Here is a 170,155-nt window from a genome sequence, read left to right as displayed (position 1 = left end):
CGGAGCTTCGTTGCGTACGTCGCGCACCCACCGGACATCGTCACACCACCGCGACCTGCATACCTACAAGATCACCCGACTTTGAAATCGCCCTGCAATCCGCGACCGCAAGGGCCGGTCGAGGAGGTGTGTCTCGCCGATGTGAAAATCTGGGGGCCGCGACGCGCGGCGGGCACGATGGCGGGTTGCGACACGGTTGGGCGGGGCTGACCCGCGCGGGCTTGGCCCCCTGGCTCCCGATGGTCGCCCGTATTGCGGTGCGCGAAGGCTGGGACGTGGACCGGCCCCGGACCGTGCGCCGTGCCGGAGCCAGCGCGCTGGCCGCAGAGTTGGCGCAGATCCTGGCCGATGGTGCCCCGTGGCTGCCGCAGTTGATGACGGCAGCGGGAGCGGTGAGTGCGGACCGGACGGGAAAGGTGACGGCCGAGCATCTGCGGCGCGGGGCCTGACGTGTCCGACTGCCTCTCGCAGCGAGGACCGCCGGGCAGGGCGACCATGGGAGGGCAGCGCGCGCTGCTGCAAGGCCTGGTGTCCTCCGGCTGCTGCGGCCGGCTCATGACCGTCGGATACCCCCTGCGGCAAGGCCATGAGGTCGCCGACTACCGCTGCATGACCCGCGTTATGGCGGCCAGGTCTGCCAGTGCATCACCGGTGCCGGCAGCCACGATGCAGTGGCCGAGCTGCTATCGGCCCAGCTCGCTCCGGTCGCCGTCGCGGCCGCCCTCCCGGTCACCGACGTGGCGGTGGATAGCCGTACTGCCGCAGCCATCGCCGCGGTCTCGCACCTCCACGCCGGTGGCGGGGCTGTCCCGGGCAGATGGAGGAACCGATCCAGCTTGCCTCGCAAGACAGCTGCTGATCCGCCTATGCCGAAGGTCTAATTGTGGGTCACTCATCCAGGCGCGACGCTTGATCCATCAAGGGCAGACCGATACGCCAGCACATTCAGGGGCGCAGCGTCGTCAGTTGTCGCCAACTTGGCCGATCAGCCACGCCCCTTGAGGTCACATGGCCCTGCCCATCTAGTAGAAGAAATGGCCACACATGCACAGCATTATGGGTAACTAGAAGTTGGTGAGCCTGGCCGGGTCCGCCCGTAGTATGGCCTCCTGCGCGAGGCGGAGCGGGGGCCCCGGCTCGATGCCGAGTTCCTCCCTGATGACCCGGCGTGCCCCGCGGTACACGCCCAGCGCGTCGCCCTGGCGGCCCACCCGGTACAGGGCGACCATCAACTGCCGGTAGAACGGCTCCCGCAGCGGGTGCTGCACCACAAGGCCCTTGAGTTCCTCGATCACCGCATGGTGGCGGCCGAGAGCCAGGGCGGATTCGATATGCAGCTCGACGCAGTTGAGCCGCTTTTCTTCAGCGACCGCAGCGAACGAGTTGATCTCCAACGAGCCGGGAATTCCGTCCAGAACCGGGCCCCGCCAGACAGTAAGGGCTTTCCCGAGATGCTCCCAGGCAGCCAGGTAGTCGGCCGCGAGGTAACGGGCTCGGCCGCTTTCGTAACGCTCCTCGAACACACGGACGTCGAGATGAGCCTGGCTCAGATCGAGTATGTAACCGGGTGAGACCGTCGCGATCGGCGACGGTCTTCCCGGACTGCTCAGGAGCTTCCGTAATTGCGACACGTAGACACGCAGGCTGGCGGCCGCGCAGCGCGGGGGATGCCGCTCCCACAATTCTGCTACCAGCTTGTCCCCCGGTACGGTCTCCCCCGCCCGGACGGTCAGGAGGGCGAGCAGTTTGGCAATCTTCGGTGGTGCCGGTGTCAGATCGACGTCGCCGCGGATCACGCGCAGTCGGCCCAGTACCTCGTAGCGCAGCGGATGGTCGGACTGTGCAGAGTGCAGGGACACCTAATTACCCCCTGAATGCGTGTCACGCATTCAACTAGTCGAATCCCCCGTCCCCGAAATTAGGCTAGCCCAGTGGTCGTTACGTGGTCATTAAAAGGAAGATAACAGCCGAGACGGGGCCCGAATGTCTCATTCCAGCCCCAGAAAGAGCCGAAATTCAATTATTGAAACGCCCCCCGCGACGAGCCGTGGGACGGCGCGAGGCGGCCGGCTCGAGGAATCACCTCTGCCGACCGCCTCGGGTCCGGACCTTGCCGCAGATCAGGCCGCGGGCACCTGCTCAGCTGCGAGTGTCCCGGCCAGCCAGGAGAACAAGCGGTCGTGGAACAGCCCCATGGCACCCGAGTGGCAGTGCGCGCCCCCGCCTTCGTCCGCCGTGAAGACGTGCAGCGTCTTGGCGTTGTTCAGCCCCGTGTACACCTTCTTCGCGTGTTCTAGGCCGGCGAAGAACATGTCCTCCTCGGCATCGAGCACCAGCACGGGGCAGCGCACCCGTCCGACGACCTCGGAGAGGTTGAAAGCGGGCATGAGGCGCAGCAGTTCGGCCGGTGTTCCGGCGCCGAACGTCCACATGGCCTGCCGCAGCAGCCAGCGGGTGAACGTCTGCTGAACCGCGATCCCGTACATCACCGGGTTGGCGAAGTCGTCACAGCCCTGCTCGACCCACTCCAGCACGAACGGCGGCAACGCCACCACGTCACCGAGCTGCCAGACCGCGTCGTGCGCCACACATCCGGCCAGCCGGTGCTCGAACGCCGCGGCCCGTACGGCCAGCAGGCCGCCGAGACTGGTGCCCATCAGAACCAGGCGCTCGGGGTCCACCCCCGGCCGGTCGAGCGCGAAGTCCACGGCCGCCGTCACCACCTTCTCCCAGTCGGGCCGGAAGGTGAGCTCCTGTTCGCGCAGCACCGAGCCCTGCCCCGGGCCCTCCAGACAGAGACAGTGGTAACCGCGGGCGAGAGCGGCGGCCGCAACGAAGAAGTACCCCTCTTCGAGCGTGGAGTCGATCCCGCCGTGGTGGATGATGGTCGGCCGGGGCCCTGCGGAGTCGTCCGCCCGGTAGAAGTGGCCGGGCAGCCAACCACCCTCGTACGGGATCCTGACGAAGTCCGGTGCGTTCTCCATCAGTTGGGCGGCCTGGGCGAATGTGTCCCTGGAGAGCCGCATCAGCCGGATGGCCTCGGGGTCACGGGTGGGATCGTCGCGCAGGAAGAACTCGGCCGTGCGGTAGTAGTTGTGCGCGCGCAGCAGCGCGGCACGCGCGTCGACGGGCCGCTGCTCGCCGAGTGCGGCCGTTCCGAGCCGGTGTACGCGCTCGGCCAGTGCGGTCCACTCCCGCCGCCAGGCGTCGGTGTCGCCGTCGGGGATGCGCGAGGCGACGGCGATGATCTCGCCGAGCTGTGCGCCGCCGAAGTCCGCGTAACCGGCGGCGCGCAGCGCCTCGTAGTCGAAGGCCGGATCGTCGAAGAGGAATTTCATGGCTGCGGCTCCTGGGGGGAGGGAGTGGTACAGGGTCCGTGCACGGCCGTCCCGTACGCGCAAGCTGCTCAGCCGGACGGGAGTTCGGGGTGAGTCCTCGTGCCGTTGAGGAAGGTGTCCACGATCGATTCGGCGAACGCTGCGGACTCCACGGTCTTCTGACGGAGAATGAGCCGGGAGAGCATCGGCCCGGTGAGCAGCTCGATGGCCTGGTCCACATCCAGGCCGGGGCGCAGTTCTCCGCTGTCCATGCCTTCCCGCAGCGCCTGTCGCAGAGCGTCGCGCCGGGCGGCGGTCACCGTGTCCTCGAAGCGCTCCACCAGCTGCGGGCGGCGCACGGCCTCGCCGAGGAGTCCGGCGAGCAGGCGGTGCAGGTTGGTGTCCTGGCCGCGATGCCGGATCTGGTCGGTCAGACTCACCAGCTTGTCCCGCAACGGGAGTCCGTCCAGCGGCGGGGCGGGCAGATCGAGGCAGCCCAGGGCGGCGAGTACCAGTTCTTCCTTGTTGCGCCAGCGGCGGTAGACGGTGGCCCGGGCCACCCCGGCGCGCTGCGCCACCAGGTCCATGGAAAGGGCGCTGAAACTGCGGCCTTCGCCCAGGAGGCCGAGGGTGCTCTCCAGGATCGCGCGGTCGGCGGCGGGATCGCGTCGCCGACCGCCCCTGGGCATGCCGCCCTCGGCCTCCGGCTGGGTGTGTGCCGGCATGCAGACCTCCGGGGGCCTGGACTCGCGGGGAAGAGGTGGTGCCCGAACTGCCTTTTCTTGCCGTGCAGTTCGAAGTTAAGCCCGGGTTCGTACCGAGTCAATGGTGTATCGATACAAGCTTGACTCGTATCTCGCCCTCAGGACGCCGAACACGGCCCCACCGCACACGCGACGAGGAAGTGACCTGCGACGGTGCCGCTGGTGAACCGCCAGTCCGGCGCAGCAGGACAGTGCCAGAGACCGCCGTCCCGGCTCGCCTGGCCGGGCTCGAAGCGGACACCCGAGAAGTCCAGTCCGAGCCCGATACCCAGGGCCTTCGCATACGCCTCCTTGAGCGTCCACAGACGTACGAGCATGCGATTGCGCTCCGCGTACGGCAGTGTCGCCAGCGCCGCCAGCTCGTCGGGGTGGCAGACGCGCTCGGGCAGTCCGGGCGTGAGCAGCGGCCGGTCCTGTGCCTCCACGTCCACTCCTATCCGGCGCCCCCTGGCGACCCCGACGAGCAGGAGGCCGGCGGTGTGGCTGATTCCGCCGTCGAAGCCCGCCGGGGCACGCACGAGAGGGCGCCCGTGCGTGCCCCGGCCCAGCACCACGCCCGCCGGATCCGCGTCCCCGGCGGCGGCGACGGCCTGACGCAGCAGCAGTCTGGAGCCGAACAGCCTGGCCCGTACGGTGGGTTCACGTGTGGACTGATACCTGGACCAGTCCGCCCCGAGCAGTTCACGTGCGGGCGGGCACGGGGCTGACGCCCAGTCCGCCAGCCGGCCGTGGCACAGGGCGTACCCGTGGCGCCGCGCGTTCTCCCGGACGGCGCCCCAGCGCCCGGATGCCGGGAGCCGCCCGGACTCCGGGAGCAGAGGGCCGACGGAAAGGCCCGCCGCGGCCGATCGGTCCATCGCGCTCTCCTGCCGTCAAGGCCTGATTTCTGCCTTCGTCGCGCCGCCAGAAGGCGGCACCGCGTGCCAACACGGTGGGTGCGCGGGCACACACCCACCGTTGTATCGCCTCCGTCGGACTCCGTCCGAGGAACGCCGGACCTGCGACGTGCGCTTCAAGCACGCCTTTACACGTCCTTTTCACTGCCCTCCAACGATGAAGGAACAGATGGCACTTGGTGCCTTGCAAGGTCGGCGACAGGGGAAGAAATGCACCGGACACTGACGGACGCCGTACGCGCCGGCGTGGAACAGCACCCCGAGCGTGACGCGTTCGTGTATCTCCACGAGGATGGGCCGGTCATGAGGCCCGAACGGCTCACGTACGCGGAGCTGGACCGCCGGGCCCGGCTGGTGGCCACCCGGCTGCACCGGGCGTCCAAGGGCGACCCCGCCCGCCCCGTACTTCTGCTCTATCCGCCCACGCTCGACTTCGTGACCGCGTTCCTGGGCTGCTTCTACGCCGGGCGCACGGCCATCCCCGCCCCGCTCCCCGACGAGCCCGGAGAGCGGCTCGCCCGGGTCAGCGGCATTCTTCGGGACGCCTCGGTGGGGGCGGTGCTGACGCTGCCTCAGCACCAGCAGGACCTCGCCGCCTGGCTGGCCGCCTCCGGCGAGCAGGATGTCGTGTGCCTGGGGGTGAGCGGCTCGGACAGCGGGGATCCCGGCCTGTGGTTCCCGCCCGACGTCCGGAACAAGGACGTGGCCTTCCTGCAGTACAGCTCGGGCTCCACCAGTGAGCCCAAGGGCGTCATGGTCACGCACGCCAACCTCGCGGCCAACCAGCTCGCCATCCAGCGGGCCATGGACACCCCGCACGGCGTCGTCACCGGCAGCTGGCTGCCGCTGTACCACGACATGGGTCTCATCGGGATGACGCTGCACCCCTTGTGGATGGGCGGCACGAGCGTGCAGATGTCACCCATCTCGTTCATCAAACAGCCGCACCGCTGGCTGCGCATGATCAACGACTACCGCGTCGAGGGAACCGCCTCGCCCAACTTCGGTTACGAACTCTGCACCCGCCGGGTAACCGAGGACCAGTCCGCGGGGCTCGACCTGTCCAGTCTGCGAGTCGCCCTCAACGGTGCCGAGCCGGTGCGTGCCGACACGATCCGCGCCTTCACGGCACGCTTCGCCGCCCACGGACTGCGTCCCCAGGCCATGCTTCCCAGCTACGGGCTGGCCGAGAACACGCTGCTGGTCTCCGGCGGCGACACCGACCGGCCGCCCGTCGAACTGCCCGTGGACGCCCAGGGGCTGGAACAGGACGAGCTCCGGCCCGCGCAGGAGGGCCGGGCGGCCAGGACGCTGGTCGGCTGCGGCTGCCCGGAGGGCACCGACGTCCTCGTCGTGGACCCGATGACCCGGGAGGTGTTGCCGGACGGCCGGGTCGGCGAACTGTGGCTCCACGGCCCCTCGGTGGCGGCCGGCTACTGGAACCGCCCCGAGGACACCACCGCCGCCTTCCGGGCGACGACGGCGGACGGACGCGCGGGGTACTTCCGTACCGGCGACCTCGGCGCCCTGCTGAACGGGGAGCTGTACGTCACCGGGCGGATCAAGGAGATGCTCATCCACCACGGCCGCAACCTCTACCCGCAGGACATCGAGCAGGCCGTCCAGGACTCGGGGCCCGCCTTCCGGCGCGGCGGCGGCGCCGTGTTCACCGTCTTCGACGCCGGAGCCGACCGCGCTCACGTCGTCGTGGTGCAGGAGCTGCGCGCGCAGTACCACAGCGAGCCGGAACTGCCGGCACTCGGCGCGTCGGTACAGGTACTGCTGAGCCGCCAGTTCCAGCTGCCCGCCGCGAGCGTGGTGCTGGTTCGCCCCGGTGTGATCCGCAAGACCACCAGCGGCAAGACGCAGCGCACCCTCATGCGACAGCTGTTCCTCGACGGCGCCCTGCCCGTTCTGCACCAACGCCTGGAACGCCCGGTCGCCGCCCTGGTCGCCGGAAGCGCAGCCGAAAGCACCGCCGGATCCACGTCGATGGCCACTCCCGGCCGCTGACCACCCCGGCCCCTCAACGGGCCCGGACACCGAGAAGAGGTACGCCATGCCCATCGTCCCCGAAACCCGCACCGAAGCCCGCCCCGAGAACTTCGACTTCGCGTGGTACGACCGGACGGCCGCCGGCCTGGAGGAGTGGCTCACCGACCGTGTGGCCTTCCACCTGCACCGGTCCGCCGAGGACATCGATCCGACCACGCCGCTCGCCGACTACGGAATCGACTCGGTCGCGGCGATCGGTATCTGCGGCGAGATAGAGGAGCGCTATCGGCTGCCGGTCTCCCCGACGATCGCCTACGACTTCCCGACCGTCCGCGCGATAGTCGCGCACCTCGCCGAACGCATCGCCGACGGTGGCGCCGGAGGGTCGTCATGACCGAGCGCGAGCCGGTCGCGGTCGTCGGCCTCGACTGCCGCTTCCCCGGTGCCCGCGACGCCAAGGAGTTCTGGGAGCTCCTGATGGAAGGCCGGGACGCGACCCGGCGCGTGCCGGACCAGCGCTGGGACGCGGACCGCTACCACGCGCCGTCCCAGGCCACTCCCGGCGGTGCCCCGGAGGCTCCGACACCCGGCCGGAGCAACACGGTGCGCGGCGGCTTCATCGACGACCCGGACGCCTTCGACCCCGCTTTCTTCGGAATATCGCCGCGGGAGGCCGCCGCCATGGACCCGCAGCAGCGATTGCTGCTGCAGTCCTCCTGGCGCGCCATCGAGGACGCGGCGATCGCCCCCGAGGACCTGGCCGGCACCGCCACGGGGGTGTTCGTCGGAGTGATGGCCAACGAGTGGGCGTTTCTGCAACTGGCGGAGTACGACCGGATCACCGCACGCCACGGTTCCGGCAACGGCTACTTCATGGGCGCCAACCGGGTCTCGTACCACCTCGACCTCAAGGGCCCCAGTCTGGCGGTCGACACGGCCTGCTCCTCATCGCTCGTGGCCGTCCATCTCGCGGTCCGTGCGCTGCGCGCGGGCGACTGCGACTACGCCCTGGCGGGAGGCACCAACCTGGTGATGACACCCGTCATCAACATCTTCTACTCCCAGGCGGGCCTCTCGGCGCCCGACGGGCGATGCAAACCGTTCAGCGCGTCGGCGGACGGCATCGGACGGGCCGAGGGGGTGGCCGTACTGGTGCTGCGCCGGCTCGGCGACGCCCTGGCAGACCGCCAGCCGGTGTACGCCGTGCTGAAAGACAGCGGCGTCAACCAGGACGGCCGGAGCAACGGGATCACCGCGCCCAACCGCTGGGCACAGCAGCAGCTCATCGAGGGCGTGTGGCGGTCCGCCGGCGTCACCGCGGACGACATCCGCTTCATCGAGGCGCACGGTACCGGAACGCTCCTCGGCGACATGATGGAGGCGCAGGCACTCGGCCATCTGACCAGCAGCCGCAGCGACGGGACCATCGCGCTGGGGTCGGTCAAGAGCAACTTCGGGCACGCCGAGGGCGCGGCCGGAATCGCCGGGGTCGTCAAGGCCGTACTCGCCCTCCACCACCGGACCGTGCCGCCCAGCCGGTTCGCCGAGGACGAGAACCCCAAGCTCCAGCTGGCCGATCGGCGGCTGTCGCTGCTCAGATCCCCGCTGCGGCTCCCGGCGGGCAGTGTGCACGCCGCCGTCAGCAGCTTCGGCATGGGCGGCACCAACGCGCACGCGGTCCTGTCCTCCGCGCCCCGAGCGGTACACCGGCCCGGTGGCCGAGCCCCGGGCGTGTTCACCGTCTCCGCCCGTTCCGCGCAGCAGCTGCGTCCCAACCTGCTCGCCCAGGCCCAGGCGCTGGCCCGTCTGCCCGAGGACCGGCTCGCGCAGCTGTGCTGGACCAGCAACCGGGTCAAGTCCCGGCTGCCGCACCGCGCGGCCGTCGCCGCATCGGGCCTGTCCGAGCTGGTGGCGGGGCTGCGTGAGGCGGCCGAGCACTCCGGCGGCGGGCCGGGCCGCGGCGCGCGGCGGCCGGCACCGGCGGTGGCGTTCGCCTTCACCGGGCAGGGCGCGCAGCACCCGCGGATGGCCGCCTCCTGGTACGACTCCTCCCCCGTGTACGCGCGGCTTTTCGACGAGATCGACAAAGCGCTCGCCGGCCACCTCGGGCTGTCGGTGCGCGACGCGGTCCTCGACGGCGACCCCGGCATCGACCGTACGGGCCTGGCCCAGCCCGCGCTGTTCGCGGTGGAGTACGCGATGGCGGGCACGCTCGTCGAGGCCGGTATCCAGCCTTCGTTCGTCATCGGGCACAGCATCGGCGAGTTCGCCGCCGCCTGCACGGCCGGGGCGCTCGACGCCGGGGATGCCGCCCGGCTGGTCGCGCGCCGGGGTGCCCTCATGGAGGCGCTCCCCGAGGGGGGCGGGATGCTCGCGGTCCCCCTCTCCGCCGCCGACGTGGGCGTACTTCTGAGCGAGCACCCAGGGCTGTGTGTCGCCGCGGTCAACGGCCCGGACAGCACGGTGGTCTCCGGTGACATCACCGAAGTGGCCGCGCTGCTCGCCGTGCTGGCCGATCGAGGCGTCGCGGCACGGCCACTGACGGTCTCGCACGCGTTCCACTCGCCGCTGATGGCGCCCGTCGTGGAGGAGTTCCGCCACGAGGTCGCGGACGTGCCGGTGCGGCGGCCCGCCGTGCCCGTCTTCTCCACCCTGCACGGGCGCCGGCTGGCGGACGACGAGCGGATGGGCGCGGACTACTGGGCGGAGCAGATCACCGCGCCGGTACGGTTCGCCGACGCCGCGGCCGCGCTGTTCGCCGCCGGGGCGACCCATGTCGTCGAGATCGGTCCGCGCGCCACCCTCACCCCGCTGCTGGCCCGCCTGAAGCCGGACTCCGGACCCCCGGTGAGCTGCCACGCCGCGCACCGGGGAGACCATGCGCCCCGGCACCGGCTGCACCAGCTGCTCGGGGAGCTGTGGTGCGCCGGGCTCACCCCCGACTGGGACGCGCTGTACCAGAACGCCGACCGGGTGCCGCGTCGGTTGCCGCCGTACCTCTTCGACGACACCTTCCGCGCCTGGCGCGCCGGCGCCCCCTCGGCGCTGCCCGCGTCCGGCCCCCTCGCACCCCTCACGACGGACGCGGCAGACGCCGTCCCGCCGGTGGCGGACCGTGCGGAGGCCTCGCCGGCGGTCGGAGCCCGTGTCTTCCCGCGGCACGTCCGCGAGGTGACGCACCGTCTGGTGTGCCGGGTCGGCGGACACGCACCGTCCGCGGTGCACGTCAACTCGCGCCTGCACGAAGACCTCGGCTTCGACTCGATCCAGGTGATGGAGCTCAAGACACGGATCGAGGACGAGCTGCCGCAGCTCGGCAGCCTCCCCGTCGAGGAGCTGCTCGCGAGCCTGGAGACCGTGGGCGACCTCACCGGCTTCCTGAGCGACCGCCTGATGGCTCCGGCAGCTTCCGCACCGCCCCTCCCCGTACCGGCAAGCCCGGAAGGAACGCACTCATGACCGTGACTGCCGCGTACCTGGCCTCGGTCGGCACCTGCCTGCCGGGCGAGCCGGTGGACAACGCGACACTGGCCAAACTGGTCGGCGTCGACGAGCAGTGGGCCGACATGTTCATCGGCAACACCAGCCGCTACTTCGCGGTGGACCTGGCGACCGGTCAGCTGCGGCACACCCTGGCCGACCTCGCCGCGACCGCGGCGGACCGCGCCCTGGCGCAGGCGGGCCTCGAAGCGGGCGACATCGACTGCATCGTCATGGGCACGGCCACCCCCGACCAGCTGATGCCCGCGACCGTGAACCTGGTGGCGGACCGTCTCGGCATCGACAACGTGCCCACCTACCAGCTCCAGTCCGGGTGCGCCGGGGCCATTCAGGCCATGGACGTGGCCCGTACGATGCTCCTCGCCGGGCGCTGCGCGACGGTGCTGGTGATCGGTGGCGACGTCTGCGCCAAGCACCTGGAGACGGACTTCGACCCCGGCTCCCGTACCTCCGCCGAGCTCGTCAACTACGTGCTCTTCGGCGACGGGGCCGGTGCCGCCGTACTCAGCGCCGAGCCGCTCGGCCAGGGCATCGCAGTCCCCCAGGTACTGAACCGGCTGGTCGGCCTGGGCAGGGAGCCCGGGCAGGTCATCGACTGGTTCGGCCTCGCCGACCGGCACAGCGACCGGACGGTGGTCTCCGAGGACTACAAAGCCATCGAAGCGGCGGTGCCGGTCATGGCGTCGCAGATGTTCTGGGAACTCCTCGACGGCCTGGGGTGGTCGGCCGAACAGGTGGACTACCTGCTCCCGCCCCAGCTCTCCGGCCGGATGAGTGACCGCATCTCCGCATCGATGCCCGCTCCCCGGGCACGGCGCATCAACGTCGTACGCACCGTCGGCAACAACGGCAACGCCCTGCCGTTCCTCCAGCTCGCCGAACTGCTCGAACAGTGGCAAGGTCCCGGTCGAGCCGTCACGGTCGCCGTGGAGTCCAGCAAGTGGATCAAATCCGGTATCGCCCTGGAGCGCACATGACCACGACGGAACACACCCGAGCCGACACCGTCGCCGGCGCGAGCGGTGCCTGGCAGGACCCCGGGGCGCTGCGCACCCTGCGCGGCCTGTACGCGGACGGCCGGCTGGAAGAGGAGTACGGAGCCGTCCGGGCCCTGCTCACCCGGGTACCGGACAACGATCTGCCGGCCTCGGGCCAGCTGCTGGCCCGCCTCGACCGGGAGGCGGTCCGCCGGCATCACCCGGATGTACCCGTCGTCACGGTCGCCGTCACCGGCCAGTCCACGGTCGCCCCGCTCGTCGGTCCGCTGACCGCCGAACTGGCCCGGCACGGCGTGCTGCTGGAGCCGGTGCTCTCGCCCTACGGCTCGTACCTGCACGACCTGCTGGGGCCCGGCAGCCCCGGCGTGACGGGCCCGGGCCCCCAGCTGACCCTGTGCCTTCTCGACACGCACACGGTCTTCGAGGAGGTGCCCGTGCCCTGGCGCGTCGAGGACGTCGAGTCCGCCGCACGGGCCAGACTCGCCCTCATCGGCAAGGCCGTCCGCTCCCACCAGGACAGCGGCCGCGGACCTTTGGTGCTCAACACCGTGCCGCTGTTGCACCGGCACACCCACCAGCTGGTGGACCGCCGTTCCCGGGCCCGGCTCGGCGTCGTGTGGCGTGAGTTCAACAGCGGGCTGCTCGCTCTCGCCCAGGAGCATCCGGGCCTCGTCGTCGTCGACCTCGACCCGCTGGTGAGTGGGGGGACTCCGGCCTACGAGCCGCGCACCGGCCTGTATGCCAAGGCCCGGCTGGCCGAGGGGCTGCTCGCCGGGTACGCCCGGGAGATCGGCCACCTCGTGCTCGGCCGGCTGGGCAGGACCCGCAAGTGCCTGGTGCTGGACCTGGACGGAACACTGTGGGGCGGGGTGCTCGGCGAGGAGGGGCCGGGCGGCATCGAGCTCGGTTCGGGGTTCCGCGGGGAGGCCTTCGCCGAGTTCCAGCGGGTGCTCGCCCAGCTGGGCTCCCAGGGCGTACTCCTCGCCGTGAGCAGCAAGAACGACGCGGAGGCGGTACGTGAGACGCTGCGTGAACACCCCTCGATGCTGCTGCGCGAAGACGATTTCGTGTGCGTCAACGCCAACTGGTCGGCCAAGCACGACAATCTGCGCGACATCGCCGAGCGGCTAGGCCTGGGCCTGGACAGTTTCGTCTTCGTGGACGACAGCCTCTTCGAGTGCGGCCTGGTCCGGGAGCAGTTGCCCGAGGTTGCCGTGGTCCACGTCGACGAGGAGCCCGCCCTGCACCCGGCGGCGCTGCTCGCCGACGGCTGGTTCGACCTCGCCGAGCTCACCGATGAGGACCGCGAACGGGCAGGCCGCTACCGCACCGAGGTCCGCCGGCAGGAGTTCCGCGAGGACGTCGGCTCGTACCAGGACTACCTCGACGGTCTCGGGATCGAGGTCACCCTGCGGCCACCCGCTCCGGCGGAGACGGCGCGGGTCTCCCAGCTCACCCTGCGCACGAACCAGTTCCATCTGGCCACCGAGCGCATGCAGGTGACGCAGGTGCACGCCTGGTCGGAACGTCCCGGCCACAGCGTGCTGGTGGTCCGTTCCCGCGACCGGTTCGGCGATCAAGGGCTGGTCGGGGTGGTGTTCCTGCGCCGCGTGGGAGAGGAGCTGCGCATCGACAACTTCGTGCTCAGCTGCAGGGTCTTCTCCCGGGGCATCGAGAGCGCCTGCCTGGGCGCGGTACTCGCCCACGCCGGCGCCACGGGCGCCCGCAGTGCGACCGGCCGCTACCTGCCCACGCCCCGCAACACCGCCTTCGCCTCCTTCTACACCGACCACGGCTTCGCCCCCGGCGGGCCGGACCCGGACGATCCCGATGCCCTCTTCTTCCGGCACGACCTGAGCGACATCGCCCCCGCCCCCGCCCATCTGCGGCTGCACGCCGACTTCGAGGGAGACACGACATGACCACCGCCATCGCCGACGCGGCGGAATTCTGCACGCTGCTGGAGGAGGAACTCGGCTTCCACCTCACGCCCCAGGACCTCGACCGCCCCCTGGACGACCTGCCGGAATGGGACTCGGTGCACCTGCTGCGCCTGGTCACGGTCGTGGAGAGCCGTACGGGACGGCGCCTCCCGGTGGCCGGCCTGCTGGAGGCCTCCACCTTGCGGCAGATGTACGAGGTGGTGGTACGCACATGACCGTGACCGTGACCGCGCCCAGCGCGACGCCGACGGCCTGCCTGGTCCGGACCCCCCGCGAGGACGCCCCGCTGCGGCTGTTCTGCTTCCACCACGCGGGCGGCGGGGCGTCGTTCTTCGCGCCGTGGCATGGACGGGTGGTGCCGGAAGTCGACGTGGTGCCGGTGCAGTTGCCCGGCCGCGAATCCCGCTTCCGCGAACGTCGCTTCCACGACGTCCGGACGCTGGCCGAGGCACTCGACCGCGAGCTCGCCCCCTGGCTGGACCGTCCGTACGCCGTCTATGGGCACAGCATGGGCGCCCTGGTGGCCTTCACGCTGGTGACAGCCCGGATACGGGCCGGTGGCCGGGCGCCGCACACGCTGTTCGTCGGCGCCTATGCGGCACCCCACCTCACTCCGGCGCTGCCGTCGGCCGACGGGTACGCGGACGACGAACTCGCCCGCTTCCTGGTGGACATCGGGGGGCTGAGCCCGCAGTTCCTCGGCCGGCCCGACTGGCTGCGGGCCATGCTGCCGGTCGTTCGGGACGACCTGCGGATCTGTGCCAGTCATGACCGGGCGGGGCTGCCGGATCCGGCCGACCCGGAGGTCCGGCTGCCGCTCGACGTCCAGGCGTTCGCCGGTGCGGACGATCAACTGGTTGCTGCGGACGGCGTGCGGGCGTGGGAGCGGTACGCCCGGCGCTTCGAGATGACGACCGTGCCGGGGGGCCACTTCTTTCCGCGCGAGGCGCCCGACGCGTTCTTCGACGTACTCAACCGCTCACTGACCGGACTTATCCGCGGGCCGGGCGGACGACGCGGGGAACGCGGGTGATCCGGCGCGCGATCTCCTCGGTGTTCTTCTCGTACAGCGTGCGCTGGTCCCCGATGCCGGGCATGACCCACAGCGGTCGCGACGCGCCGTCGGCGAAGGCGAGACCGCCGGTGTCGGGCCGCAGCCCCGTCAGGGTGAGGGCGAACGGTTCGAGGTAGTCGATGTCGTTCCCGGAGGTGAGGCGGAAGGGGCGGTCGTGGCCGGGGTAGATGACATCGGCCAGGCCGACGACCCGTTCGATGCTGAGCGCGGCCTGGTCGGCATCCCAGAAGACGAGCGGGTTGCGCCGTGTCTGTGCGACGTAGGCGAAGTGCAGCGCGTCTCCGGTGATGGCGGCCCGCCCGGCCTCGGTGTCCACCAGTACTCCGATGCTGCCGGGCGAGTGGCCGGGCAGGCCGACGACAGTGACGCCGGGGATGATGTCCTGCCCGTCGACGACCTCCCGCACCGGGAGCTGCTCCAGCAGGAGCCCCGTCCAGGCGGGAGTGGCCCAGTCGCTGGCGTGCGGGGTGTGGGCGTACCGCCGCTCGTCGGGGTGGATCAGCAGGGTGGCGTGCGGGAAGAGGTCGATGTTCTGTACGTGATCCCAATGGGCGTGCGTGAGGACCACGGTGTCGATGTCGGCCGCCGTGAGGCCGCGGGCGGCGAGCGCGTCCCACAGATGGGGGCGCCGGCCGACGTGCGCGGCGTCGACGAGGATGTTCCGGGGGTGTCCGGCGGTGTCGGTGCCGCGGACCAGGAACACTCCGCAGAAGGCGGGATAACCCTGGTCGGTGTCGATGGCGTAACCGGGCAGGAGGATGTCGATCGTCGGCATGGGACTCCCTCGTCGGTGGCTGTTGGCAGGTGTACCGCGGCCGCGGGCCGAGGCCCCGGCCCCGGCATCAGCGGTCCGCCGTCGCGCGGATGGCGGCGCGGAGCCCTTCGAGGCTCCGTGGATTCGTGAGTGTGGACAGGTCACCGGCCGGATCGCCGGTGACGCAGTCGCGGATCAGCCTGCGCATCACCTTTCCGGTGCGGGTCCTGGGCAGTTCGGGTACGGCGAGTACGCGGCCGGGCCGGAAGGCGTGCCCGAGCGCGGCGGCCACCCGCCCGCCGATCCGGTCGGCGTCGGGTGCCGTCAGTACTCCGCCGGCAGGCACCACGAAGCACCAGAGCGCTTCCCCCTTGATGCGGTGCGGCACCCCGACCGCCGCCGCCTCGGCCACGGCGGGATCCCCGAGAACGGCGTCTTCGACCTCGGCAGGCCCCAGCCGCTTGCCCGCCACCTTGATCACGTCGTCCAGCCGCCCGTGCAGGAACCACTCCTCGCCGACGCGCGAGGCAAGATCGCCGTGGGACCAACGGCCCGGCCGCCGGCTGAAGTACGCATCAGCGAAGCGCTCCGGCGCCCGCCAGAGTCCACGGGTCATCCCCGGCCAGGAGCGCCGCACCACCAGTTCCCCCGGCACTCCTTCCGCGGCCTCCCGGTCGGCCGCGTCGACGACGACGGCGTCGATGCCGAGGCAGGGACCGGTGAAGCTGCACGGCGACTGCGGCACGGTGGGCGCGGAAGCCAGCAGGGACCCGCCGACCTCCGTGCCTCCGCTGATGTTGATCACGGGGCAGCGCCTGCCGCCGAGTTCGGCGAAGTACCAGTGCCAGGCGTCCTCGGTCCAGGGTTCCCCGGTGGAGCCGAGGATCCGCAGCCGGGACGGGGCTGCGGGGAGCGAGTCCCGCGTCATCATCGCCCGGGACAGGCTGGGCGAGCTGCCGAACACCGTCACCCCGTGGCCGCCGAGCAGCTGCCAGAGCCTGTCCGGCCCCGGATGGTCGATCGCACCCTCGTAAGCCAGGACACAGGCGCCCGCGAGGGTGCAGCCGACCGCGATGAGCGGGAACATGATCCAGCCGGGGTCGGTGACCCAGAAGGCCACATCGTCCGGGCGGACGTCGAGGTTGTAGCGGACTTCCGAGCCGACCTGGAGCGGAAAGCCCCCGTGGGTGTGGACCGCGCCCTTGGGCCGGCCGGTGGTGCCGGAGGTGTGCATGAGGAGGAACGGGGCGTCGCCCGGCAGCGGGACTGTCTCGGCGGGTTCGGCCGCGGTCAGGCGACTCCAGGAAACGGTCGCCGGCCGCGGCGCGGGGGTGCCGTCGGGCTCGTCGCTCAACTCGGCACCCACGACCACCAGATGGCGTACCGCCGGCACCTGGTCCGCCGCCGTACGGGCAGTCGCCTCGATGTCGTGCCGCGTGCCGCGCCGTGTCGTGGCGGCAGCCGTGACCAGGACCCCCGCTTCGGCGTCGGCCAGCCGTACGGCGAGCGCCTCGGAACCGAAGCCGGAGAACAGCGGCACGAGTACGGCTCCGACGCGGGCGCAGGCGAAGAGCAGTACGAAGGCTTCGGGACCGGGTGGCAGGCAGGCCGCCACCCGGTCCCCCTCCCCCACCCCGAGGCCACGGAGTCCGGTGGCGATCCGGGCGCTGAGCTGCGCCACCTCGCCGTAACGGAGCAGGCCGCCGGTCCCGTCCTCCCGTTCCCAGCGCAACGCGACGGCGTCGGCGCGTCCCTGCTGCACATGCCGCTCGAGGCAGGAGTCGACGAGGTTGGTGCGGCCGCCCGGGAACCAGCGGGTGGCGGCGATGCCGCCGCGGTCGTCGAAGACGCGCAGCGGCGCTTCGCGCCAGACGACGCCGATGTCACGGGCTGCGTGGGTCCAGAACCACTCCGGATCGGCGGCGGACCGGCGTTGCAGTTCGCGGTAGTCGTCGATGCCCTGGGCCCGGCAGAAGGCCGCGACGTTGCTCTGCTCGGTCAACTCGCGGCTCGGGTACCAGGCGTACTCACCCATCAGACACCGCCCGGGTTCTCGATCAGGGCCGCGATGCCCTGTCCGCCGCCGATGCACAGGGCGATCACGGCGAACCGCCCTCCCGTCCGCCGCAGTTCGTGAGCCGCCTTGAGCAGCAGGATCGTGCCCGTGGCGCCGATGGGATGACCGAGCGCGATCGCCCCTCCGTTCGGATTGACCCGTCCGGGGTCCAGCCCCAGGTCGTCCATCACGGCGAGCACCTGGGCGGCGAAAGCCTCATTGAGTTCGATCACCGCGATGTCGTCGGGGGTGAGGCCGGCGCGTTGCAGGAGTTTCCCGATGGCCCCGACGGGCGCGAATCCCATGATCTCCGGTTCGAGTGCGGTGACGACCACGTCGCGGAGCAGGCACAGGGAGGGAGCTTCGGCACCCGGACCGGCGCCACGCGTCAGCACCACCGCGGCGGCGCCGTCGTTGAGCCCTGCCGAGTTCCCGGCGGTCACCGTGCCGCCCTCCGTGAACGCGGGAGCGAGCGTGGCCAGCTTCTCCACCGTCGTGCCGGGGCGGGGGTGTTCGTCCTGTCCGCACTTGCCGGCCCGAGTGATCACAGGAATGATCTGGTCGGCGAACCGCCCCTCCGTGAGCGCCACGGCGGTCCGGCGCTGGCTCTCGGCGGCCCAGCGGTCCTGCCGGTCGCGGGAGATGCCGAACCTCTCCGCCACGCGTTCGCCGGTCAGGCCCATCGGACCCTGCGCGAAGGGGTCGGTGACCAGTGAGACGGTGCCGTCCGTCCGGGGCTGCCCGGGGAGTTCGTCGGCCGCCCGCTCGCTGTAGTCGAGCAGCGGCTGGCGGGTCATCGACTCGTTGCCGCCGGCCACCATGACGTCGGCCTCGCCGAGGGCGAGTGTCTGCGCTGCGGACCAGACGGCCTGAAGACCCGAGCCGCACAGCCGGTTGACGTTGTACGCGCGGACATGGACCGGCAGCCCGGCGGCCAGGGCGGCGCGCCGCGCGTTGAACGCCTCCGGCCCGACTTGGCCCACGCAGCCCAGGACCACTTCGTCGACCGCGTCCCGCTCGAGGCCGGCGCGTACGACCGCTTCCTGGATCACCAACGCACCCAGCCGGTACGCGGGGACCGAGCCCAGCGCGCCTCTGAACCGCCCGACGGGCGTACGGGCCCCTTGGACGACGGCGATGTCGGGCAGCATCAGAGGTCACTCCTTCGCAGTGGCACGGATGAGGAGGGCGTCCCGGTCGGGCCGTATCAGGAGCATCGAGATGACGCCTCCGGCGATCAGCAGCCAGCCTGCGAGGTCGAACGCCTGGGCGTACCCCGTCGCTTCGCTCGGGGCGGCATCGATGATCCGGCCGGTCACATACGGCGCGAGCAGGCTGGAGAGGGCGGCGAGGGCGTACGACAGGCCCAGGGCGGCGCTGCGCCGGCCGGGCGGGCAGATGTCCGCGATGGCGGAACTGGTGAGCGGTGTCTGCCCGTTGCCGGCGGAGAACGCGACGACCAGCAGGGGCAGCAGGAGAACGGCGGGGCCCACGCGGGTGGTCATCAGCAGGCAGACCCCGGCGAGCAGCGGCAGGGATCCGCCGAGCAGGCCTTGGGCGACCCGGGCCGAGGTACCCCGGCGCAGCAGCCGCTGCGCGACGGCTCCGGCCGTGAGGACCAGCAGGGCCATCGAGACTGCGGGCAGTCCGACGATCCCGCTGATCTCCGCGTCGCTGAAGCCCGCCTGCTCCTCCAGGAACAGCGGCAGCCAGGCGAAGCCGAGCGCCAGGGTCCACATCACCGTGAAGGCGGAGAACGTGGACCCCACCCAGGTGCCGGTGGTGACGATGCGCCGGAAGGGGATCTCGTGGTCGGTCCTGCTCCGGGTGGCCCCGCTGCGTCCGGTTCCGCGCCGTGCGGCCCCCCTCCGTGCGGCGACGGAGACGGCGTCGGCGACCGGGGCAACGGCCGGCAGCGCGGGGGCCGATACTGCGGTATCCAGAAGTGCGGCTGCCGTCGGCAGTGCCGTGTCCTGCGGTGTGCCGACCGGACGTTCGCTCTCCGGCCGCGCGCCGTCGAACCCCGCCGTGTACGGCCCGCTTCCGCCGAGCCGCAGCCAGACGATCACCCACAGGATCCCGATACCGCCGAGCAGGCCGAAAGCCGCGCGCCATCCGAGGGTGTTGCTCACCAGGATGACCAGCGGAGCAGCCACCACGGTGCCGCCCGCCCCTCCGGCGACCACCACGGCCGAGGGCAGCGACCGCTCCTTCTCGGGAAACCAGGTGAACGCCGTGTAGTTGGCCAGCGGGTACCCCGGCCCCTCACCCGCGCCGAGTACCACGCGGGTGGCGACGAGGATGCCGAAGCCCGCCGCCGGGAGCAGGATCGGCAGCTGTGCGGCGGCCCAGACCAGCGCGAGCGCGGCGAGCAGCGGGCGGGCGCGGACCCGGTCGCCGAGAAAGCCGACCGCGACGGCCGAGACACTGAACAGCAGGTAGAAACTGCTGGCGATCACTCCGAACTCGGTGGCGGTGAGCCGCAGATCGTCCTTGATGGGGCCGGCGGTGAGACCGAGTACGGCCTTGTCCGCGGCATTGATCACGATGAAGAGGGCCAGGACGGCCAGAACGGTCCTGGCCCGCCGCCGGCTGCACGGGGTCGTCGCCGGTGGCGCGTCGGTCTCGAGCTTCATCACGACCCCCTCTCCCCCGGAACGGAACGGCACCGTTCCGGCTCGTTCAGGGAACGTACAACGGAAGGATGCGGAACGCAACCGTTCCGTTCCGTGTTAATCTCCGATCATGGACACGCGCCCCGACACCGACACCGGCCGCCCGCCCACCGGAGCCGCCCTCCTCCGGGAGTCCGTGACCGAGACCATCCGGCAAGCCATGTTCGAAGAACTGGCGGAGGCCGGATACGCCCGCATGTCCATGGAGGCCGTGACCCGCCGCGCGGGTGTGGGCAAGGCCGCGCTGTACCGTCGCTGGCCCTCGAAGGAGGCCATGGTGGTCGAACTGATCTCCGAGGCGGCCGGTGAACACATCCCCACGACCACGGACTCGGGCTCGCTGCCGGGCGATGTCGAGAGGTTCATCAGGGAGACCCTGGGCGCTCTGCGGCATCCGCTGGTGGGCAGGATCATTCCGGACCTGCTGGCCGAGTCGGCGCGCAGCGGCACGCTGCGCGAGGCGCTCCACGACGCGGTACTGGCGCCCCGCCGCGCGGCGGTCGCGACGGTCCTGCGCCGGGCGGCGGACCGGGGCGAACTGCCGCCCGACATCGACACGAGCCTCGCCATCGACCTCTTCGGCGCCCCGCTGTACTTCCGCATGCTGGCTGCCGGCGGCCCGACCGACGACGCCTACATCGCCCGCCTCACCCGCGCTGTCGTGGCGGCGATCGCCGCCGGCCGCTAGGGTCTCCCGGCGGCGAATCCGAGCCGGAGCCGCACCGGCAGTCTCCGCACACTGTTGCCCACAAAGCTCGCGTGCCGGGGCAGTTCAGCCGCCGGAACCGCGAGATCCAGGTCCGGGAACCGGGTGAACAACTGCTCCAGGGCGATGGTGGCCTCCATTCGGGCCAGGGGCGAGCCCAGGCAGTAGTGCGGTCCGTGGCCGAGGGAGAGGTGCCGCACGGCGACGGACCTCGTGACGTCGAACCGGTCGGCATCGGGGCCGTACGCGGCCTTGTCGCGGCCGGCGGCCGAGTAACCGGCCAGTACCGGGGTGCCTTTGGGGATCACGGTTCCGTCGAGGGTCAGGTCCCGGGTGGGGTAGCGGAACGGGAAGTAGCTGACCGGGCTGTCCCAGCGCAGGGTCTCCTCGACCACGTCCGACCAGGTGGCCTTCCCGGACTGGACCAGGACCAGCTGGTCCCGGTGGGCGCACAGCGCGCGGACGGCGTTGGTGATCAGGTTCAGCGTGGTCTCGTGGCCGGCAATGATCATCAGCATCAGCGTGCCGATCAGCTCGTGCGGGCCCAGCCGGTCGCCGTCCGCCTCACGGGCGGCGATCAGCGCGCTCGTGAGGTCCTCGCCCGGATTCTCCGTCCGGGCGAGGACGACCGCCCCGAGGACCGCCACCATCTCCCGGTTGGCCGCCATCGCCTCGTCAGGACCGATGTCCGTACTGACCACCTGGTTGGACAGTTCGTGCAGCCGGTCCTGGTACTCGGCGTCCACGCCGAGGAGTTCACAGATGACACCCATCGGCAGCGGCAGCGCGAAGTGCCGGCGCAGATCGGCGGTACCGCCGCCCGCCGCGGCCGCCCGGCCGAGGCCGTCCAGCAGTTCGGCGCTCATCGTCGCGATCCGCGGCCGCAGTTCCTCCACCCTCCGTACGGTGAACGCCTTGCTCACCAGGGACCGCAGCCTCCGGTGGTCGGCGTCGTCGGCGGTGGTCATGCCCTGTACGGTGGCGAAGGTCCTCAGCGGCCAGCCGTCGGCAATCCGCCCTTCCCGCAGCGCGGTGAAGTGCCGCGCTCCCTTGGCGACGTCCGGGTGGGCGAGGAACTCCTTGAGCGCGTCATGCCCGAGCACCGCCATGCCCTCGACGCCACCGGGGAGCAGGACGGGCGCCACGGCACCCTGGGCTAGCAGCCGGGCGTTGTCCGCGTGCGGGCAGCCGCCGCCCGTGTCCATGCGGTGCGATGTTCCGGATGAGGTGTTCAACACTGCTCTCCTGACTGCAGGACACGCCGAAAGTGCAGGAAACGCCGGGGTCCCCTGTTGCTCGGGGGCATGCAGAATCCTACGATCAACCGCTTGGCCTCGAACGGCCTCGAACGCCAGTCGCCAGTATGGCTGCCAAGTCCGACGGAAGGGGCTGCGGTGCGTAGCGCAAAGTCCGACGAAGACGCCCGGGGCGGCCTGCGTGATGTAGAGGCATTCAGCCGCGCCGCCGTGGCCGTCTTCCGGCTGAACGGCAGGTTTACCTCCGTACTGGACCAGTTGACATTCCCTTCCGGACTCAGCGCGGCACGGTGGCAGATTCTCGGCGTGGTGACCGCCGAGCCGATGTCCGTCTCGGGTATCGGCCGCTGTCTCGGAATCACTCGGCAGAGCGTGCAGCGCATCGCGGACCTGCTGGTGGAGCAGGGGTTGGCGGTCTACCGGGAAAACCCTTCCCACCGGCGGTCCAAGCTGCTCACAGCCACGGCGGACGGCGTGGCGGCAATGCGCGAGATCGACGCCGGCCACGCCGGTCTCGCCCAGCATCTCTGCGAGGAACTCGGCGGGGAAACGGAGTTCCGAAAGGCCGTCGAGCTGCTGCGGGAGCTCTCCCTCGCACTGCGCTCCGCCGCCTCGGCGACGGATGTTCCCAGCCCCCGCACACCCGCCGAACCGGCTTGAATTCGCCCCTACCCCCGGGGGTGTTATGCCCTCATCAACTTCACTTCTTTGCGGTACCGTTACCGCCCTCACGCAGGTGGTCCGGGGGCCGGGGGGTCTGTTGAATCAGTTCGTCTTCAGAATGCTGGGTCCACTACTGGTCCAGACCGCGGAGGGACCGCTCCGCATCCACGGCAGGCGTCAGTCCACGGTTCTCGCGATGCTGTTGCTCTCCGCGGACCGGATCGTGTCCGTCGACGCCCTCGTCGACGCCGTTTGGCCGGAATCCCCTCCCGCGACCGCTCGCAACCAGATCGCGATCTGTGTCGCCACGCTGCGCAAGAGCTTCAAGCAGGCCGGGGTGACCGATCTGCTGCTCACTTCTCCCCCGGGCTATGTACTGGCGCGTGGTGAACACCGCATCGACGTAATGGAGTTCATGGAGGAGGCGGAACGGGGCCGGGACGTCGCACGGCACGGCCGGGCCGAGGACGCCTGTGCCCTGCTGGAGGAGGCGCTGAACAAGTGGCGGGGGGCGGCACTCGACGAACTGGCCGGAGAGCGGATCGAGGCGGAGGCCACCCGCCTGGAGCAGCTGCGGCTGGACCTGATCGAGGAACGGGCCGGGCTGATGCTCGAGCTCGGCCGTCACCGCGCGCTGACCGGGGAGCTCACCGAACTGGTCCAGCAGCACCCGCTGCGCGAACACTCACGTGAACATCTGATGCTGGCGCTTTACCGCTCGGGGCAGCGCGCCGAGGCCCTGGAGGTCTTCCGGCAGGGCCGGCGCCTGCTCATCGAGGAACTCGGCATCGAGCCGGGCCCCGCCCTGCAGCAGCTGCACGACCTGATCCTCCAGGACTCACCCGAGCTGACGCGTCCCCCCACCGCCGGACCGGCAAGACCGGTCGCGCCGCAGACCGTCCCGGCGCAGCTGCCCGCCGACGTCATGGGATTCACCGGACGCCAGTACGAACTGGCGGCCCTCGACCGGCTGTTGAAGGAGCCCTACAACCCCCACGCGCCGGCGGTGGCGACCATCGTCGGCGTGGGCGGAGTGGGAAAGACTGCCCTGGCCGTGCACTGGGCGAGTCAGGCCGCGGACCGGTTCCCGGACGGCCAGCTCTTCGCCGACCTCCGCGGATACGACGAGGAGTACGCGCCGGTCTCCCCGGCCGCCGTACTCGACCGCTTTCTGCGCGCCCTCGGGACGCCCGCTCCGCAGATCCCGGCGGAGCCGGACGAGCGGGCGGCGCTGTTCCGCAGTCTTCTCAGCACCCGGAGAACGCTGATCGTCCTGGACAACGTGCGTTCCTTCACCCAGCTGAGACCCCTCCTGCCGGGAGGCGGCCGCAGCGCAGTGCTCGCCACCAGCCGGGAGGCTCTCGACGATCTGACCGGCGACTACACCACGCTGCGGATCAGACTGCGGGTACTGGCTCCCACCGAGGCGACCACCCTGCTGACGAAGATCGCCGGAGCCGACCGGTTCGGCAGTGATCCGGTGGCCGTGGAACAGCTGAGCGCGCTCTGCGACTGCCTTCCGCTCGCGCTGCGGATCGCCGGCGCGCGGCTGGCCGCCAAGCCGAACCTGAGCGTGCGGAGTCTGGTGGAACGCCTGCGGGACCAGCGGCGGCGGCTGGACGAACTGAGCCCGAGCGAGGGCGGCGTACGCGCGGGCTTCCGGCTCACGTACCGCGACCTCCCGCCCGAGACGGCCCGGATGTACCGCCGACTGGGGCTGCTGCGCACCGCCGACTTCGCGGCGTGGGCAGGGGCGGCGGTCCTCGACACCGATGTGTGGCACGCGGAGGAGCTCATCGATCAGCTCGTCGACGCGCAGCTGCTCGAGGTCGCCGACACCGAACCTGGCCGGGCGGCCCGCTATCGCTTCCAGGATCTGCTGCGGCTGTTCGCCAGGGAGCGTGCGGAGGCCGACGAGCCGGAAGCGGAGTGCGACGCGGCGCTGGAGCGCACCTTCGCCGCCTGGCTCTGGCTCGCCGAGGAGGCGCACCGACGGATGGACGGGCGTGAGTTTCCCGTCGGCCGCGTACCCGCGTCGGCTCCGCGCTTCCTGCCGGAACACGCAGACGAGCTCCTGACCGCGCCACTGGACTGGTTCGACTCCGAGCGCGCGACCATCACGGACGTCGTCGCGCACGCGGCGGAGACCGGCCGGGCCCACTACGCGTGGACTCTGACCGAGAGCGCCGTACCGCACTTCGAGACCAGGAACTACCTGGAGGACTGGCAGCGCTGCGCCGAACTGGCCCTGTCGTCGGCACGGCGCACCGGCGACCGGCCGGGCGAGGCCATCATGTTGCGGCTGCTGGGGTCACTCGCCATCTACCAGCGGCGTTACGAGCAGGCCGAGGGCTGGAACATCGCCGCCCTGCGGCTGCTCCGGGAGACGGGGGACGTACACGGCGCGGCGCTCGCGCAGCGCAATCTGGCCATGTGCGCCCGCTTCCAGGGGGACTGGGACCGGGCGCTGGAGTACTGCCGGGCGGCACTGGACGGGTTCCACGAGTGCGGTGACACCGGGAACGAGGCCCATCTCCTCGGTTTCCTCGCCGAGATCGAGCTGGACCGGGGCCAGGTCGAGCGGGCTCTGCCGCTGGCGGTCGAGGCCGTGGCGCTGAGTCGCCGAACCGGATCCGTACGCGCCGAGGCACAGGGCACCTACCGGCTGGCCGAGGCGCGGTTACGGGCCGGGGAGCTGGATGAGGCGGCGGAGTCGTTCCGCGAGGTCCTGCAGCTCACACGCAAGGAGGGCGACCGGGTCGGCGAGGCCCACGCGCTGCGCGGACTGGGCCAGACACAGTGGAGCCAGGGCCTGCTGTCAGCGGCGGGGGGCACGCTGCAGCAGGCCCTGGAGATCACGGAGGAGCTGGCCGACTGCTTTCTGAACGCCCGGGTGGAGACCGATCTCGGTTGTGTGGAGGCGATCGGCGGCCGGAGCGCGGCGGCGGCGGAGAGATTCAGGCGGGCCCATGCCTCGTTCGGCGAGGTGGGGGCTCAGCCCTGGCGGGCGCGCGTGGCGCGGCTGCTCGCCGCGGTGGGCGGCGACTGCAGCGAGAGCGGGAGTGACGCCGGCGAAGTGCCGCAACGTTCCTTCACCGCGGAGGAGTTGACGCTACTGCTGGTGGACCGACCCAGCTGACTCTTGTCCTACGTGGGTGTGGAGGTCAGCCCCACGGCATGTCGCCGTGCTGACCGCCCGGCGGCGGACCCGCCGACTTGACCACGCCCCACGGCATGTCGTCCGCGCTCGTGACCGTCGCCGAGTATGCGGAGGTTCCCAGTCCGTCGGCTGCCCCCACGAACAGACCTGCGAGTACGACCAGGCAGGCGGTTGTCGCTCTCTTCGCCGTACGAGTGCTGCGCATCTGGAATCCCCTCTTCGGTGGACCGTCATTGCCGCTGCTGCGGTACGAACGGAACAGTAGGGATGCCTCCTTTTGATTCTTTGTCCCTCCGATTTCATGCGCCGGGAGCCCCGTGAAATCGCCACGATATCGAGAGAACAACGCACTCCTCTAGCGTCGTTCGGAGATTCTTCCTATGAATCACGAACGGGGCTGCACATGGAATTCCGAGTGCTCGGTCCAGTCGAGGTACGTCAGGACGGGCGCAGGGCCTCGCTCTCCGGGGCGAAGCTGCACACCGTGCTCGCGGCCCTCCTGCTGGCCCGCGAAGAGGTCGTGTCCGATGAACGGCTCAGCCGCCTGCTGTGGGGCTGGACACCGCCGGCCACCGTCAGCGCCCAGCTCTACACGTACGTTTCCAGGTTGCGGAAATTACTCGGCGAAGAAGTCCTGATCGACCGCAGGCCACCCGGATATGCCATGGCCATAGGCGACTCCACACTGGATCTGATCGAATTCGAGCGGCTCGACCGCGACGGCCGGGAAGCCCTGCTCGAAGGCGACTTCGAAAGGGCGGGAGATCTTCTGCGTGACGCCCTGGCGCGGTGGAACGGGTTCCCCTTCGCGAACACCACCGACCACCTCGCCGATGCCGAGTCCCCCCGCCTCAACGAGGCCCGGGCAGTGACCCTGGAGCACCGGATCGCCGCGGATCTCGCGCTCGGCCGGCATGAGCAGATCACCGTCGAACTCACCGGTCTGGTCGCACAGTTCCCGCTGCGCGAGCGCATCCGCAGCCAGCTGATGACCGCCCTGTGCCGCTCCGGGCGGCAGGCCGACGCCATTCATCTCTACCATCACGGCCGCGAGGTGCTGGCCGAGGAACTGGGCGTGGACCCCGGCGAGGAGCTGCGGGCCACGTATCAGGCACTGCTCGACGGCAGCCTCGGCCGGCAGCCGGAGGCCAGGACCGTGGTGCGGGCCGCCGTCCGCCCGGCCCATACCTCCGGCCGGCCCTCCGCCGTGCCGTCGATGCTGCCCCCGGACACGGTCGACTTCACCGGCCGGGAGCGGGAGCTCGAGCTGGTGTGCCGGGCTCTCACCCCGGTGGACGGAGCCGCCGACCGGCCACGTCGTGTCCTGGTCACCGGGATGGCTGGGCTCGGCAAGACCGCCCTCGCCGTGCACGCGGCGCACCGCTGTCAGCGCCACTTCCCCGACGGACAGCTGTACGCCGACCTCCGGGCGCCCGACGGCACCCCGCAGCATCCCTGCCGGGTACTGCGCCATCTGCTGCGCGCGCTCGGCCGGCCGGCCGACGGGAGCACCTCCGACGACCTGGACGAACTAGTCCGCCTCTACCGCGAACTGACCGGTGGCAAGAGGCTGCTGATCCTGCTGGACAACGCGGCCGGCGCCGCCCAGCTCGGCCCGCTGCTGCCCAACACACCGGAACCCGCCGTCCTGGTCACGGGCCGCACCGCGCTGCCCACGGTGGCCGGCGCGCACACGGTCGCCCTGGAACCGTTCGGCTCCCGGGCCTCGCTCGAACTGCTCGCGGCGGCGGCCGGACCCGACCGGGTGACGGCGGCCCCCGGCGCGGCGTCCGCGATCGTGGAGCACTGTGCCGGGCTGCCCCTGGCCCTGCGGATCGTAGGCACCCGGATCGCCGCCCGGCCGCACTACGCGCCGGACAGGCTCGCCCGGCGGCTGGCGGATCCGGCCACCCGGCTGAGCGAGCTGCACTCGGGCGACCTCGATGTGCACACCGCACTGCTGCCGTCCTGGCGGGCACTGGACCCCGAGGCGCGGGACGCGTTCGCCGCGCTGGCCGGACTGGGGTCCGAGCCGTTTCCGGCGGTGAAGGCCGCCGTGCTGCTGGATGTACGGGAGGCGGACGCCGAGCGGCTGCTGGAGGCGCTCGCCGACACGGCACTGCTGGAGGTCAGCGGCGCGGACGAGTGGGGACAGCCCTGCTATCTGTTCCATCCGCTGGTGCGGTTGTTCGCCCTCTCCCTGCCCGGCGGACAGGGGATTCCCGCCACGGACACCGTGCCCCGGAACGTAACCGCCGGCTAACCAGCCGCCCCTAGCCTCGCCCTGCCCGGCAGCGCGACGTCCCCCCGCCCCCGCCCGCCCCGGCCCCTGTTCCCATACCCCGCGAGTGGAGTTGGACCCATGACCGACCTCTTGCACACCCGCGCGAGCCAAGACGCGTCCTTCCCGATGACCGAGACGCAGCAGGCACTGATGATCGGGCGTGGCGAAGCCGTCGAACTGGGCAGTATCGGCTGCTACGGCTATTTCGAGTGGGAGCGCGCCGACCTCGATCCGGAGCGGTTCGAGACGGCCTGGCGCCGGGTGGTCGACCGCCACGACATGCTCCGCGCGGTCGGCCGCCCGGACGGTACCCAGCATGTGCCGGCCGATCCGCCCCCGTACGACATACCGGTCCTGGACCTTCGCGGTCTCCCCGAGGAGGACGCGGCGAAGCAACTCGCGGAACTGCGTGCCGAGATGAGCCATGTGGTCTTCCCGGTGGGCAGCTGGCCGCTGTTCGACCTGCGAATCATCCGGCTGCCCGGGGAAGGGAATCCCGTCCGGGTCCATCTCGGTATCGACCTCCAGGTGCTGGACGCCTCCAGCGCCTTCCAGGTGCTCTTCCCGGACCTGATCGACCTGTACGAGAACCCGGACGCCGAACTCCGCGACCCCGGGATCACGTTCGCCGAGTACGCGCACTGGCGTGCCGACGCGCTGCCCCACACCGAGACGTTCCGCGCCGCCCGCGACTACTGGCTGGAGCGTGTGCCCTCCCTGCCGCCCGCCCCGTCCCTGCCGACGACAGGCGGCCCGCGTGACGGCGACGTCCGCTTCGACCGGCGCGAGCACCGGCTGTCGCCCGCCGAGTGGAAGCGGTTCGCCGCGAGGGCGCACGAGGCCGGCCTGAGGCCCTCGGTGCTGCTCACCGCCGCCTTCGCCGAGGTGATCCGGTGCTGGGCCGAGGAAGCCGACTTCACCCTCAACTATCCGGTCTTCCAGCGGCCTTCGGTGCACGAGGGCATCGGCGGAGTGCTCGGCGACTTCACCAACGCCGTCCTGCTGGCCACCGACAGCTCCGGCGAGACCTTTCTGAACCGTGCACACGCCCTGCGCGACCAGCTCGGCCGCGACCTCGAACACGGCGATTTCAACGGCGTACGGGTGCTGCGCGAGCTGACCCGGCTGCACGGCGTGGGCGCACAGGCCGGTATGCCCGTGGTCGTCACCAGCCTGCTCGACTACCCGGCCCGCCGCCCGGTGACCGACCTCGGCCGGGAGGTCTACTCGATCTCGCAGACGCCGCAGGTCTCCCTGGACGTCCAGCTCCGCGAGCTCGACGGCGAGCTCCGCGTCATCTGGGACTACGTCGAGGGCGCGTTCGCGCCCGGATTCATCGACGCCGCCTTCGGCGTGTACGTGACCCTGCTGCACCGGCTCAGCGACGACCCGGACAGCCTGCACGCCAAGCGCTTCGACCTGATCCCGCCGGCCGAACGCGAGTTGCGCCGGCAGGTTAACGACACGGCCGGGCAAATACCGTACATCACCTTGCACGAGCTGTTCGCCGAGCAGGCCGCCCGCACTCCCGACGCCGAGGCCGTCGTCGACGCGAAGCGCAGGCTGACCTACGCCGAACTGGCGACGTACTCTTGGCGCATCGGACGCATCCTGCGCGCGCACGGCGCGGCCCCCGGCGAGCTGATCGCCGTCGTCATGGAGAAGGGCTGGGAGCAGTACGCGGCTGTGTACGGCATCCTCGCCGCCGGCGCCGCCTATCTGCCGCTGGACCCGTCCGTACCGCCGGAGCGGCTGCGCCGGCTGCTCGCCGAGGCCGGCGTCGACAAGATCCTCACCCAGTCCGGCCTGGACGCCCGGATCAGCTGGCCGCCCGCCGCCCGCCGCTACCGGGTGGACCGGGACTTCGAGGTCGGCAACGCCACCCGTCCCGACACGGCCCAGACCCCCGCGGACCTGGCCTACACGATCTTCACCTCCGGTTCGACGGGCGAGCCCAAGGGCGTGATGGTCGACCACATCGGCGTGGTCAACCTGGTCCGCGATGTCGCGGCGCGTTTCGAAGTCGACGCGGCGGACCGGCTGCTGGCCATCTCCGGGCTCCACTTCGACGCCTCGATCTACGACGTCTTCGGAGTGCTGACTCAGGGCGGCACGGTGGTGATCCCGCCGCCGTTCGAGCATGCGGAGCCGGATGTCTGGGCCGATCTGGTGGCCGCCGAGCAGGTCACCCTGTGGAACTCCGTACCGGTACTGATGGAACTGCTCGTCGGCGAGGCCGAGGTACGACAGAGGCGCGGCGACAGCCGGCCGCTGGAGTCGCTGCGGCTGTCCGTCCTGTCCGGCGACTGGATTCCGCTGACCCTGCCCGACCGGCTGCGCGCGCAGAGCCCCCGTATCCAGGTGGTGGGCTCCGGCGGGCCGACGGAGACGATCTGCTGGTCGCTCTTCCAGCCGATCGGCGAGGTGGACCCGTCCTGGACGAGCATCCCGTACGGCAAGCCCATCACCAACCAGCACTACTACATCGTCGACGCCACGGCGTACGAGCGCCCCCTCGGAGTCGTCGGCGAGATGGCGGTGGCCAGCGACGTGGGGCTGGCGCTCGGCTACTGGAACGACGAGGAGCGCACCCGCAGCAGGTTCGTCAACCTCCCCGAGACCGGTGAACGGGCCTACCTGACGGGCGATCTGGGTCGCTATCTGCCGGACGGCAGCATCGAGATCCTGGGCCGGGACGACTTCCAGGTGAAGGTACAGGGCCACCGAATCGAGCTGGGCGAGATCGAGGCGGCGCTGCGTCAGGACGAAACGGTGGCGGCGGCCGTGGTGGTGGCTCCGGCCAGCGCGCACGGCGTCCGCCGGCTGCACGCCTTCGTGGTGACCGAGCCGGGCGGCGCGGCCGGGCCGGTCCTGGCCCGGCTCACCGAGCAACTGCCCTCCTACATGGTGCCGTCCGCGGTCACCGTGCTCGACGAACTGCCACTCACGCGCAATGGCAAGGTCGACCGGCTGCTGCTGGCCGCCACCGCCGGGCAGCAGCACTCCGCCGAGGACGAAACTCCCGGGGACGGCGGCGAGGAACCGGGCAGTGCCCTGGAGCTGGTGCTGTGCGCGGCCGTCGCGGACATCCTGGGCCTGGACCGGGTGGCGCCCGGCGACAACTTCTTCAAGCTGGGCGGAGATTCACTCAGCGGCACCCGGCTGGCCGGTCTCCTCCAGGAGCTGCTGGGTGTACCCGTACCCGTCAAGACCGTGTTCCAGAACCCCCTGGTCGCCGATCTGGCCGAGAAGATCGCCGCGGACGAGCAGCACGGCGCGGGCGCCGTCGCCGCCGCGGAGGCACTCAGCGAGATGGAGGCGGACGCCCCGGACGCGCAGCACAGCACGGACAGCACGGACACGACGCACAAGTCCGAGAGGGGACAGTCATGAGTCTCACCCTGCCCGCGCCCGTCACCGAGCCGTCCGAGGACGGCGGGCCGCTCGTCGCCGGCCCGGCGGCGGGACCCGATCTGGTCACGTTCGCCGGTCACGCCGCGGCCCGGCTACGGGACGCCGACGCGTCGCTGTACGCCCTGCTGACCCGGGAGTCCGCGCGCCAGAACGACACCCTGATGATGGTCGCGGCCTCCAGCGTCGCCGACCCCTCCGTACTCGCCTGCGGGGGCAGCGCGCTCGGCAATCTCACCGCCGAGGGGTACCCCGGCGGCCGCTACCACGCCGGCTGCGGGGTCGCCGACGAGATCGAGAAGCTCGCCATCGACCGGGCCCGTGCGGCCTTCGGCGCCCAGGACGCGATCGTGCAGCCGCACTCCGGGTCCTCTGCGAACCTCGCCGTCATCACCGCACTGCTGAGCCCCGGTGACACCCTGCTCGGTCTGGACCTCGACTGCGGCGGGCACCTCACGCACGGCTCTCCCGCCTCGGTGACCGGCCGCTACTACCGGGCCAAGGGCTACCGGGTGACCCCCGAAGGCCTCCTCGACTACGACCAGATCCGCACGACGGCCCTCGCCCACCGGCCCAAGCTGATCGTGTGCGGCGCCAGCGCCTACCCGCGGAGCATCGACTTCGCCCGGTTCCGGGAGATCGCGGACGAGGCCAACGCCTACCTGCTCGCCGACATCTCGCACATCGCCGGGCTCGTCGCGGCCGGACTGCACCCCAGCCCGGTCGACCACGCCCATGTCACCACCACCAGCACCTACAAGCAGCTGTACGGTCCGCGCGGCGGACTGATCCTGCTGGGCCGCGACGCGCGCAAGGCCGGCCCGGAACGCGGCACCCTCGCCGCGACTCTGCGCCGCGCCGTGTTTCCGTTCACCCAGGGCACGCCCGACCTGGCGTCGATCGCTGCCAAGGCACGGGCACTGGACTTCGTGGCGAGCCCCGACTTCGCCGAACTGGCCAAACGCCTGGCGGACGGCGCGCAGACCATCGCGGAGCGCATGTCCGAGCGCGGACTGCGTCTGGTCACCGGCGGCACCGACACCCACATGGTGCTGCTGGACCTGCGCGGCACCGGACTGACCGGCGACATCGCCGAACAGGCCCTGGAATCCTGCGGGATCGTGGTCAACCGCAACCGTGTACCGGGCGACACCACTCCCGTCCGGGTGACGGGCGGGCTGAGACTGGGGAGCAACACGCTGGCCGCCCGCGGAATGGACCGGGCCGCCACCGCCGAGTGCGCCGACCTGGTCGGAGACGTCCTCGACGCGCTGCGCGCCGGCGGCGGGGTCCTGCCGGACCCGGTACGCGACCGGGTCCGCGCCCGGGTCTCGCAGCTGTGCGTCCGCCACCCCCTGCCGGGCTATCTGTCATGACCTTCAGCGGCTTCCCGCCCTCGGCGCTGCGCCTGTACGCGGACCTCGCGGCCGACAACACCAAGGAGGCATGGCGGCTGCGCCACCGAGAGGTGTACGAGCGCGAGGTACGCGCGCCGATGGACGAGCTGGCCGCCGAACTGAGCGACGCCTTCCCTGAGTACGCGGGACCGGACGGGGTGCGGGTACTCGGCCCCGTCCGCGACACCCGGATGTCCCACGACAAATCCCCGTACAAGACCTACCAGGGCGCCTACCTGGACCTGCTGCCCTGTCTGGGCTTCTGGCTGCATCTGGACCAGCGGGGGCTGTACGTCTCCGGGCGGTACTACCCGTACGCCGGCGACCAGATCGCCCGGTACCGCGCCGCCGTCGAGGACGAGGACGGCGGCGCGGAACTCGTCCTGATCACCGAGCGGTTGACGGGCCGGGGATTCACGATCGCCGGCGACCGCCTCAAGTCCCGGCCGCGTGGTGTCCCGGCGGACCATCCGCGGCTGGACCTGCTGCGGCACCGCAAGATCGACGCCGGCCGCCGGTACGGGCCGGGACCGGACGTCCACACCGCCCGTGCCGGGGATCTGGTCCGCGAGACCTGGCGGACGGTCCTGCCGCTGCTGGACTGGGTGGCCGCCCGCAAGCTCACTCCGGAGCCCTGCCCAAGAGGAGTTGACAACCCGTCATGACACCCGAGACCGTCGATCTGCGCAGCGACACGGTGACCCGGCCGACTCCGGGAATGCGCGCCGCGATGGCGTCCGCGGAGGTCGGCGACGACCTGTTCGGCGAGGACCCTACGGTGCGCGCGCTGGAGGAACGGCTGGCCGGCATGTTCGGATTCTCCGGCGCGCTGTTCGTACCGTCCGGGGTGATGGCCAACCAGATAGGCCTGCGTCTCCTGGCCGGACCGGGCGAGGAGCTGGTCTGCGACGCCGAGGCGCACATCCTGGCGCACGAGGAGGCCTCGCCCGCGCGGTACGGAGGGATCCAGACGCGGACCGTGTCGGGGGGGCGCGGTCTGGTCACCCCGGAGGCGCTCGCCGAGGTCCTGCGGCCCGGGAACGCGTACACCGTCGGCACCCGTGCGGTGGAGGTCGAGCAGACCCACACCCGCGCGGGAGGCACGGTCCACCCGCCGGCGACGCTTCGCGCGGTGCGCAGGCTGACCGCGGAGGCGGGTGTCGCCGTCCATGTGGACGGCGCCCGGGTCTGGAACGCTCTGGCCGCGACCGGGACACCGCCGCAGGAGTACGGGGCGCAGGTGGCCGACTCGCTCTCCGTCTGCCTGTCGAAGGGGCTCGGGGCGCCGGTCGGCAGCGTGCTTCTGCTGGCCGCCGAAAGCCTGGCGCACGCACGGAAGTTGCGGCACGGACTGGGCGGCGGTATGCGGCAGGCCGGCATCCTGGCGGCTGCCGGCCTGTACGCCGTGGACCACCACCAGGAGCGGATCGGCGAAGACCACCGCAACGCCGCCCTGCTGGCGGCGGGGTTGCGGGACGCGGGGTACCCGGTGCGTCCGCCGGAGACCAACATCGTCCTCGTCGAGACGCCCGGCGCCGAGGACGTAGTGAGGAGGGCAGCTCGCAAGGGGGTGCTGGTGACCGCGCCCGGACCGTCGGTGGTCCGGATGGTCACCCATCTGGATGTCGGACGAAATGCGTGTCAACGTGCCGTGCAGGTGCTTGTGGCGGCTATGAGTGAAGCGGGCCCCGGGATGCAGCGCAGCGCGTGTACGGGGCACATGGAGAAAGCGGAAGAGAGCGAAGAGGCAGCATGAGTTTAGAAGTGCGACCCGCAACGGCGGAGCGCTGGGACGATCTGCAGGCCGTTCTTCAGCCGAAGAAGAGTGCCCACACCTGCTGGTGCATGGCGTGGCGGCTGTCCACCGGTGACTACGGCCGGATGACGGCCGACGAGCGGGGCAAGCACATGCGCTCCCTTGTCGAGTCCGCGGACCCGCCGCCAGGAGTGCTGGGCTATGTGGACGGGGAGGTGGCCGGCTGGTGCAACGTGGCGCCGCGGAAGCAACTCGACCGTCTCACCGCCTCGAAGACGATCACCCCGGTGGACGACCAGCCCGTGTGGTCGGTGACCTGCTTCGTCGTACGCAAGGACTTCCGCGGCAAGGGTGTCGCGTCGGGCCTGCTGGAGGGCGCGGTCGAGCACGCCCGCGCGCACGGCGCGCCGGCGGTCGAGGGGTATCCGGTGGACCCGGAGGGCGGCCGGGTGAACCCGACTCTGGCCTACGTCGGGACGATGGAGATGTTCGAGCGGGCCGGCTTCCGGCGCGTGAAGATGACCGAGGCCAAGAGCGACAAGCGGCACCGGTGGGTGATGCGGCGCGATCTGGCCTGATCGCCCCGCACCGGGGAAGGGGCTTCCGCACCGGCGGGAGCCCCTTCCCGCCGTCTCAGGGGGTGTGCGCCGCGGTGTCCCACAGCTGGGCGGGACGGCCGCAGCGCAGTGCCTCCCAGGCCGCGCGCCGGTAGCATCCGGCGACCAGTCCGTCCCGTACCAGTCCCGACGCGCCGTGCAGGTGGACGGCGTCGCGCGTGACGTCGAGTGTGGTCTCCGCCGTGAGCGCGATCAGCCCGGCCGCCTCGCCCGGGGTGAGGCGGCCTTCGTCGAGGTCCCGCGCGGCGTCGCCCACGGCCCAGCGCACCGCGTCCAGCCTGGCCAGCAGTCCGGCCACCCGCAGCCGTGGCCCCTGGTGCTTGACCAGAGCCTGCCCGAACTGCTGGCGGCCCCGGATCCGCGACACCACCGCGGTCAGGGCGGCCGCCGTGATGCCGGCCAGCAACGAGGCCTGGTGGACCGCGGCCCGCAGTCCCGCCCGGGCGAGCGCCTGTTCCGCGGCGATCCCGCGCAGTACGACGGCCTCGGCCGGCACACGCGCCTCGTCGAAGACGGCGCCGGCCACCGCTCCCCCGCCGTGGTCGCGCAGCGGCCGCACCTGGAGCCCCGCGGTGGGCAGGGCGACCAGCGCGACACACGGCCCGTCCGGCCCGCTCGCCGGAACCAGCAGCGCGCCGGCGCCGACCCCGGCGGCGAACGGGCCGCCGGTACCGGTCAGCAGGATGTCGCCGGTGGCAGGGTCCGGTTTCCAGGTGAGGCCCGGCGGAACGACACCTCTCGGGTCCGGCAGCCGGCCCGGCACGGCGATCGGATGCTCGCCGGCCCGTACCCGGTCGAGCAGCTCGTCGACCGCCTCGGGCGCGGCGGGGCCGAGGCCGGACAGCAGGTCCAGGGCAAGGAGGGTGTCGGGCAGCGGTACGGGCTGCATGGCGTTGCCCGCCTCTTCGCACACCATGGCGAGCACGGCCTGGCCCAGGTCGAGCCCGTCCTTGTCGATGGGCAGTGCGAACTCCCAGGCGCCGACCTGCGTCAGCGCTTCCCAGGAACCGGCGGGCGTGTCCCCGTCGACCTCCAGGCCCTGGCGCACCGTGAGGCGCAACTGCCGGAAGAGGGAGTCCTCGTCCTCCCGCTCGCGCCACCGCTCGGCCGTCCTGCCGCCCGCTTCTCCCTGTGTTCCCGCCCTCTGCGTCCCAGCAGTGTGTGTCGAAGCACTGTGTGTTCCAGCACCATGTGTCACGGCCGAACCTCCGCCCCTGAGTCGAGACGCAGCCGGGCCAGCGTCTCCAGCATCATTTCGGCGGTGCCGCCGGATATCCGCATCCCGGGGGCTTCACGCATCGCCGAATCAAGTGGGTGTGCCACCCCGTCGACCTCTGGGTCGTCGAGGGTCATGCTCCGGTCGCCGTCGAGTTCGGCGGCCCACCAGGCGACCTCTGCGGCGAGTTCGGTCGTGTACCACTTGGCGGCGGCGGCCTCGTCCTCGTTGAGTTCACCCCGGTCCAGCCGGGTGAGGACGCGGCGGACCAGCGTGCCCGCGGCCAGGAGCCGGGCGTTGAGCTTGGCCAGGCCGATCTGGTCGTGCTGGCCGGCCTCCAGCCGGTCGGTGTGGACCTCGAGCCGCTCCACGGCGGCCCGGTACCAGCGCAGGGCCTTGACGTAGTAGTCGAGTCCGGTGCGTTCGAAGGCGAGGGTCTTGACCACAATGGCCCAGCCCTGGCCGAGTTCACCGACCACGTCGTCCGCGGTGACGGCCACCCCGTCCAGGGTGACTTCGTGGAAGGCGTCGTCGCCGATGCCGGGGATCGGCCGGATGGTGACGCCCTTCTGGGCGAGCGGCACCAGGAACAGACTGAACGCGTCGTTCTCGCCGCGTGCCAGGCACAGGCCGTAGTCCGCGAGCCGGGCGAACAGGGAGTGGACCTTGGTGCCGTACAGCTTGTAGCCGCCGTTGCCGTCGGAGACCGCGCGGGTGGAGAGGATGTTCAGGTCGGAGCCGGCCTGCGGCTCGCTGAAGAGCACACAGCCGAACGCCGTCCCGGCCGCGAAGCCCGGCAGATGCCTGGCCTTCATCTCGGCGCTCGCGACGTTGAGCAGGGTGGAGCCGACGATCTGCACGGTGAGGGTGTGCAGCAGGTCCGGTACGTCGTGCATGGCCAGTTCCTCGACCAACACGGCGGCCGCGACCTGGCTGATACCCCTCCCTCCGTACTCCTCGGGCCACTGGGGCGCGAGGAGACCGGCCTCGCCCAGCGCCCGGTGAATCGGCCTCGGGTCCCGGGTGCGCCGGGCTTCGGCAACCGGCGCGGAGACGAGGATGTCGTGGACCTCCTCGCGGAGGGCGCGCATGGGCGTACGGGGCACGCCGGCGCCGCTCCGGACGAGCCCGCAGTCCGCCGGTGCGCGGTAGAACTCGGTGGTGAGCACGGCTGCCCCCTCAGGTCCGGGTGATGGTCGGGGATGCGGGCGCGGCAACCGCCCGGTCCAGCACTTCTTCGATTCCGGTGAGCAGTCCGCGCACGTCCTCGGGCGCGGCCGCCCGGCGGTTGTACTCGGCGGTGCCGCCGATTTCGCCGTCGCGTTCGACCAGGCCGACACAGGCGAGCGTGGCGGCGGGGTCGGGGCTGTAGAGCTCCAGATGACGCGCGGGCGGGCCGGGCAGCTGGCTCACCTCGATTCCCGGCAGGTCGAAGGGGACGGCCGGGTAGTTGTGAAGGGCGAACAGGACGCTGTACGGCGGCGGGTCGCCCTCGCCGAACAGGGCGTCCAGCGGGAGCCGTTGGTGGCTGAGCGCCTCGGCGACCGCCGTGCGGGCGCGGTGCAGCAGCTCCCGGAAGGGCGGCTCTCCGGAGAGGTCGAGCCGGATCGGTACGACGGTGGTGAACTGCCCGACGGCCCCTTCCAGCGGACCGGCGAACCGGCCGGCGGCCGGAGTGCCGATCACCACGTCGGTACGCCCCTCCCGCCTCGCCAGTACCACGGCCAGCGCGGTGAGCAGCGTCATGAACGGGGTCGCCCCCTCGGCGGCGCCGAGCGCCAGCCCGGCTTCGACGGGCCTGCGGGCCAGCCGGACCGGAAGATGCCCCCGCTCGAAGCCCCCAGGGGCCCGCGGCGCCGGCGGGGAACCGGCGAACACCGCCCGGCGGCGGGCCAGGTCGGCGGCACCGTCCGGCCCTGCCAGCCAGCGGCGCTGCCAGTCCGCGTAGTCGGGGAACTGCAGATCGGGCGGGGCGAGGCTGTCCCCGCCGTCCCGGTAGGCGGCCGCGAGGTCGGTGAGGAACACCCCGGAGGACCAGCCGTCGAAGACCGCGAGGTGCGAGGTGAGGATCAGTACGTGTTCCTCGGGGGCGAGCCGAAGCAGCCGGAACCAGCTGGTGCGCCCGGACTCCAGGTCGAGGACCGTGCCGGCGCTCTCGGTGATCTGCCGCGCGACCCGGTCGGCCCGGCCCTGCGGTTCGTACGCGGAGAGGTCGGTCTGCGTCAGCCGCAGGCAGGGTTCGTCGTCCACGACCAGCCGGGCGCCCGCCGGTTCTCCGGTGCCGGCCACCAGCCGGGTGCGCAGCGCCTCGTGCTGGCGCAGTACGCCGGTGAGCGCGTCCCGCAGCCGTGCCGGGTCGAGACGGCCCGTCAGCCGTACCGCGTGCGAGCCGGTGCCCGTGCCCGGGTGGGCGTACTCGCGGCGCCACACCCGCGTCTGCAGGGCGGTGGCCGGCACCGGCCCGGCACCGGAGCGCGGGGCCGGGCGGGCGGGTACGGTCTGCCGGGCCGCGAGCAGCAACCGGGCCAGTTCGCGTTTCGACTCGGGCAGCGCGGCGAGCGCCCCCTCGAGCCGGGCCGTGCCGGACTGCGCGGCAACTGCCGCTGCCGGTGCGGACTCCGCCGGGGCGGTCATCACGGGCCGTCCGGCGTCTGTATGGAGCCGAGCAGTTCGGCGGCCTCCTCGTCGCTCATGTTCTCGATCTGCTCGAAGACCGCCAACAGCCGGTCCTGCTCGCCGGCGGCCTCCGCCTTCGCGCTGCGCACCAGTTCGGCGAGCCCGGAGACGGTCGGCCTGCTGAAGAAGTCGGCGAGGGCGATGTCGATGCCGAAAAGGGCGCGGACCCGTGACACCACGATGGTGGCCTGGAGGGAGCTGCCGCCCAGGGCGAAGAAGTCGCCCTCGACGTCCGGGCTGGACCATTCCAGCAGGGGTGTGAGGATGTCCCGGCAGATCTGCTCCTCGATCGCGTCGCGCGGGGCGGTGCCCCCTTCGGCGGCCTGGTCCACCGGCAGCGGCAGCGCCGCGACATCGACCTTGCCGTGCGGGGTGAGGGGCAGTTCGGGGAGGACGACGACCACCGGCACCATGTAGCCGGGGAGCCGGGCCGCGGCGTAGGAGCGCAGCCCCTCGGCGTCGGCGACCTCGGAGGCGTACGCACCGACCTGCTCGACCGTGACGTAGGCGGCGAGCATCCTGTCGCCGCCCGCGGCGGGCTGGGCGACGGCTACGGCCTGCTGCACGGAGGGGTGGCCGGTGAGGACGGCCTCGACCTCGCCCGGTTCTATGCGGTGGCCGCGCAGTTTCAGCTGGCGGTCCGTGCGGCCGAGGAAGTCCAGATTGCCTCCGGGCAGCCAGCGGACAAGGTCACCGGTGCGGTAGAGGCGTTCGGTCTCCGGGCCGTCGGCGTACGGGTTGCCGGTGAAGCGTTCGGCGGTGAGTTCTGGCCGGCCCAGATAGCCGCGCGCCACCCCCGGCCCGGCGACGCACAGCTCACCTGGTACGCCGGGCGGCACCGGACGCAGCCGCTCGTCGAGGACGAAAGCCTGGTGGCCGGGCATGGGGCGGCCGATGGGCGGGTTGCGGTCGTAGCTGCCGGTGCAGTCCATCAGGGTGACGGCGACGGTGGCCTCGGTCGGGCCGTAGCCGTTGACGAACCGCCGCTCCCCGGCCGTCCATTCGGCGACGAGCTTGCCGGGGAACGCCTCGCCGCCGACGGACACCAGTCGCAGGGCGGGGAGTTGGGCCTGGTCCAGCAGCGGGAGCAGGGCGGGCGGGAGTTCCGCGACCGTCACCGCGTCCTCGCGGAGCCGGGTCTGCAACAGCGCAGGGTCGCGGCGCTCGTCGTCGTTGGCGATGACGAGTTCACCGCCCGCCAGCAGTGTGGTGAAGACCTCGAAGACGGAGACGTCGAAGGTGAGCGGGGCGAACTGGAGCACACGGTCGCCCGCCCCGATTTCGTAAGACTTGGCGATGGTGCGGGAGAAGTGGGTCACCGACCGGTGCTCGATCATCACCCCCTTGGGGGTGCCGCTGCTGCCGGAGGTGTACAGGACGTAGGCCAGGTCGCCGGGGGTGGCGGTGGGGGCGAGGGACGGCACTTCGCGGACCGGCGCGGTCGAGCCGGCCTGCACCAGTTCCAGCGGTACGGGCAGCTCCGCCGCGTCGTCGACGAGGGCGTGCCGGACCTTGGCGTCGGCCAGCACCGTCTTCGTACGCTCGGCGGGCGCGGCCGGGTCGACCGGGACGTAGTGGGCCCCCGCCTTGAGTATGCCGAGGAGGCCGGCGACTGCCGCAGGGCCGCGCCCGAGGCAGACGGCCACCGGGTCGCCGTGCCTGACCCCGCGGTCGCGCAGCCGGTGGGCGATGGCCTCGGACCAGCGGTCGAGTGCGGCGTAGTCGAGCCGCGTGCTGCCGTGCCGGACGGCGACGGCGTCCGGGTGAATGGTGGCGCGCTCGCGGAAGGCGCGGTCCACGGTGGTGGTCCAGGCGGTCTCGTCGACGGGGCCGCCGCGGGACAGTTCGCGGGCGTGCCGGGACGCGGCGGGCTCCTCGACGAGGCTCAGTTCGCCGACCGGGAGGTCCGGGTTCTCGGCGACCTGTTCCAGGACACGCCGGAAGGCGGCGAGGAGGGCGGCGGCCGTGCCGTGCCGGTAGAGGGAGGTGTTGTACTCCAGGGACAGTTCGAGCCCGTCGTTCTCGCCGACGAGGAAGCTCATGTCGAACTTGGCGGCTCCGTCGTGCAGCTGGTCCATGGCGAACTCGACTCCGGCGGCCTCCGCACGGTGGGTGCCCCAGCGGCCGAGCGAGGTGAACTCGATCTGGAAGAGCGGGTGCCGCAGCGGGTCACGGACCGGGCGGACGGCTTCCACGACCTGCTCGAAGGGCAGCTCGCTGTTGGTGAAGGCGTCCATGACCGTGCCGGCGGTGAGCGCGACCAGTTCGCGGAAGGTGAGGCCGTCGGTGACCTCGGTGCGCAGGGTGATCATCTGGACGAAGCAGCCGATGACCCGTTCCAGGTCGGGGTGCGGGCGGGAAGCGCTGGCCGTGCCGACGACGACGTCCTCGGTGCGCGTCCAGTGCCGCAGCAGTGCGTTGAAGGCGGCCAGCAGGGTGGTGAAGACCGTGGTGCTGTTGCTCTCCGCGACCTCGTTCAGCCGGTCCAGCAGCTCCCGGTCCAGATTGACTTTGAGACCGCGGCCGTCGCCCCGGGTCTCGGGGGTGCGCGGGTGGTCCGGCATTACCTCGGTGGCCTGCGCGCCGGCCAGGATCTGCCGCCACTTGTCGGCGAGCGCGCGGCCGTGCTCCTCGCTCTCCAGCTTGGCGCGCTGCCAGGCGGCGAAGTCGGCGTACTCCACGGCGAGTTCAGGGCATTCGGGACGACGTCCCGCGGCGGCTGCCGCGTAGCAGGAGGTCAGCTCCTCGGTGAAGATCCGCGTGGAGCCCGGGTCCCAGACGACATGGTGCACCACCCACAGCAGGACGTGCCGGTCGGCGGCCAGGCGCACCAGATGGGCCCGTACCGGCGGGGCGGCGGCCAGGTCGAAGGGGGCGGAGGCGCAGGAGGCGGTGAGGGCGTTCAGCTCGCGGTCGGCGTCGTCGCTCCCGGAGAGATCGGTGCTCTGGATGCCGAGGACGAAGGAGGGGACGGGCTCCTGCCAGGGCACTCCGTCGACTTCGACGAGCTTGCTGTGCAGCACCTGGTGCCGGGAGACCACGGCGTTCAGCGCCTCGTGCAGCGCCGCCCGGTCGAGCGGCCCTCCCAGACGTATGGCCAGGGCTATGTTGTTGCGGGCCTTGCCCGCGCCCAGCCGGTCAACGAACCACATCTGCTCCTGCTGGAACGAGGAGCGGGAACGCTGGCCGTGGTCGGTGCGCTTGAGCTCGATGCGGCGGCCGACGCCGGCGGTCATCTGGTTGCGCATCCGGCCCAGCAGCCGGGAGCGCTGCCCCTGGGGCAGCCGGCCGAGCCGTTCGGCGAGATCAGACATGGGTTCCTCCGTTGCGGTGCAGGTCGGCCAGCAGTGCGGCGAGCCGGTCGGGCAGATGCTTGGCGAAGTAGTGCCGGCCACCGGGGATCACGGCAAGCCGCAGATCGGGGGCGTACCGGGCCCAGGCGCGGTACCCCTGCTCGTAGCCTTCGGTGGCGTCGTCGGCGTCGCCGATGACGCAGGTGAGCGGGGTGACCAGCGGCTGCTGGTAGCCGTCGGGGGTGCGGGCGAAGAAGCGGGCGGCCTCGGTCATGTCGTGCCGGACCATCCGGAGCACGGTGGTGAGGTCGCTGTCGTCGAGGACACCGTCGAAGCCGTCCATGGTGGTCAGATAGGCGACGAGGTCGTCGTCGCTGGAGACGCGTTCCATTTCGAGCGCGTACTCGGGGTCCTCCTCGGGAAGCGCCGCCGCGAGGTGGAGGGCGAGGGGCCGTTGCCCGCGCCGTTCGAGGGCGTGCGTGGTCTCCAGCGCCGTGACGACTCCGGCGCAGTGCCCGTAGACGGCGTACGGTCCGTTCACGGTCCGGGCGATCTCCTCGGCCGCCAGCTCCGCGAACTCGGCGACCGGCAGCATGGGACCGGGCCGCAGCGGGTCGTGGCCGGGCGGAGATACCGCCAGCAGCTCGATGTGCGCCGGCAGTTGGGCGGCCAGCGGCTGATAGGCGATGGCGTCGCCGCCGCCGTGCGGGAAGCACACCAGGGTGAGGGCGGTGGTGCCGGCGGGCCGCTCCGGGGTCAGCCGGTGCAGCAGCCGGTGCGGGGCCGTCCCGTCGGCGGAGTGTCCGGCGAGTTCGGCGGCACGGGCGGCGAGTCCGGCAGGGGTCGGATTGCTGAACAGGTCGACGACCCTCAGGTCGGCCGGCGCGCCGTCCCTGGCGAGGGCGGCGGAGACGGCCCGCACGGCCCGGACGGCCGCGAAGGAGTCCCCGCCGAGCGCGAAGAAGTCGTCGTCGGGACCGACGCCCGGGAGGTCCAGCACCTCGGCCCAGACGGCGGCGATGCGGTGGGCGGTGTCGTCGCCCGCAATCGCGGCGGCCTGCCGCGGTGCGTCCGCGGGCGCGTCGGCCCGCCGGGTGGGCAGGGCCTTGCGGTCCACCTTGCCGTTGGGGCTGAGCGGCAGCCGCTCCAGTACGAGGAGTTCGGCGGGCACGCAGTGCGGGGGCAGTACGGCGCCGAGCGCGGTGCGCAGCGCCGCGAGGTCGAGGGCTGCGCCGTCCTCCGGTACGACGTACCCGACGAGCCGTGCCGAGCCGGCCGACTGCCGGGCGACGACGACGGCTTCGCGCACCCCCGGCCGGTCGCGCAGTGCGCTCTCCACCTCCCCCGGCTCGATACGCAGCCCGTTGAGCTTGATGCGGAAGTCGGTGCGGCCGAGGAGTTCGATGGTCCCGTCCGGACCGTAACGGGCCAGGTCGCCGGTGCGGTAGAGCCGTTCCGTGCGGCCTGGCGCCAATTCGACGGGGACGAACTTCTCCGCGGTCAGCTCGGGCCTGCCGAGATAGCCGCGGGCCAGCCCGACACCGCCGAGGTGCAGCTCGCCGGGTACGCCGACCGGGACCAGCCGGTCCTGCGGGTCGAGGATGTAGGTGAGCTGGTTGGCCATCGGCCGTCCGTACGGCAGCTTGGTCCAGCCGGGAGCCACCCTGCCGACCTGGAACTCCACCGAGTGGATGGACGCCTCGGTCGCCCCGCCGAGCGCCACGAACGCCAGTTCCGGAGCGAAGGCGCGGATCCGGTCCGGCTGGGCGACCGGGATCCAGTCGCCGCCGAGGAAAGCGGTGCGCAGACGCGGCAGTTCGGGCCCTTGCGCGTATTCGAGCTGGTCGACGAGAAGGTCGAGCAGGGCGGGCGCGGAGTTCCACACCGTCACGCCGTGCCGCTGGATCAGGTCGGCCCAGTGCGCCGGATCCTTGGCGGCGGCCGGGTCGGGGAGCACCAGGGTGCCGCCCGCCGCCAGCATGCCCAGCGTCTCGTACACGCTCATGTCGAAGCTCGGCGAAGACAGGGCCAGCACCGCGTCGCCGGGCCGGATGCCGTACGAACGGTTCAGGTCGAGCAGGTTGTTGACCACGCCCCGGTGCTCCAGGGCAATTCCCTTGGGAGTGCCGGTGGAACCCGAGGTGAAGATGACGTACGCCAGGTCGCGTGAGGTGACCGGGACCGCGGGCCGGGTCGGGGGCAGCTCGGCGACGGCCGGCCGGTCGGTGTCCAGCAGCACCCGGGTGGTGGTGGAGGTGACGGGCAGCCTGCCGATCAGCTCCGAGTCGGAGACGACGATCGGCGGAGCGGCGTCGCGCAGCAGCAGGGCGAGGCGCTCGGCCGGGTAGTCCGGGTCAAGCGGGACGTACGCCCCGCCTGCCTTGAGCACCGCGAGGATCGCGGTGACCAGCCCAGGGCCGCGGCGCAGGCACAGGGCGACGGTGCGGTCGCGGCCGGCGCCCGCCTCGACGAGGCGGTGGGCGAGCCGGTTGGCGCGCTCCTCCAGCTCGCGGTAGGTGACGGCCCAGCCGCCCAGTCCGCCGCAGACGACGGCCGGTGCGTCGGGACGGCGGTCGGCGTGCTGTTCGAAGAGGTGGTGCAGGCAGGCGTCCTCGGGGAAGGGGGCGCGGGTGGCGTTCCAGTCGTCCAGGGCGGCGCGGCGTTCGGCGTCGGTGAGCAGCGGAAGGGCGGACAGCGGGGCGTCCGGGCGGGCGACGGCGCCTTCGAGGGTGGTGAGGAAGTGGCCGAGCAGCCGGTCGACGGTGGAGGCGTCGAAGAGATCCGTCGGGTACTCCACCAGGGCGCGGACGGCGGTGCCGGTGTCGTGCACGCTGATCATCAGGTCGTACTTGGTGGCCCGGGAGGAGAAGTCGATGGGCTCCGTGCCGAGTCCGGCAAGGCCCGGAGCGGTGTCGGGGGTCTCGTCCAGCAGGAACATGACCGAGGTGAGCGGCGGACGGCTCGGGTCACGCGGCAGCCCCAGCGTGTCGACGATCAGATCGAAGGGCAGTTCCTGGTGGGCGTATGCCTGCAGGGTGGTCCGGCGGGTGGCGCGGACCAGCTCGGCGAAGCCGGGGTCGCCGCCGGTCCGGATGCGCAGGGGCAGGGTGTTGACGAAGAAGCCGATGAGTTCGCTGAACGCCGGGTGGTCGCGGCCCGAGACGGACGTGCCGACGACGATGTCCTCCTGACCGGTCCAGCGGCGCAGGGTGGCGGCGAAGCCGGCCAGCATCGTCATGTAGAGGGTGGCGCCCTCCGACTTGCCGAACTCCCGCAGGCGGACGATGAGTTCCGGTGGAAGCTCGATGTAGCGAGACGCTCCGGCGTGGCCGAAGACGGGCGGCCGCGGCCGGTCGGTGGGCAGGTCCACCGGGCCGGTCCCGTCCAGTTCCTCACGCCAGAAGGAGGTGAGTTTCGCCAGCCGCTCGCCGCTGATGCGATCGCGCTGCCAGGCCGCGAAGTCGGCGTACTGGAGGGCCGGGCGGGGCAGTGGTTCGGCGGCTTCCCCGACCCGGGCGGCATAGGCGCGCTCCAGCTCGGTGTAGAGAAGCCGCATCGACCAGCCGTCGGTGACGATGTGGTGGAGGTTGAGGACCAGGACATGGTCCTGCGCCCCGAGCCGCCCGAGGGAGGCTCGCAGCGGTACCGCGCCCGCGAGATCGAAGGGGGCGGCGGCGTCCGCGTCGTAGAAGGGCCTGATGGCCGCCTCGTCGGGCAGGTCGGTGACGGGCAGCGGCAGCCGGAAGCCGTCCAGCACACGGGGCACCGCCTCGGCAGCGCCCTCCTGGTCGGTGTACACGGTGCGCAGCACCTCGTGCCGGTCCACGACCTCCTGGAGGGCCGCGTGCAGCGCGGGGACGTCAAGGGGACCGCGGATCCGGGTGGCGACCGGGACGTTGTAGGCGGGACTGCCGGGCTGGAGCTGGTCGATGAACCACAGCCGCCGCTGGGCGAAGGAGAGCACCGCCGGGTCGCCGGGGTCCCGTGTGGCCGGCTCGGGGTCCTCCCGCACGGCGGCACGCCCGCCGTTGCGGCCCGCGAGGGCCTGGAACAGTGCCCGGCGGGACTTCGGCAGTGCGGCTATGCGTTCGGCGAGGGACTCGCTCACCTTGAGCCTCCGTGCGTCTTCGGGAGAGGGATACGGCGAGGGGGTGTACGGGTCGGAGTGGGCGCCGGTCCGCCGGCACCCACTCCCCCACGCACCGGGACACGCCCTAGGCGATGACCTTGGCGTCGTCCGGGCGGTCGTCCGCGGCGGCGGCACCCTCCCCGGGTGCGTCGCCGCCCGGCATCTCCTTGATTCCGGCCACCGGACTCGCCAGCAGCGTCAGGCCACCGACGATGGTGACCGCTCCGGCCACCGCCAGGCCTGCAGTGAGACCGATCGCCTCGCCCAGCGCGCCGCCGGCGAAGTAGCCGAGGGACAGGGCGCCGTACACGGCGGAGAGTGCGCTGCCGCTGACGCGGCCCATCTGCTCGTTCGGGGTGACACCCTGCACCAGACTCAGTACGTGGATGTCGAACATCGGGGAGACGAAGCCGATGACCGCCTGGACGACGATCAGGCCGACGAACCCGGCGAGCGCGCCGCCCGTCGGTACCAGGATGTAGCCGGCGCCCAGCACCGCCGCGGTCAGGACCAGCGTGCGGCCGAGGGTGAGCACCTTGGCGACCTGCTCGGACAGCACCGCGCCGACGATCACGAAGACCGACATGACGGCGAAGGCCGCGCCGACCTGGCCGGGGCTCAGGTGCAGTGTCTTGTACGCGTACACGATCAGGAGCGCGTCGCCCATCGCGGCGCCGAGGTTGACCACGACGTTGGCGGTGAAGAGGCCGCGCAGGACCGGGGTCCCGAAGAGGGTCCGCAGGCCCTCCTTCAGCTCGGCCTTGGCCGAGGCCTTCTTCTCCTCCGTGCGCTCGCGGACGTCACGGTGCCGGATGACCAGCAGGGCGACCAGCGAGACCAGGAAGGTGAAGGCGTCCATCGTGATGGCGCGCGCGGCACCGAGCACCTGGATCAGCGCACCACCGGCACCGGCGCCTACCGCTTCGGCGACACTGCGGCTGATCTGGAGTTTGGTGTTGCCCTCGATGAGGTTCTCGGTGCCGATGAGCTGGGGCAGCCACGACTGGTAAGAGACCTCGAAGAAGGTGGTGAGGCAGCCGGTGACGCCGGCCACGACGTAGACGTGCGTCATGCTGACGGAATCGAGGGCGAACGCCAGCGGGATCGTGCCCAGCGCCAGGAAGCGGCCCAGGTCCGCCACGATCATGACCGTACGGCGCGAGACCCGGTCCGCCACCAGCCCGGCGATCGGGGCCAGCAGCAGGAAGGGGAGGAAGCGCAGCGCGCCGAGCACGCCGACCTCGAATGCTCCCCCGTCGAGAACCACGACCGCGAGTGTGGGCAGCGCGAGCAGAGAGATCTTGTCGCCGAAGTTGCTGACGGTCTGCCCGAACCAAAGGCGATTGAAATCGGAATGCCGACCGAGTGCCATGTCGACGCCCTTTTCTGATAGGGGACGGAATTGTCGGACGGCACTGAATCTATGAGGCGCGAGTTAGCGGCCGGTTATGAATGCGCGGGATTATAGGACGGTGGTGGACACCGTAGGAGAACCGCTGTAGAAGCGCGCGATGTCCGCCCTCTCGCGGTCGACCGCGGCGGACACCACGGGGTCGAGGGGCGCGCTGCCGGGGAACGGTTCGACCGTCACGTCCGTTCCGCGCCGGCCGCCCGACCACGTGCCGACGGCCCAGCCGTCGACCATCACGGTGGGCCTGATCTGCCCGCCGCCGGGCCATACGCGGCGTTCGTGCTCCGCGGGAACCGACAGTTCACGGCCGCGATAGCCCACCAGGTAGTTGTCATAGGCCGGCAGCAGCCGGACGTCGGGCTGCTCGCCGGCCGCGACGGCAGGGCGCGCGATGTCCCGCGCTGCGGCCCAGGCGCTTTTGCACGTCCTGGTTCTCAGCCCGGACCAGTGGGCGAAATCGTGCACGGTGGCGGGACCGTGTGCCGCCCGATAACGGCGCGCGAGTTCCGTTTCGGCTGCCGCCCCGGTGAAGGGAAGCGGGCCGGTCGCGGACAGCCAGTCGTCGAGCAGGACGAAGGTGGCTTCGCCGTCGCGCTGCGGTCCGTGACAGATCCGGCCGGTCAGGGCGGCGCGGCGGATCAGGTGGAAGGCGGACTGGCCCTTGGGCTCCACCCCGAGAGTGGTGAGCCGGTCGGTGACCTGGGCACGGGTCAGCGGCCCTTCCTTGCCGACGGCTTCGGTGATCAGCTGTTCCGCACGCTCGCACAGGGCTTCGTCCAGGGCGAGCTCGCGGAACCGCCGGGCGGCGAGCGCGAGGAAGACGGGGCCGAAGAGGGCGAGCAGCCAGCGCGCGTCGGCCGCCGGCACGAGCTGGAGGGTGCCGCGCATGAACCAGCCGCGCACGGCGGTCCGTTCGATGTCGGTGGCCCGGTGCACATCGTCGGCGGTCAGGCCGCGGGCGCGGACCCGGAGCCCGAGGGCCGACGCCGTGAGGTCTTGTGCCTGTACGGCGAGGACCCGGTCGAGGACGGAGGCGACCGTCACTTCCCGGACCCCGCCCCCGATCGCCTGTGCCTGCGCCCTGAGCAGCCGGTCCGTCGTTCGTTGTTCCACTTGTCCACTCTTTCACCGGTCCACGCCGCGCGGGGCGTGGCTCAAGGGTCGTCCAGCAGCCGGAGCCGCACACGTTCACGGGCCGCCACGCATCCGACGACCTCTCCACCGCCCCAGTCCGCCAGCTGCCAGTCCCGCCACCTGGGCGCATCGTCCCCGTACACCGGAAGGTCGAGGCGGCCCAGCTCGTCGAGCGACGCCACCCCGACCTTGACCAGGGATTCCTTGCGCACCCACTGCCGCAGGAAGGCAAGCCGGGGGTTGGGATGCCTGCGGAGCGCCGCCAACTCCCGTTCACTGCACGCTGATTCCGCCAGGCGCCAATCCAGCGGCACACCGTCACAGGCCTCCACGTCCACTCCCACTGGACCGTCCGCCGCGGCGGCGGCGACCCAGCCCCGGGTGTGCGCGAAGCTGACTCCGAGGGCGGGCGCCTCGACGAGCCGCGGCCTGCCGTGCGGCCGGTCGCATCTCCCGCAGCTCTGCACGACGGTGAGGCTCTGCGCCGGGCGGCCGAGGAGCCGCCCGGCGCAGAGCCTCACCAGGACGTGGGCAGCCAGGAAGTCGTCCCGGTCGGCCGCCGACCGGAGGGCGTCGGCCCGGTCCGTTTCGGCACGGGTCAGCAGCGCCCGTACGTCACCGGCAGCGGCCAGCACCTCCCCGGTCCGCGCGGCCAGCGCCATCCCGCCCATCGCCCCTGTCCCGCGCATCAGTGCCTGCGACGCAGCACCGCGTAGTAGCCGGGCAGCCGCAGTGCGTCGGAGTCCGACTGCGGGTCGATGGCGTGCAGTTCGATCGCCTCGTCGTCGACGACCTCCCAGTCCGACTCCGGGAAGGCTTCGGTCAGCTCGGGCCGGGTGAAGCGGTGCGAGTGCCGGACACCGGCCGCCTCGAGCGGGCCGACCAGGTCCTCCGCCCGGCCGCGCTTGCCGCCGACGAAGCCGAGGTAGCCGAAGGAGTTGCTGGAGTAGTCGGGCTCGTGCACGATCAGCACCCCGCCGGGGCCGAGCAGACGGCCGGCCACGGTGGCGAGCCGGGCCCGGGCCGCGCCGTCCAGCACGTGGAAGACACCGCGGACGAAGATGTTGTACGGTCCGTCGCCCAGCGCCACGGCCTGCTCGGCGTCGGTCATGTCGATTGCCAGGTACTCGACGTTGTCGAGGGCCGGCACTCCCTCCGCCTCCCGCCTGGCGTGCTCGATCGCACTGGCGGAGACATCGACACCGACAACTCCCGGATAGTGGGGGGCGAGTTCCCGGCTGTAGCGGCCGTTGCCGCAGCCCAGGTCGATGACCGGCAGGCCGGGGGTGAAGTGCCGCTCCGCCTGGCCGAGCAGCCAGTGGAACTCCTCGCCGCTGTCGGCGTCCCAGATCACGTCGCCGCCGCGGCCGGTCCGCTCGATGCCGGCCCAGTAGCGCTCCCACGCGTCGCCCGTGTCACGCTCCTCGGCGCTCTGCGCCGTCGTTGCGGACTCGTCGCCGGGCGGCGGCGAGAAGCGCTCCCAGATCTCCTCCTCGCCGAGCGCCTCGAGCAGCGCGAGGAACTCCTCGAACATGGAGTCGATGAGGCCGTCCGGGTAGACGGCCGGCAGGAAGTCCCAGTTGAAGGTGAGGCCGCCGGCCTTCTCGAACACCTGGAAGTCGAGGGACACCTGCGGAGTCTGAGAGATGCCGTAGACGGGTACGCCCAGCTCGGTCTCCTCGTACTGCGGCGGGTGTCCGGCGAGGCTCGTCATGACGACGGGCATGGCGGGCGCGAGGGAACCGCGCAGCTTGGTCAGTTCCCGCAGGACCTGTACGCCGCTGAAGTAGCGGTGCTCCAGATCGGCCCACAGCCGGCGCTGGATGGCCTGGGCCCGACCGGCGAAGGTGGTGTCCTGCTGTTCCACGGCGAGCAGCAGCGTGGTGGTGGTGTCCGCGAGCAGCGCGTTGACCTGCGGGTGCAGCGGCAACCGGTTGAACAGCGGGAAGTTGACGGTGAAGCGGGCCTGCCCGGACGCCCGGCCGAGGATTTCGGCGTAGGCGGCGGCCAGCACCCCGGAGGGGGTCACCTCGCGGGCATGCGCCCGCTCCTGGATACGCGTCCACAGGTCCGGGTCCACGACGTGGCTGCGCCGCTCGAACCGTACGGGCAGTGCGGGCGCGTCGGCCGGGCGCTCCGGCAGCTCGGGCGCGGGCGGCAGGGTGGCGAGCCGGTCGCGCCAGTACCACTCGGACCGGCGGTACAGCTCGCTGTCGCGCAGCGAGTTCCCGACGGCGAGCACGTAGTCGCGGAAGGTCAGCTCCAGCGGCGCCGGGTCGGCGTCCGGCTCGGTGTAGAACGTGACCAGGTCCGGGATGAGGACCTGGAAGTAGCTCCAGGCGTCGGCGACCAGGAAGTCCAGCGACAGATGGATCCGGGCCCGGCCGCCGCCGAGCAGGCTGATCCGTACGTCGAACAGCGGCCAGCTGTCGGCGTTCAGTACCTGGTGGGACAACCGCTCGCGCAGTTCCGCCAGTTCGCGCTCGCGCGCGACGTCGTCCAGGCTGCCGAAGTCGCTGACGGGGATCTCGTACTCCGGGATTTCCGCGTACACCTGCTGGGTGCCGTCGGAGAGAATGCGCGTCCGCAGGGCGTCGTGCCGCTCGACCAGCCGTCGCCAGGCGGCTTCGAACCGGGGTACGTCGAGCCGCTCGCTCTCCCACTCGAAGTAGCCGTGGCAGCCGACGTTGCCCAGCTCGACGAGTCCGCCGCGGCCGATCCACAGCGCCTGCTGGCTCTCGGTCAGAGGGAACGGCTCGAAGCGCCGTTCCGGGTCGGGGACGATGGCCGGAAGTCCGCCGAACTCGCCGCGGCCGGTGGCACGTTCGGTGGTGATGAGGGTGGCGAGCTCGGCGACGGTCGGGCAGGTGGACAGATCGGAGAGGCTGAGCTCGACTGTGTAGCGTCGGCGGATCTCGTCGATCAGCTGGAAGGCCAGCAGCGAATGTCCGCCCAGTTCGAAGAAGTTGTCGTGGATGCCGACGCCGCCGGTGCGGAACGCCACTGCCCACAGGCGGACGAGGCCGTCCTCGACCTCGTTGCGCGGTGCCTCGTAACCCGCGCTGACGCCCTCCCGGGTCTCCGGGGGCTCCGGCAGTCTGCGCCGGTCGACCTTGCCGTTGGGCAGCCGCGGCAGTTCGGGCAGGACGACGACCGTGCCGGGCACCATGTAGTACGGCAGGGTGCGGGCCACCTCCGCGCGCACCGCACCGGAGTCCGGCCGGGCGCCGGCTTCCGGCGACACATAGGCGATGAGCCGCTTGTCGTTGGGGCCGCGCTCCTGGGTGACGACGACTGCCTCGGCGATGCCGTCCAGCCGCGCGACGTGGGTCTCGACCTCACCCAGCTCGACCCGGAAGCCTCGGATCTTCACCTGCGAGTCGGAACGGCCGAGGAGTTCCACGGCGCCGTCCTCGCGGCGGCGGGCCAGGTCCCCGGTGTCGTAGAGCACCGGGTGGGGGTCGCCGTCGACCACGTTGGGACGGAATTTCGTCGCGGTCAGCTCGGGCCGGCCGTGGTATCCGGCGGCGACACCGGCGCCGGACACATGGAGGCGGCCGACCTCGCCCGCCGCCACTTCGCGGTCGTCGTCGTCCAGCAGATGGACCCGGAGGTTGGCGATGGGGACGCCGACCGGCACCTGCCGGGACGTGCGGATGTCCTCGGGCGTGGCCTGGCTGGTGAAGTCGATGCCGGCACCGAGGTCGAGGCAGGACAGCACGTTGGTGGTCTCGGTGGTGCCGTATGTCATCACCACCCGGAACGGGGTGTGTGTGAGCGGCCAGCTGTGCACCCGCTCGGCCGTGGTCACCAGGATCCGCAGCGCGGTGCTGTCCGGCCAGTCGAGTCCCCAGACGGGTTCCGCGAGCGCGGCAACCAGCATGGTGTGCGTGATGCGTTCCTTCACGAGCCAGTCGCGGATCTGCTCCGGCGTCTGGGCCTGTCCCGCCTCCGGGATGTGGATCGCGGCGCCGGTCGGCAGATAGGCCAGCCACTCCATGATCTGTACGGCGAAGCCGGGCGTGGACATCCACGAGGCCCGGTCACCGGGGCGGACACCGTACGCGCGTTCGGTCCAGTGCACCAGGTTGGTGAGGGCCCCGTGCCGCTCCAGGACGGCCTTGGGGGTGCCGGTGGAGCCGGAGGTGTAGATGAGGTGGCTGACGGTGTCGGGGCCGGTAGGGACGCCGGTGGGCGCGTCGGACTGGCCGCGGCCGGCCGTGGCGACCTCGGCCCGCACCACACCCTCGGGTATCCGCGCGCCGAGTTCGGCCGGAGTGAGGACCAGCAGCGGCCCGGCGTCACCGATCATCGCGGCGAGCCGGTCGTCGGGGTTGACCGGGTCGAGGGCGACGATCGCGGCGCCCGTCTTGAGTATCGCGACGGACCCGATCACGTAGTCGGCACCGCGCGGGTAGCACAACCCGATACGCTCGCCGGGGCCGGCGCCGTGGGCGATCAGCGCGTGCGCCAGGCGGTTGGTGGCGGCCTCGAGTTCCGCGTACGTCCAGGAGCGTTCGCCCTGCACCAGCGCGGGGGCCTGCGGGGTGCGGGCGGCCTGCTGTGCGAGCAGCTCCGGGTATCCGGTGGCGGGGAACGAGGTGTCCGTACGGTTGAAATCGACGAGTGCGGTGGTCACAGCGCGGCCCTTTCTGCTTCTGCGAAGGCTCGGCTGCGCAGCAGCCGCACCGGGAGACTCTTGATCCCCCAGGTGAAGTTGGATGAGTTGAAGACGGCCGGACCGGTGAGTTCGAAACCGTCCAGCACGGCGAGCATCTCGGTGAGCAGGGCACCGAGTTCGAAGCGGGCCAGCCGGGCGCCGAGGCAGAGATGGCGTCCGTGGCCGAAGGCGACATGCCGGTTGGGACGGCGGTCGACCCGGAAGCTGTGCGGATCGGTGAAGACGTCCTCGTCCCGGTTGGCGGAGACGTTCCACAGGGTCACCCGGTCGCCCGCGGCGACGGGGACCCCGGCGATCTCGGTGTCGCGGACCGCGGTGCGCAGCGCGTGCACACCGGGCGTGGTCCAGCGCAGGATCTCCTCGACCGCGGGGGCGATGCCGTCGGGTCCGAGGCGGCGCAGCAGCTCCCACTGGCCGGGGTGTTCGGCGAACATGTGCACCGCGCCGGCGGCGGAGTAGCGGGTGGTCTCGTTGGCGCCGGAGAGGACGCCGTTGCAGTTGAAGACTATCTCCTCGTCGCTGAGCGGGCGTTCGGTGCCGTCGCCCTCGTCGACGAGGGTGTCGTGGGCGATCTGGCTCACCAGGTCGTCGCCCGGGCGGGCCCGGCGCTCGCCGAGCAGTTCGATGAAGTAGAGGAAGATCTCCGAGTGCGCGTTGCTGCGCACCGTCTCGTCCGGGGAGTCGAAGGCATCGGTGGTCAGGGCCCCGATCCAGGCCCAGTCCGCGCGCGGAATGCCCATCATGGCGCAGACCACCCGGTTGGGGAGCTGCTTGGCGAGGTCGATGAAGTCCAGCTCGTCACGTTCGGCGGCCTCGGCCACCAGCTCCCCCACGACCATCTCGACCAGGGCCTCGAGCCGGGGCATCTGCTGCGGTCCGAACGCCTGGTAGAGCGCCCGCTTGAGGCGGGTGTGGTGGGGCGCGTCGGAGACGATCAGCATCCGCTGGGTGACGGCGGCGACGGCGGCCGGATCGCTGCCCAGCCGCATGCCCTGCCCGGAACTGAAGGTGTCACTGTCCGCGTAGACCGCGGTGATGTCACGGTGCTTGCTGAGCACCCAGAAGCCGTGACCGCCGGGTTCCGGGTGCCAGTGGACCGGCGAGTTGGCACGCAGCCAGGTGAAGGCGGACCAGAAGTCGTTGCGGCCGAACGGGGCCGGGTCGAGCAGATCGATCCGCATCTCAGGCTCCTCCGCCCGCCGCGAGGCGCAGACTCAACGGGCGGGTGTCGGTCCAGTGCGCGTCCACGTGGGCGGCGCACTCGTCCTCGGTGCCGGTGAACCCGGCCGGCGTCCAGCCGTCGGGCAGACCGCGCACGGCGGGGTACAGCGCGTACTGCTCCTCGTGGTTGACGAGGACCTGGTAGGTGGTGGGCACGGTGTCCTCCGGGCTCGGGCGGGGTGTTCGGGCCGGGCAGTTCGGGCGGTGCGCGGCAGCCGGGCTGTTCAGGCGGTGCGCGGCAGCCGGGTGTCGTCGCCCCGCAGCAGCCCGGCCAGATGCTCCAGTACGGGCTCGGGGCGGCGCAGTACGGCGTGGTGGCCACCCGTGGTGCGGTGCCGGTGGAAGCCGGCCGTGGTGACCGCGGCCCAGCCGTCCAGCTCCGCGGAGCTGACGGTCTCGTCGCCGTCGGAGCCCCAGGCGTGCACGGGGACGCCGAGGCGCGCGCCGGGGGTATGGGCGTAACTCAGCGACAGCCGGGCGTCCTTGCGGAGCATCTCGACCATCAGGGCGCGAGTGTCGTGGTCCAGGAATGCCGGATCGAGTCCGGCCGTGTCGAAGAGTTTGTCCAGTTCATCCTCGTCGTCGACGATGCCCCGGCCGGCTCCGTCCCAGTGGCCGGGCGCCCGGCAGGCGCTGACCACCAGGGCCCGCGGCGTCACGCGGCGGGCGAGTTCGTAGCCGAGCAGACCGCCGAAGCTGTGGCCGAAGACGACGAGCGGCCGGTCGGTGCCGACCATGCGGACCAGTTCGCCGGCGATGGCCTCGACGGCCTCGCCGAACGTGTCCGGCATGGGCTCGCGCCAGCGGTTCTCCCGGCCGGGCAGCTGTACACCGTACACCTGCGCGGTGCCCGCCAGTGGCGGCTGCCAGGCACGGAACTGCTGGCAGCCGGCGCCGGCCGGAGGGAGGCACAGCAGGGCGGGCAGGGCGGTGTCCTCGGGCCCGCCGGGCCAGGTGGAGATCCAGTTGCCCATGGCTTCAGGCCCCTTCGGCGGTGGGAACGGCGGAGTTGTCCCGGACCGTGGGTTCCTTGAACGCGCCCGCCTCCCCGGGCTGCCCCGCCTCCCCCGGCTCGGTAGCGAGCCGGTCGAGTTCGGCGGCGAGATCCGCCACCGTCGGGCGGGCCAGCAGCTTGCCCAGAGTCAGCCGGAGCCCGGTGAGGCGGCGCAGTTCCGCCACCGCGCGGGCCGCCGCCAGGGAGTGACCGCCGAGCTCGAAGAAGTCCGCCGGCGGGCCGGGCACTTCGCGCCCCAGCACCTCGGCCCATACGGCCATCACCACGCGCTCACGCGGGGTGGCGTCGCCCGAAGGCGCCGGCTCCCCCTCGGGAGCGGCCAGTTCGAGGGCCAGCGTCTCCCGGTCGGCCTTGCCGGTGGTCAGGGTGGGCACCCGGTCGAGTACCCGCACGGTGGTGGGCACCGCCGCCTCCGGGAGCAGCTTGCGGCAGCGGTCCGCGACCCGGGCGGCCAGCGCTCCCGGATCGGTTCCGGGTACTGCCACCACGGCCAGGCCCAGGGTCTGCCCGGAGGAGAGCGGGCAGCACGCCGCGGCCACCACCTCCGGCAGTTCGGCGGCGATCCTCTCCACCTCCCCGAGTTCGATGCGGTGGCCGCGGATCTTCACCTGGTCGTCGCGGCGTCCCCGGTACTCGAGTTCGCCGCTCGGCCGGCGCACCACCAGGTCGCCGGTGCGGTACATCCGGGAGCCGCCGCCCTGGAACGGATCGGGCACGAAGCGCGAGGCGGTCAGTCCGGGCCGTCCGCGGTAGCCCCGGGCGACGGCGGGACCGCCGAGGTACAGCTCTCCCTCCGATCCCCCGGCCACCGGCCGCAGTTCGTCGTCCAGCACATAGGCCCGGTAGCCGGGCAACGGTCGTCCGATGGCGCTCACGTCGTCACCTCGCTCACTGTCGGCCCAGGTCGCAGCGATCGTCACCTCCGTCGGCCCGTACACGTTGAGCAGCCGGCGGTCCCGCGCGAACCGCTCGGCGAGCGCGGCCGGGCAGGCCTCCCCGGCGACCACGACCACCTCGGCGGAATCGAGCCCGTCGCCGTGCGCGGCCAGCAGCGAGGGCGTGAGGGATACGGTGCGCAGCCCGGCGGGCAGCGCCTCCCGGCCCTCGGCGGCGGCCTGGCGCAGCCCGCCGAGGGACAGGTCCACCAGCGCCACGCCCTGGCCGTGCACGAGATAGAGCAGCGTGCACCAGAGCCAGCCGTCGAAGGCGGGTGAGACGGCATTGAGCCCGAGCCCGCCGGGGGTGAGACCGAGTCCGGCGAGCGCGTCGACGAACGTGTCGAGGCCGCGGTAGGTGACCTCGACTCCCTTGGGGCGGCCGGTGGTTCCGGAGGTGTAGATCAGATACGCGCAGGTGTCGGGGAGGGGGACGGTCACCGCGAGCGACCCGGCGGCGGACCGCCGGCAGTCGGCCGGGGCCAGGGTGCGGACGCCGGTGAGGTCGAGCCCCGCCGGTACGTCCGTGGCGAGCAGCACGGCGGCTCCCGCGTCCCGCAGCACGTGCCCGAGCCGCTCGACCGGATGCCCGGCGTCCAGGGGTACGGCCGTGGCGCCGAGGCTCCAGACGGCGAGGAGGGCCGGGACGCTCTCCCGGGACCGGCCCAGCAGCAGCCCGACGGCGGTCTCGGGTCCGGTGCCGGCGGCGGCGAGCGCCGCGGCGATCCTGGCTGTCCTGGCGGCGAGCGCCGCGTAGGTCAGGGTGCCGTCGGCGGCACTGACAGCGGTCTCGTTCGGCCGTTCGCGGGTCCACCTCTCCAGGACGGCGAACAGGGGCGGAAGCGTGCCCGGTCCGTCGGCCGGTTCGCCGGGGTCCGTCCCCGGCGCGAACCCGGCATGCTGGGCGGTCATCCGTCGTTCCTCTCCGGGTCCGAGGGGCCGGCGGGCGCCGTGGCCCGAAGTCGGGGGCCCACCACCTGCCCGCCCGGACCCTGCGGCAACTGCATCGACTTGGTCTCCAGGAACGCCTCCAGTCCCGCGGTTCCGCACTCGCGGCCGATGCCGGACTGCTTGAACCCGCCGAACGGAGCGGCCGGGTTGAACTGCCCGCCATTCACATCGACCAGACCCGTCCGGAACCGGCGCGCGATCCGCACGGCACGGTCGTCGGCACCCGACCAGACCGCACCGTGCAGCCCGTAGCGGGTGCCGTTGACGATCCGCACCGCCTCGTCCTCGTCGTCGTACGGCATGACGCACAGCACCGGCCCGAAGATCTCCTCCTGCCCGACCGTGGTCAGCGGGTCCACATCGGCGAAGATCGTCGGCCGGACGTAGTACCCGGTCACCAGCCCGGCCGGGCGCTCGGGACCGCCGTGCACCAGACGGGCCCCGCCCTCGGCGGCGCCCCGCCGGATGTATCCGGTCACCCGGTCGTGCGCGGCCGCGGACACCAGCGGGCCGAGATCGGTCGCCGGGTCGCGCGGGTCGCCGGTCACGTAGCCGTCCATCGCGTCGCCGGCGATCCGTACTGCCTCGTCCTGGCGGTCCCTCGGCACCAGCAGACGGCTCCACTGCAGACAGGTCTGGCCGGAGTTGAAGAGCATCTGGTCCACCGTTGCGCGCACCGCCGCGTCCAGATCCGCGTCGTCCAGGACCAGGCTGGCGTTCTTGCCCCCCAGCTCCAGATGGACGCGCTTGACGCCGTCCGCGCCGCGCGCGGACACCTCGCGGCCGGCCCGGGTGGAACCGGTGAGCGACACCACGTCAACCAGTGGATGGGTGACGAGCGCCGCCCCGACCGTACCGCCGGTGCCGACGACCATGTTGAAGACACCGGGCGGCAGATCGGCCTCGGCGATCACCTCGGTGAGCAGCCGGGCGTGCAGCGGGGTGATCTCGCTCGGCTTGTGCACCACGGTGCAGCCCGCGGCCAGCGCGGGAAGGATCTTCTGCACGGTGAGCAGCAGCGGGGTGTTCCACGGGGTGATGCAGGCGGCGACCCCGGCGGGTTCGCGGACCACAAGCGAGTGGCCCACACGCTCCTCGAAGGCGTAGAAGGCGGCGGTCTCGACGCAGTGGGCCGCCATGCCGATGGAGAGCCCCACATGGGTCTGGCGCGCCATCCGGGCAGGCGCTCCTACTTCGGCGGTGATCACTTCGGCGAACCGGCCGGCCCGCTGTTCCATGCCTTCGACGACCCGGCGGAGCAGGGCGGCCCGTTCGCGTACGGGTGTGCCGGCCCAGCCGGTGAACGCCGCGGCGGCGGCGCGCGCGGCCAGGTCGGCGTCGCGGGCCGTGCCGGCGGGCACCGTGGCCAGGGGTTGCTCGGTACTCGGGTCGGTCACCACAAGGCGGCCGTCGGCGTCGGAGGCGGTCCAGCGGCCGCCGATCCACTGGTCGTCGTAACGGGGCGGCAAGGGGGCCGCGTACGGCTCGGCCTCTGGTGCGCCGGAGTCCTGCGGCACGGTCAGCACGGTCACGGTGGGTTCCTCACTGAATCGCTGAATCGCTGAATCGCTGAATCGCCGGCTCGCTGAATCTCTGAGTTGCCGGCTCGCTGAATCGCGTGCGGGCGGGGCGACCGGCGCTGCGGCCGGCCGGATGCCTGGGGATGCCTCAACCGGCCATCCGGGCCAGGGCGGCGGCACGGGCGTCCGGCCTGGTGCGCCGTACCGGACGGAGCCGGCCGGTCGCACGGGCGTCGGCCCCCGCCGGGACGGCTGCGGTTGCCCGCACGGCCTCGGACCCGGCCGTACGAACGGCGGCGCCACGCGCGCCGGACCGGGCGGCCGGAACCATCGCGCGCAGCAGCAGCTCGGTCTCCGGGGCGGGTGCCACTGCCAAGTCGTCGCGCAGGCGCCGCGCGCACAACTCGTACCAGCTCCGTACGCCCGCGAGTTCGCCCCGTCTTCCGTGCGCCGTCATCAGCGCGCGGTAGGTCTCCTCGTGGTGGCGGTCGATCTCCAGCGTGCGCCGGCAGATCTCGATCAGCTCTGCGAAGTCCTCACGCGCCTCGGCGTCGGTGCGCAGGACGACCAGGGCGCGCAGCGCCAGGGACCGGAGGTATTCGCGCTGCTCGGCGACCCAGTCGGCGCTGTCGCCCCGGAGGAACTCGCCGCCGTACAGCGCGATGGCCGCCCGCAGCCGGGTGCGGGCGAGCGTGACGTCCTGTGCGGCCGAGGCCCGCAGGCCCGCGTGCACCAGTTCCTGGAACCGGTCCACGTCGGACCACAGGTCGGCCACATCCAGGACATAGCCGAAGTCCCGGTAGAGCAGCCGGATTCCGGACGCGCCGGGGCGGTCGGGGTGGGCGTCGAGGACCCGGCGCAGCGCGTGCGCCGCGACCTTCAGGGAGCTGCCTCCGGAGGATCCGTCCGAGCCGGGCCACAGGGCCTCGTACAGCCGGTCGCGGGTGAGCGTCTGGCCACGGTGGATCACCAGGTACTGGAAGAGCCCGCGGGCCTTCCCGGCCCGCCACCGCTCGACGGGGCTGCCGTTCACGATCAGCTCGAAATCCCCCAGGAAACGGATCCGAACCTTCTCCAAGCTCTCGGCTCCTCCCCCGTGCTCTCGGCTTCGCTCGAGCAGGGGGGACCCCCATGAGCAGGGGATGCCCCAACGCCGCGCTTCCTCGGTCACCGCGGTGGTCATCGCTTCCTCCCGGAGGTCCGTCGCACACCGATCTGCCTGTCTGCCTGTCTGGCTGTCCGCACGTACCGATCTGCCTGCGGCGAGTCTGTTCCCGGCCCCTACAAACGCCCTATACCGGCCACGACTTACGCGTGTAGCTCCGTGATAGAGCGGCCTCCCAAACTGATGCCTCGACCACCCCGACCGGCGCCGTTCTCCGAAATGAGGGCTGATACATGACCAGCACCGACACCCGGCTCCAGAAGGTCGTCATCCTGGGAGGCGGCACGGCCGGCTGGATGACCGCCGCGTATCTCGGCAAGGCACTCCAGGGCACCGTCGACATCACCGTGCTGGAGGCACCGACGATTCCGAGAATCGGCGTCGGCGAGGCCACGGTGCCCAACCTGCAGCGGGCCTTCTTCGACTACCTCGGTATCGCCGAGGACGAGTGGATGCGGGAGTGCAACGCCAGCTTCAAGATGGCCGTGCGGTTCGTGAACTGGCGCACCGAAGGCCAGGGCGAAGCCGAGGCACGCGTGCTGTCCGACGGCCGGCCGGACCACTTCTACCACCCGTTCGGCCTGCTTCCGGACTACGACCAGACTCCGCTGTCGCACTACTGGTTCAAGCGCAAGTACGAGGGCCGCACCACCGAGCCGTTCGACTACGCCTGCTTCCGCGAGCCCCCCGTGATGGACGCGATGAAGGCACCGCGCTGGCTCGACGGCCGGTCGGCCACGCGCTACGCCTGGCACTTCGACGCCCAGCTCGTCGCCGACTTCCTGCGCCGCTTCGCCACCGAGAAGCAGGGCGTCAACCACGTCCAGGACGAGATGACGCAGGTCCAGCAGGACGACCGCGGCTATGTCACGGCCCTGCACACGAAGAGCGGGCAGATCCTGGAAGCCGACTTGTTCGTGGACTGCTCGGGCTTCCGCGGTCTGCTGATCAACCAGGCGATGGCGGAGCCGTTCATCGACATGAGCGACCACCTGCTGTGTGACAGCGCGGTCGCCACCGCCGTCCCGCACGACGACGAGGCGGGCGGCGTGGAGCCGTACACCTCGGCGATCGCGATGTCGTCCGGCTGGGCCTGGAAGATCCCGATGCTGGGCCGCTTCGGCACCGGCTACGTGTACTCCAGCAAGTTCACCGACCAGGACGAGGCGACCCGCGAGTTCGCCGAGATGTGGGGTCTCGACCCGGAGGAGACCAAGTTCAACCACATCCGGTTCCGGGTCGGGCGTAACCGCCGGGCCTGGGTGAAGAACGTCGTCAGTATCGGTCTGTCTTCCTGCTTCCTGGAGCCGCTGGAGTCGACCGGCATCTACTTCATCACCGCGGCGATCTACCAGCTGGCCAAGCACTTCCCGGACAGGACGTTCAACGACGGCCTGATCAACAGCTTCAACAACGAGATCGAGGTGATGTTCGACGACACCCGCGACTTCATCCAGGCGCACTTCTTCTACGCGCCGCGCAACGACACACCGTTCTGGCAGGCCAACAAGAAGCTGACGCTCCCCGACAACATCCAGCAGAAGATTTCCGCCTACAAGGCCGGTCTGCCCATCAACTCGCCGATCACCGACGAGTCGACGTACTACGGGAACTTCGAGGCCGAGTTCCGCAACTTCTGGACGAACGGCAGCTATTACTGCATCTTCGCCGGCCTCGGCCTGGTCCCGGACGCGCCGCTGCCCGCGCTCGCCCACAAGCCCGAGTCGGTGGCGGGTGCCGAGCCGCTCTTCGAGGCGGTCAAGCGCCAGCAGCAGAACCTGCTGGAGACGCTGCCCAGTGCGTACGACTACCTGCGGCGGCTGCACAGCGGCGCGTAGGACGAACTACCGTCGCCGTCCCTTCGGGCACGACGACCCCGCCGCCACATCCACGGCCCGGCAGCACGGCTCTCCCGCCGGCTGCCGGGCCGCACTGCTCCAGCGACCCACAGGAGTCAGACATGCCCAACTCCGCGCCGCACCAGGTGCCTTCCGGAGCCGCAGAGACGAACGGAACCGCCGGAACCAATGGAACCACCGGAACCACCGGAACCACCGGAACCACCGGAACCACCGGAACCACCGGGACGAACGGCACGAGCGGAACGAGTGAAACGGCCGGAACCGGCGGGACCAGCGCAACTGCCGGACCCGCCAAGGTCCAACCGGCCGATCTCCGCCCCTTCATGGCCGGCTTCCCCTCCGGGGTCTCGGTCGTCACCACGCTCGACGCCGACGCCTCCCCGCGCGGCATGACCTGCAGTTCGCTGGCGAGCGTGGCACTCGGCCCACCCATCCTGGTGGTGTGCATACGCACGGCGAGCCCCACTCTCGACGTCCTCCTCGCACAAGGTCAGTTCGCTCTCAACCTGCTGCACGAGCGCGCCAGGTCCACCTCGGACCTGTTCGCCTCGGGGGCGCCAGACCGCTTCGAACGTACCGAGTGGCGGCTGCCGCTGGGCGCCGGCGGCCCGCATCTGACCGCCGACGCGCATGCCATCGCGGACTGCACCGTCGTCAAGACCGTCGGCTTCGGGGACCACACGGCGGTCTTCGCCGAGGTGAGCCGCGTGACCGTACGTGAGACGGCGCAGCCGCTGCTCTACGGCCGCCGTCGCTACGCCCGCTGGTCCGACGCCGCGGCGGTCCCGCAGCCGGCCGCGGCAGCGCCGGCCCCTCCGCAGCCCTGCGCGCAGCCGGTGCCGTCGGAAGGAGTCGCCCGTGTCCGCCGCTGATCCGCTGCCCGCACTGCTGGTCGCCGTACCCGTGGTCATCCTCGTCTGCCAGGCGGGTGCGACGCTGTTCCGACGGTTCGGCCAGCCACCCGTGGTCGGCGAGATCGCCACCGGCATTCTGCTCGGGCCGTCGCTGCTCGGCTGGCTGTGGCCGGAGGCCCAGCACTGGCTCTTCCCGGATGCCGTCCTCCCGTTCACCTCGGTACTCGGCCAGCTCGGCCTGCTGTCCTTCATGTTCCTGGTCGGTCTGGAACTGGACCTGGGTGCGCTGCGCGGTCACACCCGGATCGCTGTCGCCGTGAGCCAGGCCGGCATGCTGCTGCCCATGGCGCTCGGCGCGGTGCTGGCGCTCGGGATGTACGGACAGCTCGCCCCCGACGGGGTCGGCCGCCTCCCGTTCGTCCTTTTCATCGCGGTGGCGATGAGCATCACGGCGTTCCCCGTGCTGGCCAGGATCCTCATCGACCGCGGCCTGTACGGCACTCCACTGGGCGCGCTCGCGATGGCCTGCGCCGCCGTGGACGACGTCACCGCCTGGTGCCTGCTGGCCGTGGTGGTCGCGCTCGCCTCGGCCGGCTCCACGATGGACGCCGCCACCACGGCCGGGCTCGCCGTGGCCTTCGCCGCCTTCATGTTGTACGCGGTACGGCCGCTGCTCGCGCGGTGGGCTGCTCGGGCGGACCGGGCCAACGACGCGGTGGTCCTGGTGGCGCTGTTCAGCGGACTGAGTCTGTCGGCCCTGGCCACCGACGCGATCGGGGTGCACGCCCTTTTCGGGGCCTTCCTGTTCGGCGTTGTCACCCCGCGCGGCGCCCAGCGCGTCGAAGTCTCGGCCGCCCGGCTCCGTGCCGTAGCCGTCCCCGTACTGCTGCCGCTGTTCTTCGTCCACACGGGCCTGCGCACGGACATCGAGGTCCTGGCGGCCGACCCGGTGCAGTGGCTCTGGGCGGGCGCGGTCCTCACCGTCGCGGTCCTCGGCAAATGGGGCGGTGCGACGGGGGCGGCCCGCTCCTGCGGCAGGTCCTGGCGGGAGGCCCTGTCGATCGGCGCGCTGATGAACTGCCGTGGACTGACCGAACTGGTGGTCCTCAACATCGGTCTCGAACTCGGAGTCATCGGACCGGAGTTGTTCACCATGCTGGTCCTGATGGCCCTGATCACAACAGCCATCACGTCGCCGGCCGTCAGCCGGCTGCACCCGTCCCCGAGCCCGATGAAGGAATCGCCGGACATCTCACCCGTCGTCATCGGGTCCCGGAGTTGAGCGAACAGCGCGAAGCACCGGACCGGCCCACGGCGGCCTCGCCGTGGGCCGGCCCCCCGGTGTTAGCCGGAGGGTCAGGCCGCCGCCTGGAGCTCCTGCCGTACGGCGATCGCGTTGAGGCGAATCGTGAACGGCGCGACGTCTTCGGCCGTCAGGGACGCGAGTTCCGCCTTCGCCAGCCCGACGGTCACATCGACGCAGAAGGCGATGGCGTACATGAACTCTTCCGTTTCCTCGTCCTGGAGCGCGAACAGCAGGTCGCGGTAGTAACTCGTGCTGTCCGCGGCCTCCCGGTAGAAGGAGAGACCGGGCTCGCCCTCCTGCTCGGCGAGGCCGAGGAAGGCACCGGTCAGCGCGAGTTCGGCCTTGTCCCAGAAGGCGGGGCTGGCGAACGGCTGCGGGAGGGCCTGGCGCACGGCCTCCTTGAGCGAGAGCACCATGACGTGGACCGGGGCGGTCTCCTGGAGGGCCCAGCCGCGGACGATCTTGACGATCGCGCTGTCGGGTATGGTGCCCGCCGCCTCCCGGATGTTGCCGAAGTCGAAGTTCACGGTCGCCGGGGCGATCGCCTGCTGGAACTTCTCGTCGATGCCCTGCGCCTGATCCCGGTGGTGCGGCCCTACCTCGAAGACGGTCTTGAAGCCGGCCTTCTTGGTGGCGACCTGGTCAGCCATAACAACTCCTCGCGGCAGAAGTGATCGCGCCCGGGAGTCAGTATGCCGACCGGCGCCGTCCCCACCCGCCGCGGGCCGCAGGCCCTACCGGCCTGCCGGCCGCTCCGGCCCGGAAGGCAGCGGCTGTTCGGCCCAGATGGTCTTGCCCTCACGGGTGTAGCGGGTGCCCCACCGCTCGGTGAGCTGAGCCACCAGGAAGAGTCCGCGGCCACCCTCGTCGGTGGTGCGGGCCCGGCGGAGGTGCGGCGAGGTGCTGCCCGTGTCGGACACTTCGCAGATGAGGTGGTCGTCACGGATGAGCCGCAGGCTGATCGGCCCGTCACCGTACCGGTAGGCGTTGGTGACCAGCTCACTGACGATCAGCTCTGTGGTGAAGATCATCTCTTCCAGTCCCCACTCGGTGAGCTTCGCCGCCGTCAGCTCCCGTGCCCGGGCAGCGGCCATGGGCTCCATCGGCAACTCCCAGGTGGCCACCAACTCCTCCGCCAGGACGCGGGTGCAGGCGAGGAGCAGTGCCACGTCGTCGGCGACGTCATCGGTCGGCCGGTCCTGGAGCAAGGCGGTCTCCACCGCCCGGCACGTCTGTTCCAACGAGTCGGCGCGCAGGGTCAGCGCCCTGCACAGATCCGCCAGGCTCTCGTCGACGTCCCGCTTGCGTGTCCGGATGAGACCGTCGGTGTAGAGGGCCAGGAGACTGCCTTCGGCCAGCTGCAACTCGGCGGTCTCGAACGGCAGCCCGCCGAGGCCCAGCGGCGGGCCCGCCGGTACCTCGAGGAGGTTCGCCTGTCCGTCCGGAGTCACCGACACCGGCGGCGGGTGGCCGGCGCGGGCAAAGGCGCAGCTGCGCGAAACCGGGTCGTAGATCGCGTACAGACAGGTGGCGCCGACGATTTGAAGGTCCCCGGTCGACTCCTGCTCGGCGGCCAGGCGGTCCACGAGATCGTCGAGGTGGGAGAGGACCTCGTCCGGGGCGAGGTCGAGGTTGGCCAGAGTGTGTACGGCGGTTCGCAGCCGGCCCATGGTGGCCGCCGCGTGTATGCCGTGGCCGACGACGTCGCCGACGACGAGGGCGACCCGAACCCCCGAGAGCGGGATGACGTCGAACCAGTCACCTCCGACGCCGGTCGTGGCGTCGGCGGGCAGGTAGCGGTGGGCGACTTCGACTGCGGGGTGGCTCGGCACCTCGTGCGGGAGCAGGCTGTGCTGCAGGGTGAGCGCCGTGTCGTGCTGCTCGGTGTAGCGGCGCGCGTTGTCGATGCAGACGGCGGCGCGGGAGGCGAACTCCTCGGCGAGCCGGAGGTCGTCCTCCTCGAACGGCTCGAGCCGCCGCCACCGCCAGAGACTGAGCAGTCCGAGTACGAGCCCCCGCGCGACCAGCGGCACGGCCAGCAGCGAGAGATCACCCAGCTTGAGGGCACGTTCCGCACGCTCCGGGTCCGTGGGAAGCCATCCCGTCACGCCTTTCTGATCCGCGTCGAAGACCGGAAGCCGCTGGGCCAGGCACCGTGCTTGGACGCTGTCCGGCGGAATGTGAATCGTGTGGCCCTCGGGATACATGACGTCTTCCGCGTCCTTCAGGATGCTGCGGACCGCCCCCCGGCGCATGGTCGAGAACATCCCCTGGACAGGCTCCTTTCCGCGGCTCACCGGCTCCAGCAGGTCGACGGAGACGCAGTCGGCGAGGTCCGGGACCGCCGCCCCGGCCAGCTCCTGAGCGGTCTGCGCCACGTCCAGCGTGGTCCCGATTCGGGCGCCGGCCTCGCTGAGCAGAGCGAGCCTGCGCCGAGCCCGATGGCGGTCGGTCACGTCCTCGACCGTCTGCGTGACCCCGAGGATTCGTCCGGAGGGGTCCTGCATCCGGAACGCCGAGATCGACACCACCAGCTCGCGGTCGGGGTCGCGCAGCAGACGGCAGGGGATCTCGGCGTCGTACGAGGACCGACCCGTCTCGAGTACCTCCCGCAGCTGCCGCTCCACCTTGTCGGTGTCCTGCTGGACCAGGAAGTCGCCGATCCGCAGCCCGCGTAGCTGTTCGACCTGAATCCCGCTGAATCCCGCGATCGCTCGGTTCACCCGCAGGATGCTGAGGTCGGGGGCGTGGACGGCCAGACCGATCGGGGAGCGGCGGAACAGCCCGTCCAGGACGGAACGGTCCGTCTCCCACTGGACCACCTCTTCGACGGGGGCGGCGACGAGGAACCACTCGGCGCGGGAGTCTTCCCTCGCGATCACCCGGGCACGGCACCCGAACTGCACACGACGGCCGCTGCGGTGCCGGACGGGCACGACCCCGAACCATCCCCCGTCGCGGACACATGCCGCCACCGAGTCCATCACGACGCCGTGGTCGTCGGGATCGACCAGGAGAGCGAGCGCCGTGCGCCCGAGCGCCTCCTGACGCGAGTAGCCGAGCAACTGCTCGGCCCGCTCGCTCCAGCCGACCACTGTCCCCCGGTCGTCCAGTACCGCCGAGGCCGCGCGCCGCACCGCGAAGGGGTCGTCCGGGCTCTCGCTGAACGTAGTCATCGGTGTGTCCATCGCTACCACCGTTGCCCTTGTGCCTTCCGATGCGGACCACTCGCGCGGTGCCGCTCGGGGTCGGTCCTCACCGAGCGGTGACGACGCGGACTTCTGGCGAGGAGCACCGCTACGTCGTCCCGGGGTGCGGGGGGCAGCAGTCGGCCGAGGATGCGGTCGCAGATGTCCTCCAACGGGTGGTCGAGGTGCAGCAGCGCCTGGGCGAGCTGTTGCATGCCCTGGTCGAGGTCTCTGTCGCGGGCCTCGATGAGGCCGTCGGTGTACAGCACCAGCAGACTGCCGGCGGGCAGCGCCACCCGCTCGCTCCGGAAGTCCTGCCCGCCCGCGCCCAGGGGCGTACCCGAAGGGCCGTCGAGGAACTTGACCGTCCCCCGGGCGTCCGCCACGGCCGGGGGTGGATGGCCTGCCCGGGCGATCAGGCAGTCGCCGGCAGCCGCGTCGTGGACCGCGTAGACACATGTCGCCATTTCGTTCTCACCCAGGTCGGCCACGGCGGCGTCCAGCGAGCGGAGCATTCGAGCCGGGGGAATGTCGTGCCGTGCCAGCGTTCGGACCGCTGTCCGCAGTTGTCCCATGACGGCCGCCGCATGGATTCCGTGCCCCATGACGTCTCCGATGACCAGTCCGGTCCTGCCGCCGGACAGGGTGATGGCGTCGAACCAGTCGCCGCCGACCTCGTGGTCGCTGGCAGGGAGGTAGCGCCCGGTGAGTTCCAGGCCGGGCACTTCGGGCAGCGCGCTGTTCGACAGGCTGCGCTGCAGGGTGAGTGCCGCCCGCCGCTGACTCGTGTACATCCGCGCGTTGTCGATGTTCAGGGCCGCTCGGGAGACCAGCTCGTCGATGAGCACGCTGTCCTGCTCGTCGAACCGGCCACGGCTGCGGGTACGCGTCAGCACCACGGCGCCGAGCACCTTGCCACGTGCGACCATCGGGACGAGTCGCGCTCCGCCCAGCGTGCCGAGATACGTACGCAGTCGCTCGGCGTGCGGATCGGTGATCAACGCCGGGATGTCGGCCTGGTAGAGGTTCATGGGGCGCCCATCGGCCATGATCTGCTCGTACACCGAACCGAGCGGGACCTGGAAGGTCATGCCCACCGCCAGTGTCGCGGTGGGGGCGGACGGGTCCGGGAAGGCGGCCGCGAGACGGCGCACCACCCCGTGGGTGGATGCGGCGGCCTCATCGGGCTCGAGCACCTCTGCCAGCACTTGTACGTCGGCCGAGTCGGCCAGCCGGGGTACCAGCACCTGCACCACTTCCTCGGCGGTCTGCCGCAGGTCCAAGGTGGTCCCTATCCGCGTACCGGCCTCGGCCAGCAGGGCGAGGCGCTGCCGCGCCCGTTCCGCCTCGGCGTGCGCCCGCTGTCCGTCGGTGATGTCGATCAGCGAAGCGATCAGACCCAGCTTCCGGCCGGCGCTGTCGAGCAGCGGAGCACAGGAGCAGGACCAGGTCCGCTCGTGATGGGGGTCGGCCGGAGTGCGACCGGTGCCGCGCACGTCGACCACCGCCTCACCGCGATCCAGAGCCTGCAGCATCACGGTCTCCAGCGCGGCGGCGTTGATCCCCGGCGCCACCTCGGCCGGCCGCCGGCCGAGGTGGTCGGCGGCGGATACGCCGTTCATCCTCGCCAGCGCGTCGTTGACCCGCAGGAAACGCAGATCCGGGTCGAGCATGCCCAGACCGATGGGGGACTGGGTGAACAGACCTTCCAGGGCGGCCAGCGAATCCCGCATCTCCAGTACGGCGGAAGCCTTCACGGCGATGGTCAGGATGCCCGTTCCCCCCTGCTGGTCCACCGCCGGGCAGATCCACATCTCCATCGGAACGACGTGCCCGTCACGGTGCCGCACGGGAAGCGACCCGACTATCGCCTCACCGGCCAGGACCTTCTGTGCCAGCTGTTCGGCCGCCCCCCAGTTGTGCTCGGGGACCAGGATCGGAACGCCGTCCCGCCCCAGCACCTCCCCCGGCAGGTAACCGAGCAAGTCCTGGGCGGCGAGCGACCACTCCACGATGCGCCCTTGCGCATCCTGCCTCCAGAGTGCGACCGGAAGCAGGTCGCGGAGCACACTCGCGTATCCGACCGCCGACAGGGGCTGATGCGGCACATCACTCGTCGACTCGTGTGTGTCCAACTCAACGACCTAACCTCGGGGCGTAGGGCGCTCCGCCGGCCTCCCGGGCGATCTTCCGATCTTGGATACCTTCCTATCAAATCACCCTATCCGAGGCACTGGGGTGGGCAAACAAAGCGATGCGGCGGTCGGCCGCACACGCCCGCCATGGGCCACGCGCACGTGGGATCACTGGTTCGCCACCTGGACCGCTGCCTGCCGCGCAGGTCCCTCCAGCACCTCGTCCTCCTCGCCGGTCCGCAGTACTTCCGTGGCGTGAGGGGGCACCAGGGCCGGGGTGCCGCGACGGATCGAACGCGCCGCGGCGTCAAGGACGTCGGCGGACGCGCCCAGCAGTTCCCGCGCCCGGACCCGTCCCGGCCTTCCGCCGGAGCCCGACCCGCGGGTCGCCGAGAGAGCCGACGACGGGGCGGATGCGTTCGGCCAGGCCGTGCAGGACGGCAGGCCGGCTGCGCGCCTGGGACGGCGTGATGGCGGCGGCGTCCCGCGTCCGCATCAGCCGCACCGCGACGCGGTCATGGTGGCGCTGCCCTCGTTGACTTTGCCTGCTTTGCATGACTTTCACCCATACGGGTGGCGCATCCACAGGCACGGCCGTAGCGTCGGTTCAGAGCACCCGCTCGGTGTACGCGGAGGGCCAGGTGGGCCCGAAAAGAGCCGCTGGGGAGCCGACATGCAGAAACACAAGGTGAAGACAGCGGTCATGCTGTGTGCCGCTACAGCGCTCGCAGCAGCAGGAGTGCCGACCTCCGCATCCGCGTCCCCAGGGGCACCCACTCCCGCTGACGTGGTGGCCGTCGACTGCTTCTCGAATCCGCAGATACGCCCGGGCGACTTCTTGCTCGCCTGCGGGGACGGCAACAACCGCCTCACCACACTCCGATGGTCCGACTGGGGGCCGACGGCCGCTGTGGGCACGGGAGTCGACATGGTGAACGACTGTCAGCCCTACTGCGCCGCGGGCAAGTTCCACTCCTACCCAGTGACGGTCAAGCTCGACCGCCCGGAGACCTGGGAAAAGCGTCCTGAGCTGCAGCATTTCACCCGGATACAACTCGTCTACACCGACGACAAGCCGCAGCGGACGCCGCAGGAAGTGACTTACCCACTCTGGGACTGACGATTCCCTGGCGGGCCGGCGAGTCCTCTCTCCCTGTTCGGCCCATGTTCGGCGCCGGGTGCGTCCGGCGGTGGCTCGCGTTCGTGCCGGGCAACGCGCCGCCTCGCGCCTGGCACCGCCGCGGTGAGGGGTCGCTCGTAAGGTGAGGTACGTGATCGTTCGCGAGGGCGCGGTGACCGCGCGCGTCGGCCGGCGACCCGGCTATCCGGCTGCGGCAGTGGTGTTCGCCATCGGAATGGCCGGGACCACCCTCCCCACACCGCTGTACGGGCTCTACCAGGATCAGATCGGGTTCTCCGAGCTGATGGTGACCGTTGTCTTCGCCGTGTACGCCGTCGCGGTCATCACCGTGCTGCTGGTCGCGGGAAACTATTCGGACCAGGTCGGCCGCAGACCTGTGATCCTGAGCGCCATGGCTTTGTCGGCGGCGAGCGCCGGCTGCTTCCTCCTGCAGAGTGGTCTGCCTCTGCTCTTCGCGGGGCGGCTGCTGTCGGGCTTCGCGGCCGGTCTGCTGAGCGGCGCGGCGACAGCGGCCGTCATCGAGCTGGCCGGTCCTGGGCAGAAGGCGCGGGCGGAGTTCGCCGCCACCGCGGCGAACATGGGTGGGCTGGGGTGCGGGCCACTGCTCTCCGGGCTGCTCGCGCAGTATGCGCCGAGGCCGCTGATGCTGCCGTTCTGGGTCCACCTGGGGTTGCTGGTGGTGGCCTCTGCGATCACCTGGTTTCTGCCGGAGACCGTGGCGAAACCGAAGCGATGGCCGCCGTTGACGCCGCAGGGAGTGACGGTGCCCCCGGAGGTGAAGGGCGTGTTCGCGCCGGCGGCGCTGGCGGCATTCGCCGGCTTCGCGCTTCTCGGGCTCTTCACGGCGGTCGCGCCGAGCTTCGCCTCACAGACGCTCGGTGTGCAGAACCTGGCCGTCTCGGGCGCGATCGTGTTCTCCGTGTTCCTCGCTTCGACCCTCGGACAGTCCTTGACCCAAAGGGTCGGCGCGCCCCTCGCCCTCCCCGTGGGGTGCGCCATCCTCGTCGTGGGCCTGGTCCTGGTGGCGTCGTCACTGATCGCCGAGTCCCTGGTCCTGCTCGTCCTGGGTGCCCTGACCGGCGGCATCGGCCAGGGACTCGCTTTTCGCGCGGCCCTCACCCTGGTCAGCGGCGCGGCCCCGGCAGAGCGTCGTGGCGGCACCATTTCGGCGTTCTTCGTCGTCGCCTACACCGGGATCTCCCTGCCGGTGGTCGGTGTCGGCGCCATGGCCACCTGGCTCGGACTGCGCCAAGCCGGGCTGATTTTCACAGGCTGCGTGATGCTGCTGGCGGCGGGCGCGGGAGCGTACGCTGCGCGCAGGCCGCCGGCGGGGTAGCGGGGCGCCGTGAGGGACCCGCTACCCGCTGGTCTCGGCCAGAGGCCGCCGGTCATGCCCTGAGCTGCGGGTAGAGGTTGGTGATGTCGCCGGACAGGGCGGCCTTGGTCTGACGGGAGGTCTCGTCGGCGAGCACCTCGAACGCGCCCTCCTCGATCCCGTCCAGCGCCGCCTTGGCGATGTCGGCCGGCTTCGACTTGGGCTGGGTCACCGCCGCGGTCAGGTCGGTGTCGACGTACCCCATGTGCAGGCCCGTCACGCCGATGCCGCGGTCCAGCAGCTCGAGCCGAATGGCATTGGTCTGCAGCCAGAAGGCGGCCTTGGTGGCGGAGTACGCGCCATGCCAGGCGACCCATGAAAGTGCCGAGTGAGCGTTCAGGATGTGACCGCCCCCGTTGCGCTCGATCACCGGGACGAAGGCCCGGGTCACATTGAGCGGGCCGAAGAAGTTGGTCTCGAAGACGTTCCGGATGTCCTCGATCGGCGCGTCCAGGTAGGTGTCCGGGGAGCCGGCGCCGGCGTTGTTGACCAGCACCGTGACGTCGGGTGCGGCCGCCACCAGCGCCTCGATCGAGGCCGGGTCGGTGACCTCCAGAGCCAGCGGTACGACGCGGGCGTCGGTGCTCGGCTGCGGGGTTCGCGCGGTGGCGTAGACCTTCTTCACGCCACGGGTGAGAAGGTCGTCCACGATTGCCTTGCCGATGCCGCGGCTGCCGCCCGTGACGAGTACGACGGCGCCTTCGAGATTGGTCACTTCGACTCCAGAAGAACCTTGGAAACTGATCGGTTTTCATGACAGTAAACCGATCGGTTTCCGAATGCAAGCCGAGCCGGTACCCTCGATGACATGACGACCTCGGCGACACCACGCGAGCGACTGCTGACCGCGGCGGGCGAACTCTTCTACCGCCATGGCATGAGCATCGGGGTGGATGCGCTGTGCAAGGCCGCCGGGATCTCGAAGAAGTCCATGTACCAGTTGTTCCGGTCCAAGGAGGAGGTGATCGCGGAGAGCCTCGCCGGCCGCGGCCCGGCGTACCAGGTTGCGCTGCTACCGGGCCCGGACGACGAGCGGTCGCCGCGCGAGCGCATCCTCACCGTGTTCGAGCGGCAGGAACGGATGGCTGCCGAGGGCAACTTCCTCGGCTGCCCGTTCGTGAGTGCAGCGGTGGAGTTGAAGGACCCCGAGCATCCGGGCAGCGTGGTCGCGCGCCACTTCAAGGAGCACCTGACCGACTTTTTCCGGACCGAGCTCGTTTCCGCCGAGGCCGAGGATCCGGAAACCCTGGCCGTGCAACTGACGATCGTGTTCGATGGCGCGAGCGCCCGGGCAGTGGTACGAGCCCAGGCGCTCGCCGGCATCGGCATGGTCACGGCGGCGGCCCTGCTGGATGCTGCCGGGGTCAAACAGACGGTGCAAGCGGGCCGGGCCGACTAGTGGCTGTTGGTCGGTCTCTCAGTTGCCTGATTGGCAGGAGGCGTTCTCCCGGGCAGGGCCGACCGGCACGTCATGCTCTTCGAGCGGTGGTGTGATGGGCAGGCAGACCTCGAACCTCGTGTCGCCGGGCTGTGAGTGCGCCCGGATGTCGCCGTGGTGCTTGTTGACCACGATCCGGTAGGAGATGTCGAGTCCCAAGCCGGTTCCCTCGCCGACCGGTCTGGTCGTGAAGAACGGTTCGAAGATCCGCGGGCGGATTTCCGGCGGGATGCCGTGTCCCGTGTCCTGCACCTCCACAACGATGCGGTCACCGTCGCGCCGGGTCGCGAGGGTGAGGGTTCCCCCTCCATCCATCGCCCCGAGCGCGTTGTCGATGAGATTCGTCCACACCTGGTTGAGCTCCGCGCCGTACGCCGGGATCGGTGGCAGGCCGCGGTCGTAGTGCTTCACCACGTTCACGCCGGACGGGATCTTGGCCTGCAGCATCACGAGTGTGGCGTCTAGGAGTTCGTGGACGTCGACCGGCTGCTGGGCGGCGCGGTCGAGCTGCGAGTACTGGCGTGCGGCATCGACGAGGCCCGAGATGCGGGTGACCGCCTCCTCGATCTCACCCATCAGCAGCTCGGAGTCGATGGTGTAGGCGAGCCAGCGCACTGCGGATTCCCGGTGCTCCTCACCCACCGCGGAAGTGGCTTCGGAGAGCCATGTCGCGTCGATGCCACCCGCGACGAGCGTGGGCGCGATGTCCCAGCCCTGGTCGATACCGTGATCCTCGAGCCAGTCGGCGAGTTCGTCCTCGGCGTCGGATACCTCGATGGCCGAGAGCGTGCGCTCGCCGGTGGCCCGCGTAATGGCCGCGTCCTGCATGGCGACCAGCTGGTGCAGACGACTGCCGTCGAGGCGGCCGTCGGCGAGGAGGGCGAGCTTGTGGCGCATTCCTGTCACACGGCTGCGCAGGGAGTCGGTGGCGCGTACGGCCGCTGCCGCGGGGTTGTTGAGCTCGTGGGTGAAGCCTGCGGTCAAGGAGCCGAGCGCAACCAGCCGCTCCCGCTCGCCCAGGATCGTGTTGGTGGCGCGGGTGCCGAAAAAGAGGCCTTCGAGCAGGTGGAGGGCCATGGGGAACCAAGTGCGGACGGCGTGGGCGAACTCGTCTGCGGGCAGGACGAACACCTCGACGTCGGTGATGGCTCGCAGCGTGTTGGGGTAGACCTGGTCCACCCGGTCTCCGAGATAGGCCTGCGTGGCGCCGGCGTAGACGCCGATCTGATCCGTGCGGCTGACTTCGATGTCGTCGCCGTGAAGGCGGCGCAGGAGGGCCACGGTGCCGCCGAGCAGCACGAAGAAGCAGGTCGCGGGCTCGCCTTCGGAGTAGACGGCAGCTCCGCCCTGCCGGGTCTCGACCCGGCCACGCTCCGCAAGCCAATCGAGCTGGGTGCTGTCGAGGGACTCGAAGAGAAACAACCCGCGCAGCTCGGCGGGGGTGAGCATGGTGCGCTCGCTCCGAGGGTTCATTGCGCCTCCAGGTAGCGGTGTACCAAGGAGACGGCCATGGCCCCCTCCCCCACGGCGGAGGCGACCCGCTTGACCGACTCGGCGCGTACGTCTCCGGCGGCGAAGACGCCCGGCAAGCTGGTTTCGAGGTGGTAGGGATCCCGGGACAGCGGCCACCCGGCGGGGCGGGCCCCGCCGGACAGCAGGTCGGGGCCGGTCAGGACGAATCCCCGCGCGCTGCGGGAGATGACGCCGTCCAGCCATCCGCCAGCTGGGCCCCCGACACCCCGTCGGGGAACCCGAGATAGTTCTCGATCCGGCTGCTTTGGCCGGCCTGCCCACCTGTCGCGCTGCGTTCCACCAGTACGGTGCGTAGTCCCTCGGAGGCCGCGTAGACGGCGGTCCCGAGTCCTGCGGGGCCCGCACCGATCACCACGACGTCATAGAAGTCGGCGGCGGGGGTGGTGGTCAGGCCCACGTGAGCGGCGAGTTCGGCCTCGCTCGGCGCCTGCAACGTCCTGCCGTCGGCAGTGATCACGAGCGGCACGTCTTCCGCGGTGAGTCCCGCCGCTTCCAGCAGCCGCATGCCCTCCGGTTCGTCCGCGGCGAGCCAGCGATAGGGGACGAGGTTGCGGGCGAGGAATTCCCGTACGGCGAACGACGGTGCCGACCAACGGTGGCCGACGATCCGCGTCTCCCCGGCCTCTTCGTGGGGCTTTGCCGCCCACAACTCCAGCAGCCCGTCCAGGACGGGGTAGAGGTTCTCCTCGGGCGGGCTCCAGGGCTTGAGCAGGTAGTGGTCGAGGTCGACCAGGTTGATGGCGTCGATGGCCGCGCCCGTGTCGGCGTAGGCGGTCAGGAGTACCCGCCCGGCCAGGGGGAAGAGGTCCATGGCCGCCTCGAGGAACTGCACTCCGTTCATCGTCGGCATGCGGTAGTCGGCGATCATCACGGCAAGCGGCTCGCCTCGCAGCTTGACCTCCCGCAGAGCGTCCAGGGCTTCTGCGCCGGAAGGCGCGCGGAGCACCCGATACCGGTCGCCGTACCGGCGCCGGAGGTCGCGGGCGATGGCTCGCGACACGCCCGGATCGTCATCGACGGTCAGGATCGACGGCTTCGCCATGCCCTCCATCATGCTCTCCACCAGGCACGTACGCGATGAGGTACCGGAAGCAGCCTGCGGTGCTCCCGGCCGGCCGGGCTGCCCTTGAACGGCGAGCGTGCCGTTCTCCGATCCCGGACCGCGGCCGCGAAGGCCGACCGGAGCAGCGGGCAGGCGCAGGCGGTCCGGCAGGGAATACACCACGGTGATTTACGATTCAATAAAAATCATATGGCGCCGACCGGACGGGAGAGTCACATGGGCACCTCGGGCGCAACGATGTGTGAGCTGGGACTCCTCGACACCACTGGCATCCTGCGCCAGCCCTGGGTGAGCCCGGACCGGACCAGCTCAGGTCTGGGCTGGGAACACGTGTACGTCTCCACTCAGCGGGAACGGCCGTATCACGCCACATTCGATGCTGCACCCACCCACTTGCTGATCCTGCACCTGGGCGGCCCCGTGACCGTCCGGCGCCGAATCAGCCAGTCGATGCGGGCCCAGCGGATTCCGGCCGGGGGGATCTTCCTCCACCCCGCGGGCCGCGAGCTGGACGTGGAGCTCCAAGGGGGACTCGACACCGTCCACCTGTACCTCAGCGACTCTGTCCTCCAGGAAGCGCAGGGTGAGGGCGGGAAAGTGGAACTCGTCGAAGAACTGGGCAGCTCCGATCCGCTGATCGAGCAACTCGTCCTGGCTCTGGACGGTGTCGTGCGGCGCCGGGAGCCCTCCGCCCGTACCTACGTGGATCACCTTGTCGGCACGCTCGCTGCTCAGCTTGCCCGCGCACACGCCGGCCGGCCCGTCGACCGCGACAGCGCGTCGTCAGGACTGACCAGCCGGCAGCTCACGTCCGCACGCGAGTTGATGGAGACTCGGATCTCCGAGCCGCTGCCCGTCGCCGAGCTGGCCTCGGCCACCGGTCTGAGTGCGAGCCAGTTCAGCAGGCAGTTCAGAGCCAGCACTGGGAAGTCACCCCACCAGTTCCTGCTCCAACTGCGGCTGGACCACGCACGTCGGCTGCTGCGCACCACGACGCTGCCCATCGCCGACCTGGCCGCCCACTGCGGCTTCTCCCACCAGGAGCACCTGACACGCGTGATGCGCGCCAAGCTGGGCACAACCCCTGCTGCCTTCCGTCGTGCGGGCTGACCTTCGATTCCGCGGCCCACGCCGCCGCATTCACTCCTGCCCCGCCCACCGCATGCGCCCCCTACATCCGCCGTCCGGTGTGGCTCACATCCGTGCACCGCCCCTCTCACGACCAATGGCGCCGCCCCGATCCGGCAGGAAGTACGCGCGAAACGTGCAGGAAACGGAACGTCCACGGCCCCGACACTCGGTGGCAGACATCCAAGGACCCACGGCGCACGCGAAGGCGGAACGCGATGAGGAACTTCGTTCACACCTCCCACCCCTCGCGGGTCGTTTTCGGCACCGGAACGGTCGGCCGGGTCCGCGACGAAGTCGAGCGGCTCGGCTGTTCCCGCGTCCTTCTCCTGTCCAGCCCGCCGGTGGCCACGGCCGCCGCCCGAGTGCGTGATGTCCTCGGGGACCTCACAGTGGCGGAGTTCGACGGTGCCGCGATGCACACTCCGGTGGAGGTCACCGAGCGAGCGCTTGACGTACTCCGGGAGCACTCCGCCGACTGTCTGGTGGCTGTCGGCGGCGGTTCCACGACAGGGCTGGCCAAAGCACTGGCGCTGCGCACCGATCTGCCGCAGCTGATCCTTCCCACCACATACGCGGGCTCCGAGGTCACCCCCGTGCTGGGCGAGACGCAAGCCGGACGCAAGACCACAGTCTCCTCGCCCGCGATTCTCCCCGAGACCGTCGTCTACGACGTCGAGTTCACCCGGGGCCTGCCGGTGGACATGTCGGTCACCAGCGGAGTCAACGCCCTGGCCCACGCCGTGGAGGCCTTGTACTCACCGCAGGCGAACCCGGTGATCGACGCCATGGCACTCGACGCGGTCGGCAGGATCGCCCGCGCCCTGCCGGCTCTCGTCGCCGAGCCGTCCGACACCGCGGCACGAGCCGACCTTCTGCATGCCGCATGGCTGGCCGGTACCTGCCTCGCCTCCGTCGGCATGGGGCTGCACCACAAGCTGTGCCACACGCTGGGCGGTACGTTCGGCCTGCCGCACGCCGAAACACACACGGTGATCCTGCCGCACGCCATGGCCTACAACGCCCCTGCCGCCCGGGACGTCATGAACCGCATCGCCGAGGCACTCGGCGTGGCAGACGCACCGAGCGGGGTGTTCGACCTGATCGCCTCCGTGGGAGGCCCCACCTCGCTGGGCGAACTGGGCCTGGCGGAAGCGGATCTGCCGGAGGCCGCGCGGCTGGCCACCGCCACGCCGTACCCCAACCCCCGGGAGCTGACGTCGGACGGCATCGAGAGTCTGCTGCGTGATGCCTGGCGGGGCCGCCGTCCGGCAGTTCCCGCGGTGCAGGCCCCCTCGGCACTCGGGGCGGCTGCGGACCTGGAGCGCCTGACCGATCAGGTGGTGGCGAGCTTCGCCGACGCACCTGATCCGCGGGTCGGGCAGCTGCTCGGTGACCTCGTACGGCACCTGCATCACTTCGTGACGAACAACGATGTCACCGAATCCGAGTGGCAGCACGCCATCGACTTCCTGACCCGTACCGGGCAGATCTGCACGAGCACCCGCCAGGAGTTCGTGTTGCTGTCCGACACGCTCGGGGTCTCCAGCATCGTCGACCTGCTCACCAATTCGCGCACCCCCGAGACCACACCGTCAGCGGTGCTCGGGCCGTTCTACACGGACGGTCCCCCGGAGACCGCACACGGCGCCGACATCTCGCAGGGCGTCGCCGGCACTCCGTTGTGGGCCGACATCCGCGTCACCGACGCGGACGGCCGCCCCCTGCCGGACGCCGTCGTGGATGTGTGGCAGGCCAACAAGGACGGGTTCTACGACGTCCAGCTGCCCGAGTGCGAAGGCCCGGTGCTGCGGGGGCGCCTGCGCACTGACGAGCAGGGACGGCTGCGCTTCTGGACGACCCTGCCGGCCGAGTATCCGATCCCGGACGACGGGCCGGTGGGACAGATGCTCCAGGCCGTCAACCGTCATCCCTACCGTGCCCCCCACCTCCACTTCATGATCTCCGCAGCCGGCCACCGGCGCCTGGTCACCCAGTTGTTCGTGAAGGGCGGGCGCTACATGGACTCCGACACCGTGTTCGGAGTCAAGGAGGGCCTGGTCGTCGACTTCGAACCCCGCGTCGGACTGCCCCCGGACGGCCGCGCGATCGACGGGGACTGGCGCAGCCTGCAGTTCACCTTCCGCATCGCCCGCATCGCCGAACCGGCTCGCTGATCAGGAGCAGTCTCATGGAATCAACCCACACCTACGACACCGACGTCCTTGTGGTCGGCAGTGGCCCCGCCGGTGGATCCGCGGCGCTGCTCCTGGCCACCTACGGAATTCGCACCCTGCTCGTCACCAAGTACGGCTGGCTGGCCAACACTCCCCGCGCGCACATCACCAACCAGCGCACCATGGAGGTGCTGCGCGACCTCGATGTGGACGCCGAAGCCGCCGCGGTCGGCAGCCCCGCCGAGCTCATGGGCGACACCGTCCTGTGCACCGCACTGGCCGGCGAGGAGATCGGCCGGATCCGCAGCTGGGGCACCGGCCCGCACGCGGCTGCCGAGTACGGTGCCGCCAGCCCCGCGCAGATGATCGACCTTCCGCAGACTCTTCTGGAACCGATCCTGGTGAACAACGCCGCGGCGCGGGGAGCCAAGGTCCGCTTCGACACCGAGTTCCTCAGCCTGGAACAGGACGCCGACGGCGTCACCGCCCGGCTCCGGGACCGGGTACGCGGAGACGAGTTCACCGTACGGGCCCGCTATCTGATCGGTGCGGACGGCGGCCGCAGCAGGGTGGCGGAGCAGATCGGGCTGCCGATCGCCGGGCAGAGCGGCAAGGCCGGCAGCATGAACATCACGTTCAAGGCCGACCTGTCCCGGTATGTGGCCCACCGCCCGAGCGTTCTGTACTGGGTGTTGCGTCCGGGCGCCCACATGGGCGGCATCGGCATGGGCCTGGTGCGCATGGTGCGGCCCTGGAACGAGTGGCTGCTGGTGTGGGGATACGACATCGACGAGTCCCCGCCCCAGATGGACGAGGCGGCAGCCCGGGACATCGTCCACGACCTCATCGGCGACCGGGACATTCCCGTCGAGATCACGTCGAGCTCGCTGTGGACGGTCAACCACAGCTACGCCACGACGTACTCGGCCGGGCGTGTCTTCTGCGCCGGAGACGCGGTGCACCGGCACCCGCCGTCCAACGGTCTCGGTTCCAACACCTCGATCCAGGACTCGTACAACCTGGCCTGGAAGCTCGCCATGGTCATCCGTGGTCAGGCCGGGCCAGGGCTCCTGGACACCTACACCGCGGAGCGGGCACCGGTCGGCAATCAGATCGTCGATCGCGCCAACCTGAGCCGCGACCAGTTCGGCCCCATCTTCCGGGCCCTGGGCGTCGACGGGTACAGCGAGGAGGACGACATCGCGGACGGCCTCGCCGCGTGCCGCAGCGAGACGGCCGACGGCACCAAGCGGCGGCAGGCGCTGGAGGAAGCCATCCAGCTGAAGAACTACGAGTTCAACGCCCATGGTGTCGAGATGAACCAGCGCTATGTCTCCTCCGCGGTCATCCAGGACGCCGACCCCGCCGAGGTGTGGGCAGGGGACCCGGAGCTGATCCACCAGCCCACCACCCGTCCCGGCGCCAAACTGCCGCACGCCTGGCTCGTCGACAGCAACGGCCACCGCCTGTCCACGCTGGACGTCGTCGGGAAGGGAACCTTCACTCTGGTGACCGGGCCGTCCGGTGGCGTGTGGGAGGCCGCCGCGGCCGCCTGCGAGCACACCCTGGGGGTGCCTCTGAAGTGCGCGCGCATCGGCGGCGAGAACAGCCGCGACGCATACGGCGAGTGGCGCCGGATATCCGAGGTGGCCGAGGACGCTTGCCTGCTCGTCCGCCCGGACGGATACATCGCCTGGCGTTCCGCTGCGGCGCCGGAGACCGACTCCTCGGCCTGCGCCGAGCTGCTCGGCGCGTTGAGGACCGTGCTCCAGTGCTGACGGCACGGCACAGGCCTCACGCGGGATCACACGAACCAAGGCTGACACGGCGATCTGCCGGACACGAACGGAGTGCGGTGCACATGGACAAGGTGGTTGCCACCGCCGAGGAGGCGCTGGCCGGCGTCATGGACGGAGCGTCGTTGGCCGTGGGCGGCTTCGGCCTCAGCGGTGTCCCCAATGTGCTGGTCCAGGCGCTGTACGCGACCGGCGCGAGCGGGCTGAGCGTGGTGTCGAACAACTGCGGCGTGGACGGCGGCGGCCTCGGCATCCTCCTCGCCGCGGGTCGCATCGCCCGTGTCACCGGCTCATACGTCGGCGACAACAAGGAGTTCGCCCGCCAGTACCTCTCCGGGGAGCTGCTGGTCGAGCTGACGCCGCAGGGCACGCTCGCCGAGCGCCTGCGGGCCGGCGGCTGCGGCATTCCCGCCTTCTTCACCCCCGCCGGTGTCGGCACCCAGGTCGCCGAGGGCGGCCTGCCCTGGCGCTACGCACCTGACGGCACCGTGGCAGTCGCCTCACCGCCCAAGGAAATACGCGAGTTCGACGGCCGGCATTACGTGCTCGAGCACGGCATCACCACCGACTTCGCACTCGTCCGCGCCGCCAAGGGCGACCGCCACGGCAATCTCGTCTTCCACCGCTCGGCCCGCAACTTCAACCCGCTCGCCGCCATGGCCGGCCGCGTCACCGTCGCCGAAGTGGAGCAGCTGGTCGAGCCCGGTGAGCTGGACCCGGACGAGATCCATCTCCCCGGCGTCTTCGTCCAGCGAGTGGTCGAACTGACGCCGGAGCAGGCCGCGGACAAGCAGATCGAACGGCGCACTGTTTCCGCGCCTCCGGCACGAAGGACGGTGCGGCGCTGATGCCATGGACCAGGGACGAGATGGCCGCACGCGCGGCGGCCGAGATCCAGGACGGCGACTACGTGAACCTCGGCATCGGACTGCCCACGCTGGTACCCGAGCACATCCCTGAAGGAGTGCATGTGGTGCTCCAGTCGGAGAACGGCATTCTCGGTGTCGGCCCGTACCCGGTCGACGCAGACGTGGACCCGGACCTCATCAACGCGGGCAAGGAGACGGTCACGGTGCTGCCGGGCGCGAGCTTCTTCGACTCGTCACTGTCCTTCGGGATGATCCGAGGCGGTCACATCGACGCCGCGATTCTGGGGGCCATGCAGGTCTCCGCCGCCGGGGACCTCGCCAACTGGATGATCCCGGGCAAGATGGTGAAGGGCATGGGCGGTGCGATGGATCTCATCCACGGCGCCCGGCGGGTGATCGTCGTGATGGACCACTGCGCCAAGGACGGCAGTCCGAAGGTCGTCGGGGCCTGCACCCTGCCCCTGACCGGCAGGGCATGCGTCGACCGCATCATCACCGACCTCGGCGTCCTGGACGTCACCGAGGACGGTCTCGTCCTCGTCGAGACGGCTCCCGGCGTCAGCGCGGACGACGTGGTCAGCCGTACCGCCGCGCCCGTACGAGTGCCTGACCCCGTCGGCTGACCACGGTCGGCCCACCCCCTGATCGCCCGCCGGCCGGATTCCTCCAGGACAGCGCCCCGGACCGGCGGGCCAACATCACACACCCCCCGTTTTCCCTCTCCATCACAAAGGAGTCCCGATGAACGAGCGCCTGCGGGACGTTTACGTCGTCGACGCCGTCCGTACACCGATCGGCCGCTATGGCGGGGCGCTGTCCTCAGTGCGCCCCGACGACCTCGCCGCAGGCGTGCTGCGCGGTCTGCTCGACCGTAGCCCCGCCCTGGATCCAGCCCTCATCGGCGACGTGCTCTTCGGAAACTCCAACGGCGCCGGGGAGGAGAACCGCGATGTCGCCCGCATGGCCGTCCTGCTGGCGGGCCTGCCCGTCACGGTCCCCGGAGCCACCGTCAACCGGCTGTGCGGCTCGGGGATGGAGGCCGTCATCCAGGCCGCCCGTGCAGTGGCGCTCGGCGATGCCTCCATCGCTGTAGCGGGCGGAGTGGAGTCCATGAGCCGCGCTCCGTGGGTGCTGCCCAAACCGGAACGGGCCTTCCCGGTCGGCAACCAGCAGCTGTACTCCACCACCCTGGGCTGGAGGATGGTCAACCCGCGCATGCCCGAGGAATGGACCATCCCGCTCGGCGAGAGCGCCGAGCTGATCGCCGACAAGTACGGAATCACCCGCGAAGCCCAGGACGTCTTCGCGCTCGCCAGTCACGAGAAGGCCTCGCGGGCGTGGAAGGACGGTGCTTACGACGCCGAGGTGGTTCCCGTCGACGGTGTCGACCTGCCCCGCGACGAGGGAATCCGGGACGACACATCCCTCGAGGCGCTGGCCCGCCTCAAGCCCGTCTTCCTTGAGGGCGGTACGGTCACGGCCGGCAACGCCTCGCCCCTCAACGACGGCGCGGCAGCCCTGCTGCTGGCCGACGAGGCCGGGCTGGCCGAGATCGGTCGTGAGCCGCTGGCCAGGATCCGGGCCGGCGCCGTGACCGGGATCGAGCCGCAGTACTTCGGTCTCGGCCCGGTGGAAGCCATCCGCAAGGCCCTGACGAAGGCCGGGCGCGACTTCGGCGACCTGCACACCGTCGAGCTCAACGAGGCATACGCCGCCCAGGCGTTGGGCTGCCTCGCGGCCCTGCCCGACCTCGACTCCGATGTCCTCAACCCGAGGGGCGGAGCCATCGCCCTCGGACATCCCCTCGGCGCCTCCGGCGCCCGCATCACCGGAGCAGTCGCCCACCAGCTCGCCGAAGCGGGTTCGGGCACGGGTCTGGCCGCGCTGTGCATCGGTGTCGGACAGGCCCTGGCCCTGGTCCTCGAGCGCTGAGTTACGCCCTGCGGTCGGCGACCCGCGTCATGGCGGTGGCCGCGTTGTGGGCGCGGTGGGCATCCAGGTGGCCGCGTGGGGCCAGATCGGCGAGACCGGTCCGACGGCCGACACCAGGTGCGAACGCCAGGTCGTGGAGGTAACGGCTGGACAAGGTGCCCGACAGCCCCAGCGGCGATTAACGGGTCGCGTCCGCCCGCCGGGGCCCACGGCAGGTCGAGCTGGGCGTGACCAGCACCGGCACCGGACCGTGCTGACTGGCGAGGCGCAAGCCGGTCCATCCAATGTCCGGCGGCTGCGTTCTCAAGACCTACAGCTCCCCTCAGAACCTGCGACGCCGTGGCGTTACCAGATGCGGCGCAGGCGTTACCAGGTGCGGCCGGCCTGGAGTAGATGGTCGCGGACGAGGGCGACGTGGGGGTTGTCGGCGGAACCGGGGCGCTGGACGAGGTAGCCGGTGTTGATCGGGGCGTCCTCGGGGTCGTGCAGCGGCACGAGGGCGCCGGAGGCGAGCTCGGCAACGCACAGATACCGGGGCAACACGGTGAAGCCGGCGCCCGCGGTGACCGCGGACAGCACGCCGCGCAGGTCGGGGACGGTGACGGCGGCCTGGCAGGTGAGGCGCCGGCCGAAGACGTGCCGCCAGTAGCGGCGGGCGATGGGCAGGTCCTCGGCGTAGGTGACCAGGGGGATGCCGTGCAGCGCCGCGGGGCCGTCGTCGGCGACCGGTACAGCCACAGCCACGTCGCAACTTTGCAGGTGACTGCAGGAGGCGGTCGTACGTCAGGGGGTGGGGATGCCGCCGGGGCGCCGGGTTGGGCGCCCGAATCGTACAGGGACCCCCGGCGAGTACAGCACGCTCACGGGCTCGCCGACCGGTTTGGGCAGTCCTGCCGCGGCCACCAGGTCCTCGTTGCACTCGATGAGATCGGCGCGGTGCAGCGGCCAGCGCGGGTGGGTGTTGGGGAGGTACATCGGCCGTCCGAAGAAGGCGCTGTGCATGCCCCAGCGGGCGGTCAGGAAGTGTTCGAGCTCGGTGGGGTCCTGGACGCGGTCGCCGACCCGGATGGCGATCCGGCTGTGCGCGCCCCGCGGTCCGGGCCAGCGTCGGGTGCTGGTGTACGTGATGGTGGTGCCGTCGTAGCGGATGGCCATCCGTGACCAGAAGTACGGGAGCCGGAAGGCGGCTCGCCCCACCGCCACCGGTACGAGGCGGGAGGCGTCGAGCGAGCGGAAGACCACGCCGCGGCGTCCGTGGGCATCCACCGAGTAGAGGCGGACGTTGGTCTCGGGAAACGTGCCCAGGTACGGGACGCCGGGGAGGCGGAACCATCCGACGCGGTGCATCCGGAAGGCGACGAGGCCGACGTACGTAACCCCGTCCAGGGTGTCCGGTACGGTCCCGGCCGGCAGCAGCGGAGCGACGTCGGCCGGGTCGGCGGCCCAGTGGATGAAGGCCAGGTCGAGCCACGACTGGGTGAGCAGAGGGTTCGCCGCGGAGCGGGGCGGATCAGCCGTTATGGGTTCCGGTTCAGCGGCGAGCGGCGTGAGCGACACAGCGCCAGGATCCCACAGCCCCATTGCGGCAGGACCCGCCCCCTCTTGATCGGCATCCCGGACGCAGCGATCGGCCCATTGCCCGGCCGGCTCCGTCAAACCGGGCTGCCGCGGCCCCGAAGGCCAGCAGCCGCGGCGCCAGGACCGCCCGCTCCACCGACTGATTCCTTTCCGCTGCACCGATCACGTATCGCGGCCAAAGCGCAGCTGGGAGGGGTTTCGACGGCTGAGCGCGCCCCGGCGAGAGCGGATGCCGCCTTCCCGCCGGTTCATTGGATTTCCAATGCCGACTATTGGATGCCCTATTGGATACCTGTGGGTGACCGGCCTAGCTTCGAGGACATCGCCGCACTGACGATCTGAATCCAAAGCGTCAGCGCTCGCAGAGCGTCTGACCGTGCGGCGGACCGACCACCTTCAGGCCCGCCAGGGGCCCGCATCCCCGGAGAAGCGCATTATGTCGAAGATCCTTTTCGTGATGACCGGCGCCGACCACTGGACTCTCGCGGACGGCACGCGGCACCCGACCGGTTTCTGGGCCGAGGAGGCCGTCGCCCCGTACGAGGCGTTCAAGGCCGCGGGCCACGAGATCGTGGTCGCCACCCCGGGCGGCGTCGTCCCGACGCTGGACAAGGGGAGCCTGGCTCCGCCATGGGCGTGTCCCGGTCGGCGGTCTACCAGTACGTCCGCAGCGAGGACGACGCTTTCCGCCAGCTCGCCGGGCGCCTGCACATCCAGGCGCTGGAGCGGGCCGGGAGGCGGCCGCGGCCGAGGAAGCCCCGTACGCCGAGCGTATCCGGGGCGTCCTGGCCGCCAAGCTCGACCTGGTCCTCCAGCTCGCCGGGACTCCCCGCACACCGCCGAACTCCTGGACGCCCAAGCCCGCCTGTTCGGCAGCGTCTGCACCGCGTTCACCGCCGACCTGCGCCGCCTGCTGATCGGCCTGTTCACCGAGGCGGGCACCGCGGGCGGCACCGAGCCCGCCGAAGCGGCCGACATCTGCATCGCCCTGGTCATCGGCCTGGAATCCGTCGCCGACGGCCGGCGGCTGCTCGCCCCGGCAACCGATGTCCTCGTGGACGGGCTGCTGAGGTGCAGGGCTCAGCCGTGGTCGGTCCGCCGGTCGAGGACGTCGAGGACGAACTCGCACCAGCGGATGTTCTCCTGCTCGAACGCGATGCCGCGCGCGAGGGTGAGGTAGGGACCGACCCGGTCGGCCGTGGCGAGGAAGTCCGTCTCGGTGCTCCCGGCGAGCAGACGGTCCCGGAGGCGTTCGTACCGCTTGAACTTGGTCTCGGCGACTTCCTGCTTGTTCCGAACCGCGCGGCGCACCGCCTCGGCATCACCGGCCTCGAGCGACTGGACCTGTACCAGCAGCTCGTCGCGGATCGCAATCGGCTTGGGCCGTTGGGTGGTGTAGCCGTGCAGCTCGGCGCGGCCGGCTTCGGTCAGCGAGAACAGCCGTTTGTTGGGCCGCCGTTCCTGTGCGATGACGCGCGCCGACACCAGACCCTGGCCTTCCATCTTCTCCAGCTCGCGGTAGATCTGCTGGGGCGTCGAGGTCCAGAAGTTGGCCACGGAGGCATCGAAGCCCTTTGCCAGGTCGTAACCGGAAGCCTCTCCCTCAAGGAGGGCAGCCAAGATCGCGTTGCGCAGCGCCATGGCCTCAGCATAGGCGATCCCAAGCCTGACGAATATTCGTGAAATTGAGTACACACTCCTCTGGACAGCGGCAGAACTGGCGACCTACCCTTCAACGCACCTAGTCAAAGTTCTCCTCGGTCGCGGCCGGAGCCCCCGCTCCGCTGATCGCCACCGCCCTGCTCGCCGACTACGGCAGCTCGACGCCGATCGCGCTGTACGTGATAGCCGCCGCGCTGCTCACGCTGGTCGCCATCGCCTGCGCCAAGGAGACCCGTCAGCGGGATCTCACGGATGTCGAGCCGCCGGCCGCGGGGGAGCCCGCCGCCACAACCCCCGCGGTGGACGCCCGTATCGCCTGAACCACGCCTGAAGGACGGCCGGGCCGCGTGGACCACAGGGTCCGCGCGGCCCGGCCGTTTCAGTGTGCGACCGCCCCGGCCAGTCCGTGCAGCCGCAGGGCGAGTTGGATCTCCAGGGCGCGACCCGGCGTCTGCCAGTCGGGGCCGAGCAGCCGGCCGATGCGGTCGAGCCGCTGCGCCACGGTGTTCACGTGGACGTGCAGTGCGTCCTTCGTACGCGCGGGGCTCATACCGCAGGCGAAGTACGCGTCGAGGGTCCGGACCAGGTCCGTACCGCGCCTGCTGTCGTACGTGATGACGTCCCCGATGGTGCGCCGTACAAAGCCGTCGACGTCCCGGGAGTCGGCGAGCAGAAGGCCCAGAAAGCCGAAGTCCTCAGCCGCCGCCCCTTCGCCGGAGCGGCCGAGCAGCCGCAGCGCGTCCAGACAGCGCTGCGCCTCGGCGTACGCGTCGGCGACCGCGCCCGGCCGGGCGGCGGGCGCCCGGACCACCGCCGAGGCGCCCACCGTCACCGGCTCCCGGATAGCACTGCGCAGCTGCCCGGCCGCACGGCGGGCGACCGAAGCGGCAGTGTCGTCCAGGCCCAGCGGCAGCAGCAGGACCGTGCCGCCGTCCCGGGCGGCGGCGAGGCCGTGGCGGGTGGCCGCGAGATGCGAGGCAGCGGACCAGAGCCGCTGCCGGTCCGCGCTCTGCCGCTCCGCCGTGTCCGTGCCCCTCGCGCCGATCCGGGCGGCCAGCACCACATGGGGGGCGTCCAGGTCGGCGCGCAGCCGGTCGGCGCGCTCGCGCAGCAGACGTGGATCCCGGTCCGGTGCGTCCAGCAGATCGTCGAGCAGTTCACCGCGGACCCGCTGTTCCGCCTCTCCGGCGGAGCGGCGGGCGAGCAGCAGGAGGGAGGTGACGACGGCGGCCCGCTCCAGCGTGCGCTGGTCGACGGGGTCGAGGGCGGGGTGGCCGTGCAGGACGAGGGCGCCGAGGAGCTCGCCGCCGGCCGAGACCCCGGCGATCCAGTCGTCGCCGTGCTGTACGGCATGGCCGTCGGTACCGGACTCCGCCAGGGCCTTGGCGGCTGCCGAGCCGCCTTCCGCGAACTCGACCGTACCGTCCAGGACTTGGGCGACGGCCGCCGCGACGTCGTCCACGCCGCCCCCGCGGAGCACCAGCGCGGTCAGCCGGTCGTGCACATCGGAGGCTCGCTCGATGACCCCGCTGCGGTCGCGGATGATCTCGTTGGCCTGCTCCAGCTCCGCGAGCGCTGTGCGCGTCTCCGCCAGCAGGTTCGCTGTGTCGATGGCGACAGCGGCGTGCGCGGCGAAGGACGCGAGCAGCGCGATCTGCTCCCGCTCGAAGACCCTGGCCCGGCGGTCGGCTGCGAAGAGCACGCCGATCACGTTGCTGCCGAGCATCAGCGGTACGCCGAGAATCGCGACCAGGCCCTCGTCCCGGACCCCGGAGTCGATGCTCCTGGTGTGCTGGAAGCGGGCGTCGTCGAAGTAGCTGTCGGTGACGTACGGGCGCGCGGTCTGCGCGACGAGTCCGCCCAGCCCCTCCCCCATACCGAGCCGGAGCTGCTGGAAGCGCGCCGAGACGGACCCCTCGGTGACCCGCATGTACGTGTCGCCGGCGGCCGGGTCGTTGAGGCTGAGATACGCGACCTCGGTGCCCAGCAGCGAACGGGCCCGCTGCACGATCGCCTGCAGTACGGCGTCGAGGTCGCGCAGGCCTGCCAGGTCGTGGGCGGTCTCGAACAGCGCGGACAGTTCGGCTTCGCGCCGCCGCCGCCCCTCGAGCTCTGACCGTACGCGCAGCGCGAGAAGTTTGGCGTTCTCGAGGGCGGCGAGAGTGCCGGCGCCCGCGCCTTCGGCGCGAGCGCGCAGCACCGGCCGCTCGTACGCCTCGGGGGCGGCGCCACGCGCGAGAAGCTCCAGGTAGGGAGCCTCGGCGTGGTCTGCGTGCGGATGATCCTGGGACATGGAACAGGGATACCTGCCGTACGGGCGGCCGCGCCAGCCCTGTGGACAACGGGACGGGAGGGACAACTTCGCCGGGGTCCAACATGATCGGCCGGTTGCCGCCTAGTGCGCGGTCCAGCCGCCGTCCAGGGCCAGCGAGGTGCCGGTGATGAAGGAGGCCGCGGGGGTGCAGAGGTAGGCAACCGCCTCGGCAACCTCCTCCGGTTCGATGAGGCGCTTGAGCGCGGAATCGCCGAGCATTACCTCGGCGAGGACCCGGTCCTCGGGGATTCCGTGGGCCTCGGCCTGGTCCGCGATCTGCCGCTCGACCAGTGGTGTGCGCACATAGGCAGGGTTCACACAGTTGGATGTGACACCGTGCGCGGCACCTTCCAGGGCGGCTGTCTTGGAGAGCCCCTCGAGCCCGTGCTTGGCGGCGACGTACGCCGACTTGTAAGCGGAGGCGCGCAGCCCGTGCACGGAGGAGATGTTGACGATCCGGCCCCAGCCCTGCCCGTACATGTGCGGGAGCGCGCCCCGGATCAGCCGGAAGGGAGCTTCCAGCATGACGGTGAGCACGGTGTGGAAGACGTCCGGCGGGAACTCCTCGATGGGCCGTACCAGTTGCATTCCGGCGTTGTTGACCAGGATGTCGGTGCCGGCCGCGGCGAGTTCGGCCGCGTCGAGGTCGGTAAGGTCGAGGAGTCTGGGTTCGACGACACCGGCGAGGCCCTCGGCGTGCCCGGCGAGGGCGTCGAGCCCCGCGGCGTCCCGGTCCAGCGCCCGTACCTTGGCTCCGGCGGCGGCGAGCCGAAGCGCGCAGGCGCGGCCGATGCCGCCGGCGGCCCCGGTGACGAGCGCGGTACGACCGTTGAGGTCGAGGTCGACGGTGGAGTGCTGGGGACCAGGTGTGGTGGGCACGGTCATGTTCCGCACCTTAGACAGCGCCGACTCCCCGACCGATGTGGTCAGAACCCATACTTCAGTGGGTGAGCATGGGGTCGAACCATGTGGGTTCGCCGGTGAGGGACTGCTTGATACGCAGGAGCGAGAACTCGTTCAACTCGGGCAGTGCGTCCACGGAGAACCAGGCGACATCCAGCGACTCATCGTCGTTGACCCGCGCCCGGCCGCCGAGCCACCGGCAGCGGAAGGTGATGTCCATGTACTGGCACACGTCTCCGTTGGCGTAGGTGACCGGCCGCAGCGCCTGCACGAGGACGACCCGCTCCGGTACGCACCGCACGCCCGTCTCCTCGTACACCTCACGCACCGCGGTCTGCGCGGGCTGCTCCCCGGGCTCCGGGATCCCGCCGATGACCGACCACTTCCCGGTGTCGGCGCGACGGCCCAGAAGCACCTGCCCCTCGTCGTCGAACACGACGGCGGTCACGCCGGGCAGCAGGAGCAGCTGGTGGCCTGCGGTGGCCCGGATCTCACGGATGAACTCGGGGGTTGCCATGCACCGACCCTAAGGTCCGGAAGTGTCAGCTCCGCGCACGGCGGCGCGCGCGTACGGCGAGGCCGAGGGCCCAGCCGACGCCGCCCGCGGCGAGTGCGGCGATCACGGCTTCGGGGATGGTGCCGAGCCGGGTGGCCGGGGTCAGCGAGGAGCGCAGCGGTACCTCGGCCACGAGCGCACCGGGGGTGAACATCCGCGTGTGCTGCTCCACCTCTCCGTCCGGCCGGATGACCGCGCTGACGCCGCTGGTGACGGGCACCAGGACGGCCCGCCCGTGCTCGACCGCCCGCACCCGCGACATCGCGAGCTGCTGGTAGGTCATCTCGCTGCGGCCGAAGGTGGCGTTGTTGCTGGGCACCGAGATGAGCTGGGCGCCCCGGGTGACCGTGTCGCGCACGGCCCAGTCGAAGGCCGCCTCGTAGCAGGTGGCGAGTCCGACTCTGGTGCCAGCCATGCCGAACACACCGGGCTCGCTGCCGCGCCCGAAGTCGCGCCGGACGCGGTCGACGTCGGAGCTGAAGACGCGGGCGACGGAGCGCATCGGGATGTATTCACCGAAGGGCTGGATCTGCCGCTTGTCGTAGGTGCCGATCGGCCCCTTCTCGGGGTCCCACAGGATCTGGGTGTTGCGCAGGGGGCCGGTCTCCGGAGCGATCACGGCGCCGACCGAGACGGGAGCCCTGATCGCCTTCACCGCCTTGTCGATGACGTCGTACGCGTCGGGGTTCGCGTACGGGTCGAGATCGGATGAGTTCTCCGGCCAGACCACGAAGTCCGGCTGGGCCACCTTGCCGGCCTTGACCTCCGCAGCGAGTTCGACAGTGCGGCGGGCGTGGTTGTCGAGCACCGCGCGCCGCTGTGCGTTGAAGTCGAACCCCAGGCGCGGCACGTTGCCCTGGATGACCGCCGCGGTCGCGCTGCCGTCCTCCGCGCCCGCGTCCACGAGCGGGCGGGCCGCGAGAGCCGCCGTGACCGGGACCAGCACGGCCAGAGCCGCGGCGGCCGCGGTCCTTCGCGGCAGTGCGCCGGTGCTCCGGTACGTACGTGCCTGGCGCACGGCCTCGAAGAGGCCGAATCCGCACAGAGCCACGGCGAAACCGAGCACGGGGGTGCCGCCCACCGCCGCGAGCGGCAGGAAGAAGCCGTCCGCCTGTCCGAAGGCGATCTTGCCCCAGGGGAAGCCGCCGAACGGGCCGCGAGCGCGTGCGGCTTCTGCCGCGATCCACACCGCCGCCCCCCACAGCGGCCAGAGCGGAAGCCGGGAGACGAGCGCGACGCCCAGGCCGGCCGCGGCGACGAACAGCGCCTCGACCGCGGCGAGCGCCAGCCACGGCACCGGCCCCACCTCCTCGCCGGTCCACACCAGCAGCGGAAGCAGGAAACCCAGCCCCGCGAGATAGCCCAGTCCGAACGCGGGCCGGAGCCGGCGGCCGTACACAGACCATGCGAGGAGCGCGAAGGCGGGCAGGGCCAGCCACCACAGGGGGCGGGGCGGGAAGCTCAGGAAGAGGAGGACGCCGGAGAGCGCTGCCGCGCCGGCCGGTACGAGCCGCCTCAGCAGCCTGCCGGCGCGGGAGGCGGGGGACTCCTGCGGGGCCAGCTGGTCAGGCTCGTCTACGGGGGTGGTGGTCACGCTCACCTGGCGGAGTCTACGGCGGGCGGCGGGTCCCCCTCCATCCCGGCCGCTCCGGCCGCACGGGCCGGGCCGCTCCGGCACCGCCCCCGTTGTGCAGCATCGTTCCTGCACAACCGTCCACAAACCCCTGTCACTGTCGTTACCGTGTGCCCAGTCCTATAGCGGGGGGTCGACGGGATGACGGCACCGGCAGTCGGCTCTGCCGTGCGGGAGCGCCGCGCTGTGCCCGACGCGGCGGGTGTCATGGTGCTCGGCGCCTGCGCCGTGTGGTCCCTGCTGAGTGCCTACGGCCGGGAGGCGCGGCCCGAGGGGGTGCTGCTCGCCGTTCTCGCCGTCGCCGCGGGCTACGCCTGTGGGCGGATCTGCGGTTCCCTGCTGCCGGTCGCCGCCGCGGCCGCCGTCGCACTCGCCGCGCTGGGCCTGGCGCTCGCCTTCCCGGAGGGCATTCCGGGTACGACCGCCACCCCCGCCCTCGGCCACACCGGCGCGGACGCCGCACTGGCGGCCCTGGCCGCAGGCGCCGCGTGCTGCGCCGCCTCGGCGGCCGGGCGGCCGGCGCTGCGCTTGTCCCTCCGGCTGCTCGCCCTCGGCATCGCCGGCACGGCGGCCGTCCTCGGCTCCGCCGCCGGGTGCGCGGCGGCCCTGGGCGTTCTGCTCTGCTCGCTGGCGGCGTCCCGGATGCGGTACCGACTGGTGGGCCTGGCGGGACTCGCGCTCGCCGCCGGGCTGACGGCCGGCCTGTCCTGGGCGGTCGCGGAGGACGCCTTGCCGGACGGCCTGTCGGTGTCGCTCGAAGGTCAGCTGACCCGGAACCGCGTGCAGTTGTGGGAGGACGCGGTCGAACTGGCCAAGGACCATCCCGTGCTGGGGGCGGGGCCGGACCGGTTCGGTGTACTCAGCCCCACCGCCGCCCAGCAGTCACCCGAGTCGGACGGCACTCCGCACTCCGCCGCGCTCCAGCAGGCGGCGGAACAGGGCATCGTAGGGGTGGCCCTGCTGGGCGCCTCGTTCGGCTGGGTGCTGTACGGGCTGTGGCGGTCGCCGCGTTCGACGCCGGTGGTGCTCACCGCGGGAGCGGCGCTGACCGCGCTGGCCGTTCTCGCGAGCGTGGGTAACGCGCTCAGCTTCACCCCGGTGACGGCGGGCGCGGGACTGCTGGCCGGCCTGGCGACGGCTCGGCCGCTGCGCGAGGAGGTACTCGAAACGGTCCCGGGCGGGTTCGGAAGCGACGCCCGTATCCCGCACTTCTGACTGAGTACGCCCACCCCCGCCGTCTCAAGGGGCACGCGCGGAAACTCCGGGAGACCCTAAATCCCGGCGGTGCCGCCCGGCAGCATACGCAGCCGGGCTCGGATGATCCGTACCGCCGCCTCCGCGTCGTCGACCGTGACCGTGAAGTCACGCCCGTCCCCGAGCCTGAGCACGAGGCCCTCGCCGCGGCGTACGACCACGGCCGTACCCATGCCGGGCCGCCAGCGGTAGCCCCAGCCGCCCCACTGCCGGGGGGTCACCTTCGGGGCGAACTCGGCGCGGACCACGTGAGCGAGCAGGATGCGCCTTCGGGGCAGGCCCATGTGGCCGCACCGCACCTCGAACGCCTCGCCGTCCACCCGCACGACCACATGAACGAACGCCAGAGTCCCGTAGAGAATGATCAGTCCTGCTGCGACACAGCCGACCACCGACATCATCAGAGGAGCCAGACCGGAGGTCCAACTGGAGGCGACTGCCAGTTCGATGCCGAGGGCGATGCAAGCGGCACCGGCGGCGGCGAGCAGCCATTGCGCACGGTTCGTGGCGCGGCCGCTCCAGAGCTCGGGCGGGGGATCGATGACGCCCCCCTCGACGCGGAGGTGGTGCTTCATGCCAGCAGCGTACCCAGGTTCCGTTACGGCAGCAGCACATCGCGGAGAGTGACCGCCCCGCCAGGCTGTCAGCGCACGGGAGCCGTGGTACCCGCTAGCAGGCGGCCTTCCGCGTAGGTCAGGGCCTGGCCCGGAAGCTCTGTCTCGCGGCCGCTGAGCAGGACCGTCAGCCGACGGCTCGGCTCCGCCCCGGGGGCGGGCCGGGCACCGATGCGGCGCAGCGCCTGGGCGGCGACGGCATCCGCGGAGCCGTGCAGCACGACCGGCGGCAGATCCGGGGCCTGGACGGCCGCCCGGATGCGCTCGGCGACCAGCTCGTAGTGCGTGCAGCCGAGGACGATGGCCCGTACATCACCGGAAGTGAGCGCGGCCGCCGCCGCCACGGTCCGGTCGATGGCGGCTTCGTCGGCCTGCTGTACGGCGTCCGCGAGCCCCGGGCACGGCACTTCCGCGACCTCGACACCGTCCGCGAACGCGCTGATCAGCCCACGCTGGTAAGGGCTGCCGGTGGTGGCCGGGGTGGCCCAGATCGCGACCGGGCCGCCGCCGGCGGCGGCCGGCTTGATGGCCGGTACGGTCCCTATGACGGGGATGTCCGGTTCCAGCTCGTCCCGGAGCGCCGGCAAGGCGTGCACCGAGGCGGTGTTGCACGCGACGATCAGTGCGTCGGGGCCGAGCGCCGCCGCGGCCCGGGCCACGGCCAGCGCGCGGGCGGTGACGTCGGCGGGTGTGCGGGGACCCCAGGGCATGCCGTCGGGGTCGGAGGAGAGGACGAGATCGGCGTCCGGCCGCAGCCGCCGTACCGCGGCCGCTGCCGCGAGCAGGCCGATTCCGGAGTCCATGAGCGCGATCTTCACCCGGTCACCATAGTCGACAGCCCTTGCGTTCCCCTGACGGTGGTGCAGACTGCGGCGGATGAGCGCCGTTACCTGGACCGCCGTGGGATCGCTGGCCGCGTGGCTGTGGCTACTGCTGGGGCACGGGTTCTTCTGGCGTACGGACGTGCGGCTGCCGCCCCGAACCGCCCCGTCGCGCTGGCCCTCGGTCGCTGTCGTGGTACCCGCCAGGAACGAGGCCGACATGCTGCCGACGAGCCTTCCCTCGCTGCTTGCCCAGGACTACCCCGGGGACGCCGGGATCTTCCTCGTCGACGACGGGAGTTCCGACGGAACGGGCAAGCTGGCCCGGGACCTGTCCGCGCGGTACGGGGGACTTCCGCTGACGGTCGTCTCCCCCGGCGAACCGGAACCCGGCTGGACGGGAAAGCTGTGGGCTCTGCGGCACGGCATCGCTGTGGCCCGCGCCGCCGGGGAGCCGGACTACTTGCTGCTGACGGACGCGGACATCGCGCATGAACCCGACAGTCTCCGGGAGTTGGTGGCCGCCGCCCGGTCGGCCGGACTCGACCTGGTCTCCCAGATGGCACGGTTGCGCGTCGTAGGCGGCTGGGAGCGCCTCGTCGTTCCCGCGTTCGTGTACTTCTTCGCCCAGCTCTATCCCTTCCGGCGGGTGAACCGGAGACGCGGCCGGACCGCCGCCGCGGCGGGCGGCTGTGTGCTGCTGCGCACCGAGGCGGCCGTACGGGCCGGCATTCCGGACAGCATCCGCCAGGCGGTGATTGACGACGTCTCGCTCGCCCGCGCCGTGCGGCGCAGTGGCGGCAGGATCTGGCTCGGGCTCGCGGAACGCGTGGACAGCGTGCGTCCCTATCCACGGCTGCGCGATCTGTGGCGGATGGTGTCGCGCAGCGCGTACGCGCAACTGCGGCACAACCCGCTGCTGCTGACAGGGACCGTGGTGGGGCTCGCGGTGCTGTATCTCGCGCCTCCGCTCGCCCTGTGCGCCGGCGTTCTGTCCGCTCACGCCCCCGCCGCCTGGGCGGGTGGCCTGGCGTGGGCGGTGATGGCCGGGACGTACATCCCTATGCTCCGCCACTACCGGCAGTCGCTGTGGTTCGCGCCGCTGCTGCCGTTCACGGCGGTGCTGTACCTGCTGATGACCGTCGACTCCGCCGTGCAGCACTACCGCGGCCGCGGAGCGGCCTGGAAGGGGAGGACCTACTCCCGTCCGCAGGCCGCTCCCGACCGATGAGAACCCCGCACGGTCACTTCCTGCCCGGCGTCCAGTTCATGCCCCACCCGTAGGTGTAGTCCATGGTGCGCTGCGGGCTCACTCCGCGCTCCGGTACGAGGAAGCGTGCCTCGCGCTGGACGACCAGGTCCGACCCGGTGTTGGTGATGAGGGCGAGCGAGCAGACCGTCGAGGGGACGGTGCACTCGCCGAGCGAGAATTCGATGGGAGCGCCGGTCAGGGGCTGGAGAGTGACTGTCGCGTCCAAGTCCGCGAAACTCCGCGCGCCCTCGTAGATCGTCACGAAGATCACGACGCGCCGGAGCATGTCCTTGTGGTCCAGGTTGATCGTGAGGTTCTCGCCGCTGGCGGATCCGCCGGTGCGGTCGTCCCCGTCGAGATGGATGAAGGGCGGCTGGTGCAGCGCGCCGAAGGCGTTGCCGAGGGCCTGGACGACTCCCTTGCGGCCGTCGGTCAGTTCGTACAGGGCACACAGGTCGAGGTCGAGGTCCGCGTGCATCGCGACGGCCCGCCCGAGCTTGGCACCCCAGCCCTTGAACTGCTTGCGCACCTGCCAGCTGAGGTTGACGCGCATGGCGCCGGAGGTGCTGCCCTGCTTGGTGAGGGAGACGGAGGGAGACTCCTTGGTGAGAGTCACCTTGGCCAGCCGTACAGGTGCGGCAGGCGCCGTTGCGGCCTGCGCGGGGGCCGCGACGGGTGCGGGCGGCGCCGGCTGTACGGGCGGCGCCGGCTGTACGGGCGGCGCGACGGGGGCGACGACGGCGGCAGGGGCCGCGGCGGCGGCCTGCTGCGGTTCGTCCACACTGATCCCGAAGTCCGTTGCCAAGCCCTCCAGTCCACTGCTGTAGCCCTGGCCGACCGCCCGGAACTTCCAGGCGCCCTGGCGGCGGTAGAGCTCGCCGAGCACGAACGCCGTCTCGACGGTGGCGTCCTCGCTCTCGAAGCGCGCGACCTCGGCGCCGTTCGCCGCGTCGACGACCCTGATGTAGAGGCCGGGCACCTGCCCGAAGCCGCCGCCGTCCGAGGAGGCCGCGAGCACCACCGTCTCGATGGCGGGCTCGAGGCGCGCGAGATCGACGGAGAGCCTGTCCGTGAAGCCGTCGCCGGCCGTCGCCTTCCCCTCGTGGCGCACCGCGCCCGAGGAGTGGACCGCCTGGTTGTAGAAGACGAAGTCCGCGTCGGAACGGACCTTTCCCGACACGAGCAGCAGAGCTGAGGCGTCGACGTCCGGCACACCCGCGCCTGAACGCCAGCCCAATTCGACATGCACGGCCTGCGCCGGCACCGGAACGTTCGTTCCCTTACGCATTGACATGCTCGCCCCCATCGCGAGTCCGGCTGCCCGAGGATTTCGTGCGGCCAACCTATTCCCTGACGCCCTCCGGGGAACCCGGAAGGCGTCTGAAGATCACCGGCCGACCGCCGGTAACCCCCCACATCCTCGTCCTTTACACGATCTCAACGGCCGAGGACGACCGATTTTCCCAAGTTCGCTCGCATTGGGGATCCCCGGTCACTCACCGCACAAGAAACAACCCTCTTATCGGGCTCCCCAACCAGCACATCGTGGGCTTAACTTATGTTCCATGACCTCCCCCCGCGCCACCTATGGCGGCGGTTACTACTCCGCGCCGTCTTTCCCGGACACCCCGATCTACGACTCTCTCGTCGCAGAGCGGGGTACCCCTCAGATCGCCCCGATCCGGGTCCCCTCCGCGTACGACACCGGCAACAGCTATCTGCCGGCGCTCCCCTCGGCGCTGCCCGCCCTCCCGGCCGCGCCGTCCCAGTACCAGACGCCCCCGCAGGCCTACCAGTACCAGCAGGCCATGCCGCAGCCCGTTCCGCTGCAGCACGCGCCCGCGCCGTACATCCCGCAGCAGCCCGCGGGGCCGCGCGGTTACCCCGGTGCGCAGCCGCAGCAGCAGCGTCCGGTGGCCACCGGGTACGAGGCGATGCGCCCGGCGGCGCCACGCCCCGCGCCCGCTCCCTACGAGGACCCGTACGGCCGCCAGTACCAGAGCCGCGGATACTGACCTGAGGCCCGTCCTGTCGCCCTCTCGGCTGGCAGGATGACCTCATGTCGAACTCCTCTCTGCAATCGCTTCACGTCCATCCCGTCAAATCGGTAGCGGGGTGTGCTCCTGGCGAGGTGGTCATGGAGCCCTGGGGGCCGGCCGGGGACCGCAGGTGGACGCTGATCGACAGTGACAGCAAGGTGGTCACCCAACGCCAGCAGCCACGCCTGGCGTTGGCATCCGCCGAGCCGCTGCCCGGCGGCGGAGTCAGGCTGACCGCGCCCGGCCTGGAGCCGCTCACCGTCGACGTGCCCGAGCCCTCCGGCACGTCCGTGATGGAGATCTTCGGTCGCAAGGTCGAGGCCGTACCCGCGCACGAGGTCGCGCACGCCTGGTTCAGCGAGTATCTGGCCGCCCCGGTACGGCTGATGCATCTCGACGATCCGGCGCACCGCCGGCCGCTCGACCCGGACTTCGCGCTGCCCGGAGAGACGGTGAGCCTCGCCGACGGCTTTCCGCTGCTCGTCACGACCGCCGCCTCTCTCGACGCGCTCAACTCCCTCATCGCGCAGGGCGACCATCCCGATGAGGGCCCGCTGCCGATGAGCCGGTTCCGGCCGAACGCCGTCGTGGACGGCACGGCGCCGTGGACCGAGGACGACTGGAGGCGCATCGCGATCGGCGAGGTCTCGTTCCGGGTCGCGAAGCCCTGCGGCCGTTGTGTCATCACCACCACCGACCAGCTCACCGGCGAGCGCGGCAAGGAGCCGCTCCGCACGCTCGCCCGTCACCGGCGCTTCGGCGACCAGTTGGTCTTCGGCCAGAACCTCGTCCCCGAGACCACCGGAACGCTCCGGGTCGGCGACCCGGTCCGCGTACTCGCGTGACGCGCACGGCTTGAGAGCCGTCCCGCTGGGAACCCGGCACTCTGCCGCGCTCGTTGAGCGGGGTGACGTGGACGTGGACGGGGGTGCGGGACGGGTGCGGGCAGCGGTGGGGCTCTGGCGGTGGCGGCGCAATCCGCTGCGCCGGACGACCGACCTGGTGGAGGCCTGGGTCTCGCTCGTGGCCCTCGTGCTCATCGTGCTCGCCGCCCCGGCCACCGGCTGGTCCACCGGCGCGCGAGTGGAGGAGACCCTTCACCGGGCGGTGCGGGTCCAGCACGAGCAGCGGCACCACATCGCGGCCGTCGTCGTACGAAGCCCGCGCGGCCCGGCACTCTCCCCCCACTCGGACGCCGGCTCGGAACAGCCATCGCGACGCCGGGTCGTGGCCGACTGGACCGCCCCCGACGGCTCACGGCACACCGGCACCGTCTCCGGCGCGCCGCGGGCTTCGGAGACCGGCGACCGGTTCCGGGTCTGGACCGACACACAAGGCCGGATCGTCAGCCGCCCGATGGACCGCGCAACCGCCACCACGCACGCCGCGCTCGCGGGGTTCGCCTCGGCCGCGGCGACCGCCGTCCTGGTCGAAGTGGCCCGCCGACTGATCGTACGGCGACTGGTGCATCGGCGGTACGTCCAACTGGACCGGGCGTGGGCCGCGGCCGGTCCGGACTGGGGCCGTACCGGCGCGGGCGGCTGACCTGTCAACTCGCGCGCCCGGTGCGCGCTACGGTGGACGGGTCAGGTCCTGTCCTGCCCGATCAGGCAGGATCAGGCAGCGGGGTCTGGTGCCGTGCATCGCGAGGCGGAAGAGGGAGTCGATGCGGAGCATCGGCGGCCGACGACAACGCGGCGAGCGTGCGTGCCAGATCTCGCGAGCCCGGCAAGATCCAAACGAGAGACCCTAGATCAGTCGCGTCGGTTCGAGGTGGGGGCACAGCAGCGCCATGGCACAGGGCACGGTCCAGGTGACGCACACCGGCTCATCGAGGTGGCGCCGGCGCACGGGCGAGTACGCCTCCCTCGCCGCAGCCCTCGAGGCAGCCGGAGACGGCGACGTCTTGTCCGTCGCCCCCGGCACCTACCGCGAGAACCTCGTCGTCCGCCGTGCGGTGACCCTGCGTGGCGCCGAGGCCACCGCGGGCTCGGTGCGGATCGCCCCCGTGGACGGCGTCGCTCTCACCCTGCACGCCTCCGCGACCGTCCAGGACCTGTATCTGGAAGGCCAGGACTCTGCCGCGCCCGCGCTGCTGATCGAGGACGGCGCACCGGAGTTGACGGATCTGCGGGTGGTCACGCGGTCCGCCGCGGGCATCGAGGTACGCAACGGCGCCCGGCCGACCGTGCGGCGCTGCACCGTCGACAATCCGGGCGGGGTAGGGATCGCCGTTTTGGACGGCGGAGGCGGGGTGTTCGAGGAGTGCGAGGTCGTCTCGGCTGGCCAGTCCGGCATTTCGGTGCGCGGCGGCGCGCATCCGCGGCTGGAGCGCTGCCGGGTGCACCACTCCTCCGGCGCCGGTTTCGCCGTCAACGGCGAGGGCAGCGGCCTGGAGGCGATCGGCTGCGAGGTGTACGAGATCAAGGGCACCGGGGTGCAGATCGCGTCCCGGGCCGCCGCCCATCTCACCGACTGCCAGGTGCACCGGACTTCGGGCGACGGGATCACCCTGGACACCGACGCGGTCCTCACCCTCTCCGACTGCGACATCCACGACATCCCCGAGAACGCGGTCGACCTGCGCTCCCGCTCGGTGCTGACGCTGACCCGCTCGACCGTTCGCCGGTTCGGCCGCAACGGCCTTTCGGTGTGGGACCCGGGCACCCGGGTGGACGCCAGCCAGTGCGAGATCCACGACAGTACGGGCGACTACCCCGCGGTCTGGATCAGCGACGGCGCGACCGCCGTGCTCGACTCCTGCCGGGTGCACGACGTGCCGGACGCGTTGTTCGTCCTGGACCGCGGCTCGCGTGCCGATGTCGTCGACAGTGATCTGTCCCAGGTCCGCAACACGGCCGTCTCCGTGAGCGACGGGGCGACCGCGCAACTGGACGACTGCCGTATCAGGGAGGCTTCCACCGGCGCCTGGTTCCGCGACCACGGCAGCGGCGGCACCCTCGCCAACTGCACCATCGACGCCGCTCAGACGGGTGTCATCGTCACCAAGGGCGCGGACCCCACCCTGGAGCGCTGCTCGGTCACCGCGCCCGCCGAAGCCGGGTTCTACGTCTCCGCCGGCGGTCGCGGCACGTTCCGCGGCTGCCGGGTGACCGGCAGCGGGGGCTTCGGCTTCCATGTCATCGACGGCTGCCGGACGACGCTGACCCGCTGCCACACCGAGCGGTGCACACGCGGAGGGTATGAGTTCTCGGAGGACAGTCCGCTCGTTGAGGACTGCACGAGCGACGAGAGCGGCGTGCGGACCGGCCCGCAGGAGCCGTCGGCGCCGGCGGTGCAGACGACGGCGCAGACACCTGGACTGCTTTCCGCCGTGCCCGGCCCCCGCGCCGTCGAGCCCGCGCCGGGAGCGGAACCGGCCGCGCGCACCTCTAAGACCGTCCTCGGTGAACTCGACACCCTGGTGGGCCTGGAGAGCGTCAAGCGCGAGGTACGCGCCCTCACCGACATGATCGAGGTCGGCAGGCGCAGACAGGAGGCCGGCCTGAAGGCCGCGTCGGTGCGCCGGCACCTGGTCTTCACCGGCTCGCCGGGCACCGGCAAGACAACGGTGGCCCGGCTGTACGGCGAGATCCTCGCCTCCCTCGGTGTGCTGGAGCGAGGGCATCTGGTCGAGGTCTCGCGCGTCGACCTGGTCGGCGAGCACATCGGTTCGACGGCGATCCGTACCCAGGAGGCGTTCGACCGGGCGCGCGGGGGTGTGCTGTTCATCGACGAGGCGTACGCCCTCTCCCCCGAGGACTCCGGGCGCGACTTCGGCCGGGAGGCCATCGACACCCTGGTGAAGCTGATGGAGGACCACAGGGAGGCGGTGGTGGTGATCGTCGCCGGGTACACCGCGGAGATGGAGCGCTTCCTGTCCGTCAACCCGGGGGTGGCGTCCCGCTTCTCACGGACCATCAGGTTCGGCGACTACGCCCCCGAGGAGTTGCTGCGGATCGTGGAGCAGCAGGCCGAGGAGCACGAGTACCGGCTCGGCAGCGGCGCCGCCGAGGCGCTCTTGAAGTACTTCACCGCCCTGCCCAAGGGGCCCGCGTTCGGCAACGGCCGGACCGCGCGCCAGACCTTCGAGTCGATGGTCGAGCGGCACGCGGGCCGGGTCGCGCAGCTCACCGAGCCGAGCACGGACGAACTCACCCTGCTGTATCCGGAGGATCTGCCGGAGCTGGTGTGAGGCGCTGCGCCGGAACGCCCCGTGTGCCAGGTGCGTCAGCCGTATCCGGTTCATCCGACGCGTCCCGTCCCTCCGCTGCGTCCCGTCCCTCCGCTGCGTCCGGGGCGTCCGGCACGTCCGGTCCAACCGGCGCGCACGGCGCCAGCCGGTCCAGCAGGGCGTCGCGTTCGACCGCGAACGCCGGGTCCGCCTGGTAGTCGGAGTGGCCCAGGATCGGCTCGGGCAACGGGCGTGCCGCGGTGCGGCCGTAGGTCAGGGGGTCCTTGAGCGGCCCGCAGTCGACCTCGGGGGTCTCGTCCCCGGGCAGCACCGGGCCTCCGATCGGGTCGGTGGCGCGCCACAGGTTGCGCCAGCAGTCGAGCTCCCGGTGCAGGGCGGCGAGCGGGCCGGGACCGAAGTAGGCGGGGAACCAGCGCCCGTACAGCCGCTGGAGGGGTGAGCCGTACGTGAGCAGGGCGACCCGGCGGCGGGCCCGCGGCGGCAGCTGCCAGACCGCGGCGGCCGCCAGGACGCTGCCCTGCGAGTGCCCGGAGATGACAAGCCGGCCGCCGGTGCGGTCGGTCCAGCCGGCCATCCGCCAGGTCAGGTCGGGGACGGCACGCTCGGCATAGCAGGGCGGGGCGAACGGGTGTGCGGCACGCGGCCAGAACGTACCGACGTCCCAGAGGATCCCGATGGTTCGGCGGGCCGAGGCGTCCTTGTAGGCACGGCGGCCCCAGGTGACGAAGAGTATGAAGCCGAGGCCGATGAGCCAGGAGCCCAGCGCCTGCGCGGTCTGCACTCCGGAGGCGAGGAAGGGGTGCGCCCCGTCGGCGGCCTCCCCCGGCACCTCGTGGCTCGTCCAGGCGCCCGCGAGCGCTCCGGCGCCCAGCAACAGGGTGACCCCGGAGATGATGCCGATCAGCCGCGGCGCGGCCTCGGTGAGCGCTGCGGTGGCCCTCGCGCCGGCGATGCTGCGGGTCCGTGCCGCGTCGGGCCGTTCACCCGGATAGTCCGCCTCCACCTCGGCGAGCAGCCGGCGCCTGAACCGCAGGGTGCGCCCGGCGAACCAGCCGGCCAGTGCCAGTACGACCACCAGCAGCGGCGGGATGACCGCGGCCTGCCAGGAGAGCAGCACCGGGGGGCCCGCGATGGAGCCGCGGCCCATGCCCGGTGTGCCGCCGTCGTCGAGCCAGTCGGCCACCCGCTGGGCGACGCCACCGGACATCACTCCGCCGAGCGCGCAGGCGAGCATGGCGATGGCCGGCCCGCCGAGTCCCCGCAGGGCGGTGGTGCCACGCTCTGCCGGCCCGGCGGTGGGACGCCGGTAAAGCCGCCAGGCGGTCAGCGCGAGGGCGACCACCAGTAATCCCTGGGCAAGGGTGATCACCCCGAAGGCCCGGTCTCCCGGAAGCATGCCGCGCGACGCCCAGCCGGGCCGGGACCATCCGGCGTACAGCAGGGCGAGGACGAGCAGGCCGAGGGCGCCGAGGGGCAGCAGCCGGACCACGGCACGGTCGAGCCGGGAGTCGGGCCGCGACTCCTTGCGGCCCCTGCGGCACACCACCCAGACGACGGCGAGCGCGCCGACGGCGAGCAGCGCCTCGGTCAGCCACCCACAGATCTCCAGCAGGGTGCTGCCGCCGTCCCGCCGGTCGAAGCGGGCAGCCGCGCCGGCGACCGCCGCCGCCACGGTGAGCAGGCCCGCCGCTGTGTGGGCGGCGCGCAGGCGGGCCACCAGTCTGCGGCCGTACCAGAAGCCGGGCCGGCCCAGAGCGGGGCGCGGGCCCGGCGCGTCGTCCAGCGGGTCCCGGCCGGCGGGCAGCGGCTGCTGTGATTCGTAGGCGCTCCAGGTGCGGTTGGAGAGGTACCAGAGCAGTCCGGTGAGTGCGCCGGGCACCAGGGCGGCGAGCGCGAGCCGTCGGCCGGGCTGCGACCACCAGCCGCCCTCCGCGGGCGACAGGAAACCTAGCCAGGAGCGGGACTCGGCGCAGCCGGCCGAGCCCGCGCACTGCCACGCGACCAGGTCGAGGGCTACCTCGCAGGCCGCCGCGGTGAGCAGCACGGTGAGAGTGAGGGCCACCAGGCGGACGAGGACTCCGTACGTACGGACGGTCCTGGCCATCCCGCGGCCGGCGGGTCGCATCCAGTGGGCGAGGTTGGCGACCATGAAGGGGAGGAGTATGAGCCACAGAGCGCGGGCGCCGTTGCCCGAGGTCAGCCGGGACCAGCAGTAGGCCTCGGGGACCGGGCGGTCGCGATACCGCTCGGGGTGGAGTTCGGCCTCGGCGTCGTCGGTGCGCCGGAAGACGGCCGCGGTCCCGTCGCCGGTGATCCGCACGGTTCGCGGGTCGCCGAGCATGCCGCTGGGGGTGGCCCCGCCGACTCCGTGGACCAGCAGCTCGAGCGCGAGTTCTCCGTTCTCCGGGGCGGGGGTGGCACGGGGCACGGCGGCTCGCTCTCGGGTGGGGGCGGGACAGGGGTTGAGCACGGTCGGAGCCGGCGCGGGGGCCGGACCGGGGCAATGTCCGGACAGGTCCGGGACAGCCACAAGGATCGCGGCACAAGGGCGTGCGCGACACCCCTTCTCACGGAATCTCCCCAGCTCCCGGCCCGTTCGGCCGGTGGGGCAGGGCCCTGTGGCACATGGCAGGATGTGGAAACCTCAGCACTCCCGTGCTTCACGAACCGGAAGGACTGGCCTGGCGGTGAGCGAGAATCAGAACCTCCTCGCGGAGCAGCGCCGCGCGATGATCCTGGACGAGGTCAGGCGGCGCGGCGGAGTGCGCGTCAACGAACTCACCCGGAAGCTCAATGTGTCGGACATGACGGTCCGTCGCGATCTGGACGCGCTGGCCAGGCAGGGCGTGATCGAGAAGGTGCACGGCGGTGCCGTACCGTTGGTCGAGGCGAGTACGCACGAGCCGGGGTTCGAGGCGAAGTCGAGCCTGGAGCTCAGCGCCAAGGAGGACATCGCGAGGGCCGCGGCGGCGATGGCCGTGCCGGGCAGCGCGATCGCGCTGTCGGGCGGTACCACCACCTATGCGCTGGCACACCATCTGCTGGACGTGCCGGATCTGACGGTGGTGACCAATTCGGTTCGGGTCGCCGATGTGTTCCACTCCGCGCAGCGGACGCCCTCGGGCGGCGGGGACCGCGGTGGAGCGGCCACGGTCGTCCTCACCGGCGGGGTGCGCACTCCGTCCGACTCGCTGGTGGGACCGGTGGCCGACCAGGCGATCCGCTCGCTGCACTTCGACGTGCTGTTCCTGGGCGTGCACGGCATATCGGTGGAGGCCGGACTGTCGACGCCGAACCTGGCGGAGGCGGAGACGAACCGCAGGTTCGTGCAGGCCGCGCGGCGGGTGGTGGTCGTCGCCGATCACACCAAGTGGGGGACGGTCGGTCTGAGTTCCTTCGCCTCGCTCGAGGACGTCGACACCTTTGTGACGGACAGCGGCCTGTCCGCGGAGGTACACGCGGAGATCGCCGAGCATCTGCCGGGGCTGGTGGTGGTGGGCGGACCGGACGAGCCCGCAGAACCCACAGACCCCGCAGAGCCCACGGACGACACAGGCGTCCTGCGCGACGCATACCCTGCGAACGCCACAGACATCTGACAAGGCGTCAGCTATGGTGGCCGAACCCGTCAATCACTCGATTCGCTGGGGGTGCACGTCCGATGGCACGCCGACTCCGCCCCGTCGGACTCGACTTCGTCGAGACCGCTCCGCTTCGTCTGGTCTTCGCAGCCGAGGTGGCCGCACCCCCTGAGGCCGTGTACCGGGCGCTCGCCGAAGAGGTCGAGGCGTGGCCGCACTGGTTCGCCGCGGTGACCCTCGCCCGTTCCGTCGACGGCGGCGCAGGCCGCGAGGTACGGCTCAGCGGCGGCATCCGGTTCATGGAAACGATCATGGCGACGGTACCGGCGGAACGCTACGCGTACCGGGTGGACGAGACCAACGCCCCCGGTCTGCATGCCCTCCTGGAGGAGTGGCGGCTGACACCCGTCGGGTCCGGCACCCGGGTGCAGTGGACGTTCGCGGCGGCCGGCGCCGCTCCGCTCCGGATCTCCCTCCGGCTGGGGCGGGCGGCGCTGGGGCGGGCCTGCCGCGATGCGGTCCGCACGCTGGACCGACGGCTCGCCTCCACCGCCGCGTAACGGCGGTCAGGAGGGCCAGACACCCGTCGCGAGAAGCGATGCGATCGCGGCCGAGTAGGGCGCGATGTCCAGGCCCTGCTCCGCGAGCCATTCGTCCGAGTAGTACTTGTCGAGATAGCGGTCGCCCGGGTCGCAGATCAGGGTGACCACACTGCCCTTGCGGCCATCGGCCACCATCTCGGCGACGATCTTCAGCGCGCTCCACAGCCCGGTGCCGGTGGAGCCGCCCGCCTTGCGGCCGATGGCCTGCTCCAGCGCGCGTACGGCCGCCACGCTCGCCGCGTCCGGCACCTTCATCATCCGGTCGATCGCCCCGGGTACGAAGCTCGGTTCCATGCGTGGCCGGCCGATGCCCTCGATGCGGGAGCCGCAGTCGCTGCTCGCCAGCGGGTTGTGGTGGGTCCAGCCTTCGAAGAAACAGGAGTTCTCCGGGTCGGGTACGCAGATACGGGTGTCGTGCTGCATGTAGTGGACGTAGCGCGCGATGGTCGCCGACGTACCGCCGGTTCCGGCGGTGGCGACGATCCAGGCGGGCTCCGGGTACCGCTCCAGCCTCAGCTGCTGGTAGATGGACTCGGCGATGTTGTTGTTGCCTCGCCAGTCGGTGGCCCGTTCGGCGTAGGTGAACTGGTCCATGTAGTGGCCGCCGGTCTCCGCCGCGAGTGCGGCCGACTCTTCGTACATCTTGCGCGAGTCGTCCACGAAGTGGCACTGGCCGCCATGGAATTCAATGAGACGGCACTTCTCCGCGCTCGTCGTACGCGGCATCACCGCGATGAAGGGGACGCCGATCAGCTTGGCGAAGTAGGCCTCGGATACCGCGGTCGAGCCGCTGGACGCCTCGATGACCGGACGGCCCGGACGGATCCAGCCGTTGCACAGCCCGTAGAGAAAGAGCGAGCGGGCGAGCCGGTGCTTGAGGCTGCCGGTCGGGTGGGTCGATTCGTCCTTGAGGTAGAGATCGATCCCCCACTGCTCGGGCAGCGGGAAGAGCAGCAGATGGGTGTCGGCTGAACGGTTGGCGTCGGCCTGGACCTTGCGTACCGCTTCCTTCAGCCATGCCCGGTAATCCGGATCACTGCGGTCCACATCGATGGTGGTCAGGGCTCTGCCGGTCCGCGCCTGCTCGGTAGTGCTCATCCGCGCCGCTCCTCGTCGTTTCTGCGGTCCGCACGGTGCAGTCCGAACCTCGGCCCTCACGAGTAATTTACGCCCCTCACCTGCACAAACGATGACTTTGGGTTTCCATCGGGATCGCTTCTGGCACGCGTACTGGTGCGAGAGCCCGGGCCCATGCAGACTGCCCGGCAGGAACTGCGTACCTGTCCGCGCGGGGGCGGCATCCGGCGAGAAGGGGCGAAGTGGCATGGCTGAACCCGAGTTCAGTGCGACGGGCGTACGGATCGAACGGTGGCCCCGCGCGCTCACGAGGGCAGGCAAGATCCTGATCAGGGAAGGCCGGCTGGAGTTGCTGACCAGCAGCGGCACCGAGATCGACAGCGCGCCACTGAACTCGGTGAGCGCGGGCAGGCCCTGGTTCACGGGTGGTGAGAGCACGGTGGCCCATGTCAACGGCACGCGCTACCGGCTGCGGATGGGGCAGCGCGACCACACCCCCGGAGCCGCCGACGAAACGGCCGGCCGCTTCCTGGAGGCCGTGCGCCGGGCAAGGGACTCACGAGGCTGAAGGGGTGCGAGTTGCGGAGCGGCAGCCTCTGGTTCACGCTGGTGTGACATCACTCAGGGTTTACCGGCGGTGACGCTGCGAACCAGCCCGCCGGACCACACAGCAGGCAGCCTCTGCTGGATCCGATCTTCGTCTTCTTCCGGACCTCATTCGGGGAGTCGCAGCCGTGATCAGCCATCCAAGCAGGCACTGCACGGTGGAGCTCCAGGCTCTGCCGTCGCGGATCGGCCAGGTCCGCAGGATCGTATGCGCGCATTTGCGCTACTGGCACCTGGACGCGTTGATCGACCGGGCGGCGCTCGGCGTCACCGAGCTGCTCACCAACGTCCACCGGCACGCACAGCCGGACAAGACGTGCACCGTGGAGATCGAGTTGCTTTTCGACCGGCTCACCGTGTCGGTTCGCGACAACGACTCGCGGCTGCCCACCGTCGGACAGGCCGACACCCTCTCCACCGGCGGGCGCGGCCTCGCGCTGATAGCGGCGGTGAGTGAGAGCTGGGGCGCCCGCCCGGAGGACAGCGGCGGCAAGGTCGTCTGGTTCACCCTGCCGGCGCCCTCGTCGGCCGAGTCGCTGCCGTCCCGGCCGGTGTACGGCGCGACGACCACCGGCCCGTTCCCCGGCCGGGAGCTCGAGCCGCAGGGTGCGGCGCCCGTACGGGAGCACGCGCCTGTCCGGTCGGCCCTCGCGGGCTGACCGGCAGGACCCCGCCGACGGCCAAATCCCGCTTACCCGTTGGCGACGGTGCGCAGTACGCGGCCGGCGTCCCGCCCGGCGGGCGGGATGCCGGCCGTCGGCACGCCCGACTTCGTCCGTGCCGACGGCCGGAGACTCTCACCGTCGGAAGATCCGGTCCAGGTGGTGGCCCAGGACCGCGAAGGCGGACTCCGGGCCCTCACCGACCAAAATGCTGGTGCCGAGTCCCGCCGACGTGGCGAGCAGGCCGATCGCCTCCGCACGCGCGTCCGCATCGGGCTCGGTGAGCCCGGCGTCCTTCGCCTTCTGCAGCAGGCCGGCCACGCTGTCCTCGGCTGCGTTGGGGCCGTCGAAGACCGGTTCGGTGGTGTGTCCGCCCCCGCCTACGCCTTGGCGACCGGCCGGTAGGTGCACACCTGCACGCCCGTGCCGCTGGTCACCGTGGAGACCAGCTCGAGCGTGTGCAGCCCACCGTCGTCGGGGAAGATCGTCTTACCGCCGCCGAGGATCACCGGCATGATCATGAGCCGGAGTTCGTCGACCAGGCCCTCGCTCAGGAGGGTGCGCGCGAGCGTGGGGCTCCCCATGACCAGCAGGTCGCCGCCGTCGGACTCGCGCAGCTCCCGGATGCGGGCAACCGCCTTGTCGCCGGGGATGCGCGTGGTGTTTTCCCACGTCAGCTCGTCGTCGCGCAGCGTCTTGGACACGACGTACTTCGGGATGGCGTTCATCCGGTCGGCGAACGGGTCGCCCGCCCGCTCCGGCCACGCCCGGGCCATCGTCCCCCATGTGCGGCGCCCGAACAGCAGCGCCTCGGCGTTGGCCAGCGCGTCGTCGAAGGCACCGCCCACCACCTCCGGATCGAAGAACGGGTGCGACCAGCCGCCGTGGGCAAACCCGCCGTCGGTGTCCTCTTCGGGTCCGCCGGGCGCCTGCACAACGCCGTCCAAGCTCATGAACTCACTGATCACCATGCGCATGGGACTCGTTCCTCTTCCTCGCTGCTCCGGGGTTACGGCAATAGAGACTGCCGCGCCGCTCCAAAATCATCGCGCCATCTCGGCCCCGCAGTCAGTCGGCAGGTTTCTCCCAGACCGAGACATGCCGGGTGCTCTCGCTCGTGAAGGGTTCTCGCGTCCATCCGTCCCACCGCTCGCGCAGCCGCAGCCCGGCGAGCTGAGCCATGAGATCGAGTTCCGCGGGCCACACATACCGGAAGGGGATCGACCTGTACTCGCCACGTCCGTCAACGACCTCGACGTAGTTCGAACTCATCGCCTGAGTGGCCACGTCGTAGGCGTCGAACGCCCACCGCGTCGGGCTGACCCGGAACGGCACGGCGTTCTGCCCGGCGGGAAGCTTCCTCAGCTCGGGGACCATGACCTCGATGACGAAACAACCCCCGGGTTCCAGGTGGGCCGCGACATTACGGAAGCACGCCACCTGCGCCGCCTGCGTCGTCAGATTCATCTTCGTGTTGAAGATCAGATACACGACCGCGAACGTGCCTTCGACCCTCGTCGTCGCGAAGTCGCCGATCGTCACGCCGATCGCGTCGCCCCCAGGCTTCGCGCTCAGCCGGGCAACCATGGCCCGGGACAGGTCGATGCCGTGGACCGGAACTCCGTGGCGTGCCAACGGCAACGCGACGCGTCCCGTCCCGATGCCCAGCTCCAACGCCCGGCCACCGTCGGCCAGCCCCGCCAGAACGCCCACCGCGGCGTCCAGGACGTCCGGGGCGAACATGTCCACCGACGACTCGTCGTACGTCGCCGCGACGCGCTCTCCGAAGTAGCCGTCCCCGTCGTCCATCGCCAGACCGTACTGCGGAAGCGGTTCACAGCGCGCCCGATTATCCGCAGATGCGGCCGTCGGCAGTCATCCGCCGAGAAACAGGCCCGCATTCCGCGACATGTCGCCCGTGCCGAAACCGGCGATCGCATGTTCCTGCGGAAAATGCCAGAACTCCTTCCCCTGTCCGCAACGTTGCGTAACCTCTTCCTCACTGCCACACCCGCAGTGACGGAGCGATCACCCAGGGAGGGGACTCCGCGTGCCCGGAATCGACGAGTGCCTGCTCGAAGCCATGACCCTGCCGGGTGCGCGCGGGGCTGCGGTGGTCGAGTGGATCAGTGGGCTCGCGCTCGGCACCATCGGCGATTCACCGAACGGCAGTCATGAGACAACCGCCGCCGAAACCGCGGAACTTGCGCGGATGGCCGCGGAACAGACCGCGTTCGCCGCGCCCGTCGGCCGCGACGCCGGTGACGGCGCCAAGGCGTTGCCCGTGGAGGACATCGTTCTCACCACCCCCTCCGCGTACCACTTGATGCGTTTCGTCGAAACTGCCTTCGACAACGGCGTGTTCATCCACCTGTGGCTCGGCCGCGACGAAGGCAACCTGGCTCTGGCCCGCATACGCCTGCGGGACCTGGCGGATCGGCTCTCCCTGATATGAGCGCCGCGATCTCCCCCATGCTCGTCCGGCTCGCCTCCGAGCGCGCCACCGGAGCGCTCCTGCGGGACGCCGGCACGCTCTACCTCGTGGACGGCCGCGTCGTACACGCGGAGAGTCCGGCCTCACCCGGCGTCGACGTGCTGCTGACGGCCACCGGGCGACTGCCCGCCGACGGCTGGCAGGAGGCGCTCGACCGGGCCGGCGCCCGCCGTCAGGTCGGCCGGTTCCTGGTGGACAGCGGCCGCCTGAGCGACGGCGAGCTGGAGATATGCCACCTGGGCGCCCTGTTCGACGCGGCCTTCTTCGTACTTGCTCCCGCCAGCGGCCCGACCCGCTTCCGCTACGGCGCGGTCCACTGGCTCGGTCCGGTGAGACCGGTGACCGCCGACGCGGTCGAGCGCGAGACGCGCCGCCGCAGAAAACTGCTGGAAGACCTGTGGCCCAGCCCGGAGGTGGACAGGGCGCCCGTCGTCCGCAGGCAGGCCGTCCGCAGTCCGCCGGTCACTCCCCGGCAGCGGGCCGTGCTGGAGCTGGCGGACGGAGTCCGCACACCGGCCGCCATTTCCCGCCTGCTGGGCCGCCCCGCGTTCCACACCCTCATCGACGTACGGCGGCTCGCGGCAGCGGGGCATATCGCGACACCCCGCGCGCCGGACCCGACCGGCCCTTCCCCCGCTCCCGCCCGGGTCCCGGACGTCTGCGCCGACCCGGACATCGCCCTGCTGCGCAGGCTCCGTGACGCCCTGGAGGCACACCTGTGATGGTCCGATCCGTCCTTGAGGCACGCTGCGCGCCGTCATGAAACGCGTACTCAGACAGCGCGCCGAAAGGAGGCAGTTGATGGCGGCGGAACCCGAAGTGCTCGACGAATTGCGGAGGTTGCATGCTCGCGTGCCGCATGTGACCGGCTCGGTCGCGGCGAGCATCGACGGCCTCGTGCTCGCCCAGGACGTGGTGGCCCTGGAGCCCGAGGGGATCGCCGCACTGACCGCGGCCGCCCTCGGCGTCGCCCTGCGGCTGGCGGACACCACCGGCCAGGGGGAGTTCCGCGAGCTGCTCGTTCGCGCCGAGCGCGGCTATGTCGCGACGTACGCCGCCGGCTCGGCGGCCGTCCTCACCGTACTCGCCGGGCCGCACACCAATGTCGGCCGGCTTCACCTCGAAGGCCGCCGGGCCGGGGCGCGCATCGCGGACCTCGTCGACGCCGCACTCGACCGGCCTGAGAGCACCACCCCGTAAAGCAGGTCAACCGAAAGGAAGCACAACGATCATGGCCAACACCGAAACCGCCCTCAAGGAAGCGATGACCTCCATCGAGGGAGCCCTCGGGGTCGCCCTCGTGGACTACTCCAGCGGTATGGCCCTGGGCACCCTGGGCGGTGGCAAGGACCTCGATCTGACGGTGGCCGCCGCCGGCAATACCGATGTGGTCCGCGCCAAGGCGCGGACCATGGAGCACCTCGGCCTCAAGGACGGCATCGAGGACATCCTGATCACCCTCGGCACTCAGTACCACCTGATCCGTCTGTTGTCGGGGCGCGGAAAGGACAACCTGTTCCTCTACCTCGCCCTGGACAAGGGCCGGGCAAATCTCGCGATGGCGCGGCACCAGTTGAAGAGCATCGAGGCGGAACTGGAGGTCTGACCCCAGGAGGACGCGGGGAGCCGCCAGGAGATGGCCGGCTCCCCGCACCGGGTTCACGCCAGCGCGGCCAGCGGGTCGTCCAGTACCGGCTGCCAGGCCAACTCGGCTGCCCCGACCAGGCTGTTGTGATCCAGTGTGCAGGGCAGGATCGGTACACCACCGCTGCGCCCCCACAGACTGCGGTCGGCGACGACCGCGCGCAGCCGCTCCGGATCTGCGTTCAGCAGCTCGCGGTGCAGCCCGCCGAGGATGATCCGGTCGGGGTTGAGGATGTTGACCAGCCCGGCCAGGCCCAGCCCCAGCCGGTCGATGAGCTCCTCTGCGGCGTGCCGCACATCCGGATCGCCGTACTCCGCGCGCAGCAGGTCACGGGCCTGCTGCAGCAGCGATACCTCGGGTCCCGGGTCGCGCCGCGCGGCGGTGAGGAAGGCGAGCGGATCGGCCTCGACATCGAGGCAGCCGCGGCTGCCGCAGTAGCAGGGCCGGCCCTCCGGGTTGACGGTCAGGTGACCGACCTCCAGGGCGAGGCCGGAACTGCCGGAGTGCAGACGGCCGTCGAGGACCAGGGCGCCACCGACGCCGCGGTGGCCGGTGGCCACACAGAGCAGGTGCTGTGCGCTGCGGCCGGCGCCGTGCCGGTGCTCGGCCAGGGCCGCGAGGTTGACGTCGTTGCCGGTCAGGGCGGGGCCTTCGATGCCGGCGGCGCGTACCCGCTCGGCGAAGATGGCGCGGACCGGAGCGCCCGCGGGCCAGGCGAGGTGCAGGGGGTTCAGAGCCGTGCCCTCCGGTTCCGCGACGGCGGACGGTACGGCGAGACCCGCGCCGATGCACCGACGCCCGCTGTCCCTCAGCAGACCGGCTCCGGCGTCCACCACCGCTCCGAGCACCTGCGCCGGGTCGGCGGAGACGGTCACGCAGCCAGGGGCGGTGGCGACGATCCGGCCGCCGAGCCCGACGAGCGCGGCTCGGAACCCGTCGGCGTGCACCTGGGCGGCCAGCGCCACCGGCCCCGCCTCGTCGACGGCGAGCCGGTGCGAGGGCCGTCCCTGCGCGCCGCCGGCGACCACGGGCCTGGAGTCGACACGGATGAGCCCGAGCGCCTCCAGCTCTGCCGCGACCGCTCCTGCGGTGGCACGGGTGACGCCGAGCTCGGCCGTGAGGACGGCCCGGGTGGGGGCCCGGCCGGTGTGGACGAGCTCCAGCGCGGGGCCCAGTGCGCCGCGGCCTCTATCGATCCTGGTCCGCGTGGACACATCCCCCACCCTGCGCGGGGCCGCGTTGCCATTCATGAAGGCGAGTTTCGCATGATCCCCGGGCCCCGTGTCAGTCGCTCCCTCGGTGGGTGCCTGGCAGACCGGTCGTACCGCTGCGGGCGAACCCGCTGACCCGCAGGGTGATGTTCAGACGCCCGGTCAGCCCGAGGGCGGGTGGCGCGGTGCCGGGACGCACTCGCGGCACGCCGTGATATGCGAGGCGGGAAGCGCCGCCGAACACGAAGAGATCTCCACTGCGCAGTTCCAGGTCCTGGTACGGACGCCCGCGTGACTCTGTATTGCCGAAGCGGAAGACGCAGGTGTCACCGAGGCTGAGGGACACCACCGGGTCATCGGACTTCTCGTCGGCGTCACGGTGCATCCCCATCCCGGCCTCCGCGCCGTAGAAGTTGATCAGTGCGATGTCGTACGGCGCCGCGCAGGGCCGGCCGTACGCTTCCTCGACCCCCTCGCACGCCAGGTCGCCCAGCCACCCCGGCAGTGGTTTCACCGGGACCTGGTCGCCGTCGACGACGGTGCGGGCGTAACCGTACGGGTACCAGTGCCATCCGAGGCAGACCTGCTGGGCCGTCATCGTCCCGCCGCCCGGGGTGCGGACCGTCCGCAGCCCCGCCGGCGGCCGGGCCCACTCCCGGCACGCCGCCACCAGCTCCCGCTGCTGATCGGGGCCCAGCCAGTCCGGCACATGCACCGCGCCGGCCGCCGGCACGGTCCGGTTCCGGGGGAACAGTTCGACGTCCATTCCTCCAGTGTCGGAGATGAGCGTCAATGTCGGAGATCAGGCTCCCCAGTCGTTCTGCTGGGCTCCGACCAGGACCCGGCCGGCGTCCGTCCAGTAGTAGAGCACCGACCTCCCGGCACGTCGGCGCTCTACCAGGCGGGCGTCGAGCAGGACTTTGAGGTGCCGGCCCACGGACCCTAGACCCTGCCCGGTCAGTGCCACCAGCTGAGTCGTGCTCTTCGGGGTGTCGAGGAGGACGAGGACGCCGGCCCGGGCAGGCCCGAGCAACGCGCCCAGCGCCCCCGGCACCGATACCCGGTCCGCCCCGGCCAGCGCGCCCGAGCACGGGTAGACCACGGCGTACCTGCGCTGGAAGTCCCCCCGGCCGGGGGCACGAGCAGAGTCCCACGACACCCAGCCCTGGCGTGGTGTGACCGGTACGAACAGCAACTGCGCCCCGGAGACCTCTCGCGGCGGGTAGTCGTACGTGTTGATCTGCAGCCGGCTCTCTCCCAGCCAGCGCATACCGGGGCGCATGGCGTCCAGTGCCGCTGCCCAGCCGCCCTGACTCAACTGTGCCGTACGCGCGACCACATCGGCCTCGATGATCCGTCGCCGCCGCGGCCAGGAGGGGAGCACCGTTTCCCGCCACACCCAGTCCAGGAGGTCGGCGGCGCGTTCGGCCAGGTCGGACCGGCGCAGCGCGGCGGGAAGCGGGCCGCCCAGCGACACGATGAGGTCCGCGTGGGCGGTCTCGGCCGGCGTCCGCCGTATGCGCGCCAGCTCCTGCTCGAAGGTGACCGGAGGGACGGCCCCGGGCGGAGTCGTGCTGGGCTTCCATGTGCCCCGGGGAGACGGTCCGGCCTCGCCGACGGGCGTTGGGGTGAGGAAGTCCGCGTTCCAGCTGCGCCCGAGCCCGGTGCGTACGAGCAGTTGGGTGACCGGGTCGCCGGCCAGCCGCTCCCGGTAGGCGGGCAGGTGGGCGTCGAGCCACGTGCGCTCGCCCGGGTGGGCCGCCGTTCCGCGTTCCAGGGTCTTCAGGCTCGAGGTGACCTCGGCCAGGGGGGAGACGACGAACCGGCTTCTCGCCAGCGTGTCGGCGTTGACCTGCCACCAGCCCATCGTTTCGCCTCCCTGCGAAAAAGTAACGCCCCGGCGGCGGGTCCTCTGAGCCTTGAGGCCATGCGCACGTACCAAGAGCTCTTCCGCACACCGGAGTTCAAGCCACTCTTTCTCACCGCCTCCCTGCAGGTGGCCGCCCAGACGGTGAGCGGTCTGGCCCTCGGCACACTGATCTACGCGGCGACCGGCTCACCCCTGCTGTCCGCCCTCGCGATGTTCGGGCCGGCCCTCGCCCAGGTGGTTGGCGCGGCAACGCTGCTGTCGGCGGCCGACCGGTTGCCGCCCCGCGCCGCCATGACCGGCATGGCGCTGCTCTTCGCTCTCGGCACCGCCGTCCAGGCCGTTCCCGGCCTGCCCGTCTGGGCTGCCTTCGCCGTCCTCCTGGGGCTCGGCATGATCGCCTCACTGGGCGGCGGAGTGCGCTACGGCCTGCTGGGGGAGATCCTCCCCCGGGAGGGGTACCTGCTCGGCCGCTCCGTGCTGAACATGTGTGCCGGCGCCATGCAGGTCTGCGGGTTCGCGGTCGGTGGTGTGCTGGTGACCACCCTGTCCCCGCGCGGCACACTGCTCGCCGGCGCCGTGCTGTACGCCGCCGCCTCGGCCGTCGCCCGGCTCGGCCTCAGCAGCCGGCCGCCGCGCGCCGCCGGACGGCCGTCGGTCTCCCAGACGTGGCGGACCAACGCGCGGCTGTGGTCGGCCAGGCCGCGCCGCCGCGTCTACCTCGCCCTCTGGGTGCCCAACGGGCTGATCGTCGGCTGTGAGTCCCTCTTCATCCCCTACGCGCCCCGGCACTCGGGGCTGCTCTTCGCCTTCGCGGCCCTCGGCATGCTGGCCGGGGACACCCTGACCGGCCGGTTTCTCCCCCGGCGCCGGCGAGAACGGCTCGGCGCCGCACTGCGCCTGCTGCTGGCCGTGCCGTACTTGGTCTTCGCCCTGCACCCGGCGCTGCCCCTGGTGGTGACGGTTGTCGCCCTCGCCTCGATCGGGTACTCGGCGACTCTGCTGCTCCAGGAGCGTCTGCTTTCCCTGACGCCGGAAGAGCTGAGCGGGCACGCCCTCGGGCTGCACACCTCCGGCATGCTCACCATGCAGGGCGTGGGCGCCGCGCTCGCGGGCGCCGTCGCCCAGTTCACGTCTCCGGCGACGGCCATCGCCGTCACGGCGGCGGCCTCGGTCGCCGTCACTCTGGCCCTGGCACCCGGTCTGCGGCCGGACCCCGGGCAGCCGGGGCATGACGACCTCCGCGATCCCCGCGATCCTCCCGCGGCGAAGTAGCCGGCTATGTCGTTGCGGCTTGTACGAACTGGGGGCCGACCCCTACTCTGATTTTGTGCCGCTCCTAAACAAACTCCGAACGGCCGCAGCAGGAGCACCGGGCGGCGACCCCGCACCGGTGACTCTGACCCGGCTCCGCCTCGCTCTCACCGTGTTCTTCGCCCTCGACGGCTTCATCTTCGCCGGCTGGGTCGTCCGCATCCCCGCGATCAAACAGCAGACAGGCGCATCCGCCGGCGATCTGGGCCTCGCTCTGCTCGGCGTCTCCGCGGGCGCGGTGATCACCATGACGCTCACCGGACGACTATGCCGGCGCCTGGGCAGCCACCCGGTGACGGTCGCGTGCGGGGCGCTCCTCGCGCTCAGCATCGCGCTGCCGCCCCTGACCCACTCGGCGTTCACCCTGGGACTCGTCCTGCTGGTCTTCGGCGCCGCGTACGGCGGGATCAACGTCGCCATGAACAGTGCTGCGGTCGACCTGGTCGCCGCCCTGCACCGCCAGGTGATGCCCAGCTTCCACGCCGCGTTCAGCCTCGGCGGAATGATCGGCGCGGGTCTCGGCGGCCTGGTGGCGGCGGGCCTCTCGCCCATGACGCACCTGCTGACCCTGACCGGCATCGGGCTGCTCGTGACCGCCGTGGCCGGACCGGTACTGCTGCGGCACCCCGCGTCCGTACCCGGGCGCGGGACGCACGAAGCGTCGCACGAGACGCACCACGCGCCCGAAAAGGCCTCCGCCGCGCGGGCACCGCAGCGCCTCGCCGGCCGGACCCGCGCTCTGGTGACCGTGTTCGGCCTGATCGCCCTGTGCACGGCGTACGGCGAGGGCGCGCTGGCCGACTGGGGGGCGCTGCACCTGCAAGCCGACCTCGGCGCGCATCCGGGTGTCGCGGCGGCCGGGTACTCGCTGTTCGCCCTGGCCATGACGGCGGGCCGGCTCAGCGGGACGGCGCTGCTGGAACGGCTGGGCCAGACCCGCACGCTCGTCGCCGGTGGGTCCACCGCGGCTGCCGGCATGCTGCTCGGCGCCCTCGCGCCCACGGTCTGGCTCGCCCTCCTCGGCTTCGCCGTCACCGGACTCGGTCTCGCGAACCTCTTCCCCGTGGCCATCGACCGCGCGGGCGCGCTCGCCGGACCCACCGGGGTGGCGGCCGCGTCGACACTCGGCTACGGCGGGATGCTGCTCGGCCCGCCCGCCATCGGCTTCCTGGCGGAGTGGTTCTCGTTGCCCGCCGCACTGACGACGGTCGCTCTGCTCGCGGCCGCCGCCGCGCTCATCGGGTACTCGGTACGCCACGTATCCGTACGGGGCGGCGGATGAGTAGGCGTACTCAGGCGGGTCGCGTCCCGCGGCGCGAGGATGAAGCCACGTCACACGAACCGACGGGGAGAAGACCATGAACAAGGCCCGGCTGCGCGGACTGGCACGGCTCACCTTCGGCAATCCCGCCTCACTGGCGTATCTCGCCCTGGTCGCCGCGGTGACCCTCCTGGTGGCCTTCGACCTGCTGTTCGTCACGCACGAGGACGCCTCGTTCTCGGGAGTCCTGGTGATCTTCATGGCCGTCCCGACGATCTTCGGGTTCTTCATCGCTCAGGACGCGCTGTGGGGTCTGGAAACCGCGCCGGAATGGTTCTTCTACTTCGCGATGGTGGCCTCCGTACTCCTTCAGTCGCTTGCCCTCGGCCTGTTGCTGCGTCTGCTGAGCGGGCGGGCGCGCCCCGCCCACCCCCAGGGCGTCTGACCTGCTGGCACAATCGCCCGCATGGACGTTGCCGAACACATCAAGGCCCTAGGGACGGAAGGCCGGTTGCTGGCCTCGGCCGCCGAGGATGCCGGGCCGGACGCGCCCGTCCCCACCTGCCCCGGCTGGCAGGTGAGGGACCTGCTCCGGCACACCGGCATGGTTCACCGGTGGGCGACGCGTTTCGTCGCCGAGGGGGCCACCGGGTTCCTGCCCGACGCCGGTGAACCGGAGCTGGACGGGGCGGAGTTGCTGGAGTGGTTCCGTGAAGGCCACGACCTGCTGGTCGGCACGCTCCGCGCCGCGCCGCCGGACCTGGACTGCTGGACCTTCATGCCCGCCCCGTCACCGGTGGCCTTCTGGTCACGGCGACAGGCCCACGAGACGACGGTGCACCGCCTGGACGCCGAGTCGGCGCGGACCGCGCGCACCAGCGGTGTGGAAGCGGTGTTCGCCGACGACGGCGTCGACGAGCTGCTGTGCGCCTTTCACGCCCGCGCCAAGAGCCGGGTACGGACGGCGGAGCCGCAGGTCCTGCGCGTACGGGCCACGGACACCGGAACCGTCTGGACGGTGCACCTGTCGGCCGCACCGCCGCGGGTGGAGCGTACGGATGAAGGGCCCGCGGACTGCGAGGTGAGCGGACCGGCGGAGGTGCTCTACGCGACCCTGTGGAACCGGCTGCCGCTCTCGGCACCGACCGTCACCGGGGACGACTCGCTGGCCCGGCTGTGGCGGGAGACCTCCGCGATCGCCTGGTAGCCGGTACGAGGGATCAGGCCGGGCCCGGCCTGATCCGCCGGACACGGCCTACGGCCGCTCGGCGAGCATCCGCTGTTCGAGCCGGCCCAGCCTGTGGAGCGGGCGGTCGTACCGACGGGCGGCGCCGCCGTCACGCTCGTGTTCATCCTCCGGGTGGCGCATGCGCTGTGGGGCTTCACGAGCCGCCCGGCCGCGGATCAGCCGAGCCAACCGGGCCGCACCAAACCGGACTCGTAGGCCAGGACCACGAGTTGGGCCCGGTCGCGGGCGCCGAGTTTGACCATCGTCCGGCTGACATGGGTCTTCGCGGTGAGCGGGCCGACAACCAGTCGGCGAGCGATCTCGCCGTTGGACAGACCGATTCCCACCAGAGCCATCACCTCCCGTTCCCGCTCGGTGAGCCGGCTCAGTTCCTCGGCTGCCGCGGGCTCCTTCGACCTGGCCGCGAACTCCGAGATGAGCCGGCGCGTCACCCCGGGCGAGAGCAGCGCGTCGCCGTCCACCACGGCCCGTACCGCCCGCGGCAGTTCCTCCGGTTCGGTGTCCTTGACCAGGAAGCCCGAGGCGCCGGACCGGATCGCCTCGAAGACGTAATCGTCGAGCTCGAACGTGGTCAGCATGACTGCCTTCACCATGGCCAGCGATTCGTCGTCAGTGATCTGCTCCCTGCGCACGCGGACGACCTCGGACGCGGCGAGAATCGCGGTCGCCCAGGCGATGGCGGCGAGTTCCTGGCCCCAGGGCGAGGGCCCGTCCCCGGGCGGCGGCAGCACCTCGTAGAGCCAGTGGCCGATCAGCAGATGGCCCGCCCAGAGGCCGGCGACCGCGCCCCAGGCCGCCCTGCGGTGCCCGCCGACCACGGCGGCGAAGGCGCCCAGCGCGACGCTGACGAACACCGGGCCGTACGGATATCCGGCGGCCAGGTACACCAGCGCCACGGCCGACGTGCCGAACGCCACCGGCACCGGGTACCGGTGCCTGAGTACCAGCAGCGCGGGCCGATCAGCAGCAGAATTCTGGCGAGCGTGTCGACCGGCTCGCGGTCGGGCTGAGCCTGCGCCGCGAAACCGGTTCCCACCTGCGCGAACACGGCCACGGCCAGAGAGGAGGCTCAAGGCAGGCGGCCGGCCCGCCCCCCGTCCGTCCACTGCTGCCACCGCGGCGGCCCGCCCCGGGGCCGCGGCCGACCGCCGCAGGCACGCGTTCGCTGCTCTTCCATATCGGCCACGCTAGACCCGGCCGGCGGGCGGGGCGTCAGCCCGGCGTGGTGACCAGGCGTACTCCTTGCGCAGTACCCGGCCGAGGTGGTGGAGGGGTGGCGGCTCGGACGCCGGGGACCTCTGCTCAGGCGGGCACGGTCCCAGCCGGCCCGCCGCTCAGCAGGCCCACGCTGTGGGCCAGTTGGGCCGCAGCGTGGGTGAAGAAGTCCTCCCGGTCCTCCACGACGCGGTTGAACTGGCCGAACACCTCGAAGGAGATCAGGCCGAAAAGCTGCGACCAGGCGGCCACCAGCGCCGGCAGGACCGCCGGTGGAAGGTCGGGGGCGAGGTCCGCCGTCATACGGAGGGCTTCGGAGCGCAGGGAGCCGGGGAGGGGAGGAAGAGCGAGACCGGTGGACGCATGAGCGTCGCGGGCGACGGAGATGAGCGCGAGCCCGATCCGGGAGGCCGGGCCGACAGTGGTACGCGGTGCGGTGTAGCCGGGCACGGGCGATCCGTAGATCAGGGCGTACTCGTGCGGGTGGGCGAGCGCCCACCCGCGCACGGCCACGCAGACGGCGATCCAGCGGTCGGGATGGGGGGCGCCGGCGGCCCGGGCGAGGGCCGTCTCGGCTGCCGCGCCCACGGCGTCGTAGGCGTCGGTGATCAGCGCGGTCAGCAGTTCGTCGCGGCTCGGGAAGTACCGGTAAAGCGCGGAGGAGACCATGCCGAGTTCGCGGGCGACGGCGCGCAGTGACAGCTTCGCCGCTCCCTCGGCGGCGAGGTGTCTGCGGGCCTCGTCCTTGATCGCGGCGGCCACTTCGATGCGGGCCCGTTCCCTGGCCCCTCGGATGGTGCTCATGCGAGCAGTGTCTCACATTTCAGAGCACCGACCAGTTACGAGAGCGGCGCTCTTGTTTTTGAGCAAAGCGGGTGAAACACTGATCTCGAGCGAGAGCAGTGCTCTCTCCAGTTGGAGGACACCATGGCGCACTACATCAGGCCCGGCCGCTTCGACAATGTGGTCAACGGGACGATCGGCTGGCTCGCCCGCCGGGGCATCAGCCTGGCCGGGACGAACGAGTTGTCCGTGCTGGGCCGAAAGAGCGGCGAATGGCGTCGCGTCCCGGTGAACCCCCTGCCGTACGAGGGCGGCCCGTACCTCGTCTCCGCCCGCGGCCACTCAGAGTGGGTACGCAACATGCGGGCCGCGGGCGGCGGGAAGCTCCGGATCGGCCGGAAGACCCGGACCTTCACCGCCGTCGAGCTCTCGGACCACGAGAAGCCCGAGATCCTCCGCACCTATCTCGAGCGCTGGGGCTGGGAGGTCGGCCGCTTCTTCGGCGAGGTCAACGCCAATTCCTCCGACGAGGAACTGCGTGCCGCGGCGCCCAAGCACCCCGTCTTCCGGCTCACTGTGAAGCGCTGACCTGCTCCGGCGTCCGGTCGCCCGGCCTCCGGGAGCCCTGCCGCCGCCGGTCGTCCTGCCGCCGGTCGAACGCGGTCAGCGCGCGCCTGGCCGCCGGGTGGGTCCGTACCAACTCGGCCAGCGACGTCGACCCGCGGGTGATACGGGCGAACGCCCGCCAGGCCGGCCGGAATCCGGTGATCGCCGCGTGCAGCAGCCCCGGGCGGCGCTCGAAGAGCACGAGCATCCGCCGCCCGACCCCCATCTCGACGCCGAGCCCGGCCTTGATGGCGAAGGCGTAGTTCAGCGCCTGCCTTCGCGCGTCCACGGCATCCTGGGCCTCGGCGATCCGCACCGCCCACTCCCCCGCGAGGCGCCCCGAGCGCAGCGCGTACGAGATGCCCTCCCGTGTCCACGGCTCAAGCAGCCCGGCCGCGTCGCCGCACACCAGAACCCGGCCGCGGGACAGCGGCGAGTCGTCACTGCGACACCGCGTGAGATGTCCGGACGAGACGGCCGGTTCAAAGCCGGCCAGTCCCAGCCGGGCGATGAAGTCCTCCAGGTAGCGCTTGGTTCCGGCGCCCTCGCCGCGCGCGGAGATCACACCGACGGTCAGGGTGTCGCCCTTCGGGAACACCCAGCCGTAACTCCCCGGCATCGGGCCCCAGTCGATGAGCACTCGCCCGGCCCAGTCCTCGGCGACCGTGGCCGGAACCGGGATCTCCGCCTCGAGCCCGAGGTCCACCTGGTCGAGTTTCACGCCCACATGGGCTCCGATGCGGCCGGCACTGCCGTCCGCGCCGACGACCGCCCGCGCCAGGACCGTCTCTCCGCCCGACAGTACGACGGCGACGGTCCGGCGGTCGGGGACGGCGGGTCCGTGCTGCTCGACCCGGGTCACGCTCACGCCCGTACGCACTGTCGCGCCGGCCTTCCGCGCCTCCTCGACCAGTCCCGCGTCGAACTCCGAACGGTTGATGAGGCCGAAGAGCATGTGCCGGGACCGGCGCGTGCGGGTCAGCTTCCCGTTCAGCGAGAAGGTGACGGCGTGCACCCGGTCCTTGAGAGGGAGTTCGAATCCCGGCGGCAGGGCGTCTCGCGACGGCCCGATGATGCCGCCGCCGCACGTCTTGTACCGGGGCAGCCCGGCCTTCTCCAGCAGCAGTACGCACCGTCCGGCGGCCGCCGCCGCGTACGCCGCGGAAGCCCCCGCCGGGCCGGCCCCGACCACGACGACATCCCAGACCGTGCGGCCGTCCGACCCGCCCGCCCCGCTGTCCCGTCCGCTGTCCGGCCCGTCCGCCTCGCGGGCCCGCCCGTGGGGCTCGCCGGCCGGCCCGTCGTACTTGCCGACCGGCCCGTCCGGCTCGCCGACGGGCTCGCCGTGCGTGCTGCCGGTGTCTGCGTTCTCGCTGCTCACGATGTGCTTCTGCTCCTGATCCGACCAGTTGCTCCGGCTACCGACCGCATCCTACGGCCGGGCCCGTGTCGGCCCCGCTGTGGGAGGATCGGCCTTACCCAGCCGTACACGCGTACGTACACCTACACGTACAACAACGTCGCACCCACCAGGAGCGTGCCCATGCCGCCGAACCCGGTCGCCGAGACCGTCGCCTCGCTGATGCCCCGCGCCAAGAAGGAGCTGGCCGAGCTGGTGGCCTTCCAGTCGGTGGCGGATCCGGCGCAGTTCCCCAGGAGCGAGTGCGAGGCGGCTGCCCGCTGGGTCGCCGAGGCGCTGCACGCCGAGGGCTTCCAGGACGTCGCCCTGCTCGACACCCCGGACGGAACGCAGTCGGTCTACGGGTTCCTGCCCGGCCCCGAGGGCGCGCCCACGGTCCTGCTCTACGCCCATTACGACGTGCAGCCTCCGCTCGACCTGGCCTCCTGGGACTCCCCGCCGTTCGAGCTGACCGAGCGCGACGGCCGCTGGTTCGGGCGGGGCGCCGCCGACTGCAAGGGCGGCTTCATCATGCACCTGCTCGCGCTGCGCGCACTGAAGGCGAACGGTGGCGTCCCAGTGGGCGTCAAGGTCATCGTGGAGGGCTCCGAAGAGCAGGGCACGGGTGGGCTGGAGCAGTACGCCGAGGCGCATCCCGAGCTCCTCACCGCCGACACGATCGTCATCGGGGACACCGGCAATTTCCGGGTGGGCCTTCCGACGGTGACCGCGACCCTGCGGGGCATGACCATGCTGCGCGTCCGCGTCGACACCCTCGAAGGCAACCTGCACTCCGGTCAGTTCGGCGGCGCCGCTCCCGACGCGCTCGCCGCTCTGATCCACCTTCTGGCCTCGCTGCGCGCCGCGGACGGCTCGACGACCGTCGACGGTCTGGAGGCGGATGCGACATGGGACGGCGTGGACTACCCGGAGGCGGACTTCCGCAAGGACGCCAAGGTGCTCGACGGCGTCGGGCTGATCAGCCACGGCACCGTCGCCGACCGGATCTGGGCACGGCCCGCCGTCACCGTGATCGGCATCGACTGCCCGCCGGTCGTGGGCGCCACCCCGTCTCTCCAGGCGAGCGCCCGGGCACAGATCAGCCTGCGGGTGCCGCCCGGCCAGGACGCGGCCGAGGCCACCAAGTTGCTGACCGCGCACCTGGAGTCGCACACCCCGTGGGGCGCGCGGGTGTCGGTGGAGCAGGTGGGCCAGGGCCAGCCCTTCCAGGCCGACACCAGCAGCCCGGCGTACGCCTCGATGGGCGAGGCGATGCGTGTGGCGTACCCGGGTGAGGAGATGCAGTCCTCGGGCATGGGCGGCTCGATCCCGCTGTGCAACACCCTCGCCGCGCTCTACCCCGAGGCGGAGATCCTGCTCATCGGGCTGAGCGAGCCGGAGGCGCAGATCCACGCGGTCAACGAGAGCGTCTCTCCGCAGGAACTGGAGCGGCTGTCGGTCGCAGAGGCCCTGTTCCTGGTCAACTACGCCGAGTCCAAGAGCGCCAAGCACTCGGCGCCCTGATCGCCACCGGCGAAGATCCGTGCGGCGAGCGGATGCACTGCCTACGTTCGCCGCATGGATCTCGTAGAGGTACTTCCCGAGCAGTTGCACATGTTCCGCTTCCCGGTCGGCCAGGCCTATCTCTGGCGCGACGGAGCCGAACTGACCCTGATCGACGCCGGAAACGCCACATCGGCTCCCGAGATCGAAGCGGCGGTACGAAGCCTGGGCCTGCGTCCCCGGAACATCCGCCGGATCGTACTCACCCACTGCCATCGCGATCATGTCGGCGCGGCCGAGGAACTCGCCCTGCGCCACGGGTCGGAGGTCATGGGCCGTCGACTCGTTCCGGCGGCTGGCGGCACTCACCCCCTCCACCGTCTGCTTCGGACACGGCGATCCGCTGACCCAGGACGCCGCGGCCGTCCTGTACGCCTCCGCCCGTGGCTCAGCCGACGGGGACTCCGGCCTCGAGGTTGAGCACGGTTGACCGTTCGCGCGCCCGAAGTGCCCAGCGCAGCCGGTCCAGGCGGACCGCGGGCAGCAGCCCGGACGCTTCCTCCTCGGTGACGAAGCGCCAGCCGCGCAGTTCGGCGCACGGCAGCAACAGGCTCCTCGCCTGCTCGCTGTCGAGCCGACCGCCGTCGAACAAGAGCCGCAGTCCGCCGAACCCCGGCGGCCTGGGCGGCTCCCAGTCGACGACCAACAGCCTGGGCACCTGGTCCAGTTGGAAGCCGATCTCCTCGGCGACCTCACGCATCCCGGCGCGGGCCGGCGCTTCGCCCCGCTCGACGACGCCGCCGGGGAACTCCCATCCGGGTTTGTACGTCGGGTCGACGAGCAGAACCCGGTCGTGCTCGTCGAAGAGCAGCACTCCGGCGGCGAGCGTCTCCGCGGTGGGCTCGGGTGTCTGCACGATGTCGCAGGCACCGGCGGCGCCGGTCTGTACCGCTTCCGCGATGAGCCCGGCCGTCGCGTACGGAGTCAGGGCGCTGTTGTCGATCACATGGGCGTCGGCGGTGAGCCAGGGCAGCGCGGCGCGGTAGGGCTCGATGTGGTCGTACGCCCATTGGCGGACGCGCTCGCTGCCCTCCGGGTCGCTCTCGAACTCCTCGCGGCCGGCTATGCGTGCACGCAGGATCGTTTCCTCCGGGGCCAGCAGCACATGCCGTACGGGAATCCGGCGGGCGGCGAGCCCCCCGAAGATCTCGTCGCGGTACTCCTGCCGCAGGAGGGTCATGGGGACCACCAGCAGTCCGCCCAGCTCGGCCAGCAGCGAGGCCGCGGTGTCGACGACCATGCGGCGCCAGATGGGCAGGTCCTGGTAGTCGCTCACCTCGGCGAGCCGCTTCTGTGGCAGCAGGTGGCGCAGGCCGGCACCGATCAGTTCCGGGTCGTAGAACGTGCTGTTCGGGATCAGGTCGATCAGTTCGCGTGCCGCGCTGGTCTTGCCCGCACTGAACGCACCGTTGATCCAGACAATCACGATTCCCCCTCATCCGTAGCCCACAGTGGCTTGCCCGCAACACCCTGCCACGGAAACCCGGAAGCGGGGGACGGTCACTCAGCCCTTGCTGGAACCGAGCGTCAGGCCGGCGATGAAGTGGCGCTGGAGGAGCAGGAAGACCAGCAGCGTCGGCAGGGCGACGATGACCGACCCGGCCGCCAGCAGGTTGTAGTCGGTGAAGAACTGGCCGCGGAGGTTGTTGAGGGCCGAGGTGACCGGAAGCTTGTCGCCGTCCGAGATGAAGACCAGGGCCCACAGGAAGTCGTTGTACATCCAGGTGAACTGGAGCGTCCCGAGCGCCGCGAGGGCCGGCCGGCACAGCGGCAAGGTGATCCGCCAGTACTGGGTCCACACGCCCGCGCCGTCGACGACGGCCGCTTCCAGGATCTCGTGCGGCAGGGTGCGCATGAAGTTGGCCAGGACGAAGACACAGAAGCCGATCTGGAATCCCACCTGGACCGCTATGACGGCCCAGTAGGAGTCGTACATCGTCATCGAGTCGGACATCCAGTAGGGCAGCGGGATGCGGTTGAAGAGGACGTACAGCGGGGTGACGATGACCTGCTGCGGCAGCAGATTCCCGGCCGTGAACAGCATCAGCAGGACCATGCCGCCACGCATGTCCAGGCGGGCCACGGCGAAGGCGACGAAGGAGGCGAGGAAGAGGGCGAGCAGCACACCCGGCACGGCGATGATCAGGGTGTTGACGAAGTACTTCGTCATCCCGGAGTCGCTGAAGGCCTGCCGGTAGTAGTCGAGGGAGAGGTTCTCCGGGAGCGAGAAGTAACCATGCTCCGACGTCTCCTCGTACGGCCTCAGCGACGCGTAGACGGCAAGGGCCAGCGGCGCGAGGAACGCCAGCGAAACCGTCAGCAGGAAGGCGTGCAGACCCAGCCGGGCCGGACGGACGCGGGGGCGCCGGCCGGTTCCGCCCGGTGCCGGCGGCTGCGCGGGGGCGCGTACGGGTGCGGTGTCCACGGTCATCGGTTCTTCTCCCCCCGGATCTCCTGGACCAGGTACGTCACGACGAAGCCCAGCGAGACGGTCAGCAGGACGACCGCGATGGCCGAGCCGAAACCGATCCGGGCGGCCTCCCCGACGATGTTGTCGGTGACGAGGACCGAGAGCAGTTCAAGTCCGTTCCTCCCCTTGTTGACGGCGTAGACGATGTCGAAGGCGCGCAACGCCTCGATGACGGTGATCACGCCGACGATCACGTTCACAGGCCGAAGGGCCGGGAAGACGACGCGGAAGAAGGTCTGTGCCTCAGTGGCGCCGTCGAGGGCCGCGGCCTCCTTGAGGGAGGGATCGACGGCCTTGAGTCCGGCCAGATAGAGGATCATCACGTAGCCGGTGTGCCGCCAGGCGGCGGCCAGCAGGATCATCCAGAGGTTCAGATCGGGGTCGCCGAGCCAGTCGGTGGGGCTCTGCGTGTCGGCGAGGATGGCGTTCAGCGCGCCCTGGTCGCGGGAGAAGACGAGTTGCGCGATGAAACCGACGACGGCGAGTGAGAGCACCACCGGCATGTATAGCGTCGACTGGTAGAAGCGGCCGAACCGTACGCCCTTGTCGACGAGTACGGCCAGCAGCAGCCCGAACGGCGTGGCCACCAGCCCGAGGAAGGCCAGCCAGAGGAGGTTGTGCCGCACGGCCGGCCAGAACTGCGGATAGCCGCCGAAAAGGTTCGCGTAATTCTCCGTGCCGACCCACGAGATGTCCCCGATGCCGTCCCAACTGGTGAACGACAGCATGACGGAGGCAAGGGTCGGTCCCCACACGATGGTCAGGTCGAGCAGGATCGGTATGCCCAGCAGCACGCCGAGTACGAGGCGGTCACGGCGGCTGAACCGTCGCGGGCCCCGTCGTCCGGCGGGTCGCGACGCGGTCTTGAGCGGCACGGGTCTGGACTCCAGGGGTGTCGTGGCTGGTCAGTCGGCGGCGAAGATGGTCTTCTTCTGCCTCTCGATGCCGTTGACCAGGCCGTCCACGTCCTTCGGGTCGTTGATAAAACTCTGGATGGCCGGAATCATCACCGTCGAGGAGAAGTCCGGCCGGGTGTCGCGGTCGAGGAACTGCGATATCTGCTTGGCCCCGGAGACCAGTGCCACGGCCTTCTTCTGAATCGGGGTGTACTTCGAGGTGTCGGCCTTGTCGCTGACGGCGATGTTGTTGGGGTCGCCGGCCAGGTAGATGTCCTCCGCCTCACCGGTGGCCAGCCAGCTCAGAAGATCCTTCGCGCTCTCCATGCCCGCGTCGCTCCTGAGGTTCCTGGCCTTCTTCGCCAGCAGGAACCCGTCGATGGGCGCCTCGACCGCGTCCTGGCCGTGCTCGGGGTTGATCACCGGAAACGGGAAGAAGTCGATGTCGGCCTGCTCCTCCTCGGGGAACTGGGCCCCGGGATGCGGGAGTCCGAAGACCGCCATGCCCGCTTCCTTCTTCTGGAGACTGGTCGCGGCCTCCTGCCAGGTGCGGCCGTTGGCACCCGGCTGGCAGTACGGGAGGATGCTGCGCCAGGTGTCGAAGACCTGCTTCACCCGGTTGTCCGTCCACGCCTCCTTGCCCGCCATCAGGGACGCGTGGAACTCGTACCCGTTGGTGCGCATGTTGATGTAGTCGAACGTGCCCATGGCCGGCCAGCCGTCCTTGTCGCAGAACGCGATGGGGACCAGCTTGTCCTTTCGCATCTGCTTGGCGAGGGCGAGGTATTCGTCGAGCGTCCCGGGAGCCTGGTAGCCGCGCTCCTCGAACACGCTCTTCCGGTGGAACACCGCCCACGGGTAGTAGTAATACGGCGTGAGGTACTGCTTGCCGTCCTCGCCCGTCGACTGGGCCTTCAGCGCGTCCGAGAAACCCTCGTAACTCTGCCAGTTGTCGCTGATGTCGTGGAGCAGCCCCTTCTTGGCGAAGAACTGCATGCGGTAGCCCGCGAACCACATGAAGACGTCGTCCGGCTTGCCCTGCAGATAGCGGTTGATGTTCTCCTGGAAGGTGTTGTGGTCCACCGTGTTGACCTTGACCTTCCGGCCTTCACCGGCCTGCTTCTCGTACGCGGCGAAGGCGTTGGCGAAGGCCTTTTTCGGCACCGGGTCCGAGGAGTTGGACCCCAGGGTCACGGTCTTGCCGTCTCCGCCGGGGCCGCCGCCGCACGCGGTGAGCAGGGCCGGCAGTGTGACCGCCCCCGCCCCGACTGCCGCACCACGCAGGAGACTTCGGCGGGACATCCGATGTCCTGCCACGCTGCCGGGCGTGACCGAACCTTCGAACGATGACTGTGCCATGTCCCCTCCTCCGGGCTGCAACCGAACACAACCGAACGCAAGGCTTGGATCTCACTCCCAAGAAGGTGTGCAGTCAAGGGGTCTGACGCAACAAAGTCCAACACGGCCTACCGTAAACGCGCGTCACCCAAGCGACACGATGTCATCTTTCCGCCATACCGTCCGAACAGAGCGCCGAAGAGTGGTCGGAGCGCTGACCGGCGTCGTCGCGATCCGCGCAGCAAGTCTGTGAGGCGGCCCTCTCAGGCGCCGGCCGGCGCGGCCGTGGCCGGGGTCACTCCGGCCGTCCGGGCGGCGGCCGCCGCGCCCACCAGACCCGCGTCCGTACCCGTCACCGCGGGTACGACGCGCAGGTTCTGCACGAACGAGAGCGTCGCGTAGTTCTGCAGGGCGCGGCGCAGCGGCGCGAAGAGCACCTCGCCCGCGCCGGCGACTCCCCCTCCGACCACCGCGATGTCGATCTCGACCAGCGTCGCGGTGGCGGCGATCCCGGCGGCGAGCGCCTGCGCCGCCCGGTCGAACGAGGCGCCGGCGACCGGGTCTCCGGCCCGGGCGGCGGCAGCGACCGCGGCGGCCGTGAGGTCGCCGTCCGGCCCCGGACGCCAGCCGTTCTCCACCGCGCGCCGCGCGATGTTGGGGCCGCTGGCGATGCGCTCGACGCAGCCCCTGGACCCGCAGGGGCACGGATCGCCGTCCAGGTCGACGCTGATGTGGCCGATGTGCCCGGCGTTGCCGGTAGGGCCCGGGTGCAGCCGGCCCCCCAGCACGAGGCCGCCGCCGACCCCGGTCGAGACGACCATGCACAGGGCGTTGTCGAAGCCGCGGGCCGCGCCCTGCCAGTGCTCCGCGGCCGTCATCGCGACCCCGTCACCGACCAGGGTGACGGGCAGCCCGCCGGCGGCCGGGCGTACCCGCTCGACCAGCGGAAACCCGCGCCAGCCTGGCACGTTGACCGGACTCACCGTTCCCGCGGCGGCGTCCACCGGGCCCGCGCTGCCGATGCCCAGGGCCTGAGCCCCCGCCCACAGCGGCGATTCGGCCAACTCGGCGAGCACCGCGTCCACGGCACGCATCACCGTCGCGCCGTCCTCCTCCGCGGGTGTCGGGCGCTGCGCACGGACCAGAATCCGCCCGCCGGCGTCCACCAGCGCGCCGGCGATCTTGGTGCCGCCGATGTCGAGCGCGGCGACGAGGTCGGTGTGCATGTGGGTGGGATCTCCAGGTGAGAAGGGGGGCGAGAGGCGGATTCGGTGACCAGTCTCCATTCCTCTGACAACGTTGTCCAGGCTCTATGCTCGACACCACACTCATAGGATCCTCCGACGACGCCCATGCCGACAACGACAGGACAGCGCACTGTGGCCGAGACCGCCCGCCAGCCCGAGCCCCGCTACGGCAACCGGCCGACCATGAAGGACGTCGCCGCCCGCGCCGGAGTCGGCCTCAAGACGGTCTCCCGGGTGGTGAACGGCGAGCCGGGAGTCACCCCCGACACCGAGCGCCGCGTCCAGGAGGCCATCGACGCGCTCGGCTTCCGCCGCAACGACAGCGCCCGGGTGCTGCGCAAGGGCCGCACGGCCAGCATCGGCCTGGTCCTGGAGGATCTCGCCGACCCCTTCTACGGCCCGCTGAGCCGCGCCGTGGAGGAGGTGGCCCGCGCCCACGGCGCACTGCTGATCAACGGCTCGAGCGCCGAGGAGCCCGGGCGCGAACAGGAACTCGTACTCGCCCTGTGCGCCCGCCGCGTGGACGGGCTGATCATCATCCCGGCCGGGGACGACCACCGCTATCTGGAGCCCGAGATCAAGGCGGGCGTGGCCACCGTCTTCGTGGACCGCCCGGCCGGACGCATCGACGCCGACGTGGTGCTCTCCGACAGCTTCGGCGGGGCCCGCGAGGGCGTTGCGCACCTGATCGCCCATGGCCACCGCCGCATCGGCTTCATCGGCGACCAGCCGCGGATCCATACCGCGAGCGAGCGGCTGCGCGGCTACCGGGCCGCGATGGACCGGGCCGGGCTGCCGGTGGCCGAGTCCTGGATCTCGCTGGGCTCCACCGAGCCCTCCCGGGTCCGGGCCGCCGCCACGGCGATGCTGAGCGGGCCGGAGCCGGTGACCGCACTCTTCGCGGGCAACAACCGCGTGACTGTCACGGCGGTACGCGTTCTGGCGAGCTGGGACCGCCCCGTCGCTCTGGTCGGCTTCGACGACATCGAACTCGCCGAGCTGCTCCAGCCCGCCCTGACCGTCATCGCGCAGGACGCCGCGCGGCTGGGCCGGACTGCGGCGGAACGCCTGTTCCGCCGGCTCGAGGGCGCGGGCGGCGCGCCGGAACGCATACAGCTTCCGACACGGCTGATCCGGCGCGGCTCGGGTGAGATCCCGCCCTCCGCCTGATAGCGGGCCGGCTGCGGGGCGGTGGCCGCTCAGCAGGCCGGGAGGCCGGGCACCGGCTGGTCGTTGTCGCCGCCCTGGACGAAGACGACGCTGACGTACACATCGGTGTTGCCGCTGTCGTCGTCGGTCCGGGCCCACCAGACGTTCGTCCACTGCCCGGAGGTCTCGCGACGGCCCAGGTCTGCCTGACAGTAGAAGTAGTTGGTGCCGGCGTTGAGCACACCCACCTCGTTGCCGGAGTGGCTGTAGGACTTGGCAGTGCGCCAGACCTGGCAGTTGTACTTGCCGCCGCCGATGCCGTGGCAGGCCGGTGCCGGAGCGGGCTGGCCGCCGCCGGACGAGCTGGTGGTCCCTCCGCCGCCGGTGCTCGAACCCCCCGACGAGCCGGAGCCGTTCGAGCCCCCCGACGAGCCGGACCCCGCCGAACCGCCGTCCGTACCTCCGGATCCCTTGCCGCCGTCGCCACCCGCGGGCGGTTTCGCCGTGCCGGACGGGGACTTCTCCGCTGCCCCGTCCTTTCCGGACCGGACCGGTGACGCCGAGCCACTCCTGCCCTCGGACGGCAGGGCGCCGGGCCTGAGCCGCTCGCCCGCCGGGGCGGACGCGCCCGGCCGCGCGTCGGCGGCCAGTTCCCGGCCACGCGGGGATTCGTCGGACCGGTCGGTGAGAACGTATGCGAGGGCACCGCCCGCGACGAGCACGGCCGCGACCGCCGCGGCCATCACGGCCCTGTCCCGGCCACCGGCACGGCGAGCACCACCTCGGCCACCCGGCCCCGAGGCCGTCGCCATGGCGGGGGTGGACTCGGGGAGGTTGCTCACCAACGGGCCGAAGCCCGGCGGCTGGTGAGGCACCGCGTTGGCCACGGTCGGCACCTGAGGAGCCGAGGGCCGGGGCACGGCGGGCGGGGGCACCGAGGACGGAGGCACCGCGGACCGGGATGCGGGGCTCACCGGCGGCGCGGCAGGCGCCGGCGCCTCGGCCGGGGCCTCCTGGCCGGTGCCGACCGCCGCGAGCAGCTGCGCCGCCCGCTCGGCGTCGGGACGCTGCGCGGGGTCCTTGTGCAGCAACTGCCGCAGGACGGGCCCGAGCAGCCCGGCCCGCCGCGGTTCCGGCAGCGGTTCCACGACGATCGCGTTGAGCGTCGACCACGTGGAGGTGCGGCGGAAGAGCGGGGCGCCTTCGACGGCCGGGTACAGCGTGGCGCCCAGCGCCCACACGTCGGACGCGGGGCCGGGCTCATGGCCCTGGGCCCGCTCGGGCGCCAGGTAGTCCAGCGACCCGACGATCTCGCCGCTGCGTGTGATATGGGTGGTGGAGCCGTCACCGGGGTCGTCCATGGCGGCGACGCCGAAGTCCGTGAGCACCACCCGGCCACCGCGGTCCAGCAGGATGTTGCCCGGTTTGACGTCGCGGTGCAGCACACCGGCCCGGTGCGCGGCGCCCAGCGCCTCGGCGACCCGGGCACGATGACAGCGGCCTCATGGGCCTCGAGGACGCCGCGCTCGCCCAACACGTCGTCCAGAGACGGCCCGTCGATGAGCTCCATGACGATGACGGGCCTGCCGCCCTCCTCGGCGACGTCGTGCACGGCGACGACTCCGGGGTGCCGGATGCGGGCGGCGGCTCTCGCCTCGCGCTGCATCCGGACCGCGGCGTCGGGTGCGGCGCACCGCACGGCGGAGGATCGCCCTCGTCCTGGACGTACTTGGGCGACTCCGACAACACAGCGAGGTGCCGTAGCCGTCGTCGCGGTCCCGACGAGAGCGCCCGGACAGGGGCCTAGGGGGCGGTGACCGTCAGGGCTGCCCGGCGCGGGATCGCGAACGCCTCGAGATCGGCGCGGGTCAGCCCGGTGAGCCGGGCGACCTCGCCGGTGTCCAGAGCGCCGCAGTCCAAGCCGCGCAGCAGGTAGCCGCTGAGGGCCTTGGCGGTCGCCGGCTCGTCCATGATGTCGCCCTCGGTCTTTGCCACGTAGGCGGCCAGCCGGGCGGCGGCGGGCTCGAGGCCCTCGCGGTAGAAGGCGAACACGGCGGCGTAACGGGTGGGGAGGTGACCGGGGTGCATGTCCCAGCCCTGGTAGTACGCACGGGCCAGGGCGCGGCGGGTGAGGCCGTAGTGCAGCTTCCAGGCTTCGTGGACGTGCGCGGTCGAGCCGACCGGCAGGACGTTGGTGGAGCCGTCGGACACGCGTACGCCCGTGCCGGCGGCGGCGACCTGCATGACGGCCTTGGCGTGGTCGGCGGCCGGGTGGTCGCTGGACTGGTAGGCGGCGCTGACGCCCACGCAGGCGCTGTAGTCGAAAGTGCCGTAGTGCAGCCCGGTGGCCCGGCCCTCGGCGGCGTCGATCATGCGGGCGACGGCGGCGGTGCCGTCGGCGGCGAGGATGGACTGACTGGTCTCGATCTGGAGCTCGAAGCCGATCCGGCCGGGCTCCAGTCCGCGCGCCTTCTCGAACTCCTCGACCAGCCGCACCATCGCGGTGACCTGCTCGGGATACGTCACCTTGGGCAGCGTGAGGACCAGCCCCCCGGGGAGTCCGCCCGCCTCCATCAGGCCGGTGAGGAAGATGTCCAGGGTGCGGATGCCGCGGTCGCGGACGGCCGCCTCCATGCACTTCATCCGGATGCCCATGTGGGGGGCGGTGTTCTCGGGGCTGCCGCTGCGGAAGGCGTCGGCGACCAGGCGGGCGGCGCGAGCGGCCGCGGCGTCCTCCTCGTCGTCCGGACGCGGCCCGTAGCCGTCTTCGAAATCGATGCGCAGGTCCTCGACGGGCTCCCGGCGGAGCTTGGCGCGTACGCGCTCGTAGACCGGGCCGGCGAGCTCGTCGGAGATGCCGAGGACACCGGCGAGGGCGGCGGCGTCGGGGGCGTGCTCGTCGAGGGCGGCGAGGGCCTGGTCGCCCCAGGAGCGGACGGTGCCGGGCTCGAATACGTCGCCGGGGACGTAGACGGTGTGGACGGGCTGGCGGGTGCCGGGGTCTCCCGGGTAGCGGCGGGCGAGTTCCGCGTCCACCGGGGCGAGGGAGGCGCTGATGCCCTCGCTGACCGCGCCTGCGAGGCTCGTTGCCACCTTCTCGTGCTGACCCATCCTGCACCCTCCTATTTCCGCTGCACGGAATCAACAATCCGTATAGCAAAATTAGTCTCCGTGCCCGACCTGCGTCAATGGTTGCCCGGAACGGCCCGGGGCCGCGCGGTGAAGATCACCACGCGGCCCCGGGACTTCCGAGATGCTGCAGGTCAGCCCTTGCGGGACCGGACCTCTTCGGTCAGCTGCGGGACGACCTCGAAGAGGTCGCCGACCACGCCGTAGTCGACCAGGTCGAAGATCGGGGCCTCGGCGTCCTTGTTGATGGCCACGATGGTCTTCGACGTCTGCATGCCGGCCCGGTGCTGGATCGCGCCGGAGATTCCGGAGGCGATGTACAGCTGCGGGGAGACCGACTTGCCGGTCTGACCGACCTGGTTGGAGTGCGGGTACCAGCCCGCGTCGACGGCGGCGCGCGAGGCGCCGACGGCGGCACCGAGCGAGTCGGCCAGCGCCTCGATGACGTGGAAGTTCTCGGCACCGTTGACGCCACGGCCGCCGGAGACCACGATCGCGGCCTCGGTCAGCTCGGGACGGCCGGTGGACTCACGCGGGGTGCGGGAGACGACCTTGGTGCCGGTGGCCTGCTCGCCGAAGGCGACCGCGAGCTGCTCGACCTGGCCGGCGGCCGGGGCGGCCTCGACGGGCGCCGAGTTGGGCTTCACGGTGATGACCGGGGTGCCCTTGGAGACACGGGACTTGGTGGTGAAGGCGGCGGCGAACGCCGACTGGGTGGCCACCGGACCCTCGTCACCGGCCTCGAGGTCGACGGCGTCGGTGATGATGCCGGAGCCGATACGGACCGCGAGACGGGCCGCGATCTCCTTGCCCTCGGCGGACGAGGGGACGAGCACGGCGGCCGGGGAGACGGCCTCGTACGCGGCCTGGAGCGCGTCCACCTTCGGCACGACGAGGTAGTCGGCGAACTCGGGGGCGTCGGCGGCGAGGACCTTCACCGCGCCGTGCTCGCCGAGCACGGAGGCGGCGGCGTCGGCGCCGGAGCCGAGGAAGACGGCGACGGGCTCGCCGATGCGGCGGGCCAGCGTCAGCAGCTCGAGGGTGGGCTTGCGGACGGCGCCGTCCACGTGGTCGACGTAGACGAGAACTTCAGCCATGGGGATTGTCTCCTGCGAATGCGAAGTATCTGGGGGCAGTTGGGGGCAGTGAGCCTTAGATGAACTTCTGGCTCGCAAGGAACTCGGCCAGCTGCTTGCCGCCCTCGCCCTCGTCCTTGACGATCGTGCCCGCGGTACGGGCCGGACGCTGCGCGGCAGCGTCGACCGCGGTCCAGGCGCCCTCGAGACCGACCTCGTCGGCCTCGATCTCCAGGTCCTCCAGGTCCAGGGACTCCACCGGCTTCTTCTTGGCGGCCATGATGCCCTTGAAGGACGGGTAACGCGCCTCGCCCGACTGGTCGGTCACCGACACGACGGCCGGCAGGGACGCCTCGAGCTGCTCGCTGGCGGCATCGCCGTCACGGCGGCCCTTGACGGTGCCGTCCTCGACCGAGACCTCGGAGAGCAGCGTGACCTGCGGGACGCCCAGGCGCTCGGCGAGGATCGCCGGCAGCACGCCCATGGTGCCGTCGGTGGAGGCCATTCCGCAGATGACCAGGTCGTAGCCGGTCTTCTCGATGGCCTTGGCGAGCACCAGCGAGGTGCCCATGACGTCGGTGCCGTGCAGATCGTCGTCCTCGACGTGTACGGCCTTGTCGGCGCCCATGGAAAGCGCCTTGCGCAGCGCGTCCTTGGCATCCTCGGGGCCGACGGTCAGCACGGTGATCTCCGCGTCGTCCGCCTCGTCGGCGATCTGCAGTGCCTGCTCGACCGCGTACTCGTCGAGCTCCGACAGCAGGCCGTCGACGTCATCGCGGTCGACGGTCAGGTCATCGGCGAAGTGCCGGTCGCCGGTGGCGTCGGGCACGTACTTCACACAGACAACGATCCTCAGGCTCACGCCGGCTCTCCTACTGCATCGTCTCTATTGAGCTGCCTTGTGCTTGGCAGCATAGGCGCCTTACTGGGCGGATCCCGGTCGGGGCGGGCCGCGCTCCGAACGAAACATTACTCGTCAGTACACCCAGCAGTTTCCCCGTAAGCAAGCGCTTTGAACTGTGACCTTGCCAACGCTGCGTAACCGGCGTCCTTTCAGTCCCTCAGGGCGTTGAAGCGTCCCTGGTGGTAGAGCAGCGGCCGGCCGGCTCCCTCGGGGTCTCCGACGACGGCCTGCGCGACCACGATGCGGTGGTCCGCTGCAGGCACCCGTGCCACCACCCGGCACACCAGCCACGCCAGTACGCCTTCGAGCACCGGCACGCCCTCGGGCCCCGTACGCCATTCGGTGGGCGGTGCGAATCGGTCGGCGCCGCTGCGGGCGAAGGTGGCGGCCAGCTCCTGCTGGTGCTCGCCGAGTATGTGTACGCCGATGTGCTCCGCCTGGGCGAGAACGGGCCAGCTGGAGGAGCCGGTGCCCACGCCGAAAGAGATCAGCGGAGGTTCGGCCGCGACCGAGTTGAGCGAGGTGGCCGTGAAGCCGGCGGGGTTCTCCCCCGCGGCGGTGATCACCGCGACACCCGCTGCGTGCTGCCGGAAGACCGAGCGGAGGAGGTCGGGCGAAGCCTGACGGAGAGTGCCGAGATCGGGCGTGGCGGTCATGGACTTGTCCTTGTGCGGTGGAGACGAGCTGGGGCCGTGGTTGCTCAGCAACCCGGACAGCGCGCGCTCGCATCGCGGGCGAGGTCCACGTGGACCCGGCCGTGGAGAAGGAGTTGTGGCCGCATGGCGTCAGACTGACGATTCGTGGTGGGTGCAGTCAAGTGCCCGGCCGGAGATGCGAGCCGCGTCACGGCCCGTTCTCGTGCACCTGCCCGCGCCCCCTGCCCGCTCACACCGCTTCGCCGAGTGCGGCGATGACATCGGCCTTCCGGGGTTGCCCGGCCGCTCTGCGGACGACGCGCCCCTGGCGGTCCAGCACCAGTACGGTGGGCGTCTTCATGATCCCCAGCTCACGGACGAGAGAGAGGTTCTCCTCGGCATCGAGCTCGACATGCGCGACACCCGCCACCATGCCCGCCACGTCGGCGAGCGTCCGCCGGGTCGCCCGGCAGGGCTGGCAGAAGGCACTTGAGAACTGGACGAGCGTCGCCCGTGCCCCCAGTTCCGTACCCAGGTCGGCGGCGCCGAGCCACCTCGAGTCGTCCCGCCCCCGCACCTTCAGCCTCCCGCTGCGCCGCGTGTGCAGCAGCCCGAAGACGCTCGCCGCCACGAGCACCGCCACGCACACCATCAGTCCGGTCATCCCACCCTCCAGCATTCACACGACCGCAAGAATTCCCGGTTCTCGGCACGGCATTACCTGCGCCATGCTGGGGCGCATGGACATCGACATCAGGGGCCCCCGGTTCGGCGCGGCCGTCTCCACCGTCGTGCTGGCCGCTGTACTGATCACCGGGAGCGCGTCGCTCCTGGCGTGGCAGACGCTGTGTTTCGCGATCGGGGCCTTCGCCGGCGTCCAGCGTTCGCCGTACGGCCTGCTGTTCCGCGCGGCGGTCCGGCCCCGTGTCGGGCCCCCCACGGAGTTCGAGGACGCTGCGCCGCCCCGCTTCGCGCAAGCCATCGGACTCGCCTTCGCCGCGGTCGGGCTGGCCGGCTACGCCGCGGGGCCGCTGTGGCTCGGCATGACAGCGACCGCGGGGGCGCTCGCCGCGGCCTTCTTGAACTCCGCGTTCGGCTACTGCCTGGGCTGTGAGATGTACCTTCTGCTGCGCAGGGTGACCGCGCGGTCCTCATGAAGTGATGAGAATCTCGCGCCCTGCGGGCAGCAGGACTGGCCACCCGGGCGTACATGGGGCACGATCTGCACCATTGCCGGAACCTACGGCTGCGTAACTTTCGCCGGGAGAACCCTCCCCAGGCATGAGAGAAGGGTCCCCCCTCGAGATGGCAGAGCTGGTATATCCCCCGGTGATCGGTGCGGCGCACGCCGTCTTCAAGGCGTTCGACCTGCGCATCGACATGAAGGGGACGGAGAACATCCCGCGCAAGGGCGGCGCCGTCCTGGTCTCCAACCACATCGGCTATCTGGACTTCATCTTCACCGGGCTCACCGCCCGGCCCTCCAAGCGGCTGGTTCGCTTCATGGCCAAGGAGTCGGTGTTCCGGCACAAGGTGTCCGGGCCGCTGATGCGTGCCATGAAGCACATTCCGGTGGACCGCAAGCAGGGCGAGGCGGCCTACGCGCACGCGCTCGACTCACTGCGGTCCGGTCAGATCATCGGCGTGTTCCCCGAGGCGACGATCTCCCAGTCCTTCACGCTGAAGAGCTTCAAGTCGGGGGCCGCGCGTCTGGCCCAGGAGGCCGGCGTTCCGCTGATCCCGATGGCGCTGTGGGGCACCCAGCGAATCTGGACCAAGGGCCGGCCGCGCAACTTCGGCCGCAGCCACATCCCGATCACGATGCGCGTCGGCGAGCCGATGCCCGCGCCCACCGACGAGTACGCCGGTGCGATCACCCGGCGGCTGCGCGGGCGTGTGCAGGAGCTGCTGGAGGCCGCGCAGCGCGCCTATCCGGTGCGTCCCAAGGACGCGGATGACACCTGGTGGATCCCCGCGCACCTCGGCGGCACCGCGCCGACGCCTGCACAGGTGCGCGAGGCCGGCTGAGCCGAGGGCCCGGCGCAAGCCGGAGGCCCCGGCCGAAACGTCACTCCGGGGTTCCGACCGAGATGTTCGCCCCGGGGCTGCATTTTTCCAGCATCTCGGCGGGTTCGGCGCCCGCGCCGATGAGTTCGCCGTGGGTCGTGGGAGCCAGGCTCTCCAGCAGGAAGACGGCGTTCACCGACTCCTCGGTGAGCCGGGTGCGCACGCCCTGGCGCCAGTTCCGGCGCCGGCATGTGACGCCTTCGTCGTCGCACCAGACGACCTCCCCGGGCTCGGGGTGATCGACAGCCGGTTCGCCACCCGCGACGGTGGCGAACGGCTCCTGGCCCGCCGCCCTGACGAGTCGCATGCCGCTCCGGATGTGATCGGTGTCCTCGCCGCCGACGGGGATCAGGTGGGCCACGCTGATCGCGTCGTAGAGGTCGACCAGCAGGTTGATGCGCGGCAGTCCGCCGTCCGTGAGCGCCCTCCGGGCCAGCGCCTCGGCCGAGTTGCGGGTTCGTGAGGGCTTGGCCCCGAACGAATCGGCCGACCGGAATCAATCGAATTCCGGTCGGCCGCATATCCATGCAAGGTGCTACCTGTTCATCTCTTCCTTGAGCGCCAGGAGGAAGCCGTCGACGTCGTCCTCGGTGGTGTCGAAGGCACACATCCATCTCACGTGGCCGGCCGCCTCGTCCCAGAAGTAGAAGCGGTAACGCTTCTGCAGGCGCACACTCACCTCGTGCGGCAGCCGCGCGAAGACCGCGTTGGCCTGCACCGGGTACAGGATCTCCACACCGCCGACCGCGCGGACACCGTCGGCGAGCCGTTGCGCCATGGCGTTGGCATGCCGGGCGTTGCGCAGCCACAGGTCCTTGGCCAGCAGCGCCTCCAGCTGCACCGAGACGAACCGCATCTTGGAGGCGAGCTGCATGGACATCTTGCGGATGTGCTTCATCGCCCGCACCGCGTCCGGGTTGACGACGACCACGGACTCGCCGAAGAGCATGCCGTTCTTCGTGCCGCCGTACGACAGGACGTCCACACCCACGGTGTTGGTGAACGTGCGCATCGGTACGTCCAGGGACGCCGCGGCGTTGGCTATCCGCGCGCCATCCAGGTGGACCTTCATGCCGCGCTCGTGGGCGTGCTCACAGATGGCCCGGATCTCGTCCGGCGTGTAGACCGTGCCGAGCTCGGTGTTCTGGGTGATCGAGACGACCTGCGGCATCGCCCGGTGCTCGTCCTCCCAGCCCCAGGCCTGCCGGTCGATGAGCTCGGGGGTGAGCTTGCCGTCCGGCGTGGGGACGGTGAGCAGCTTGAGCCCGCCCATCCGCTCGGGCGCACCGCCCTCGTCCACGTTGATGTGCGCGGACTCGGCGGCGATGACCGCGCCCCAGCGGTCGGTCAGGGCCTGGAGCGCGACGACGTTGGCTCCGGTGCCGTTGAAGACCGGGAAGGCTTCGGCGTACGGGCCGAAGTGGCTTCGTATGACCTTCTGCAGGTGCTCGGTGTAGTCGTCCTCGCCATAGGCGACCTGGTGGCCGTCGTTGGCGAGGGCGATCGCCGCCAGAACCTCCGGATGCGCTCCCGCGTAGTTGTCGCTGGCGAATCCGCGCACCGCCGGGTCGTGATGCCGGCGGGCGTCGGTCCTCAGAGTTGCGGGGTCAGCCACAGACGGGATCCATTCACTTCCTGGGCGGGTCGGTCCCAGACGCCGGCGATGGCCTCGGCCAGCTCCGTGACGTCCGTGAAGCCCGCGAACTTCGCGTTCGGGCGCTCGGCGCGCATGGCGTCGTGCACCAGTGCCTTGACGATCAGGATCGCAGCCGCCGTACGGGGCCCCTCCTCGCCCCCCGCCTTGCGGAAGGCGTCGGCCAGCGCCAGCGTCCACGCCTCGGCCGCAGCCTTGGAAGCGGCGTAGGCGGCATTGCCGGCGGTGGGCTTGGACGCACCGGCCGCGCTGATCAGCAGATAGCGCCCGCGGTCACTGCGGAGCAGCCCGTCGTGGAACGCCAGCGAAGTGTGCTGGACGGTCTTGATCAGCAGCTTCTCCAGCAGCTCCCAGTCGGCGAGGTCGGTCTCCGCGAAGGTGGCGCTGCCGCGCCAGCCGCCGACGAGGTGGACCAGACCGTCGATCCGGCCGAACTCCTTCTCGGTCCGCGTAGCCCATTCCCGCGTCGCGCCGAGATCGAGCAGGTCGACGGTGTCACCGACGACGGTGGCCCCTCCGTGGGCGTAACGCGCCGCGTCGACCGCCTCCGCCAGACGGGCCGCGTCGGCGTCGGACGCGACCACGGTCGCTCCCGCCTCCGCCAGCCTCAGAAGTGCTGCGCGGCCTGCCGGGCCGGCGGCGCCTGCCACCGCGACCACCGCTCCCGCGAGCGCCCCGTTGTCGTTGCCGTTTCCGTTCATGGACGTCTCCTCCTGGGCACGAGTGGTCACGCGGCGCTCGCCGCGGTGATCCCCTTGGTGGAGGCAATCACGTCCTTGAGCTTCTTGGAGAGCGCCTCAAAGAACATGCTGAGCGGAAACTCGTCCGGAAGCACGTCGTCGACGAGTTTGCGCGGCGGCAGCGTCAGGTCGAGGGCGTCCGGGCCCTTGGCCCAGCGCGATCCCGGGTGCGGCGCGAGGTAGGTGGAGACCAGGTCGTACGCGGCGAACCAGTGGACGAGCTTCGGGCGGTCGATGCCGGCCCGGTACAGCTCCTCGATCTCGGCGCAGAGCTGGTTGGTGACCTGCGGGGCACGCTCCCAGTCGATCTTCAGGGTGTTGTCCGTCCAGCGGACCACGTCGTGCTTGTGGAGGTACGCGAAGAGCAACTGCCCGCCGAGGCCGTCGTAGTTGCGGACGCGGTCCCCGCTGAGCGGGAAACGGAACATCCGGTCGAACAGCACGGCGTACTGCACATCGCGGCCGTGGACGTTGCCCTCGGCCTCCAGCGTCACCGCCTCCTTGAAGGCGGTGAGGTCGCAGCGCAGCTCCTCCAGCCCGTACATCCAGAACGGCTGGCGCTGTTTGATCATGAAGGGGTCGAACGGCAGGTCACCGTGGCTGTGCGTACGGTCGTGGACCATGTCCCACAGGACGAAGGCCTTCTCGCAGCGCTCCTGGTCGGCGATCATCTCGCGGATGTCGCCGGGGAGTTCCAGTCTCAGGGTGGCGACGGCCGCCTCGGTCACCCGGCGGAAGCGGGCAGCCTCGCGGTCGCAGAAGATGCCGCCCCAGGTGAAGCGCTCGGGCGCCTCGCGCACGGCGATGGTCTCGGGGAAGAGCACCGCGGAGTTGGTGTCGTATCCGGCGGTGAAGTCCTCGAAGGTGATGCCGAGGAAGAGCGGGTTGTCGTAGCGGGTGCGCTCCAGCTCGGCGAGCCACTCGGGCCATACCATGCGCAGGACGACGGCCTCGAGGTTGCGGTCGGGGTTGCCGTTCTGCGTGTACATAGGGAAGACCACGAGGTGCTGCCGGCCGTCGGCGCGCTGCGCGGCCGGCTGGAAGGCGAGCAGTGAGTCCAGGAAGTCCGGAACCACGAACCCGCCGTCGGCCCACTTACGCAGGTCCGCGACGAGGGCCCGGTGGTACGCGGCGTTGTGCGGCAGCAGCGGAGCGAGCTCCTGGATCGCGGCGGCGGCACGCTCCAGCGTGGCCTCCGCCGTGACGCGGGAGGGAGCGCCCTCGGCGCCGAAATCAATGGAGCCGTCCTTGGACTGCCAGGGACGGATCTCTTCCACGGCGGTCTTGAGCACGGGCCATGCCGGGTGGTCGATCACCCGCTCGTCGGTGGCTATGCCCCCACCGGGCACGTCCTGCACAAGAATTTCCGTCATGACACTTCCTTCACAGGAGAACCTCGCGTGAGGACACCGTAGCCGCGCGAGGCTCTTCCACTCAAGTGGGAACTCGGGAAATTATCCCGCGCTTACCCCACTGTCACCGCAATTCTTTCCGTCTGACGCGGCTGCGGCGCTCGCTTCCACAACTTCGGCGGGGGCGTTCCACGAGTCGTCCAGGCCCGGACCGGCCAGGTGACTCCCGGGGACCCGCCCTCCGACTGCCCGAAGCCCCCACGCGTATGCCTGACATTCGTCACACCGGGGATCGCGGCCGTCGTACCGGACGATCGGCCCGGTGCCGCGTCAAGGCGCGCAGGAATCGCCCACGCACGGGTGACGGGATGCGCGGCAGGGTCGGCGGTGAAGGCGGGAGGGCCGGGAACCGCCCGGTTCCACGGGCGAAATTGTGTCGTGTGAGCCCGGTCCCATCGCCGGGGCAGGCCGTTAGGCTCCCTGTTTGCCGCGTGGTCGGTGTCAGGTCGCCGCGCGGGGTTGCCGCCGTCGACGGAAGCGAGAGAGACCTTGACTTTCCTCACCATCGGTCATCGCGGGGTCATGGGTGTGGAGCCGGAGAACACCCTGCGGTCCTTCGCCCGCGCGGAACGCGCGGGCATGGACGTCATCGAGCTGGACCTGCACCTGAGCAAGGACGGCGCACTCGTGGTGATGCACGACGCCGAGGTCGACCGCACCACGGACGGCAGGGGAGCCATCGCCGACATGACCCTCGCCGAGTTGCGGGAGCTCGACGCCGGCCAGGGCGAGCGCATCCCCGTCTTCGAGGAGGTCCTCGACGCGGTGCGGTCGCCCCTGCAGGCGGAGATCAAGGACGTGGCGGCGGCCCGGGCCCTCGCCGACGTGATGCACCGGCGGGACCTCACCGGCCGGGTGGACGTGTCGTCGTTCCACGACGAGGCGGTCACCGAGATCGCGCGGCTCGTGCCGGGCGTACGCACCACCCTGATCGCGAGCCACTACGGCGCCGACGTCGTGGACCGCGCCCGGGCGGCAGGAGCGGAAGCGATCGCCCTCAACATCCGCCGGCTCACGCTGGAGACGGTCGAGAGCGCGCACGCCGCCGGACTGAAGGTCATCGGCTGGGTGGTCAACACCCAGGACCATCTGCGACTCGTCAGGGCGCTCGAGCTGGACGGCGCCACCACCGACTATCCCGAGATCCGGCGCACCGGCCGCTTCACGGCTTAGGGTCCCTCGGAGCAAGCGGGTCCGGGAAGGCCGGCGGACCGGGCGCGGTCAGCCGCCCAGCGGCTTCACCAGGAGCTCGAACTCCAGGTCGTCGCGCTGTGGGATGCCGAAGCGCTCGTCGCCGTACGGGAAGGGCGTCATCTTCCCGGTACGCCGGTACCCGCGGCGCTCGTACCAGGCGATCAGGTCGTCCCGCGCCGAGATGACCGTCATGTGCATCTCACGGGCGCACCAGGTCTCACGTACGGAGCGTTCGGCCTCGGCGATGATCACCTTGCCGAGGCCGGCGCCCTGGAGTTCCGGACGAACGGCGAACATGCCGAAGTACGCGCTGTCGCCTCGGTGCTCGAGCTGGCAGCAGGCCACGAGCCCGCCCCCGCGCTCCACCGCGAGCAGGCGGCTCCCGCGGGACCTGACCACGTCCAGGACACCCTCGGGATCGGTGCGCTGCCCCTCCAGGATGTCCGCCTCCGTGGTCCAGCCCGCCCGGCTGGCGTCGCCCCGGTATGCCGACTCGATCAACTCGACGAGGGCCGGTACATCAGCCTCGGTGGCGTCCCGGAAGGTGAGTTCTGCTGCGGCCTGGCGCGGGGCGGTGTCCATCGGGTGCGGTCTCCGTTTCACGTGCTGGTGTCCCGGCGCCGGGTCCTGCCGCGGCCGCCGGTCCCGGGCACTCAGAGCGTAACCCGGCCCCGTCGGGCGGTCCGTGTGCTCCCCCACTACCCCGCTGCGCTCGCGTGCGCCCCGGGGGGCCGTGGGCATCAACCCCGGGAACACCGTCGAAGGGGAGGTGCGCCTTGCACGGTCCGGTGACGTCCGCATGGCTGCTCGTGGCGCTGTGCGCAGCGACCGGCAGCTACTGCCTGCTGCGGCTGCGCAGTCCGTCCGACGAACAGCGCAGCGCGGCCGGCGGTGAGGCGGTGATGGGCTTCGGCATGGCCGCAATGGCGGTCCCCGCGGCGGTGGCCGGGCCGCCGGAGTGGGCGGGGGCGGCGCTGTGCGGGGTGTTCGGCGTCGCGGCGCTGAGGGCGCTGTGGCTGTCCCGGCTGAGTGCCCACCATCTGCACCATCTGGTCGGATCGCTGGCGATGCTCTACATGGCGGTGACGATGCTGCCGGGCGCCGGCCACGCGGGGCACGGCGCGGCCACGGCCGGTGGCGTCCCCTTGCTCACCGGTCTGCTGCTGGCTTACTACGGGGTGTACGTGCTGCGTACCGGGGCCGGGCTGATGAGCGTCACGGCTGCCGCCCCGGCCGGAGGGCCGGGAGCCGCCGGGTTCGCCGGGCCCGGCTGTCATGGCGGGCCCGGCAAGACCGCCCTGACCGGTTCGAGGGCGGTGCGGCCCGAGGTGACCGACGCCTGCCGGCTGGCCATGGGCATCGGGATGTTCGCCATGCTGCTCGCCCTTTGACCGCAGCACCGCTACGGAAACGTGTCGTCCGTCACTTGGCGGTCAAGGTCATACCCGCGAGTAGCAGCAGCTCATAGGCTGGAGCCATGATGGTCCCCTGGGTGCTGCTGCTGCTCGGCGCACTGGCCGCTGTCGTGGCCCCGAGGCTGCTGGCCCGGGCCGACTGGCCGGAGCGAGAGCCGGTGGTGGCGCTGTGGGTGTGGCAGTGCGTGGTGGCCGGGGTGCTGCTGTCCTTCGCGCTCTCGATGACTATCAGCGCGGCCGCCGCCTGGCAGGCGGTGCGCGGCCCGGTGTTCGCCCACGCGCCGGGCGGGGTGGTCGAGGCGTACGCCCTGGGGGTGGGCGGCCCATGGGCCGCCGGTACCGCGGTTCTGCTCGCGTGCGGCGCCCTGTGGACCGCGGCGATGCTCACACAGGAAATCCGCCGTACCCGTCTCCGACGCAGGCAGCGGCGCACGGAACTCCTGGTGCGCTCCCCACTGCTGCCCGGGGAGGAGCCCGGCCCCGAACGGCTGGTCGTCCTGGAAGGCGCGCGCCCCGACGCCTGGTGGCTGCCGGGCGCCGCGCCCCGACTGGTCATCACCACAGGCGCACTCCAGCGCCTGAAGGGGCGCCAGCTGGACGCCGTACTCGCCCACGAGCAGGGGCATGCCGCGGCCCGGCACGACTGGCTGCTGCACTGTTCCGAAGCCCTGGCCACGGGCTTTCCACAGGTGCCGGTGTTCGCCGCGTTCCGCGACGAGATGCACCGGCTGGTGGAACTGGCCGCCGACGACGTCGCCTCGCGCCGGTTCGGCCGGCTGACCATCGCCCTGGCCCTGGTCGAACTCAACGAGCACCGGGGCGTGTTCGGGCCGTGTCCCACTCCGCAGGCCCAGGTGCCGCAGCGGGTGCACCGGCTGCTCACCGCCACGCCCCGGCTGACCGCGGGCCGTCGCCTCCGGCTGACCGCGGCCGCCGCGCTGGTGCCCTCCGTTCCGCTGCTCGTTGCGTTCATTCCGGGACTCAGCACTCTCGGATAGCCCGGCGGACCCGCCATCGGCGATGATCGCGTCATGCGCACTACGGCCACGCCCCCCAAGTCCCGTACGCCGTTCGCCCGTCCGTCCGGTGCGGGGGTGCTGCTCGGGGTCCTCGCGGTGCTGTCGGCGGTCCTGTTGGCGCTGGTCGCGGCCGAGTGGTCGCCGCTCCTCGCGTACGACCGCGAGGTCGCCGACGTACTGCACGCCAAGGCCGTGAACGACCCCGGCTTCGTCCATCTGAACCGTGTGCTGACCGACTGGGTCTGGGACCCGTGGGCGATGCGGGCCATGCTGGCGCTCATCACCGGATGGCTCCTGTGGCGGGGTGATCGGCTGCTCGCCGGGTGGGTCGTGGTCACCGCTGTCGTGGGCACGCTCCTGCAGCAGGGTCTCAAGGCGGCCGTCGGGCGCGAGCGGCCGCGCTGGCAGGACCCGGTGGACTCGGCGCACTACGCGGCCTTCCCATCCGGGCACGCGATGACGGCCGTCGTGGCCTTCGGGCTGCTGCTGTGGCTGCTGCGGCGGTTCGGAGCGACCGCGCCGGTGTGGCGGGCGGCGGTCGCCGTGGCCGCCGTCTCAGTCGTAGGCGTCGGCCTCACCCGGTTGTATCTGGGCGTCCACTGGTTCTCCGACGTCCTGGGCGGCTGCCTGTTCGGGGCCGCACTTGTGGCACTCTCGGCCATCCTGTACGCGCGGTGTGGTTCCGGCAGGGGCAGGAGAGGCTCACGCGTATGACGATCACGGCCGTGCTCTTCGACTTCTCCGGGACCCTCTTCCGAATCGAGTCCACCCGGTCCTGGCTCGGTGCCGTCCTCGGCGATTTCCGGATCAGGCTGCCCCGCGCCGAGTTCCTGGAGTACGCGGCGCGGCTGGAGACGGCGGGCGCACTGCCCGGTGGCGCCGATCCCGTCGCCTTGCCGCCGGAGCTCGCCGAGCTGTGGGCCACCCGGGACGAGAGCTCCGAACGGCACCGCGCGGCGTACACCGGTCTGAGCCGGCAGGTCTCCCTGCCCGATCCGCGGCTGCACGACGCTCTGTACGAGCGCCATATGACGCCGGTCGCGTGGACCCCCTATCCCGACGCGGCCGAGGTACTCTCCGCGCTGCGCGGGCGTGGAATCGGCGTGGGTGTGGTCAGCAACGTCGGCTGGGATCTCCGCCATGTGTTCCGGGCCCATGGCCTCCACACCCATGTGGGCGCGTACGTCCTCTCGTACGAACACGGTGTCCAGAAACCGGACCCGCTGCTCTTCCGCACCGCCTGTGCGGCGCTCGGCCGGCCTCCCGGCGAGGTGCTGATGGTGGGCGACGACCGTCACGCGGACGGCGGCGCGGCGGCGCTCGGCTGTGAGGTGCACTTCGTGGACCATCTGCCGACGGCGGAACGGCCCGACGGGCTCCGGCCGGTGCTGGCCCAGGTGGGCACGGGGCGCTGAGGTGTCCCGGGGCGGTGCAGCAGAACGCCCTCGGTACTGGACGATCCCCCGCGTCGCCCAGTACCGACGGCACAACCGCACCACGAGCACCCCGGAAGGGCCCGGCTCGGCATGCGCTGAGTATATTGGCTGGGAGCCAGTCAACGCAGGAGTTAAGCATGTCCCCGCGCAGCGCCTCGGTCAATGAAGAATTGCGCAGGCGTTCCCGGGAGCGCCTGCTGCAGGCGACGGTGGACCTGGTCGGGGAGCGTGGCTACGAGGCCACGACCTTGGCCGACATCGCCGACCGGGCCGGTGCGGCCCGCGGACTGGTGTCGTACTACTTTCCCGGCAAGCGGCAGCTCCTGCAGTCCGCGGTGCACCGCCTGATGCACCGCACGCTGGAGGCGGCCCTGGAGCGGGAGCCGCGTACCGACGACGGCCGTGAGCGGCTGGCCCGGGCCATCGACGCGATTCTCGGCCTGGCTCGGGATCATCCGGTGCTGATGCGGACGCACATGGCCGGGATTCTGCAGGCGGAGGGCTTTGTCCAGTGCCCCGAGCAGCAGCGCCTCGCGGAACTGCTGCGGGACACCATCGTCCGGTCCGGATCCACGGATGTGGATACCGACTACCCGCTGCTGCGGGCCCTGCTCATGGGCGCGGTGGTGGCGGTGCTGCTGCCCGGGGCGCCGATGCCGCTGCCCCGGCTGCGGGCGGAGCTGTTCCAGCGGTACGGGCTGGACTGGGAGCTGGGAGCTCCGCCGGGCGGCAAGCCGCCCGACGGCAGCCCTGATCAGCGGTAGTCGGGCTGGGTCTGCACGTTGAGCTCGCGCAGCCGCACCCTCTCGGCGCCGTCCGTGCGCCGGTCGTCGAGCTTCAGCACGTCGAAGCCCTTGGCGATGTCGTTCGAGTAGATGTGGCCGTTGTAGTAGTACGCGGACCAGGAACCCGCGGTGGTGACGCGGTCCAGGGTGACGGGCCCGCGCTCGAAGTACGCGATCTCCTTCGGCTTGGCGGAGTTGGTGAAGTCCCACACGGAGACACCGCCCTGGTACCAGGCCTGGACCATGATGTCGCGGCCCTTGACCGGGATCAGCGAACCGTTGTGCGCCACGCACACCTCTGTGTCCGCCTGCGGACGATCGATCTTGAAGTAGCTCCGGAAGACCAGCTTGCGCTTGTCGCCCTCGCCGGTGATGTCGTAGATGCCATCGGCGCCACGGTTCGGGCCGACTGCCGCGTTGCACGTCGCCGCGCCGCCGCCGCCCAGCTCGTCGGTGAAGACGACCTTGTCGGCACGCTGGTTGAAGCTCGCCGAGTGCCAGAACGCGAAGTTCACGTTGTCCTGGACACGGTCGATGACCTTCGGGTTCTCCGGGTCCTCGATGTCGAAGAGGATGCCGTCGCCCATGCAGGCTCCGGCAGCCAGGTCCTTGGAGGGCAGCACAGTGATGTCGTGGCACCCGGTGGTCTTGGAGACACCCGGGTTGGTGGGCCCGCCCGGGTTGCCGCCGCCGTCGGGACCCTCACCCGGGAAGAGCACCGGGAAGTTCACGACCGCCGCCTTCTCGGGTGCCTTGCGCGGCACCTTGATGACGGAGATCCCGTCGTGCGGCGGCTGGCAGTCCGGGAAGGTCGCGTTGGGCGAGTACGAGGAGACGTACACGTAGACGTTCCGGCGCTCGGGCACCAGGGTGTGCGTGTGCGAGCCGCAGGCGGTCTCGACAGCGGCGACGTACTTCGGGTTCTTCTTGTCGCTGATGTCAAAGATCTTCATTCCCTCCCAGGACGACTTCTCGGTCGCCGGCTGCGAGGTGCTGGTGCAGGAGTTGTCGCTGCGCGAGGAGTCGGTGGACAGGAAGAGCAGGTCGCCCGAGACGGAGATGTCGTTCTGCGCTCCGGGACAGAGCACCTGGCTGACGGTCTTCGGGGCCTTCGGGTTGCTGATGTCGAAGATCACGAAGCCGTCGTAGTTGCCCGCGAAGGCGTACTCGCCCTGGAAGGCCAGGTCGGTGTTGAGACCCTGGAGGGCGTCCTTGGGGATGTTGGCGATGTGGTTGATGTTGTCGCTGTGGACGATCTCGTCCACGCCGGGTATCTCGCCGTTCTCCACAGCGGACCGGGTGTCGGCCGCCAGTCCCTTGGAGACCTGCCCCTGGGTCGGGGCGTCCCCGGGATCGGGCGTGGCAGCCGCGGGACCGGCCGCCAGAAGTGTGGCGAAGAGCCCGGCAGCGGCTGCGGCCACACCCAGGTGTCTGCGCCGCACGCGGGTGTTGTGCAACGAGGTCACTACGTCCTCCCTTGTATCCGTTCGGAGTTGAACGGGTCACGGACCACGGCAGTATCTTCCTTTGCATGCACATTCCAACAGATGGCAACGAAGATGTAATGCAAGTTTTTGATCACTGCCGTTCGGAAGCGTGCTAGGACGGTGCTCAACCACCCCGCAATACCCGGGCGTCACAGGAGGTCGTGGTGTTGATCCGTCGTCAGAAGAGTGCGCGTGCCCGCTGGTCCGCCGTGACGGTGTCGGCCGTCGCCGCGGTACTCGCACTCGGTGCCTGCGAGTCGGGCGACAACGCCGGTTCGCCGAAAAACGGCGCGGCACCGGGGCCTTCGGTGGTCGCGCCGGGCAGACCCGGCGAGCCGGCCAGGACCCTGTCGGCCGAGGACGCCGCGGCGGAGCGGGCGGACGACAGCCCCAACGCGGCCGATTTCCGGTACGCCCAGATGATGATCGTGCACCACACCCAGGCTCTGACCATGACCGAACTGGCACGCGAGCAGGCGGGATCCGACAAGGTGAAGCGCCTTGCCGACCGTATCGCGGCCGCCCAGAAGCCGGAGATCGGCGCCATGCAGGGATGGCTGGACAAGCACGGCGGGCCGAAGAAGCAGGACGGGCACCAGCACGGCGCGATGCCGGGGATGGCCACCGAGAAGCAGCTGGCCGAGCTGGGCGGGGCCAGGGGCAAGGCGTTCGACGCTCTCTTCCTGAAGCTGATGATCACTCACCACGACGGCGCGGTCACCATGGCCACCGAGGCCCTCGCCGACGGGAACAACATCACCGTCGAGGAGATGGCGACGGACGTCATGGCCCAGCAGACCGCCGAGATCGGCCGGATGCGGTCCATGACGCCGTGACATGCCCACCGGCCGGCCCCGCCGGCACATGCCTCCGTGCCACGCCTCCCGCGATCCGCCTCCCGTGACACACCGGTGCCCGCCGGGCCGTGGCCCGCGGGCGGGTCCCGGTGTCATCCTGGTAGCACCCAGCGGGAAGGGAGCCCCGCCGTGCTTCGTGTCGCCGTTGTCGGTTCAGGCCCGAGTGGGGTCTACACCGCGCAGTCGCTCGTCCAGCAGAACGAGGTGCCGGGCGTACGGGTCGATGTGCTGGACCGCCTGCCGTGCCCGTACGGACTGGTCCGCTACGGCGTCGCCCCCGACCACGAGAAGATCAAGTCGCTCCAGGGCGCACTGCGGACCGTCCTGGAGCACGACCGGATCGGCTTCGTCGGCAATGTCGAGGTCGGCGGCCCCGAGCTGCCTCCAGGGCGTCTGCTGGAGCTCTACCACGCGGTGGTGTACTGCGTCGGTGCCGCGAAGGACCGCCGGCTCGGGGTGCCGGGCGAAGACCTGGCGGGCAGCCATTCGGCCACCGAGTTCGTCTCCTGGTACAGCGCGCATCCGGACACGGCCGCCGAAGGCTTCGCACTGGGAGCCCGCTCCGCGGTGGTCGTCGGCGCGGGCAACGTGGCGGTGGACGTGACCCGCATCCTCGCCCGCGGCGCGGACGAGCTGCTCCCGACCGACATGCCCCAGTCGGCGCTCGGGGCGCTGGCTCTGAGCCAGGTGCGCGACGTCCACATGGTGGCCAGACGCGGCCCGTCGCAGGGCAAGTTCACCACCAAGGAACTGAGGGAACTGGGCTCGCTGCCGGACGCGGAAGTCATCGTCGACGCGGCGGAGCTGGCTCTCGATCCTGCCTTCCAGGATCCGTCCGGGCTGCCCGCCGTGAACCGGCGCAATGTCGAGGCGCTCCGCAACTGGGCCGCTCAGCCGCCGCGCGGCGGCGCCCGCCGCATCCACCTGCGGTTCTACCTGCGTCCGGTGGAGCTGCTCGGCGCGGTCGGCCGGGTCACCGGCGTGCGGTTCGAGCACACGATGCCCGACGGGCTCGGCGGGGTGACCGGCACGGGCACGTACGAGGAGATCGAGGCGCAGCTGGTGCTGCGGTCGGTCGGGTACCGCGGAGTGCCGATTCCTGGGCTCCCGTTCGACCCGGCGCACGGCACGGTGCCGAACGCGGCGGGACGAGTTCTGCGCGGCGGCGTGCCGTCCCCGGGCGAGTACGTCGCCGGCTGGATCAAACGCGGGCCGACCGGGGTCATCGGCACCAACCGGCCGTGCGCGAAGGAGACGGTGACGTCGCTGATCGCGGACGCCGAACTGCTCGGCGGGCGGCAGATCGCCGCCGAACCGCTCGAGGTACTGCGGGATTCGGGGCTTCGTCCGGTGCAGTGGCCGGGCTGGCTGGCGATCGAGGACGCGGAAGCCGCCCTGGGGCGCTCCCTCGGCCGGCGGTCGGTGAAGATCGGAGACTGGCCCGGGCTGCTCACTGCGGCCGGAGTCCCCGAGGAGAGCCCCAGCGCTGCCCCACATTCCTAGTCGTCGGACCCCTGGAGCGGGAGTCAGCCGCCGCTCTCGCCGGTCCCGGTCACGCCGGAGGCGTGGGTGAGCCGGGCCTCCTGCCCGGCGGCCGCTGCGAGGACCCGGTCGAGCAGGCCGGGAAAGAGCGCGTCCAGGTCGGCCCGGCGCAACCCGTTCATCTTGGCGGTCCCGCGGTAGGTCTGCTGGATCACGCCGCTCTCCCGCAGTACCCGGAAGTGGTGGGTGGTCGTCGACTTGGTGACGGGCAGCTCGAAGTGCGAGCAGGAGAGCTCGTCCTCGGCCGCCGCGAGATGGCGGACCACCATCAGCCGCATGGGGTCGGAGAATGCGTGGAGCACGCTCTCGAGGCGGATCTCGTCCCGCCCGGGGTGAACAAGCTCGCGGCTGCTCGATGCGGTGGTCACGGTGACTCTCCACTTCCGTCGTCGCCGTCGTCGTTCCGGCGCCCATTGTACGAGGGTCTTCGTAGTTTGACATTCGCCTTACTACGATGAGTATCGTACGAGACGTACCCGGTGCCGTCGTGAATGGAGTCTGCCGTGAGCGCACTGTTCGAGCCCTACACCCTGCGGTCGTTGACCTTCCCCAACCGCGTCTGGATGGCCCCGATGTGTCAGTACTCGGCCGAGATGTCCGGCCCGGACGCCGGTGTTCCGAACGACTGGCACTTCTCCCACTACACCGCACGCGCAGCCGGTGGCACCGGGCTCGTGATCGTGGAGGCGACCGCCGTCGGCCCCGAGGGCCGTATCAGCCCCGCCGACCTCGGCATCTGGAACGACACCCAGGCCGAGGCCTTTCGGCGGATCACCGCCTTCCTCAAGGGCCAGGGCACCATACCCGGCATTCAGCTCGCGCACGCCGGTCGCAAGGCGTCCACCGACCGCCCCTGGAAGGGCGGCGGGCCGGTCGGCCCCGAGGCGCACGGCTGGCAGCCGCTCGGCCCCAGCCCGGTCGCCTTCGACGAGGGGCACCTGGTTCCCGACGAGCTGACGGTGGAGCAGATCGGTGAGGTCGTGGGACAGTTCGCGGACGCGGCCCGACGCGCTCTGGCGGCCGGCTTCGAGGTGGCCGAGGTGCACGGCGCGCACGGCTACCTGATCGGCGAGTTCCTCTCCCCGCACAGCAACCGTCGGACCGACGAGTACGGCGGCTCGTTCGAGAACCGGACCCGCTTCGCGCTCGAGGTCGTCGACGCCGTACGGGCGGTGTGGCCCGAGGAACTGCCGCTCTTCTTCCGTATCTCCGCCACGGACTGGCTCGACGAGGCGGGCTGGACCGCGGACGACACCGTGCGGTTCGCCAAGGATCTGTACGCCCACGGCGTCGACCTGCTCGACGTCTCCAGCGGCGGCAACGCCGCCCGGGTGCGCATCCCGACCGGACCCGGCTACCAGGTACCGTTCGCGGCCCGGGTGCGGGCGGAGACGTCAATGCCGGTCGCGGCGGTGGGGATGATCACGGAGCCGGACCAGGCCGAGAAGATCATCGGCAATGGCGAGGCGGACGCGGTGCTGCTCGGCCGCGAGCTGCTGCGCAACCCGTTCTGGGCCCGGCACGCGGCACACGAGCTGGGGGCGGAGGCCCACGTCCCGCAGCAGTACCACCGCTCGGTCTGACCGGCGGGACACACGCGGGGCGCGGACTGTCGGGTCCGCGCCCCCGGTCGTGTCTCACCCGGGGCGGCACTTTACGGGACGGCGTCCGCCGCCTCGCGCAGGGCGGCGAGCTCCGCGGTGATGCCGGCCGCCAGGTCGTCCAGGTCCGGCACCGCCTCGCCGTCGGCGATCAGCCCGTAGTGGACCGTGCCCCGGTAGGTCGAGACGGCCACCGCCAGCGACTGCCCGCGAGCCAGCGGAGCGAGCGGGTACACCTCGCGCAGCCTGCTGCCTCCCAGCGCCAGATTGACGCCGGGCAGCGGCACGCTGGTGACCAGGATGTCGAACAGCAGCCGGGCCGCCTGGGCGACGACCGGACCGGCGAGCCGGTGGCCGAGCGGCGGGACATGGTCCGCCAGCAGCGCCACCGCACCGGCACCCCGGGACGGCCCGGCGTCCTTGTTGCGGTCCATGGCCGCGCGTACGGTGGCCAGTCGGCTCAGCGGATCGGGGTCTCCCACGGGGAGCCGGACGAGGTAGCCGGACAGCCGGTTGCCCGTCCCCGGAGCGCTTCCGGGCCTGCGGCGGGAGACCGGGATCAGGGCCCGCGGAGCCAGTTCGCTGCTGCTCTCGCCGCGCCCTTCCAGCCATCTGCGCAGTCCGCCCGCCACCACGGCGATCAGGACGTCGTTGACGGTGCCGCCGCTGACCTTCCGGACCCGATGCACGTCGTCGAGGTCGAAGGCGACGGCGGCCATCCGGCGCGTGCCGCCGGCCGGGGCGGTCAGCGCGCCGGTGCTGCGCACCGGCCAGGTCGCACGGGCGACGGCCGCGCCGATGTCGAGCGCCTGCCCCACGTCACCCATCCGGTCGAGGATCATGCCCTGCAACCGTCGCGGATCCAGCAGGGGGAGGGGAAATCCCGTGACCGGCGCGGCTCTCCCCGGCCGGGCTGCTCGCGGCCGCCGCGGACGTTCGGCCGGGGGCGCGCCGTCGAAAAGGGACGCCGCGAGTGCCAGTGCCCGCAGTCCGTCCGCGAGCGCGTGGTGGAACTTGAAGAGCACGGCGAACGTCGTGTCGTCCGGCCCGGCGACGACATGGGCCTCCCACGGCGGCCGTTCCCGCTCCAGCGGGCGCTGCATGAGCGTGCCCGCCACGGTGTGCGGGTCCGCGCCGGCAGCCCGGACAAGATGCACATGGTTCTGAGGGCAGAAGTCCGGGTCGGGCTTCCACGCCGCGCCGCCCACGGGCAGCAGCACGTCCCGGATGCGCCTGCGCAGCTGGGGTACCCCGGCCGACCGGGCTGCCAGCAGATCCGCCGCCTGGTCGGCGGCGGCCGCCGAGTGCGCGGTGAAAACTCCCAGGGCACCGAGGTGCATGGGGTGTCCGTCGGACTCGATGTGCCAGAAGGCCAGATCGAGCGGGGAGAGGAGATCGGTCGTCAAGGTGTGCCTCTCGCGTTGAGGGCATGAAGCTGCAGTCAAGCGCCCTTGGTCGATTACGGTCAAGTAAGTTCCGTATACGCACGGTTAACTATCGGTATCGTTCACGCGGTTCGGCGACCCGACGCGCTCCGCGAGACGTTGTCGGTGGGCGGGTGCAGACTGGCCCGTATCTTTCAGACAACGGCGTCCAGGAGGTGTCGGCCATGACCGACGTACTGCTCACCGTAGGCACCCGGAAGGGCCTCTTCACCGGCCGCAGGCGTGGCGGGACGTGGGATTTCGACGGACCCCACTTCAACGCCCAGGCCGTCTACTCGATCGCCATCGACAAGCGCAGGTCCACACCCCGGCTGCTGGCCGGAGGGGACAGCGCGCACTGGGGCCCGTCCGTGTTCCACTCGGACGACCTCGGGGGGACCTGGACCGAGCCGCAGCGGGCTCCGGTGAAGTTCCCCAAGGACACGGGGGCCTCCCTCGAGCGGGTCTGGCAGCTCCATCCTGCCGGCCCGGCCGCCCCGGACGTGGTCTACGCGGGCACCGAACCGGCGGCCCTGTTCCGGTCGGAGGACGGCGGCGTGACGTTCGAGCTCGTCCGCCCCCTGTGGGAGCATCCGACCCGGTCGAAGTGGGTGTCGGGGGGCGGTGGGGAGGCGGTCCACACCGTTGTCACCGACTCGCGCGACGCCGACACGGTGACCGTGGCGGTGTCGACCGCCGGCGTGTTCCGCTCCCGGGACGGCGGCGCGAGCTGGACACCCTCCAACAGCGGCATCTCCGCGGTCTTCCTTCCGGATCCGAACCCGGAGTTCGGCCAGTGCGTGCACAAGATCGCGCAGGACGCGGGCAATCTGGATCGGCTGTACCTGCAGAACCACTGGGGCGTCTACCGCAGCGACGACGCGGGGACGAAGTGGACCGACATCGGCGCCGGCCTGCCGTCCGACTTCGGCTTCGCCGTGGCCGCCCACCCGCACCGGGCCGACGTCGCCTACGTGTTCCCGATCAACGCCGACGCCGACCGCGTACCCGCCGGACGCAGGTGCCGTGTCTACCGGACGGACGACGCGGGTGGCAGCTGGGAGGCGCTCTCCGCCGGCCTGCCGGCCGAGGACCACTACGGCACGGTGCTGCGGGACGCCATGTGCACCGACGACGCAGATCCGGCGGGCGTGTATTTCGGCAACCGCAACGGCGAGGTCTACGCGAGCGCGGACGACGGGGACAGCTGGCAGCTTCTCGCCTCCCATCTGCCGGATGTGCTCTGCGTGAGGGCGGCGGCCATCGGTTGATACCAGGGGCGGCTGCATCAGTAGAGTGACGCCCCATGCCAGCAAGACCGTTGAACGAGATCGTCGAGCCGGGCTGGGCGCACGCGCTCGCGCCGGTGGCCAAGCAGATCGCCGCGATGGGCGACTTCCTGCGCGCGGAGATCGCCGCAGGGCGTACCTATCTGCCGGCCGGAGCTCATGTGCTGCGTGCGTTCCAGCAGCCGTTCGACGAGGTGAAGGTCCTGATCGTCGGTCAGGACCCCTATCCCACCCCCGGTCACGCGGTCGGGCTCTCCTTCTCCGTCGCGCCCGAGGTGCGGCCGGTGCCGGGCAGCCTGGAGAACATCTTCCGGGAGCTGCACACCGACCTCGGCCTGCCCCGGCCGTCCACCGGTGACCTCACGCCATGGACCCGGCAGGGGGTGCTCCTGCTCAACCGCGCCCTCACCACGGCTCCGCGCAAACCCGCGGCACACCGCGGCAAAGGCTGGGAGGAGGTCACCGAGCAGGCCATCCGGGCGCTCGCCGTGCGGGGCAAGCCGCTCGTGTCCGTGCTGTGGGGGCGTGACGCCCGCAATCTGCGCCCGCTGCTCGGACAGCTGCCGGCCGTGGAGTCCTCCCACCCCTCTCCCATGTCGGCGGACCGCGGATTCTTCGGCTCGCGTCCGTTCAGCCGGGCCAACGAGCTGCTGACCCGACAGGGCGGGCAACCGGTGGACTGGCGGCTGCCGTGAGCTGGGTCCTCGGCGTCGACTCAGGCGGCTCCGGGCTCCGGATCGCACTCGGCAGCCCTGCGGCCGACAGGCCTGCGGAGGTGGTGAGCGCGGGCGGCCCGGTGCGCACCGGGCCGAGGGGCATCGACGCCGGACATCTGCTGGAACTGTTGCTGCCCGCCGTGGCCGGCCTGCTGAAGCGGGCCGGCGCGGACGGGCTCGACGCCGTCGCCCTGGGCGCGGCCGGTCTGGCGACACTCGGCGACGACCTGCGCGCCGAACTGCCCGGGGCACTGGAGAGTTCACTCGGAGTGCGGCGCCTGGCGCTCGCCGCCGACGCCGTGACGGCGTACGCGGGCGCGCTCGGCCAGCGCCCCGGCGTGGTGGTCGCGGCCGGCACCGGAATGATCGCGCTCGGCACGGACCTGGCCGGCTGGCGCCGCGCGGACGGCTGGGGGCACCTGCTGGGCGACTGCGGGGGCGGGGCGTGGATCGGCCGGGCCGGCCTCGAAGCCGCGATGCGCTCCCACGACGGCCGGCGAGGCGGTTCCACCGCTCTGCTGGCGCGTGTGGAAGCGGTGTTCGGGTCCGCGCCCCAACTGCCGGGGCTGCTCTATCCGCGTACCGACCGGCCCGCTGTGCTCGCCTCCTTCGCTCCCGAGGTGGCGCGCTGCGCGCCCGCCGATCCGGTCGCGTCCGCCATCCTGCGCGAGGCCGCCCGGCAGATCGCCGAGACCGCCGCCGCCGCGTGTCCGCCGTCCGGGGAGTGCGAAGTCGCCCTGACCGGTGGCCTGTTCAGGATGGGCGACCCACTCTTCGTGCCCCTCCATGAGGAGTTGGCGGAACTGCTGCCGCACGCCCGGCAGGTGCCTGCCGCGGGAGATCCTCTGGTCGGAGCGTTGCGCATCGCCTCGGCGCTCGCGACCGGAGACCTGCGGTTGCCACGCGACCCGGGACTGCTCTCCGTCGTGGCAGACCCGGGCAGTTGACCGCGTTTGTCATTCATTGGATAAATATGGACAGATGCCGCCCGACCGCCCCCTCACCGAACAGCCGCGCACACAAAACCAGTAGCATGCGACGCCATGAGCTCCCCCACTGGGCCCGCATCCGGCCTGCCTGTACGAATGCCGCGACCTCGCCAGCCCGGACGGCACCGCCGCCCGGAACCCGTGGTGGCTCCCGAGGGCGCGCCCGCTCTGGTTCTCGCCGTCCCCGGCACCCCCGGGACCGCCACGCGCAGCCTGGCGGAGGAGGCCATCAGCATCGCGCGCTCCGAGCTGCCCGGCCTTGACGCCCGCATCGGCTACCTCGACGGCGACGACAACGAGTACCCCACCCTCCAGGCCGTCCTGGCCCACGCCGCCGCCGAGCGCTCCGCGCGCGTCGAGCAGGCCCGCGCCGCCGGCCAGGACGTGGCCGACCCCGACGGCCCGGTGGGCGTCGTGGTACCGCTGCTCGCCGGCCCGGACAACTCGCTGATGCGCCGTATACGCCAGGCCGTCATGGACAGCCAGGCGCCGGTCGAGCTGGCCGACGTGCTCGGCCCCCACCCGCTGCTCGCCGAGGCCCTGCACGTCCGCCTCTCCGAGGCAGGCCTGGCCCGCGCCGACCGTGCCCGGCTGTTCACCGTGGCGACCGCGGCCGACGGCATCATCCTGGCCACCGTGGGCGGCGAGGAGGCCGTGCAGGCGGCCGGGATCACCGGAATGCTGCTGGCAGCGCGTCTGGCGGTGCCGGTCATGGCCGCGGCCCTCGACCAGGAGGGCTCGGTGGCGGCGATCGCCGAGCAGCTGCGTGGCTCCGGCTCGGTGCAGCTCGCGCTCGCGCCGTACGTGATCGGCCCCGAGGTGACGGAGGGGCTGCTCGACAGCGCCGTCAAGGAGGCGGACTGCGCCTCGGCGGAGGCGCTCGGCGCCTACCCGGCGATCGGCAAGCTCGCGCTCGCCAAGTACACGACTGCGCTGGGCATCGCCCCGCAGCCGGACGGCGCCCCGGTCCGCTGACCCCCGTCGACGTAGCCGACGGGCCCGCTCGGACATCCGGGGCGGGCCCGCCGCTCGGATGCGTCAGGCGAAGACCACGCAGGAGGCCGCGGGCGCCTCGATCGAGCCCGCGCGCCGCGGGATGCCCGTCCGCTCGTCGATGGCGAACCAGGTGACGTCCCCGGAGCGCTCGTTGGCCGCGTACAGCCGGCGTCCGGACGGGTCCAGGGCCAGATCACGCGGCCAGTGGCCGCCGCAGTCCACCGTGGTGACCAGGACCGGCTCGTCGACGCTCCCCACGCCGTCGAGCGCGAGGACGGCGATGGAGTCGGACCCGCGGACGGCGGCCCACAGGAACCGGCCGTCCTGCGAGACGACCACCTCGGAGGGATGACCGGTCACCTCGGTCCCCTCGGGCAGCACCGGCGTCTCGCCGAGCGGCTCGAGCAGGCCCGCCTGCGCGTCCCAGCGGCAGGCCGTGAGCGTCGGCTCGAACTCGCACAGGACGTAGGCATGGCATCCGTCAGGGTGGAAAGCCATATGGCGCGGCCCGGTGCCCGGCCGCAGGGCGGTCACGCCGTGCGGCCGCGGCACACCGCTCGCCGTGTCCAGTACGAAGACGTGTACCGAGTCGGTACCGAGGTCCACGCCGAGCACCCAGCGCCCGGAGGGGTCGGTCACCACCTGGTGCGCGTGCGGTCCACGCCGGCGCTCCGGGTCGGGCCCCGCGCCCTTGTGCGGCAGGACCGAGACGGCCTCCCCCAGCCGGCCGTCCGGCCGAACCGGCAGCACCGTGATGCTCCCCGAACCGTAGTTGGCGGTCAGCAGATGCCGTCCGACCAGTGCCAGATGGGTGGGCGCGGAGCCCCGCACCGGCACCGGCACGCCGAGCAGCTCGGCCCGGCCGCCCGCCACGGCGAACGCCGCGGCCGCACCGTCGGCGGTCTCACTCACCGCGTAGAGCACCGCTCCGCCGCGCGCGAGTGCCAGGAAGGACGGATCCGCGACCGCGTCCGTCGCCGCCAGGACGGTCAGCGCGCCCGTCTCCCGGTCGACAGCTGCGGTGACGATCCCCCGGCCACCCTCCGATGTGAACGATCCGATGAAAGCCCGCCCGGCGTCCTTGGCAGCCACCGCTCCGCCCCTCCTCCGACTGATGACGCACTGGTCGCATGCGCCCGGCTGACGGTAGCAGGCGGTCTAGACCAAGTCCCCGCCTTGCGCGCGCATCCGGGCCCCGGAGTGGTGGACGAACGCCGGTGACCGTTCGGCCAAGTCGTACGTCCGGTGGAAGACCGGCGTCGCGGAACCCGATATCGGCGGCACGATCCATGCCCAGTCGGCGCTCACCTCCCGGCCGGCCCGCTCCTCCCGGCCGAGATGGGACAGGAAGCGGTGCGACTCCGTGTGGTGGTCGGTGACGGTGACTCCGGCCCGGTCGAAGGAGTGCAGCACCGCCCGGTTCAGCTCGACCAGCGCCCGGTCCTTCCACAGCGAGCGGTCGCTGGAGGTGTCGAGCCCGAGGTGCTCGGCAATCCGCGGCAGCAGGTCGTACCGGTCGGTGTCGGCAAGATTGCGGGCACCTATCTCGGTTCCCATGTACCAGCCGTTGAAGGGGGCGGCGGGATAGCAGACGCCGCCGACCTCCAGGCACATGTTGGCGATCGCGGGGACGGCGTGCCAGCGCAGTCCCCATTCCCCGAACCAGCGGTCCTCCGGGTGGTCCAGGTCCACTTCCAGAACTGCGTCGGACGGCAGCTCGAACCAGCGGGGTTTGTCGTTGCTCCCCTGGACGATGAGGGGCAGTAAGTCGAACGGTGTGCCGCGACCGCCCGGCCAGCCGAGCCGCTGCGCGGCGGCCGTGAGCCCCGCGTTGCGCGGGTCGCCCACAACGCCGCCCGTGCCGGTGTCGTAGCCGGCGTAGCGGATCAGCTGCTCGTTCCAGATGTGCGGAGCGGGACGCTCCGGGGTCTCCGGAGCGAACACGGTGATCAGGGGTCTTATCCGGCCGCCGTTGGTGGCCTCCCGCAGATGGGTCGCACACTCCCGGGCGATGTCCTCCGCGTCGGTGAGGTCCCGGCAGTCGCGCACCCGCAGGGAGTGCCAGTACAGCCGGCCTATGCAGCGGCTGCTGTTGCGCCAGGCCACGCGGGCTCCGTGCACCAGCTCGCCGGGCGTGTGCCGGTACGTACCGGTGGCGGCGATCTCGTCGCGGACCTCGGCGAGCCGCCGGGCCGGGTCGCCCGCCCCGGGCTCCTCGCGGTGGTACAGCGCGAGGAACTCCTCGGCCGCCCCCAGCACGTCCTGTGGGCCCCCGGTGTGGTCCTGAACGGCCTCCTGGGCGGGCTGCTGGGGATGACCTGCCGGGCAGTGCGCCGGCGCGGGCTCCCCGCGCGCCCGCTCGTGCCGGTCGGCCGGTTCCGGGACCTCCGAGAGCCGGGCCTTCCGGGCACCGGCCCGAGGCAGGAACTTCCGCATCGCACACCCCCAAGTTCGTGGTACGCGAGCCGCTCCCGCACGGCCCGCGGGAATCACCCCTGTGTTTCCGCCGGGTTACCCACTGTGCACACTCGTCGAACCTGTAGATGCCGGATGAAAGTGCCTCATTCAATGACCTGCTGTCTATGCCGCAGGTCAGGCGGGTACGAGCGGAGCGCGTGGAGAAGTGTGCAGAGGGCCCGCGAGTTCCGCGAGTGCCTTCTCGAGGTCCGTGAGGTGGGTGAGGGCTGCCTCGGCACCTGGGTGGTGGCGGCCGGCGGGCACGGGTGCCGACGGCAGGTCCGCCGGCCGGTCTCCCGGGGACACCAGCATCTGCACCGCGGTCTCGACCCGCCGGCAGGCGGCGGTCAGCCGGGCGTCGTGGGACGCGTCCGGGTCGGCCGCCACGGCGGCCAGCCCGCGGACCTGCCGCGCACAGTCGTCGAGCAGGACGATCACCTGTCGGGCGCGGGCCTTGCGGGCGCGCAGCGGGCTGAGCGGGTGGACGAGCGGGGCAAGGGACAGCCGCACCCGGCCGAGCAGGAGCTCCAGCTCGGCGGCGTGGGGTGCGGGGTCCGCACTGTCGTCACCGGCGAGACGCCGGGCGGTCTCGGCCGTGCAGTGGCGCACACAGAGCAGCGCACGCTGGATCCACGCGTCCGTCGCCGCGTGCGTGGTGACCGGCAGGATCAGGGCGACGGCGAGGGCCGCGCCCAGCGCGCCGAGGGCGGTCTCCTGGAAGCGGAGCAGCAGCAGGCCGGGGTGCAGCACGCCGAGCAGGCCGTACAGCAGGCCGGCCATGACGGTGACGAAGAACATCATCCAGCTGTACGAGGGCGCGGCCGTGTAGAAGATGCCGAAGACGCACACGGCGACCAGGGCGGCGGTGGGCGCGGGCGCGCCGTGCAGCGGTATCGCGACGAGCAGCCCGGCGGCGATGCCGGCCACCGTGCCCACGACCCGCCGGAAGCCGCGTACCAGGGTCTCCCCGCGTGAGGCGGTGTTGACGAAGATCCACCAGGCGGTGCCGACGGCCCAGTACCAGCGGTCCTCGGAGAGCAGCTGGCCGACGGTGAGTGCGAAGGCGCAGGCGGCGGTCGCCTGGAAGGCCTGCCGGGTGGTCGGGCGCGTCAGTCCGCGACCGTGGAGCGGGGCGGGTACGGCGGGCGGCGGGGTGCGCCGCTCGATGGGCCAGAGGACGAACCGCACGGCGGCGGACGCGGCGACGGCCAGGGCCACCGCCGCGTACACCTCGGGCAGCTGGCCGGGCACCGCGTGGAGGAACTGCGTGACGAAGAACATCATGAACGCGAAGATCCCCAGCGCCTGGCCGCGTGGGCCCCAGCGGCGCGCGTACACGCCACAGAACACCACGGCGAGGAACGCGCCGTCGCGCAACAGCGGCAGCCCGTGCAGTGTGGTCGCCATCGCGAGGACGGGGAAGCCGGCCGCGGGCAGCAGCGCGGTGGTGACGGCCTGGCGGCGGACTGTGGGGTCGCCGACGGTGAACAGCGCGAGGAGGGCCGCGAGACCACCGGTGATGGATGCCGTCAGGGAGAGCCCGGCCAGCTCGGCCACGGCGACCGCGAGGCTCACGCCGAGTACGGCGCGCGCGGACGTACGCAGACGCAGACGTCCCGGATCCGGAGCCACGAACATCCTCTTCACTGCGGTGTGCCGCCCCCTCTTTCGGATGCGCTGAACATGGCAAAGGCGCCGCGGGTCCGGAACCGGCTTCGTCGCCGTCCGGCGCTGCGCAGCGCCATCAATACACAGAGATAAGCATCCCGGACGAGGATGGCTCAACTCGGCCCTTACTGGGTGGGCCATTGGTACACTGAAAGCGCCCTTCCGTCGACCAGAAGGAGGCCAACGGACCATGGCGGTCGATGAGCTCGACACCCGGATCCTCCGCCTGCTCATCGAGCAGCCGCGCACCAGCGTGCGGGAGTACGCACGGCGGCTCGGCATCGCCCGCGGCACCCTGCAGGCCCGCCTCGACCGGCTCGAGCGCGACGGTGTGATCACCGGAACCGGCCCGGCCCTCTCCCCCGCCGCGCTCGGTCATCCGGTGCTGGCGTTCGTCCACATCGAGGTCACCCAGGGGCATCTCGACGAGGTGGGCGACGCCCTCGCAGCGGTCCCGGAGATCATCGAGGCCTTCTCCATCACCGGCGGCGGGGACCTGCTCACCCGCGTGGCGGCGCGCGACAACGGGCACCTCGAGGACGTCATCCAGCGGCTGATCCAGCTGCCGGGCGTGGTTCGCACACGTACCGAGGTGGCCCTGCGCCAACGAGTGCCGCACCGGCTGCTGCCGCTGGTGGAGGCCGTCGGGCGGGCCGCCCGCAAGCCGTGACGGGCACCTCCTTGTCATGCTGGACGGCATGAGCACAGCGCGCACTCCTGCGGTCATCTTCGATCTCGACGGCACGCTCGTGGACAGCGAGCCGAACTACTACGAAGCGGGGCGCCGTCTCCTGGCGCGCTACGGCTTCACCGACTTCAGCTGGGAGCACCACACGCGATTCATCGGGATCGGTACACGCGAGACGCTTCAGGCGCTGCGCGCCGAGTACCGGATCGAGGCGCCGGTGGACGAACTGCTGGCCGGGAAGAACCAGCTGTACCTGGAGCTCGCGCGGACCGCCACCGACGTGTTCCCCGAGATGCGCAAGCTCGTCGAGCGGCTGCACGCGGAGTCCGTCCCGATGGCGGTCGCGTCCGGGTCCTCGCGGGCCGCGATCGAGGCGGTGCTCGGCGGCACCGGTCTCGATCCCCTGCTGCGGACCGTGGTCTCCGCCGAAGAGGTACCACGCGGCAAGCCCGAGCCGGACGTGTTCCTCGAGGCCGCCCGGCGGCTCGGGGCCGCCCCCGAGGACTGTGTCGTACTGGAGGACGCCGCTCCGGGCGCCGCGGCGGCGCACGCGGCAGGGATGCGCTGCATCGCGGTCCCCTACCTGGAGGAGACGGCGCAGGACCCGGCGTTCCGGACGGCCGGCCTGCTGTTCGCCGGGGGGCACGGGGAGTTCACGGCGGAAGCCGCGTACGACTGGCTGATGCGCCGGTAGCCGGCTGCGAAAAGGGCTCCGCCCCGGCCGGACGCGGTGCCGGCCGGGGCGGAGCCGTGGTGTCAGCCGAGGGTGGCGATGGCCTGGTTGAACGTGGCCGACGGACGCATCACGGCCGAGGCCTTGGCCGCGTCCGGCCGGTAGTAGCCGCCGATGTCGGCCGGCGATCCCTGAACCGCGATCAGCTCGTCGAGGATCGTCTGCTCGTGCTCGCCCAGCGTCTTGGCAAGGGCGGCGAACGCCTCCGCGAGCTGCGCATCGTCAGTCTGCTTCGCCAGCTCCTGCGCCCAGTAGAGCGCCAGGTAGAAGTGGCTGCCGCGGTTGTCGATGCCACCGAGCCGCCGGCTCGGCGACTTGTCCTCGTTGAGGAAGGTGCCGGTAGCGCGGTCGAGCGTGTCGGCGAGCACCTGAGCACGCGCGTTGTCCGTCGTCTGCGCGAGGTGCTCGAAGCTGACGGCGAGCGCGAGGAACTCACCCAGGCTGTCCCAGCGCAGGTAGTTCTCCTTGACGAGCTGCTGCACGTGCTTGGGCGCGGAGCCGCCGGCACCGGTCTCGAACAGTCCGCCGCCGTTCATGAGCGGGACGACCGAAAGCATCTTCGCGCTCGTGCCGAGCTCAAGAATCGGGAACAGGTCGGTCAGGTAGTCGCGCAGCACGTTGCCGGTGACCGAGATCGTGTCCTCGCCGCGGCGGATGCGCTCGAGGGAGAACGCGATCGCGTCGACCGGCGCCATGATCTCGATCTGCAGACCGTCGGTGTCGTGCTCGGCCAGGTAGGTCTTCACCTTCGCGATGAGGTTCGCGTCGTGCGCGCGCCCCTCGTCGAGCCAGAACACCGCCGGGTCGCCGGTCGCGCGGGCGCGGGTGACGGCGAGCTTGACCCAGTCCTGGATCGGCAGGTCCTTGGTCTGGCACATGCGCCAGACGTCACCGGCGCTCACCACGTGCTCGAGCACGACGTTGCCGCCCTCGTCGACGACACGCACCGTACCCGTGGTGGGGATCTCGAAGGTCTTGTCGTGGCTGCCGTACTCCTCGGCCTTCTGCGCCATCAGGCCGACGTTCGCCACCGACCCCATCGTCGACGGGTCGTAGGCGCCGTTCGCACGGCAGTCGTCGATGACGACCTGGTAGATGCCGGCGTAGCTGCTGTCGGGGATGACAGCGAGGGTGTCGGCCTCCTGCCCGTCCGGACCCCACATGTGACCGGAGGTGCGGATCATGGCCGGCATCGAGGCGTCGACGATGACATCGCTCGGTACGTGCAGGTTGGTGATGCCGCGGTCGGAGTCGACCATCGCCAGTGCGGGACCGTCGGCGAGCTCGGCCTCGAAGGACGCCTTGATCGCCGCGCCCTCGGGCAGCGACTCCAGGCCCTTGAAGATGCCGCCGAGTCCGTCGTTCGGAGTGAGGCCGGCCGCCGCGAGTGCCTCGCCGTGCTCGGCGAACGTCCTCGGGAAGAAGGCCCGCACCACGTGGCCGAAGACGATCGGGTCGGAGACCTTCATCATCGTGGCCTTGAGGTGGACCGAGTACAGCACGCCCTCGGCCTTGGCCCGGGCGACCTGCGCCGTGAGGAACTCGCGCAGCGCCGCCACGCGCATGACGGACGCGTCCACGACCTCGCCCGCCAGTACGGGCACCGACTCGCGCAGGACGGTGGTGCTGCCGTCGTCCCCCGTCAGCTCGATGCGCAGTGAGCCGGCCTCGGAGATGACCGCGGACTTCTCGGTGGAGCGGAAGTCGTCGGCGTCCATGTGCGCGACGTTCGTCTTGGAGTCGGCCGTCCAGGCGCCCATGCGGTGCGGATGCGCCTTGGCGTAGTTCTTGACCGACGCGGGGGCGCGGCGGTCGGAGTTGCCCTCGCGCAGCACCGGGTTCACGGCGCTGCCCTTGACCTTGTCGTAACGCGCGCGGACATCCCGGTCCTCGTCGGTCTTCGGGTCGTCCGGGTAGTCCGGCAGCGCGTAGCCCTGCTCCTGCAGCTCGGCGATCGCCGCCTTCAGCTGCGGAATCGAAGCCGAGATGTTCGGCAGCTTGATGATGTTCGCCCCGGGAGTCTTGGCCAGCTCACCAAGCTCGGCGAGAGCGTCATCGATGCGCAGGCCCTCCTCGAGACGCTCGGGAAAGCTGGCGATGATCCGCCCCGCGAGGGAGATGTCACGGCTCTCCACAGTGACACCTGCCGTCGAGGCATACGCCTCGACCACAGGCAAGAACGAATACGTCGCCAGGGCCGGGGCCTCGTCGGTGTGCGTATAGATAATGGTCGAGTCAGTCACCGGGTGCTCCGCTCCACGTCTGCAACATTGCTCGATATCAAGATATCTCCTCGCCGCCGCCCACTCGACAGGGCCCTGCCCGCCTCAGCGATCGACGGCAGGAACGCGCCAAGTCGGTGAGGAACATGCCCGGGCGGAGGCGCACGGTGTCCGGGCAGGGCGGGAGCCCGGGGGCCGGGGTGACCGGCTCGCTGCCCCCGAGGAGGGCCCGGCATGCCGGGCACCCCTTGGCAGCCTAGGCGGCGCGGCGGACCCGAGCGGCCTTGCGGGCCTCGGCGGTCTGCCGGGCTTCGGCGGACCGGCGGGACTCACCGCCGGAGCGGCCGGGCTGACCCGGGCGGGTGCCCCGGCCGCGGAAGGGGGCGCCGCCGCGCTTGGGACGCTCCGTGACCGGCGCGCTGACGTTGATGGGTACGCCGGAGGGGGTTTGGGCTCCGGTGATGCGGTTGAGTTCGGCCTCGCCGGAGCGGACCTGGGTGATCTGGGGGGTGATGCCGGCGTCGGCCATGAGGCGGGCCATGTCACGGCGCTGGTTGGGCAGGACCAGGGTGACGACGCTGCCGGACTCGCCGGCC

General features: G+C 71.3%; 139 protein-coding genes and 10 pseudogenes. 71 read left to right on the top strand and 78 right to left on the bottom strand.

The window, feature by feature from the left end:
- Positions 1-185 precede the first annotated feature (185 nt).
- On the top strand, positions 186-449 hold the full coding sequence (locus AB0M62_RS19340; protein WP_366075444.1) for a hypothetical protein: 264 nt from the start codon (positions 186-188) through the stop codon (positions 447-449).
- 615 nt (positions 450-1,064) lie between these two features.
- Here AB0M62_RS19340 and AB0M62_RS19335 read toward each other — a convergent pair.
- From AB0M62_RS19335 to AB0M62_RS19320, 4 genes are all read right to left on the bottom strand, one after another.
- Positions 1,065-1,859, bottom strand: coding sequence for an AfsR/SARP family transcriptional regulator (locus tag AB0M62_RS19335; RefSeq protein WP_366075443.1), 795 nt, complete (start codon positions 1,857-1,859; stop codon positions 1,065-1,067).
- A 261-nt stretch (positions 1,860-2,120) separates the two neighbouring features.
- The gene (locus AB0M62_RS19330; RefSeq protein WP_366075442.1) at positions 2,121-3,338 is read right to left on the bottom strand and encodes an alpha/beta fold hydrolase; all 1,218 of its coding nucleotides are present in this window, start codon (positions 3,336-3,338) and stop codon (positions 2,121-2,123) included.
- A 68-nt stretch (positions 3,339-3,406) separates the two neighbouring features.
- A complete protein-coding gene (locus AB0M62_RS19325; protein ID WP_366075440.1) occupies positions 3,407-4,042 on the bottom strand; it encodes a TetR/AcrR family transcriptional regulator in 636 nt (211 codons plus the stop codon).
- 137 nt (positions 4,043-4,179) lie between these two features.
- Positions 4,180-4,938 carry a 4'-phosphopantetheinyl transferase superfamily protein gene (locus AB0M62_RS19320; protein ID WP_366075439.1) on the bottom strand — a complete coding sequence of 253 codons (759 nt, stop codon included), beginning with the start codon at positions 4,936-4,938 and terminating at the stop codon, positions 4,180-4,182.
- 249 nt (positions 4,939-5,187) lie between these two features.
- Between AB0M62_RS19320 and AB0M62_RS19315 the strand changes: the two genes are divergently transcribed.
- The 7 genes from AB0M62_RS19315 to AB0M62_RS19285 are packed head-to-tail and all read left to right on the top strand — an operon-like array spanning position 5,188 to position 14,447.
- Entirely contained in the window at positions 5,188-6,990 is a 1,803-nt protein-coding gene (locus AB0M62_RS19315) for a fatty acyl-AMP ligase (protein ID WP_366075438.1), read from the top strand.
- Between the two features lie 46 nt (positions 6,991-7,036).
- Complete coding sequence (locus AB0M62_RS19310; protein WP_366075437.1) at positions 7,037-7,366, top strand: acyl carrier protein; 330 nt, start codon at positions 7,037-7,039, stop codon at positions 7,364-7,366.
- Positions 7,363-10,431, top strand: a complete 3,069-nt coding sequence (locus tag AB0M62_RS19305) for a beta-ketoacyl synthase N-terminal-like domain-containing protein (protein WP_366075436.1) — start codon at positions 7,363-7,365, stop codon at positions 10,429-10,431. Before AB0M62_RS19310 ends, AB0M62_RS19305 begins: the two co-directional genes overlap by 4 nt.
- Positions 10,428-11,450 (top strand): 3-oxoacyl-ACP synthase III family protein, encoded by a 1,023-nt coding sequence (locus AB0M62_RS19300; RefSeq protein WP_366075435.1) that lies wholly within the window; start codon positions 10,428-10,430, stop codon positions 11,448-11,450. The genes AB0M62_RS19305 and AB0M62_RS19300 overlap by 4 nt, the downstream gene beginning before the upstream one ends.
- The gene (locus AB0M62_RS19295) at positions 11,447-13,393 is read left to right on the top strand and encodes an HAD-IIIC family phosphatase (protein WP_366075434.1); all 1,947 of its coding nucleotides are present in this window, start codon (positions 11,447-11,449) and stop codon (positions 13,391-13,393) included. Before AB0M62_RS19300 ends, AB0M62_RS19295 begins: the two co-directional genes overlap by 4 nt.
- On the top strand, positions 13,390-13,629 hold the full coding sequence (locus AB0M62_RS19290; RefSeq protein WP_366075433.1) for a phosphopantetheine-binding protein: 240 nt from the start codon (positions 13,390-13,392) through the stop codon (positions 13,627-13,629). The genes AB0M62_RS19295 and AB0M62_RS19290 overlap by 4 nt, the downstream gene beginning before the upstream one ends.
- A complete protein-coding gene (locus tag AB0M62_RS19285) occupies positions 13,626-14,447 on the top strand; it encodes a thioesterase domain-containing protein (RefSeq protein ID WP_366075431.1) in 822 nt (273 codons plus the stop codon). The genes AB0M62_RS19290 and AB0M62_RS19285 overlap by 4 nt, the downstream gene beginning before the upstream one ends.
- Here the strand turns inward: AB0M62_RS19285 and AB0M62_RS19280 are convergent.
- The 4 genes from AB0M62_RS19280 to AB0M62_RS19265 form a co-directional block, all read right to left on the bottom strand.
- Positions 14,407-15,264 carry an MBL fold metallo-hydrolase gene (locus tag AB0M62_RS19280; RefSeq protein ID WP_366075429.1) on the bottom strand — a complete coding sequence of 286 codons (858 nt, stop codon included), beginning with the start codon at positions 15,262-15,264 and terminating at the stop codon, positions 14,407-14,409. The genes AB0M62_RS19285 and AB0M62_RS19280 overlap by 41 nt on opposite strands.
- A gap of 67 nt (positions 15,265-15,331) precedes the next feature.
- Positions 15,332-17,278, bottom strand: a complete 1,947-nt coding sequence (locus tag AB0M62_RS19275; protein ID WP_366075428.1) for an AMP-binding protein — start codon at positions 17,276-17,278, stop codon at positions 15,332-15,334.
- A complete protein-coding gene (locus AB0M62_RS19270) occupies positions 17,278-18,450 on the bottom strand; it encodes a thiolase family protein (RefSeq protein ID WP_366075427.1) in 1,173 nt (390 codons plus the stop codon). The genes AB0M62_RS19275 and AB0M62_RS19270 overlap by 1 nt, the downstream gene beginning before the upstream one ends.
- A 6-nt stretch (positions 18,451-18,456) precedes the next feature.
- Positions 18,457-19,935: an MFS transporter gene (locus AB0M62_RS19265; RefSeq protein ID WP_366075425.1), complete on the bottom strand. Its 1,479-nt coding sequence runs from the start codon at positions 19,933-19,935 to the stop codon at positions 18,457-18,459.
- Positions 19,936-20,044: 109 nt separating this feature from the next.
- On the opposite strand from AB0M62_RS19265, the gene AB0M62_RS19260 reads away from it, so the two are divergent.
- Positions 20,045-20,662: a TetR/AcrR family transcriptional regulator gene (locus AB0M62_RS19260; protein ID WP_366075424.1), complete on the top strand. Its 618-nt coding sequence runs from the start codon at positions 20,045-20,047 to the stop codon at positions 20,660-20,662.
- On the opposite strand, the gene AB0M62_RS19255 is transcribed toward AB0M62_RS19260, so the two are convergent.
- Positions 20,659-21,885 (bottom strand): cytochrome P450, encoded by a 1,227-nt coding sequence (locus tag AB0M62_RS19255; protein ID WP_366075454.1) that lies wholly within the window; start codon positions 21,883-21,885, stop codon positions 20,659-20,661. The two genes, AB0M62_RS19260 and AB0M62_RS19255, sit on opposite strands and share 4 nt — an antisense overlap.
- Before the next feature lie 189 nt (positions 21,886-22,074).
- On the opposite strand from AB0M62_RS19255, the gene AB0M62_RS19250 reads away from it, so the two are divergent.
- Both AB0M62_RS19250 and AB0M62_RS19245 read left to right on the top strand, forming a co-directional pair.
- The gene (locus tag AB0M62_RS19250) at positions 22,075-22,596 is read left to right on the top strand and encodes a helix-turn-helix domain-containing protein (protein ID WP_366075423.1); all 522 of its coding nucleotides are present in this window, start codon (positions 22,075-22,077) and stop codon (positions 22,594-22,596) included.
- Between the two features lie 121 nt (positions 22,597-22,717).
- Positions 22,718-25,738 carry a BTAD domain-containing putative transcriptional regulator gene (locus AB0M62_RS19245; RefSeq protein WP_366075422.1) on the top strand — a complete coding sequence of 1,007 codons (3,021 nt, stop codon included), beginning with the start codon at positions 22,718-22,720 and terminating at the stop codon, positions 25,736-25,738.
- 25 nt (positions 25,739-25,763) lie between these two features.
- On the opposite strand, the gene AB0M62_RS19240 is transcribed toward AB0M62_RS19245, so the two are convergent.
- Positions 25,764-25,964: a hypothetical protein gene (locus tag AB0M62_RS19240; protein ID WP_366075421.1), complete on the bottom strand. Its 201-nt coding sequence runs from the start codon at positions 25,962-25,964 to the stop codon at positions 25,764-25,766.
- Between the two features lie 198 nt (positions 25,965-26,162).
- Here AB0M62_RS19240 and AB0M62_RS19235 point away from each other — a divergent pair, with 198 nt between their 5' ends.
- From AB0M62_RS19235 to AB0M62_RS19210, 6 genes are all read left to right on the top strand, one after another.
- Positions 26,163-28,022, top strand: coding sequence for a BTAD domain-containing putative transcriptional regulator (locus AB0M62_RS19235; RefSeq protein WP_366075420.1), 1,860 nt, complete (start codon positions 26,163-26,165; stop codon positions 28,020-28,022).
- A 99-nt stretch (positions 28,023-28,121) separates the two neighbouring features.
- Positions 28,122-31,436 (top strand): amino acid adenylation domain-containing protein, encoded by a 3,315-nt coding sequence (locus AB0M62_RS19230; RefSeq protein ID WP_366075418.1) that lies wholly within the window; start codon positions 28,122-28,124, stop codon positions 31,434-31,436.
- Positions 31,433-32,830, top strand: coding sequence for a serine hydroxymethyltransferase (glyA, locus tag AB0M62_RS19225; protein WP_366075417.1), 1,398 nt, complete (start codon positions 31,433-31,435; stop codon positions 32,828-32,830). The genes AB0M62_RS19230 and glyA overlap by 4 nt, the downstream gene beginning before the upstream one ends.
- Positions 32,827-33,516 carry a DUF2461 domain-containing protein gene (locus AB0M62_RS19220; protein ID WP_366075416.1) on the top strand — a complete coding sequence of 230 codons (690 nt, stop codon included), beginning with the start codon at positions 32,827-32,829 and terminating at the stop codon, positions 33,514-33,516. The genes glyA and AB0M62_RS19220 overlap by 4 nt, the downstream gene beginning before the upstream one ends.
- Positions 33,513-34,607: a GntG family PLP-dependent aldolase gene (locus AB0M62_RS19215; protein ID WP_366075415.1), complete on the top strand. Its 1,095-nt coding sequence runs from the start codon at positions 33,513-33,515 to the stop codon at positions 34,605-34,607. The genes AB0M62_RS19220 and AB0M62_RS19215 overlap by 4 nt, the downstream gene beginning before the upstream one ends.
- An 8-nt stretch (positions 34,608-34,615) precedes the next feature.
- Complete coding sequence (locus tag AB0M62_RS19210) at positions 34,616-35,185, top strand: GNAT family N-acetyltransferase (protein ID WP_366075414.1); 570 nt, start codon at positions 34,616-34,618, stop codon at positions 35,183-35,185.
- A gap of 55 nt (positions 35,186-35,240) precedes the next feature.
- Here AB0M62_RS19210 and AB0M62_RS19205 read toward each other — a convergent pair whose 3' ends face one another.
- From AB0M62_RS19205 to AB0M62_RS19135, 15 genes and pseudogenes are all read right to left on the bottom strand, one after another.
- Positions 35,241-36,422: an acyl-CoA dehydrogenase family protein gene (locus tag AB0M62_RS19205; protein WP_366075413.1), complete on the bottom strand. Its 1,182-nt coding sequence runs from the start codon at positions 36,420-36,422 to the stop codon at positions 35,241-35,243.
- Entirely contained in the window at positions 36,419-37,609 is a 1,191-nt protein-coding gene (locus AB0M62_RS19200) for an acyl-CoA dehydrogenase family protein (protein WP_366075412.1), read from the bottom strand. Before AB0M62_RS19200 ends, AB0M62_RS19205 begins: the two co-directional genes overlap by 4 nt.
- A 10-nt stretch (positions 37,610-37,619) precedes the next feature.
- Positions 37,620-39,074 carry a condensation domain-containing protein gene (locus tag AB0M62_RS19195; RefSeq protein WP_366075411.1) on the bottom strand — a complete coding sequence of 485 codons (1,455 nt, stop codon included), beginning with the start codon at positions 39,072-39,074 and terminating at the stop codon, positions 37,620-37,622.
- Positions 39,074-42,430: an amino acid adenylation domain-containing protein gene (locus AB0M62_RS19190; RefSeq protein ID WP_366075410.1), complete on the bottom strand. Its 3,357-nt coding sequence runs from the start codon at positions 42,428-42,430 to the stop codon at positions 39,074-39,076. The genes AB0M62_RS19195 and AB0M62_RS19190 overlap by 1 nt, the downstream gene beginning before the upstream one ends.
- Positions 42,423-46,517: an amino acid adenylation domain-containing protein gene (locus AB0M62_RS19185; protein ID WP_366075409.1), complete on the bottom strand. Its 4,095-nt coding sequence runs from the start codon at positions 46,515-46,517 to the stop codon at positions 42,423-42,425. The genes AB0M62_RS19190 and AB0M62_RS19185 overlap by 8 nt, the downstream gene beginning before the upstream one ends.
- Before the next feature lie 106 nt (positions 46,518-46,623).
- A complete protein-coding gene (locus AB0M62_RS19180; RefSeq protein WP_366075408.1) occupies positions 46,624-47,910 on the bottom strand; it encodes an MFS transporter in 1,287 nt (428 codons plus the stop codon).
- A gap of 90 nt (positions 47,911-48,000) precedes the next feature.
- Positions 48,001-49,062: a winged helix DNA-binding domain-containing protein gene (locus tag AB0M62_RS19175; protein WP_366075407.1), complete on the bottom strand. Its 1,062-nt coding sequence runs from the start codon at positions 49,060-49,062 to the stop codon at positions 48,001-48,003.
- Positions 49,063-49,103: 41 nt separating this feature from the next.
- Complete coding sequence (locus tag AB0M62_RS19170; RefSeq protein ID WP_366075406.1) at positions 49,104-49,772, bottom strand: 4'-phosphopantetheinyl transferase superfamily protein; 669 nt, start codon at positions 49,770-49,772, stop codon at positions 49,104-49,106.
- Positions 49,772-53,722, bottom strand: a complete 3,951-nt coding sequence (locus AB0M62_RS19165; protein ID WP_366075405.1) for an amino acid adenylation domain-containing protein — start codon at positions 53,720-53,722, stop codon at positions 49,772-49,774. Before AB0M62_RS19165 ends, AB0M62_RS19170 begins: the two co-directional genes overlap by 1 nt.
- Complete coding sequence (locus AB0M62_RS19160; RefSeq protein WP_366075404.1) at positions 53,719-54,945, bottom strand: cytochrome P450; 1,227 nt, start codon at positions 54,943-54,945, stop codon at positions 53,719-53,721. Before AB0M62_RS19160 ends, AB0M62_RS19165 begins: the two co-directional genes overlap by 4 nt.
- A gap of 1 nt (position 54,946) precedes the next feature.
- Positions 54,947-55,144 (bottom strand): annotated as a pseudogene (locus tag AB0M62_RS19155) (MbtH family NRPS accessory protein); the annotation flags it as partial.
- Positions 55,145-55,209: 65 nt separating this feature from the next.
- Positions 55,210-55,959 carry an alpha/beta fold hydrolase gene (locus tag AB0M62_RS19150; RefSeq protein ID WP_366075403.1) on the bottom strand — a complete coding sequence of 250 codons (750 nt, stop codon included), beginning with the start codon at positions 55,957-55,959 and terminating at the stop codon, positions 55,210-55,212.
- Positions 55,960-55,963: 4 nt separating this feature from the next.
- Entirely contained in the window at positions 55,964-57,847 is a 1,884-nt protein-coding gene (locus AB0M62_RS19145) for a non-ribosomal peptide synthetase (protein ID WP_366075402.1), read from the bottom strand.
- A complete protein-coding gene (locus AB0M62_RS19140) occupies positions 57,844-59,355 on the bottom strand; it encodes an aldehyde dehydrogenase family protein (protein WP_366075452.1) in 1,512 nt (503 codons plus the stop codon). The genes AB0M62_RS19145 and AB0M62_RS19140 overlap by 4 nt, the downstream gene beginning before the upstream one ends.
- 199 nt (positions 59,356-59,554) lie before the next feature.
- The gene (locus tag AB0M62_RS19135; protein ID WP_366075401.1) at positions 59,555-60,484 is read right to left on the bottom strand and encodes a BTAD domain-containing putative transcriptional regulator; all 930 of its coding nucleotides are present in this window, start codon (positions 60,482-60,484) and stop codon (positions 59,555-59,557) included.
- Between the two features lie 320 nt (positions 60,485-60,804).
- Between AB0M62_RS19135 and AB0M62_RS19130 the strand changes: the two genes are divergently transcribed.
- The 3 genes from AB0M62_RS19130 to AB0M62_RS19120 all read left to right on the top strand — a co-directional run bounded on the left by AB0M62_RS19130 (position 60,805) and on the right by AB0M62_RS19120 (position 64,569).
- On the top strand, positions 60,805-62,409 hold the full coding sequence (locus AB0M62_RS19130) for a tryptophan halogenase family protein (RefSeq protein WP_366075400.1): 1,605 nt from the start codon (positions 60,805-60,807) through the stop codon (positions 62,407-62,409).
- A 122-nt stretch (positions 62,410-62,531) separates the two neighbouring features.
- A complete protein-coding gene (locus AB0M62_RS19125; RefSeq protein WP_366075399.1) occupies positions 62,532-63,305 on the top strand; it encodes a flavin reductase family protein in 774 nt (257 codons plus the stop codon).
- Positions 63,292-64,569 (top strand): cation:proton antiporter, encoded by a 1,278-nt coding sequence (locus tag AB0M62_RS19120; RefSeq protein WP_366075398.1) that lies wholly within the window; start codon positions 63,292-63,294, stop codon positions 64,567-64,569. The genes AB0M62_RS19125 and AB0M62_RS19120 overlap by 14 nt, the downstream gene beginning before the upstream one ends.
- A gap of 74 nt (positions 64,570-64,643) precedes the next feature.
- Here AB0M62_RS19120 and AB0M62_RS19115 read toward each other — a convergent pair whose 3' ends face one another.
- The 4 genes and pseudogenes from AB0M62_RS19115 to AB0M62_RS19100 form a co-directional block, all read right to left on the bottom strand.
- Positions 64,644-65,243 carry a Type-2Aa cytolytic delta-endotoxin gene (locus tag AB0M62_RS19115; RefSeq protein WP_366075396.1) on the bottom strand — a complete coding sequence of 200 codons (600 nt, stop codon included), beginning with the start codon at positions 65,241-65,243 and terminating at the stop codon, positions 64,644-64,646.
- Between the two features lie 84 nt (positions 65,244-65,327).
- A complete protein-coding gene (locus AB0M62_RS19110; RefSeq protein WP_366075395.1) occupies positions 65,328-67,781 on the bottom strand; it encodes a SpoIIE family protein phosphatase in 2,454 nt (817 codons plus the stop codon).
- A gap of 2 nt (positions 67,782-67,783) precedes the next feature.
- The gene (locus AB0M62_RS19105) at positions 67,784-69,916 is read right to left on the bottom strand and encodes a SpoIIE family protein phosphatase (RefSeq protein ID WP_366075394.1); all 2,133 of its coding nucleotides are present in this window, start codon (positions 69,914-69,916) and stop codon (positions 67,784-67,786) included.
- A gap of 180 nt (positions 69,917-70,096) precedes the next feature.
- Positions 70,097-70,415, bottom strand: a pseudogene (locus AB0M62_RS19100) (FUSC family protein); the annotation flags it as partial.
- Positions 70,416-70,589: 174 nt separating this feature from the next.
- On the opposite strand from AB0M62_RS19100, the gene AB0M62_RS19095 reads away from it, so the two are divergent.
- Positions 70,590-71,036, top strand: coding sequence for a hypothetical protein (locus AB0M62_RS19095; protein WP_366075393.1), 447 nt, complete (start codon positions 70,590-70,592; stop codon positions 71,034-71,036).
- A 154-nt stretch (positions 71,037-71,190) separates the two neighbouring features.
- Positions 71,191-72,393 (top strand): MFS transporter, encoded by a 1,203-nt coding sequence (locus tag AB0M62_RS19090; protein WP_366075451.1) that lies wholly within the window; start codon positions 71,191-71,193, stop codon positions 72,391-72,393.
- Positions 72,394-72,445: 52 nt separating this feature from the next.
- Here AB0M62_RS19090 and AB0M62_RS19085 read toward each other — a convergent pair whose 3' ends face one another.
- Positions 72,446-73,147, bottom strand: a complete 702-nt coding sequence (locus AB0M62_RS19085; RefSeq protein WP_366075392.1) for an SDR family oxidoreductase — start codon at positions 73,145-73,147, stop codon at positions 72,446-72,448.
- 93 nt (positions 73,148-73,240) lie between these two features.
- Here AB0M62_RS19085 and AB0M62_RS19080 point away from each other — a divergent pair, with 93 nt between their 5' ends.
- Positions 73,241-73,831, top strand: a complete 591-nt coding sequence (locus tag AB0M62_RS19080) for a TetR/AcrR family transcriptional regulator (protein WP_366075391.1) — start codon at positions 73,241-73,243, stop codon at positions 73,829-73,831.
- Between the two features lie 18 nt (positions 73,832-73,849).
- On the opposite strand, the gene AB0M62_RS19075 is transcribed toward AB0M62_RS19080, so the two are convergent.
- The gene (locus AB0M62_RS19075) at positions 73,850-75,343 is read right to left on the bottom strand and encodes an ATP-binding protein (RefSeq protein WP_366075390.1); all 1,494 of its coding nucleotides are present in this window, start codon (positions 75,341-75,343) and stop codon (positions 73,850-73,852) included.
- A pseudogene (locus AB0M62_RS19070) lies at positions 75,340-76,457 on the bottom strand (FAD-dependent oxidoreductase). Before AB0M62_RS19070 ends, AB0M62_RS19075 begins: the two are co-directional and overlap by 4 nt.
- 225 nt (positions 76,458-76,682) lie before the next feature.
- Between AB0M62_RS19070 and AB0M62_RS19065 the strand changes: the two are divergent.
- The 6 genes from AB0M62_RS19065 to AB0M62_RS19040 all read left to right on the top strand — a co-directional run bounded on the left by AB0M62_RS19065 (position 76,683) and on the right by AB0M62_RS19040 (position 84,368).
- Positions 76,683-77,576, top strand: a complete 894-nt coding sequence (locus AB0M62_RS19065; RefSeq protein WP_366075389.1) for an AraC family transcriptional regulator — start codon at positions 76,683-76,685, stop codon at positions 77,574-77,576.
- Between the two features lie 236 nt (positions 77,577-77,812).
- A complete protein-coding gene (locus tag AB0M62_RS19060; RefSeq protein WP_366075388.1) occupies positions 77,813-79,771 on the top strand; it encodes a maleylacetate reductase and hydroxyquinol 1,2-dioxygenase domain-containing protein in 1,959 nt (652 codons plus the stop codon).
- Between the two features lie 14 nt (positions 79,772-79,785).
- Positions 79,786-81,549, top strand: a complete 1,764-nt coding sequence (locus tag AB0M62_RS19055; RefSeq protein ID WP_366075385.1) for an FAD-dependent monooxygenase — start codon at positions 79,786-79,788, stop codon at positions 81,547-81,549.
- A gap of 83 nt (positions 81,550-81,632) precedes the next feature.
- On the top strand, positions 81,633-82,415 hold the full coding sequence (locus tag AB0M62_RS19050; RefSeq protein WP_366075384.1) for a CoA transferase subunit A: 783 nt from the start codon (positions 81,633-81,635) through the stop codon (positions 82,413-82,415).
- Positions 82,415-83,059, top strand: a complete 645-nt coding sequence (locus AB0M62_RS19045; protein ID WP_366075383.1) for a CoA transferase subunit B — start codon at positions 82,415-82,417, stop codon at positions 83,057-83,059. Before AB0M62_RS19050 ends, AB0M62_RS19045 begins: the two co-directional genes overlap by 1 nt.
- A 118-nt stretch (positions 83,060-83,177) precedes the next feature.
- The gene (locus AB0M62_RS19040; protein WP_366075382.1) at positions 83,178-84,368 is read left to right on the top strand and encodes an acetyl-CoA C-acyltransferase; all 1,191 of its coding nucleotides are present in this window, start codon (positions 83,178-83,180) and stop codon (positions 84,366-84,368) included.
- A 1-nt stretch (position 84,369) separates the two neighbouring features.
- Here the strand turns inward: AB0M62_RS19040 and AB0M62_RS19035 are convergent, their stop codons facing one another.
- From AB0M62_RS19035 to AB0M62_RS19025, 3 genes and pseudogenes are all read right to left on the bottom strand, one after another.
- The gene (locus AB0M62_RS19035) at positions 84,370-84,522 is read right to left on the bottom strand and encodes a hypothetical protein (RefSeq protein ID WP_366075381.1); all 153 of its coding nucleotides are present in this window, start codon (positions 84,520-84,522) and stop codon (positions 84,370-84,372) included.
- A gap of 212 nt (positions 84,523-84,734) precedes the next feature.
- Positions 84,735-85,085 (bottom strand): annotated as a pseudogene (locus tag AB0M62_RS19030) (LysR substrate-binding domain-containing protein); the annotation flags it as partial.
- A gap of 66 nt (positions 85,086-85,151) precedes the next feature.
- Positions 85,152-85,925: a DUF2071 domain-containing protein gene (locus AB0M62_RS19025; protein WP_366075380.1), complete on the bottom strand. Its 774-nt coding sequence runs from the start codon at positions 85,923-85,925 to the stop codon at positions 85,152-85,154.
- Between the two features lie 457 nt (positions 85,926-86,382).
- On the opposite strand from AB0M62_RS19025, the gene AB0M62_RS19020 reads away from it, so the two are divergent.
- A complete protein-coding gene (locus tag AB0M62_RS19020; protein ID WP_366075379.1) occupies positions 86,383-87,126 on the top strand; it encodes a hypothetical protein in 744 nt (247 codons plus the stop codon).
- Here AB0M62_RS19020 and AB0M62_RS19015 read toward each other — a convergent pair.
- Positions 87,027-87,587, bottom strand: coding sequence for a PadR family transcriptional regulator (locus AB0M62_RS19015; RefSeq protein ID WP_366075378.1), 561 nt, complete (start codon positions 87,585-87,587; stop codon positions 87,027-87,029). The genes AB0M62_RS19020 and AB0M62_RS19015 overlap by 100 nt on opposite strands.
- A gap of 104 nt (positions 87,588-87,691) precedes the next feature.
- Between AB0M62_RS19015 and AB0M62_RS19010 the strand changes: the two are divergent.
- A pseudogene (locus AB0M62_RS19010) lies at positions 87,692-87,928 on the top strand (MFS transporter); the annotation flags it as partial.
- Positions 87,929-87,987: 59 nt separating this feature from the next.
- On the opposite strand, the gene AB0M62_RS19005 reads toward AB0M62_RS19010, so the two are convergent.
- From AB0M62_RS19005 to lnt, 4 genes are all read right to left on the bottom strand, one after another.
- Positions 87,988-89,901 carry a GAF domain-containing protein gene (locus tag AB0M62_RS19005; RefSeq protein ID WP_366075377.1) on the bottom strand — a complete coding sequence of 638 codons (1,914 nt, stop codon included), beginning with the start codon at positions 89,899-89,901 and terminating at the stop codon, positions 87,988-87,990.
- Positions 89,902-90,003: 102 nt separating this feature from the next.
- On the bottom strand, positions 90,004-90,807 hold the full coding sequence (locus AB0M62_RS19000; protein ID WP_366075376.1) for a 3-hydroxybutyrate dehydrogenase: 804 nt from the start codon (positions 90,805-90,807) through the stop codon (positions 90,004-90,006).
- Between the two features lie 55 nt (positions 90,808-90,862).
- Positions 90,863-91,342 (bottom strand): NUDIX domain-containing protein, encoded by a 480-nt coding sequence (locus AB0M62_RS18995; protein WP_366075375.1) that lies wholly within the window; start codon positions 91,340-91,342, stop codon positions 90,863-90,865.
- A 25-nt stretch (positions 91,343-91,367) separates the two neighbouring features.
- Complete coding sequence (lnt, locus tag AB0M62_RS18990) at positions 91,368-92,903, bottom strand: apolipoprotein N-acyltransferase (RefSeq protein ID WP_366075450.1); 1,536 nt, start codon at positions 92,901-92,903, stop codon at positions 91,368-91,370.
- 252 nt (positions 92,904-93,155) lie between these two features.
- Between lnt and AB0M62_RS18985 the strand changes: the two genes are divergently transcribed.
- Complete coding sequence (locus tag AB0M62_RS18985; RefSeq protein ID WP_366075374.1) at positions 93,156-94,229, top strand: O-antigen ligase family protein; 1,074 nt, start codon at positions 93,156-93,158, stop codon at positions 94,227-94,229.
- Between the two features lie 56 nt (positions 94,230-94,285).
- Here the strand turns inward: AB0M62_RS18985 and AB0M62_RS18980 are convergent, their stop codons facing one another.
- Both AB0M62_RS18980 and AB0M62_RS18975 read right to left on the bottom strand, forming a co-directional pair.
- Entirely contained in the window at positions 94,286-94,843 is a 558-nt protein-coding gene (locus AB0M62_RS18980) for a hypothetical protein (RefSeq protein WP_366075373.1), read from the bottom strand.
- Positions 94,844-94,911: 68 nt separating this feature from the next.
- Entirely contained in the window at positions 94,912-95,700 is a 789-nt protein-coding gene (locus tag AB0M62_RS18975) for an aspartate/glutamate racemase family protein (protein ID WP_366075372.1), read from the bottom strand.
- A 58-nt stretch (positions 95,701-95,758) separates the two neighbouring features.
- Between AB0M62_RS18975 and AB0M62_RS18970 the strand changes: the two genes are divergently transcribed.
- Positions 95,759-96,934, top strand: coding sequence for a glycosyltransferase (locus tag AB0M62_RS18970; RefSeq protein ID WP_366075371.1), 1,176 nt, complete (start codon positions 95,759-95,761; stop codon positions 96,932-96,934).
- A gap of 13 nt (positions 96,935-96,947) precedes the next feature.
- Here the strand turns inward: AB0M62_RS18970 and AB0M62_RS18965 are convergent, their stop codons facing one another.
- On the bottom strand, positions 96,948-98,249 hold the full coding sequence (locus AB0M62_RS18965) for a TerD family protein (RefSeq protein ID WP_366075369.1): 1,302 nt from the start codon (positions 98,247-98,249) through the stop codon (positions 96,948-96,950).
- Positions 98,250-98,520: 271 nt separating this feature from the next.
- Here AB0M62_RS18965 and AB0M62_RS18960 point away from each other — a divergent pair, with 271 nt between their 5' ends.
- The 4 genes from AB0M62_RS18960 to AB0M62_RS18945 all read left to right on the top strand — a co-directional run bounded on the left by AB0M62_RS18960 (position 98,521) and on the right by AB0M62_RS18945 (position 103,189).
- Positions 98,521-98,970 (top strand): DUF6643 family protein, encoded by a 450-nt coding sequence (locus AB0M62_RS18960; RefSeq protein ID WP_366075368.1) that lies wholly within the window; start codon positions 98,521-98,523, stop codon positions 98,968-98,970.
- A 44-nt stretch (positions 98,971-99,014) separates the two neighbouring features.
- A complete protein-coding gene (locus AB0M62_RS18955; protein ID WP_366075367.1) occupies positions 99,015-99,839 on the top strand; it encodes an MOSC N-terminal beta barrel domain-containing protein in 825 nt (274 codons plus the stop codon).
- Between the two features lie 67 nt (positions 99,840-99,906).
- The gene (locus AB0M62_RS18950; protein ID WP_366075365.1) at positions 99,907-100,539 is read left to right on the top strand and encodes a hypothetical protein; all 633 of its coding nucleotides are present in this window, start codon (positions 99,907-99,909) and stop codon (positions 100,537-100,539) included.
- A gap of 247 nt (positions 100,540-100,786) precedes the next feature.
- Positions 100,787-103,189: a right-handed parallel beta-helix repeat-containing protein gene (locus tag AB0M62_RS18945; RefSeq protein WP_366075364.1), complete on the top strand. Its 2,403-nt coding sequence runs from the start codon at positions 100,787-100,789 to the stop codon at positions 103,187-103,189.
- Here the strand turns inward: AB0M62_RS18945 and AB0M62_RS18940 are convergent.
- The gene (locus tag AB0M62_RS18940; RefSeq protein WP_366075449.1) at positions 103,149-105,530 is read right to left on the bottom strand and encodes a hypothetical protein; all 2,382 of its coding nucleotides are present in this window, start codon (positions 105,528-105,530) and stop codon (positions 103,149-103,151) included. The two genes, AB0M62_RS18945 and AB0M62_RS18940, sit on opposite strands and share 41 nt — an antisense overlap.
- A gap of 346 nt (positions 105,531-105,876) precedes the next feature.
- On the opposite strand from AB0M62_RS18940, the gene AB0M62_RS18935 reads away from it, so the two are divergent.
- Together AB0M62_RS18935 and AB0M62_RS18930 are read left to right on the top strand one after the other, a co-directional pair.
- The gene (locus tag AB0M62_RS18935; RefSeq protein ID WP_366075363.1) at positions 105,877-106,788 is read left to right on the top strand and encodes a DeoR/GlpR family DNA-binding transcription regulator; all 912 of its coding nucleotides are present in this window, start codon (positions 105,877-105,879) and stop codon (positions 106,786-106,788) included.
- 62 nt (positions 106,789-106,850) lie between these two features.
- Entirely contained in the window at positions 106,851-107,330 is a 480-nt protein-coding gene (locus tag AB0M62_RS18930; protein WP_366075362.1) for an SRPBCC family protein, read from the top strand.
- Positions 107,331-107,336: 6 nt separating this feature from the next.
- Here AB0M62_RS18930 and AB0M62_RS18925 read toward each other — a convergent pair whose 3' ends face one another.
- Positions 107,337-108,470: a PLP-dependent cysteine synthase family protein gene (locus AB0M62_RS18925; protein ID WP_366075361.1), complete on the bottom strand. Its 1,134-nt coding sequence runs from the start codon at positions 108,468-108,470 to the stop codon at positions 107,337-107,339.
- 226 nt (positions 108,471-108,696) lie between these two features.
- Here AB0M62_RS18925 and AB0M62_RS18920 point away from each other — a divergent pair, with 226 nt between their 5' ends.
- Together AB0M62_RS18920 and AB0M62_RS18915 are read left to right on the top strand one after the other, a co-directional pair.
- Positions 108,697-109,017: a hypothetical protein gene (locus tag AB0M62_RS18920; protein ID WP_366075360.1), complete on the top strand. Its 321-nt coding sequence runs from the start codon at positions 108,697-108,699 to the stop codon at positions 109,015-109,017.
- A 166-nt stretch (positions 109,018-109,183) separates the two neighbouring features.
- Entirely contained in the window at positions 109,184-109,714 is a 531-nt protein-coding gene (locus AB0M62_RS18915) for an ATP-binding protein (protein WP_366075358.1), read from the top strand.
- Positions 109,715-109,852: 138 nt separating this feature from the next.
- Here the strand turns inward: AB0M62_RS18915 and AB0M62_RS18910 are convergent.
- The 3 genes and pseudogenes from AB0M62_RS18910 to AB0M62_RS18900 all read right to left on the bottom strand — a co-directional run.
- Positions 109,853-110,059: pseudogene (locus AB0M62_RS18910) on the bottom strand (TetR/AcrR family transcriptional regulator); the annotation flags it as partial.
- Positions 110,060-110,097: 38 nt separating this feature from the next.
- Positions 110,098-110,694 (bottom strand): dihydrofolate reductase family protein, encoded by a 597-nt coding sequence (locus tag AB0M62_RS18905; protein WP_366075357.1) that lies wholly within the window; start codon positions 110,692-110,694, stop codon positions 110,098-110,100.
- A gap of 91 nt (positions 110,695-110,785) precedes the next feature.
- Positions 110,786-111,526: a class I SAM-dependent methyltransferase gene (locus AB0M62_RS18900; RefSeq protein WP_366075356.1), complete on the bottom strand. Its 741-nt coding sequence runs from the start codon at positions 111,524-111,526 to the stop codon at positions 110,786-110,788.
- Positions 111,527-111,767: 241 nt separating this feature from the next.
- Here AB0M62_RS18900 and AB0M62_RS18895 point away from each other — a divergent pair, with 241 nt between their 5' ends.
- From AB0M62_RS18895 to AB0M62_RS18880, 4 genes are read left to right on the top strand one after another with little or no spacing between them, the layout of a single operon-like run.
- A complete protein-coding gene (locus AB0M62_RS18895; RefSeq protein WP_366075355.1) occupies positions 111,768-112,172 on the top strand; it encodes a hypothetical protein in 405 nt (134 codons plus the stop codon).
- Positions 112,169-112,933 carry a transcriptional regulator gene (locus tag AB0M62_RS18890; protein ID WP_366075354.1) on the top strand — a complete coding sequence of 255 codons (765 nt, stop codon included), beginning with the start codon at positions 112,169-112,171 and terminating at the stop codon, positions 112,931-112,933. The genes AB0M62_RS18895 and AB0M62_RS18890 overlap by 4 nt, the downstream gene beginning before the upstream one ends.
- A gap of 37 nt (positions 112,934-112,970) precedes the next feature.
- Positions 112,971-113,411, top strand: a complete 441-nt coding sequence (locus tag AB0M62_RS18885; RefSeq protein ID WP_366075353.1) for a roadblock/LC7 domain-containing protein — start codon at positions 112,971-112,973, stop codon at positions 113,409-113,411.
- A 31-nt stretch (positions 113,412-113,442) separates the two neighbouring features.
- Entirely contained in the window at positions 113,443-113,817 is a 375-nt protein-coding gene (locus AB0M62_RS18880) for a hypothetical protein (RefSeq protein ID WP_366075352.1), read from the top strand.
- Positions 113,818-113,870: 53 nt separating this feature from the next.
- Here AB0M62_RS18880 and AB0M62_RS18875 read toward each other — a convergent pair whose 3' ends face one another.
- From AB0M62_RS18875 to AB0M62_RS18865, 3 genes are read right to left on the bottom strand one after another with little or no spacing between them, the layout of a single operon-like run.
- Positions 113,871-115,106: an ROK family protein gene (locus AB0M62_RS18875; protein ID WP_366075351.1), complete on the bottom strand. Its 1,236-nt coding sequence runs from the start codon at positions 115,104-115,106 to the stop codon at positions 113,871-113,873.
- A 34-nt stretch (positions 115,107-115,140) separates the two neighbouring features.
- The gene (locus AB0M62_RS18870; RefSeq protein ID WP_366075350.1) at positions 115,141-115,833 is read right to left on the bottom strand and encodes an alpha-ketoglutarate-dependent dioxygenase AlkB; all 693 of its coding nucleotides are present in this window, start codon (positions 115,831-115,833) and stop codon (positions 115,141-115,143) included.
- A 36-nt stretch (positions 115,834-115,869) separates the two neighbouring features.
- Positions 115,870-116,934, bottom strand: a complete 1,065-nt coding sequence (locus AB0M62_RS18865; protein ID WP_366075348.1) for a winged helix-turn-helix domain-containing protein — start codon at positions 116,932-116,934, stop codon at positions 115,870-115,872.
- 60 nt (positions 116,935-116,994) lie between these two features.
- Here AB0M62_RS18865 and AB0M62_RS18860 point away from each other — a divergent pair, with 60 nt between their 5' ends.
- The 5 genes from AB0M62_RS18860 to AB0M62_RS18840 all read left to right on the top strand — a co-directional run bounded on the left by AB0M62_RS18860 (position 116,995) and on the right by AB0M62_RS18840 (position 120,953).
- Positions 116,995-118,209: an MFS transporter gene (locus AB0M62_RS18860; RefSeq protein WP_366075347.1), complete on the top strand. Its 1,215-nt coding sequence runs from the start codon at positions 116,995-116,997 to the stop codon at positions 118,207-118,209.
- 55 nt (positions 118,210-118,264) lie between these two features.
- A complete protein-coding gene (locus AB0M62_RS18855; protein ID WP_366075346.1) occupies positions 118,265-119,530 on the top strand; it encodes an MFS transporter in 1,266 nt (421 codons plus the stop codon).
- Between the two features lie 76 nt (positions 119,531-119,606).
- Positions 119,607-119,954 (top strand): hypothetical protein, encoded by a 348-nt coding sequence (locus tag AB0M62_RS18850; RefSeq protein WP_366075345.1) that lies wholly within the window; start codon positions 119,607-119,609, stop codon positions 119,952-119,954.
- A 21-nt stretch (positions 119,955-119,975) separates the two neighbouring features.
- The gene (locus AB0M62_RS18845) at positions 119,976-120,716 is read left to right on the top strand and encodes a maleylpyruvate isomerase family mycothiol-dependent enzyme (RefSeq protein WP_366075344.1); all 741 of its coding nucleotides are present in this window, start codon (positions 119,976-119,978) and stop codon (positions 120,714-120,716) included.
- 93 nt (positions 120,717-120,809) lie between these two features.
- The gene (locus AB0M62_RS18840; protein WP_366075343.1) at positions 120,810-120,953 is read left to right on the top strand and encodes a DUF6332 family protein; all 144 of its coding nucleotides are present in this window, start codon (positions 120,810-120,812) and stop codon (positions 120,951-120,953) included.
- On the opposite strand, the pseudogene AB0M62_RS18835 reads toward AB0M62_RS18840, so the two are convergent.
- Both AB0M62_RS18835 and AB0M62_RS18830 read right to left on the bottom strand, forming a co-directional pair.
- Positions 120,914-121,378: pseudogene (locus AB0M62_RS18835) on the bottom strand (response regulator transcription factor); the annotation flags it as partial. The gene AB0M62_RS18840 and the pseudogene AB0M62_RS18835 overlap by 40 nt on opposite strands.
- A 682-nt stretch (positions 121,379-122,060) precedes the next feature.
- Positions 122,061-122,777: a TetR/AcrR family transcriptional regulator gene (locus AB0M62_RS18830; protein ID WP_366075342.1), complete on the bottom strand. Its 717-nt coding sequence runs from the start codon at positions 122,775-122,777 to the stop codon at positions 122,061-122,063.
- A 123-nt stretch (positions 122,778-122,900) separates the two neighbouring features.
- Here AB0M62_RS18830 and AB0M62_RS18825 point away from each other — a divergent pair, with 123 nt between their 5' ends.
- Positions 122,901-123,344, top strand: a complete 444-nt coding sequence (locus AB0M62_RS18825; protein ID WP_366075341.1) for a nitroreductase family deazaflavin-dependent oxidoreductase — start codon at positions 122,901-122,903, stop codon at positions 123,342-123,344.
- Here the strand turns inward: AB0M62_RS18825 and AB0M62_RS18820 are convergent.
- Positions 123,328-124,554 carry a geranylgeranyl reductase family protein gene (locus tag AB0M62_RS18820; protein WP_366075448.1) on the bottom strand — a complete coding sequence of 409 codons (1,227 nt, stop codon included), beginning with the start codon at positions 124,552-124,554 and terminating at the stop codon, positions 123,328-123,330. The genes AB0M62_RS18825 and AB0M62_RS18820 overlap by 17 nt on opposite strands.
- A 351-nt stretch (positions 124,555-124,905) precedes the next feature.
- Between AB0M62_RS18820 and AB0M62_RS18815 the strand changes: the two genes are divergently transcribed.
- A complete protein-coding gene (locus tag AB0M62_RS18815; protein ID WP_366075340.1) occupies positions 124,906-126,285 on the top strand; it encodes a dipeptidase in 1,380 nt (459 codons plus the stop codon).
- A 54-nt stretch (positions 126,286-126,339) separates the two neighbouring features.
- A pseudogene (locus tag AB0M62_RS18810) lies at positions 126,340-126,754 on the top strand (MBL fold metallo-hydrolase).
- On the opposite strand, the gene AB0M62_RS18805 reads toward AB0M62_RS18810, so the two are convergent.
- The 5 genes from AB0M62_RS18805 to AB0M62_RS18785 all read right to left on the bottom strand — a co-directional run bounded on the left by AB0M62_RS18805 (position 126,713) and on the right by AB0M62_RS18785 (position 132,254).
- The gene (locus tag AB0M62_RS18805) at positions 126,713-127,750 is read right to left on the bottom strand and encodes an NUDIX domain-containing protein (RefSeq protein WP_366075339.1); all 1,038 of its coding nucleotides are present in this window, start codon (positions 127,748-127,750) and stop codon (positions 126,713-126,715) included. The pseudogene AB0M62_RS18810 and the gene AB0M62_RS18805 sit on opposite strands and share 42 nt — an antisense overlap.
- Positions 127,751-127,828: 78 nt before the next feature.
- Positions 127,829-128,755, bottom strand: a complete 927-nt coding sequence (locus AB0M62_RS18800; RefSeq protein ID WP_366075337.1) for a carbohydrate ABC transporter permease — start codon at positions 128,753-128,755, stop codon at positions 127,829-127,831.
- Complete coding sequence (locus tag AB0M62_RS18795) at positions 128,752-129,669, bottom strand: sugar ABC transporter permease (protein ID WP_366075336.1); 918 nt, start codon at positions 129,667-129,669, stop codon at positions 128,752-128,754. The genes AB0M62_RS18800 and AB0M62_RS18795 overlap by 4 nt, the downstream gene beginning before the upstream one ends.
- Before the next feature lie 30 nt (positions 129,670-129,699).
- A complete protein-coding gene (locus tag AB0M62_RS18790; protein WP_366075447.1) occupies positions 129,700-130,992 on the bottom strand; it encodes an ABC transporter substrate-binding protein in 1,293 nt (430 codons plus the stop codon).
- A gap of 299 nt (positions 130,993-131,291) precedes the next feature.
- Positions 131,292-132,254 (bottom strand): ROK family protein, encoded by a 963-nt coding sequence (locus AB0M62_RS18785; protein ID WP_366075335.1) that lies wholly within the window; start codon positions 132,252-132,254, stop codon positions 131,292-131,294.
- Between the two features lie 126 nt (positions 132,255-132,380).
- Here AB0M62_RS18785 and AB0M62_RS18780 point away from each other — a divergent pair, with 126 nt between their 5' ends.
- On the top strand, positions 132,381-133,445 hold the full coding sequence (locus AB0M62_RS18780; RefSeq protein WP_366075334.1) for a LacI family DNA-binding transcriptional regulator: 1,065 nt from the start codon (positions 132,381-132,383) through the stop codon (positions 133,443-133,445).
- A gap of 29 nt (positions 133,446-133,474) precedes the next feature.
- On the opposite strand, the gene AB0M62_RS18775 is transcribed toward AB0M62_RS18780, so the two are convergent.
- The 6 genes from AB0M62_RS18775 to AB0M62_RS18750 form a co-directional block, all read right to left on the bottom strand.
- Complete coding sequence (locus AB0M62_RS18775) at positions 133,475-134,869, bottom strand: serine/threonine-protein kinase (RefSeq protein ID WP_366075333.1); 1,395 nt, start codon at positions 134,867-134,869, stop codon at positions 133,475-133,477.
- Positions 134,870-135,227: 358 nt separating this feature from the next.
- Positions 135,228-136,535, bottom strand: a complete 1,308-nt coding sequence (locus AB0M62_RS18770; RefSeq protein ID WP_366075331.1) for an aldolase/citrate lyase family protein — start codon at positions 136,533-136,535, stop codon at positions 135,228-135,230.
- Positions 136,536-136,687: 152 nt separating this feature from the next.
- A complete protein-coding gene (locus tag AB0M62_RS18765) occupies positions 136,688-137,650 on the bottom strand; it encodes an electron transfer flavoprotein subunit alpha/FixB family protein (protein ID WP_366075330.1) in 963 nt (320 codons plus the stop codon).
- 55 nt (positions 137,651-137,705) lie between these two features.
- Entirely contained in the window at positions 137,706-138,491 is a 786-nt protein-coding gene (locus AB0M62_RS18760; RefSeq protein WP_366075328.1) for an electron transfer flavoprotein subunit beta/FixA family protein, read from the bottom strand.
- A 191-nt stretch (positions 138,492-138,682) separates the two neighbouring features.
- Positions 138,683-139,189 (bottom strand): flavin reductase family protein, encoded by a 507-nt coding sequence (locus AB0M62_RS18755; RefSeq protein ID WP_366075327.1) that lies wholly within the window; start codon positions 139,187-139,189, stop codon positions 138,683-138,685.
- Positions 139,190-139,418: 229 nt separating this feature from the next.
- Positions 139,419-139,832: a thioredoxin family protein gene (locus AB0M62_RS18750; protein WP_366075326.1), complete on the bottom strand. Its 414-nt coding sequence runs from the start codon at positions 139,830-139,832 to the stop codon at positions 139,419-139,421.
- A gap of 76 nt (positions 139,833-139,908) precedes the next feature.
- On the opposite strand from AB0M62_RS18750, the gene AB0M62_RS18745 reads away from it, so the two are divergent.
- Positions 139,909-140,325 (top strand): DUF4395 domain-containing protein, encoded by a 417-nt coding sequence (locus AB0M62_RS18745; RefSeq protein ID WP_366075325.1) that lies wholly within the window; start codon positions 139,909-139,911, stop codon positions 140,323-140,325.
- A 148-nt stretch (positions 140,326-140,473) separates the two neighbouring features.
- The gene (locus AB0M62_RS18740) at positions 140,474-141,196 is read left to right on the top strand and encodes a lysophospholipid acyltransferase family protein (RefSeq protein ID WP_366075324.1); all 723 of its coding nucleotides are present in this window, start codon (positions 140,474-140,476) and stop codon (positions 141,194-141,196) included.
- Between the two features lie 40 nt (positions 141,197-141,236).
- Here the strand turns inward: AB0M62_RS18740 and AB0M62_RS18735 are convergent.
- The 4 genes and pseudogenes from AB0M62_RS18735 to AB0M62_RS18720 all read right to left on the bottom strand — a co-directional run.
- Positions 141,237-141,731: pseudogene (locus AB0M62_RS18735) on the bottom strand (phenylalanine--tRNA ligase beta subunit-related protein); the annotation flags it as partial.
- A gap of 39 nt (positions 141,732-141,770) precedes the next feature.
- Positions 141,771-142,832 (bottom strand): low specificity L-threonine aldolase, encoded by a 1,062-nt coding sequence (locus AB0M62_RS18730; RefSeq protein WP_366075446.1) that lies wholly within the window; start codon positions 142,830-142,832, stop codon positions 141,771-141,773.
- Positions 142,829-143,590: an SDR family NAD(P)-dependent oxidoreductase gene (locus tag AB0M62_RS18725; protein WP_366075323.1), complete on the bottom strand. Its 762-nt coding sequence runs from the start codon at positions 143,588-143,590 to the stop codon at positions 142,829-142,831. Before AB0M62_RS18725 ends, AB0M62_RS18730 begins: the two co-directional genes overlap by 4 nt.
- A gap of 26 nt (positions 143,591-143,616) precedes the next feature.
- Complete coding sequence (locus tag AB0M62_RS18720; RefSeq protein ID WP_366075322.1) at positions 143,617-145,002, bottom strand: DUF6421 family protein; 1,386 nt, start codon at positions 145,000-145,002, stop codon at positions 143,617-143,619.
- A 528-nt stretch (positions 145,003-145,530) separates the two neighbouring features.
- Here AB0M62_RS18720 and AB0M62_RS18715 point away from each other — a divergent pair.
- Positions 145,531-146,214 carry a glycerophosphodiester phosphodiesterase family protein gene (locus AB0M62_RS18715; protein WP_366075321.1) on the top strand — a complete coding sequence of 228 codons (684 nt, stop codon included), beginning with the start codon at positions 145,531-145,533 and terminating at the stop codon, positions 146,212-146,214.
- Positions 146,215-146,262: 48 nt separating this feature from the next.
- Here the strand turns inward: AB0M62_RS18715 and AB0M62_RS18710 are convergent, their stop codons facing one another.
- The gene (locus AB0M62_RS18710; RefSeq protein WP_366075320.1) at positions 146,263-146,817 is read right to left on the bottom strand and encodes a GNAT family N-acetyltransferase; all 555 of its coding nucleotides are present in this window, start codon (positions 146,815-146,817) and stop codon (positions 146,263-146,265) included.
- A 194-nt stretch (positions 146,818-147,011) separates the two neighbouring features.
- On the opposite strand from AB0M62_RS18710, the gene AB0M62_RS18705 reads away from it, so the two are divergent.
- The 5 genes from AB0M62_RS18705 to AB0M62_RS18685 all read left to right on the top strand — a co-directional run bounded on the left by AB0M62_RS18705 (position 147,012) and on the right by AB0M62_RS18685 (position 150,869).
- The gene (locus tag AB0M62_RS18705; RefSeq protein ID WP_366075319.1) at positions 147,012-147,626 is read left to right on the top strand and encodes a DUF5134 domain-containing protein; all 615 of its coding nucleotides are present in this window, start codon (positions 147,012-147,014) and stop codon (positions 147,624-147,626) included.
- A gap of 86 nt (positions 147,627-147,712) precedes the next feature.
- Positions 147,713-148,648: a M56 family metallopeptidase gene (locus AB0M62_RS18700; RefSeq protein ID WP_366075318.1), complete on the top strand. Its 936-nt coding sequence runs from the start codon at positions 147,713-147,715 to the stop codon at positions 148,646-148,648.
- 33 nt (positions 148,649-148,681) lie between these two features.
- Complete coding sequence (locus AB0M62_RS18695; RefSeq protein WP_366075317.1) at positions 148,682-149,383, top strand: phosphatase PAP2 family protein; 702 nt, start codon at positions 148,682-148,684, stop codon at positions 149,381-149,383.
- Between the two features lie 2 nt (positions 149,384-149,385).
- Positions 149,386-150,084 carry an HAD-IA family hydrolase gene (locus AB0M62_RS18690; RefSeq protein WP_366075445.1) on the top strand — a complete coding sequence of 233 codons (699 nt, stop codon included), beginning with the start codon at positions 149,386-149,388 and terminating at the stop codon, positions 150,082-150,084.
- 158 nt (positions 150,085-150,242) lie between these two features.
- On the top strand, positions 150,243-150,869 hold the full coding sequence (locus AB0M62_RS18685; protein WP_366075316.1) for a helix-turn-helix domain-containing protein: 627 nt from the start codon (positions 150,243-150,245) through the stop codon (positions 150,867-150,869).
- On the opposite strand, the gene AB0M62_RS18680 is transcribed toward AB0M62_RS18685, so the two are convergent.
- Positions 150,860-152,356, bottom strand: a complete 1,497-nt coding sequence (locus tag AB0M62_RS18680; RefSeq protein WP_366075315.1) for a hypothetical protein — start codon at positions 152,354-152,356, stop codon at positions 150,860-150,862. The two genes, AB0M62_RS18685 and AB0M62_RS18680, sit on opposite strands and share 10 nt — an antisense overlap.
- Positions 152,357-152,541: 185 nt before the next feature.
- Here AB0M62_RS18680 and AB0M62_RS18675 point away from each other — a divergent pair, with 185 nt between their 5' ends.
- Both AB0M62_RS18675 and AB0M62_RS18670 read left to right on the top strand, forming a co-directional pair.
- Entirely contained in the window at positions 152,542-153,213 is a 672-nt protein-coding gene (locus AB0M62_RS18675) for a DUF305 domain-containing protein (RefSeq protein ID WP_366075314.1), read from the top strand.
- A gap of 150 nt (positions 153,214-153,363) precedes the next feature.
- Positions 153,364-154,737, top strand: coding sequence for an FAD-dependent oxidoreductase (locus AB0M62_RS18670; RefSeq protein ID WP_366075313.1), 1,374 nt, complete (start codon positions 153,364-153,366; stop codon positions 154,735-154,737).
- A gap of 23 nt (positions 154,738-154,760) precedes the next feature.
- On the opposite strand, the gene AB0M62_RS18665 is transcribed toward AB0M62_RS18670, so the two are convergent.
- Complete coding sequence (locus AB0M62_RS18665) at positions 154,761-155,144, bottom strand: transcriptional regulator (RefSeq protein WP_366075312.1); 384 nt, start codon at positions 155,142-155,144, stop codon at positions 154,761-154,763.
- 135 nt (positions 155,145-155,279) lie between these two features.
- Between AB0M62_RS18665 and AB0M62_RS18660 the strand changes: the two genes are divergently transcribed.
- Positions 155,280-156,359 (top strand): NADH:flavin oxidoreductase/NADH oxidase, encoded by a 1,080-nt coding sequence (locus AB0M62_RS18660; protein ID WP_366075311.1) that lies wholly within the window; start codon positions 155,280-155,282, stop codon positions 156,357-156,359.
- A gap of 71 nt (positions 156,360-156,430) precedes the next feature.
- Here AB0M62_RS18660 and AB0M62_RS18655 read toward each other — a convergent pair whose 3' ends face one another.
- Positions 156,431-157,783: a wax ester/triacylglycerol synthase family O-acyltransferase gene (locus AB0M62_RS18655; RefSeq protein ID WP_366075310.1), complete on the bottom strand. Its 1,353-nt coding sequence runs from the start codon at positions 157,781-157,783 to the stop codon at positions 156,431-156,433.
- Between the two features lie 203 nt (positions 157,784-157,986).
- Here AB0M62_RS18655 and AB0M62_RS18650 point away from each other — a divergent pair, with 203 nt between their 5' ends.
- The 4 genes from AB0M62_RS18650 to AB0M62_RS18635 all read left to right on the top strand — a co-directional run bounded on the left by AB0M62_RS18650 (position 157,987) and on the right by AB0M62_RS18635 (position 161,770).
- Positions 157,987-159,072, top strand: a complete 1,086-nt coding sequence (locus AB0M62_RS18650) for a sialidase family protein (protein ID WP_366075309.1) — start codon at positions 157,987-157,989, stop codon at positions 159,070-159,072.
- A 35-nt stretch (positions 159,073-159,107) separates the two neighbouring features.
- Positions 159,108-159,785: a uracil-DNA glycosylase gene (locus AB0M62_RS18645; RefSeq protein WP_366075307.1), complete on the top strand. Its 678-nt coding sequence runs from the start codon at positions 159,108-159,110 to the stop codon at positions 159,783-159,785.
- Positions 159,782-160,753, top strand: a complete 972-nt coding sequence (locus AB0M62_RS18640; protein WP_366075306.1) for a BadF/BadG/BcrA/BcrD ATPase family protein — start codon at positions 159,782-159,784, stop codon at positions 160,751-160,753. The genes AB0M62_RS18645 and AB0M62_RS18640 overlap by 4 nt, the downstream gene beginning before the upstream one ends.
- 96 nt (positions 160,754-160,849) lie before the next feature.
- A complete protein-coding gene (locus tag AB0M62_RS18635) occupies positions 160,850-161,770 on the top strand; it encodes a hypothetical protein (protein WP_366075305.1) in 921 nt (306 codons plus the stop codon).
- A 63-nt stretch (positions 161,771-161,833) separates the two neighbouring features.
- On the opposite strand, the gene AB0M62_RS18630 is transcribed toward AB0M62_RS18635, so the two are convergent.
- The 3 genes from AB0M62_RS18630 to AB0M62_RS18620 form a co-directional block, all read right to left on the bottom strand.
- Positions 161,834-162,883: a lactonase family protein gene (locus AB0M62_RS18630; protein ID WP_366075304.1), complete on the bottom strand. Its 1,050-nt coding sequence runs from the start codon at positions 162,881-162,883 to the stop codon at positions 161,834-161,836.
- 66 nt (positions 162,884-162,949) lie between these two features.
- Positions 162,950-164,227, bottom strand: coding sequence for a nitric oxide synthase oxygenase (locus AB0M62_RS18625; protein WP_366075303.1), 1,278 nt, complete (start codon positions 164,225-164,227; stop codon positions 162,950-162,952).
- Positions 164,228-164,383: 156 nt separating this feature from the next.
- On the bottom strand, positions 164,384-165,886 hold the full coding sequence (locus tag AB0M62_RS18620; protein ID WP_366075302.1) for an FUSC family protein: 1,503 nt from the start codon (positions 165,884-165,886) through the stop codon (positions 164,384-164,386).
- A gap of 220 nt (positions 165,887-166,106) precedes the next feature.
- Between AB0M62_RS18620 and AB0M62_RS18615 the strand changes: the two genes are divergently transcribed.
- Together AB0M62_RS18615 and AB0M62_RS18610 are read left to right on the top strand one after the other, a co-directional pair.
- Positions 166,107-166,586: an Lrp/AsnC family transcriptional regulator gene (locus AB0M62_RS18615; RefSeq protein ID WP_366075301.1), complete on the top strand. Its 480-nt coding sequence runs from the start codon at positions 166,107-166,109 to the stop codon at positions 166,584-166,586.
- A 28-nt stretch (positions 166,587-166,614) separates the two neighbouring features.
- Positions 166,615-167,298, top strand: coding sequence for a beta-phosphoglucomutase family hydrolase (locus tag AB0M62_RS18610; protein ID WP_366075300.1), 684 nt, complete (start codon positions 166,615-166,617; stop codon positions 167,296-167,298).
- Between the two features lie 62 nt (positions 167,299-167,360).
- Here AB0M62_RS18610 and AB0M62_RS18605 read toward each other — a convergent pair whose 3' ends face one another.
- Both AB0M62_RS18605 and AB0M62_RS18600 read right to left on the bottom strand, forming a co-directional pair.
- The gene (locus tag AB0M62_RS18605; protein ID WP_366075299.1) at positions 167,361-169,580 is read right to left on the bottom strand and encodes an NADP-dependent isocitrate dehydrogenase; all 2,220 of its coding nucleotides are present in this window, start codon (positions 169,578-169,580) and stop codon (positions 167,361-167,363) included.
- Positions 169,581-169,815: 235 nt separating this feature from the next.
- Positions 169,816-170,155: pseudogene (locus AB0M62_RS18600) on the bottom strand (RNA helicase); the annotation flags it as partial.

Source organism: Streptomyces sp. NPDC051219 (genome assembly GCF_040682335.1).
Lineage (GTDB): Bacteria > Actinomycetota > Actinomycetes > Streptomycetales > Streptomycetaceae > Streptomyces.
This window is presented reverse-complemented; position numbering and strand designations above follow the sequence as displayed.

Excerpts from the sequence above, each read along its gene's own strand:
- AB0M62_RS19095 (WP_366075393.1), top strand. The coding sequence starts at position 70,590 with ATGCAGAAACACAAGGTGAAGACAGCGGTCATGCTGTGTGCCGCTACA.
- AB0M62_RS18985 (WP_366075374.1), top strand. The coding sequence starts at position 93,156 with ATGACGGCACCGGCAGTCGGCTCTGCCGTGCGGGAGCGCCGCGCTGTG.
- AB0M62_RS18650 (WP_366075309.1), top strand. The coding sequence starts at position 157,987 with ATGACCGACGTACTGCTCACCGTAGGCACCCGGAAGGGCCTCTTCACC.
- AB0M62_RS18900 (WP_366075356.1), bottom strand. The coding sequence starts at position 111,526 with ATGGACGACGGGGACGGCTACTTCGGAGAGCGCGTCGCGGCGACGTAC.
- AB0M62_RS19005 (WP_366075377.1), bottom strand. The coding sequence starts at position 89,901 with ATGTCCCAGGATCATCCGCACGCAGACCACGCCGAGGCTCCCTACCTG.
- AB0M62_RS19325 (WP_366075440.1), bottom strand. The coding sequence starts at position 4,042 with ATGCCGGCACACACCCAGCCGGAGGCCGAGGGCGGCATGCCCAGGGGC.
- AB0M62_RS18685 (WP_366075316.1), top strand. The coding sequence starts at position 150,243 with ATGTCCCCGCGCAGCGCCTCGGTCAATGAAGAATTGCGCAGGCGTTCC.
- AB0M62_RS18865 (WP_366075348.1), bottom strand. The coding sequence starts at position 116,934 with ATGGGCTGGTGGCAGGTCAACGCCGACACGCTGGCGAGAAGCCGGTTC.
- AB0M62_RS18815 (WP_366075340.1), top strand. The coding sequence starts at position 124,906 with ATGCCGCCGAACCCGGTCGCCGAGACCGTCGCCTCGCTGATGCCCCGC.
- AB0M62_RS18860 (WP_366075347.1), top strand. The coding sequence starts at position 116,995 with ATGCGCACGTACCAAGAGCTCTTCCGCACACCGGAGTTCAAGCCACTC.
- AB0M62_RS18830 (WP_366075342.1), bottom strand. The coding sequence starts at position 122,777 with ATGAGCACCATCCGAGGGGCCAGGGAACGGGCCCGCATCGAAGTGGCC.
- AB0M62_RS18920 (WP_366075360.1), top strand. The coding sequence starts at position 108,697 with ATGGCTGAACCCGAGTTCAGTGCGACGGGCGTACGGATCGAACGGTGG.
- AB0M62_RS19040 (WP_366075382.1), top strand. The coding sequence starts at position 83,178 with ATGAACGAGCGCCTGCGGGACGTTTACGTCGTCGACGCCGTCCGTACA.
- AB0M62_RS18745 (WP_366075325.1), top strand. The coding sequence starts at position 139,909 with ATGGACATCGACATCAGGGGCCCCCGGTTCGGCGCGGCCGTCTCCACC.
- AB0M62_RS19195 (WP_366075411.1), bottom strand. The coding sequence starts at position 39,074 with ATGACCGCCCCGGCGGAGTCCGCACCGGCAGCGGCAGTTGCCGCGCAG.
- AB0M62_RS18740 (WP_366075324.1), top strand. The coding sequence starts at position 140,474 with ATGGCAGAGCTGGTATATCCCCCGGTGATCGGTGCGGCGCACGCCGTC.
- AB0M62_RS18995 (WP_366075375.1), bottom strand. The coding sequence starts at position 91,342 with ATGGCAACCCCCGAGTTCATCCGTGAGATCCGGGCCACCGCAGGCCAC.
- AB0M62_RS19055 (WP_366075385.1), top strand. The coding sequence starts at position 79,786 with ATGGAATCAACCCACACCTACGACACCGACGTCCTTGTGGTCGGCAGT.
- glyA (WP_366075417.1), top strand. The coding sequence starts at position 31,433 with ATGAGTCTCACCCTGCCCGCGCCCGTCACCGAGCCGTCCGAGGACGGC.
- AB0M62_RS18980 (WP_366075373.1), bottom strand. The coding sequence starts at position 94,843 with ATGAAGCACCACCTCCGCGTCGAGGGGGGCGTCATCGATCCCCCGCCC.
- AB0M62_RS19190 (WP_366075410.1), bottom strand. The coding sequence starts at position 42,430 with ATGTCTGATCTCGCCGAACGGCTCGGCCGGCTGCCCCAGGGGCAGCGC.
- AB0M62_RS18970 (WP_366075371.1), top strand. The coding sequence starts at position 95,759 with ATGAGCGCCGTTACCTGGACCGCCGTGGGATCGCTGGCCGCGTGGCTG.
- AB0M62_RS19255 (WP_366075454.1), bottom strand. The coding sequence starts at position 21,885 with ATGGACACGGGCGGCGGCTGCCCGCACGCGGACAACGCCCGGCTGCTA.
- AB0M62_RS18800 (WP_366075337.1), bottom strand. The coding sequence starts at position 128,755 with ATGACCGTGGACACCGCACCCGTACGCGCCCCCGCGCAGCCGCCGGCA.
- AB0M62_RS19075 (WP_366075390.1), bottom strand. The coding sequence starts at position 75,343 with ATGAACCCTCGGAGCGAGCGCACCATGCTCACCCCCGCCGAGCTGCGC.
- AB0M62_RS19300 (WP_366075435.1), top strand. The coding sequence starts at position 10,428 with ATGACCGTGACTGCCGCGTACCTGGCCTCGGTCGGCACCTGCCTGCCG.
- AB0M62_RS18635 (WP_366075305.1), top strand. The coding sequence starts at position 160,850 with ATGAGCTCCCCCACTGGGCCCGCATCCGGCCTGCCTGTACGAATGCCG.
- AB0M62_RS18925 (WP_366075361.1), bottom strand. The coding sequence starts at position 108,470 with ATGAGCACTACCGAGCAGGCGCGGACCGGCAGAGCCCTGACCACCATC.
- AB0M62_RS19230 (WP_366075418.1), top strand. The coding sequence starts at position 28,122 with ATGACCGACCTCTTGCACACCCGCGCGAGCCAAGACGCGTCCTTCCCG.
- AB0M62_RS18700 (WP_366075318.1), top strand. The coding sequence starts at position 147,713 with ATGATGGTCCCCTGGGTGCTGCTGCTGCTCGGCGCACTGGCCGCTGTC.
- AB0M62_RS19295 (WP_366075434.1), top strand. The coding sequence starts at position 11,447 with ATGACCACGACGGAACACACCCGAGCCGACACCGTCGCCGGCGCGAGC.
- AB0M62_RS19015 (WP_366075378.1), bottom strand. The coding sequence starts at position 87,587 with ATGGCGCTGCGCAACGCGATCTTGGCTGCCCTCCTTGAGGGAGAGGCT.
- AB0M62_RS19045 (WP_366075383.1), top strand. The coding sequence starts at position 82,415 with ATGCCATGGACCAGGGACGAGATGGCCGCACGCGCGGCGGCCGAGATC.
- AB0M62_RS18845 (WP_366075344.1), top strand. The coding sequence starts at position 119,976 with ATGGACGTTGCCGAACACATCAAGGCCCTAGGGACGGAAGGCCGGTTG.
- AB0M62_RS19220 (WP_366075416.1), top strand. The coding sequence starts at position 32,827 with ATGACCTTCAGCGGCTTCCCGCCCTCGGCGCTGCGCCTGTACGCGGAC.
- AB0M62_RS18615 (WP_366075301.1), top strand. The coding sequence starts at position 166,107 with ATGGCGGTCGATGAGCTCGACACCCGGATCCTCCGCCTGCTCATCGAG.
- AB0M62_RS18710 (WP_366075320.1), bottom strand. The coding sequence starts at position 146,817 with ATGGACACCGCCCCGCGCCAGGCCGCAGCAGAACTCACCTTCCGGGAC.
- AB0M62_RS18825 (WP_366075341.1), top strand. The coding sequence starts at position 122,901 with ATGGCGCACTACATCAGGCCCGGCCGCTTCGACAATGTGGTCAACGGG.
- AB0M62_RS19180 (WP_366075408.1), bottom strand. The coding sequence starts at position 47,910 with ATGGCACTCGGTCGGCATTCCGATTTCAATCGCCTTTGGTTCGGGCAG.
- AB0M62_RS19330 (WP_366075442.1), bottom strand. The coding sequence starts at position 3,338 with ATGAAATTCCTCTTCGACGATCCGGCCTTCGACTACGAGGCGCTGCGC.
- AB0M62_RS19160 (WP_366075404.1), bottom strand. The coding sequence starts at position 54,945 with ATGCGGATCGATCTGCTCGACCCGGCCCCGTTCGGCCGCAACGACTTC.
- AB0M62_RS18930 (WP_366075362.1), top strand. The coding sequence starts at position 106,851 with ATGGCACGCCGACTCCGCCCCGTCGGACTCGACTTCGTCGAGACCGCT.
- AB0M62_RS18875 (WP_366075351.1), bottom strand. The coding sequence starts at position 115,106 with ATGAATGGCAACGCGGCCCCGCGCAGGGTGGGGGATGTGTCCACGCGG.
- AB0M62_RS19285 (WP_366075431.1), top strand. The coding sequence starts at position 13,626 with ATGACCGTGACCGTGACCGCGCCCAGCGCGACGCCGACGGCCTGCCTG.
- AB0M62_RS19125 (WP_366075399.1), top strand. The coding sequence starts at position 62,532 with ATGCCCAACTCCGCGCCGCACCAGGTGCCTTCCGGAGCCGCAGAGACG.
- AB0M62_RS18770 (WP_366075331.1), bottom strand. The coding sequence starts at position 136,535 with ATGGGTCAGCACGAGAAGGTGGCAACGAGCCTCGCAGGCGCGGTCAGC.
- AB0M62_RS19320 (WP_366075439.1), bottom strand. The coding sequence starts at position 4,938 with ATGGACCGATCGGCCGCGGCGGGCCTTTCCGTCGGCCCTCTGCTCCCG.
- AB0M62_RS19130 (WP_366075400.1), top strand. The coding sequence starts at position 60,805 with ATGACCAGCACCGACACCCGGCTCCAGAAGGTCGTCATCCTGGGAGGC.
- AB0M62_RS19260 (WP_366075424.1), top strand. The coding sequence starts at position 20,045 with ATGGACACGCGCCCCGACACCGACACCGGCCGCCCGCCCACCGGAGCC.
- AB0M62_RS18620 (WP_366075302.1), bottom strand. The coding sequence starts at position 165,886 with ATGTTCGTGGCTCCGGATCCGGGACGTCTGCGTCTGCGTACGTCCGCG.
- AB0M62_RS18905 (WP_366075357.1), bottom strand. The coding sequence starts at position 110,694 with ATGCGCATGGTGATCAGTGAGTTCATGAGCTTGGACGGCGTTGTGCAG.
- AB0M62_RS19150 (WP_366075403.1), bottom strand. The coding sequence starts at position 55,959 with ATGGGCAACTGGATCTCCACCTGGCCCGGCGGGCCCGAGGACACCGCC.
- AB0M62_RS19270 (WP_366075427.1), bottom strand. The coding sequence starts at position 18,450 with ATGCTGCCCGACATCGCCGTCGTCCAAGGGGCCCGTACGCCCGTCGGG.
- AB0M62_RS18955 (WP_366075367.1), top strand. The coding sequence starts at position 99,015 with ATGTCGAACTCCTCTCTGCAATCGCTTCACGTCCATCCCGTCAAATCG.
- AB0M62_RS18790 (WP_366075447.1), bottom strand. The coding sequence starts at position 130,992 with ATGTCCCGCCGAAGTCTCCTGCGTGGTGCGGCAGTCGGGGCGGGGGCG.
- AB0M62_RS18965 (WP_366075369.1), bottom strand. The coding sequence starts at position 98,249 with ATGTCAATGCGTAAGGGAACGAACGTTCCGGTGCCGGCGCAGGCCGTG.
- AB0M62_RS18880 (WP_366075352.1), top strand. The coding sequence starts at position 113,443 with ATGGCCAACACCGAAACCGCCCTCAAGGAAGCGATGACCTCCATCGAG.
- AB0M62_RS18780 (WP_366075334.1), top strand. The coding sequence starts at position 132,381 with ATGCCGACAACGACAGGACAGCGCACTGTGGCCGAGACCGCCCGCCAG.
- AB0M62_RS19145 (WP_366075402.1), bottom strand. The coding sequence starts at position 57,847 with ATGACCGCCCAGCATGCCGGGTTCGCGCCGGGGACGGACCCCGGCGAA.
- AB0M62_RS18695 (WP_366075317.1), top strand. The coding sequence starts at position 148,682 with ATGCGCACTACGGCCACGCCCCCCAAGTCCCGTACGCCGTTCGCCCGT.
- AB0M62_RS19305 (WP_366075436.1), top strand. The coding sequence starts at position 7,363 with ATGACCGAGCGCGAGCCGGTCGCGGTCGTCGGCCTCGACTGCCGCTTC.
- AB0M62_RS19080 (WP_366075391.1), top strand. The coding sequence starts at position 73,241 with ATGACGACCTCGGCGACACCACGCGAGCGACTGCTGACCGCGGCGGGC.
- AB0M62_RS18960 (WP_366075368.1), top strand. The coding sequence starts at position 98,521 with ATGACCTCCCCCCGCGCCACCTATGGCGGCGGTTACTACTCCGCGCCG.
- AB0M62_RS18720 (WP_366075322.1), bottom strand. The coding sequence starts at position 145,002 with ATGACGGAAATTCTTGTGCAGGACGTGCCCGGTGGGGGCATAGCCACC.
- AB0M62_RS18725 (WP_366075323.1), bottom strand. The coding sequence starts at position 143,590 with ATGAACGGAAACGGCAACGACAACGGGGCGCTCGCGGGAGCGGTGGTC.
- AB0M62_RS18755 (WP_366075327.1), bottom strand. The coding sequence starts at position 139,189 with ATGACCGCCACGCCCGATCTCGGCACTCTCCGTCAGGCTTCGCCCGAC.
- AB0M62_RS18890 (WP_366075354.1), top strand. The coding sequence starts at position 112,169 with ATGAGCGCCGCGATCTCCCCCATGCTCGTCCGGCTCGCCTCCGAGCGC.
- AB0M62_RS19280 (WP_366075429.1), bottom strand. The coding sequence starts at position 15,264 with ATGCCGACGATCGACATCCTCCTGCCCGGTTACGCCATCGACACCGAC.
- AB0M62_RS19290 (WP_366075433.1), top strand. The coding sequence starts at position 13,390 with ATGACCACCGCCATCGCCGACGCGGCGGAATTCTGCACGCTGCTGGAG.
- AB0M62_RS18750 (WP_366075326.1), bottom strand. The coding sequence starts at position 139,832 with ATGACCGGACTGATGGTGTGCGTGGCGGTGCTCGTGGCGGCGAGCGTC.
- AB0M62_RS18850 (WP_366075345.1), top strand. The coding sequence starts at position 119,607 with ATGAACAAGGCCCGGCTGCGCGGACTGGCACGGCTCACCTTCGGCAAT.
- AB0M62_RS18625 (WP_366075303.1), bottom strand. The coding sequence starts at position 164,227 with ATGCGGAAGTTCCTGCCTCGGGCCGGTGCCCGGAAGGCCCGGCTCTCG.
- AB0M62_RS18945 (WP_366075364.1), top strand. The coding sequence starts at position 100,787 with ATGGCACAGGGCACGGTCCAGGTGACGCACACCGGCTCATCGAGGTGG.
- AB0M62_RS19170 (WP_366075406.1), bottom strand. The coding sequence starts at position 49,772 with ATGCGCGGGACAGGGGCGATGGGCGGGATGGCGCTGGCCGCGCGGACC.
- AB0M62_RS19065 (WP_366075389.1), top strand. The coding sequence starts at position 76,683 with ATGGGCACCTCGGGCGCAACGATGTGTGAGCTGGGACTCCTCGACACC.
- AB0M62_RS19235 (WP_366075420.1), top strand. The coding sequence starts at position 26,163 with ATGGAATTCCGAGTGCTCGGTCCAGTCGAGGTACGTCAGGACGGGCGC.
- AB0M62_RS19240 (WP_366075421.1), bottom strand. The coding sequence starts at position 25,964 with ATGCGCAGCACTCGTACGGCGAAGAGAGCGACAACCGCCTGCCTGGTC.
- AB0M62_RS18610 (WP_366075300.1), top strand. The coding sequence starts at position 166,615 with ATGAGCACAGCGCGCACTCCTGCGGTCATCTTCGATCTCGACGGCACG.
- AB0M62_RS19020 (WP_366075379.1), top strand. The coding sequence starts at position 86,383 with ATGTCGAAGATCCTTTTCGTGATGACCGGCGCCGACCACTGGACTCTC.
- AB0M62_RS19245 (WP_366075422.1), top strand. The coding sequence starts at position 22,718 with ATGCTGGGTCCACTACTGGTCCAGACCGCGGAGGGACCGCTCCGCATC.
- AB0M62_RS19000 (WP_366075376.1), bottom strand. The coding sequence starts at position 90,807 with ATGACCGTGCCCACCACACCTGGTCCCCAGCACTCCACCGTCGACCTC.
- AB0M62_RS19115 (WP_366075396.1), bottom strand. The coding sequence starts at position 65,243 with ATGGCTGACCAGGTCGCCACCAAGAAGGCCGGCTTCAAGACCGTCTTC.
- AB0M62_RS19315 (WP_366075438.1), top strand. The coding sequence starts at position 5,188 with ATGCACCGGACACTGACGGACGCCGTACGCGCCGGCGTGGAACAGCAC.
- AB0M62_RS18870 (WP_366075350.1), bottom strand. The coding sequence starts at position 115,833 with ATGGACGTCGAACTGTTCCCCCGGAACCGGACCGTGCCGGCGGCCGGC.
- AB0M62_RS19265 (WP_366075425.1), bottom strand. The coding sequence starts at position 19,935 with ATGAAGCTCGAGACCGACGCGCCACCGGCGACGACCCCGTGCAGCCGG.
- AB0M62_RS19050 (WP_366075384.1), top strand. The coding sequence starts at position 81,633 with ATGGACAAGGTGGTTGCCACCGCCGAGGAGGCGCTGGCCGGCGTCATG.
- AB0M62_RS19275 (WP_366075428.1), bottom strand. The coding sequence starts at position 17,278 with ATGGGTGAGTACGCCTGGTACCCGAGCCGCGAGTTGACCGAGCAGAGC.
- AB0M62_RS18645 (WP_366075307.1), top strand. The coding sequence starts at position 159,108 with ATGCCAGCAAGACCGTTGAACGAGATCGTCGAGCCGGGCTGGGCGCAC.
- AB0M62_RS19060 (WP_366075388.1), top strand. The coding sequence starts at position 77,813 with ATGAGGAACTTCGTTCACACCTCCCACCCCTCGCGGGTCGTTTTCGGC.
- AB0M62_RS18885 (WP_366075353.1), top strand. The coding sequence starts at position 112,971 with ATGAAACGCGTACTCAGACAGCGCGCCGAAAGGAGGCAGTTGATGGCG.
- AB0M62_RS18785 (WP_366075335.1), bottom strand. The coding sequence starts at position 132,254 with ATGCACACCGACCTCGTCGCCGCGCTCGACATCGGCGGCACCAAGATC.
- AB0M62_RS18940 (WP_366075449.1), bottom strand. The coding sequence starts at position 105,530 with ATGCTCGGCGACCCGCGAACCGTGCGGATCACCGGCGACGGGACCGCG.
- AB0M62_RS19110 (WP_366075395.1), bottom strand. The coding sequence starts at position 67,781 with ATGGACACACCGATGACTACGTTCAGCGAGAGCCCGGACGACCCCTTC.
- AB0M62_RS19310 (WP_366075437.1), top strand. The coding sequence starts at position 7,037 with ATGCCCATCGTCCCCGAAACCCGCACCGAAGCCCGCCCCGAGAACTTC.
- AB0M62_RS19215 (WP_366075415.1), top strand. The coding sequence starts at position 33,513 with ATGACACCCGAGACCGTCGATCTGCGCAGCGACACGGTGACCCGGCCG.
- AB0M62_RS18765 (WP_366075330.1), bottom strand. The coding sequence starts at position 137,650 with ATGGCTGAAGTTCTCGTCTACGTCGACCACGTGGACGGCGCCGTCCGC.